We start from the raw sequence: 230686 nt of genomic DNA, 5'->3' as shown, positions 1-230686 counted from the left end.
GATGGCGTGGCTGAGCTGGCCAGCCGGGGGGTAAAAAACCTGGTCATTGACTGGACAGAATTGGTTGATTTCTATGCCAAAATGGGCTTTACCGTGTGGAAAGGCTATGACCTCGCCAAAAAGACATTGAAATAGGGTCTCAGGGTTTTATCCAGAGATTGCATGTATACTTGCATAAGGAAATCTACAGTGTACAATATATGCAGCGACTGGGGAGGAAAAGCCGATGGGAATACTTAAATCCATATGGAGATTTTTTGTACCTAGAGAACGAACGCTCATTTTCACATCTTTCAATTCAGATGAATTTGTAAGAATGAAGAACAAGCTGATTCAAAGCGGGATTCCGCATCGGTCCAAAATCACGAACTGGGCTAATGACCACGGTGGTGGCCTTCAACCCAGGCGTATGCAATATGACATTTACGTAGCCAGTGAAGATGAGAATAACGCAGTCGGCACTGCGGATGCCAAATAACACAAAAAAAGAATCCCTTTAGCGGGATTCTTTTTTTTGTGTCGTGCTGGACTTACTGATCGGTCGTTTTGGCAATCGTCGTAAAAATATCGTATTTGAACTGATCGGGATTTTTACGAGAGTGATGCTCATCCACAAACTGATTAATCCACTCAATGAATTTCTTGGCTTCCTCTTCCGTCAAATAGACCTCGGAGTTTGTCAGGTTGCCGTAAGGCTTATCATTGCTCTGGGCCGTAAGGAATTTCTTTTTGTTATCATCATACAGATCGGAAAGAAGTTTTTGAGTTTCCGAAATGAATATCTTCTTCGCAGCCTCGTCTGCGCCATCATCGCGTTTAATGCGAACTGCGCCCTTGAACGATTCGTAATATTTGGCGTTAATACCATTGATTTCTTTCGTACTGACGATATGGATCAGGCCGATGCTTTCAAGTTTTTTGGCATGGTAGTATACCTTTGCCGGGACCTCACCCATTGCGTCGGCGATTTCTTTGATGGTCGCCGGGTGGTCCATTCGTTGGAAATGGCTTAATATTTTCATCCGGTAAGGATCAGAATATATTCGTATTTCTTCAATCGTACTAAGTTCCTTCGTCTCCAATACAAACGCACCTCGTCATTTCTTGCATTTACGATCACCGGACGTTGCCAATATCAAATCACGGCTTCCATCACTTCCATCAGCAAACAAAGAGAATAGGTTTATGGACCATTCCCGGAAGGCTAAATTTCGATTTGGAAATATCCAGTTAATAAGCCTATTATAAGGCCCGAAGAGATAAAGCACAAAAGAATGTTTCTTGAATTCGCCATTTATAAGCTCATGAAGCTCTTTTGTGTCAGAAGCACAAGCCCCGGGATGATCATGAAAAGTCCAAAGATCAGGAATATGAAATTAGCGCTCATAAAGGTGCCTGCGAAGCCGGCGATAACGCCGCCAAGCGGAACGGTACAGGTACTGAGCATGTTCGACAATGCTCCGATGCGGCCAAGCATCTCGCGTGGCGTTACTTCCATCATGTATGTCGAAATCGGCGTGCTTACGAACGATACGGCGAACCCCATCCCGAAGCAGAATAGCGTTGCCACGTACAGGGGATAAAGAGTGAACAGGGATGGGACATACAACAGGCTATAGGTGACGCCAAGCAGCAGGAATCCGAATACAATCAATGAGCTTTTTTTATAGCGTGCCCCCTTCTGACTGATCCAGATTCCGCTGAGAATCATGCCAATGACGAGACTGATCCCGAGCAGGCTAAGTCCAAAAGGGCCGGAGTGAAGTATTTCTTTTACATAAACGGGCTGCAGAACGTTCCATGGAGCAAGGCACAAGTTGACGAATGCGGCCGCGAACATGGTCAGCAGAATGAGACGTTCTTTTTTGACGAATTGCAGACCGGATAAAAACTCTTTCCAGTAAGAGGTTCTCTTATGGGCTGGAGGCATATCGGTGTGTATAACGGCAGGCTGATCTTCCGGTTTCAAACGAATCCACAGAAACAAAAAAGCAGCGATGAAAAAGGTAGCCGCATCAATAATCATGGAACCGGAAATACCGACCAGCGCGATTATTCCGCCGGCAGCGGCCATTCCGCCAAGCTCTGCGGTCCGGGCGACAGAGGAAGTGATCGAATTTCCTGTCAGAAGCAGTTCTTTGGGGAGGAGGCGAGGCACGAGAGACATTTCGGCAGGCGTTGAGAAGCATTCAAAAGATGAGTTGATAAAAGTGAAAACGAATAAATGCCATGGCTGCAGAGAACCCGTAAAATATAACAGCGCAGTTAGCATGACCATGATGCCGCGGCCGGCATTGGCGAGAATGACGATCTTCTTCTTGGACCAACGATCAACCAAGACGCCAGTGAACAGGCTGAATGCAATTCCGGGAATAAAGTTAAGAGCGAACAATGTGCCCATTAGCACCTCAGAGCCCGTAAGGACATAAACCATCCAGCTGTAGGCAATGGAATCGATGGAATCCCCGAAGCGGGAGATGATCTTAGCGGCCATCATAATCAGATAAGACCTGTGTGCGCTTAATTCACGAATACCTTGCCGTGGCTGGGCTTGAACCAGAACCGTTTCACTCATTCAAGACAACTCCGTTCAATATTTATTAACGTTAAAAATAATTTAACGATAAATTTATTTTATTTATATTTGATTGAATTGCAATAGGTTTTTCGGTAAACGTCAAAATTTTTTTGACGATGAAAACTGTTTTTAATAACTTGGAGAGATTGCGAGCTTTAACGATAGGGCAAATCGAAATTTCTGAAGGAATTTCCATATCCATGGCTTGTTCAGTTAGATGTTGCAAAGCATTACGCATATGTGCTACAATTAACGCTGTTGTGTGGAATACGGTGGTCCGCTGCGGATGATGAAGGAGAACAGAGGGTTTTCCGGAAGAGGCAAGAACACCTGTACGGAAGGAGGGAGTCCTAGATGAATATCCTACAAGCGATCACTCAAGAACAGCTTCGTAAAGATATCCCAAGTTTTCGTCCTGGCGACACTTTAAAAGTGCACGTTAAGGTAATCGAGGGATCTCGCGAACGTATTCAGTTGTTCGAAGGTGTAGTAATTAAACGTCGCGGTGGCGGAATCAGTGAGACTTTTACGGTTCGTAAAATTTCTTACGGTGTTGGTGTGGAAAGAACTTTCCCAATCAACTCGCCAAAAATCGAGAAAATCGAAGTGGCTCGCCGTGGTAAAGTGCGTCGTGCGAAGCTTTATTATCTTCGTGAACTTCGCGGTAAAGCAGCGAGAATTAAAGAAATTCGCCGTTAATAAACGGACAACGTGGGAGGGCTTGATTTCAAGCCCTTTTCGTTTTAGGATAAGAATTGTTATCGGCTCCGTTTAGGAGCTTTTCTTTTCGGCAAAAAATGAAAAAAATACGTGCACACGCAGATGATACGAGGAGAGGGCGGTGAAGTATGCAGCAGGACATTCAGAATGATGGGGTGGAACTTGGGGAGCAGGATCGTAAACCACCCAAAAAAGCAAAAAATGAAGTAGTAGAATGGCTTAAGGCGATTGTGATAGCTCTAATTCTGGTGGCTCTCATTCGCTGGCTTCTCTTTAAACCGTTCATCGTGGACGGGCCGTCGATGCAGCCTAATTTCCATACGGGAGAGCGGCTGATCGTCAATGAAATTTTGTATGATATACGGTCACCGCAACGCGGGGAAGTCATTGTATTCCATGTTCCATCCGAAGGCAAGGACTTCATTAAGCGGGTTATCGCCGTTGCAGGCGATACGGTGAAGGTGGAAGGCGACACGGTAACGGTTAACGGTAAGCCTGTCAACGAAACCTACATACAGGGCGCCATGGATCAGAAACATAAAGAAGGCCAGTTGTATAACGACAAAGATTTCCCTAATAGCGCTTTTCCTGACGGAAAGGTTCCTGAGGGACATGTGTTCGTGATGGGGGATAACCGCTCCGACAGTACGGACAGCCGGATGATTGGATATGTTCCGCTAGGCGACATCGTCGGACGTGCGGATTTGATTTTTTGGCCGGTTAAGGACGTACATTTGATTAAACATTAAACAATCCACCGATGCAGCGGCTGGTTGTAGGCAAAAATGAGGTGATGACGGTGACGATTCAATGGTTTCCTGGTCATATGACCAGAGCGCGCCGCCAAATACAGGAAAAGCTGAAGCTGATAGATGTGGTCATCGAGTTAATCGATGCCCGCCTTCCGCTGTCCAGCCGCAATCCGATGATTGACGAAATATTGCAGGGCAAACCGCGGCTCATCATTATGAATAAGGCGGATCTTGCGGATCCTTCGGTCACAAAAGAGTGGCAGGAGTATTTCAAGGAGCTGGGACAAACGGCTTTCCCGGTAGATGCTTCCACCGGAACCGGCGTAAAGGATATTCCGGGACAGCTTAAGCTGCTCCTAAAAGAGAAGATTGATCGGCAGATTGCAAAGGGCATCAATCCGAGAGCCATCCGCGCGCTGATTGTAGGAATTCCGAATGTCGGCAAATCCACGTTGATTAACCGTTTGGCCGGCAGGAGCATCGCTGCTACAGGCGATCGTCCGGGCGTGACCAAAGGGCAGCAGTGGATTAAGGTGGGCGGCGAGATCGAACTTCTGGATACACCGGGTATTCTGTGGCCCAAGTTCGAAGATCAGAATGTGGGCTACAAGCTGGCTGTGACCGGTGCGATCAAGGAAGAGATACTGAATGCTGAAGATATCGCCTTTTTCGCCGTGAAATATCTGGTGAGCTACTACTGGGATGCCTTCAGGGATCGGTTTGAGCTGGAAGACAGCACTCCGCATAATCCGGACGAAAGCGATGAGATCGTGGCTATTATGGAAGCGGTAGGCCGCAAACGCGGTTGCCTGATCAGCGGAGGAAGGGTAGATCTTGAAAAGGCCTCCCGTACGCTGCTGAGGGAACTGCGCGCCGGAAAAATGGGACGTTTCTCCATGGAGTCCCCATATTAATCGGCATGCAATTAAAAGTTCTATCTAAAGGTTCATCCTATGGAATCGCATAGATGATATGTATAAGAAAGCCGCCGACAGGCGGCTTTTTTGCTATGCCGGGAATATGTTTATTCATGGGAAAGGACAAGATATAGTCAATGTGCATATAGGGTGACCTATCAAAATTGAAAATATTATGGTTGATCATGCTTCTATATATTGGAGCAGGAGGTGAAGGAACATATCAATCCATGACATTGGTAAATAAAAACAAATGGAAGAATGGGGGGGAATCAAGAAGCAGAAATGGCTAATAACGTCGGGGGTTTCAATGAAACAATCCGTCGATCTAGTCCGGCATGCGGCGGTCCATACCTTTAAACGCGGTACCGATGACGTTTGATACAGTTACGAGCCTTTCGATAATTAACTCGTGACCACCGGAAAAAGACAAGTCGCAGATCATGGTTCACTAGCAGAAACTCCTGGAAAAGCCATGCAGCATGTCCCCGGATCAAGTATAATGTTCTGAGCAGTAAGCTGCGCGGACAGGGAATGAAGTCCGGGGAGAGCTAGGAGGAACAACATGACAGACTTGTTAATGCACGAAAAAGAATGCTGGTCACAATCTTATCAATGGATTGCAGGAATAGACGAAGTTGGGCGGGGTTGCTTATTCGGGGATGTGGTCGCTGCCGCCGTTATTCTGCCTGTTGGCTTGGTGCTGGAAGGCGTAGACGATTCCAAAAAGCTGAGCGAAAAGAAACGTGAAGCGCTGTATGAACTGATTACCGAGCAGGCGGTTGCCATCTCCGTCGGTTATGTCGATGCCGAGACGATTGACAGAATTAATATTAAGCAGGCAGCAAGGCTTGCGATGCAAAAAGCGGTTCTAGGACTGCCGGTGGCCGCCGATTATCTTCTCGTCGATGCGGAGAAAGTTGACGTAGAGATTCCGCAGCTGTCCATCATCAAAGGGGACGCCACCAGCCAAAGCATTGCGGCTGCTTCGATAATCGCCAAGGTAACGAGGGACAGGCTTTGTAAGGGGGAATGGGAGGCACGTTATCCCGAATATGGTATTGCGATACATAAAGGTTATGCAACCAAGCTTCATCGGGAGCAGATCCTGGCACTGGGACCCACCCCGATGCACCGCAAAAGCTTCCTGAAGAATCTGGAGGTCGTTCAGGAAACCTTGTTCTAGGGCACTTCTTCACTGCCGTGAGGCAGGTGCCGATATAAAGAAAAAAGGGTTCGCACGAACGAAGGAGGACGAGAGACGTGAATATCGGTTCGTTGATTCGCGGTCTGCTGGGTGAAACCAAAGCGGGTGATGCGAAGCAGCTGGATATGAAGACCGGCCAAGTGGTCAGGGGTGTGGTGCTTAGCGTCTCGGAAGACGGTCAAGAGGCCGTAGTACAGATCCAAGGGGTTAAGGTGAAAGCGGCTCTTGAGACGCCGATGCAGGCCGGTCAAGCGACGCTACTGCAGGTGCAGCCGCCTGCATCGAACGGCATGATGGTGTTGAAGCCGCTGGCGGAGTCACCATACTCTGCGATACCCTCCCAATCGATGGCAGATGTGCTGGGTACATTAGGACTTGCTGACACGGATGAGAACCGTACGATGATCCAAGCCATGCAGTCCAGTGGCGTGCCGCTGAACAAGGAAAATGCGGAGCTGTTCAGCCGGATCATGCAGCAGAAACCGGCGTCTGTTCCGACCGAGCAATGGATCCAGTCCGCTGCGATAGCCTTGCAGCGAGGATTGCCGGTGACCGCGGAGAGTGTCCGCGGACTGCAGCAGGCAGTGTTCGGGCAACCGTTACATGAATTGTTAGCTGTACTTGATGAGCAGCTGGAGGCTGCGCAGACGATGCATGGTCCTGTCAAACCCGCAGCATCTGGAGATGCTGGAGCAGCAAACCGGCTTGGCCAAATCAGTCACAATTCGAGTGTTACGCAGGTTGGTTTAGGCGTGAACCAGCAGGAGAATATAGAAGGGGCATCAGCAAAGGGTCAGGCGGCCCAGACTGGCGGACAAGTGTTGACTGCCAGTGATGGGCACGCAGCACCTGCTGAAGGGCTGCAGCCGCTCTTGGCGAAGCTCCAGCAGGTGCTGCAGCAGCTTCGCACCGCGCCGCTTGCAGGCAGCGCCCTGGCTGCGCAGCAGGGCAATGCCGAGACCGCCGGCCGTGCAGCAGCATTGCCGGCCACCGGAATGGCGCCGCCCACGCAGCAGGCGGCGCTGACAGGCTCTGGCCCCGCCGGAGGGCCAGAGCCGATGCCGCCCCAAGCCCCCGGAGCGGAGCCGTGGGTGGGGCGGCTATTGAAGCTGCTCGGTGCGGAGCACGAGCAGCAGGGCCTGCGCGGGGCCGGGATGCCCGCGCAAGAACCAGGGGCCGCGGCGGGGAACGCGCGGCCTGTCGTGGCTGCACCGGCCGCAGGCCAGGGTGCGGCGCCGCAGGCAACGGGCCAGGCGGAGCCGGGGCCCGTTAACCCGGCCGGCGGCACGGCAAGCGCCGCCGCAGCCGCTGCGCGGCAGCCCGCCCCGGCGACGGCGCCGGGGAGCGGGGCGGTCCCGCAGCAGCCGGCCGGAGAAATCGCGGCCGGGCAAGAGCAGCAGGCCCGCACTTTGCAGGCAGCCGGATTACATACGGCTGCCACATCCATTCCGGCTGGGGAAACAGCCGGAATACGTACAGAGCATGCCTTGCATGGCTCAGGCGCTCAGGACACGCTCAAAGGCATTCTGCTGCAGTTGGTAAACCATGATGAAGTGCCGCCGGCATTGAAGGAAGCAGCTCAGCAGCTGGTATCCCACTTGACGGGCCAGCAGCTGCTGTTGAACACGGACCGGACGGCGCCGTTTGCCCAAGTCACCTTGTTTTTGCCGCTGAACGGACCGGACGGCCAAGAAACAGCCTCGGTTCAGATCCAATCCCGCCGGGGCCCTAAGGGTGAATTGGATGCCTCGAACTGCCGCTTGTGGTTCGATCTGCAAATGAAGCATTTGGGGCAGACACTGGTAGACGTGCAGGTCGTAGACCGGATTGTGAGTCTGAAAGTTCATAACGATGCGGATTGGGCCGGAGAGCTGCTGATTAACCACAAGGATGAAATATCCGCAGCCATGGAGTCCCTTGGCTATCAGCTGCTGACGCTGAGAGCAGAGCCAATGCCCGTGAAAGCGGCGGAATCGACGCAAGGTACGACGACGGCCGCAGCAGTCCATGATTATGTGCCCCAGAGCTACAAAGGGGTGGATTTCCGGGTATGAGCGATAAATCTCAGGAGCATCCAATTTCAATGAAGAAGGCGGTTGCTCTCAAATATGCCCCGGGGGAAGCCGAAGCACCGGTGGTGGCCGCCAAAGGGCGAGGCAGAATTGCCGAGGCCATTCTCGATAAAGCCAAGGAACATGGGGTTCCCGTCCAGGAAGATGCAGCATTGGTTGAGGTATTGTCGAAGCTGGATCTGGATCAGCAGATTCCGCCTGAGCTGTACCAGCTTGTGGCTGAGGTGCTGAGCTTTATATACAGGGCGGACCGGACGGCGCGGGAAAGGGAGAACGAATGGTAGAACGGACGAACAGGCCAAAGGATAACCGCCGTGAGAAAGGTGCTGCAGCAGAACAAGCTGCTTGCAGCTATCTGGCTTCCCGCGGATATGCCATTAAAGACCGCAATTGGCGTTGCAGGAGCGGTGAACTCGATATCGTAGCCGAGATGGGTCAACTGTTAGTTATTGTCGAGGTACGCAGCCGGAGCATTAGTACCCGCTTTGGTACTGCGGCGGAGTCTGTCGATATCCGTAAAATCAAACAGATTCGAAACACGGCCCTCGCTTACCTGCATTATAAACAACAGGTGGAGAGGGAGATTCGTTTCGATGTTGTGGCGATTGAACTGGATAGCGAGCGGCGTGCCGCGTCACTTCAACATATCGAAGGCGCTTTTTAGATAGGGCATTCTGAAAGCAATAGTATCAAGAATAATGTTATATAATGCTAAATATAATGCTAAATATAATGCTACATGAGCGTTAGAGCGATTTAGAGAAGACTTCCGGAGCGATCACAGGAGGTCTTTTATGTTTAATCGTTTTTCTGCATATATTGATCTCTTAAAGTTTGTCCTGCGATCCTTTCCTCTCATATTTTGATATGCGGAATACAGCAGTTCCTTGTTTTACTTTAAATACATAAGTTTTATGTTCGCGCAGAGGGAGCTCTCATTGCAGTCTTCAAGAACCCCGGCAATAGGATGAATAATTGTCCACAAAGGGGGATTAAAATATGTTTCTTAGGAGAAAGACGCCTAAAATAAACGACGGCTTCAGGTCTATAGCATGTCTGGAAAAGCTTTTTATCGGGGGTACGGAGCAGTGGCTCCTGATGAGAGGCAAAAGCGACTTACTGCCTGTTCTCCTGTTCCTTCACGGTGGACCTGGCTCGGCACAAATCGGATTTGCCCCCTATTTCCAGCGTGAGCTCGAGCGGCATTTTGTTGTTGTGAACTGGGACCAGAGAGGAGCGGGGTTGTCCTACCGTAGTGATCTCAATCCAGAAACGATGAACATCGAACAGTTTATTGCTGATGCCTGTGAGGTTACGAACTATCTTCAGAATAGGTTCCGCCAGAACAAGATTTTTATCGTCGGTCACTCGTGGGGCAGTATTATGGGTGTTCTACTGGCAGAACGCTTTCCTGAATACTACCACGCCTATATAGGTATCGGGCAGGTGGTCAACATGGCGAAGGGGGAGCGGCTATCACTTCAATACGTCATGCGAAAATCGCAGGAAGCAGGCCATAAGAAAGCACTGAGAGAACTTGCAGCACTTGAAGAGAATTCGTATTTGGATTATAGGAAGCTGGCAATCCAGCGCAAATGGCTGAGCGCATTTAAGGGAGTCATGTACCGACAGTCGATGATGAACGTGATTGTTCCCAAGATGCTCCGTTCGTCGGAATATCATGTATTGGACATCCTGCGATTCATCAGAGGGGCCCGATTTTCGATCAGGCACATGTGGACCGAGGTATGTGATATCAATTTGGAAGGAATTACTAAACTGCAAATTCCGGTATTTTTATGCATGGGCAAACATGATTACAATACGCCGTTTGAATTGGCGGAATTGTTTTTCAATAAACTGGAGGCCCCTATAAAGACCTGGGAATGGTTCGGAAATTCAGCCCATTGCCCGAATTTTGAGGAGCCGGAGAAGTTTAACAGGCATCTCATTCATTTACTTTATAAGGTAATGGAGCGATTATCGCCTTCATTTACAGAGGAGCAACAATCGAAATCTTAATCTATAAACTTGCGGATGATGGTGGCTTTAAGGAATTTGGAACACAAAATAGTTGCAAAATATGGATACAAAAATAAAACCTTCGCTTATTATATAAGCGTAGGTTTTATTTGCATTCGGCATTTTTCTGAACATTAAGCGAATGTCTCGACCTGTGGCCTGTCCAGATTCCGGTATTGTATCGCCTCGGCGACATGAACGGATTTAATCTCTTCATATCCGTCCAGATCGGCGATGGTGCGAGCGAGTTTTAAAATCCGGTCATACGCACGCATGCTGAGACCCAATGCTTCGATCGTCTGGTGGAGCATGTGGGAGGTGTCGGCATCCAGCTTGGCAAAACGCCGAAGCGCGCTGCCTGACAGCTCGCTGTTCCAGCAAATATGTTGGAGTTGACTATATCGCTTCAACTGTTTTTCATGAGCCTCAAGTACTTGGGAACGCATATCTTCGGACGAAGAGCTGAACTTCTCTCGCGTCCACTCTTTCGGCCGGGGGACATCCACCTGCAGGTCGATCCGGTCGAGCAGCGGGCCGGAAATTTTGGAGCGATATTGCGCGATTCGCGAAGGGCTGCACGTGCATTGATGACCCGGGTGGTCGCTTCCGAGATATCCGCACGGACAAGGATTTAGCGATGCGGCGAGCATGAACCTGGCCGGGAAGGTATGCACGGCTCTCGCCCTGCTAATGGTAACGGCCTTATCCTCAAGCGGCTGCCGGAGCACTTCAAGCACCTGGCGGTTGAACTCGGGCAGTTCATCCAGAAATAGGATTCCCCGGTGAGCCAGGCTGACCTCTCCCGGTTTCGGGATCGTTCCGCCGCCAATCAATCCTCCCGCTGAAATCGTGTGATGGGGTGAACGGAAAGGTCTGGTTCGCAACAGTCCCGCTGCGGGCTCCTTAAGCTTCCCGGCTGCGCTGAAGATTTTGGTTGTTTCCAGTGCTTCTTGCTCCGTCATGGGCGGAAGGATGGTAGGGAGCCGCTTGATCAGCATGGTTTTACCGGTTCCCGGCGGTCCCATGAGCATGATATTATGCATTCCTGCAGCTGCGATCGTAAGAGCGCGTTTCACATGCTGTTGCCCCAGAACATCGGCATAGTCCTCGAGGGGAGCGATATCCTGTATTGTTGGAGATGAAGGAGGCAACTGCAGCCCGGCGAAGGAGGAAATACGTATCGGGCTGTTTTTTTCGTTGGAGGCGAGTCCCGCCTCCTGTTCACCCAGAGCCAACAGCTCGTTCAAATGTCCAATTGCATAAATATTCATGTTTTCTACCAAGACGGCTTCTGGTGCGTTTTCCTTCGGCAGCAGGACCGCGGTGAATCCTTCGCGTTTGGCGCGGTCGACCATCGACAGAACGCCGGTAACCGGTCGCAGACTGCCATCCAGCGCCATTTCTCCGATCAGAAGCAGCTTCTCCTCCTGAGGTAGGATAAGCTGTCCGCTTGTACACAAAATACCAAGGGCGATCGCCAGGTCAAAAGCAGAGCCCTCTTTTCTTAAATCGGCCGGTGCCAAATTAATGGTCGTCCGCTGCAAAGGGAAGGCAAACCCGCAGTTTTTGATTCCCGCCCGGACCCGTTCGACCGCCTCGCGGATCGCCGAATCCGGAAGACCGATGATCGAGGTTAAGGGCAGCCCATTGGATATATCCACCTCAACTTCAATCAGGACACCGTCAATTCCATATAAACACGCACTATACATTTTTCCGTACATACAAAAAAAAGCCCCCTTTTTCACAGGATCGAGCCAGCCGCTGCATCGCTACGGGGCTTGCTGTCCGGTTGAAAAAAAGGTGCTTCCTTATTTTCAAGTATTTTGACCACATTGTAAGATTGGAGAAGTTAAATGTCAAGGCGGGATCTTTGCTCCGATAAATAAAATACGGAATGGACTTTTATTTGTTTGAAAAGGCAAAAAAAGTTGTAAAGTAAAGAAAAGCATACAATTCAATTGCAAACATAAAGTTTGGGTATATTTAATATTTTTCAATCCTTGTGATAATATTAGCAATGAAGGCAGGTGATGGAAGTAACATGGAATCCAAAGGTATTGTTCCCCAACTTCAGTTGGAGAACCAATTATGTTTTGCCGTTTATGCTTGCTCACGCGAAATTACGAAACTGTACCAGCCGTATCTGGAGAAGCTGGGCGTGACGTATTCACAATATCTGGTGTTGATCGTGCTGTGGGAAAAAGAACAATGTACCGTGAAGGAGCTGGGGGAAGCGCTGTTTTTGGACTCGGGCACGCTGACTCCTTTGTTGAAACGACTTCAGGCCGCCGGGCTAATCAACAGGGAGCGTTCTTCCCAAGATGAGCGAAAGGTGATCATTTCGCTTACCGAAGAAGGAATACTGTTGAAAGATAAGGCGGTAGATGTCCCCGGATCCATGCAAAATGAGGTGTGCTTGAACGGGGATGAGTTTAACCGTTTATTGGGGGAATTCAAGGGCCTTCTCGAACGTGTACATCAAATTAATTCGCAACGAGACGGGAAAACAGGGTAGGAAAACGGCGAATAATTACCATAAAATTCCAAGCATTCTCTCAAAGGGATTAAACCGATATCAAAAAGCTGTCGATGGAAGCGCAGTTTAATGAGGTAAGCGTTTTAAAATCATGGTACAATAGCTTGGGTTTATATTATTTTCCAAGAGAAAGACCCGCCTTGTAGCAGTCATGTTGATAGGAGGATTCCGTAGATGAATATCCATGAATATCAAGGAAAACAAGTATTGAAACAGTATGGAGTTGCCGTTCCGAACGGAAAGGTTGCTTATACGGTGGAGGAAGCTGTGGAAGCCGCAAAATCGCTGGGCAGCCAAGTAACGGTTGTTAAAGCGCAAATTCATGCAGGTGGACGCGGTAAAGCAGGCGGCGTTAAGGTTGCCAAAAATCTTGACGAAGTCCGCGCATATGCCGAGGAAATTCTCGGTAAGGTTCTCGTTACGCATCAAACCGGTCCGGAAGGCAAAGAAGTTAAGCGTCTCCTGATCGAAGAAGGCTGCGATATCCGCAAAGAATATTATGTGGGTGTTGTTGTTGACCGCGCTACCGGCCGCGTCGTTATGATGGCTTCGGAAGAAGGCGGCACGGAAATTGAAGAAGTGGCTGCGGCTACTCCTGAGAAAATTTTCAAAGAAATTGTTGATCCGGCTGTAGGATTGCAGGTTTTCCAAGCCCGCAGACTTGCTTATGCCATCAACATTCCTAAAGAACTGGTAAATAAGGCTGGTCAGTTTATGATGGCCCTTTATACAGCTTTTGTGGACAAAGACTGTTCGATCGCTGAAATTAACCCTCTGGTTGTAACGGGTGACGGCAACGTCATGGCGCTGGATGCCAAGCTTAACTTTGACTCCAATGCATTGTTCCGCCATAAGGACATTCAGGAGCTGCGCGATCTGGACGAAGAGGACGAGAAGGAAATCGAAGCATCCAAGTACGACCTGAGCTATGTAGCTCTGGACGGCAACATCGGCTGCATGGTTAACGGCGCAGGCCTTGCGATGGCAACGATGGATATCATCAAACACTATGGCGGCGACCCGGCCAACTTCCTAGATGTAGGGGGCGGTGCGACGACAGAGAAGGTAACCGAAGCGTTCAAAATCATTCTCTCCGACAAGCATGTTAAAGGCATTTTCGTCAATATTTTTGGCGGCATTATGCGTTGCGACGTTATCGCCGAGGGTGTTGTTGAAGCAGCGAAACAGCTTGGCCTTACCCGGCCGCTGGTTGTGCGTCTGGAAGGAACGAACGTGGATCTTGGGAAGAAAATTTTGGCTGAATCCGGCCTGAATATTGTTCCAGCCGATTCCATGGCCGACGGAGCACAAAAAATTGTCTCGCTCGTAAAATAGGTACCTTTAAAATCGAACAGGGGATGTGAACGAATCGTGAGTATTTTGGTTGATAAAAATACAAAAGTGATTACCCAGGGCATCACCGGGAAAACCGCCCTTTTCCATGCAAAAGGCGCCCTTGATTACGGAACGCAAATGGTGGGAGGTACTTCCCCGGGCAAAGGCGGTACAACCGTGGATATTGAGCTTGAAAATGGCAGTTCTGTGAGCTTGCCTGTTTTCAACACCGTGGTAGAAGCCAAAAATGCTACAGGCGCTACGGCGAGCGTTATTTACGTTCCGCCTGCTTTTGCAGCAGACTCGATTCTGGAAGCCGTTGAGGCCGAAATGGAACTTGTCATCTGTATCACTGAAGGCATTCCGGTGCTGGATATGGTCAAAGTAGCCCGTTATATGGAAGGCAAGAAAACCGTTCTGATCGGACCAAACTGTCCAGGTGTCATCACACCGGGCGAATGCAAAATCGGAATTATGCCTGGATATATACATACTCCAGGACATGTTGGCGTTGTATCCCGAAGCGGAACGCTGACTTATGAAGCTGTTCATCAGCTGACTACACGCGGTATTGGACAATCCACTGCGGTAGGTATCGGCGGAGATCCTGTAAAAGGTACGGAATTCATTGATGTTCTGAAACGCTTCAACGAAGATCCTAACACCTATGCAGTGATCATGATCGGTGAAATCGGCGGTACAGCGGAAGAAGAAGCTGCTGAATGGATCCGTGGTAACATGACCAAGCCGGTTGTCGGCTTTATCGGCGGCGTAACTGCACCTCCAGGAAAACGTATGGGCCATGCGGGCGCTATTATCTCCGGCGGCAAAGGTACTGCCAAAGAGAAAATCGCCAAAATGGAAGAATGCGGCATCAAAGTCGCTCCAACGCCTTCCGATATGGGCTCCACGCTGGTCAGCGTTCTTGAAGAACGCGGCATGCTGGACAAATGCTTGACACATTAATCCGTATTAGGGTTATGATAGATTCAAAGGTAAGCAACCTTTTATTTCCTCCTGTAGGGAATAAGGGGTTGTTTTTTTGTGTTTCTCAAAACAGGTTGCAAGAGGTGATAAGATGGATATACGGTGGCTGCTCATTGCATTGCATGAAACCAAAGGCGTCGGCAGAAAAAGCATTTCCCGGATGATATCGGATGGGCTGTTGACGGAGGAGATGATGGAGTGGGGAAATAGGGAGTGGGAAGCACAGGGATTCCAAGTCGAAATATCAAAGCGCCTCGTGCAAAATTTGTCCGAAACGGCTCTTTTAATGAAGCAAAAAGAAAAAGAATGTGATCCAGCTGTTCAAACGTTAACCTTATTAGACCAAGATTATCCTGCAATGCTGAAAGAAAGCCCTGATCCTCCGCATGTCCTGTATGCAAGAGGGAATATCGGATTATTCTCCTCGCCGGCTATAGCAATGGTAGGGACTAGAGTCCCGACGGCATACGGCAAGAAAATGGGCGAAATGCTTGCGCGAGGGTTATGCGAAGAAGGATTAACCGTTATCAGCGGACTGGCCAGAGGGATCGACAGCATTTGCCATGAAGCCGCGTTATTATGCGGAGGAGGGACAATTGCCGTAATGGCTACCGGCATGGATATCGTGTATCCACCCGAGAATAGATCCTTGTTTATCAGGATGGCGAAGGACGGTCTGGTCATAACGGAATATCCGCCGGGAACCAAGCCTCATCCAGGTTTGTTTCCACAGCGGAACCGTATTATTGCGGGCTTGTCGCTCGGTACGTTGGTTGTGGAAGCTGATGAGCGCAGCGGATCATTAATTACTGCGGACGCGGCACTGGATGCAGGAAGGGATGTTTTTGCGGTTCCTGGTCAGGTAACGTCGCCGAAGAGCCGGGGAGCACTTCATTTAATACGTCAGGGTGCCAAGATGGTATGCGAAGCAGCCGACATCCTTGAGGAATATGATTCATGGTTGCCAAAGGGGCTTAAGAATACATACAATAGGGAGCGTCAGGTACAAGAGGCCTCCCCTTGCAAGGAAGGTCATTTGACAACGGATGAGCTGCGACTATACCATATACTGGAGCAGGGACCGTTCACACTGGATGAACTGCTGCAGCACAGCCGGTGGGATTTTGGACATTTGCATTCAGTTCTGTTATCTTTAATCATAAAAAAGCAGATCACCCAATTACCTGGTGCTATATATAAGACTATATAAGTAAAACATGAAGGAAATGAATTTCAAAAATAGCCAAACCGCATTGAGCGGAGAAAGCTCTTGAGATTAAAGAATCGTTCAGCTTCGATGAAAACTGATAGATTTTTTAATCTTAATGAAGCTTTTGATGAATGGAGAGGAGGATATACCGATGGCTGATTCACTGGTGATCGTGGAATCGCCCGCCAAGGCGAAGACGATCGGCAAGTATTTAGGCAGCAAATTTATCGTAAAGGCTTCCATGGGCCATGTTCGCGATTTGCCAAAGAGCCAAATCGGGGTTGAAGTAGAAAATGAATTCAATCCGAAGTATATTACGATTCGCGGAAAAGGTTCCATATTAAAGGAACTTAAAGATGCCAGCAAAAAAGTTAAAAAGGTTTATCTCGCAGCTGACCCCGATCGTGAAGGGGAGGCGATTGCCTGGCATTTGGCGCACGCTCTGGAGCTGGATAATACTGAAAGCTGCAGGGTTGTGTTCAACGAAATTACGAAACAAGCGGTGAAGGATGCATTCAAAACACCGCGCAAAATCAATATGGATCTGGTTAATGCCCAGCAGGCTAGACGGATATTAGACAGACTGGTAGGTTACAAAATCAGTCCTCTATTATGGAAGAAAGTCAAAAAGGGACTATCGGCGGGTCGTGTTCAATCCGTTGCCGTTAAGATTATTCTCGATCGTGAAAATGAAATCGACGCTTTCGTCCCTGAAGAATACTGGTCCATCACAGCCAAGCTTGCCAAGGGCAGTTCCGTGTTTGAGGCGAAGTTCCATCAGCTCGACGGACAAAAGAAAGATCTGTCCAAGGAAGCGGATGTAGATGAAGTTCTAAAAGCCATTAAAGGAGCGACCTTCAAGGTTGCAGAAGTGAAAGAAAAGGAACGCCAGCGGCACCCGTCGCCGCCGTTTACGACCAGTTCCCTGCAGCAGGAAGCTGCGCGCAAGCTGAACTTCCGGGCTGCCAAAACGATGTCCGTTGCACAGCAACTGTATGAAGGCGTTGAACTGGGCAAGGAAGGGACCGTCGGTCTGATCACTTACATGCGTACCGACTCCACGAGAATTGCTGCTTCGGCTCAAGAAGAGGCGAAGGAATACATTGATGGAAAATACGGCAGCACGTTTGTGCCGGAAAGCCCGCGCGAATATTCGAAAAAGGCAGCGAATGCGCAGGATGCGCATGAGGCCATTCGTCCAACGTCAGTGTTGCGTGACCCCGAGTCCGTTAAATCGTTTATGAGTCGTGATCAGTTCAGATTATATAAGCTCGTATGGGAGCGCTTTGTAGCGAGCCAGATGGCTTCCGCTCTTCTCGATACATTATCGGTGGATATCGCGGCAGGAAGTGCGGTATTCCGCGCAACAGGCTCTAAAGTGCGTTTTCCCGGCTTTATGAAGGTTTACGTCGAAGGAAATGATGACGGCACGACAGAGGAAGAGAAGTTTTTGCCTGCCCTGACGCCTGGAGACAAGCTGAAAAAAGAAGAAATTGATCCGAAGCAGCATTTCACTCAACCTCCTCCGCGTTACACCGAAGCACGCCTCGTCCGTACCATGGAGGAACTTGGGATTGGACGGCCAAGTACGTATGCTCCGACACTCGAGACCATCCAAAAACGTGGATATGTAGCGATCGAAGAGAAGAAGTTTATGCCAACAGAGCTGGGTGAGCTTGTGATCGAGCAGATGGAGCAATTCTTCCCTGAAATTCTGGATGCGGAGTTTACCGCACACATGGAGGAAGATCTTGACCATGTAGAGGAAGGTTCTGAGGACTGGGTTAAGGTTCTGAGCGAATTCTATGAATCCTTTGAGAAGCGCCTCGAGGTCGCCGAGGAAGAAATGAAAGAAATTGAAATCGAAGACGAGGTTTCTGATGAAATCTGCGAAAAATGCGGCAAACCGATGGTGTATAAGCTTGGACGTTTTGGCAAATTCCTGGCTTGCTCAGGTTTTCCGGACTGCCGGAATACGAAGCCGATCGTCAAGGATATCGGTGTCACGTGTCCAAAATGCAAAGAGGGTCATGTCGTGGAACGCCGCAGCAAAAAAGGACGAATTTTTTATGGCTGCGACCGGTATCCGGAATGTGATTTTGTTTCTTGGGATCGTCCTTCAAGCAAGCCATGTCCGAAATGCGGCTCGTGGATGATTGAGAAACGGAATAAGCAGGGAGCCAGACTCCAATGCACATCCTGTGACCACGTAGAGGAAATCGAAGAAAACGACGACAATGATGAGATTATATAACAGCATGTTGCGTTAAACGTAGGAGGTAATCAATTTGACTGAAGTAAAACAGGTAACCGTTATCGGCGCCGGTCTGGCGGGCAGCGAAGCTGCCTGGCAGATCGCTAGCCGCGGCGTTCCCGTGAAATTATATGAAATGCGCCCCGTCGTGAAAACACCTGCGCATCACACGGACAAGTTTGCCGAGCTGGTGTGCACGAACTCACTTAGAGCAAATGGTTTAACCAATGCTGTAGGCGTGCTTAAAGAAGAGATGCGCATGCTTGATTCCATTATTTTGGGATCTGCGGATAAAAATGCGGTGCCCGCCGGTGGCGCATTGGCCGTAGACCGCGATGGATTTTCCGGAGACATCACGGATATTCTTCATAACCATCCGCTGATAGAGGTCGTAAATGAGGAACTTCAGCATATACCTGAAGATGGGATTGTTGTCATCGCAACCGGCCCGCTGACTTCGCCTTCGCTCTCCGCGGAGATTAAAGCGCTGATGGGCGAGGAATATTTCTATTTTTATGATGCAGCTGCGCCGATCGTGGAAAAAGATTCGATCGATATGAGTAAGGTTTATCTCGCTTCCCGGTATGACAAAGGCGAGGCGGCTTACCTGAACTGTCCGATGAACGAAGAAGAGTTTAATGCATTTTATGATGCGCTCGTAACAGCTGAAGTCGCTCAGCTGAAGGAATTTGAAAAAGAAGTTTACTTCGAGGGCTGCATGCCGATTGAAGTTATGATGAAACGTGGTAAGCAAACCGCTTTATTCGGCCCGATGAAACCGGTTGGTCTGGTGAATCCGCATACAGGCACACTTCCTTATGCCGTTGTTCAGCTTCGTCAGGACAATGCTGCCGGGACGTTGTATAACCTTGTCGGTTTCCAGACTCATTTGAAATGGGGAGAGCAAAAACGCGTCTTCTCCATGATCCCGGGTCTTGAAAATGCCGAATATGTCCGATATGGCGTCATGCATCGCAATACATTCATTAATTCGCCACGACTGCTGAAACCTACATATCAGCTTAAAACGAATGAGAACCTGTTTTTTGCCGGTCAAATGACCGGGGTGGAAGGTTATGTGGAATCCGCTGCTTCAGGGCTTATAGCCGGAATTAACGCCGCTAGGAAGGCAAAAGGCGAGGAGCTTGTCGTTTTGCCCGAGACCAGTACGATCGGCAGCATGGCACACTATGTTACTCATGCAGATCCTGCACATTTTCAACCAATGAATGCTAACTTCGGTCTGTTGCCTGGACTCGAGAAAAAGATCCGCAACAAAAAAGAGAAAAACGAGGCACTCGCTAACCGAGCATTGGCTAGCGTTGCTGAATTTGTTGAAGCTTATGGCGTATCTACAGCACACGAAGGAAGTCTAGACTAGGAGGCTTGACGGGTATGGAGATGTCATTTCATGCAACAACGATCTGCGCCGTGCGCCACAATGGAAAAGCGGCCATCGCCGGTGATGGCCAAGTGACGTTCGGAGAAAATATGATTATGAAGCAAACGGCTAAAAAGGTGCGCCGGTTATACCGGGGCCAGGTCGTAGCCGGCTTTGCCGGATCTGTAGCGGATGCCATTACATTGTTCGAAAAGTTTGAGGGTAAGCTGGAGGAGCATCATGGCAATCTTCAGCGTGCTGCGGTAGAACTGGCTAAAGACTGGAGATCGGACCGCGTTTTGCGCAAGCTCGAAGCTCTGATGATCGTCATGGACAAGAGCGGTATGCTGCTGATCTCCGGGGGCGGAGAAATTATCGAACCTGATGATGATGTTCTTGCGATTGGTTCAGGAGGCAATTTTGCATTGTCGGCAGGCCGTGCTCTCAAGCGTCATGCCCAGGATCTCGAAGCGAAGGATATTGCGCGGGAGGCCCTGAAAATCGCTTCCGAAATTTGTGTGTACACCAACGGAAATATCATCGTGGAAGAGTTGTAAAAGGTAGGGGGATGCATATGGATAACCAGAACTTGACTCCGAGACAGGTTGTTGCCGAATTGGATAAATATATCGTCGGTCAAAAAGAGGCGAAGAAATCCGTAGCCGTTGCTCTACGCAACCGGTATCGCCGTAATCTGCTTCCAGATGAAGACCGCGATGAAATCGTACCTAAAAACATTCTTATGATTGGGCCAACCGGCGTAGGCAAGACCGAAATTGCCAGACGTTTGGCTAAACTGGTTAATGCGCCTTTTGTCAAAATCGAGGCTACCAAATTCACGGAAGTCGGTTATGTCGGCCGAGACGTCGAATCCATGGTTCGCGATCTGATCGAGACCTCGATTCGCATGGTGAAATCGGAACGCACGGAAAAGGTCAAAGACCGGGCGGAAGAGCTTGCCAATGAGCGCATTGTTCAGATTCTTGTTCCCCAGAGCGGCAAGAACAAAAGTCAGCGCAATCCTTTCGAAATGATCTTCGGAGGCGGCAACAATAACCAGCAGGAACCGGAAGAAGACAAAGAGCAGGACAGCAACGTTGCGGAAAAACGCCGTCAGGTAAAATTCAAGCTGCTTTCCGGCGGCATGGAGGACGATCTGATTGAAATTGACGTAGAAGATACTACGCCGAACATGATGGATATGCTTGCCGGTCAGGGTAATGACCAGATGGGCATGAATATGCAGGAAATGTTCGGGAGTCTGCTTCCGAAACGGACTAAAAAACGTAAGCTGGCCATTAAAGAAGCACGTAAAGTATTAACACAGGAAGAAGCCACCAAGCTGATTGATATGGATGATGTCATTGCCGAGTCCATTCATCGCGCCGAACAGTCCGGAATGATTTTCATTGACGAAATCGACAAGGTTGCCAGCCAAGGCAAGGGATCAGGGCCTGACGTGTCCAGAGAAGGCGTGCAGAGGGATATCCTGCCAATTGTCGAAGGATCGACTGTCATGACCAAATACGGTCCTGTGAAGACGGATTTCATCCTGTTTATTGCGGCTGGAGCTTTTCATATCGCCAAGCCTTCGGATCTCATTCCGGAGCTGCAGGGTCGTTTCCCGATTCGTGTCGAATTAAACAGCCTGTCGCTGGACGACTTTGTGTCGATTTTGACGGAGCCGAAAAATGCGATCACGAAGCAGTACAAGGATCTCTTGAAAACAGAGAACATCGAAATCGACTTTTCGCCGGAAGCAATCAGGGAAATTGCCAAGATTGCCGCATCCGTTAATGACAGTATGGAAAACATCGGAGCCCGCAGACTTCACACTATTCTGGAGAAGCTGCTTGAGGATTTGTCCTTTGAGGCTCCTGAACTGACGCTGGAACAAATGACCATAACACCTGAATATGTGCGCGAGAAGCTTGCTGGCATTGCCCAGGACCGTGATCTCAGCCAATATATCTTATGAAATGTCAATCGCGAAGCCTATTCATAGTTGACTGACCGTCTATATTTGGCAGCAGTATTTATTGAAAGCATCAATAAACCCGACCAGAAGCCTTAATGGCATATATTCTGATCGGGTTTATTTGACTATAAAAGCAGTAAAATGGGATTAAATTATGTACATGGTAATTGTTTCACAAGTTTTGCTTTCGCAAATCGGAAAAACCGGGACTGTTTAGTTTTGGTTTTGGCGAAAAGTGACGATGCGAAAGCGGGATATGAACCTCTAATCCCTTATCCCGAGCAGTTTTAGGAATAACTTAACATAAAATAAGAAAAAAGCCCTCCTTTTGACTAAAAGATAGGGCTTTTTTCTTATTGTAATATAACCCAATCTTTAAGAAACTTAGGATATACGACAAGTTAGTAAATTTTTCTACTTAAGTCCTAGAAATATTGTTTATTTTGATTTCTTTTGTCGAAAAAAACAAGTTTCGGAGCGACGGATATGAAAAAGTATTTATACAAGATATGGAAAAGGGGGACAGCAAAATGGATTTGTTGAACAGCACCAGCTTTCAACGCATGGAGGCTGGCCTGCAAGCGGCAAACATCAGGCAGAACGTCATTTCCAACAACATCGCGAATGAAGAAACACCTTACTTTAAACGGTCGGAAGTGTCATTTGAAAGTCTGCTGCAGCAGGAAATGAATGGAAGCATGCCTCAACTGCGCGGGAAGATCACAGATCCCCGGCACTTTGCCATAGGTCCTACAAGCTCGATACCTGAGCCTGTCGTAACCATGGATCAATCCACTTCAATGAACAACAACCTTAACAACGTCGATGTCGACAGCGAAATGGCCAATCTCGCAGCGAATCAAATTCAGTACAATTCTTACATCCAGCAAATCAATGAACAAATCAAAATGATGCGTGTAGCGGTCGAAGGGAGATAGGAATAAATGAACTTGAACAGCAGCTTTGGCATTAGCGCATCGGGTTTGACGGCGCAACGCCTCAGAATGGATGTCATTTCTTCTAACATCGCGAATGCCGAAACGACAAGAGCTTCAATGGTAAACGGCAAAGCAGTACCGTATCGCCGTAAAATGGTCGTATTTTCGCCGAATGAGTCGAATTTTGCGAACATGCTGCAAGCGCAGATGAATGGAGAGGACAGCACCGCCCGGGGCGTCAAGGTTACTGCGATTCAGGAAGATTCAACTCCCTTTAAGCCAGTGTACAATCCCAATCATCCGGATGCGGATGCGGACGGTTATGTATATATGCCTAATGTAGACCTCACCAAAGAAATGGTAGATATGATCTCTGCCTCACATTCTTACAATGCAAACGTGACAGCCTTAAACGCTTCCAAAGCAATGGTTATGAAAGCACTGGAAATAGGACGTTAGTTCCTTGTATTAAAACCATAAAAATGTAAGGAGGGACATTAATGATTCAAAACACCATGTTTTCCACTCAGGCTTTACAACCGCTGAAACTTCAGGAGAGTCAAAGCGGAGCAACACCGGCTGAATCCCTTAGCAAGTTTGGTTCATACCTGGAAGATGCCATCAGCCAGATTGCTGATCAGGAAAAAGCGGCCGAGGAGATGAGCAATAAATTTATGCTCGGACAGGTGGACGTTGACCAGGTCATGATTTCCTCGCAAAAGGCGCTGCTGAGTCTGCAACTTACGTCTCAGGTTCGAAACAAGGTCATCGAGGCCTATCAAGAAATCATGCGTACGCAAGTATAAACGTAAATTGCTAAGATTCGGGTAGGGTGGGTGACGTTGTGAATGAAAGAATCGCCCAATATAAGGACAAGATCGTCCAATATTGGAATCAGTTCAGCAAAAAACAAAAAACAATATTTATCTCAACACTGGCTCTAATCATCGTCGCTATTGTGGTGCTGACCATGCAGCTTTCCAAAACGGAATATGAAGTCGCCTTCAAGGATTTAAATTCCAGCGACTCTGCAGGCATCATGAATTATCTGGATACCAACAACATTCCGTATAAGCTGGGTTCCGATGGTAAAACGATCTCTGTACCGAGTACGCAAGCCGCCCGCATTAAAGTGGATGTTGGTTCCCAAGGAATCGTTCAGAACGGTTCGATCGGATTCCGCACATTTGACAACTCGTCCTCCATTGGGACAACGGACAGCGAGTTTAATGTCAAATACAATAATGCACTGAATGGTGAAGTCGAACAGCTTCTTACACGGATGAACGGTATTTCGCAAGCGAAGGTTTTGGTAACTTTGCCTAAGGAGAGCGTATTTGCAGGTGCGGATGACCAGGAAAAAGGGAATGCATCCGTCGTGCTGACGTTCAAGCCGGGATATAATCCAAACCAAGAGACCATCGATGGATATTTCAATCTCGTCAAAACGGCAGTACCGAATTTGCCGATCGAGAACATCACGATGATGGAAGGCGAAGGCGGTGCAGAACTGTTGCCGTCCGCACGGGGCGGGCAGGGAACGTTAAGCAGTTCCGTGGAAGAAAACTTCACGCTGCAAAAGAAATTCGAAAATGAAGTTCGTCAAAATGTCAGACAATTCTTAAGCCGATTCATGGGAGCAAACAAAGTTGACGTTCTGGTTGTTTCCAAATTGAATTTCGATAAGGTTCAAAGCAAACAAAACCTGGTAACACCTGTTGATGAAGAGAATATGAAAGGCATCGAAATCAGCGTACAGGAAATATCGAAGAATTATACGGGCAAGGCGAATCCTGACAGCGGCGTGGCAGGCACGGGCCAAACTCAGGTGCCAACCTATCCTAGCGGTTCATCGACCGGTGACGTAACTTCCGAGGATCTGTCGAAGACGATCAATTATGAAGTGAACCGGATTACCAAAGACATTGTGTCCAGCCCTTATTCTGTAAAAGATTTAACCATTAATGTGGCTGTTGAACCACCTACAGGACAAAAAACGGTAGATCAACCGACAAAGGATGCCATTCAGAATATTTTGGTGAATATCGTCAGAGCGTCTCTTTCGGATTCGGGTGCTACATATACAGACGCGGAACTCGCTAAAAAAGTTTCGGTTTACTCGCAACCTTTTGGAGGAGAAGAAACCCAAACGAAAGGTTTACAGCTTTCCAAAGGAGTTCTGTGGGGTATTGGTCTCGCCGCGCTCGCTTTGCTAGCCGGAGGCGGCTTCCTGATTTTCCGCCGACGCAAACAGAGAGAGGAAATGGAAGAAGATTTTCCATTGCCGGCTCCAACGGAATTTCCATCCATTAGTTTGGAAAGTGTGACGAATGAAAGTCAGGTGCGCAAACAGCTCGAAACGCTGGCAAAGAAAAAGCCGGAGGAGTTTGTCAATCTGCTGCGTACATGGCTCGCTGACGAATAGAGGTGAATCCATTGGTAAAACCAAACAGCCAGGGGCTGAGCGGACGGCAAAAAGCGGCGATCCTGCTCATTACCCTGGGCCCGGAAGTTTCGGCTCAAATTTTCAAGCATCTTAGGGATGAAGAAATCGAACAACTTACATTAGAAATTGCCAATGTCCGTAAAGTGGACAGCATGGAAAAAGAAATGATCTTGGCAGAATTTCATCAAATCTGTCTGGCTCAGGAATATATATCGCAAGGCGGCATTAATTACGCGAAGGAAATCTTGGAGAAAGCGCTTGGTTCGCAAAAAGCGATTGAAGTTATTAGCCGCTTGACCGCGACATTGCAGGTTAGACCTTTCGATTTTGCTCGCAAAGCCGATCCGAATCAGATTTTGAACTTTATCCAGAATGAAAATGCCCAGACGATTGCACTCGTACTTTCTTATCTGCAGTTTGAGCAAGCGGCAGCCATTCTGTCATCGTTGCCTCAAGACAAGCAAGCGGATGTAGCAAGAAGAATAGCTGTCATGGACAGCACATCTCCTGAGGTCATTTCCCAGGTGGAGAGAGTTCTGGAACAAAAACTCTCTGCTACGGTAACGCAAGACTACACGAACGCAGGCGGCATCGAATCGATCGTGCAAATTTTGAACGGCGTCGACCGCGGGACGGAAAGAACCATTCTCGATTCTCTGGAAATTCAGGATCCGGAACTGGCCGAAGAAATCAAAAAACGGATGTTCGTTTTCGAAGATATCGTCAATGTGGACAACCGTTCCATTCAACGGATTATCCGCGATGTGGAAAGTGCGGATCTGCAGCTTGCACTCAAAGTCGCAAGCGAGGAAGTGCGGGATGTCATTTTCCGCAATATGTCCAAACGCATGTCCGAAACCTTCAAGGAAGAAATGGAATTCATGGGGCCTGTGCGGCTGCGTGACGTGGAAGAAGCTCAAACCCGCATCGTAGGCACGATCCGCAGACTGGAAGAAGCCGGTGAGATTATTATCGCTCGTGGCGGAGGGGATGACATCATTGTCTAATTTGATTAAATCTTCCCAGTATGTGCCTCTGGAGGCACTCAAAAAGCTGGATTTGGGACACCGCTATGTTTCTTCAGATGAAAATGTGTTTTTTGAAGACCGGACAATGGAAGAGACCAAAGAAATCCAGGCGGACGAGGAATCCAAACGACTGAGCAAAGAAATGCTGGAGGATGCGCGCGAGTTCGCTGAACGCCAGCTTCGCGAGGCTTCCGACGAAGCAGAACGTATACTGGCGGAGGCAAACGAGCAAATTGACGGCTGGTGGCAAGATCGCAGGCTTCAGGATGAACATTTGGTCGAAGCGCTTCAATCGGAAGGGTATGACACGGGATATCGTGAAGGGTCTGAGAAGGCTCTCGCGGATTTGCAGGAGCAAATATCCCGTATGATGGATGAGGCTCAAACGGTATTGAAGCAAGCTTATTTAATGAAAGAACAAATTGTTCAGGAAGCTGAGCCGTTTTTGGTGGATCTGAGTTGCGCCATCGCTGAAAAAGTGATCGATAAGCAATTGACGGTGGAATCCGATTACGTGATTGATCTGATCAAAAGCAACTTATCCCGCAAAAGGGAGCAAGGCGTTATCACGTTATGCGTTGCACCGAAGCATTTCGCTTTCGTACAAGCGGCAAGAGAAGAACTTGGTGCGGCAATAGACTCGCAGGCGGAATTGCAGATATTACCGGATTCGACAGTACATGACCGCGGCTGCGTGATCCGTTCTTCCTTCGGAAGCGTGGATGCGAGAATTGATACTCAGCTGACCGAGATCAAGAAAGAGCTGATCCGGATCGCACTGGATGACGAGGAGCGTAGAGACCAGGATGAAGATGCTTAACAGCGGACGATACATGGAGCATCTGCGGAATTTGGATCCGGTGAGAGTCAACGGTAAAGTAACCCAGGTTATTGGCTTAATGGTGGAATCGGAAGGTCCGGACGCCAGCGTGGGCGATGTTTGCTATATTTATCCGACCAAAAGCGCAAAGCCCCTTCAAGCCGAAGTAGTCGGGTTCCGGGATAATAAAGTGCTGCTGATGCCGCTAGGCGAGCTCCACTCGATTGGTCCGGGCTGTGATGTCGTAGGTACCGGGAAGCCGCTGAGTGTGCAGGTGGGATCAGAACTTTTGGGTAAAGTGCTTGATGGTCTCGGACAACCGCTCGACGGATCTCTTATTCCGACGCGGATGCCATACAGCTCGACATACAATGAACCTTCCAATCCATTGAATCGGCCGAGAGTCAAGGAACCGATCAGCATCGGAGTAAGAGCTATCGACGGTCTCCTTACCATCGGCAAAGGTCAACGGGTTGGTATTTTTGCGGGCTCAGGGGTCGGCAAGAGTACATTAATGGGCATGATTGCCCGCAACACTTCGGCTGATGTCAATGTAATTGCGCTCATCGGAGAACGGGGCCGAGAGGTTCTTGATTTTATTGAAAGAGATTTGGGGCCTGAAGGTCTTCAACGCTCCGTCGTCATCGTTGCTACTTCAGATCAGCCGGCGCTGGTAAGAATCAAAGGGGCCGTGATTGCAACAACCATCGCGGAGTATTTCCGGGATAGAGGCATGAATGTCATGTTGATGATGGATTCCGTGACGCGCTATGCCATGGCTCAGCGTGAAGTAGGTCTGGCTATCGGTGAACCGCCGGCGATGAGAGGGTATACTCCTTCGGTGTTCGCTAGTTTGCCCAAACTGCTGGAGCGAGCAGGAACGGGACCTACGGGCTCGATTACGGCCTTTTATACGGTGCTTGTAGACGGTGATGACATGAATGAACCCATTGCCGATGCCGTTCGCGGGATATTGGATGGACATATCGTTCTTGACCGGAATATCGCCAATAAAGGACATTTCCCGGCCATAGACGTTCTGTCCAGCATCAGTCGGGTGATGAAAGACATCGCTCCGGAAGAGCAGATTGAAGCTGCGGAGAACTTGAAGCGTCTGATGGCGGTTTACAAGGATTCTGAAGACCTGATCAATATCGGTGCCTATCAAAAAGGTTCGAATGAGCAAATTGATGAGTCGATGGATTATATCCAGGACATTTGGGATTTCACGCGTCAGAAGGTGAATGAAAAGGTAACGCTGGACCAGGTACAAGAACGTTTGATTTCCGAATTTTCAAGGAGATGACCTTAAGGGATGAGATTTCAGTATGCGTTCCAGAAAATCGTTGATTTAAAGGGAAACGAGAAAACACAGGCCGAATGGATGCTCTCAAGTGCGATCGGGGAATTGCAGGCGGAAGAAAAGTCCCTGGGCGAGCTGCTTCATAACAGGGAGCGGATGGCAAACGAGCTTCAGGAGGCTGCCGAGCAGAGAGCGCCGGTATCGAAAATTCGGGAATTTCAAATGTATGTCGAGCACCTGGAGCAGTGCATCGTAAGAAAGCATTCCGATGTGCAGCAGGCAAACGTCAATGTCCAAATGAAGAAAAAGCAGTTGTCCCACAAGATGCTGGACGAAAAGGTCTGGCTCAAGGCAAGGGATAAGGCCAAAAGTTCCTTTCAGCAAAGCATGCTCCTGAGGGAACAGAGTGAACTGGATGAAATGGCAACAGTAAGGTTCGCCATGAAGGCGAGATAAATGGAACCTAATCGATACCAAGCTGTTGCCTCGGGGGTGGATGGATTGTGGCAGAGAAAGATTTTGAGGTAGAAAAGGAATCTGCAGGAGGATTTGAGAGGTTTCTGTTTTTTATGATACCTATCATTTTTACGGTTGTCCTGATCGGCGTCCTTCTTACCTTGTTTAATGTAGATATTCGAAACAATATGCTGGAGTTTGCGGACAAAATTCCGATTGTGAGAAACTGGGTCCCCGATCCGGTGAAGGATCCTGAAAAAACCAAGCTTCAGGATGCGAAGGATCAGGTCAAGAGTGCCAATGCCACAATTGATGAGCTGAAGAGCAAACTGGCTTCCAAAGATGCCGACTTGGAGAAATCCAAGGAGGAAAAAGCTCAGCAGGATCAGAAGCTGAAGAGCGTACAGGAACAGCTTGACTCGGCCCAGAAACCCGCGGAAAATGCTTCGGCTGATGGTACTGATCCGAATGCGGATCCTTACGAGAAGCAGATTAAAGATTTGGCCAAAATGTACTCTGACATGAGTCCAAGCAAAGCAGCGCCGATTATGCAGAATATGACCATGGATGAAATGGTTCAACTGCTCAGCGCTATGAAGAATGACAACAGAATGGCGATCCTGGCAAAAATGGATCCCAAAATGGCAGCCGACGTGTCCATGAAGCTCAAGGATGCAGTTTCCTCAAGCGATCTGGCAATAGCAGCCTTGCAATCCCGGATAGATAAGGATACGACAACTCAAAAGTCGGCTTCGACTTCCGGGTTGGATAAATCCCAAATCAGTCAGACTTTTGCAAGTATGCCAGCCAAGAGTGCTGCGGGACTGCTTTTGTCGACTTATAAAATTTCACCGGAGAAAGTATTGACCATTCTGAACTCCGTGGATGATGCAACCCGTTCCGGCATATTGGATGCTATGAGCACTCAGGATGCCAAAACCACGGCCGTCATTTTGAACAAACTGATGAGCAAATAGTATTTATAGCCGATCTTCTATGGAAAGGAGGTGAAAAAATATGAGTCTCGTATTTCAGAATATTGCTAGCGGCAGTACAGGAAGCGGCAAAGCCACAGCTGCAGGAACCAAACCAGCGGCTGGAACGACAGGTACAGCTGGAGTAAGCGCTGCAGGCGGCGCGTTTAACCAGTCACTGGAGCAAATGATGTCCGGGGAAGCAGCACCAAACAGTGCTGGAGCCATGATTGGTGCAGGCACTCTGCTGGAGGGTCTGATGAAACTAGCAGGGCTGAGCTCATCCGGCGATGATGCGGACGGCAATGGTGAGGATCTGATGAAACTCCTGCAAAGTATGCTGGGCGATACGGACAAGCTGGATGAAGCAGTGGCAGCGGATCCGGAGCTGCTCGCAGCGCTCCAAGGTTGGCTTCAGCAAATTCAGAATCTGTTAAGTCAAGCAAATCCGGGCGGGAATGAAACCGTGGAAGAGAATGCAAGTGCTTTGACAGGACCGTTGTCCGAGAACCCTGCGACAATCCGCTTTGTGCTTCAGGACGGTCTGGCCCAGCTGGTTTCCATGCTTCAAAAAACTGAAGGGAACGGAGATGCTCCCCTTCAGGCGATGCAGCTTCTGCAATCCTTTCAGGACATTATGGGCGATGTAGCTATGGTGCAGCCGAAACAAACAGAAAAGTCCAATGTGTTACCGCAGGGGAATCCCTTGAAACCAAGTGCTTCCTTGACTGGAACAGAGGCAAAGCGTTTGAGTACGCTGCTGGATTTCATTCAACAAAGCCAAGATAGCAGCGGATTGAACAACAGTCAGCAGACGGTTTCGCCGATCGCCAAAAACGCATCTTCTGATCACTCGCTGAGCTCTTTGTTCAAGGGCGAACAAGCAGCGGTGAAACAAGCGGCAACGACCGAGAAGCAAGAGCCTGCAAGCGATGTATTCAGCACTCAAAACACGATTACGGCAGGCCAACTGGTGCTTAGACAAGGGATTAACTCTTCGGTCAAGAGTACGGCTCCCGTACCTGTTGAGAAGTTTTCCGAAGAAATGACCGGTTTTGTCGTGAATAAGCTGGACTTTGTCAAGGCACAGGGCATTTCGGAGGCAAGGATCACCTTATACCCGGAACGTCTGGGGCAGGTGGATATCAAATTGACCATGCAAAATGGCCAACTGGTAGCCCAGTTTACGGCCGAGCATGCGGCGACAAAAGATTTGCTGGAACAGCAGATGAGTCAGCTGCGTTCCTCGCTGCAAACGCAAGGCGTGCAGGTTGAAAAGCTTGTCGTCACCCATAATCAGTCGCTTCAATCGCAAATGTATCAGGACGGTCGTCAATCGGGACCGGGACAGCAGCAATCCAATCGCCGTTCCAAGGAAAAAGAAGCACCGACCGATGATGCTCTCAAAATTGCTGAACTCGGCGATGAGCTGAACGAATGGCTGGCGGAACAGGAACAAGCCGATGCCGGAAACACGTTTACGGCTAAGGCATAAAGACGGAGGTGAAAAACGATGGCATCTGAAAACTTTTCCACACCCAATATTTGGCCAAATTATTCGGCATCGAATGTAGCACGGGCCAGTACCAAAACGCAAACGCTGGGTAAAGACCAGTTTCTCAGCATTCTGATTACGCAGCTGCAGAATCAGGATCCAATGCAGCCGATGGAAGACAAGGAATTCATCGCCCAAATGGCACAGTTCTCCTCGGTAGAGCAGCTCATGAACATTTCCAATCAATTGACCGCAATGAACCAGTCTCTCGGGAATGTATCAGGCTTGATAGGCAAAGAAATCACATGGCTGGACTCCGGAAGTTCGGAAAATGGCACCGACGGTGGAACGGGCGAACTGAAGTCCGGCATTGTCGACTCCATATTGGTTAAGGATGGCGTGCAATACGCGGCGGTAGGTTCTTCGGCAATACCACTCACGAAGGTGATTGAGATCAAAGATGCACCAAAAGAAGACACATCAACACCTGTAGATCCAGCGAATCCGGCCGATCCTGCGGATCCTTCAACGGATGGCGAGTCAACACCGACTGACACGAGTACGCCCGGAAGCGGTGAATCCATATGAGCGAACGCTTGACGATCGGGCAGCTATATCCATCCAAGATATATCCTGCAGCACAGAATGCAGCCCAGCGGAGTTCGCAACAGGAAACATCTCAAACCTCGTTTAACCAGATATTCAAGGACGAACTGCTGAAATTCAGCAATCATGCGGCCAAGAGGCTGGAACAAAGAGGCATTGAACTGAAGGGTGAACAATTGGCCCAGATTCAGAGCGCTGTCGATAAAGCGGCTGCCAAAGGAAGTAAAGAATCGCTGATCCTGATGAAGGACATGGCGCTCATTGTAAATGTAGCGAACCGCACCGTTGTGACGGCGATGGACGGAAACTCGATGAAAGACAATGTTTTTACTCAAATTGATAGTGCGGTTGTCATATCTTGACCTGGCTGGCCCGACAGGAGAGCCAGTGGACTGCTGATCGCCAGATGCGGTCCATGACCTATTAGAGGAGGAAATTTTCAATGTTGAGATCTATGTATTCAGGCGTTTCAGGCATGCGCGGTTTTCAAACCAAGCTTGATGTTATCGGGAACAACATCGCAAACGTGAATACGATCGGCTTCAAATCCGGCCGCGTCATGTTCAAAGATGTGATGAGCCAGACGGTTTCGGGGGTCACTGCGCCGAATGATACCGAGCAAGGCGGCGTGAACTCCAAGCAAATCGGCCTCGGGGTTTCGGTAGGCTCCATCGATACCGTTCACTTGGGCGGCAGTGCGATGACGACGAATAATCCTACCGATGTGCGGATTGACGGGGACGGATTTTTCCTGGTCAAACTGAATGGGGATCAAGACGTACCTTTCCTGACGCGTGCCGGCGATTTTCATGTGGATGCGCAAAAGCATCTCGTAACTTCGGACGGTCTTTATGTGTGCGACTCTGAAGGAGAGCCTATTACATTGAATGACGATGCTACAGCGTTCTCCATCTCCCAGGATGGAACCATTGTGCAGAAGCTGGCAGATGGCGAGAACGATACGAATATCAAACTCGGCGTGGCCAAAGTGATTAATCCGGAAGGACTTGAAAAAATCGGCGGCAATCTGTACCGCATGACGATCAATGCCAATCCGGACGGAGAGCTTGAACCGACAACTGCGAACAATGCCGAAGCTGGAACCGGAGCGATCGTAGCCGGACAACTCGAAATGTCGAACGTTGATCTGACGGGTGAATTTACTGAAATGATCGTAGCGCAGCGCGGATTCCAGGCTAACTCGCGTATCATCACGACTTCTGATGAAGTGCTTCAGGAAATCGTAAATCTGAAGCGTTAGTAGATTGAATTAGCGGGAGAGGCTCGCCTCTCCCACATTTCCATAGGAGGCCTGCTATGATTTCTGTTACCCGGTTAAACGGCTCACCATTATGGCTGAACGCTCTGCTTATCGAAACAGTGGAAGAAACGCCAGACACATATATTACATTGGTCACGGGCAAACGCATGATCGTTTTGGAGAAAGCAGCGGAGGTCATTTCCTTGGTGAAACAATACAATCAGGAAATCGGCGTTCATAATGCCACAATAAAAGTGCAACAAATGGAGGAAAACTCATGAAGAAAATGCTGCCTTGGCTGATTACTATACTTCTGGCTATTACACTGATCGTGGTTGCTGTGGTTCTGCTTACGCCCCAGTTGCTCGGAAAAGACAACAACAATTCGAACACTGCGGCCCAGGCGACCGAGGTGAAAAAATTATCAGCGGATGAACTTGTGGAAATGACATCTGAAATTACAGATATCAAGACCAATCTTGCAGATCAGGATTATATCGTATTGATGAATTTTGCGTTCCAATTGAACGATAAGAAATCCAAAGAAGAATTCGACAAGATCAAAGAGTTCAGAATCAAGCCGATTATTATCAAAACTCTTGCCGATACCAAGCCTGATGAGCTGAGAGGCTCGAACGGCAAGGACCAATTAAGCGCAAAATTGATCAATCTGATCAATAAAACCCTGACTGAGGGAAAGCTGACTCAAATCGAAATTACGAATTATATTTTAACTTCGCTCTAGAACCCAAGACAATCCTACAAGGGGGTGAGATGATTGGTTGATGTATTATCGCAGAATGAGATTGATGCCCTGCTGGCCGCGCTTTCGTCCGGTGAGATGGATGCGGAGGAATTGAAAAAAGAGGATACCCAGAAAAAGGTCCGCTCATACGACTTCAAACGGGCGGTTCGTTTTTCCAAGGATCATATTCGCAGCTTGACACGTATCCATGAAAACTTTGCGCGCTACTTGACGACATACTTCTCCGCACAGCTGAGGACTTTTGTCCAAATTAGTGTAGTTCAGGTCGAACAGCTTCCGTATGACGAGTTTATCCGCTCGATTCCCAAAATGACGATTCTGAATATTTTCGAAGCCGAGCCGCTAAAAGGAAGAATGGTGCTTGAAGTTCATCCGAACGTCGCGTATGCCATGCTGGATCGTCTACTGGGTGGAGTTGGTAATGCTCCGACGAAGATTAACACGCTGACAGAAATTGAGACTACGATCATGGAACGGATATTCAGCCGCGCCTTCGATAGTCTGGCAGAGGCATGGAAGACCGTAATGGACATCTCACCTCGGATGGAAGCGATGGAAACGAACCCGCAGTTTATGCAAATTGTATCGCCGAACGAGACGATTGCACTCATATCTCTAAGCACCAAAATAGGGGATACCACAGGGATGATTAATCTGTGCATACCGCATGTCGTGCTTGAACCGATTATGTCTAAGCTGTCGGCGCATCAATGGTTTGTTTCTGAAAAGAAATCCAGTGTACCTGAAGAAGCTGAGTCTTTGAAATACCGGATCAGCCAGGCGAAATTAAATATCATTGCCGAGCTTGGAAATTCCCAAATTTCCATCTCCGAATTTTTGGGTTTAAGCGTAGGAGATGTGATTAGCCTGAACAAAACGGTAGAAACCGGGCTGTCCATCAAAGTGGGAGACCGTCTTAAATTCATTGGAAGTCCAGGAACGCTTAAGGACCGGGTAGCCGTTCAAATCGACGAAATTGTCAGCGAAGGAGTTGAGGAATTTGACGAGTAACGAATATTTGTCACAAGAAGAAATTGACGCTTTGCTCAAGCAATCCGAATCGGATTATTCCGGAAGCGCAGGCGGAAGCACTGTTGATGATTATTTGACTCCTCTGGAGCAGGATGCTCTGGGCGAGATTGGAAATATCACCTTTGGCAGCGCGGCAACGGCACTATCCACCCTGCTCGGCAAAAAGGTGGAGATTACGACACCGAAAGTATCGATCATCACGCGTGAAGAGTTTGAATCTGAATTTCCTAAACCTCATGTAGCCGTTCATGTCACGTATGTAGACGGGTTTGAAGGCATCAATTCGCTCGTGATCAAGACGCGTGATGCTCAGGTTATCGCAGACCTGATGCTTGGCGGAGAAGGCAATCCTGAGGATCAGGAGCTGAATGAAATACATATCAGCGCCGTGCAGGAAGCGATGAATCAAATGATGGGATCATCGGCAACCTCCATGTCCACGATCTTCAACCGGTTCGTGAATATCTCTCCTCCGGGGATCGATATTCTGGATGTGTCAAGCGGAGATGGAGTCAGCAGTCTCCCGGCCGAGCAGACGCTGATTAAAATCTCGTTCCGGTTAACGATCGGGGATCTGATCGATTCAACCATTATGCAGCTCCTTCCGGTCCATTTTTCCAAAGATATGGTCAACATGCTGATCCACGGAACGGAGCCGGCTGAACAGGTGATTCAGGAAACGGCGACAGCGGTTCAGGCTGAAGAGCCTGCAGCGAACGTGCAGTCTGCACAGGTAGTGCAGCAGCCGTCAACGCCCGCGCAGCAGCCTCCTGTACATCAGGAAGGATACGGAGCTTCTGCTCCGGGAATGCCGCCGACAACGCCAGGCTACGGATACGATCCGAACCAGCAGATGCCTCAATACGGAATGCCTCAACACTATGGAACACAGCATAACCGCAACGTGAATGTCCAACCGGTGCAGTTCTCAAACCTACAATCCGGTGCATTCGGGTCAGTCGATCAAAATAATTTAAACTTATTGATGGACATTCCTCTTAAAGTCACCGTAGAATTAGGAAGGACCCAAAAGCAAATTAAGGATATCTTGGAAATGTCTCAAGGATCAATCATCGAACTGGACAAGCTTGCCGGAGAGCCGGTGGATATTCTTGTAAACAACAAGCTGATCGCCAAAGGCGAGGTCGTTGTTATCGATGAGAACTTTGGTGTACGTGTCACAGACATTCTCAGCCAATGGGACCGAATACAAAAATTACAATAAGCAAAATTTAGGGAGGATTTTTAATCAATGGCTAACCGTATTCTTATCGTGGATGATGCTGCATTTATGAGAATGATGATCCGTGATATTTTATCTAAAAATGGTTTTGAAGTAGTAGGAGAGGCTCAGGATGGAGCACAGGCAATCGAGAAATTCAAAGAGCTTCGCCCGGATCTGATTACGATGGATATCACGATGCCTGAAATGGACGGTATTGCCGCTCTGAAAGAAATCAAAAAGCTCGATCCGAGCGCCAAAGTCATCATGTGCTCCGCAATGGGCCAACAGGCAATGGTAATCGACGCAATCCAGGCAGGTGCCAAGGACTTTATCGTGAAGCCGTTCCAGACAGACCGCGTTATCGAAGCCATTAACAAGACGCTCGGCGTTTAGGTTTCCCATGATTAGCGCCGCGGAGGATACGATCCAAAGCCCGGGAAATTATGCCTTATATCTGGTGTATGTCATTGTTGTTCTGGCCGTCATCGTTGCACTGATCATTCTTTTAATCCGTTTTCTGGGCAAGAAGAACAAGACTTGGTTTACCAGTCGTGCAGTTCGGACCTTGAGTGCTGTTGGGCTCGGTCCGAACAAATCCCTTCAGATTATTGAAATCGGCAGCAGTCTGTATCTGGTCGGCGTTGGCGAGGACATCCGTCTTGTGGACAAGATCACGGAACCGGAGGAAGTGAAACTGATCATGGAGGCTTTTGAGCAAGAATCGAGTTCTCAGTCAGGTCCGCTTGCCCCGTTGCTTGAAAAACTGGCTTCCAGATTTCGCAAGCAAGGTCCGGTGTCGGAGGAAATTGAACTGGAGGATACATCATCTTTTCACGAAGTTTTTGACGAGAAGCTGCGTAAAATGTCTACCCGAAAGGAAAAGATGGAGGAGCTTCTTCGCGAAGACAATACTACAGATCGGTTGAGGGATCCATGAAAAAGAAGGTTTTGCTAGCTTGCATCGTTTTATCGGTTATTAGTTTGCTTGCAATAACAGCGGCTTTTGCTGATCCCATTCCCAATATCGATATCAAGGTGGGCGATTCAGGAGGCAAACCGAGCACCAGCTCATTATCCATTTTACTCCTGGTTACTGTCATCAGCATCGCGCCAGCGCTGCTCGTGCTGATGACAAGCTTCACCCGGATTGTGGTCGTACTTGGATTTGTGCGAACATCTCTCGGAACCCAGCAAATGCCACCCAATCAGGTGCTGATAGGCTTAGCCCTGTTTCTGACACTGTTTGTGATGACACCAACGTTTTCATCGATCAATGATGTTGCCCTACAGCCTTATCTGAAAGGTGAAATTACCCAGACGCAAGCTCTGGATAAAGCTGCTGAGCCGATGAAAAAGTTCATGTTCTCGCAAACGAGGGAAAAAGACCTGCTGTTATTTATGAAATACACCAAGACGGAAAAGCCCAAAACCTATAAGGACATTCCCCTTACGGTTATGGTGCCTGCTTTTGCAATCAGTGAACTAAAAACAGCGTTTCAAATGGGCTTTATGATATTCATACCGTTTCTTATTATAGATATTGTCGTCGCCAGTACGCTGATGGCCATGGGGATGATGATGCTTCCTCCGGTCATGATTTCGTTGCCGTTTAAAATTCTGCTGTTTGTGCTTGTCGATGGATGGTATCTGGTCGTCAAGTCACTGCTGATGAGTTTTAATACATGATGCGTGAAAAATGCGAAGGAGGCCGGTTATGAATTCGGATTTTATTATCGGACTCGCAGGACAGGCGGTATATACCGTGCTGAAGGTCAGCGCACCCATGCTGTTGCTAGGTCTGATTGTCGGTCTGATTGTAAGTATTTTTCAGGCCACAACGCAGATTCAGGAGCAGACGCTGGCGTTCATTCCGAAGATCGTGGCCGTTCTGCTGGCGATCCTGCTGTTTGGTCCATGGATTTTGACGACTCTGGTGGATTTCACTTTTAATATTCTTAACAATCTATACAAATATATCGGGTAGGCGGTACGGTCTATGAACATGCTGCTAGAAAGCCTGCCGGTCTTCATGCTTATCTTTTGTCGAATTACCTCTTTTTTTGTTGTAGCTCCCGTGCTTTCTTCCAAGGGAGTACCCAATGTCTTCAAGATCGGTATGTGCTTTTTTCTGTCCGTACTCGTTTTTTTGACTTATGGCGTACATCAGGAGATTCCTGCTGATATGACTTATATATTGCTGATTATCAGAGAAGTCCTGATAGGTCTTTTGTTAGGTTTTGTAGCCTACATGCTCTTTATGGTCATTCAAACGGCAGGTGCGTTTATTGACATCCAGATCGGTTTTGGCATTGCGAATGTCATTGATCCAATGACCGGTCAGTCATCACCCGTACTGGGGAATTTCAAGTATATGTTCGCCGTACTCTTGTTCCTTACGATGAATGGACACCACTTTTTGCTGGACGGTATTATTCGCAGCTATGATTGGGTGCCACTGTCGAATGATTTCTTTCTCAAGCTGTATAACGGAAGTATTTCGGAGTTTTTAGTCAAAACATTCGGCCAATCGTTTGTTCTGGCCTTTCAAATGTCGGCGCCGATTGTCACCGCGTTATTTCTGACCGATTTAGGGCTCGGATTCCTGGCCCGTACGGCTCCGCAGTTTAACGTGTTTGTCATTGGGATGCCGCTTAAAGTGATCGTAGGCTTGGTTGTGCTGGTGCTGCTCGTACCCAGTTTTTCTTACATATTCGGCGATCTGTTCAACATTATGTTCGAATCGATGCAGAAGCTGCTGGGGATCATGGGGCACAGGCCGACATAAGCGGGATGGAGGAGCGACAGGAGTGTCCTACAGGTATCCACTGGATTTGCAGTTGTTCGCCGGTGAGAAAACAGAAAAAGCGACACCCAAGAAGCGGCAGGATACCCGCAAAAAAGGTCAGGTCGCCAAAAGCCAGGAGCTGTCCGGCGCTGTTGTGCTGCTTGCCTCCTTTTTAAGTTTGCTGATGTTCGGCGGATTTATCAAAGAACATATCGTGGAACTGTTTAAGGATGTATTTGTAAATCGTCTGAATGAAGATGTATCCATCGGCAATGTCATGAACATGACGATGCAATATGTCGTTCAGATTTTGATTCTGCTAGCCCCGCTATTCGTGACAACGATCGTTGTCGCATTAGTCGCCAATGTGGCACAGGTGGGATTCATGCTTTCGGGAGAAACTTTGAAGCCTAAATTCAGCAAGCTGAATCCGATTAAAGGCTTTAAAAATATCTTCTCGGTACGATCTTTAGTGGAGTTTTTGAAATCGATCTTCAAAATCACAGTAATCGGGCTGCTAGTCTATCAGACCTTATCAGGCGCTTTGCCGGAAATCGGCAAGCTCTCGGAAATGAACATTGAGAAAACCTTTCATTTCGTGGCCGGCCTGACGATGAATCTGGGACTGAAGATTGGGGCTGCCCTGTTTGCCATGGCTATACTGGATTTTTTATATCAGCGTTATGAATTCGAGAAGAGCATAAGAATGTCCAAGCAGGACATCAAGGATGAGTACAAAAAAATGGAAGGTGATCCGCTGATCAAAGGCAAGATCAGGGAACGCCAGCGCAGAATGGCTATGCAGCGCATGATGCAGGAAGTGCCGAAGGCGGATGTCGTCATTACTAACCCAACTCACTTTGCAGTGGCTTTGAAGTATGACGGTTCGCAAATGGAAGCTCCGCAGATTGTAGCGAAGGGTCAGGATTTTGTAGCTCTGCGCATCAAGGAAATCGCCAAAGAAAACGGCGTCATTACAATGGAAAACAGACCTCTCGCCCGCGCCCTGTACCAAAGAGGGGAGATCGGGGATTCCATTCCCGCCGATTTGTTCCAGGCCGTGGCTGAAGTTTTGGCATATGTATACAAATTAAAAGGCAAGGTTAAATAACCCAGGGATCGGAGGCAGTGAAGCCATTGAAAATGAAAGAGATTACGGTATTACTAGGTGTCATCGGCATCGTTCTCATGATGATTCTTCCGATCCCGACATGGCTTTTGGACATATTGCTTGTCATTAATATCTCACTGGCTCTGCTGATACTGCTAGTGGCCATGAATACGAAGGAAGCATTGCAGTTCTCGATCTTCCCTTCATTACTATTAATTACTACACTGTTTCGACTAGCGCTAAACATCTCCACTACTAAATTGATTTTGTCCGAAGGTTTTGCCGGTACCGTGGTATCCACCTTCGGCAGTTGGATAGCACGAGGCCAGATCGCCGTTGGTTTTATCGTCTTCCTGATTTTGGTGGTCGTGCAGTTTATCGTTATTACCAAAGGTTCTGAACGGGTTGCGGAAGTAGCCGCACGCTTTACCCTCGACGCTATGCCAGGTAAGCAAATGAGCATCGACGCGGATTTGAATGCGGGTTTGATCAATGAGCAGCAGGCTCGTGAGCGCCGTAGAAAAGTGGAGCGCGAAGCAGATTATTATGGAGCCATGGATGGCGCAACCAAATTTGTCAAAGGCGATGCCATTGCCAGCATCATTATCCTGATCATCAACTTAGTTGGCGGTTTTATCATCGGGATGTCGATGCTTGGATTAAGCTTTAGCGATGCATTGTCGACTTATTCGGTTCTGACCATCGGTGACGGGCTGGTGAGCCAAATTCCAGCACTTCTGATCTCGACGGCGTCAGGTTTGATCGTGACGCGTTCTTCATCGGAAGGCAATCTGGCAAGCGACCTTACAGAGCAGCTGATGTCTTATCCGAAGCTGCTGTATATCGTAGGCGGAACCGTTGCCCTGTTAGGTTTCTTTACTCCGATTCATATCATTACGACGTTGCCGCTTGCGTTAATTCTCTTATATGCAGCTTATAACATGCAGAAAAACATGGCACGAAAGCAGATCGAAGTGGAGCAGCAGGAAGAAGAGCAGCAGATCGAAGAAGTTCGGAGTCCGGAAAGTGTCATCAATCTGCTGCAGGTTGATCCGATCGAATTTGAATTTGGTTATGGACTGATTCCGCTGGCTGATGTTCAGCAAGGCGGTGATCTGCTGGACCGGATTATCATGATACGCAGACAATGCGCACTTGAACTAGGTCTTGTCGTGCCAGTTATCCGAATTCGCGACAATATTCAACTAAAACCGAATGAATATGTCATAAAAATTAAAGGGAATAACGTGGGCGGCGGTGAATTATTACTAAATCACTACCTCGCCATGAGTCCCGGGTATGATGACGAAAGCATTTCCGGGATTGAAACACTGGAACCCGCCTTTGGTCTCCCTGCATTGTGGATTGATGAAACGACCAAAGAACGTGCAGAGCTCTCAGGTTATACTGTTGTGGATCCGCCATCTGTTGTGGCTACCCATTTAACCGAACTCATTAAGAAGCATGCGCACGAGTTGATTGGGCGTCAGGAGACCAAAACGCTGGTCGACAATTTGCGAGAAAATTATCCTGTCCTTGTCGACGAGCTGATTCCAAGCGTTCTGGGTATCGGCGATGTGCAGAAGGTGCTTGCCAAACTTCTCCGTGAGAAAATATCGATTCGCGATCTCGTAACGATTTTCGAGTCCTTGGCTGACTACGGTCAATATACGAAGGATCCCGACGTATTGACGGAATACGTGAGACAAGCACTTTCCAGACAGATTACACAACAGTTCTCCCAGGAAGGGGAAACGCTGAAAGTCATTACCGTGGGTCCTACGCTGGAGAAGAAAATCGCCGAAAGCGTTCAGCAATCGGATCAGGGCAGTTATCTGGCCATGGATCCGATGTCCACACAAACGGTTTATCAAAAGCTCAGTGAGCAGGTGAACCGATTGCTTCAATCCGGGCAGCAGCCGATATTGCTGACTTCGCCCACGATCCGCATGTATTTGCGTCAAGTGATCGAGCGGACGATGCAGGATATACCGGTGCTTTCTTACAGTGAACTGGAACCAAATGTTGAAATTCAAAGCGTCGGAGTGGTGAATTTATGAGAGTAAAGCGTTATCTGGTCGATACGATGCCTGAAGCTATGCTCCAGATCCGCAAAGACCTTGGCAGCGATGCCGTCATACTCAGCACGAAGGAGACCAAGATCGGCGGTTTCCTGGGTTTGTTCAGACAAAAGAAAATCGAAGTTGTCGCGGCGGTGGAGAATGAAGAGCAGGTCAAGAACAATAAGCCGCAGCCTGCTGCGGCCCGCAATTCCGTGGCCGTTCCGAAAAAAGCTGTACCGCAGGCGTATAAAAAAACAGCAGAATTGACCTCTTCTGCGCATGCTGCAAGCGCAGCTTCCGAAATGGCTGCAGCTTCTACGACATCGGCTCCCGACCAGAAAGAATATGCGCCGGAAGTCGCTGCTCGTTCAGAGGTCTCCTTTTCCAACAACCTTGAAGATATATTGGCAACGAAAGAATTTGAAGAAGGCCAAGCTGTGAAGCTCAGCGAGCAAATCTTAGTGAAATCCCAGGAATCTTTTCCTCCGAATAAAGACAATGAGAGATTAGAAAATCTTTCGAGATCTACAGCAGAAGACAAACTTTTGGAGGAATTGCGTGAGATGAAGGCCTGGATGGCTAAAATCTCCCGTCAATCCGCGATGCAGCAGACGCTTCCCGAAGTGCTGCAGAAACTACAGGATCAGCTTTTGCAGCAGGATATCGATGCAGACATTATCCAAGAATGGATTGGAGCTGCACATGAGTTCTGGGAACGAAACGGGAAAACATCGGATGAGGCTGAACTCGAAACATTCATGCGCGACCAAATCAAGTCATTTCTCTCTAACCGTTTTGGCGGAGGGATAGCACAGGATACGAAGATCGTCTATGTTGCGGGACCTACCGGGGTCGGGAAGACAACCACGATTGCCAAACTGGCTGCGGAGCAGCTGTTCAAGTATCACAGGAAAGTAGGTTTTATCACTTCTGATACCTACCGGATTTCTGCAGTGGAGCAGCTCAGAACGTATGCCTCCATTTTAAATGTTCCGCTTGAGGTGGTCCAATCTCCAGGTGATATGCAGCGCTCGCTTCAGCGTCTCAACTACTGTGATCTTATACTGATGGATACGGCGGGACGCAACTACCGCAACGAGCTTCTTGTATCCGAGCTCCAGAGTTTATTTTCTCCGGAAGAAAAGAGTGAAACCTATCTGGTTCTCAGTCTTACCTCCAAAACGCGGGATATGATGAAAATTACAGAGCATTTCAGCAAGTACGGTCTGGATAAGGTTATTTTTACGAAACTGGACGAGACCGGCAGTTACGGCTCCATTATTAATCTGATTCATGAGTATCCATTACTCCTCTCATATATGACCAATGGTCAAAATGTTCCTGATGATTTGATTTTACCGGGAGATCAGACCCTTGGCAGCTTACTGCTGGGAGAAGAGAGTACATGACAGATCAGGCACAGACATTAAGAGATTTGGTCATGAAGCGCGAACGCGAACGTTCCAGCGAAACGGCAGGCATCAGCACACAGAAAACCGCCAAACTTATTACGGTGACGAGCGGGAAAGGGGGCGTAGGTAAGTCCAACTTCACGTTGAATTTTGCACTTGCACTGCAATCTTTAGGGAAACGTGTTCTGGTCTTTGATGCTGATATCGGCATGGCTAACATTGACGTTTTGATGGGAGTTTCTGCTAAATACAACCTCTACCATCTATTACGTCGTGAGAAGCGCATCGATGAAATCATCGAACGGGGTCCAGGGTTACTGTCTTTTATCGCAGGCGGATCCGGCATGTCGGATCTGTTTTCCTTGTCGCAAAGTGATTTGGACTATTTCTCCGAGCAAATCGAAGGTATCGCAGAGGAAATGGATTATATTATTTTTGATACTGGAGCAGGGCTGTCGAAGGAGAATTTCAACTTTATTCACTCGGCGGACGAGTGTCTGGTCGTTACAACGCCTGAGCCAACGTCAATCACCGATGCCTATGCTCTGATCAAAGTCGTGAGCGCGAAGGATGAAAAGACTGCATTTAAGCTCATCGTCAACCGCGCAGCGGATGAGAAAGAAGCAATACAGACAGCGGATAAAATAATAATGGCGGCACAGAGATTTTTAAATGTCCAGATCTCTGTGCTTGGATACATTAGCGAAGACCACCATGTTGTACAGGCAGTGAAAAAACAAGTTCCTTTTTCAACGGCTTTTCCGAATTGTGCTGCGGCGCGGGATATACAGCGATTAGCTTATCGTTACATGACTGTACCGGCTTCCCCGGAACCAGGTGCCTTGACAGGAATCAAAGGATTCATGCAAAAGTGGCTTCGTCGAACAAAATGATTCTTCGGTAATAGGGAACAGGGGTGTGAAATGGCATGACGCCTTACAAAGTCGTAGTGGTAGATGACTCGGCATTTATGCGCAAAATATTTTCGGATCTGATTGAGAAGGATCCCGCATTTCAGGTCATAGACACAGCCGTGAATGGTAGGGAAGCCGTTGAGAAAATAACGAGGCTAAAGCCTGATGTCGTTACAATGGATGTAGAAATGCCGGAAATGAACGGGCTGGAGGCTTTGAAGCTGATTATGGCTGAAGATCCGCTTCCGGTGATCATGCTGTCCGGGATTAACGAGGAGGGGATGAAGGAAACCATCATTGCTCTGGAATCCGGGGCTTTTGATTTTATCCGCAAGCCATCCTTAACGTATTCCCAGCATATCGAACAAGTCGGGGACGCGCTGCTTGAACAGTTGAAAGCTGCAATGAATGCACGTGAACGAAGAGCGGCATTCCGTGCGGAGGAAGAGAAGCGGAAGCAGCAAAAGAAAGAATCGGTACAACCTCTGCCAAGTCCTTCTTCCGTCTTGAAAGCCAATGTCTCAAAAGCGGGCAGGACCAAGGCGGAGCCGGCCAAACGCCTAACGCCTCTTCCGAAAAAATCGGAACCGTTAGTGAAAAAGAAGGAGAGCCAACTCCTGGCGAAGCAAGAAAAATCAGCTCTTCACCTGCCCAATCCTAAGCGCGAAGTTGCTGCCGCCGAGGAATTTATTGCACCGGCGGCGCCTGCATCAACGGGGATTCCCGCTGCTGGGATTGAACGGGATGCCTTTCAGCATATCGTGGCGATCGGGTGTTCCACCGGTGGGCCTAGGGCATTGAAGGCTGTTCTCGAAAAGATTCCAGCAGATTTGCCCGCCCCTGTAGTCATCGTGCAGCATATGCCACCAAATTTCACCAAGTCATTAGCCCAACGCCTCAATTCCTTCAGCCCTTTGGAGGTCTTGGAGGCGGAGCATGGAATGGCTCTGAAAGCGGGAGTTGCTTATATTGCTCCCGGGGGTAAGCACATGAGGGTTTCTCAAGGCTCAGGCGGAAGATATTCGCTGATTCTTTCAGACGATGAGCCGTTAAATGGCCATAAGCCATCGGTTGATGTTCTGTTTGAATCGCTGCTGCCGCTGACATCCCTGCGGCGTCATGCCGTATTGATGACTGGAATGGGCAGCGATGGAGCGCGCATGATGAAACGATTGTATGACTCGGGCGTATCCAGCACTTTTGCCGAGAGCGAGGAAACATGTATTGTGTACGGCATGCCCCGTTCGGCGGTTGAGCTGAATTGTGTAAGCCATGTTTTACCTCTTCAAGAAATCGCAGTCGGTGTAACCCGTGCTGTGAAGTAACGGAAAGCGAACTCATAAAGGAGGTGTCTCACAATGGACATGAACCAATACCTATCCATGTTTATTGATGAGTCCAACGATCATCTGCAATCACTAAACGAAAATATGCTCCTGCTTGAAGGTAGTCCCAATGATCTCTCGATTGTACAAGTTATTTTCCGTTCGGCGCATACCTTGAAAGGTATGGCTGCGACGATGGGCTTTGAAGATATGGCTTCTCTTACCCACCAGATGGAAAATGTACTGGACCTGGTCAGAAATGAAAAACTTGCGATGCAGGATTTCATATTCGATACGTTATTTAAAGGTCTGGATGCATTAGAATCCATGGTACAAGATATCACCGAAGGCGGCGAAGGCAAAGCGGATGTTTCCGAGATCGTTGCATCGCTACAAGCGATTGTCAGAGGAGAAGATCCGTCGGGCAAAGGAACTGGCGCCGCGGCTCAAGCTTCTGCATCCGCACCTAAGGTCGGTGCTGCCATTCAATTGGATGAATTCCAGTATTCTGTTTTGAATCAATCCATCGCAGACGGGCACCGCGTCTTGTATCTAGATGTGCATATACGTGAAAACTGTCAGCTCAAGGCTGTACGTGCGTATATGGTGTTTGATTTGCTGGAGAGATCAGGCGAAGTCGTAAAATCCTCTCCGTCCGTCCAGGACATTGAACAGGAAAAGTTTGAACACAGCTTCTCTCTTTATTACATAACACTAAAGGATCCTGCAGAACTGGAAAGCCAAATTTTAAATGTGTCGGAGATCGACAAAGTCACGGTTATGGAGCTTGATCAGGAATCGTTGCAGCAAATGAGCGAGCTTGGTTCGGCATCGCAAGAAGCTGCCGCCGTTGCAGAAGCGCCTGCGAAAGAAGAAGCTGCGAATGCGGTAACCACACAGGCGGAAGCCAAGGAGCAGACAGGACAGAAACAAACTCCGCAAGCTCCTGCAGCTAAAACGCCTTCCAAAACTGGGGGCGCTGCGCCGTCCCGTACCATCCGCGTGGATATTGAACGTCTTGACGTATTAATGAATTTATTCAGCGAATTATTGATTGACCGTGTTCGTCTGGAGCAGCTTGCCAGCGAGGTTCAAAATCATGCACTGACGGAGACGGTTGAGCATATGAGCCGCGTCAGCTCCGATTTGCAGGATATTGTCATGAAACTTCGGATGGTTCCAGTCGATACGGTCTTCAATCGTTTCCCTCGCATGATCCGTGATTTGGCCAAGTCGCTGGATAAAAAAGTGGATTTGATCATTACCGGCGCAGAAACAGAGCTTGACCGGACTGTTATTGATGAAATCGGGGACCCGCTTGTCCATCTTCTGAGAAATGCAGTGGATCATGGCATTGAACCGATTGCGGACCGGATCAGCAGCGGCAAACCGGAAACAGGTACCGTTCATCTTCGCGCTTTTCACAGTGGAAACCATGTCTTCATCGAAATTGAAGAGGACGGACGCGGCATTTACCGTGAGAATATCCTGAAGACAGCCATTAAAAAAGGTGTGGTCACTCAGGAACAGGCATCGGCCATGTCCGATGAGGAAGTGAATCAACTGCTGTTCGCACCGGGTTTTAGTACCGCCGAAAAAATCTCTGACGTTTCGGGACGCGGCGTTGGTCTTGATGTCGTCAATGCAAAAATCACCTCGCTTGGCGGACAAGTCACGATCTATTCTACACCGGGCAAGGGAACGAACTTCTCGGTGCAGCTGCCGCTCACATTGTCGATTATCGCTGCGATGATGGTGAAAATGGGATCCGAAAAATATGCTATTCCGCTCTCGTCGATTGTTGAAACCGGAATTGTACGCAAAGAACAAATACGCACGGTTCACGGCAACAAGATGGTTGAGTTCAGAGGGCAGCATATCCCGCTGATTTCACTCAGCAAAATCTTTAATATTAAGGACTTTAATGAACATGAAGAGGCAGAGACTGAAATCATCGTTATCCATAAAGGTGAACGCCTGGCTGCACTAGCGATTGACGAATTTATCGGACAGAACGAAATCGTTCTGAAGAGCCTTGGCAAATACCTGCCGCAGATCAAAGGCATTTCAGGTGCCACGATTCTTGGAGACGGACAGGTAGCGCTGATTCTCGATCCAAATGTGTTTATAAAATAGACAAGGCATCTAAATATAAAATGTACTGAGTTGTGCTTACCCGAGCCTGTATTCATAAAAGGAGGTTTTTCTCATGGGAGAAGAAATCAAGGTTATCGTATTTAAACTGGGTAGCGAGGAATACGGAATAGAAGTGGATAAGGTTCAGACCATTGAGCGCATGCTTCCGATTACAAGAGTACCCAAGACATACACCTTTGTAAGAGGGGTCATCAATCTGCGCGGTGTGGTCATTCCGGTGATTGATCTGCGCGGACGTTTCGGTCTGCCAGAAGGGGAATACACCGATCAGACCCGAATTATTATCGTTGCCGTGAATGACATGGAAGTCGGATTTATCGTGGATTCCGCCAATGACGTCATCGATCTTCATACTGACCGCATTGAGACTCCTCCAGAAGTGGTTGGGGGCATTAAGGCGAAATATCTGGATGGAGTCGCCAAAATCGGCGATGATCGTTTGCTGATCATGCTGAATCTGTCCGAAGTTCTCAACAAAAATGAAATTATCCAATTGGAAAGCTTAGAGGAGTAGCCCGTGGATGTCTTTAAACATTTTAAAGAATTCAAAATGGATGTTCTGAAGGAAGTCGGAAATATTGGTGCCGGCAATGCTGCGACAGCATTGTCCCGGCTCCTGAACAAACCGGTAGACATGGCCGTACCTAAAGTGCAGCTTCTGCCGTTTGAAGAGATATCTGAAAAGGTAGGAGGCGCCGAGCAGGTCGTGATTGCCATCTTCCTGCGTGTCGAAGGCGATGCGCCGGGCAATCTCTTCTTCATCTTAAGTCCGGAAGCCGCCAAGAGCCTGCTTAAAAGACTTGTAGGCATTCATCCTGAGGCGGACGGCTTATTTAATGAAATGGAACTATCGGCACTGAGTGAAATCGGTAATATTTTGGCAGGATCTTACTTATCATCATTGGCTGACTTTACGAAACTGTCCATGTCCCCTACCGTTCCGGCGCTGGCGATGGACATGGCGGGTGCGATTCTCAGCTATGGACTGCTGCAGTTCGGACAAATGGGAGACGATGCCCTTTTGATCGATACAACGTTCCTTGAGGGCGATCACGAGGTCGAGGGTCAGTTTTTCTTGATTCCGGATCCGGATTCGTTCGCCAAAATCTTTCAATCGCTGGGAGTACCTGTAGATCATGATTGAAGAGCAAAGCATCGTGAAAGTAGGTATGGCCGATCTGAATGTGGTCATGCGTTCCGGAATCATCCGTACGGTCGGCCTGGGCTCCTGCATCGGACTTACGATGTATGATCCTCAGCTTAAAGTGGCCGGTATGGCGCATGTGATGCTTCCTTCCTCGGATATTGCCCGAGAAGGACAGCTAAATATTGCGAAATACGCGGACACGGCCTTGCCTGCTCTTCTCGACAAGCTTGTGGAATTAGGTGCTTCCCCCTCGCGCATCGTCGCCAAAATGGCAGGAGGCTCGCAGATGTTCGCATTTGCCGGCACCGGGGACACCATGAGAATCGGACCGCGGAACGTGGAGTCCTGCAAGCTAAAGCTGGCAGAGCTTCACATTCCGCTCATAGCAGAAGACACTGGCGGAAACTACGGGCGTACAATCGAACTGGATGCAAGTACGGGAATATTGTATATCCGCAGTGTACAAACGGGTGTAAAGGAAATGTAGCCATGAAAGGAAATCTGCGGTTTAATCTGGTATTTGGCGTTATTGGGTTTATATTGACCCTGTTATTTTCTTTGACGAATAATTTATTCATGACAAGTGTTATACGTGGCCTTGTGTCGTTTGTTATATGGTTTGTTCTAGCTTTTCTGCTCCGGTGGGCATGGACTGCGGTCAGTGCCCCTCCGGCAGAAGAAGCGCCGGTGAGCGGAAAAGATGAGGACATGCCTACGGGCAACCAATTAGACTTGACGACTCCCGATGAAAGTGACGAGCTGAACGAACTGTTGAAGCAAAAACCCGACCTTTCCAATGAACGCGGTGCTGGTTTTACACCACTCCAACCGCCGAAACTGGTCTCGACAAAGGATCCTGAAGAATTGGCCAAAGCGGTTCGTCACCTGACAGAAAAATAAGGAGGGTGAGGGTAAGTGAACGAGCGTAAAACAACTTCTCATCTGAATCACGCCGAGCTTTGGGAACAGTGGAAGGAATATGGTAGTCTGGAAGCGAAGAAGAGATTGATCGAGAATTATTTGCATATCGTGGACTATGTATCCAGCCGTCTTGCGATTGGGCTGCCGAAAAATGTCTCCAAGGACGATTTGGCTAGCAATGGGGTCATGGGCTTGATCGATGCGGTAGACAAGTTTGATTACAAACGCGGTCTCCAATTCGAGACCTATGCATCTTTCCGGGTCCGTGGAGCGATACTGGACTCTCTGCGTCAGGGAGACTGGGTTCCTCGTTCCGTCCGCGAAAAGGCTAAAAAAATCGAAGATGCCTACCAGCAGCTGGAACAAAAGCATCTTCGTTCTGTTTCGGATTCCGAAATGAGCGACTATATGAACGTCTCGGAAAAAGAGTTTCACCATATGTTGCAAGAAGTGGCGGTCATGTCGCTTTGCTCACTGGAGGATCCCATCCGGGAGGAAGAATCCGAAACACGCCTTTCCATCATGGTGGATGACAAGGCTAAAAATCCTGATTACAAAGTCAATGAGTTTTATTTGAAGGAATCATTGATCAAAGGGCTGGAGAAGCTCACCGAAAAAGAACGTACCGTTGTATCATTGCTATACTATGAAGATTTATCACTTAGCGAGATTGCCGAAGTTATGTCGCTTTCGCCTTCGAGAATTTCTCAACTGCACTCCAAAGCGATTTTACGACTGCGTGGAACGCTGGAAAAACATCGGGATTTGCTTATGCAAAACGATTAAAATGCTGTAGAAATAGAGGGGAGGAAAAGGATTGACAGCCCAATTAGCGTTGGATACCTTTTTAAGTGTTACGTTTTCTGATGATAAGAGCGTTGCATATATACAATTTTCAAAGCGTGAAGAGGGCTTTAAGTGTACGGAAGACGAATTGATGTTGTTTTTGCGCAGCCACCAGATTCAGTTTGGCATTGAACGCGATATCATTAGCCGGATTGCCAGTCATCCGGAGGAGTATATGTTCAGCCGCACCCCGGTCGCGATGGGGGAACAACCCGTCAGTGGCAAGGATGGATATGTTGAATATGCTTTTAAGCTGCGAGATGAACGGGAACAGAAGCCGTTGGAGACCGCGGACGGCAAGGTCGACTATAAAGAACTGCTGAGTTTGAACAATGTGATTAAGGGACAGCTGATTGCCAAGAAGGTACCTCCCCAGCCGGGGAAGCCGGGTACCTCGGTGACCGGAGATTTGATTCCTTTCAAGCCGGGAAAAGAAGCTTTTTTTAAAGTAGGCAAAAACGTTGTTCTCGATCCTGAACAAGTAGCTATGTATGCCGCCATAGACGGACTCATCGCGACCACTGATAAAGGAAAAGTCAACGTGTTTCCGGTATATGAAGTCAATGGTGACGTTGATTACAGCGTTGGTAATATCGACTTTGTGGGCACTGTCGTTATCCGCGGTAATGTTCTGACTGGATTCCGAGTAAAGGCAGCAGGGGATATCCGCGTTGTCGGCGGTGTAGAAGGTGCAGAACTGGATGCCGAAGGGTCCATTGAGATCACGAGCGGAATTATCGGTTACAACAAGGGATACGTTAAAGCCGGCAGAAACGTCAAAAGCTCGTTTATTCAGGACGGAAATGTCATTGCGGGAGAAGACGTTATCGTATCTCAGAGCATCATGCATTCCAACATACGTGCAGGAAAAAACATAATCTGCAATGGAACCAAAGGCTTGATTGTCGGAGGAAGCATTCAAGCTGGTGAAAGGGTGACAGCCCGTACCGTTGGAAATAGTATGTCGACAATGACCTCCATTGAAGTGGGAGTGCAGCCTGAGCTTCGAAATGAGCTGACCGATCTTCGGGCACGGACCAAACAATTACTGGAAGCGCTTGATAAGACGGATAAAGCTTTGCATCTCCTGAATCAGTTGGCTTCTACAGGCCAGTTGACACCGGATAAGGTAGCCCTCCGTGTTAAACTTAATGCGACCAAAAAGTCGAACCAGCGTGAACAGACAGAAGTTAAGGAACGCATCCTTGAAATTGAGAAGACTCTTGAAGATACGGTCAAGGCCAGAGTAGACATCATCAAAATGATCTACGGAGGTGCGAAGATCGTTATAGGCAGATATACGCGATTCATCAAGGATCCTGCGGAACGCGTTTCTTTGTATTATCATGAGGGCGATATTTCAATGGTACCCTATATTTAAATCGACCAGCACATGCTGGGCTCTTGATGCTCGGCCATCCTTTGCAGGCAGGTGAATCCCGTGAGCATGAAATCGGTAGAAATGCAAATCGCCATTCCCCGTACGACAGAAGCTGGCAAGGTACAGAACGATGTTCACCATAGAACTTCGCAAGAGCAGCAGTTTCTGGCAGGACAGCAGCAGAAGGAAACTCAGGAGCTCCGCATGCGTAGTTCGGGTATCGATGAGACGGCTAATGCGGCCGTAAGGGATGACGGAAAACAACATTCCTCCAAAGACGGGGAAAAACAGTCGCAACATTCCAAACAGGAGCAGGAGGAGCATCATGATGCGGCACATCCTTTTAAGGGCCACCATCTTGATGTTTCGCTGTAGTTGATCAAAATTCACTTCATGTTATTGAAAATAAGCAGTTAAAGGGGAACAAAAGGTTTGGAACCGTGGATGATTGTCGTTATTCTGGGCGCTGCCGCCATTGTATATGCTCTCATGCTGCCTAAACGGCAAGTCGACAAGTCTTCTTCAGACAAAGAAAAGATGGTTCAGGAAGTAGAAGCGACACTTGAGCAGTATATGTATGATATCGAAAGAGAAAACGAAGAACTGGTTGAGCTGATCGGTCAAATGAAGCAGGAAACTGCATCCAGGCAGCTTGCGCAGCAGGAACAGCTCACTGAAATGCGGCAGCGGCTGTTACAACTCGAACAGCAAAATCTTCAATACGAGGGACGCCTATCTTCGGTAGAGCTGGGGAGTCAACAAGCTGCTTCTGTCCTGCTTGCGCAGTTTCAGGAAGGTGCAGCAGCTCAGCAGCCCCGCGTTGAACAGGAAGTTCTGATGCAAGCGGAGGCGGACTCGGTTGCACAGACGCTGGAGCCGTCCATCAGGGAACGTTATCCCGATCTTTTTGAACTGCATGCTCAAGGCAAGTCGGTGGATGGTATCGCCAAACTGATCGGTATGCAGAGAGGCGAGGTACAGCTTATTCTTCAGCTTTCCAAACAGGAGGGATCGCTGTGATCAAAAATCGTTCATTCATGATCGGTCTGGGCAGCGGTTTACTGGTGGGAGTCCTTTTGCTCCAACTGATGAATGCGGGTGCGAATCAAGAGATTCTTTCCCAGACAACGGAAGCGGGCAAGCTGACCAAAGAGCAATTGCAGGAACAGGCGGAAGCTATGGATATGAAAGTGATTGATGCTGAAGATAAGCTTATGACTGAAGAGGAATGGAAGCGGCAAATGATCGATAAGAGCTCGAAGGCTCAGGGGACCGATGCGAAGACTCCGGATGCGGGGAATAAGACGGAAGAGCCGAAGACGCCCGAACAACCGGTTTCTCCGACTTCGAAGATCAACGATCAAGCACCGAAAGCGCAAAAGCCAGTTGTCAGCAAAAATCCTGAAAAACCCGCATCTCCTTCCGTAAACGTGAAAATCGCGAGCGGCAGCAATTTGACTGCGGTTGCCGACAAACTGAAACAGTCGGGTATTATTTCGGATACAGCTTCTTTTATTAAAAAAGGCAGAAGTCAAAAAATGAGTACGAAGATCCAGTCCGGCACATTTGAATTTACTCCGGGAGAGGATTTCAATAGTATTATCGCCAAAATTACGACAAAACCGCCTAGCTGATGGGACATGCAGCCAGACGGTTTTTTTATTCCGTATTCTTGGAGAAAAAAGCCTTGGAATAGGCGTTGCATCAGTCATTCACTTATGGTATATTAAATGACGGTGTTAAAACACACGCTGTCGGATTTCGTAAAGGGTGCTTTCCTGATGGAAAGTCTTGACGGGAAATGAAAGCAGCGGAGGACACAATAAAACCAAATTTAGGAGGTGTGTGAAGATGGCAGTAATCTCCATGAAACAGCTTCTCGAAGCTGGTGTTCACTTCGGTCACCAAACTCGTCGTTGGAATCCGAAAATGGATAAATATATCTTCACTGAAAGAAACGGAATTTACATTATCGACCTGCAAAAAACAGTTAAAAAGGTCGAAGAAGCTTTTAACTTTGTTAAAAGCGTAGCCGAAGAGAATGGAACAATCCTGTTCGTCGGTACGAAAAAACAAGCTCAAGACTCCGTGAAAGAAGAAGCAGAACGTTGCGGAATGTACTACATCAACCAACGTTGGCTCGGCGGAACTTTGACTAACTTCGAAACCATCCAAAAACGTATCAATCGTTTGAAAGAGCTTGAGAAGTGGGAAGAAGACGGCACTTTTGCTGTCCTGCCTAAAAAAGAAGTTATCCTTCTCCGCAAAGAGAAAGATCGTCTTGAAAAATTCTTGGGCGGTATCAAGAACATGAAAGGCCTTCCTAGTGCCCTCTTCATCATTGATCCTCGCAAAGAGCGTATCGCAGTTGCCGAAGCCCGCAAATTGGGTATCCCAATTGTAGGTATCGTTGATACAAACTGTGATCCGGACGAAATCGACTACGTTATTCCTGGTAATGACGATGCGATCCGTGCCGTAAAACTGTTGACTGGCAAGATGGCTGACGCAGTGGTGGAAGCTCACCAAGGCGAAGAAACAACTGCCTAAGTCAAGCAGATAAGCAGTATAGATATGAATTAAATGAAAAGGGTGGTTGGTAGGTGTATAACCTCTCACTGCCCTTTTTTTAAGATGTAAGAAGAACTGCTTCGGTAGACTCAGCTTCTATATATCTAAGAACAAAGCGCCGCTGAACGCGGCCCTGGCAAACTAAAAATTAATGAACAACTTTTTGGAGGGAATATTCCATGGCAGTTAGTGCTAGTGCGGTAAAAGAGCTTCGTGAAAAAACAGGCGCAGGTATGTTGGATTGCAAAAAAGCGCTTGAAGAAGCAAACGGTGACATCACCAAAGCAATTGAAGTTCTTCGTGAAAAAGGTCTTGCTGCAGCAGCAAATAAGGCTGGACGCGTAGCAACTGAAGGCGTTGTTGAATCTTACATTCACGGCGGCGGACGTATCGGCGTTCTGGTTGAGATCAACTGCGAAACCGACTTCGTTGGTAAAACGGATCAGTTCAAGGAATTCGCACGCGACATCGCAATGCATATCGCAGCTTCCAATCCTCGTTACGTAGCACGCGAAGAAGTGCCTGCTGAAGAGATCGAAAAAGAAAAAGAAATCTTGAAGGCTCAAGCTCTGAACGAAGGCAAGCCTGAAAAGATCGTTGAAAAAATGGTTGAAGGCCGTATCGGTAAATACTATGAAGAATTCTGCTTGCTTGAGCAATCCTTCATCAAAGATCCGGACAAAACCATCGCTACATTGCTGAAAGAAAAAATCAGCACCATCGGCGAAAACATCTCGATCCGTCGCTTTGTTCGTTACGAGCTGGGCGAAGGCATGGAGAAAAAAGTGGATAACTTCGTTGAAGAAGTTATGGCTCAAGTTAAGAACTAAGCAAGCAATAAGCGGCAATAACGCTTGAATACACAGTGAACATTAAAGAGCGGAACACGCCAGTGTTCCCTCTTTTTTCAGAGATCAGAACGTATTGCTTTCCGTAAAATACCGCCCTGATCTCGTAAGAAAAACATCCGCTTTCAGGCTATTAACGCCTGCATCGGAAGTTTTTCTTTAGAGTATGAGAATGACATCAGTTCTGGTATGCTCTGCCTGTAGAGCAGGAAGCAAAGACGGTTTCTTAAACTGGCACCAGACAGGTGCTGTCTTAAAGTGGAGGGTAAACATTTTGAAAGAGCCTATATTTAAACGAGTTGTCTTAAAGGTCAGCGGTGAATCTCTCGCAGGCCAAAACGGATACGGCATTGATGCGGTAACCATCGCATCCATTGCTGAACAAGTGAAAGAAGTTGTGGAACTGGGCGTACAAGTCGCTATTGTTTGCGGCGGCGGGAATATCTGGCGTGGTATCGCAGGCAGCTCAAGCGGTATCGATCGCGCAACGGCCGATTACATGGGGATGCTTGCTACGGTCATGAACTCGCTTGCACTTCAGGATGCACTGGAGCAAATTGAAGTTCCGACACGCGTACAGACTTCCATTGCCATGCAACAGATTGCTGAGCCTTATATTCGTCGCAGAGCCATCCGCCATCTGGAAAAGGGCCGTGTCGTCATTTTTGCGGCAGGTACAGGCAACCCGTTCTTCTCGACGGATACAACAGCGGCGCTGCGCGCAGCTGAAATTGAAGCCGAAGTCATTTTAATGGCCAAAAACAAAGTGGATGGCGTATATTCCGCTGATCCTTTCAAAGACAGCACGGCAGAAAAGTATGAGCAGCTGACTTATCTGGACGTACTGAATAAAAACCTGGGTGTGATGGACTCCACAGCATCCTCCTTGTGTATGGATAACAATATTCCGCTTATCGTATTTGCGATTACCGAGCAAGGAAACATTAAACGGGTCGTTCAGGGAGAAAAAATCGGAACGATCGTTAAAGGGAGTGTAGACTAATGCCTCAAACGGTGAAAAAACACGCGGAAGAGCGCATGGATAAAGCAATCTCCGCTTTGAAAAGAGATCTGGCGACATTGCGTGCCGGACGTGCTGCACCTGCACTTTTGGACCGGATACAGGTGGAATACTATGGAGCAATGACTCCGCTGAACCAGTTGGCTAATATCAATACGCCGGATTCGCGTACGCTTATGATCCAACCTTGGGATAAATCTTCGTTGTCGGATATCGAAAGAGCAATCATGAAATCCGATCTCGGATTGACGCCTGCCAATGACGGGAATACGATTCGCCTTGTCATTCCAGCGTTGACTGAAGAACGCCGTACAGAATTGGTTAAACTGACCAAGAAGTTCGGTGAGGAAGCGAAAGTAGCTATTCGTAACATTCGCCGCGATGCCAACGATGACATCAAAAAAATGGAAAAAACCGATATATCTGAAGATGAATCCCGTCGTCACCAGGACGACATCCAAAAAACGACGGATAAATTTATCGCGGAAGTCGACAAAGTGCTCGTAGCTAAAGAAAAAGAGATCATGGAAGTATAAGAGACTTGCGGCCCCTCCTATTATGGTGGGGTTTGTGTCTTTTTTTGCAGAAACCCGCATGGAGGAACTAGAATGATCAAACGAGTTCGATCGTGGTGGACACGGGAAGACAAAATACAACCGCCAGAGCGATCAATGGACAATGTTCCTGAGCATGTCGCCATTATTATGGACGGTAACGGACGCTGGGCGAAAAGCCATGGACTGCCGCGCTTTATCGGGCATCAAAATGGAATGAAGGCTGTAAAACGGACAACGATTGCCGCAGATAAGCTGGGAATCAAATATTTGACACTGTATGCCTTTTCGACGGAAAACTGGAAACGTCCTAAGGACGAGGTCGATTTTCTGATGCGATTGCCGCAGGAATTTTTGGCTATTGAGCTGGATGAATTGATCGAGAAAAATGTTCAGGTCCGAATGATGGGCGACCGAGAAGGTCTTCCTTCCTATACGATTAACGCGATGGAAGAGGCTGTGCGCAAAACGGAAGGCAATGACGGACTGGTGCTCAATTTTGCGCTGAATTATGGCAGTCGGAAGGAAATCACTGACTGCATGCGCGAGTTGGGACGAAAGATCAAAACGGGCGATTTGAACCCGGACGACATTACACCGGAAATGCTGGGTCAACATATGCTCTCCAGCGGAATTCCGGATCCGGACTTGATCATACGTACCAGCGGTGAAATGCGAATCAGCAACTTTATGCTGTGGCAGATGGCATACAGCGAAATGTGGTTTACCGATATATACTGGCCTGATTTCAACGAACAATATTTATATGAAGCGGTCGCTGAATACCAACGCAGGACGCGGAGATACGGCGGCCTGACTTAGCCTGATGGAGGAGAGAATCGTTGAAACAACGACTGATTACCGGAATTATAGCTGGAGTTGTTTTTTTGGGATTTTGCCTGCTTGGAGGTCTTCCGTACCATCTCATCGTCCTGGCGATGGCAGTGATTGGATATTATGAATTCGTGCGGATGACAAAGGTTTCTCCATTTGGCGGTACGGCACTGCTTGGATATCTTGGCATACTGATGTTCATGTTTCCATGGAAGCTGCTAAACGTCGAGTTTCCGCTGTCATGGGATCATGCGATTTGGATTCTTATGTTTCTGTTCATGCTGGTGACGGTCCTGACCAAGAATAAAATCGGAATCCAGCAGTCAGCTATGCTGTTTTTGGGTGCCGTTTATGTCGGAGTCGGCTTTTTCTATATTGCCGACTCCCGAAACGCACCGGATGGTCACGGATTGTTCTGGACCTTCCTGCTGCTCGTATCGATTTGGGCCAGCGACGCAGGAGCTTATTTCGTAGGGAAGTGGATCGGTAAGAACAAGCTTTGGCCTGCGATCAGTCCGAATAAGACCGTCGAAGGCGCGCTTGGCGGTATTGTCATATCCATGATCGCTGCGGTGTTCTTCTCTGTTTTGTCCGGCGGAGTTCTAAGCTTAGGGAGAGCCATTGCGATCGGACTGGCTTGTGCGGTAGCCGGACAGTTGGGTGATTTGATACAGTCAGCATACAAACGCGTATATGGCATCAAAGACTCCGGAACGCTCCTGCCGGGGCATGGAGGGATTCTTGACCGCTGTGATAGCTGGATTATCGTTTTTCCTTTTGTACATATCGTCATGCTGATGCCTTATTAACACGAGAGAAGGTTCGTTATGAAGAAGATTAGCGTGCTCGGCTCCACGGGCTCGATCGGAACGCAGACACTGGACGTAGTGGCGAAGCATTCTGACCATTTTCAAATCGAAGGTCTTGCGGCAGGAACCAACATTTCGTTGCTGTTGGAACAAGTACGCAAGTTCAGACCGCGGAAAATTTCGGTTGCGAATCGAGAGTTGGCCGAACAAGTTAAGACAGAGGTTCCGGCCGATACCGAAGTATACTTCGGGGATCAAGGCTTGATCGAAATTGCAGCGGGTACAGATGCGAATATGGTCGTGACGGCCGTCATGGGCAGCCTGGGGCTGCCATCTACGCTGGCTGCCATCGAAGCCGGGAAAACGATTGGACTTGCCAATAAGGAAACGCTTGTAACGGCTGGACATATTGTCACTGCACTTGCGAAGAAAAAAGGCGTTGACCTGCTGCCGATTGACAGCGAACATTCGGCTATTTTTCAATGTTTGAATGGCGAGAACCGCGGTGATCTGGCAAGTATTACGCTTACCGCTTCCGGCGGCTCTTTCCGTGATCGGACGCGTGAAGAATTAACACGGGTTACGGTCGAGGATGCCCTGAAGCATCCAAACTGGTCCATGGGCGCCAAGATCACGATCGACTCGGCGACCATGGTGAATAAAGGACTGGAAGTCATTGAAGCTCACTGGCTGTTCGATCTACCCTATGAGCAGATTCATGTTCTTCTGCACCCTGAGAGCATCATCCACTCCTTTGTGGAATTCAGAGATACGAGTATCATTGCACAGCTTGGCAATCCGGATATGCGTGTACCTATTCAGTACGCGCTTACGTATCCTGAGCGGTGGGAATCCCCCTCGCAGCGGTTGTCGCTCGCCGAAGTGGGCAAGCTTCATTTCCGCGAAATGGACTTCGAACGGTTCCCTTGTTTAAGACTGGCTTATGAATGTGGTAAAATGGGTGGTACAGCTACAACCGCATTTAACGCTGCGAACGAGGTAGCTGTTGCGCGGTTTTTGCGCAAGGAGATTTCATTTTTGCAAATTGAGGATATTATCGAAAGAGTGCTAGATCAGCATCACAACATTTCAGAACCTGAACTTTCGGAGATCGAGGAGTGCGACAACCGCACTCGGGAAGCCGCGGCTAAGCTGTAAAAAAGGCGCGCGGGGATGGATTAACCGTAAGTGACCCACTCTTCTCCCTTATCTAAAAAATGACTCAAAAGTGATTCTCTTGTGCGGGGCCGGAGAATAATGATAATCTATATAGACTGAATCGAGAGACGAGCCTTACAGCGAAATCGCAGCAGAAGGCGTGAGGGAGTAAACAATCCTTTGCCGGATAATCATTCATTCTATGAGAATCAATCAAAGTGATTGGTTCACGGATTAGGAAGCTTCGGTCTTAGACAATAAAGGGGGATGCGACGATTTGGAAATGGTGCAGGTAGTATTCTTAACGGTGCTCATGTTTTTCGTCATCGTGACCGTGCATGAGTGGGGACATTATTATTTCGCCAAACGTGCCGGTATATTGGTTCGGGAGTTTGCGATCGGTTTCGGTCCGAAACTGTTCTCTTATAAACGCGGGGAAACTCAATTCACTCTTCGCCTGCTTCCTTTCGGCGGTTATGCCCGCATGGCCGGCGAAGATCCCGAACTGGTGGAAATTCACCCGGGTCAGACGGTCGCCATCAGGGTCAAAGATGGTGAAGTGAAAAAGATTTACCTGGATCAGCTGGATAATCGGAAGAATGTGATCCGAGGCGAAGTCGAATTCATCGATCTTACGGAAAGTCTTAAAATTAGATTTGATGTGGATGGTGAGATTCAGCAGTATCCCGTTCATCCGCAGGCCATGCTCGTATCCAAATCCCAGGAAACACAAATTGCTCCGCGGGACCGCCAGTTTGCCAGCAAAACAGTAGGGCAACGGGCTATGTCTATATTTGCAGGCCCGCTGATGAATTTCATCTTGGCGTTTGTTCTGTTCGGCATTCACTTGCAAATGGCGGGAATTCCTTTGGATAATCCGACCTATGTTCAGATCGGTGAAGTTTCAAAAGGAATGCCGGCAGCAGAAGCGAATCTGAAGAAGGGCGACATCGTCGATACCATTGACGGTGTGAAGATCGGGGCCGACTACGAGAAGATGATTGATTTGACTTCGAAATCCAAAGGCAAACCGATGCAGTGGACAATCCGTCGCGGAGAAGAAGTTTTCAACGTGACACTGACACCTCGGACAATGGAAGGTCAAGAAGGCGGCAAGGTCGGGATTACCCCCCAGCTCCCTACTAGAAAAGCCGGATTCGGCGAAACCTTTACCGGAGCGGGAACGGCGATGGTTGATACGACCAAGATCATTTTCCAAGGCTTTGGTCAACTGATCAAGCAATTCAATATGGATGATATAGGCGGACCGGTTCGGACCTTTGAAGTGACGGGGCAAATCGCCAAACAGGGGATTGTCCAGCTGACGTACTGGGCTGCGATCTTGAGCTTATATCTGGGAATATTCAATCTGCTTCCAATTCCGGCAATGGACGGAAGCCGACTGGTTTTCCTGGGAGTAGAGGCTGTTCGCGGGAAACCGATTGATCCAAGCCGGGAAGGCATGGTACACTTTGTGGGCTTCGCGATGCTTTTCCTATTAATGATAGCAGTAACCTACAACGATATATTGCGATTAATCAACGGATAATTGATGATACTTGGGAGGAAATCCATTTTTATGTCAAACGATAAACAATTTGTGACTGAGATTACGCCGCAGGGAGAAGATTTTTCCCGCTGGTATATCGATGTTATTAAAAAAGCAGAACTCATGGATTACTCGCCCGTCCGCGGCTGCATCGTATTCCGTCCGGACGGTTATGAAATTTGGGAACATATCCAACAAGAGATGGACCGTCGCTTCAAAGCAACGGGTCACCGCAATGCCTATTTCCCGCTCTTCATTCCAGAAAGCTTCTTCCAGAAGGAAAAAGAGCATGTTGAGGGCTTTAATCCTGAGCTGCCTTGGGTAACCGAAGCAGGCGGCGATAAGCTGGAAGAGCGTCTGGCGATCCGTCCGACTTCAGAAACGATGTTTGGGCATATGTATTCGAAATGGATCCAGTCTTATCGTGATCTGCCGGTACTGATCAATCAATGGGCTAACGTGGTAAGATGGGAAAAACGTACGCTGCCATTCCTCCGTACGAGCGAGTTCTTGTGGCAAGAGGGCCATACCGCTCACGAGACAGAAGAAGAAGCACGCGAAGAAACGATGAAAATGCTCGAAGTCTATCGCGACTTTGTTGAAGAATATTTGGCCATTCCGGTCATTACAGGTCAGAAGACACCATCCGAGAAATTCGCGGGTGCCGTGGATACCTTCTCCATCGAAGCGATGATGAAGGATGGACGGGCGGTTCAAGCGGGAACCTCTCATTATCTCGGAACCAATTTCGCGGTAGCTTTCGACATTCAATATTTGAGCCGTGAAAATAAACAGGAATATGTGCATACGACGTCCTGGGGTACAAGCACACGTCTGATTGGTTCGATCATTATGGTGCACGGAGATGACCGCGGTCTAGCTCTGCCACCTAAAGTGGCTCCGACTCAAGTCATCATGGTTCCGATCGGACCGCCAAAAACCTGGGAGGCTGTTGTCGGCCGCACGGACGAGTTGTTCGCGGAGTTGAAAAAAGCGGGCGTACGCGTTCGTGTCGATGACCGCAGCGATGTGCGTCCAGGCTGGAAATTTAACGAGTATGAAATGCGCGGCGTTCCGGTTCGTCTGGAAATTGGACCGCGTGACATGGAAAACGGCGTCTGCGTGCTTGTTTCGCGGATTAGCGGCGAGAAAAAAGTGGTGCAGCAGGCGAACCTTGTTGAAGAGGTTAATGCAATGCTGGATCAGGTACAGCGCGAAATGTTCGACCGTGCCAAGCAGTTCATGACAGACAACTTCTATTCGGTAGATACGCTGGAAGAAATGAAGTCAAGCATGGAAGAAAAACGCGGATTCTCTTTGGCCGGCTGGTGCGGTTCTTCTGAGTGCGAAAGCAAAGTTAAGGAAGAAACAGGGGCAACAAGCCGGAACATTCCATTTAGCCCTGCGGAAGAAAAACACACCTGCCTGGTATGCGGTCAGCCTGCCAAGCATACGGTCGTTTTTGCCAGAGCTTATTGATGCATGTTGTATGACTGCTCCCGTTGTAACAGCCGGAAGCGGAAATGAGGAATAAACAATGAAAAGCTTCTGCCAGAAGTAGGCCCGGTGTGTTGTGAACCCGGAAGTTATGACTGGGTTCAGAAGCTTTTCATTTTTAGCTTAACGAGCAAGGGGGAAGAGAACATGGACAAGTCTGATGAGCAGAGAAAACGATTTGAACTTCTGATGAAACAGGGTGAAATCCCCCCCGGACTAATTGATCCTTATTTTTTGGATGGATACATCGAACAGGTTGAAACGAGCCGCAGTAATCAGGAATGGGTGGTTTCCATCATTAAGGAGACGCTGGTACCTGCTGAAGTCTATCGTAATTTCTGCCTGAAGCTCCGTGAAAAAATGCAGCATATTGCCAAGATTTCATTTGTTTTTAAATACATTGCTGCTGTCGATCGCGAAGAAATTATTAATACTTACTGGAACTTGTTCCTTGAATGGATTCACAGAGAGGTTCCCTCGGTCAACGGATGGATGGCCAGAGCGTCTCATGAGCTTGACGGGGACGTGCTTCTCGTTACCATGACAGATAATACCTCGCTGGAGCTCGCACGCAAGAAACAGATTGATCAAGCCATTATCCGTTTTTATCAGCAGTATTTTGATCTCCCGCTACGCGTTAAAGTCCAGGCTGGTGAAGTCAGCAGGGATGCATATGAAGAATTCCAGCAGAAGAAGCTGCAGGAAGAGCGGGAAGTTATCCAGCAAATGATCACCAACATGGAAGCGGAAGCACGCAGCGCAGAAGATGACGGTGAAGAGGTTAGGCTGCAGGTGGGCTATGACATCAAGGAGCAGCCTGTGCCGATTCAAGAGATTCAGGATGAAGAGAAGAAGATTACGATCCAAGGTACCATTTTTGGACTGGATAGTAAGGAACTCCGCAACGGCAGCACCCTGTTTATGTTCAACCTCACTGACTTCAGCGATTCGCTGCAAATGAAAATGTTTGCGAAGACGAAGGAAGATCTGAAGATTATGAGTCTTCTGGCAAACGGCAAATGGGTGAAAGCACGCGGACGCGTTGAATATGACCGGTTTATGCAGATACCTGAACTTGTGATGATTCCGTCGGACTTGGCAGAGGTGCAAGCACCGCCAGCCCGAAAAGACAGCGCACCGGAGAAACGTGTGGAATTTCATTTGCACTCGACCATGAGTACGATGGATGCGGTAACGCCGGTGGACCAATATATCAAAACAGCAGCCAAATGGGGACATAAAGCGATTGCCATTACTGATCATGGAGGCGTTCAGTGTTATCCCGACGCTGCCAAGGCAGCAAAAAAGAACGGCATCAAAATGATCTATGGTGTAGAAGCCAATGTGGTGAATGACTCCGTTCCGGTCGTGATGCAGCCGCAGCCGATTGAGCTAAAATCTGCGACCTATATCGTGTTTGATATCGAGACCACGGGCCTGTCCATTACGAACAGTAAGATTACAGAGCTTGCTGCCGTCAAAATGTATGAGGGTCAAGAGATCGATCGGTATGCCACTTTCGTTAATCCTCATGAAAAGATCCCGTACCATATCCAGCAGCTGACCAATATTACGGATGAAATGGTGAAGGATGCGCCTGATCTGGAACCGGTGCTGCAAGAATTCGTGAAATTTATCGGCGATGGCATCCTGGTGGCACATAATGCAAGGTTTGACGTGGGCTTTATCCAGGCTTCTTTGAAGGAGTACGGTATGCCGACACTGGACAATCCGGCCTTGGATACGCTGGAACTGGCTCGTTTGCTTCATCCAAGCATGAAGAATCATCGGCTGAATACTCTGGCTGATAAATACAAGGTACTTCTGGAAAGCCATCACCGGGCGATTGACGATACGATTGCACTGGCCGGCATTTTGAACGGACTTTTGGCTGATGCCGAGAAAATCAAGGGGCTCACGATGCTCGACCGTCTGAATGATTATGTCGGTAAGGACTTGTCGAACACCCGGCCATTCCACTGCGGAATCTACGCTTTGAACATGACGGGAAAGAAAAACCTGTTTAAGCTGATTTCGATGTCCCATACCGAATATTTCAAACGGGTACCGTGCATACCGAAATCCAAGCTCGAGGCAATGCGGGAAGGGCTTTTGATTATATCCGGCTGTGAAAAAGGCGAGTTTTTTGAAACCGTGCTGAACAAGACCGTGGAGGAAGCCATTGAAGTGGCTCAGTTCTACGATATTCTTGAAATCCAGCCGCTGACCATGTATATGCATTTGGTAGACAAAGGTCTGGTGGGCAGTCCGACAGAGCTGAAGACGGCCATCAAAACGATCTGTGATATCGGCGATAAGCTAAGCAAGCCGGTCATTGCTACCGGCAATGTGCATTACCTTAACCCTGGGGACAAGCTGTTCCGGGATATTACGATTCATGGCATTACCGGGTTCAGCCCGCTCAAGGATATCCGCAAGCCGGATGCGCACCTGCGCACAACGGATGAGATGCTGGAAGAGTTTGAATTTCTGGGCAAGGACAAGGCTATGGAGGTCGTTGTCAAGAATACGAACGATTTGGCTGACCGGTTCGAAGAGCTGGAATTGTTCCCTGACAAGCTCTTTACGCCAATTATTGAAGGTGCGGATGATGAAATCCGGAATACCTGCTATGAAACAGCAAGATCGATTTATGGGGAAGAGCTTCCTGAGGTAGTCATTGCCCGTCTGGAAAAAGAGCTTGAACCGATTATCAAATACGGCTTTTCGGCCAACTATCTGATCTCGGAACGTCTGGTTAAAAAATCGAACCGGGACGGATATTTGGTTGGTTCCCGGGGGTCTGTCGGATCATCCGTCGTCGCAACGTTCCTTGGTATTTCCGAGGTTAATCCGCTGCCGGCGCATTATATATGTCTGAACGAAGAATGCAAATACAGCGAATGGTTCCTTGATGGCAGCGTCCCAAGTGGATTCGACCTGCCGGACAAGACTTGTCCGCATTGTGGGAACAACCTGAAGGGTGAAGGACAGGATATTCCGTTTGAAACCTTCCTTGGATTTAAAGGCGATAAGGTTCCCGATATTGACCTTAACTTCTCCGGGGAATATCAACCGCAAGCTCATAATTACACCAAAGAAATTTTTGGTGAAAAATGCGTTTTCCGGGCCGGTACCATTGGTACGGTAGCGGAAAAAACGGCATTTGGATACACGAAGAAATATGAGGAAGATCATCATCAAAAATGGCGCGGCGCGGAATTAAGCCGTCTTGCGGCAGGCTGCACCGGCGTGAAACGAAGCACCGGCCAGCATCCCGGCGGTATCGTCGTTGTTCCGGATTATATGGAAGTCGAAGATATTACTCCTGTTCAATTCCCGGCAGATGATGTCAACGCGGAATGGAAGACCACACACTTTGATTATCATGCCTTCGATGCGAATCTGTTGAAGCTTGATATTCTGGGTCATGATGATCCGACCATGATGCGGATGCTGCAGGATTTAACGGGTGTAGACCCGACGACCATCCCGATGAACGATCCGAAGGTAATGAGTATGTTCAACTCCACCGAAGCGCTCGGCGTGGAGCCGGGTCAAATTCGGACGCCGGTGGCTACGTACGGCGTGCCGGAGATGGGTACCAAGTTTGTGCGACAGATGCTGATCGAATCAAAGCCATCTTCTTTCGCGGATTTGCTGCAGATCTCGGGTCTGTCACACGGAACGGGCGTATGGCTTGGCAATGCACAGGAATTGATCAAGAACGGCACTTGTAACATCAAGACGGTTATTGGTTGCCGGGATGACATCATGTTATTTCTGATCTATAAGGCGGGCATGGATGCCAGTCTTGCCTTTAAGATTACGGAAAGCGTTCGTAAGGGGAAGGGTCTATCGCAGGAATGGATCGATGAGATGAAGAAATGCAAAGTTCCGCAGTGGTACATCGACTCCTGCTTGAAGATCCAGTATATGTTCCCGAAAGCCCATGCTGCCGCATATGTTATTTCAGCGGTTCGTACAGCATACTTCAAGCTGTACTATCCAATCTATTATTACGCGACATATTTCTCGGTTCGCGCAGAGGACTTTGATATTGAACTCTGCTGTCAGGGCTATGATGCGATCAATCGTCAAATCAACGAGATTGAGCAAAAGGGCTTCCAGGCAACGACCAAAGAGAAAAGCATGCTTTCCGTTCTTGAAATGGCACTCGAAATGACAGCTCGTGGCTTCAGCTTCAAGAGCATTGACCTGTACCGCTCCGAAGCAACTCGCTTTATTGTGGACGAAGATTCGCTGATTCCGCCTTTCTCGGCTATGCAGGGCATTGGAGACAACGCCGCCCGCAATATTGCAGCAGCACGTGAGCATGGAGAGTTTCTCTCCATTGAAGACTTTCAGCAAAAGTCCAAGGCGAGTAAGTCCATTATTGAATTGCTTACGCAATTGGGCTGCTTCCGCGGTCTTCCTGAGAGCAACCAGCTCTCCTTGTTCTAGAAATACAGGAAAAGATAGACGTTTTTCAGAGGGGCTTGACAAGGCAAAAAGGACTCGTATCCCTTGCCGTGTCTGGAAGCAGTCAAGGAGAGATACTTGTCAGTGTTGCCAGACTATGTTATAATTTTTTTGGCAATCATGGAGATAAAACCGTTGTTTAAAGAGTGGGGCGACCCACTCTTTACTCTTTGGTATATAGGATATTGAAAGTCTTGGAGGTAATAATCTTTGAGCACACCGAAGATCAAGGCAATTGTAGAAGAAATGGTCCAGCCATTTATGGATGAGCATAACTTTGAACTTGTTGACGTGGAGTATGTTAAGGAAGGCAGTAATTACTTTCTGCGCGTATACGTTGACAAGGAAGGCGGCATTGACATTGATGACTGCGGCATGGTCAGCGAATACCTGAGCCAGAAGCTGGATGAGAATGATCCTATTCCAACCGCTTATTTTCTGGAGGTATCCTCCCCTGGCGCCGAACGTCCGCTGAAGAAAAGCGAAGACGTGGCCAAAGCTGTAGGCAAAGATGTATTTGTTACAGTGTACGAGGCGGTTGACGGTCTGAAGGAATTCGAAGGCCGGCTTCTTTCGTTTGAGAACGAAGAGCTTGTGATTTCTGCGGGCAAGAAGCAATACACCATTCCGTATGCAAAAGTTGCCAGTGCCAGACTGGCCATTATTTTTTAAATCTAGGAATTAAGACTTTGCACCAATTGCAAATTCCTGGATTTCTGTCGCGAAACGTAAGCTTCACCTGTCAATGACGGCGAAGCCGTTTACGCTTAGGTGCATGGTGATGAAAGGGGGAACTGATTTCCAATGAGTATGGATTTTATTGAGGCAATGAATGAACTTGAAAGAGAAAAGGGAATCAGCAAAGATATTCTGTTTGAGGCCATCGAGGCTGCGTTGATTTCAAGCTACAAACGCAATTTTAACACGGCGCAAAATGTACGTGTCGATATGAACCGCAACACAGGGGTAATTAAAGTGTATGCCCGTAAATTGGTTGTGGAGGAAGTGCTGGATCCGCGCACTGAAATCTCCGTGCCTGCCGCTAGAGAGATCAATCCCCATTTTCAATTGGAGGACATCGCTGAAATCGAAGTGACACCACGTGACTTCGGCCGGATTGCTGCACAAACGGCAAAACAGGTCGTTACTCAGCGCATCCGTGAGGCAGAACGCGGCTTGATCTACAATAAATTCGTGGATAAAGAAGAAGATATCGTAACCGGTACTGTACAGCGTCAGGACCTGCGTAACTTCTATGTCGATCTCGGTAAAGTTGAAGCTGTTCTCCCCCTTGGCGAGCTGATGCCAAATGAGAAATTTAAGCATGGCGACCGGATCAAGGCCTACATCACCAAGGTTGAAAATACCACGAAGGGCCCGCAAATCATGCTGTCCCGCACGCATCCGGGCCTACTGAAACGTCTGTTCGAGCTTGAAGTGCCTGAAATTTTCGACGGCGTTGTTGAGATCCGTTCGGTTGCGCGTGAAGCGGGCTTCCGATCCAAAATTGCGGTGTATTCCCGCAATCCGGAAGTGGATCCAGTAGGTTCCTGCGTTGGACCGAAAGGACTTCGTGTGCAGACCATTGTCAATGAGCTGCGCGGAGAAAAAATCGACATTGTTCGTTTCTCGGAACAGGTGGAGGAATATGTGGCGAATGCCCTGAGCCCATCCAAGGTTCTGGAAGTGATCGTGTTTGAAGAAGAAAAAATGGCACGCGTGATCGTGCCCGACTACCAGCTGTCTCTGGCTATCGGCATCAAGGGCCAAAATGCCCGCCTTGCGGCCAAGCTAACGGGCTGGAAAATCGATATTAAAAGCGAGAGTCAGGCGGAACAGGAATTCGGCAGACCGAAAACTTCCTCGGCTGAAATGCATCAGGATTCCGTCTCCGTCGATTAATATTAAGAGGACGGGGGTTACGCCATGATGAAGCAAAGAAAAGTGCCGCTGCGCAAATGCGTGGCGTGCCAAGAGATGATGCCGAAGAAAGAACTGATCCGCATTGTGAAGACACCGGAAGACGAAGTGCTGATAGACCTGACTGGCAAGAAGTCAGGTCGCGGAGCCTACCTGTGCGGTAAAGTTTCATGCTTTAAGCTGGCACAAAAAAACAAGTCACTGGACCGTGCCCTGAAGCATCACGTGAAACCGGAGATTTATGAACAACTCGCCGAGGATTTTATCTCGGTGGAGGATGAATTCCTGGCGGTCAAGGAAAGCTCAGGCGATGAATAAATTCTTCTCCCGCCTCGGTCTTGCCATGCGTGCGGGAAAGATTCAAACCGGTGACGAAATTGTGCTGAAAGCGATACGGTCCTCTGAAGCAAAGCTAGTTATACTTGCGGGTGACGCCTCAGCAAATACACAGAAAAAGTTCCGTGACAAATGTGGAACATACAACATCCCTCTGGTGATCGGATTTGACCGCGAAAGTCTGGGCACAAGCATCGGTAAACCCGAAAGGGTTGTGCTCGCAATTACGGATCAAGGATTCGCAGAAATGATCTCCAAAAGCTTGGAGATAATGTCGGAGGTGGAGTATATTGAGTAAACAAGACAGTAAAGATAAACTGCGTGTGTACGAATATGCCAAATCACTAAATATGAGCAGCAAAGAAATTATTACCATCTTGAAGAGACTGAATATTCCCGTGAACAATCATATGAGCGTGATGGAGAATGATTCGGTTTCAAAAGTGGAACAATTTTTTCGAGATATCAAATCGAATGCCGCTGCGAAAAGAGAAAGCGGGGAAGTTCAAACGACAGCTAATACATCTTCTATAAAAAATGACAATCGGGCAGATAAGAATCAGGGAAGCAGGCCAGCAGGACAAAGCCAACCCCAAAAACAACAGGAAAAGCAGGTAAGTATGAATAATAAATCTAATCAAACCACACAAAATGGTTCGCAAAGAACCCAGGGCGGGCAGGATTCCCGTAGAAGTCAAGGCGGAGCTCAAGGCGGGCAGTCAAGCAGCAGACCGCAAGGCCAGCATAGTGGAACAGGTAACCGCAGTCAGTCAACAGGTTCAAATACGGGCAACCGCAGCCAGGGATCATCCCAGGGCGGACGTCCGCAAGGTTCCGGCCAAGGCGGTGCCAACCGTGGTCCAAGCGGACAACAATTCGGAGGCCAGCGCCCTAGCAACAATCAGGGACGCCCTCAGCAATCCGGAAATCGTCCTCAACCAACGGGAAGCCGTCCTGAAGGTGGCGCGTCAAGCGATAACCGCGGTGGCAACCGTAATCAGAACTCTAACCAAAACCGCGGCAAAGGCGGGGGCTCCAGACGGTTTGAAGACGGCAACAATAAGTCCGGTTCATTTAACCGTAATAACAATCGCGGCGGCAAGAACAACAGAGGCAGACAGCAAAATCAGCCTCCACGCGAAAAAATCGACAACACGCCGAAGAAGATTATCGTTCGCGGCACGATGACGGTTGGCGAAACTGCCAAACTTCTTCATAAGGATGCTTCCGAGGTTATCAAAAAGCTCATTCTCATGGGCGTTATGGCAACCATTAACCAAGAGCTTGATATTGACACGATCCTGCTTCTCGCCGGGGAATTTGGCGTAGAAGTTGAAGTGAAAATCGTCGTAGAAGATGATCGCTTCGAAACAACGGAAGAGAATGATGAGCCAGAAAATTTGAAAACCCGTCCGCCAGTTGTTACCATTATGGGTCACGTTGACCATGGTAAAACGACGCTGCTGGATGCGATTCGTTCCACAAACGTAACGGGCGGCGAAGCAGGCGGAATCACGCAGCATATCGGTGCTTATCAGGTTGAAATCAACAACAAAAAGATTACCTTCCTCGATACACCGGGTCACGAAGCTTTTACGGCCATGCGTGCTCGTGGTGCTCAGATTACGGATATCACCATTATCGTTGTTGCAGCTGACGACGGTGTCATGCCGCAGACAGTGGAAGCGGTGAACCATGCGAAGGCGGCAGAACTGCCAATTATCGTAGCGGTGAACAAAATCGATAAACCGGATGCGAATCCGGATAAAGTGAAGCAGGAACTGACAGAATACGGATTGGTTCCGGAAGAGTGGGGCGGCGATACCATTTTCGTCAACGTTTCGGCGAAGCAGAAAATGGGACTTGAAGACCTGCTGGAAATGATTTTGCTCGTATCCGAGGTTAACGACTACAAAGCCAACCCGGACAAACGCGCACGTGGTGCGGTTATTGAGGCCGAACTTGATAAAGGCCGCGGTCCTGTAGCCCGGATTCTGGTTCAACATGGTACTCTTAAAGTCGGAGACGCCTTTGTAGCAGGCAACTGTTTCGGACGCGTTCGTGCCATGGTTAATGATAAAGGACGCCGTCTGAAAGAAGCAGGCCCGTCTACGCCTGTGGAAATCACCGGTTTGACAGAGGTTCCTCAAGCGGGCGATCCGTTCATGGTATTTGAAGATGAGCGTAAAGCACGTTCGATCGCCGAGAAGCGTTCCATTACCCAGCGTCAATCCGATCTGGGCAGCAATGTGCGCGTGACGCTGGATGATTTGTTCCAGCATATTAAAGACGGCGAAATCAAAGATCTGAATGTGATTATTAAAGGTGACGTTCAAGGTTCGGTTGAAGCGCTGAAAGGCTCTTTGGCTAAAATCGAAGTGGAAGGCGTGCGCGTCAAGATCATTCACAGTGGTGCCGGTGCCATTACGGAATCCGATATCATCCTGGCGGCTGCATCGAACGCAATCGTAATCGGCTTTAACGTCCGTCCAGATCCTCAAGCAGGCGCTACAGCTGAGCAAGAGAAAGTTGATATTCGTCTGCATCGCGTCATTTACAATGTCATTGAAGAAATCGAGCAAGCGATGAAAGGCATGCTGGATCCTGAATATAAAGAAGTGGTTATCGGCCACGCCGAAGTCCGCAACCTGTTTAAAATCAGCAAAGTGGGCACCATTGCCGGCTGCATGGTCACTCAAGGCAAAATTACGCGTAACGCCGAATTCCGCCTGATTCGCGAAGGCATCGTTGTTCATGAGGGCAAAATTGACACGCTCAAACGCTTCAAGGATGATGCCAAAGAAGTTGCCCAAGGCTATGAATGCGGTATTACCCTTCAGGGATATAATGACCTTAAAGAAGGCGACGTCATCGAGGCATTCATCATGGAGGCCGTTGAGCGCAAGTAGGTAAAGAGGTGAACAGGTATGGCTAAAATACGTGTTGGACGCGTTGGCGAACAGATCAAAAAAGAACTGAGCCAACTCATTCAAAGTGAACTAAAAGATCCACGCATCGGTTTCTTGACCGTAACCGGCGTGGATGTAACAAATGATTTATCCCAGGCCAAGATTTATCTCAGTGTGCTTGGTGATGAAGAACAAAAAACGAACTCGCTGAAAGCTCTGGAGAAAGCGAATGGTTTTCTTCGTTCCGAGCTCGGCAAGCGGGTCCGTCTTCGTCACACGCCGGAGCTGATCTTCAAATTCGATGAATCGATTGCCTATGGCAGTCACATCGAGAAGCTCCTTGGTGAAATTGGCAAGAACGAATCGAATTAATTACGTTTTAAAGGAGAAGGCAATGCAGACCTATGAACAGTCGCTTGAGCAGGCAAAAGAGTTCCTGCTTAAGCATGATGATTATCTAGTAGTGTCGCATATTCAGCCAGATGGAGATGCAGTCAGTTCCACCGTTGCAGTGGGCTGGCTTCTCTCATGTCTGGGCAAGAAATTCACTCTGATCAATGAAGGCCCCATTCCGGAACGGATGCGCTTTTTGCTGATGTCCGATCAGATCGTGAATATGGAGAAACAGCCCCTTGACCGCACCTTTAAACATATCGTATGCGTGGATTGTGCCGATTTTGGGAGAGTGGGACAGACATCACAGTACTTCGAAGAGGATGCTGTTATTCTTAACATCGACCATCACCCAACCAACAACGGGTATGGAAGTGCAACGCTGATCAAGGCGGAAGCTGCTGCGACTGCCGAAATTCTGTATGATTTGATCCAAACCTTCGGATTTAAATGGACGACTGATATTGCATCGGCCATTTATACCGGACTTTTGACAGATACAGGAGGGTTCCGTTACTCTAACACGTCCCCTAAGGTGATGCGGATCGCTTCCGAACTGCTTGGCTATGGGGTGGATGGCCCTGAGCTATCCGAAAATTTGCTCGAAGCGATGACATTTCCGCAAATGAAAGTGCTTGTTAAAGCATTGAATACGATGGAAATGACGCCTGACGGGAAGATCTGCTGGGTTTATGTCACGCCTGAGCATATGGCCGAAACGGGCGCGGCCAATGAAGACTTGGAAGGTATTGTGAATTATCCTCGCAATATTCATGGCGTGGAAGTTGGCATCTTATTTAAAGTCATTCATGAGAACGCAGTGAAGGTAAGCCTTCGTTCGGCGGGGAAGGTCGATGTGGCAGCACTTGCCCAAACCTTTGGCGGTGGCGGACATGTCCGTGCAGCTGGGTGCCGTGTGGAAGGTTCCCTTGAATCCATTATTCAACAGGTCGTAGAGCAGGTGAAAATACAGTTATGAGTCTTGAAGGGATTTTGGCCGTCCATAAACCGGCAGGCATGACTTCTCACGATGTCGTTGCCAGAACACGCCGTATCCTGAAGATGAAACGCATTGGACATACCGGCACATTAGATCCGGAAGTGACAGGCGTTTTGCCGCTTTGTCTTGGAAGAGCGACGAGAGTCGTGGAGTACATGCAGGAGCTTCCTAAGGAGTATGAGGCGACGCTGCGCCTTGGAATGGCAACGGACACGGAGGATTTAACTGGGAATATCATAGAACAGGTTGATCAAGTATCGGTTACGCCTGCAGAGGTCGGGAAGGTGCTGGAGTCATTCTTGGGCACGATTTCGCAGGTTCCTCCGATGTATTCGGCGGTAAAGGTCGATGGAAAGCGTCTTTACGAGCTGGCGCGTGAAGGTAAGACCGTGGAACGCAAGAGCCGTGAAGTGAACATATATGAAATTGAAATGAAGGGCTTTGAATGGAATGGTCCTTATCTGGACGTCTCATTTCGAGCCCTCTGTTCCAAAGGAACATACATCCGGACGCTTTGCGTGGATATCGGACGGGCTTTGGATCTTCCGGCGACGATGGTTAAGTTGACAAGAACCATGTCTGCGGGGATTACGGCTGCGGAATGTCTGACGCTTGAGGAAATAGAGCAGATGATGCAGGCTGGTGAGCTTCAAGAGCATCTGATTAAAGTGGACCACGCTATCAGGCATCTGCCGGCTCATACCGTATCGGATGATAAAACATCTGCAGCATTACAAGGGCAGAGACTTTCAAGCAGAGCGGTGACTCCGGAGGTTGATGTTCCGGGCTGCATACGGCTCTATGACAGTTCAGGACTGTTCCTGGGGATCTTTGAAAAGCAGGAAGAGACAGGCGCCATTGCCCCGGTCAAAGTCTTTTTACCGGAAATGTGATCTGTCTGGCTATCTAAATCGAATTGCAGGTGAGAACGCTGTGAAGACTGTACATTTATCCTATCCTCTGTCCGCCGGCATTATTGAAGAGAATGCGGGGCCGCAAATCGCCGCCCTCGGACAATTCGATGGCGTGCATCAAGGACATGCGAGCGTCATTAGCTCAGCGGTCCGGCTTGCCAAACAAGAGGGCATCCCTTCTGCAGTAATGACCTTCCATCCACATCCGAAGGAAGCGATGAAGAAGGGGAATTATGAAGGGAACCTGACTCCGCTGCCTGAAAAACAGGAGCTGCTGGCGGGAATGGGCGTAGATATCCTTTACGTGGTGGATTTTAGCGATTCCTTCTCGCAGTTAAGCCCGCAAGCTTTCGTGGACGGCATGCTCATGGCTTTGGAGGTTAAGACGGCGATCGTCGGTTTCGATTACCGTTTTGGTCACAAAGGAGCGGGTCATGCAGAAATGCTGCGTGAGCTTGGAAATGGAAGAATGAACGTGGAAATCATTCCGCCGTTCGAACAGGATGGCAAGAAGGTCAGCAGTTCGGCGATTCGCAGCGCGCTCCATAGCGGTGAACTGGAAGAAGCGAACAGGCTGCTCGGGCATCCATACCGACTGCGGGGCGAAGTGATCGATGGAGACAAGCGTGGCAGAACCATTGGCTTTCCAACGGCGAATTTGCGGCTGGATGATCAATATGTGGTTCCTGCGAAAGGCGTCTATGCCGTTCGTTCGCTGGTTCAGGGAGAGTGGCTTCCCGGCGTGATGAATCTCGGTGTTAAGCCGACTTTTCAAGAAGGTGTAACCGCACCAAGCTTTGAGGTTCATCTTCTGGATTTTGACCGGGATATATACGGTGAGCAGTTGACCGTGGATCTGGTGTCCTACATCCGGGCGGAACGGAAATTCCCTTCCATCCAGGAGCTGGTTGCTCAAATTCAAGCGGATGCAGAAACGGCAAGACGTATTTTGGACTTGTCCAAATAATCGCATTTGGCGAACATTTACTTTTTCCGGTGAAGTATGCTATACTGATAAACGTTGCTGGTAAGCAGCGACAATAACCTTAGCTTGGTAACACGATCTCACCGACGGTCACGAGGCTAACGGCGATTATCTATTTTTAAGGAGGTGAATAGGATGGCATTAACTCAAGAACGTAAACAACAACTGATCGAAGAGCACAAAACTCATGAGTCCGATACAGGATCTCCAGAGGTGCAAATTGCTATCCTTACGGAGAACATTGTTAACCTGACTGATCACTTGCGTACGCACAAGAAGGATCATCATTCCCGTCGTGGATTGTTGAAAATGGTTGGTCAACGCCGTAAGCTGTTGGCATACTTGAAAAACAAAGATGTTAGACGTTATAGCGCTCTGATTGAAAAACTCGGATTGCGTCGTTAATATCCGTATGGTCTACTTAAAGCAGCCTGGTTGTTCACCGTTTGTCCTTTTAGGAGTGACAGCGGGGGCAACCGGGTTGCTTTTTATGCAGGCCTTATATGAATTCACCCATAGCTGGGAATAATGTGTAATGAAAAGGAGGGATTTCATGGAAAGTCGTGTAGAAATGCAGTTGGGCGGAAGACCCTTAATCCTTGAAACGGGACGTCTTGCAAAACAGGCCAATGGCGCTGTGATGGTGCGTTACGGGGAAACCGCTGTTCTTTGTACTGTAACTGCTTCCAGTGAACCTAAAGATTTGGATTTCTTCCCATTGACCGTTAACTACGAAGAAAGATTGTATGCGGTAGGGAAAATTCCTGGAGGATTTATTAAGCGTGAAGGACGTCCTAGTGAAAAGGCAATTCTTTCGAGCCGTCTTACGGACCGTCCGATCCGCCCGCTGTTCCCTGAAGGTTTCCGTAATGATGTACAAGTATTGAATCTTGTCATGAGCGTAGACCAGGACTGCTCTCCGGAAATTGCGGCCATGATCGGAACTTCGGCTTCGCTGAGCATTTCCGATGTACCGTTTAACGGGCCGATTGGCGGTGTAGTGGTTGGCCGCATTGACGGACAATTCATCATCAATCCTACGATCGCTCAGCAGGAAATCAGCGACGTATACGTGGTCGTATCCGGTACCAAAGATGCGATTATGATGGTAGAGGCAGAAGCGAACGAAGTGCCTGAAGATATTATGCTGGAAGCTATCATGTTCGGTCATGATGAAATCAAGAAAATCGTTGCAGTCATTGAAGAGCTGGTCGGTAAAGTGGGCAAGCCGAAAATGGAAGTGAAGCTGCATGCGGTTGATTCTGACGTAAACAAGCAGGTTCGTGATTATGCGGAAGCTCGTCTGGTTGAAGCTGTCCGTATAGCCGAGAAGCATGCTCGTCAGGACGCGATTGATGCGATTAACGATGAAACGGTAACTTACTTTGAACAGCAATACATAGAGACGCCTGAGCTCTTGGGTGATGTCAAAGAAGTACTGCATGATATTGTAAAAGAAGAAGTCAGACGTTTAATTACGCATGATAAAGTCCGCCCTGACGGCCGTAAGCTGGATGAAATCCGTCCAATCGATTGTGATACAAGCATTCTGCCGCGGACTCATGGTACAGGCTTGTTCACGCGTGGACAAACGCAGGCGCTTAGCGTATGTACCTTGGGTGCATTGGGTGACGTGCAGATTCTCGATGGAATCGATCTGCAGGAAACCAAACGTTTCATGCACCATTACAATTTCCCACCGTTCAGCGTAGGCGAAGCCCGTCCACTCCGTGCACCAGGACGCCGTGAAATCGGTCATGGCGCACTCGGAGAAAGAGCGTTGTCGAAAGTGATTCCTTCCGAAACGGAATTCCCTTATACCATTCGTCTGGTTTCTGAAGTGCTGGAGTCCAATGGTTCGACTTCCCAGGCAAGTATTTGCGCAAGTACGCTGGCCATGATGGATGCAGGCGTGCCAATCAAAGCACCGGTTGCCGGCGTTGCCATGGGTCTGATCAAGGACGGGGAGCATGTGTCCATTTTGACGGATATTCAAGGTATGGAAGACCATCTCGGCGATATGGACTTTAAAGTAGCGGGCACCGCCGAAGGCGTAACCGCGATTCAAATGGACATCAAAATTGACGGTATCGACCGCCAAATTTTGCAAGACGCGCTGAAACAAGCCAAAGAAGGACGGATGTTCATTCTCGGCAAAATGATGGAAGCCATCCAAAAGCCAAGAGAATCCTTGTCTCCGTATGCGCCTAAGATTGATGTCATGCACATTAATCCGGACAAAATCCGTGATGTTATTGGTGCTGGCGGTAAAATCATCAATAAGATCATTGAAGAAACCGGTGTTAAAATCGATATTGAACAGGATGGCCGTGTATTCATTGCTTCCTCTAATGAAGAAATGAACAAAAAGGCACGTTCCATCATCGAAGGCATCGTCCGCGAAGTTCAGGTTGGCGAGATTTATGTCGGCACGGTTAAACGTGTTGAGAAATTCGGAGCATTCGTGGAAATCTTGCCGAATAAAGAAGGTTTAGTTCATATTTCTCAGTTGTCGACCGACCGCGTGGCGAAGGTTGAGGATGTTGTAGCGATCGGTGATTCGATTACCGTGAAGGTGACCGAAATTGACCAGCAGGGCCGGATTAACCTGTCTCGCAAAGCGGTACTGACTGCAGAAACCAAAGCGTAACGTTCAACACTCAATTTCATGACAGTTGGGCAAGACTGACGGTCTTGCGAAAGAGGCAGAATGTAATCACTTCTGGCTCTTTTTTTTCAAACATTCGGTATTTACGCTATGATTCTTTTCGATCCCCTCCCTATTCATATTCCTGTGGACTTGTTCATATGATGGGACAAAGCGGGTAAGGGAGATGAGCGGAGCTATGAATGGAAGAAAGGGTGCGGTATTGCTGGCCTGTTTTGCAACCGTGGTGGGGATTGGCCAAACCGGTGTAGTCGGCGAATATATTCAGGAGGCCAGACAGCAGCCGGCGGCGGTCAGCGCATGGGGTCCCAAACTGAATGATCTACAGAAGGACCCCCTCTATAAACAGATTCTTGAAAAAAGGGAACAGACCCGGATTCAGCCGGTTGACGCGGTACTAGACCGTGTGTGGAAGGCGATTCCCGGTTATAATGGATTGGAAATCGATGCGGAAGAGACCTACAAACAGGCCAAGGCGGCCGGGAGCTCTACTCCGATTACATATGTGTACCGTCAAATCCCCCCAAAAGTGAATCTTGAAGATCTGGGGGCAGAGCCGATTTACCGGGGGAATCCGAAGAAGCCGATGGTTGCGCTGATGATCAATGTTGCCTGGGGCAATGAGTTTATCGTTCCGATGCTGGATATATTGGATGCGGAGAAGGTAAAGGCTACCTTCTTTTTTGATGGAAGTTGGCTAAAAAAAAATCCGGAGCTGGCGAAGGAAATTCAAAAGCGAGGGCATGAGCTGGAAAACCATGCGTATACCCATCCGAACATGAGTCAGCTTAGCGAGTACCGGGCCTCGATGGAAATCAGCAAAACGCAGAAGCTTCTTAAGGAAAGCCTCGGGGTGGACAATACCTGGTTTGCGCCGCCGTCGGGTGATTTTAATCAGCAAACGGTTCGAATCGCTCATGGTCTCGGCTTGAAGACCGTCCTGTGGACGCTCGACACTGTGGACTGGCGCAATCCTTCACCAGAATCGGTTGTGAATAAAATTTCGAATAAGGTCGAGGCAGGCACCCTTATTTTAATGCATCCGACGGCGTCTTCTTCCAAGGCGCTGCCGGGCATGATCCGGGCCATTAAGAAAAAAGGGCTGATACCGGGAACAGTTGGCCAGACACTTTCCCCTGCGCGTGTCATCCCGCCGAGTGGTTGAGTCGGACCCTGTTTTTTGGTAGCATAGGGAATGCGTTTAAAGCCATTGATTGATATCATTTTAGGAGGGCCTTTCGCGTGAAAAAAATTAAACTTACCAACGGCCTAAGAGTTGTTATGGAAAAAATTCCGACTTGCCGGTCGGTTTCTTTTGGTATTTGGGTAAAAACAGGTTCACGGCACGAAACACATGATAATAACGGGGTCTCGCATTTTATAGAGCACATGCTTTTTAAAGGGACGGAGCGTTTTGACGCCAAAGACATAGCGGAGCAATTCGATGCCATCGGCGGTAATGTAAATGCTTTTACGTCGAAGGAGTATACATGCTATTACGCGAAGGTTCTGGATGAGCATCTGCCAATCGCCGTGGATGTGCTGTCTGATATGTTTTTCCGTTCCACCCTCGATGAAGGAGAGCTTGCCAAAGAGAAAAACGTCATTCTCGAGGAAATCTCCATGTACGAAGATACACCGGATGATCTGGTTCACGATTTGATGGCTAAAGCCGTTTATGGCGATCATCCGCTTGCTTATCCGATTTTGGGAACGAAGCAGCAGCTTGATCTGATGGGTCCGGCGGAGCTAAGAGCATATATGGATGAACATTACACCGTTGAAAATACAGTTATCAGCGTGGCAGGCAATATTGACGATCAAGTCGTTGAACTGCTGGAAAGCCATTTTGGCCAATTTAACAAACATAGTGAACCTAAAAAGGTCGAAACCCCTGGTTTCCACAGCAATCTCTTATATCATAAAAAGAAAACGGAGCAGAATCATATCTGTCTGTCGTTGCCTGGCTGTTCGATTCACGACCCGCTGCAATATGCGATGATCTTGCTCAACAATACCATTGGCGGGGGCATGAGCTCCAGACTGTTCCAGGAAATCCGCGAGAAGAGAGGTTTGGCGTATTCCGTTTATTCCTATCACAGCTCGAATGAAGACAGCGGATTATTCACGGTTTATGCGGGTACGGCACCAAAGCAAACGAAGGACGTCCTTGACCTGACCAAAGAAATTCTGTCTGACATTGCTCAGAACGGTATTACAGAAGATGAGCTTAGAAAAGGCAAGGAACAGCTGAAGGGAAGTCTCATCCTTAGTTTGGAAGGAACCGGAAGCCGAATGAACCGCCTTGGCAAAAACGAGTTGATGCTTGGTAAACACAATTCATTGGATGAAATGATCGAAAAAATAGAAAACGTCAGCATGAAAGATGTCGACGAAGTGCTGGACCGCATTTTCAAGGAACCATTTGCGCTGGCTATGGTAGGAGCATCCGACAAAGCAATTGCTGGACTTAGAAGGGATGATTTTGTTGCATTACGTTCAAATTCATAAACTCCCGGGACATGATGATGTGAACATTCCCGAAAAAATGTCTTCTTCAGCTTCAGGATATGATCTGTATGCGGCCGTGGAGGAAGCAGTCGTGCTCCATCCCGGCGAACGCAAACTTATCCCGACGGGAATTGCTCTTGCGATGCCCGAAGGGCTTGAAGCTCAGATTCGGCCGCGTAGCGGGCTGGCTCTAAAGCACGGCATTACCTGTTTGAACACTCCGGGCACGATTGATGCGGATTACCGCGGTGAAATTAAAGTGCTGCTCATTAATCTCGGCCAGGAGCCTTTTGCCATCGCGCGTAATGAGCGAATCGCACAAATGGTGTTCCAAGAGGTGCCTGCGGTTCAATTCGAACGCGTTGAAGTGCTCTCCGATACCGTCCGCGGTGCGGGAGGATTCGGTCATACCGGAAAATAAAATGGAAAGCCTGCCAGACTCTGCTTATGGAGCCTCCGGCAGGCTTTTTTATTTTGAGACCTTCTGATATTCTGCAGCAGGCTTTTTTCTCACCTCCTTTTATTCAGGCGTTTTCACCGAATGCTAGGCTTCGGCATAAGATGCTCTATAACAGTGCTTTTTGAAAGGAGTGACATCCTTATGCTGACAGGGGTCCAAATTGTATTCCTAGGCGGGGATGCGCGTCAGATCGAGGTGATCCGCAAATGTTCGGAGATGGATGCCACCGTCAGCGTCGTCGGCTTTGACAATTTGAAGCAGAAGCTCCAGGGAGTGACCAGAGAACATTTGACGGCTGAACTGTTGGCTGCTGCGGATGTCCTGGTCCTTCCTGTCGTGGGTTGTGACGACAATGGCGTCATTCATACGCAATTCTCGAATGAGCCGCTCAAGCTCCAGGATGAACACATGGCGTCACTGCGCAAGGGCTGTAAGGTATATACCGGAATGGCAAAGCCTTATCTGCGAAGTCTTTGCGCGCATCATGAAATCAAGCTGGTTGAATTGCTGGACCGGGATGAAGTGGCGATCAGCAATTCCATTCCGACCGCTGAGGGCGCGCTGGTTATGGCTATTCAGAATACGGATTTCACGATACATGGATCGGATTGCATGGTGCTTGGTCTGGGCAGAACCGGTTTTACTATGGCCAAAAGTTTGCAGGGCCTGGGAGCAAAAGTCAAGGTGGGAGTACGTGCTGAAAAGGACATCGCACGGGCGGAGGTCATGGGCTGGGAGCCTTTTCTGACAAGGGATTTGGAGGATCATGTGAGCAATATTGACTTGATTTTTAACACGATTCCGACTATGATAGTCACAGCGCAAATCCTGTCAAAAATGCCCCTAAGTACTGTCATTATTGACCTTGCTTCCGCTCCCGGAGGATGCGATTTCCGGTACGCCGAGAAGCGGGGGATTAAGGCTCTGCTTGCCCCTGGTCTGCCTGGAATCGTAGCACCCAAAACGGCTGGTCTGATCATTGCCGGTTCGCTGGTACAGTTGATTTCGGATGAGTTCAAGACTCGGGGGGATGGAGAATGAATTGGCAGGGTAAGACAGTAGGTTACGCAATTACAGGATCACACTGCACACTTGAAGAAATTATGCCGCAGGTGAAGCGGTTTGTGGATGAAGGCGCCAAGGTGGTGCCCATCGTATCCAATTCGGTACAGGTGACAGATACGCGCTTTGGAAAGGCTCAAAATTGGCTGCAGCAGTTGAAAGATATTACCGGTAGTGATATTATTTCAACCATTGTTGAAGCTGAACCGCTTGGCCCCTCTAAATTGCTGGATGTCCTTGTCATTGCCCCGTGCACCGGAAATACAACTAGCAAGCTAGCAAACGCGATGACCGACAGTCCGGTTCTTATGGCCGCCAAGGCCCAAATGAGAAATCTGCGTCCGCTGGTGCTGGCTATTTCCACAAATGACGGTCTCGGTCTGAATGCAGCCAATATCGCCAAGCTTTTAGTGACGAAAAATATTTATTTTGTTCCTTTCGGCCAGGATAGTCCTCATCAAAAACCGAATTCACTTGTAGCGCATATGGATTTGATTCCTGAGGCCTGCTATGCGGCATTGGAAGGAAGACAGCTTCAACCTATGATTCTTCAACGGATTTTCTCGGCATAAAGGAACTATTATAGAGAATAGTCACATTTACAAGGGGAGATACGGCAATGAACGATCAGAAGTTTAATGTCGCGGTTGTTGGAGCGACGGGAGCAGTCGGAGAACAAATATTAAGTCTCTTGGATAAGCGGGATTTCCCGATTTCGAGGCTCAAGCTGCTATCTTCTGCGCGATCTGCAGGCACGAACATTAACTTTAAAGGCCAAGACATAACAGTGGAAGAAGCAACCCCTGAAAGCTTTGAAGGAATAGATATTGCCCTTTTCAGTGCCGGAGGGGATGTCAGCAAAGAGCTTGCACCCCATGCGGTCCGGCATGGAGCGGTTTGCATAGACAATACCAATGCTTTTCGTATGGATCCGAATGCACCACTGGTTGTGCCGGAGGTAAATGCGGAGCAAATTAATGAACATAACGGCATTATCGCCAATCCCAACTGCTCGACGATCCAAATGGTGACTGCCCTTAAACCTCTACAGGATGTTTACGGGATTTCACGCATTATTGTGTCCACTTATCAAGCCGTTTCCGGCGCAGGTACTCGTGCTATTGACGAATTGCTCCGCCAAAGTAAAGCGGTTCTTGGGGGAACGGAGGTTAATCCTGATATTCTGCCGGTAGCGTCACTGCCGGTCAAACATCAGATTGCTTTTAATGCGATTCCCCAAATTGATAAGTTTCAGGACAATGGATACACGCTTGAAGAAATGAAGATGGTTCGTGAAACCAAAAAAATCATGCAGGATGACACCATTGATGTTACAGCTACCTGTGTCCGCATTCCTGTGGTTTACGGTCACTCTGAATCAGTATATGTCGAACTTAAGAAAGACTATGAACTGGAAGACGTAAGAAAGCTTTTGACGGAAGCGCCTGGGATTACAATCATGGATGATCCTGCTTCCCAAACCTATCCGCTTGCGACCGATGCCGCAGGAAAGCCGGACGTTTTTGTAGGGCGTTTGCGCCGCGACCTTGGTGAGAACAGGGCCCTTAACATGTGGATTGTATCTGATAATCTGATGAAGGGTGCAGCATGGAATGCTGTACAGATCGCCGAGATTATTGCAGCCAAGCGTTCCGCGCGTTCTTAGTCGTATGGAGGAATGGAAATGAGCATTTTAGTTCAAAAATTCGGTGGTACTTCACTTTCAACACCGCAGGCAAGAGAACTTGTCATCAAACATATTAAGCGTGAACTATCCACCGGATATCAGATCGTTGTCGTTGTGTCCGCTATGGGCCGCAAAGGCGAGCCATATGCAACGGATACGCTTCTGGACTGGGCGTCCCAGAACGGCGACGCTCTGCCAGCACGCGAAAGGGATTTACTGCTGTGCTGCGGTGAAATTATTTCTGCGGCGACACTGTGCAGTTTGCTGGAACGTGAAGGCGTAAGATCAACGGTGCTGACGGGTGCTCAAGCGGGCTTCGTCACCGATGATCACTACGGCAACGCCCGCATCAAGGATGTGTGTCCGGAACGTGTCATTACTGAACTGGAAACACATCAAGTTGTGATTGTGACGGGTTTTCAAGGCCAGTCAGAGTCAGGTGATTTCACCACTCTCGGAAGGGGTGGTAGCGATACATCGGCTACGGCACTTGGTGCTGCGCTTCGCGCCGAGATGGTGGATATCTACACCGATGTGAACGGAATCCTGACTGCGGATCCAAGAATCGTGGAGGACGCCAGACCGCTTCCGATTGTCAGCTATGCGGAAATCTGCAATATGGCACAGTACGGTGCAAAGGTGATCCATCCACGAGCGGTTGAGATTGCCATGCAGGCCCAGATTCCGGTTCGGGTGCGTTCCACATTCTCCGAGGATGAAGGGACGCTGGTGACCCAGCCGGAGGGTTTTAAAGACGTTCAACAGGGCATTCTGGACCGTTACGTTACAGGAATCGCCTATGTTAGCAATGTGACTCAGATCACGGTGGATTGCGAAGGCGAAGGACATAATCTTCAACTGCAGGTTTTCAAATCAATGGCTGAGAATTCCATCAGCGTCGATTTTATCAACGTGACCCCATCGGGTGCTGTTTATACGGTATTCGACTTTGATTCAGACCGAGCAGTAACGGTACTCCGCGATTTGGGACTCAGCCCGAGAGCTCTTTCAGGCTGCGCTAAAGTGTCGGTCATCGGAGGAGGCATAAACGGAGTACCCGGTATCATGGCGAAAATTGTAGAATCGCTCAGTGAACAAAATATACAAATCCTGCAATCTGCGGATTCAAATACAACGATCTGGGTGCTTGTCAAGAAAGAAGATATGGTGCAGGCTCTGCGTGCTCTTCATACCAAATTCGAACTTCATCGTTAATTAGTACTAGTGGCTTAATAATGGGCACGTCCTATCGTTTGAGGAGGGAATACAAGTGGATTTCGGAAGATTGATAACTGCCATGATCACGCCTTTTGACGAGCAAGGAAACATTAACTGGTCGGAAGCGGCTAACATCATTAATTACCTGATTGAGGAGCAAAAATCGGATTCTCTCGTCATCTGCGGTACAACGGGTGAATCACCAACTCTTCGTGAGGAAGAGAAGCTTGAGCTGTTTGCGTTTGCCGTCGAGCAGGCGAGGGGACGCTGCAAGATTATCGCGGGAACCGGCAGCAACAGCACCGGGCACTCGATCCATCTAACGCAGGAAGCTGAAAAGCTGGGAGTTGATGGAGCTTTGCTGGTTGTGCCTTATTACAATAAGCCCAGCCAGGAAGGGATGTACCGTCATTTTGAAGCGATTGCCAGCAGCACCAAGTTGCCGATCATGCTCTATAATGTGCCTAGCCGTACGGTAGCGAGCATCAGTGCCGCCACGACGCTTCGGCTTGCGGAAATACCTAACATTGTGGCAACGAAGGAATGTGCTTCGCTTGAACAGGTGACACTGATCGCTGCAGAATCTCCGGAATCCTTCAGGGTTTATTCGGGTGACGATTCTTCAGCTCTGCCGGCTTTAGCTGTTGGTGCTTATGGGATTGTCAGTGTAGCGAGCCATCTGATTGGAGCCTCCATGCAGGAAATGATTCAAGCATATTTGGACGGCGAGGTCGCACAAGCGGCTCGGATGCATCAGAAGCTGTTCCCGGTATTCAAGGGATTATTTGAATGCCCGGCACCGGTGCCTAACCCGTCTGCGCTGAAATACGCGCTTCATTTGCTCGGTCATCCAGTTGGCGGCGTCCGTTTGCCGCTCATTGATCCAAGCGAATCGGAAGCCGCATTTATCCGTGAACTCGTAGCATCTCTTTAATTTACAAAACGCAAAAATTGTTGAACAGCGCCTTTGCGGGCGCTGTTTTTTTCGCAAATAACGCCTACTTTTTTGGGGTACGATAACTCTTACTTGGAGGGTGACTTGTGTTTTGCGTTTTTAATCATGTATAATGAGGTCAAGTGACTGGGTGCGGTATATTTTTGAAATATAAATACTATAAAATGGTACGACGTCCAAAACCATAGGAGGTTTAGATTCATTTGTCTAAAAAAAATAATAGCGATAAATTGACGATATTTGCGTTGGGCGGCGTCGGTGAAATCGGAAAAAATATGTATGTCATTCAATACGCGAATGATATCGTTGTAGTAGATTCCGGCTTGAAATTTCCAGAAGAGGACATGCTTGGTATCGATATTGTCATTCCCGATATCAGCTACTTAACGGAAAACCGTGACAAAGTAAGAGGCATTTTGTTAACACATGGACACGAAGATCATATTGGCGGATTGCCTTACGTTTTGAAACATCTCAATGTTCCCGTATACGGAACAAAGCTTACCCTTGGACTTGTTGAGAACAAGCTGAAGGAAGCCAACCTGCTTGGTGAAACCAAGCGAATTCTGATTAATGAAGACTCTGAAATCGAACTGGGTTCGACCCTGAAGGCTACGTTCTTCAGAACGAATCACAGTATTCCTGATTCCGTGGGTATCTGTATTGCAACACCGGAAGGCAATGTTGTTCATACAGGCGATTTTAAGTTTGATCATACACCGGTAAACGGACAGTACGCGAATTTGCAGCGTATGGCTGCGATCGGTGAAGAAGGCGTTCTCGCTCTCTTGTCGGATAGTACAAACGCCGAGAAGCCTGGATTCACTCCATCGGAGAAAAATGTCGGCGTCGTGCTGGAGGATATTTTCCGTAAAGCATCGCAGCGTGTTGTTATTGCGACATTCGCTTCGAACGTTCATCGGATTCAACAAGTCGTGAATGCTGCGGAATCGACGGGCCGTAAAATTACGGTTATCGGCCGAAGCATGGTAAATGTGGTTTCCATCGCTTCCGAGCTGGGTTACTTGCATGTACCGGACGGCATGTTGATTGAACCTGAAGAAGTTAACAAAATGGCTGCCGACCGTGTCGTCGTTTTATGTACAGGCAGTCAAGGGGAGCCAATGTCAGCCTTGACGCGCATGGCACGCTCCACACACCGCAAAGTTGATATTTTACCGGGTGATACCGTTATCATTGCTGCTACTCCTGTACCTGGCAATGAGAAGTACGTTGGACGTACTATTGACGAATTGTTCCGCTTGGGCGCAGATGTCATTTACAGCGGTTCCAATTCCGGCGTACACGTATCCGGACACGGCAGCCAGGAAGAGCTTAAGTTGATGCTCAACCTGATGAAGCCGAAATTCTTCCTTCCGATCCACGGTGAATACCGTATGCAGCGCAGACACGCGCTATTGGCGGAATCGGTAGGCGTGGATTCGGACAATATCTTCATTACAGATATCGGTGAAGTGGTCGAAATCCAAAACGGTGCAGCACGCAAAGCCGGCAAAGTCACTGCCGGGAACGTACTCATCGACGGTTTGGGCGTAGGCGACGTAGGAAATATTGTTCTTCGCGACCGTAAGCTGCTATCTCAAGATGGTATTCTGGTCGTTGTTGTAACGTTGAGCAAACAAGACGGAACGATTATGTCAGGTCCGGATATTATCTCCAGAGGTTTCGTGTATGTGCGCGAATCCGAGGGATTGCTGGATGAAGCGAACCGTATTGTTTCGAGCACACTGCAAAAGCTGATGAGCGAAAATGTCAACGAGTGGGCTTCCCTGAAGACGGGAGTCAAGGATGCGCTGGGACGTTTCCTTTACGAACAGACCCGCCGCAGACCAATGATTTTACCAATAATTATGGAAGTGTAAATCAATTGAATAATATAAAGGTTTGACGACAAAGCACACAGTCGCCCCCTTCACGCAAGCAATATTGGACGGTTTCTTGCGGAAGGGGGCTTTTATTGTCTTAAAAAGACTGCAGCAGGAATAATACCGCTCTTCTAATCGCCATACTAAACAGAATGAATATATATTGTTTAGTGAAAGGGTGGGTAACCAACATGCCGCAAGAGCAAGGACAGCCCCATATGGAAGAGCCTGTAGTACCAGAGCAGCAGCCGGAGAATCAAACGAAGGCTGCGCTTGATGCGATTCAGCAGTTGGGACAAATGAATGTGCCGGCGACGAATGAATCCAACATTTTCTGCATGACCATCGTTGGACAAATTGAGGGACATATGGTTTTGCCTCCGCAGAACAAAACGACAAAGTATGAGCACATTATCCCTACCTTAGTCGCGACGGAGCAAAATAAGAATATTGACGGAATCCTGATTATTTTGAATACGGTCGGAGGTGATGTCGAGGCAGGGCTTGCCATTGCTGAAATGATTTCTTCGCTCACGAAGCCGACGGTTACCGTGGTTGTGGGTGGAGGTCATAGCATCGGTGTGCCGATCGCGGTCTCATCCACCTATTCCATTATTGCGGAAAGTGCGACGATGACCATACACCCGATTCGTTTGAATGGTTTGGTCATAGGTGTACCGCAAACCTTTGAATACATGGAGAAGATGCAGGAGCGGGTTGTGCGCTTTGTGACATCGCATTCCCGGATTACAGAAGCGCAGTTTAAGGAGCTTATGTTCCGTACAGGTGAATTGAATCGCGATGTGGGGACACCCGTTGGAGGTATTGATGCGGTTAAGTATGGTCTTATGGATGAAGTCGGAGGAATCGGTCAAGCACTGGCCAAACTGAACCGATTGATTGACGACAGGAATAGAACTCAGGATGCGGAGGGAATCAAACAATGACCTTGCATACCATTATGCCTCTTGAAGCCGTTTGGGAAAAACAGCGGGAAGCAGATTCTTCGGCAGAAGTACGCATCCAGGGCGTATTGATGGAAGTTCGGCCGTTGGATTTTCACAGGGTTCAGATTGTGCGTTTGCTGGATGGACCGCTGGATAGTTATCTGAATCCGGCTTATACGCCTGGACAAATTATTCAGTTTGTTCCCCCATCTTAAAAACATCTTGAATTGAAAAAGAGAACATAGGTGCCCACGGTATTATATGGTATAATGATGTTCCGGGGGTGACATTTCTTGGCCAAACGCAAAAAAAGGAAAAAGGCTCTGTTGACCAATGTTCTAAAATACGAAATATACGGTATTATTCTGATCACCCTTTCTGTCATCGCCTTATCCGGTGAAGCGGCGGTAGGGTGGTCTTTATCCAAAATGTTCGGGCTTTTGCTTGGCCGGTTCTATTTTGTGATTCCATTGATAGGTATTTATCTGGGACTCGGCGTCATGATTCAAAGGAAATGGCCCAGTCGCTGGAGTACGCGAAAAAGCGGGATTGTACTGCTAATCCTGGCCTTAACGTTGATGAGCAGCGTTTCATCACTGGAAAAGAAGCTGGCGCATGTACCAGGCTTGAGTGCCGGACAAATTATTTCCCAAGTACATAATGATTTGGAAGGTTCGTTGCTCGCATCTGCAGCTACCAAGGATCATTCCATGTTGAATAAAGATATTAGCGGCGGTTATGCTGGGGCGTTACAGTACGCATTATTATATTGGTTGTTTGGGAACTTGGGTACCAAACTGCTGATGATCGTAATGTTTATAATCAGTTTTATGTTGATTACGAACCTGTCTTACGTTGATTTGATGAGAATTGTTCGTAAGCGCGTGGTGCAAGCGGGAAGCAACGTTCAGAAAAGAATGGTGACCCAAAAGCAGCAGGCTGTGGCATCGGCTCCAAAGGCGGCTTCGCGCAAAAGGCAGCAACTGCAGCTGCCTGATGAGGACGAAGAGGATGAACTGGATGACTTTGTGGCACCCAAATCTAAGCGTTCAACGCCAGTATTTTTCCAATTGTTCGGAAGCAAATTTGCCAAGGAATCGCATGATACGGCTCCTGAGGATGAGAATGAGCTGGACGGCAGCGATATTCTGGAGCCGATAGGCAGACACTCAGGTAAAGCGGGGCCTCATGCTCAGGCATATAAACATGAGGTAGAGGTAGAGCAGGAAGCATCGATTCATCCGGTGAAGCCATGGGACGGCCAGGATGAGACAGACCATTCGCCTGCTCCGATCATTCGCGATTTCTTCGAACAGGTAAAATCGGAAGGGAATGTCGAGGATGAGGATTGGGATGAGAATGAGCCTATAGCGGAGGTGCCATTAGAGGAATCGGGATCAGGATCGGACATGCATGTTGAAACGGGTCCGTCATCCGCTACTGCCGCCATGGATTCCAAACCTTCAGGAGGCACTGCGGAAGGCGAAGAGGCGGTAGAAGACATTGCAATGAATCCGCCCGCTCCACCTCCAAAACCCTATAAGCTACCACCGTTTCGTCTGCTCGCGAAACCGCAAAATGGCGGAAAAGCAGGAGATCAAAACGATTATATGCAAACGGCACGCAAGCTAGAGGCGACATTGGAGAGTTTTGGCGTCCGGGCGAAGGTGTTGGAGGTTGTTCGGGGACCTGCCGTAACAAGGTATGAAATACAGCCGGATATCGGAGTCAAGGTAAGTCGGATCGTCAATTTGACCGATGATATCGCTTTGGCGCTTGCTGCGAAGGATATTCGGATGGAAGCCCCGATTCCGGGCAAGTCCGCGATTGGCATCGAAGTTCCTAATAACGAAGTATCTCTTGTAACCATGCGCGAGGTGATGGAGACCCCTGTTTTTCAGGATGCGCAGTCCAAACTGTCCATTGCTTTTGGCAGAGATATTTCTGGACAAACTATCGTCGGTAATTTGGCGAAAATGCCCCATTTGCTTGTGGCGGGAGCTACGGGGTCAGGGAAGTCTGTGTGTATCAACGGGATTATTACCAGCATCTTATACAAAGCGAAGCCGGATGAAGTCAGGTTCCTGATGGTCGATCCGAAAATGGTAGAGCTTAATGTATATAACGGCATACCGCATCTCATGGCACCGGTGGTCACTGACCCGAAGCGTGCTTCACTGGCACTAAAGAAAATCGTTGTTGAGATGGAGAAAAGATACGAATTGTTCTCCAAATCCGGTACGCGCAACATTGAAGGCTATAACAATTTGATGAAAGACAACCTGCCCGCAGTACTGCCATATATTGTAGTTATCGTGGACGAGCTTGCGGATTTGATGATGGTTGCCGCACATGATGTAGAGGAAGCCATCACACGCCTTGCGCAAATGGCTCGGGCGGCTGGAATCCATTTGATTATTGCTACGCAGCGTCCGTCGGTAGACGTTATCACGGGAGTTATTAAGGCTAATATTCCTTCACGGATCGCCTTTGGCGTTTCATCGCAGGTGGATTCAAGAACCATTTTGGATATGGCGGGTGCGGAAAAACTGCTGGGCCGCGGCGACATGCTCTTTATGCCGATGGGTTCCTCGAAGCCGATCCGCGTGCAGGGAGCATTTATGACCGATCAGGAAGTAGAGACGATCATTCATTACGTTCGCGAGCAGGGTGAGGCGAAATATGATGAGACGCTCGTTCCGGAAGTCGATGAAAGTCAGCCGGGCGGCGACGAAGAGCTCGATGAGCTGTATGATCAAGCCGTGCAGATTGTACTGGAAGCGAAACAGGCATCGGTTTCATTGTTGCAGCGGAGAATGAGGGTCGGATACACGCGCGCAGCGCGCTTGATCGATTCAATGGAAGCCAGAGGCATTATCGGGCCGTATGAGGGCAGCAAGCCTCGCGAAGTACTTGTCACGATCGAGCAGTACCAGCAGCAGAATCGGATTAGCTCGTAAGCCGTAAATCGTAGGAACATTTTTCAACAATAAACAGCTAAACCGAAAACGGGCAACCCAGGATATTATCCTTGGCTGCCCGTTTTTTCGTTCGTTGTGTCACATCCTGATCATTATGCTGCATGGGTTCAATCCATTAAAAATCAAAATTGTCGGGATCCGGACCGACACGCTTGTCTTGGTTCAGGGCATCGATTTGTTCCATCTCCGCATCGGTAAGCGCAAAGTCGAACAGAGAAGCATTTTCGATAATCCGGTGTTCTTTGGTCGATTTTGGAATGGTGACCACACCCTTCTGGAGATCCCAACGCAGGATCACTTGAGCGACCGATTTTCCATGCTTATCCGCGATTCCCTTCAGCACCGGTTGATTCAACAACTCTCCCTGCATCAGTGGGGACCAGGCTTCCATTTGGATGCCGTGCTCTTTGGTAAACGAGAGAAGCTCCTTCTGCGCAAGGTAGGGATGGAATTCGACTTGATCGACCATCGGTTTAATTTTTGCATCCTCAAGTATGTCCTGCAAGTGATGGACATGAAAATTGCTTACGCCGATTGCTTTAACACGTCCCTCTGTATATAGCTTTTCGAGTGCTCTCCAAGTTTTTTTGTACTTACCGGCTACAGGCCAATGGATAAGATACAGATCAAGATAATCCAGACCGAGTTTGGATAAACTGGTTTCAAATGCCGCAAGCGTCTCTTCATAGCCTTGGTCACTGTTCCATACCTTCGACGTTATAAACAGATCTTTTCGGGAGAGATTGTTCTCCGCCACAGCCTCCCGGATTCCCTGTCCAACGCCGCTCTCATTGCCATAAATGGCTGCGGTGTCGATACTGCGGTATCCGTGCTTAATCGCTGACTTCACAGCATCAACAAGTTCAGAGCCCTCTTCTACTTTAAATACGCCCAGGCCCAGCCAAGGCATGTCCACGCCATTGTGAAGCTTTGTAGTGCTTTGAAGATGAATATTCATATTGTTGTCCTCCTTCATTCATTCCACATTATTTTGTACATTCGAGACTGCATCTTTTCTTTGCAAAAATTGGCTCCATCCGGTTAACAGGACAGCGGCTGCTACCATCACGGCTCCCACCCATCCGGTATGAACGATGCCTATAGTGTCGGTTACGATTCCCCCTAAATAAGCGCCAAGGGCTATCCCCGCATTGAATGCAGCGATATTTACGGCCGAGGCTACATCAACCGCTTTTGGAGCATAGCGCTCCGCCAGCATAACGACGTAAGCCTGCAGTCCGGGAACATTCATGAATGCCAGCAGCCCCATTAGGAAGATGGTGATGAGTGCTGCTGTCTTAAACGGTGCCGTAAACGTAAGAACCAGCAGGATGATCGCTTGCAGTAAAAACATCACAAATAGTGCTGATAATGGCTTTCTGTTCGCCGCCTTGCCTCCGATGACGTTGCCGATGGCGATGGCGATACCATAAAGCAAGAGTATAAATGCGACAGTCGATTCTTTGAACCCTGTTATATTGTGCAGCAGAGGGGATAAATAAGTAAAGACGACGAAAGTTCCCCCGTAACCAAGAGCGGTAATCAAAAAAGCAAGCAGCAGGCGACTATTCGTAACCAGCTTGACCTGCTCTCTCACAGGCGTTTTCGCTCCCCTCCGCAGATGGGCGGGAATCAGGATCATATTTGCAATCAGAGCGATAACTCCTATAACGGCAATCGTGAAGAAGGCCGCGCGCCATCCGAGCTGTTGGCCGATAAAAGTACCCAGCGGCACACCCGTGACTGTGGCGATCGTAAGGCCAGAGAATAGGATCGCAATCGCGCTGGCGCGGCGGTTCTCAGATACCATATCCGCAGCAATGGTCGTACCCACGGACATGAATACACCGTGAGCCAGCGCAGATATAATGCGTCCCACCAGCAGCATGGTGATGCCACCGGACAATGCCGCCGTTCCGTTTCCCGCTATAAACACAAGCATAATTCCAATCAACAGCTTCTTGCGGGACATGCCCATGGTTAATGAGGTGAGTACCGGAGCCCCAAAGGTAACCCCCAAAGCATACAAAGTGACTGTCAATCCTGTGAGCGTTACCGATATATTTAAATCCCTCGCAATGAGAGGTAGCAGTCCCACACTGATAAACTCGGTTGTTCCGATTGCATATGCGCTGATGGCTAATGCCAGAAGCGCAAACATGCTTTTTCTGTTGTCTTGAGGCATTCCCTTCACTCCTGTCTAGTCATCCCGGCCGGTGAGTGTTATTATGGGGGCCAAGATACAAAATGAACAGTACGCACTTTAAAGTACCATAGGTACTAAAAAGTTCCTATAGACCGACAGGAGGACCATTGAAATGAAAAAATATAATATTTCCGTAGAAGCAACGCTTGAGGTCATCGGGGGCAAATGGAAGTGTGTCATCCTATGTCATTTAACTTATGGAAAAAAGCGAACCAGCGATTTACGCCGGCTTATGCCTAACATCACCCAAAAGATGCTGACACAGCAGCTTAGAGAACTGGAGGATGACGGGATCGTAACCCGGATCGTGTACAATCAGGTTCCGCCCAAAGTCGAATATGAGCTCAGTGAGTACGGCTGGAGTTTGAAATCGATTTTGGATTCGCTGTGTGCTTGGGGGGAACGGCATATTATCAGGGAGTACGGGGATAAATTCATGGTGCTCGAAGATAACGTCTTGAACAAATCGGACGAACCGGTTACTGAGTCATAGGGAATGTCATGAGCAAATAAGGATTCATCATAGATGTGAAAACGGCCTGTTGTACATGAATGTACATTAGGCCGTTTTTAAATTGAACGTACTGCATACATTGCCGTCTTTCAGCAGGGACCAAGAAATTTCCAACCTTTCTTTTGCAATGTGCATAGTTCATGGTGGCTCTTGTCATAATAACCGTAGCCATCCTAGTCAAACTCACAAGAGAAAGGTAGAGCTGCCATATGAAAAAAGCAAAATTGTGGATCATGTTGGGACTCGTGGTCCTTTTGTCAGCTGCGGCATTTGCAGGTTTTCAGTTTCGAACGGAGGATAAGGCCCTATCCGATAAACATCACCTCCAAGAGGAAGCCGTTCCGACATTCGGGACAACGACCTTGAAGTATGGTTCTTCCGGGCAGGATATCTATGAGCTGCAGGGACGCTTGAAGTTTCTCGGATTCTATAACGGCAAGATCGATGGTCAATACGGCTGGACTACATTAAAGTCGGTCAAATGGTTTCAGTCGGAATTCGGCATGAAGGTGGACGGCACGGTTGGAGCCAAGACGAAATTGAAGCTGTACAACGCAACGAAGAATTGGAAGCCATCCGAGTCCGCCGCAGGTAAAGGTCAAGCCGCTACTAATAATAAAGGTGGGGGCGAAGGAAATAAGAATGAATCGATGGCTTCAGCCAATACGATGGGATTATCAGAAAATGATTTGAAGATCATGGCTAATGCGGTATATGGCGAATCACGCGGCGAGCCTTTCGAGGGTCAAGTAGCCGTAGCTGCCGTCATTCTGAACCGAGTTAAATCACCTAGTTTCCCGAATACGGTTCACGGAGTCATTTTCCAGCCCGGTGCGTTTACGGCGGTAGCGGATGGCCAAATCTGGCTCGATCCGAATGACGTGGCTCGTAAGGCTGTTCAGCAGGCATTAAACGGCTGGGATCCGTCAGGAGGCTGCCTGTATTACTTCAACCCGAAAACAGCTACATCCAAGTGGATTTGGTCCAGACCGCAAGTTAAAACCATCGGACAGCATATCTTTTGCATGTAGGGTTTTTCATTCCCCAAAACAGCAACCGGAGGGTTTGTCTTCGGTTGCTTCTTGACTTTGTAATGGTATAGAATGGAACATATTCACAAGTGAAAGCGACAGACAAATTCACGGCTAAAGGAGTTTTGGACCTTGAATAAAACAGCATTTCAACATGGTAACACGGGGCGCATGAGGATTCACGTTCTGCCTACGAAACGCTTCAAAACGTTTGCCGTTTCGCTTTATACAGGCATTCCTCTCGCAGAGGATACGGTAACGGCAACGGCCCTAACTCCATTTGTATTAAGACGCGGAACCGAATCCTATCCAGAAACGAGACAGTTCCGCGAGCAATTGGAGCAAATGTATGGAGCGGGTTTTGGCTTTGATGTATATAAGCGGGGCAATTATCAGATGGTTCAGTTCCGTATGGATACCATTAATGATTCCTTTGTCAAAAACGAGGGCAGTCTGCTCGAAGATTCCTTTGCGTTTCTAGGCGAGGTGGTTACGCGCCCTGCGCTGGAAAACGGTTACTTCCGCAGCAGCTACGTACAGGCTGAAAAAGAAAATGTGCGAAAAAAGCTGGAAGCCATCGTGAACGATAAAATTAGATACGCTTCGGAACGCTGCATCGAGGAGATGTGCCGCAATGAGCCGTACCGATTGCATCCCCTTGGACAACGCAAGGATCTGGAAGGCATCACGCCCGAAAGCCTATACAAGGCTTACCGGCATTGGCTGGATACGGCGAGCATGGACCTGTATGTAGTCGGCGATACAACGCTTGAAGAAGTGGAGCAGCTCGTGGATAAGTATTTTGCGTTCGGTTCCGATTCTAAGGAATGTGCTTACAAACAGGAAGTATCGACCCGCAAGGCCGATGAGGTACGGACCGTGGTTGAAAAGATGGAAGTCAGCCAGGGCAAGCTGAATCTGGGACTCCGCACTTCCATTACATATGCCGATGAGCAGTATGCCGCCGTGCTTATGTATAACGGAATATTGGGGGGCTATCCGCATTCAAAGCTTTTCATGAATGTGCGTGAAAAAGAAAGCCTGGCATACTACGCCTCTTCCCGCTACGACGGACATAAAGGCATCGGTACGATTCAGTCGGGTATCGAAATTCAAAACTACGAGAAGGCGCTCGAAATTATCAAGAAGCAGCTTGAGGAGATGCGCGCAGGTAACATTACCGACCTCGAAATGTCCCAAACCAAAGCGATGATCCGGAATCTGCTGCTTGAAATCGACGATTCCGCCTTTGAAATGATCGCGTATGATTTCAACCGCCAATTCTCCGGCAAGGACCGCCCGCGCGCAGAGCTGCTGCAACAGGTGGAGGCAATTCAGATTGAGGATGTAAAGGCAGCTGCGGCTACATTTGAGCTGGATACGATCTATTTCCTGAAGGGGCAGAAGGAGGAATAACCGGTGGAAAAACTTCAGTTCGACAACTTGCAGGAAACCCTGTACAAGGAAGTGATGGACAATGGACTTCATGTGTATGTACTTCCTAAACCGGGGTTCCAAAAAATGTATGCAACATTCGCCACGAAATACGGGTCGGTGGATAACCATTTCCGCGTGGAAGGACAGGAAGAGATATCCGTTCCGGACGGAATCGCGCATTTTCTGGAGCATAAGATGTTCGAGGAACCCGAAGGCGATATCTTCGCGACTTTTGCTTCCAACGGGGCGTCAGCCAATGCATTCACAAGCTTTGACCAGACGGTTTACCTGTTTTCGGCCACGGAAAATATCGAGAAAAACCTGGAGACATTGGTCAACTTTGTGCAGCATCCCTATTTTACGGACCAAAATGTCGAAAAAGAAAAAGGGATCATCGGGCAGGAAATCAATATGTATTTGGATAACGCCGACTGGCGGGTTTACTTCGGCCTGATCGAAGCGATGTACAAAATTCATCCGGTCCATATCGATATCGCAGGTACGGTGGAGTCCATCAGCACGATCACCAAAGAAACGCTTTATACTTGCTATAATGCGTTTTACCATCCAAGCAACATGCTGCTCTTTGTTGTGGGTGGCGTGAAACCCGAGGAGATTTTTGAGCTCGTTCGGTCCAATCAGGCCGCGAAGGATTACAAACCGCAAGGCGATATCAAGCGCTTGTTCGATCCGGAAAAGGAGGAAGTGGCCGAGAAACGCCGCATTGCCAAACTGGCTGTATCCATGCCTAAATGCCTTTTCGGTTTCAAGGAAAAGCACGTAGGAGCCACTGGCAAAGAACTCCTCCGCCGCGATCTGACCAGCAAGCTGATGCTCGACCTGCTTTTTGGCTCAAGTACAGAGCTATATCAGAAGCTGTATGACGAAGATCTAATCTCGGACGGATTTTCTCACGAATACAACAGTTCCCCGCAATATGCTTTCTCGGCTGTGGGTGGGGACACTCCGGATCCGGATAAACTGCTCGCCAGAGTGCAGGAGGAAGTCGACAAGATCCTGAAGAACGGATTTAAGGAAGAGGATTTTGAACGGGCACGCAAAAAGAAAATCGGCGGATATTTGCGAATGCTGAACTCGCCGGAGAATATCGCCCATGAGTTTACACGCTATCAGTTCCGCGACAGCGATTTTTTCTCCGTAGTACAGGTTTACGAATCGATTACATTAAAAGAAGTCAATGACCGTTTGCAAGAGCATACGGATTGGAATCAGTTGGCTGTTTCGATCGTGGTGAATCCGTAATGGCCGGCCTGGGAGAGGAAGGCTTAGCGAAAGCTCTAGGAGATACGACGGTGTTGGTTACAGGCGCAAGCAGGGGGATCGGTGCAGCGATTGCTGAACGCTTTGCACAGGTCGGGATGAAAGTGGTCATACATTATGGCTCCTCGCATGAAGCAGCCAATGACGTGGCTCGCCGCTGCATGCAGCATGGAGCGAAAGTTCTGACTGTATCGGCGGATCTGAAAGACAACCAGCAGATTCTGCGCATGCGGGATAAGCTTGAAAGTCACGGGCTTATGCCGGATATTCTGATTAATAACGCCGGCATATCCCATTACGGGATGCTTGCGGATGTAACGGAAGAGCAGTGGGATGAAGTGATGGCGGTCAACTTGAAAGGGCTGTTTATGTGTACACAGGCATTCATGCCCTTCATGATATCCCAGCGCTATGGCCGTATCATCAATATGTCCTCCGTCTGGGGAATCTCCGGCGCTTCCTGTGAAGTGCTGTATTCAACGACGAAAGGCGGCATTAACGCGTTTACCAAGGCATTGGCCAAGGAGCTTGCTCCGTCAGGCGTTACGGTGAATGCTGTCGCTCCTGGTGCCGTGAATACGGAAATGCTTGGACACCTTGATGCGGAGGAGAAGCGGATGCTGGAGGAGGAAATACCTGCGGGAAGACTTGCTACGCCGGATGAGATTTCGTCATTGGTGTACTTCCTGGCACTTCCGGAGTCCGGTTATATCAATGGTCAGGTGATCAGCCCCAACGGGGGCTGGATTACCTGATGTCATTTTATAGAACGGTTGGATGATTCCGCCTTGTATTGTTACAGGCCATTGAGGTTATATTACAATTGTTGATTTTAAATCTCATGCGCCACAGCCCAAGGGAGGACTTATCAATGACCGTACTCAAAAATTTCGATACCTGGAAAAAGTTTCTGGGAGAGCGCGTCGTGCAAGCAGAAAAAATGGGGATGAGCGAAGATACCATCGCCAGCCTTGCTTACGAAATCGGTGACTTTTTGGATGAGAAGGTGGACCCTCAAAACTCCTCCAACCGCGCACTGAAAGAGTTATGGGAAGTCGGCAACAAGGAAGAACGCCATACCATTGCCCGCCTGATGGTCAAGCTGGCAAAGAAAAACATCTGATCGTCTGGTCAGGAACAAAGCTCAAAAAGGTCAATATATTGTGAGAAAAGCCCCCGATCGGGGGCTTTTCTCTAATGGTTACAGTATTGAACTTGTTTTTCGCTAGTATTTTATATATCATTAACGTGACCCAATATTATGGCAGTGAAAGTGAGCCTCTCCCGCAAGGGTTGCAGGTTTATTTTGTCGAAATAAGTGGGAAAAGTTCAGATGAGGTGTCAAGGTGGAATTTAATCAAACGAAGCAAACGAAGCAATGGTACATGGAATACAGGATACATAAGAACCGTCCGGGCCTGCTGGGGGATATTGCATCTCTGCTCGGTATGCTGGAGGTTAATATATTAACGATTAACGGCGTCGAAGGCAAGACGCGGGGAATGCTTCTTGAAACCGATGATGACGAGAAGATCAGCCTGATGGGAGCCATGCTCAAAAAGGTGGATAGCATTACGGTTTGCGCATTGCGTGAACCTAAGCTGGTCGATATTCTTGCTGTTCGTCACGGACGTTATATTGATCGAGATTCGGATGACCGTAAAACTTTTCGGTTTACCCGGGACGAGCTCGGATTACTTGTCGATTTTTTGGGTGAATTATTTAAGAAGAGCGGAAATCAGGTCATCGGCCTTCGCGGAATGCCGCGTGTAGGTAAAACGGAATCCATTATTGCAGGCAGCGTATGCGCAATGAAGCGCTGGACGTTTGTCTCCTCGACATTGCTCCGTCAGACCGTCAGAAGTCAGCTCTCTGAAGATGAGATGAATCCGGGGAACGTATTCATTATCGATGGAATCGTCAGTACGATCCGTTCGAATGAGCGCCATTATAATTTGTTGCAGGATATTATGGAAATGCCTTGTACGAAGGTAATCGAGCATCCGGATGTGTTCGTGCAAGAATCAGAATATACATTCGATGATTTCGATATTATTGTTGAGCTTCGAAACAATCCGAACGAAGAAATCATTTATGATACTTTTACCAGTTCCTACAATGACGACATTTAAATATAACTTGTGATTAGGAGGTGATGGTATGTCCGAATTGGGACAACAGCTAAGAGAAGCCAGGCTGCAAAAAGGCATGAGTCTGGATGATGTTCAAGAAATGACAAAAATCCGCAAAAGATATTTGGAAGCCATCGAAGCAGGGGATTACAAGGTGCTTCCAGGCAGTTTTTACGTGAGGGCCTTTATTAAAACTTACGCTGAAACGGTTGGATTGGATCCCGATCTGCTGCTTGAAGGCCATAAACAGGAGGCGCCTGCGGAGCCGGAGCCAACGATGGAGCCGGTTATACAAAAGCGCAGCAGCAATCGTTCATCGGAACGAAATGTGAAGTGGCTGTCCACGACATTAATGTGGATATTCCCCATTTTGATTATCGTCGTTATTTATTTGTATGCGAACAATGCGACCCACACGAAGTCTGTGAAGGTGGATCAGTCGAAGGTGACGAACAATCAGCAGGACCCGTCCAAAACTCCGGCTGAGACGACGCCTCCGGTGACCTCGGACCCGGGCAAAACGGCCGAAGGTACGGATAATACGACACCGGGCCAGACACCTAACGGCGGCACGGCAGGTGGCGATCAGACGACAACACCGCCTGACAATGGGACAAATACAGACGGAACAAATCCGGATAACGGCACCACCACGCCTCCGGGAGATCAGACCGTTTCCGTAGAACAGGACGGCAAGAAGGGTAAGGACACCATTTTTAAAGTCACGGCTCCTGCAGGCATGTCCGTACCTGTTGAAATCAAAGCTACCGGCAAGAGTTGGGTAGAGGTCTACAAGGGTGAAAATATTCATGGAGAGAAGCTGTCTTTCGGTAATACGAAGGAAGGCGAGACCTTGAGTTTTCAAGTCGACTCCGCCGGCCTGTATATTAAATCCGGTTATTCGCCTGCAACAACGATAACCGTAGGTGGCCAGACGGTGACCGACGGAAAATCAACATCCCGTATACTGCTTAAACTGGCTGATCCGCAAAGCTCCAACACATCCGGAAATCAGTCTGACGGAACAGATCCAAACAGTACGGATAACGCTGGTTCAACAGACAACAATGGCTAAATTGGGCTAATAATGCATAACCGGAGCGAATAAGACCGCACATGCACGGAGACAATAGGACTAGTACCACTTGGTATCCAGTTTTATAATTCTCCAGATGAAATGAGGTGCGTGGATTATGACAGTTAGCTGGATTGTGACCGGTCTTGGTATTATTGTCAGTCTTCTCGGTTATTATCTGACTCCCAATGCATGGGGGTACGGCATATTGGGCTTTGGACTTGCGCATATTGTGCTCGGTATACTGGACATGTTCAGACAACCTGTGCGCGACCGCGACCAAAGCCGCTGATATGAGGCTTATTGCCCATAAAAGGCATTCCTGAAAGGCGGGTACTGGCCCCAGGGAATGTCTTTTTGGTGTGGTGTGCACCGCTTTGAGAAGTTTCGATTAGACTTGTCTGCAACATTTTCATATAATATGACATGATGTTTTAAGAAAGGACGTGTTTACATGAGTTCAGAAAGTTCATTCGATATCGTTTCCAAATTTGATTTGCAGGAAATGAACAATGCCATCAATCAAGCAGAGAGGGAGATTGAGACACGCTTTGATTTTAAAGGCAGCAAAAGCAGCCTGAAGCTGGAAAAGGAAGCTCTGGTCATCGCATCGGACGATGAATACAAGCTGAAATCGGTCATTGATATCCTTCAGACCAAAATGATTAAAAGAGGGCTGTCGCTCAAAAACGTGGATTATAGCAAAATTGAGCCGGCTTCCATGGGAACGGTCCGCCAGCGCATTACGCTCAAGCAGGGAATCGATCAGGAGAATGCCAAAAAGATCAATGTGCTGATCCGCGATTCCAAACTCAAGGTCAAGAGCCAGATTCAAGGAGATCAAATCCGGGTAACAGGCAAGAGCAAGAATGACTTGCAAGCGATTATGCAGCTTTTGCGGAAGGCGGATTTAACCCTTGATCTGCAGTTCACGAACTTTAAATAATCACTTTCCGACGCTCGGAATACAGCAGGGAAACTAACTCCTTAACTGATTCGTTTATGTTTTTGACAGGTGATAAAACGTTATATTATACTTGTGAAGAAAAGTGTAATGAGAGACGTTTTCTACATAGTTTGTTTGTTTCCGGTACTTTGGTACTTGATTTATACTTCGAGTTTGTTTTATCCGGGGAGGGTCTACATTGAATTTACCCAACCGTATTACCATTGCAAGAATATGCCTGATTCCGGTCATGATGGTTTTTCTCCTGGTGGATTTTAGCTTCTACCCTGACCCGCTGATCTGGAATTCTTATGAGCTGCCCTTGAATCAATTGATTGCGGCATTCATTTTTATTGTGGCAGCCAGCACGGACGGTATAGACGGTTATTTGGCACGCAAGAACAACATGGTTACAAATCTAGGCAAGCTGCTGGATCCTTTGGCGGATAAGCTGCTTGTGGCAGCGGTGCTGATATCTCTCGTTGAGATGGGTAAGTGCGATTCCTGGATAGCAGTAGTCATTATCAGCCGCGAATTTGCAGTGACCGGACTCCGGCAGATTGCGCTTTTGGACGGTTCTGTTGTTGCGGCAAGCAAGTGGGGCAAGGCCAAGACGGTGGTTCAAATTATTGCCATTGTATTGATGCTTCTCAACAACTTCCCATTTGAGCTGATTGGAGTTCCGCTGGATGTGATCGCAACGTGGGCGGCTGCTTTGATTACGATTTACTCAGGAATTGATTATTTTGTGAAAAACAAACATTTGCTGCGGCTAACCAACGCATAATTGGCAATAGGGCTTCCCTATTGCTTTTTCTTTCCATGATCGACTGTTTAGTTGTACCCGGCTTGAAATGTGTCAATGATAGGTAGACAACAGAAGCGCATAATGTAGGAGGATGACAGATGAAAGCGGAAATCATTGCAGTGGGAACTGAACTGCTGCTCGGACAAATATTGAATACAAATGCCCAGTATCTGTCTCAGGAGCTTGCGGGAATGGGGATCGACGTTTATTATCAAACCGTTGTCGGCGATAATATGCAGCGTCTGCAGCACGCCATTGAGCATGCCGCCCAGCGGGCGGATATCCTTCTGCTTACCGGCGGCATTGGTCCTACCCAGGATGACCTGACCAAGGATGCATTGGCGGCCGTTCTGGGCCGTTCACTTCATATAGACCGTTTGGCTATGGACCAGGTGGAGAAGTTTTTCGTCAACCGCGGAATCGACATGACCGAGAACAACCGCCGTCAGGCACTTGTCATCCACGGAAGCACGCCGCTTCCCAATGAAACCGGCTTGGCTGTAGGGATTGCGATTGCACAGGATGAGAAGTTCTACATTGTGCTGCCAGGCCCGCCGAAGGAAATGAAGCCGATGTTTGACGGGCAGGCTAAACCATGGCTTTTGCAGCATGCCTTGACCGATGAAATGCCAATATACTCTAAAATGCTGAAGTTCGCCGGAATCGGTGAATCGCTGCTTGAGGATAAGCTTCTCGACTTGATTCAAGCCCAGAGCGATCCTACCATTGCGCCTTATGCCAAAGAAGGGGAAGTTTCCGTCCGTATCTCGACGAAGGCGGAAAGCGAGCTTGAGGCATTGAAGAAGCTCGAAGCAATGGAAGCCCAAATTCAGAAGCGTCTTCCCAAGCATATGTACGCGAGCACGGACGTTCCCATCGAGAAAATGATCGTGGACATCATGGCCGACCGCGGACTTACCCTCAGTGCGGCCGAGAGCTGCACAGGCGGGCTGCTCATGGAAAGCATCACTTCGATTCCCGGAAGCGCAACGATGTTTCAGGGAGGAATCGTGTGCTACTCCAATCAAATGAAGGAGAAGCTTCTTCACGTGCCCCATGCGCTGCTTGAAGGCGAAGACGCCCCTGGAGCGGTCAGCCATGAGGTGGCTGAGGTATTGGCCGAGCATGTCAGAATGATCACTGACAGCGACTTCGGCCTCTCGGTGACGGGGGTTGCGGGACCCGGCTATTCCGAACGCAAACCTGTTGGCCTTGTTTATGTCGCCCTGGCGGAGCGCGGCAAGAAAACGGACGTGTTTGAGCTTCGCTTCAGCGGCAACCGTGAAACCATCCGCATTCGAACGGTCAAGACGCTCCTTCACCATTTATGGCTGAGATTGATCACGCATCAGCCTGAATCCGCTTCGGACGAAGTTGTACAATAACTCGCCTAAGAGGTATAATGATTGTATACGGAAGAACCGTGCAAATTTGAATTTTGCTGCGGTTCTTTTCTGTTCCCGGGTACTGCGGCTAAATGCCGGAAGGAGAATGTGCGGGATAAAAAAACGAATGTATGTTCGAAAAAATGCTTGGCAAACGTTCCAAAACAAGGTATGATATGAGTATAAACGGTGAAGGATGTGAGTTTATTGTCAGATCGTCGTGCTGCGCTGGAAGTCGCGCTTCGTCAGATAGAGAAACAATTCGGTAAAGGTTCAATCATGAAGCTGGGTGAGTCAACTCACATGCAGGTGGAAGTCGTTCCCAGTGGTTCCTTGGCTTTGGATATAGCATTAGGTATTGGTGGTCTTCCAAGAGGCCGCGTAGTTGAAATATATGGACCGGAGTCATCCGGTAAGACAACAGTGGCTCTCCATGCCATTGCAGAAGTTCAGAAGACGGGTGGACAAGCTGCATTTATCGATGCGGAGCATGCGCTCGATCCTCTCTATGCAAGCAAGCTCGGCGTTAACATCGATGAGCTGCTTCTTTCCCAACCGGACACAGGTGAACAAGCGCTGGAAATCGCTGAAGCGCTCGTACGCAGCGGAGCTGTTGATATTATTGTCGTGGACTCGGTAGCGGCTCTCGTACCGAAAGCTGAGATCGAAGGCGAAATGGGGGATTCCCACGTGGGTCTTCAGGCTCGTCTGATGTCCCAAGCCTTGCGTAAGCTATCCGGTGCCATTGCCAAATCGAAGACGATTGCCATCTTCATTAACCAGCTTCGCGAGAAGGTGGGCGTGATGTTCGGTAACCCGGAAACAACGCCTGGCGGCCGCGCCTTGAAATTCTATTCTTCCGTGCGCCTGGATGTGCGCCGTATAGAGAGTATCAAGATGGGCAATGATGTTGTAGGTAACCGTACGCGTATCAAGGTCGTGAAGAACAAGGTAGCACCTCCGTTCAAACAGGCTGAAATTGATATTATGTATGGTGAAGGCATCTCCAAGCAAGGTAGCATTATTGATATTGGTACGGAACTCGACATCGTGAATAAAAGCGGAGCTTGGTATTCCTATGAGGGAGAACGCCTGGGTCAGGGTCGTGAAAATGCCAAGCAGTTTTTGAAAGAGAATACGCAAATTTCCGATGTGATTGAGAATAAAATTCGGGAAGCAAGCAATCTGACCACTACAGTCCCTGCTCCTTCATCCACCGATCTGGAGGCAGAGGAGAAGGAAGAACAGGAATTGCTGGAGCTTGAATAAACGTTAGCCTAAATAGAAGGCGTCCTGGTGAACCTGTCCAGGGCGCCTTTCTCATTTTTATTTGGATATCAGGGGGAGACTATGCAGGAATCAGATTTGAACAAGCAGCAGGAAATGACGGATGTGACGCATTTCCCTGATGACATGGATCTTGAGATTACCGCTGTGGAACGGCAGCCGAAGCAGAAAGGTCGTTATTTAATTTCGTTTGGTGAGTATATACTGTCGATCCATGAAGATGTCATGATTAAATATCGGATGCTAAGAGGCAGTACCTTTACCAAAAGGGAGCTTGAAGAAATCATTCTTGCCGATGAGAAGCAGAGGGCGTATGTACAGGCTCTCAAGTACCTGGAACGAAAGCAGCGTACGCGGAAGGAACTTGCGGACAGGCTCCGTGAGAAAGAAATCACATCTAACGTTATTGAGCATGCCCTTAAGCGGTTAGAGAACGAGGGATTGATTAATGACGAGCTGTATGCGAAGCAATGGGCTGAGCAGCGCGTTTCAAACCAGCGGAAGGGCAAAGCATGGGTCAGGGAAGAACTTCGCCAGAAAGGCGTAGATAAGTCGCTGATCAGCGAGGCGCTCGCAGAAGTGAGTCAGGAGCAAGAGTTTGAAAGCGGTCTGATTGTGGGAAGAAAGAAGTGGAACCAGACGCGCGGAGAGCTATTGGACAAAAAGCGTAAAACGGGTGCTTTTTTAATGAGAAGAGGGTTTTCCGGAGAACTGACCAGAAAGGTTATTAATCAGTTAATCCAGGAAAACGACGAAGCGGAAGAAGATATGGAGCATTTTTCTTTTGATTGAGGCAGAAGTTAACATATTATGAAATGCACTCTCTTGACAATATCTTTTCACAAATACTAAAATGAATATGAATCTTGTACCGAAAAGAAACCCTTTTTCCTTCCAAGAAAGGCTCGTTTCTGTAAGATTCGGTTGCGCCAATTCATATGGATAATGCCCGTATTTTTCACGGGAGATAAGAATCGTTGATTTACGATTTGTGTATGATGATGAACGTGTTGAAATGCAGAACTGTAAAAAATCCCAAGGAATACCTTGGAGGAACCAACGGGGGGGTGAAATTATGCCTACATGGCTATCGATCGTTCTCGTTGTTGCCGGATTGTTCTTGGGGTTCGTGATTGGATATTTTATTCGCAAATCTCTTGCAGAAGCTAAAATTTCTAGTGCTGAACAAGCTGCATTGCATATTGTCGAAAATGCGAAGAAAGAAGCTGAAGCACAGAAAAAGGAAACGGTACTGGAAGCCAAGGATGAAATCCACAAAATCCGTACCGAAGCTGAAAAAGACACTCGTGAGCGTCGGAATGAAATTCAACGGCAGGAAAGACGATTGTTGCAGAAAGAAGAGTCGCTGGATAAAAAGATTGAATCGCTGGAACGCAAAGAAGAACAAGTGGCTAACAAAGAGAAGCGTATTGAAGAGACACAACAGCAGATTGATCTGATTTATAAAAGCCAGGTCACTGAATTGGAACGCATCTCCAATTTGACGATGGAGGATGCAAGAAGCATCATTCTGAGCAATGTGGAACAGGAAGTACGGCATGAAACCGCTCAAATGATCAAGGACATCGAGCAGCAGGCCAAGGAGGAAGCGGACAAGAAGGCACGTGAAATCGTGACCCTTGCCATTCAGCGCTGCGCTGCCGACCATGTGGCTGAGACTACGGTATCTGTAGTGACATTGCCGAATGAGGAAATGAAAGGGCGGATTATCGGTCGTGAAGGCCGTAATATCCGTGCACTGGAGACCCTTACGGGTATTGATCTCATTATTGATGATACTCCTGAAGCAGTTATTCTGTCAGGATTCGATCCGATCCGCCGGGAAATCGCCCGTACCGCTTTGGAAAAACTGGTATCAGATGGCCGAATTCATCCAGCTCGGATTGAAGAAATGGTGGAAAAATCACGCAAAGAGGTCGACGAACGTATTCGCGAATACGGCGAACAGGCGACCTTCGAGGTGGGAGTACACGGATTGCATCCGGATCTCATCAAGATCCTGGGCCGTTTGAAATTCCGTACCAGCTATGGTCAGAACGTTTTGAAGCATTCCATGGAGGTTGCTTATCTCACGGGTCTGATGGCCGGAGAGCTTGGAGAAGACATCGTTCTCGCCAAACGTGCCGGTTTGTTGCATGACATCGGAAAAGCGCTGGATCATGAAGTGGAAGGATCACACGTTGAAATCGGCGTGGAACTAGCGAAGAAATACAAGGAACATCCGGTCGTTATCAACAGTATTGCATCGCACCACGGTGATGTTGAAGCAACTTCAGTTATCGCTATGCTGGTTGGAGCGGCGGATGCACTTTCCGCAGCAAGACCAGGAGCACGTCGTGAAACGCTTGAAACGTATATCAAACGACTGGAAAAGCTGGAAGAAATATCTGAGTCCTTCGAGGGTGTAGAAAAATCGTTCGCGATTCAAGCCGGACGCGAAGTTCGCGTCATGGTGCAGCCTGAAAAGATTGACGATGCGGAAGCCTTCCGCTTGGCAAGGGATATCACGAAAACGATCGAAAATGAACTGGATTATCCGGGGCATATCAAAGTTACTGTTATTCGTGAAACCCGGGCGGTTGAATACGCTAAATAATGCTCTTTGAAAAGTGGCCGCATTAGGGGCCACTTTTCATATTTAGATCGGGTAAACTCATAACTTGGTCTCGTGTGAATATTCGAAATATTATTTTATCTGCATTGGAGGGGAACGTTATTAACGTTTTATTTATTGGAGACATCGTAGGAAGTGTAGGCAGAAAAGCGTTAAAGGATACGCTGCCTTCTCTGAAATCAAAGTATAATCCACATATCATTATCGTAAACGGAGAAAACGCAGCTTCTGGCCGGGGCATCACGCAATCCATCGCCAAGGATTTTTTTGAATGGGGCGTTCATGGTATTACGATGGGCAACCACACATGGGATAACAAAGAAATCTTCGACTTTATCGATGATGAACCTCGAATGATCCGTCCTGCCAATTTTCCTCCGGGAACGCCTGGATTGGGACACACGATCATCAAGGCGAACGGTAAAGAACTGGCCATCGTCAATTTGCAGGGCCGGACGTTTTTGCCAGCCATTGACTGTCCTTTCCGCAAAAGCGATGAAATTGTGGATCAACTGCGCAAAAAGCATAAGCATATCTTAGTAGACTTTCATGCGGAAGCTACATCCGAGAAAATCGCTATGGGCTGGCATATGGACGGACGCGCTTCGATCGTTGTAGGTACACATACTCATGTTCAGAGCAATGACGATACGATTCTGCCAGGCGGAACAGCCTATCTGACGGATGCTGGCATGGTAGGTCCCAAAGAAGGGATTCTGGGCATGGAACGGGAAGCTGTACTCCGGAAATTCAAGACCCAGCTGCCGGTCCGTTTTCAGGTGGACACAGGGAAATGGCAGTTCCACGGGGTATACGTACAGCTGGATGATGCCACCGGTAAAGCGAAAAAAATGGAGAAAATCCGCTTGCTTGAGGACGATTGGATTATGGACTAAGGAACTTTCCGTATAGGGAATGAGATGTGGAAGTCTAAGACTATGGATGTATTTTTCCAGGTAAAATTGACAAAAAGAAGGAATTATTTTGCCACTCCCGAATAACATCTAGTATGTGGAAGCTAACCATCATCATTCCCAGGGGAGGTACTTACCATGGAAGTATTAAAAGTTTCAGCAAAGTCCAATCCAAATTCTGTTGCCGGTGCTCTAGCTGGCGTGCTTCGTGAACGTGGTGCTGCTGAACTGCAGGCAATCGGAGCGGGAGCGCTAAACCAAGCCATTAAAGCGGTTGCCATTGCCCGGGGATTTGTCGCACCAAGCGGAGTCGACCTGATTTGCATTCCAGCGTTTACGGATATTGTGATTGATGGGGAAGACCGTACCGCAATCAAGTTGATTGTGGAACCTAGATGAGTCGTTAGGTGTTGGTCGTTGTTGAAACCTGTTTATTGATATAAGCTGAATCAAGTCGAGCGTTACCGGGGACATACTCCTCTGACTTGCATTCAGTTTATATGGGATAGACAGGTTTTTTTGCATCCATCAGGGGCAAGGTCATAGAATAGCGGAAGGGAGAAATGAACCGTGAGTATCCCCGTCATTGATTTCCACTGCGATGTTCTGAGCAAAATGAGGGAGGACACGAGAATATCCTTCCAAAATGATAAGAAGCTTGATGTAACCTATGAGCGACTGCAGCATGGAGCAGTGTCGCTGCAATGTTTTGCGATATATTTGTCTGAACGTTGGGGGATCCCGCGTTATGAATATATTTTGGATCAGATTGACGTATTCAAATCCAGGGTCATGACAACCGCCGGTGGCGTTCGCTGGATGCGCTGGAAGGAGGAAGCGGCAGAACTGGAGCAAGAAATAGGATCAGTCCATCCGGCGAGTAAAGCCGGGCAAATTCCATGGGGCCTGCTCTCGGTCGAGGGGGCAGACGGCTTTGAAGGCAGTTTGTTCTATGTAAGAATGTGTTATGAGATGGGCGTGCGTTTTCTCGGGATCACCTGGAATTACGCAAACTGGGCGGCAGATGGAGTGCTAGAGAAGCGAGATGGAGGATTCACCGAAAAAGGAAAAAAACTGATTGAGCTTTGCAACGAGATCGGACTTCTTCTGGATGTATCGCATCTGTCCCCGACCGGATTTTGGGAATTGACCGAGCGGACGGAGCGGCCGTTCATCGCTTCTCACTCCAATGCCAAATCGATATGTCCGCATCCGCGAAATCTGACCGATGAGCAGATTCGTGCTATCGTTGCCATGGATGGCCGCATTGGAATGACTTTTGTGCCATGGTTTGTAAGGGAGGGCGGTGAGAAGCCGGTGCGACCGGAGGAGCTGCTCCCTCATATTGAGCATTTCTGTTCACTGGGGGGACAGAACAGCCTGATGATAGGATCGGATTTCGATGGGATTGATGCCTGGATTCAAGGCTTGGAGCATCCGGGACGTTATCCTGAGTTCGCCGAGCTGCTGTGCAAGCATTATTCGGAGGAGCTGGTACGGAAGTGGTTTTCGGGAAATGCATTATCCTATCTAAAACGCCATCTCCCGGAAAGTGAAGGTATGCATGGCAAGCCGGTCAAATGAGTTCCTCTTATGGAAGGCATGATCGAGCATGCCTATCATGCCTTCCATGAAAGGATAGGCTAGCGTGAAAAGCGATGAAAAATGTCACACAAAAAACGCTTGCTATTTGTCCAGGATACTCATAAACTTTTACGTAATTATTAGGAGTGTATTTCGAAGTAGTGCGAGGGACATGAATGACATGGCGCCAGCACTATGAACGGGAAGAAGGAGTGGGCTTTTTGATTAGTCAATTATCATGGAAAATAGGTGGACAGCAAGGGGAAGGCGTGGAGAGCACGGACCGGATCTTTTCGACGGCTCTGAATCGCCTTGGCTATTATCTGTATGGTTATCGACATTTTTCGTCTCGGATAAAAGGTGGTCACACCAATAATAAAATTCGCATCAGTACGCAGCCTATTCGCGCGATTGCGGATGATTTGGATATACTGGTTGCATTTGACCAGGAAAGCATTGATTTGAACGCGCATGAGCTGCGTCCGGGTGGTGTCGTTATTGCAGACGCCAAATTTGGACCAGCGCTGCCTGAGGGAGCGGATGCGCGTCTTTTTCCTGTGCCTATTACTTCGATTGCGGAGGATCTAGGTACCTCTTTGATGAAGAACATGGTTGCATCCGGTGCTTCTTGGGCGCTGCTCGGATTGCCTATGGATGTGTTCAACAAAGCGGTGGAAGAGGAATTTGGCCGCAAGGGAGCCGCAGTTGTTGAGAAAAACATTGAAGCTGTCAAGCGCGGTGCAGATTTTGTGCTCGAATTGGCTGGCGGTCCGCTGGAAGATTTCAGACTTGAGCCAGCCGATGGCAAACAAAAGCTCTTCATGATCGGTAATGATGCGATTGGACTCGGAGCGCTTGCTGCCGGCTGCCGTATCATGAGTGCATATCCGATTACACCAGCTTCCGAAATTATGGAATATCTTATTAAAAAGCTGCCGAAATTCGGCGGAACCGTTGTACAGACGGAGGACGAGATTGCTGCCATCACGATGGCCATCGGTGCGAATTATGCGGGAGTCCGCTCGATGACGGCTTCTGCGGGTCCTGGCTTGTCGCTCATGATGGAAGCTATCGGGCTGTCGGGGATGACCGAGACGCCGGTAGTTATCATCGATACGCAGCGCGGAGGCCCAAGTACAGGGCTGCCGACTAAACAGGAGCAGAGCGATATCAACGCACTCATTCACGGGACGCACGGTGAGATTCCTAAGATCGTGCTGGCACCAAGCTCCATAGAGGAATGCTTCTACGATATGATCGAAGCGTTTAATCTGGCGGACAAGTACCAGCTGCCTGTCATCGTTGTGACGGATCTGCAGTTGTCTCTGGGCAAGCAGTCCTGTGAGCTGCTCGATTATGACCGGATCAGCATCAACCGAGGAAAGCTTGTGCAGGAGGCGCCGGAGCTGGAAGCAGGCGCGTTATTTAAGCGCTACGAGCTGACAGAGGACGGTGTATCTCCGAGGGTGATTCCAGGACAGAAACACGGCATTCATCATGTCACGGGGGTGGAGCATGATGAAAGCGGCAGACCTTCGGAAAGTGCTGTGAATCGTAAGCAAATGATGGATAAACGCCTTGGCAAAATGGACCGGATTGAGGTAGAGCATCCCGTCCATGCAGATGCACCGTATGAGAATCCCGAGCTGTTGATCATCGGTATGGGTTCAACCGGCGGAACGATCAAGCAAGCTAGGGAAATGCTTGAAAATGAAGGGATCACAACGAATCAGATGATGATACGATTGCTTCACCCGTTCCCGGCAGAGGCTGTGAAGCCTTATGTGGAGCAAGCGAAGCAGGTGATCGTTCTTGAACATAACGCAACCGGTCAGTTGGCTGATTTGATCAAGCTGCATGTCGGAAGCAGAGAGAAAATAACAAGCGTATTGAAATACGACGGGAATCCGTTCCTGCCCTCCATTGTGGCTGAGGAATGCAAAAAAGCCTGTCAGGTAAGTAAGGAGCTGGTATAGTCATGGCCACATTCAAAGAGTTTCGCAATAATGTTAAACCCAACTGGTGCCCGGGTTGCGGGGATTTTTCCATTCAAGCCGCCATTCAGCGTGCAGCCGCGAATTCCGGCCTGGAACCTGAGCAGCTGGCCGTCATATCCGGTATCGGCTGTTCCGGGCGGATTTCAGGCTATATCCACGCTTATGGATTTCATGGTATTCATGGTCGTTCACTTCCGATTGCGCAAGGCGTAAAGCTGGCGAATCGCGATCTTACGGTCATCGCATCCGGAGGAGACGGAGATGGCTTCGCCATCGGTATGGCTCATACCATCCATGCGATCCGCAGAAATATCAATATGACCTATATCGTTATGGATAATCAGATATACGGATTGACCAAAGGCCAAACCTCGCCAAGAAGCGCGGAAGGCTTCGTAACCAAAAGTACACCGCAGGGCTCTGTAGAAACCACGCTGTCCCCTTTGGAGCTGGCATTGTCTGCAGGGGCGACATTCGTGGCTCAGTCGTTCTCAAGCGATATCAAGCAGTTGACGGCACTCGTGGAAGAAGCGATCAAACATGAAGGCTTCTCCCTCATCAACGTGTTCAGCCCTTGCGTAACCTTCAATAAGGTCAATACGTACGAATGGTTCAAGGACAACATCGTTTCGCTGGATTCGATTCCGGACTATGATAAGACGAGCCGGATTGCTGCCATGACGACATTGATGGAGACCAACGGCATGGTTACCGGACTGATTTATCAGGATAAGAACAAAAAGAGTTATGAGAATCTGGTATCCGGTTTCAAAGAGGAACCGCTGGCTCATCAGGATTCGCTTATCTCCCGGGAACAATTTGACAATCTTGTAGCGGAATTCAAATAAAATCAGAAAAGGCGCCCGCAAGTGCGGTAGCGCCTTTTTAATTTGGGGTAAAAGGATGTATAATGAGTTGGCGTACAGATCATAGAGAAAAAATAAGGAGTGATCCACGTGAGTAAAACTGTACCTGTTGGAGTATCCGCAAGACATATTCATCTTACCCAAGAACATATCGAGGCTTTGTTTGGAGAAGGCTATCAATTGACTGAGTTTAAACCTCTGTCCCAGCCGGGCCAATTTGCCGCCAATGAAACGGTAGCGGTCATTGGATCTAAGGGTCAATTCGATAAGGTGAGAATTTTGGGCCCAGCCCGCAAAGCAAGCCAAGTGGAGATTTCCCGTACGGATTCCTTCGCGATCGGAGTGAAAGCACCGGTTCGTGAATCCGGCAATATCGAAGGAACTCCTGGCGTAAAGGTAAAGGGTCCGAAGGGTGAAATTGAATTGGAGCAGGGCGTAATCGTTGCAGCGCGTCATATTCACTTTCATACTTCTGATGCCGAGAAATGGGGCATTGCCGATCAACAGATGCTGAAGGTGCGAGTTGGCGGCGATCGCGGCGTCGTTTTCGAAAACGTCATCGCTCGCGTATCGGATTCCTTCGCACTGGACATGCATATCGATACCGATGAAGGAAACGCGGCCGGAGTCAATACCGGAGATAACGCTGAAATTATCGAGTAATTCTTGTTTTTATCTTCTTGTTCAAAATAAGGATGGGTTAAGCAAATGCATTTGCTCTACCCATCCTTTTTCGCGACTTTTTCTTTTTAGTGTTAGACTTGCGGCATCCTTTGCGAAACACAGGGAATTGTCATTTCTTGCTGTTTTTGCCGCGCCGGGAAACTAGATAACACCGGCAGTTCATGTTATAATTCATTGGAATGCCTTTTTATATAAATTGGACTATGGAATAAGAATTCAATTTATCTAGACAGAGTGTTTTGTCCCCAAGGGAATTGAAGGAGTGATCATCAGCATGGCCAAGGAAACAAAGGATTACTCCAAATATTTTGATTTTTCCGATGCCAAGGTCCTGTCAGAGGATGAACACGGCAAGACCATTCGTATCAAAGGCCGGGAGATTCATATTATTTCGGAGCCTAACCATAGACAAAGCAAGAAGCGCCGACGGGAAGACGTACAGGTGCTGTACGATACAGCGATACCTGCTGACCTTCAGGACATTGGTAAAGGAAAGCATTATATCGTATATACATTCGGCTGCCAGATGAATGAACATGATTCAGAGACCATCAAAGGAATATTGGAGCAAATGGGATATACCTCAACGGAGGAGCGAAAGGAAGCGGATATTATTCTGCTGAACACCTGTGCCATCCGTGAGAATGCCGAGGACAAAGTGTTTGGCGAGCTCGGACATCTCATGCACTTGAAGCGTGAAAAACCGGATATGCTGCTTGGTGTATGCGGCTGTATGTCCCAAGAGGAGAATGTGGTTAACCGCATCATGCAAAAGCATGGCTTCGTGGATTTGATCTTCGGTACCCACAATCTGCACCGACTTCCGCATCTCATGAAAGAGGCTCTGCTCAGCAAAGAAATGGTCGTTGAGGTGTGGTCCAAAGAAGGCGACATCATCGAGAACCTGCCGAAGAAACGCGAAGGACTGCGTGCCTGGGTTAATATCATGTACGGCTGCGACAAGTTCTGTACGTATTGCATCGTTCCGATGACTCGCGGTAAGGAACGGAGCCGGCGCCCAGAGGATGTTATTGCCGAAGTGCGCGACCTGGCCCGCCAAGGATTCAAGGAAGTTACGCTGCTTGGCCAAAATGTGAACGCATACGGCAAGGATTTCACCGACATCACCTACAGCTTTGGCGATTTGATGGATGATATCCGGAAAATCGATATACCGCGCATTCGCTTTACCACGTCCCATCCACGGGATTTCGACGACCGTCTGGTCGAAGTTCTCGGCAAAGGCGGTAATCTGGTCGAGCATATTCATCTGCCTGTACAGTCGGGAAGCAGCGAAGTACTTAAGATTATGGGACGGAAATACACACGTGAAATTTACTTGGAACTGGTTGGCAAAATAAAAGCCGCCATTCCGGGTGCGGTTCTGACCACGGATATTATCGTCGGCTTCCCGGGCGAGACGGATGAGCAATTCGAAGACACGCTTTCGCTTGTGCATGAAGTCGGCTTTGACTCAGCGTATACTTTTATTTACTCACCGCGCGAAGGCACGCCGGCCGCCGTGATGGAAGACAATGTGCCGCTGGAGGTCAAGAAGGAACGCCTGCAGCGCCTGAATCGTGCCATCGAGCTGCATAGCCGTAAGAGCCACGAAAACCTTCGTGGAGAGATCGTCGAAGTGCTGGTTGAAGGTGAGAGCAAAAATAACGCTTCCGTGCTGGCAGGACGTACCCGTACGAATAAGCTGGTCCATTTTGAAGGGGATCATGAGCTGATCGGCAGCTTCGTCCACGTCAAAATCACGGATGCAATGACCTGGTATATCAAGGGTGAAATTGTTCCAGAAACAAATGCAGCTCCAGCACTAACACTATAGAGTCAATTAAACGGAATAGGGGTAATGTAAGATGATAGAAAAAGGCCACCTGAACAGTATGGGCATGATGTCTTACGATACAAAGGATTTGATTATCCGCGACGATATTATGGCCAAGGCCAAAGAACTGGCAGGGTTGATCTCAAGCAGCGAAGAGGTTCAGCAGTACCAGAAGGCGGAAGAAAAAATCCGCAATCATGAGCATGTGCAAGGCTTGATCTCAACGCTCAAGAAACGCCAAAAAGAAGTGGTGGCTTTTGAATCTTTTCAAAATCCGCAAATGGTAGCGAAAATCGAGAAAGAAATGGAAACGCTCCAGGATGAAATCGATGGAATACCGGTGGTAGTGGAATTCCAACAGAGCCAAAGCGATATCAATTACCTTCTGCAGTTGGTTATGTCGGTGATTCGAGATACCGTTTCCGAGAAGATCAATGTTGAAGCGGGAACCGATGCACCTCCTTCCAATTGCGGTTAAGAGATAAAGAATTAAGGCTGTGGATCATGTATCCGCGCCTTTTTTTGTGGACGCGGGAAAGGATGGCGAGTTTATGAGCAAGCAAGTGATATTCAGAGTGAAAAGGGTAGAGGAGACTTTGCCCAGGGATTTGCTGATGCTGGCAGATCCGGAATGGCTGCAAGTCGAGAAGTACCTGAATCGGTCGAATTGGATAGTTGCTGAACAGGACGACAAGATCATTGGGGCGATTGGATTTATGCCGCTGGATTCCACGTCCGGAGAAATCATGAATGTCGCGATCGATCCGGCTTTTCAAGGGAAAGGTTATGGTAAAAGGCTGATTCTGCAAGCCCTGGAACACGCACGGAATAATCGTTGCACGAAGGTAATCGTCCGGACGGGAAACTCCAGTCTGAATCAGCTGGCGCTGTATCAAAAATGCGGATTCCGGATGATCCGGATAGAGCGGGACTATTTTGTGAACAACTATCCTGAGCCAATTTATGAAAATGGCATTCCGTGCCGGGATCAGGTCATTCTGGAAATGAACACCCAAGAGAATTAAACAACATAATATTGAGAGACAGCAATGGGGGTAGCAAAATGAAAGCATTGGAAGAAATGATTGCACGTGGGGAAAACACGTTTTGGTCTTATTTGGGTTGCGAGTTCGTATCGGCAGATGAAGAGAAGATCGTCATTGCTTTGGACGCTAAGAAGCATCACACGAATTCGATGGGCATCATTCACGGCGGCGTACTGACGTCATTGATGGACCAGGCCATGGGAATGGCCGCGACGGCAGCCAAGGATCAGGACAGCTGCGTAACAACCAACATTAATGTTCACTTCATGTCTCCGATGACAACCGGCAGACTTACCGTTACTGCGCGAATCATTCATATGGCGGGCCGCTCAATGACAACAGAAGCTCGTATCCACAATAGTGAAGGGACGCTCGGATGTCTTGCAACGGCTACATTCCGGGTTGTTAATCGCAAATAGCTCAAAGATTCGAACCTGCATATGAATAAAAACACTTGACTTTTCCAATCAATAAATCATAATGAAAGTATCAAAAAGAAGTTATGTGGTGATGATATGAACGAACATGGGAAACAAGGTGATTCTTCACCTGAAGCACAAGCTTATTCGGCTAAAAAATACCGTACACCAGATGGTGTACCGGCAGATATCGTTATGTTTACATTGACCAAAAGGGAAAGGAAGACAGTGACCAAAACTCTTCCGATCCGAGAACTCAAGGTCATGCTGATCCGGCGCAAGTCCTGGCCTTTTGCAGGGATGTGGGCGCTGCCTGGCGGCTTCTGCCAAGAAAGTGAATCCATTTACGATGCCGCTACCCGAGAGCTCAAAGAGGAGACGGGAGTCGACGGGGGGCATTTGGAATACCTTGGCGTATATAGTACACCGGGAAGAGACCCGCGCGGCTGGATTATCAGCCATGCTTTTTTTGCTCTCGTCGAGGAATGGATGCTCGAAAGCAGACAGGCGGCAGATGATGCAGGGGAAGTAGGGCTGTTCAGTATCGAAGAGGTTCTGAACGGACTGGAGCTGGCATTTGACCATCGGGAGATTATCCGTGATGCGTATCTTCGCATTCAGCAGCAAATGCTCCATTCTACGATCGCGCGCCAGTTTTTGCCGGAACAATTTACGTTAAGCGAGCTTTACCAGGTCATTCAGACGGTTGTTCCAGAATTCAGTGAACCTAATTTTATACGTAAAATTACATCCACCCGCAGCAGACAAGGGATTTTGGAGGAGGTAAGGGATGAGACAGGCAAGCCGCTCAGCTCTAACCAATATTCCCAGCGTCCTGCCCAATTGTATAGGTTCACAGCTTATGCGCCTCTCTTATCGATCTACACGTAAGAGGCATTATCACTGCATGGAGAGGAATACGTCGTATGGAAGCTTGCTTACCGGCAAGCTTTTGTTCTGAAAGCCATGGCTGAGCATTGCAGCATTTTACAGATATCACTTGGTCACGGGATTAATAGCCTAACACAATGGGTTATCGTTAGTTCAACGAACCAAGGCTGAAGCACAAAGGAGGAAGCCTGCCATGCAGACAGCAGGACTGGCATTACATACCGATAAATATCAAATTAACATGATGTACGCGCACTGGGTAAACCGTTCACATCAGCAAAAGGCCGTTTTTGAAGCCTATTTCCGCAAGCTTCCTTTCGGAAACGGCTATGCGGTTTTTGCCGGATTGGAGCGGATCGTTCATTATATCGCCAACCTGCGGTTTACGGATGAGGATATCAGGTACCTGTCCGAGCAGGAAGAGAATTATGATTCTGCTTTCCTGGAAGAATTGAAACAGTTTCGTTTCTGCGGGAACTTGTATTCGATGAAGGAAGGAGCCCTTGTTTTTCCTAACGAGCCTTTGGTTCGTGTGGAAGGAACCATCATGGAAGCCCAACTGGTGGAAACAGCACTGCTTAACTTCATGAATTTTCAGACGCTGATCGCGACCAAGGCATCGCGTGTGAAGCAGGTGGCCGGAAACGATATTCTGCTGGAGTTCGGTACGCGCCGTGCTCAGGAAGCCGATGCTGCAGTATGGGGGGCACGTGCCGCCTATGTAGCGGGGTTCGACGCGACTTCCAACATGCTGGCAGGCCAGAAGTTCGGAATTCCTACCAAGGGAACGCATGCGCATTCCTGGGTACAAAGCTTTCCATCAGAGCAGGAAGCGTTCGACACCTATGCCAGAGTGATGCCTGACGATGTTACTTTGTTGGTGGATACTTTTGATACGCTGAAAAGCGGGGTTCCGCATGCGATCGAGACCGCTAAGAAACTCGAAGCAGCCGGTAAGAAAATGTCCGCCATCCGTCTGGACAGCGGCGATTTGGCGTATTTGTCCATCAAAGCCCGCAAGATGCTGGATGATGCAGGTTTTCCTTACGTTAAAATTGTAGCTTCCAACGACCTCGACGAGAACACGATCTTTAACCTGAAGGCTCAGGGCGCACGTGTGGATACTTGGGGCGTAGGAACCCAGTTGATCACGGCTGCAGACCAACCTGCGCTTGGAGGCGTATATAAGCTCGTAGAGCGCGAAGTAGAGGGAGAAATGGTGCCGACCATCAAGATCTCGGGAAATCCGGAAAAAGTGTCCACACCGGGTAAAAAGGATGTATACCGTATTGTGGATCGTGTCAGCGGCAAAGCAATAGCGGATTATATTATGTTTCCGGAAGAGGAAAGACCGCATGATGGCATGCGCCTGAAACTCTTTAATCCCCAGCACCCATATTTGCAGAAATTCGTAAAAAATTATGATGCCTTTCCCATGCTGGAACAGGTTTTCAAAAACGGGATGCAGGTATATCCCCTGCCTACGCTGGAGGAAATCCGCCGGTATCATCGGGAACAGATGGATCTCTTTTGGCCGGAATATCTTCGTAAGCTAAACCCGGAAATTTACCGCATCAACATCAGCGAGAATGTCTGGGAAATGAAGCAGAAATTAATGGCCGAGTATATGCAGGTGGAAGACTAAGCAGCAACGAAAGAGGGACGGCAAATGCCGGTTCCTCTTTTTTGTTTATTCAGATGGATGAACTGAAGGAGGGCATGGTATTGCAGGATTATTTCTCGGGAAAGCGCATGATCCGGCAAACGATGCGAAAAAGGATGATTTGTCGACTGAAATCGACATTTGAGGAGGAAGTGAACTGCAGGATATTGGTAATGTATAATAAATGTGAATTCATACCCAGGGAGGGAAACATGTGATGGATACATTTCAAGCGTTTATGATTCGCCAAGAAGGTGAAGAACTGAAGGGCAATGTAGAAAGATTAACGCTGAACGATCTGCCTGAGGGGGACGTTTTGGTTCAGGTCCATTTCTCTGGAGTCAACTATAAGGATGGATTGGCGAGCTTGCCTCAGGGAAAGGTAGTGCCGCAGTATCCCATGATTCCCGGTATCGATCTCTCAGGTGAGGTTGTGCATTCGGAACATCCGGATTTTAAGGTGGGTGACCTTGTCCTGTGCACCGGCTATGGTCTAGGAACTTCACATTTTGGCGGATTTAGCAGATATGCCCGGCTTTCGGGGGATTGGCTTGTCCATCTTCCCGAAGGCTTGACTCTTCGTGAAGCAATGGGAATTGGTACGGCCGGTTTCACGGCGGCAATGTCTGTTGACCGGCTGCTTCATTGCGGCGTTACCCCCGATATGGGGCCGATCCTTGTGACGGGCGCTACGGGCGGCGTCGGCAGCTTTGCCGTGGACATGCTTTCACGGGCCGGATTCCAAGTAACCGCAAGTACAGGCAAAATCGATAAGCAGAAGGCATGGCTGGAGAGTTTAGGTGCCTCTTCGATCATTGGAAGGGAAGAGATTGCAGATACAGCGCCGGGACCCATTTCCAAGCAGCTTTGGGCAGGTGTTATCGATCCGGTCGGAGGACCGCATCTTAATAGCATTTTGAAAAGCATTCGTTACGGCGGGGCCGTGGCGTTGTCAGGACTCACAGGAGGGACTTCCTTCGAAAGTACGGTTCATCCATTTATTCTAAGGGGAGTTCAGCTGCTTGGGATCGATTCGGTGTATTGCCCTAAAGCATGGAGAAATCGGATTTGGAGCAACCTGGGCGGGGATTGGAAGCCGGAACGAGCGCTGGGCGTAGGTATCAAGGAATGTACGCTTCAGGAGCTCCCACAGGTGCTTCAGTCTATTTTGCAGGGTCATGCCGTCGGGAGAACGATTGTTCGTTTGGAATAAAGATGCAGGAGCTAGTGGCACTGTATAAAGCGTTTGAAATGTTGGCATTCTAAGCCCATAACAGGCTGTCTTCCGCCTTGGCGGCAGCAGGGAAATCTGGAAGGGATGAACCGACATGAACAAACCGTTAGCATTGCTGCTGGCCTGTGTGCTGCTAATTGCCGCGGTTGGCTGCGACAAGCATACCGTTATTAAAAAAGAAACCAAACTGTATAATTTCGATTCTTATTCTGAGGGGAATATCAGGGCGCAATCGCAGGGAAAAGGACTTAACGGTCAGCTTCTTAACGAGCTTCAGCTGACTTTCGGTGCAAAGAAGATACCGCTGACGCACGAGATGTATGCCGAAGATGGTCGCGGAAATATCAGTTATATGTTTTACATCCGGGGGAATCCGCAGCAGTACATCAATTTGCATGTGTTCACGGATGAACAGGAGCGAATCAAACGGATTCACAACTGGTACGGAGACCAGAAGCAAGTCGATACACAAAACATGCACACTGTGATCTACAGCCATAACCGAGCCTCTTTGATCTATACGTCATCGGGTAAAGACAAAGGCATATATGACAAGCAGGTTCACGAGGTATTTAATTCTTTGTTGGATCGTATGGATTTTAAGTGACATAACCCAAAAATGCCGGAGCTGAAAATCAGCTTACGGCATTTTTTTGTCCGATACCTATTCTTTTTTATAGATTTCACGCATCACATGACCGAGTTCCGGAACAATAATGCGTTCCATGGCCAATTTAACGGCTCCCTTGGACCCAGGGATGGAAAAGACAGCGGTACTGCCGGAGGTGCCGGCGATCGCCCTGCTCAAAATAGCTGCCGCTCCGATATCTTCGGTGAAGCTGAGATACCTGAATATTTCCCCGAATCCGGGAAGCTGCTTGTCCAGCAACGAGGAGACTGCCTCATAGGTTGTATCGCGCGGGGAAATTCCTGTGCCCCCGGTCAAAATAACGGCTTCCACGTCAGGATTGCTTGACGCCTGGTGGATCAGTTCGCGAATGCCTTCATAATCGTCTTTAACAATTTCATAACCTGCAATCCGGTAACCCGACTCTTCCAAAAGGGATTTAATCAATTGTCCCCCGATATCGGTCTCCGGAGTACGCGTATCGGAAACAGTCACAATCATGCAAGATACGGTATCCGGTGCCTCGCTGCGGTGTTGGTCTGCTGATTTCATCTCTACATTCTCTCCTCTCCCTTTTAGAGTGTCTTTATAGGATAGCCCTTTGGAAAAGAACATGCAAATCAAGGACGGACCTCAAGTTAACGATAATTCCAAGCAGTTGCGATGCGCCCGAGGGTGTAGTACACTTTGCTAAAAAACTGATTTTCGTGCATGGAATGAAGGGGAGAACGATATGCCGACGCAAACAACAACACCCATTTACATATTATCCGGTTTTCTGGGAAGCGGGAAAACAACCTTTCTGCAACAATTCGTTACCCACTGGCAAGCGCAAGGACTGGTTCCTGCCGTCATCATGAATGAGATCGGAGATGTTAATCTCGATGGTCTTCTTGTCCAGAATCAAGTGCCGATGACCGAAATGCTCAGCGGTTGTATCTGCTGCTCGATTCGCGGTGATTTGAGCATGGAGATCGCCGGACTTATTCAGAGGGAAGCACCGGATGTCATCATTATCGAAGCGACGGGGATTGCCAATCCAATGGAAATCCTAGACGGTGTCACCGAAGCTGCTTTATATATCAAAATCGATCTGAAGGGCGTGATCACGGTTGTGGACTCGGCCCATTTACTGGAACTATACAGGGAGCAGAAAGGAAAAACATTCAGGTTGATGCAGGAACAAATCCGCGCAGCTTCTTGTCTGATCCTGAATAAAACAGACCGCATCGGAGATGAGGAGCAGAAAGAGCTCACTGACGTCATCTCGCGCTGGAATGCCTATGCTCCCCTGCTCCCTGCTGTCCGCTGCGAGGTTGAGATTCCGCATATTCTTGAATCGCTGGGGGATAAGAACGGACTTGCTGCTGCTCTGAGGGAAGCATCCCGAGAACGGGAATCTGATGGTCATACAGGGCATCATCATGGACACAATGCATCTGAGCACCATACACATCATGACCACGTCATGGTGTATACCCATTATTTGAAAGGTCCGTTAGACAGCGGAGCCTTTGAGAAATTCATTGCCAATCTGCCACGCGAGGTTTACCGGGCGAAAGGAGTTTTGACCTTCAGCGATACGGCAAGCCGGTTTTTGTTCCAATATGCTTTCCGGGAACCTGATTTTCTGCGAATCAACCCGCAGGGTGAAGTGCCGGATGTAGTCGTTTTTATCGGGGAGCATTTCTCGAAGTCGGCCATTGAACAGGGCATGAGAGCATTGGAAGAGGGCTGATGATCCGGCAGCATACTGTTTTTTCCTGGTTTCTCCTTCAGACATTATGGTTAATAGTGAAACAGAGCCAATAAATAAACTGGAGGGTAAGAAATGATGATGAACCAGGATTTGCAATATAAAGATTGTATCGAAGCGTGTTTGCAATGTATGAATGCTTGTAATGTCTGCTACGTTTCAAGCCTTAAGGAATATGAACTGGCAATGCTGCGTGAATGCATTCGTCTGGACCGGGAATGCGCGGATATTTGCGATTTTGCTGCGCAGTCCATGATCCGTCAGAGTCCGTTTGTCCAAGAAATTTGCGAATTATGCGTAAAGGCTTGCGAAGCCTGTGCCGACGAGTGCGGGAAGCATGAGCATCAGCACTGCAAGGATTGCGCGGAAGCGTGTCGCCGCTGTGCGGATGCCTGCCGTCATATGCTGACAGCGGCTTAAGAATATATCGTACGTACAAAGAAAGTCAGAGCTGCTTGTTTCCAAAGCTGTTCTGGCTTTTTTCATGTTTGGCAGAACTTTCACCCTTCGGTTTGAACTCTTCAGGAATGGGGTACTATATGGTTGTTTACCATGAAGCTTCAGACAGAACGGGAAGGAGAGACATTCGTGAAAGCACAAGAACATAAGGAATCGGAATCATTTGTACCGTACATACCTGCATCAAAATCATTGCCGGAGTTAACGCTGCTGTCCATTATCCTGGGGATCGTGCTCGCGGTCGTGTTCGCTGCGGCCAACGCGTATCTGGGGCTGAAAATCGGGCTTACCGTCAGTGCCTCCATTCCGGCAGCGGTTATTTCGCTAGGCGTACTACGAGGGTTATTCAAACGTAAATCCATATTGGAGAATAATATCGTCCAGACGATGACAACGGCTGGCGAAGCGGTAGCGGCAGGAGCCATTTTCACGATTCCGGCTCTGTACATGTGGAATCAAGTTCCGCATATGAGCACGGTCAGCTTTATTGTCCTTGTCGGCGGCTTCTTGGGTGTCGCCATGATGATTCCGCTTCGGCGGCTGCTGATCGTAAATGAGCACGAAACGCTTCCATATCCGGAAGGAACCGCTTGCGCAGAAGTCCTGATTTCCGGCGAAACCGGAGGCAAGAGCGCCAAGATGGTCGTATACGGCTTCTTGGCTGGCGGCCTGGTTAAGGCACTTGGAGACGGATTTAAGTTTTTCAAAACGGAAATCGAGACGGGAATATATAAATTTAAAAATTCACTGATCGGTATGGACACTTACCCGGCGCTGCTCGGCGTGGGATATATCATTGGACCCCGCATTTCGGGACAAATGCTCGCCGGTGGAATTCTGGCCTGGCTTGTTTTGATCCCGATGATCGGATTTTTCGGGGCAGGGGACGCATCGGTGCTTCCCCCGGGCGACAAGCCTATCCCCGGACTTGATCCGTGGGGCATTTGGGAGGGTTACATACGGTACATTGGGGCAGGCGCTGTTGCAGCCGGAGGGATTATCACGCTGGTCAAGTCGCTTCCAATGCTGTTCAGTTCGCTTGCGGCTACATTAACCGGGCTGAAAAGAAAAGATCATGCGAAGGTTACCCTGGACCGTACACATTTTGATATTCCGGGTTTTTGGGTCACGGTGATGATAGCTCTGCTTGTGATTATCATTGCTTTTGCGCCATTAACGGATGTGGGAATTGTCGGCGCAATCGCGATTGCCATTTTTGGTTTTCTGTTCGTAACCGTGGCTTCGCGAATCGTTGGTCTGGTTGGAAGTTCATCCTCTCCGGTATCCGGTATGACGATTGCAACGCTGCTGATCGTAACCATCATTTTTAAGCTGACGGGTATGACAGGCATGACCGGGATGATCGCTGCATTGACAGTCGGGGCTATCGTGTGCGTGGCTCTGGCCGTAGCGGGAGATATCTCCCAGGATTTGAAAACAGGTTATCTCGTTGGCGGGACGCCATGGAAGCAGCAGGTGGCGATGATGATTGGAGTGCTGGTGAGCGGTCTAGTCATCGGATTCATCTTGTCCGTATTGAATGAAAGTTACGGATTGGGTTCGGAAGACCTGCCGGCTCCCAAAGCTGTGCTAATGCGGCTGATTGTCGAAGGTATCATGTCCGGCAACTTGCCCTGGGATTTGATATTTATAGGCGTTGCTGCCGCCGTTGTATTTGAATTTTTGGGTCTTAATTCGCTGACTGTGGCGGTAGGCATTTACCTGCCGATTCATGTCAGCACGCCGATTATGGTGGGCGGGATCGTCCGCTGGTTTGTGGAATGGCGTTCCCGCAAAAGTGAGGCGTTGCTGAAAAAACGGGTAGAAACAGGAACCTTGCTTGCTTCGGGCTTAATTGCAGGCGAGTCGCTGATCGGCGTCATCATTGCCATTCTTATTTGGCTGAATGTTCCGATACCAGGCCAAGTACTGATTAAAAACAATTGGCTGCCTTTCATTATTTTCATGCTCGTTGTCATCATGCTCACATGGATGTCCCTGGGCCGCAAGACGAAGTCCGTGGTATCCAAGCGGGAGGTGTAATTAGCGAATGATTGGATTCAAATCCAAAAAAAACAAAGTTGCCGCCGAATCTCCGAATCTGCTTGATATGGTCCCGGTGTTGACGAACCGAATTGCGTCCGTACAAACAAACGAAGAGAAAGTGACGCTGCTGCTTCCCCGCAGAAGCTGGCTGGAGCGGCAATCCGTCAAATGGCTTAAACAGCCAAGCACCATTCAGATCCATCTGGATGATCTGGGGAGCGCAGTTGTCATCCGCTGCTGCGGGGAGCAATCCGTAGGTGAAATAGCGGATGGAATCCGTGAACGTTTTGGCGAGAGTGCCGAGCCGTTGCTTCCGCGCTTGTCTAAATTCATGGAGGTTCTGGAGGCGAACGGGCTGCTTACATGGCTTCCGTCAACAGAGAATGAGGAAGGCAGTCCTGCAGCAAAGTGAAGAAATAACCCTTGCTTCCCGTTCACGGGATGTGTATAATATTGAAAATTGAACGTCAGGGATCGGGAGAGTAAGGAAGGTCTGGCATGGACAGCGAACCGGGGAGAGTGAGAGCCGGTACATGTTCCTTCGTGAAGCGCACCCGTGAGATGGCTGATCCAAAGCTTTTCCTCGGGAAAAGCAAGTAGATCCGTCCGGTTAACCCCGTTATAGGTGTTAAGGGAAACGAATATACGGATGATGCCGTGTTCGTTTACTTAGAGTGGTACCGCGGGATATTCAGCTCTCGTCTCTATTATGGAGACGGGGGCTTTTTTGTTCTTAATAATGAAGGAGAGGTTGAGAATGATGTTATACCAATGGGCAGCGGAAGCTATGAAAGCTTATGTGCCGCTGGAAGAAAAACAATTGATGGAGCTGTTGGAGGTTCCTCCGTCATCCAATTTGGGTGACATCGCTTTTCCCTGTTTTATACTGGCCAAGCAATTTAGAAAAGCGCCACAGGCTGCGGCAAAGGATATTGCGGATGCGTTTACCCATCCCTATGTCCACGCAGAGGCTGCCGGGCCGTATGTGAATCTGAGATTCGACAGGGATTATTATGGCCGCTTAATGATGGAGGAGCTGGACCAAGGGAGCATGCCGGATGCCGGAAATGGAATCAAAGTGGTGATCGATATGTCATCTCCCAACATTGCGAAGCCTTTCGGCATCGGCCATTTGCGTTCAACCATGATTGGAGCGGCCTTATACAATATGTATAAATTGGCAGGTTACGATGTGGTCAGTGTGAATCACCTTGGCGATTGGGGCACCCAATTCGGCAAGCAAATTGCCGCTTACAAAAGATGGGGGGATGACACCGCACTTTCGTTAGACCCGATCGGAGAATCACTTCAGCTCTATGTGCGTTTTCATGAAGAGGCGGCAAACGACGATACACTTGAACAGGAGGCTCGGGACTGGTTCCGTAAGCTCGAGGCGGGGGATGAGGAAGCGCGGAAGCTGTGGGCATATTTCGTGGAAGTGAGTATGAAGGAATTCAACCGGATGTATCAGCGGCTGAATGTCTCTTTCGACCATACGCTTGGGGAGAGCTTTTATAATGATAAAATGCAGCCTGTGGTAGAGAGCTTGAAAGAACAGGGTTTGCTTGAAGAAAGTGACGGAGCGCTTGTGGTTCGACTGGACGACGAGGGGATGCCTCCATGCCTGATCATAAAAAAAGACGGAACGACGATCTATCCTACTCGGGATTTGGCAACAGCGATTTACAGACATGATGTCATGAAGGCGGACCGTTTATTGTATGTGGTGGGAAGCGAGCAAAGGCTGCATTTTCAGCAGGTATTCACCGTACTCCGGCGGATGGGGATGGATTGGGCCGACAGCTGCACTCATGTACCGTTTGGCTTAATGAAATTCGAAGGCAAAAAAATGTCCACGCGTCGTGGCAAAATCGTTGTCCTTGAAAAGGTGCTGGATGAGGCGGTCGCTAGAGCCATGGCGATTATAAATGAAAAGAATCCGGATCTCGAAGGCAAGGAAGAGGTGGCAAATGCTGTCGGGATCGGCGCGATTATTTTTGGCGACCTCAAAAACAACCGCGTGAATGAAGTGAATTTCTCATTGGAGGATGCGCTGAACTTTGACGGAGAAACGGGACCCTATGTCCAGTATACCTATGCCAGAACGCAAAGTGTCCTTACAAAGGGAGCTGCTGCGGTTGAGGCGACGCATGAGGTTGCAGCTCCAGATGCAATAGGGGAAATGAATATTCTTGGAGATTCGGGCTGGGAGCTCTTGAAGCTGCTGACGATATTTCCGGAACAACTCCTGCGCGGCATCCGCCATAATGAGCCTTCGGTTCTGGCTCGTTATGCATTGGATGTGGCGCAGTCTTTCAATCAATTTTATAATAAGGAAAGAATTGTAACCGATGAGCAGTCAACACGGAGCGCAAGACTACGTCTGACACATTTGGCCGGCGCGTCCTTATCACGGACGATGAAGCTGCTGGGTGTGCAGACACCTGACCGGATGTAAATAGGGCTTGAAGCTGGAGAGGAGATTTCAGGCTTGGCGATTGCGGGTTTGGAGAAAGGGATTACAGCTGAACTGGTAACTGTGACGGATGCCGTGAAAGTATACGGCAGGCATAAAGTCTTGCAGGATATTTCACTGATAATAAAGCAAGGAGAATGTACGGCCCTGGTAGGCAAGAACGGGTCAGGTAAAAGCACTCTGCTGAGAATGTTGGCAGGCCTGATCCGTCCTACGACGGGTATTCGGCAGGCAAGGGAAGGGAGGCTTGTTACCGGTTATGTTCCGGAACGGTTTCCGCCCTTTACCTTCACTCCATGGGAGTTTTTGCTCAGTGCGGCAGCGATTCGCGGGATGGAAAAAAGGGCTGCGGGACAGGAATTGACAGATTTCATGAACCAACTCGGTATGGAGAATTTTATGCATGTTAAGATGACTCAGTTCTCCAAGGGAATGCTGCAAAAGATTAATTTGATCCAAGCCTTGATGGGCGCCCCTGACTTGCTGCTGTTGGACGAGCCATTGTCTGGACTCGATATCAAAGCGCAGGAAACGCTGCTGCGTTTATTGGCTGCGCTGAAACGAAGTGGAACAGCCGTTGTCATGTCGGTTCACGAATCCACGCTGATTGAGCAGATTGCAGATCGTGTCTTGCTGATGAAAAACGGACGGATCATCAAGGAAACATCTGAGACAGCCCTAGCGGCATCATCCGTAACGAGGATTGTTTTCCGAGGAATTGATCCCGGCACGGCTCAAGGATTATCGAGGCTTTCAGAGGCTACTGATTATGCGGCAGCGGAAGGCATTTATGAGCTTGAAGTATGGTCTGACGCGACCGATATCATGTTACGCCGAATCCTGGACAGCGGGGGTTCGATTGTAATGGTGAATCCGCAAGAGGGAATGGACATTCTCTTGAAAGATGGACTGAATGGTCTCCTGAATGCTGCGAAGGGAGATCGATAGACTTGGTGGCATTAGCCCGTTTTTTATTAAAAAGCTATACTCGCAAGCACGCATACTTTGCACCCCTTGCCGGGACTCTGATCGCGATGTTCCTGCTCTATTCCTACAAACCCAATCCGGTGATGGACAGCTACGCGGTCACATCCGTATTTTTATTTATCGGCGCATCCTGGACGGGCTTAACTTTTCTTAATCACGGCAGCCCGCAGCAAGAGCAGCTGCACATCATACATATCGGCAGTATGAGAAGGTATATGTTCAGTCAACTCTTGGCTATGCTTATTCCTATCGTTCTTTTCGCCATACTATTTATTGTTTATCCGATTTTGACGCATATGTTCGGAGAGCCTGTCCGGCTGCAGCAGCTTTTTCAGGCCACCTGTGGGCATCTTGTGATGGGAATGCTCGGTATCATGTTATCTCTCTTTTTTCAGAGGGCATGGATGCCAAACGGCACTCAAGCTACGGCACTCCTTCTTATTCTGGTCATTGTCTCGATTGGAGCCAAACCCATTATCGCTATACTTCCAATATCGCTTGCCTGGCTTCACTGGCTCTTGCCTCCGGTGTCGCCCATCATGGATGGGCTTCTAAACAGCAGTAAGTCTGCTCCCGGCGAAGTGTGGGGAATGATAGGATGGAGTCTCATTTATATTCTTTTACTTGGTGTGGCATACATGGCTATTTCCATTCGCAGAGATGCAAGAACGTAATCTTTCTGCGTATGAAAATCTAGGTATGAGTGCCTGTTTCACATTACTGGTTGATGATTGGATGGACATCCTTTAACATGGAACTATACGATGTCATCACGGGTTGATGGGTAGGAGGGTATGATGAAACAGACACGGCTCTTGGATAGCGAACATTCCAAGGAATTATTTGCTTATTTCGGACTCGCGGTATACTATTCACAGGCGCTGGAACAGCAGCTTGTCAACTTGTTAATGCTGATGAAGATCTCGCAGGGGAAGGTCCCCACGGAGGAAGATCTTGCCGATCTGTACCACCAAAAGCTCAGCAATTCGCTCGGACAGCTGGTGAATGAAATTCAACACCATTTCCCCTTCTCTGAGGCGGAGACAGAGCAATTGAAGGAAGTTTGGAAGTTGCGCAATTATATCGTTCATGATTATTTTAAGGAGCGTATCCAGGAGACCTTTAGTCCGGCAGGCCGGTCGAGAATGATCCGGGAGCTTACGAGCTTCAAGCAGCAGGCTCAGGATCTGGAACGCAAGCTTCAAAAATATACGAGTGAACTGTACGTAAAGCTCGGTTTGGATCAGGAAGCCGAAAAAGGTGAAACGCCAACGCAAGTATAATGAAAAAACGCGAATGAGATGTCGATGCATTGCCAATAATATGAAACATTTACGAGACCGTCTCCGTCAGAGAGAGTGGAGGTGATCGTTGATGCGAATCAAGAACAAAATAGCCACAGCTCTTCTTGCGGTCTGCTGCCTGGCGACTGCGACCTCGGCATATGCTTTTTCGGATATCCAGGATCCCCGGCAGGAAAACATAGCATCATACCTGCAATCACAAGGCATCATTCATGGTGTGGCACCGGATCGTTTCGCGCCATCGGAAAAATTATCGGCTGCCCAGGGTGTCCAGCTTCTGGTTAATGCGATGAACTTAAAGGCTGCGAACGGAGGAACTGCTTCAGGTTCCAAGGTGAATATACCTGAAAATGCTTGGTATGCGCAGGCTGCTGGCATTGCGGCGGATAACGGGATTCCCATTAGCCAAATCCGTGACTGGAGCTCCAAACTGACCAAAGAACAATTTGCCGGCATGTTGCATAAAGCCGTCACAGCAACGGGGGAGTACCCGATTGTCGAAATGTACCTAGCTGTGGCAGACGATGACGAGATACTTTCCGAGAATAAAGGGGCGGTGCAATTTCTGCTTCTTACGCATATCGCTAAGCTTGATGAACAGCAAAATTTCCATCCCAAGCAGTATATCTCCCGTATGGAGGCGGCAGAAATGATCTACAATGCTCGTCAGTTCATCCAAAGCAAAGGCCCGCAGGATCCGGGGGAATCGGAGAATGATGTTTCCGTTCAAGTAAAAAAGATTAATGATGACGTCAATCAAGTCATTCTTTCGAAATCGGATATGCCAAATCCGGGTTATGGAATCGTAGTGGACCGTATTGAGTTTATTTCCGGACAGAAAGCTGTTGCATATTATCATTTCACAACACCGGAGCCGGGAAAGATATATCCGCAAGTCATCTCGACCGCCAAAGCTTCATTTTATGTGGATAGCAAGTACAAAGTAAGTGTAATACAGAGTCCGGGGCAGGTAGAATTGCCGATATCGGCTCCCGGGATCGACAAAAAATCTCTAAAGTAGTCTTATCGATTAGAGCCTTTTCTCCGCTTCCGGGGAAGGGGCTCTTTCATATTTTCTAATAGCATCTGTTAAAAGTATCAGATTTCGTTGACCAGGCAAATAGTATTCCCCACTTGCAAGCGATTACAATGATAGCTAAGGGGGGAAGCTTATGGCGCAGCTCGCAACTATAACAAAAGTAGAGGACGTAAAGAAAAAGCGGGGAGTCGCTTACCGGATGATCAAACAGTGGGATATCCAGCTGATGGTCATACCGGCGCTGATATTAATTTTTATTTTTTCCTACATACCAATGTACGGTGTACTCATGGCTTTTCAGGATTACAGCATTTTTAACGGTTTTTGGGCAAGTCCTTGGGTGGGATTCAAACATTTCAACATGTTTTTTCATTCGCCTGAATTTTGGCCCATTGTCCGCAACACCATCGTTATCAGCCTGCTGAAGTTTTGCATCGGATTCCCGGCACCGATATTCCTGGCGCTGATGCTGAATGAAGTAAGGCATATGGTATTCAAAAGGGTCATCCAGACCGTAAGCTATTTGCCGCATTTTCTATCCTGGGTTATCGTCGCAGGTTTTGCGATGTCAATCCTGTCCACAGATAACGGAAGCCTGAATATTTTGCTGCAAAAGCTGCATTTGATTCGGGAACCGATCGGATTCTTGGGCAAAGCCGAATACTTCTGGGGCATTCTAGTATCCACGAGCGTGTGGAAAGAAATCGGATTCGGTTCTATCGTCTATCTGGCTGCCATCGCGGGTATTAACCCGAGTCTTTATGAAGCGGCGGCGATGGATGGAGCGGGACGCATCAAACAAATGTTTATGATTACGATTCCTTCCATTATTCCTGTTGTGGCCATCTTCATGATTCTGGCTATCGGCAACCTTCTGAGTGCGGGCTTTGAAGACATTCTCCTGCTGGGTTCCAATCCGGTGTTGAGGGATGTGTCTAACGTAATCGATACCTATGTGTATAGGGTGGGGATTACGAATCAGCGCTTCTCTTATGCTACGGCGGTCGGATTATTCAAGGCCGTGATTAGCGTGGGGCTGTTGACTTTCGCCAACATGTTTGCTCGCAGATCCGGAAACAGTCTATGGTAGAATGCATGATTTGACACGGGAGATGACAGGGAGGCTGCAATCGAATGCATAGTAAAAGCTATGGCGATAGGATATTCAGTTTTTTGGTATACGGATTTCTGACATTATTGGGTTTCAGTACCTTCTACCCATTCTGGAACGGGCTGGTCATTTCGCTTAATGACGGAATGGATACAGCTTTGGGCGGCATCACTTTTTGGCCGCGGCAATGGTCGCTCGAAAATTATTACGTCGTCTTTAGAGACACACGAATATTGAACGCTTTCTCCATCAGTGTGATGAGAACCGTGGTTGGCACAATCCTGTCCGTACTATGTACAGCAATTTTTGCTTACGGTATGACGAAAAAAGAACTGATCGGCCGCAAATATTACATGGTGATGTGTATCGTTACGATGTATTTCGGCGGAGGTTTGATCCCTACGTTCCTGGTAGTACGTGGATTGGGTCTGATGAACTCTTTCTGGGTATTCATCATACCGGGTCTGATCAGCGTGTGGAACATGATCATTTTCCGGACTTTCTTCATGGGACTGCCGGATGGGTTGGAAGAATCGGCCAAGATTGACGGTTGTGGTAACTGGTCTACCTTTTTTCGGATTATCATGCCGCTGTCCGGACCGGTCATTGCTACCCTGGGTCTATTCACAGCTGTGGCGCACTGGAACGAATGGTTCCTTCCAAGTATCTACATCACCAACGAGAAACTGCTGCCGATTCAGTCCATGCTGCAGCAGATCCTCAGCACCAATATTATGACTGAGCAGATGTCCAAGCTGGATTCCGCCGCGCAGAGCCGAATGTCGGCGATGAAGAGTGTTACGACAAAGTCTTTGTCCATGGCGACGATGATGGTTGCGACACTGCCGATTATCGCGGTCTATCCTTTCGTGCAAAGATACTTTGTCAAGGGCGTATTAGTAGGATCGCTCAAAGAGTAGAGTTTAGAGCTTAAATGCTTTAAACATAAATTGAATTTTTGGGGAAAAGGGGTTATTAAATGAAAAGTTGGAGAAGATCGCTGATTGTGTCGCTTGTTTTCTTGTGCACAACAGCCACCGCTCTCTCAGGCTGCGGCGGAAGTGATAACAAGTCAGCCGAGGGAACAAACAATAATGCAGCGAAGGTCGAGGACAAGACGGAAAATAAGGAAGGCGCTGGCTCCGAGAAATTCGAGCTTGGCAGCTCACCGCTCGATTTTACCTTCTACGGACATTATGACTGGTATACGATGCCTTCATGGGGGGCTGACGAAGCAAGTAAATGGATTCAAGACAATAAGAAAGTCAATATCACCGCAATCAACTCGGGGGGCAACGCGGCACAAAAATTAAATACCATGATTGCTTCCAAGGAACTTCCGGATGTGATCTGGACAGACCGCGGTACCGATGTTGAGCGCCTGCGCGCAGCAGGAATGCTGGTTTCGTATGACGAATATCTCGATAAATATCCTAACTTGAAAAAATGGGCAGGGGATTCTACTCTGAACATGCTTCGCTCAAGCGATGGCAAGCTGTATCAGTTCCCGAACTGGTATACTTCGCAGCCAGCGGGTAATGCAGGTTATCTGATGAACAGCAAAATGTACAAAGAACTTGGCTCGCCTAAGCTCGAAACAACGGATGATCTGTACAATTACTTGAAAGCAGTTAAAGCCAAGTATCCGAATGTCGTACCTTTTGAACCGGATCTAGCCAAAGATGGTCAAGGCCTGGATATTCTGTACTCCGCGTTCGGCGAAGATCATTCACCGGTGTATTTGAGAGAAAGAGCAATACCTAATGGCGATCAGTTGACTTCCGTCTTCCAGGATCCGGTATACCGTGAATCCATGCAGTTCGCTTCGAAGTTGTTCCGCGAAAAGCTGATGGCACAGGATGCCTTGACGCAAACGAAAGACCAAGTTCTTGAAAAAGCTTATACAGGGCGCTTTGCCATTGCAGCTGGCGCAAGCCCGACGGAATACGGCAGCAAAGGCGACGTTGAACTCAAGAAGAAGGACCCGACTGCCGGTTATGAAATGATTTGGCCGGTTCACAAGGAAGGTCTCGACAAGAACAAGATCTGGACAGGAAGCTACAACCAGCTTGGATGGAACGTGGCTCTGATCACCAAGTCCGCCAAAGATCCAGAGAAAATCTTTGCATTCCTTGATTGGCTGACTGGCGAAGAAGGAAGCCGTGTAATCATGTGGGGACCTGAAGGCATTCTGTGGCAAGGTACCGATGAAGAAGGTTATCCGAAATTTACCGATGCGTACATTAATGACGTTGAAAGACGCAGTAAAATTATGGACGCTACGGTTAACCTGCAGTGGAACGGCAACACCGTGTATATCGACAAATCCAAAATGAAGTTCGAAGCAACGCTTCCGGCTGAAAAACAGAATTGGGAAAGCCGTTACCAATCAAGCATTACTTGGAAAACGCAGTATAATGCAACGGCATTCGTCAATTTGAACCCAATGCCGGACACTGAAGAAGGTATCGTGCAGCAAAGCGTAGATGAAATTTTCTCTGAATCCAGAGCGAAAGCTTTGTATGCAAAAAGCGATGAAGAAGTTCTGTCCATTTTGGATAAAGCCGAGAAGGATGCCATGGCTGTAGGCTATGATAAACTGCTGGCATTCAAAACTCAAAAATGGCAGGAAAACCTGAAAAAGATCAACGGAAATTAATGATAATAAATTGTACTAAAGGATTAGATAACTCTCTCAGGGATTTGAAAATATGAATCGAGTAGGGTGAAGGAAAACTTTGGTTCATTTTAGCCGAAAAATGGTATAGTTAAAGCAAGCTGAGCGCAAGCCGTCCCTAGGGGCGGCTCATGCGTTTATGAGGCGAAATCCATGTACAGGATTGATAGTAGTTAATTATTCGGTCAGGAGATGGTTTCATGTATAAAACCTTAATTGTAGATGATGAAATCCTCGATTTGGAAGGAATGAGGACCTTCATTCCTTGGACCGATCTGGGCCTGGAAGTCGTGGATGCCGTCAATAATGGTTTTGAGGCCATGAGCGTATTAGAAAAAGAAACGATAGATGTCTTAGTAACGGATGTACATATGCCCAGCATGTCGGGGCTCGAGCTCGTCAAGAAGGCCAAAGAGCTGTACGGCCGGATTAAAGTCATTTTTGTAAGCGGTTATCAGGACTTTAATTACGTGAAACAGGCCATCTCGCTGAATGCATACAGCTATGTATTGAAGCCCATGGATGATCAGGAACTAATCGATGCTTTGAAGAAGATCGTAAAAGAGCTGGATGGTGAAAAACAACGGGAGAAGACCGAACAAGCTTATAGGCAGATTGCTAAAAACGAATACTTGCTCCAGCTTCTGGAAGGAGTTATCAACGCTGAGACTTCTGCGATTCTCCTGGAGCATTATGATTTGAAAAATGTGAGCTGGCCAGCCCGGGCCGCTGCAATGGAAATCGATGATATGAGCTGGAAACTCGATCCGCAACCGGAGTCTTTGAAGCAGGAATGGTTTAATCGGTTTTATGAATCTGCTCTGCCGCTGTTTGAAGCGGAGGGGATTCGTCATATATGCCGCACCTCAAAGCAGCGGATTTTTCTGTTAACCGAATGCGGAGACAAAGAGCCGGATCTCGAGTCCGTGGTTCAGCAGCTTCATGAGCAATATCCCTTTTCTGTCACCATTGGGCTCGGTGGCCGGGCGGAGCATTTGATAGCAATACGTGATTCTTACGGTGAAGCATTGGCTGCACTGGATTATAAGCTGATTTTAGGCAAAGGAAAAGTTATAGATCATGATAAGCTTAAGTTTGAAGAGCCTGAGGAAATGCCCAATACGGATATACCGCTTGAACCGCTCCTGAATGCGGTTCTCCATTATGACTTGGTTAAGATCAGTGACGAGGTCGATCGCTTTTTTACTTTAGCATCAGGGATGCGATCAAGGGTTCAGATTCAATTTTACGTCATGAATATTTGGATGAGGCTGGAAGGCCAACTGAAAACCGTCAGCGAGAATATGTTCCAAGCGCTGCAGCATGATGGACTCAGCAAGCCGGATATTATGCTGAAGTATGAAACCATCGATGATATTCGCTCATGGCTAAGATATCGCCTGTTCAGCTCCGCTGAAATCATTCAGAACAAGAGACAGAAGAAAAGTGCCAAGCTTGTAGAGGAAATGATCCGCTATGTGAAGCAGCAGCTGCACGACAATGTAACACTTAAGGAAGTGGCAGATTACTTATCATTTTCCCCTAATTATCTAGGCTCCTTATTCAAAGAGGTTACAGGGACCAACTTTAGCGAATATGTCATTACCTTGCGGATGGAAAAAGCGGGAGAACTGCTCAAGGACCCGCGTATTAAGATTTATGAGGTTGCAGATCGGGTGGGGTATCGATATATGCCATACTTCAGCCGCCAGTTTAAAGAGGTGTTCGGCATGACTCCGGGTGAATTCAGGAGAAAGATGTAGGCATGGACAAATTGAACCGCATAAACTCCGACAAGCGTTTATTCTTGCCTTTTGGCATGAAGCTGTTTATTTCCTATTTAATTTTGATCATTGTTCCCATATTTATTTTTGGTTATATGGCGAATACGATTCTTGTAGACCTGTATGGCAAGCAGATGAACACGAACTTGACCGGCACACTGGCGCAAATACGCGACAATATCAATTATAAGCTGGAAGATACCCAGCGCCTGTCCGACATCCTATATTTTGATGAGAGCATGCCGCTTGAAATTGTGCGATATGAAGAGGGGTGGGTCAGTTATCAAACGACAACCAAACTGCTAATCCCTAAATTCAGGCAAACGGTGGACTCAACAAACCGGAAAATTTGGATGAGCGTGTATCTGAAGAACGAGACTTTGCCGGAAATCTACAATAGCGATGACCCATTTTCGGATGCCTTGGCAAAGGGGAAACACTGGGGACTCTTTCATTTGAAGCGGATCGAGGACAAGCCGTGGTACAAGGATTTTCCGGAAGAGAACTATGGCAAAACGGTTGTGTGGCAGCAGGTGGAGGACGACAGCAGATTCGGAAGAATCTCGCTTCTTCGCAGGCTGGTGGACACGCGCAATCCAACGAAGCTGGAGACGATCGGCTTTGTGCGAATCAGTGTCTATCTCTCCGAAATTTTTCAGAGTGTTGATATCGATAAGATTGGGGACGGCAGCATGCTGCTGATTCTGGATGATAACAATCGGATTTTGTATGGTTCCGGAGATAATGTGCCTGATCTGCAGGCTGATTACAACCTGATGAATGTATCCCGATTCACTGTGCTTGACGAAGCGCTGCCGAAATTGAACTGGAAGCTTACCGCGTTGATTCCCGACACGGTTATCCAGCATGAAACCCGCAAGGTGAATATTCTTACCCTCGTCATATGTATCGCTAGTTTTTTTGTCATTTTGCTGGTGGCTCTAGGCGTCTCCAGGTTTTTTTCCAAGCGGGTATCCAAGGTAGTCTCTGTGCTGAACTTATTTCAGCAGGGGGATTTTCATAAACGGGTGCATTACAGAGGTAATGATGAATTTACCATGATTGCTGCGTCATTAAACAAGCTTGGCGAGCATACCGAACATCTGATTGAAGAGGTATACATGACTAATCTAAAGAAAAAGGAGGCGGAGCTGGAGACACTCCAGGCACAGATCAATCCGCATTTCCTGTACAATACGCTTTCTTCGATCAGTCGGCTTGCCAAGTTTGGTCAGGTGGACAAGCAGCATCAAATGGTCATGAATCTTGCCAAGTTTTATCGGCTCACACTGAATGAGGGGCAGACGATCATTGCCATTCACAAGGAGATTGAGCAGACACAGGCCTATATCGACATTCAAAAGGTGAAATACGGCGATCGCATGGATGTTGAGTTTAATATTGACCCGGGCATCGTCAATTTTGTCACCGTGAAAGTGATCCTTCAGCCGTTCCTCGAAAATGCGATGCAGCATGCATGGTGCGGGGACCGCATCTATATCCGCATCAGCGGATTTTATGAAGAAGAAACGGATTCGATCCGGTTCGAGATCATGGATGACGGCAACGGAATGAGCAAGGAGATGCTGCAGCAGGTGGACACAGCGTTGAATAACCCGGTGACGACTAAGAGCTCCGGCAGAGGACGAGGTTATGGAATTCGTAACGTGAATGAACGCATCAGGCTCTATTTCGGCAAAGAGTATGGTGTCCAGTTGTACAGCAGGCCCGGCATCGGCACGACCGTATTGATTCGGATACCGCTTCAACGTGCAAAGCACCATGCATCCTCACTTACGAATGAGAAATGGACCGGATAAAAGGAGATACCTCTCTTCAGTTCTAATCACTGGGAGAGGTTTATTTCTATGTATAGCCCTTAATAAGGGGATTTCACTTGGAAAAGTGTTTAGCTTAGAATGAATGTAAAAAGTTTTAGTAGAGGCAGCTTCTATGGTACGATTAATGCTAACGAACGATGGAGAGCAGGTTTGAATGGAATGACAGAACATAGACAACAACGTTTTCGTTTCAGTGAGGCCCCGATTTGGGAACTGCAGCGGAAGTATTTTGAAGAACAGGGACTTCGTGCATGGAACAATGATCAGGTTCCTCAGTATATTACCAGCAATCCGATGATTGCGGAGGCTTATGCCGAAATGATCTTCGGTTTTCTGCAGGACCGCGCAAGGAAGGGGGAATCGGTGGAACCGGTGACGATCCTGGAGCTGGGAGCGGGTGCGGGACGGCTTGCTTTTCACGTGCTGCAAAAGTTATGCGAGCTGCGTGATTTCGCAGGCATTCCGCTGCCTCCTTTCCGGTATGTCATGACCGATTTGCCGATGAAAAACGTGAAAAGCTGGGAACGACATCCCGCTCTTCAGAAATATGTTTCCGAAGGAATTCTCGATTTTGCGAGATTCGATGCCGCTGCGGACCATGAATTGAACCTGACTGTATCCGGAACGACGATCCGGCCGGGGGATCTGGCACAGCCGCTGCTCATTGTCGCCAATTATTTCTTTGACAGCATTCCGCAAGAGCTGATTTATGTGGGGGATGGGCATATTTTCGAATGCGACGTCGTTATCGATTTTCCCGAGAATCCAAAACGTCTTTCGCCGGCTCAGACGCTGGAAAGCATGAATCTAGACTACTCGCATCGGCGAGCCCCTGCCTATGAAGAGGAAAGTTTCGCTTATCACGATGTGATCGCCCTGTACCAACAGGAGCTGGAGGACTCCCATATTTTATTTCCGGCTGTCGGACTCGAATGCCTTGAAAGGCTGAACCGGCTGTCGCGGGCCGGATTTTTGCTTCTCACAGCCGATAAAGGCGACCATCGCCTGGAGAATTGGAAATTCGCAGAACCCCCTGAATTAATCCTGCACGGAAGCTTTTCGTTGACAGCGAATTACCATGCTATTGCGCATGTCATGGAGCAGCGGGGAGCGCATGCTCTTTTCACTTCCCATTATTATAAAAACTTGAACGTGGGCTGCATTCTCATGTTGGAGGAGCCGCTTAGTTATGCAGGCACCCGATTGGCTTACCGACGTTCGATCGAACGCTTCGGACCGGATGAGTTTTTTTCGCTGAAGGAGTGGGTGGATCGTCATCTGGACACGATGGGCCTGCAGCAGCTTTTGGCTTTTTGGCGGCTCGGCGGGTATGACGCGGAATTTTTCATCCAAGGCGCGAAGCGGTTCTCAAGTCTGCTGCCGGAGGCTGGCGACGAGGAAATGGCGGATATACGGCGTGGCATTCACCGCATGTGGTCTTCGTATTATGTGATGGAGCAGCGGTATGATTTGGCGCTAGATGCAGGGCTGCTGCTGTTCGAGATGGAGATGTATGAGGATGCAAACTATTATCTGGAAGCATCCCTGGAGGCGGATGAAGATGAGCCGGTTCCAACGGTGCTGTATTGCCTGGCCATTTGCAGCTATGAACTGGAGATGCTTGATTTGGCACTTGACTACACCCGCAAGGCATTAGTACTAGAACCGGAACATGAGGAAGCACTCGACTTGCTGCATGCCTTGAGCGGTGAAGAGTAGATGGTGGTATGGGTTGGATCGTATAAATAACAGGCTATAATGAAAATAAAAGACCCGTAAGAGGCCGCTTATTACATAAGTGCTTCTCTTGCGGGTCTTATTATTTTGATGAAAAAAATCATAACTCGCGTTAACGCCGTATGTGTTCTGTTTCCCGATTAAGCTAACGAAGGCGCCGAAGTCTGTGCAATTACGTTGTCGGTCGTTGATGAAGTGCCCTGCTGCAGTTGATACATTTGATAGTACCGGCCGCCTTGCTGCATAAGCTGATCATGGGTACCGCGCTCAACGATTTCACCGCGATGCAGAACGAGAATCTGATCGGCGCTGCGAATCGTCGAGAGCCGATGGGCGATAATGAATGTCGTACGGCCTTTTTTCAATACTTCGAGGGCGCTTTGGATCAAGCTTTCCGTTTCGGTATCGATGTTCGCCGTTGCTTCGTCCAGGATCAAGATCGCCGGGTCATAGGCAAGCGCGCGAGCAAAGGAGATCAGCTGACGTTGTCCTGCGGACAAGGTGCTTCCTTTCTCGACTACCGGTTCGTCAAACCCTTTTGGCAAGTGGGCAAGAATCCGTTCAGCACCCACGTCCCGTAGGGCTTTTTCGATTTGGTCGCGCGATATTTTCTCGTCGCCGAGGCTTACGTTCGAAGCGATGGTACCTGTAAATAAGTAGGGGTCCTGCAGCACAATGCCCATGTGATGGCGAATCCATTGCTTCGGCAGTTCCTTGACCTCTTTGCCGTCGATCGTGATGCTTCCCTTTTGCGGATCATAGAACCGGAACAACAGATTGATGATCGAGCTTTTGCCTGATCCCGTATGGCCGACTAGCGCGACGGTCTGTCCCTGCTGAGCTTCAAAATTGATGTTTTTCAGCACGTAATTTTCTTTTTTATAAGCAAACGATACGTTTTTGAACTCGACATTTCCTTTGTAGCGCGGCATCGTGCCATCCGTCACGTCTTCGCCCGGCTCATCCATCAGCGTGAAGACCCGGCCGGCTGACACCATCGAGGAATCGAGCGCCGCCAGTTGATTCACCATCCCGGTGATGGGCTGGAACAAACGGCTGAGAACGTCTACGAATGCGTACAACACGCCGAGAGAAACGGCCGTTCCTCCGGATAGCGAACCGAAGCCGAAATAGGCAAGGATCACTGCGAACGAAAAGCTGCGGAGCACATTGACCAGGTTGTGGGTCGTAAAAGCGTTCAGATTCAGCATTTTATTCTGATGCTTCATATAGTCATCGTTCAAGGCTTCGAATTCTTCCCGGGTCTGCTTCTGGCGGCGGAACACGCGGATGATGGACATACCTTGAATGGACTCGTTGATAATGGCGTTGATTTCGCTAAGGCGTGAGCGGATGATCGTATTGTATTTGGTCGCGAATTTCCGGTAAAGAAAAATCCAGACGATCAGCAGCGGCACGATAAACAGGCAAACCATGCCCAGGCGGACATCCAGCAGGAACAGGGCGATATAGACGCCAGTAATGTAGATGACACCAGAGCTGAAGTTAGCGAGCACGGCCACGAACAGGTCCTTGACCGCTTCCGTGTCATTCGTAATCCGCGAAACGACTTTGCCGGCAGGCAGCGAGTCGAAGAAATACACCGGCAATCGCTGCATATGCGCATAAACGTCGTTTCTAAGCTTTTGAATCACCTTATTCGCGGAAGATTGAAGCCAGTAAGTTTTGCCGAACTCCGTGAAGATACTGATAAGCAGGAAGATGCAGTATAATCCGACCAGCTTCAGAATTCCCGGAACTTCCGGCTTGTAAAAGGAATAAAGTTCGGCGGCGGACAGCTTCTCAGCTGGATATTGCGATACCTTGTCGCCGTATTTGATCGTGATTTGACCATCCGCGTAGGTACGCTCCCCTTGAGGAGCTTCCACAGGCTGGTTGATGAAGTAAAAGCTGCGTCCCGATTGCAGCAGTTGAATCTGGGAGCCTTTGCTCTCGCCTGCATCAAAGCGGTCGCCTCGTTTGTAGTAATGTCCCTGATATTCGGCGGCTTGTTCAGCCGATGTCGTCTCAAAATATGGCCGTTCGATGCCTAGCATGTGATCGTCGATCATGCTTTTGGCGATGAAGGGTCCGGCCAGCTCTGCTCCTACGCCGATGGCGAGGGCGATGAAGGCGGCAATGAATATGCCTTTGGCGGTCAGGGCGTATTGGAATAAACGTTTTCCCGTCCTGGGTTTAGGAGTCATAGGATGATTCCTCCTCGCTGCTCAAATTGTTTTCGACCTGTTGTCGTTCGAATTGTTCCCGGTACCAGCCGCCCCGTTCCAGGAGTTCTGCGTGGGTACCTTCCTCGACGATACTTCCTTCGTCCAGCACCACGATCCAGTCCGCATGTTCGATCGCGGAGAGGCGGTGGGTCGAGATTAGTGTTGTTTTACCGGAACGGTGCTCGCGAATGTTATCGACAATGCGTGCCTCCGTACGGGCATCGACAGCGGACAGGGCGTCATCCAGGATAAGAATCTCCGGATCGGAAATGAATGCCCGTGCAAGCGACACACGCTGTTTTTGACCACCTGAGAGGGATACGCCTTTCTCGCCGACGAGAGTTTCCAGTCCGTCGGAGAGGGTGTGCAAATCCTTGTCGAATGCTGCGGTTGCAATGGCTTGCATAATAATATCGTCATCAGCTTTATGCTTGCCGAACTGGATGTTTTCGCGAACCGACTTGGAGAAGAGAATCTGCTCTTGCGGTACGTATCCGATCCAACCGTGAAGCTGATCCTTCGCGATCAGCTCGATCGGGGTATCCGAAATGAGAATATCGCCGTTACCCGTCGGGTATTCATGCAGAAGCTGCTTGAGCAGCGTGGATTTGCCGCTTCCCGTTCTGCCGACGATGCCGAGCGTTTGCCCGCGGCGGAGGGTCAGGTTCACATGCTTCAGGTTATCTACCGTGGAGGTTGGATAACGGAAGGTGACGTCTTTTAAAGTAATCGTATCCGGTGCATTCACTTGGGTAGGGTGCGGAACATCCTGCACATCCGGTACGACGGATAATGTTTCATCGACGCGGTCGAGGGAAGCACTGCCGCGCTGCATGACGTTGATCAGCTCACCGATGGCAAACATCGGCCAAATCATCATCCCAAGGTACATATTGAAGGATACGAGGTCTCCAAGGGTAATTTGGTTTTTGAACACGAGATAGACGCCAAAGGCAAGACCAATCACGTAGCTGAGTCCCACGCATAAGCGGATCGTCGGCTCGAACAGCGCATCCATTTTGGCAACGCGCATGTTTTTGCGGTATACATCATCGGCGATCTCCTGAAATCTGCGCTCATCGGATCTTTCCTGAACGTAAGCGCGGATGACGCGCACGCCGGCAACGGACTCCAGTACCTGATCATTCATGTCGCCGAATGCATCCTGTGCTTCCGTATAGCGTTCATGAACTTTTTTGCCGTAGATTTTCATCGCCAGAGCAATGAACGGGAGCGGCAGGATGGCTGCAAGCGTCAGTTTCCAGCTGATGAGAAAGCCCATGGCGAACAGGATCACTGTCAGGTAAGCCGTCGAATCGGTCATGACCAGCATACCGAAACCGGCTGTATTGGCAACGGCGCGCAGGTCATTGGTCGCGCGCGCCATGAGATCACCGGTGCGGTTTCGCTCAAAGAACGGCGGAGTCATTCGCAGCAGCTGATTCATATATCGCGAACGCAGGATGCGTTCTACCAGATTCGCACCGCCAAACAGTTTATGCATCCATATGTACGTGAAAATATAAATCAGGATCAGTGTCACGAGAATAAGGACAATGTATTTCGTGAGTGAAGCCCATGAAATAGAACCGCGGACGATTTCGTCAATTGCGTTTCCAAGCAGCCGAGGTGGAAACAGCTCACCAATGCCGCAGATAATCAGCATGAACAGGCCGATTAGATAACGTTTCTTTTCCTGGCGGAAGAACCAACCCAGGTTTTTAAGTACGGAAAACAAAACTTTCACTTCCTCTCTTGTTGGGCCAAAGCCGGTAAATGCCTGGATAAGAACCAAGAAATTAAAAAAGGCATACCGCCCGTATCCGGACGATATGCCTTGCAATCCTAACATATATCATGCGCACGGTTGATGCGAAGGGCAACCGTGACCGAAGGAATGGTTAATGTTCAATGGCTCCTTGAAACCCGTTTCCAGATTTCAAAAGTCAGTTCCACCAGCAGGGTTGCACCCATATTCAATTGTCGTTTGGTTAAAATGATCATGATTGAAATTGAACACGTTGCTCACCCTTTCTTTGGTAATAATTTGAATTCAGACCTCGTATGCTGAGAATTTTATCACCCTCCTCCGGGCTCTGTCAATTTATATTTTTAGGAGTTAGGGCATTAATGTTATGATATATTGTATATAGGCTATTGTATGATCTAGTACAAAATTCATGGAAGGGACTGAAGCCTGATGAAACTTCGGATCAGTAACGACGCGGCAAAATGGTACATCAAGGAACTGGAGCTGCAACAAGGCAATGCGCTGCGCTTCTTTCCCCGGTACAGCTCCGGCGGAGGACTCCATCCCGGATTTTCGCTCGGAATATCCGTTGAAGAACCGGATCGTCCGCTGCTGAAAGAGGAACTGGAGGGCATTATCTTTTTTGTGGAGGAGCAGGACGGCTGGTATTTGAGCGGCTATGACCTGGTTGTTCGTTATCTGGAATCCCAGGACGACATTGAATATATTTATGAAGAGGATCAGAAAAATACGACTTCGAACGCCGGGTAGATATAAAATCAGAGTGATGGAAGGGGGGAGAAGCTTGTCTCATTTGGACCGTGATTTCCGTCAATATATTAAAAAAACATCCAAAATTACCGTACAGGTAGCCATCCTCGTGAAGAATAAGGACGGGGAAGTACTTTTGCAGCAGAGGGCGGGGGCTGAGGAATGGGGGCTTCCCCTCGGTTCGATGACCCCGGGAGAATCGCTGGAAGATGCTGCCCGCAGGGAGTTGTGGGAGGAAACAACCCTTACCGCACAAGACATGACCTTGATCAGCATGTTTTCAGGCCCTGAATTTAAGAAGGTGAGCAAGGGCGGCGATGAAGAATTCTTGGTCATTGCGCTATACGAAGCCAAAGGGCTTCAAAGTGAGCTGGACTTTAAGGCAGAGGTGAACAAAGCACTGCGTTTTTTCGGCGAACCCTGGTCTTCGGTGGATCTGCTATCTATGGCACTCTTGGGGCAGTTTCGCTCACTGAAGGATTAGATTCCAAATCTGTGAAATAACGCAAAAACTCCTTTCCGTAAGGGAAAGGAGTTTTTGACTGCTTATAGGCCCGAAAGGACAGGCTTAAATAGGATGGGTAAAATGGTCACCCTCCACAGCGAACTGAAAGTCGTCAATGTCGAATACCTGTACGGGTACCGAAGCATCGATAATGCGGTGAATCAGCTCAGGCTGATCCGTAAGCAAAGGTGTCTGTTCACGCTGGGAAACGAGGAGCAGCTCGGTTTCGACCGGATCGAAAAATTCGCCGTATGGTGCGGTATCCATTGCATTTACCACCGTAACTCGGGTGGTCTCGCCGATGAGTATGTAAGGACTTTTAGCCCAGGGCATATTCAGCGCTTTCTGGATTTTCTTCTTATTCAGCGGCTCATCGAGATAATCCAAGAGTTCCCTGACCTTTTCTTTGACATGCTTGTCATCTTCATCATTGCTCATCAATGGTTCATCGCTTGAAAGAAATTCATAAAGCTCAAGCAGGCTGGTATACGGTACCATATATTCAACCGGCACGGGTGTCAGCAGCAGTTCTCCGTATATTGCCAGCATGACCGCTTCCGTAACGAATTGTCTTGACATTTAGGGCCTCCTGAGTTCCCTGCTTGGTTGCAGGGTCTTTGGTTACAGTGCTTCTGGTCCCACAGAACGAGTGTGGCAGCTTAGAAATATATAATCACTGTAAGGAGGAAATGTCAACCGGGTGAACCATCCTGTATAGACGGGTAATATAAAAAAAGCCGAAAGATTGCGTTCAATATTGAAAGGGGAGTTGCAAGTCATTGAGTCACTGGAAAGCTTATTTTCAATTTGTTAAACCCTATACGAAATGGATTATTGTGACGCTGCTCATCGGGATCGTGAAATTTGGTATACCGCTGACCTTGCCGATGATTCTGAAATACGTCGTCGATGATCTGCTCATGAATCCCAAAATGACCGTTCAGGAACAAGCGAATCAGCTGTTTCTCATTCTGGGAGGAGCTTTAATTCTATTCGTCATCATTCGTGGCCCGGTCGAATATTTAAGACAGTATTTTGCCCAGCTCATTACAAGCCGCATACTGTTTGATATGCGCAACAAGCTGTATGCTCACCTTCAGCGTCTATCGATGCGTTATTATCAGAATACGAAGGTCGGGGAAGCCATTTCGCGTTTTATCAACGACGTCGAACAGACGAAAAACATCGTGGAAGTCGGCATGATGAATATCTGGCTGGATATGTTTACGCTGCTGATCGTCCTGGGGGTTATGCTCTATCTTAATCCGGTGCTGACACTGGTCTCCATCGCGATTCTCCCTTTTTACGGCATTGCGGTCAACATGCTGTACAAAAGGCTCAAGAAGCTGACCAAGGACCGCTCCCAGGCACTGGCGGGCATTCAAGCTTATCTGCATGAGCGTATACAGGGTATCTCCGTCATTCGGAGCTTTACACTCGAGCGCCATGATCACGAGCAGTTTAAAAATATTAACCAGAACTTTCTGAACAAGGCACTAGCCCAGACCCGATGGAACGCGCTGACGTTCTCGATCATTAATACATTGACCGATATAGCGCCGCTGCTTGTGATCGGTTACGGCGGCTACCGCGTTATTCATCACAGTCTTACATTGGGGACATTTGTTGCCTTCTTCGGCTACTTGGACAGGCTGTACGCTCCGCTCAAGCGGCTGATCAACTCTTCCACTGTGCTTACCCAAGCATCCGCGTCTTTGGAACGGGTAATGGAACTGATGAACGAGCCATACGATATCGTGGATGCGCCGGAAGCCCAAAAGCTGAATGCGCCGGCACGCAATATTACCTTCGATGGGGTATGGTTCAAATATAATGACGAGGCAGACTGGGTTCTCAAAGACGTCAATCTCGAAATCAAACATGGTCAGACAGTGGCTTTCGTGGGGATGAGCGGCGGAGGCAAATCGAGCCTGATCTCGCTCATTCCGCGCTTTTACGATATTCAGCAGGGAAGCGTGCGAATTAACGGCGAGGATGTACGGAAGTTAACGATGGAAAGCGTCCGGGGCTCCATCGGCATGGTTCTGCAGGACAACTTTCTCTTTAGCGGCTCCGTCAAGGATAACATCCTAGTGGGAAATCCGGATGCGGATCCCGCGAAGGTTGAGGCGGCTGCAATGGCGGCCAATGCCCATGAGTTCATCATGAATCTGCCTCAGGGATACGATACGGAAGTCGGGGAGAGAGGCGTGAAACTTTCCGGAGGACAAAAGCAGCGAATTGCGATTGCGCGCGTATTTTTGAAAGACCCGGATATTCTCGTCCTTGATGAAGCGACATCCGCGCTTGACCTGGAATCCGAGCATTTGATCCAACAGGCCCTGCAGTCGCTGTCTGTGAACCGTACGACATTGATCGTTGCCCACCGGCTGTCGACGATTACCCATGCTGATCAGATTGTGGTGATGGAGCATGGCACTATTACGGAGCAGGGAACCCATGCCGAGTTGATGGAGATTGAAGGGAGCTATGCACGATTGTTTAATGTGCAGCATCTTGAAGTATAAGACGGATTATTTTGTCAAAAAAGAGGTTAGCGAAGAGAACGGCGTTTTGTTCTCTGCTAGCCTCTTTTTTTGATGATTTAAAATTAAAAAGGTTAGAAAAAGGAGTTGGCAGCGATGACGAGAAGCAAAATTCCACTAATCAGTGTTCCGAACTGCCCAACCGAAAACGAACCAATTCGAATATGAGCAACCTTGCTCCCAAGCAGGACGCCTAACCATACAGTAATAAAACTAGCGATGGCGGCCGTGATGGCGATGAGGAGGGGAGGTAATCCGAGCAGTCCCGCACCTAATCCGCTGGTCAGAGCATTCGCCGAGAGAGCAATCCCGAGAACGATCGTCTCAGCCCAGCCGATATCACCCGATTGATCCCAATCTACCTTCTCCGGGTTTTTGAGTATTCCGCTTAATCCTTTCGCTGTTTCTCCCTTCTTCTCAGTCGGTGTGACGTTCTTCGGACGCCGAGGCATCGCGAGCAAAATGATGCGGATCCCGATGATGGTTAACAGGAAAGCCCCGACCAATATCGGAAATATCCCCGGCAAAACCTTGGAGACCCATTGTCCGAAATAGATTCCGGCTGCGCTGAATAGAAAACAGATCACGGATATCAGTACGTTGGACAATATACGTATCCGAATCCCCCGAATCCCATAAGTAATTCCCACGCCTAAATTGTCGATGCTGGATGAAATCGCCAAGCCCAGGATCATAAGCCAAACCATGTTCAAAATCCCCTCTCGAGTAGCAAATTCAGTTTACATGACAGTATATAGGGGCGTTGAGAAAAAGTGCTTATCCCAATGACATCTGTTGATAAAAATGCAACATGAACCTAAGCGCCGGCGCTGGGCAGTTGACGCTCTTAACTTCAGGCCAGAAAGGGATGTAATACAGATGGGCGGTTGCATACGGCCACTTTTCATTCAGATATGCTGTTGAGATTTCCTCAACACATTGCCGTGCTCGCATCACCAATTTCAAAATGCCGAATACAGTGTAGGAAAAGCTCATTGTGGGAGGTATGGAAATGAAGAATATAAAAGCTTTTTTAATAGGACTGGGATTTGGGATCATTGCTGTCGGAATGCTTCCGTTTTTATTTGCTGCAAGCTTGAATGAAAGTACCGAGGCGTACCATCAAGCAGAGAATGCGGGGAAAGGGGAAATCATAGCGGCGGAAATAACCCGGACCGGCTATGAGCGTAAAGAACAGTAGCCCGTAAAAAAGGAAGCGGAAACGAAAAAGCTGACGCCGATTGGATCATCGACGCCAGCTTGTTGGTGGATGCAACATATGAATTCGGTTGTTCTTTGAAGCTGATAACCGGGACAAGCTGTTTTTTCAGCTTCTGCCGATGATTAAGGAGAGAAGTCCTGCCGCGATAAGCGGTCCAACCGGTACGCCTTTGAAAAAAGCTACTCCCAAAACAGTTCCGACCAGCAACCCGGCGACAATAGTCGGGTTGGCAGCCATCAGTGAGGCTCCCCGTCCTCCCAGATAAGCAACCAGCATTCCAATGGCGATCGCGAGCAGCGACTTCCAGTTCAAGAACGATTCACCGATGGTCTGAAGGCTCATTTTTCCGCTTGCCACCGGCGTCATCACGCCAATGGTCAAGATGACGATCCCGATTGTTAATCCGTACTTTTCAAGCCATGGAAAGAACTGCTGGAGATGAAGTACCCGCAGTAGAAGCAGCACGATCATGGCAACGGTAATCGGTGCGTTGCTGCTTATAATGCCCAGAGCCGCCAGAAGCAGCAAAATCAGTGACGTCATATCCATTGGTAATCGCCTCCCGCTGAATTGGATCTTGACTGACAATAAATACCCTCTATACAGCAGTATTCTAAAACCAGTAAGAAAATATCCCTAAGCGGAAGGCTGATGCGTCAAGAATCATCTGATGCATGACCAGCTATTGAGACGGTTAGGAATTGGATGCGTTAATATGCTCCGCAATCAGCGTACCGTGATTGCGCCCAGTTTCGATAAATACCTCGTTCGCGTTGCGTCCGGAGGCAATGACGCCGGCAACATATAATCCGGGTACATTGCTTTCCATCGTTTCCGGATTGTATAGCGGTTTCTCCATGTCGCCATCGAGCTCGACACCACAAGAGGAGAGCAGCTTGCGGTCGGGACGGAAGCCGGTCAGAGCCAGAACAAAATCATTTTCAATGCTGCTGATTTCGCCGTCTTTGCTCTCGATTTTCACGGAAGATTCGGTGATTTCTGTTACGTGAGACTGGACATGCACGGTGATTTTCCCCTTCTGTACCATCGCTTCGAAGACGGGACGTACCCATGGTTTGATATTCTCAGACACCGTTTCACCGCGATAGATCATATCGATCCGGGCACCGACGCGGATCAGCTCCATGGCCGCGTCAACGGCCGAATTGCTTCCTCCGATAATGGCAACCTTCATGCCGCTGTAGGGATGAGCTTCACGGAAGTAGTGCGTGACTTTTTCCAGATCCTCCCCGGGAATGCCGATATAGTTCGGATGATCGAAATAACCCGTTGAAATGACAACGTTGCGGGCTTCATATTGATGGCGTGTGCCCGAACGGTCTACGGTTTGGACGAGAAAAGTCTGATCTTCTTTCCGTTCAAGAGTTAGGGCCTCCTCATACTGCGAAATGGCCAATCCGTAATGTTCCGCCACCTTCCGATAGTAGGCCAGAGCCTCATAGCGGAAGGGCTTATCATTGGACGTCGTAAACGGGATATCACCAATTTCCAGCATCTCGGCCGTACTGAAAAATTGCATATGGGTCGGATATAAAAATATGGAATGCACAAGGCAGTGCTTTTCGATAATTCGAGTAGACAAACCTCTGCGCTGGCATTCAATGGCGGCCGATAGTCCGCAAGGGCCTGCTCCGATAATAATGACGTCTTGCATGGTTTCGTTCCTCCTCTGACTATAAACAATTCACTTACCATCGTATCGTAATTTACTGACAAAAACCAGCAGCATACCCGGGATTCGAGGTTGACAAAATTGTGAATTGACATTTTTTGATTTGATAAACATATAATTAGATAAATATAAAATTAGATTATTATCTAAATGAATTACGATGCAATTCTATTCAAGTTTAGAGGGGTGAAGAAATGCAGCTCGAGAAAATCGTGAACTATCACAAAGCACTCGCCGATCCCACCCGGCTTCGCATTCTGCTGTTGCTGTCCGAAGGGGAGATGAATGGCCAGGCATTGGCGGAGAAGCTGAATATATCCCAGCCAACGGTCACCCACCATGCTGCGAAGCTGAGAGAAGCGGCGCTGATTACGGAACGCCGGGAAAAGAACACGGTTTATTTTGCCCAAAACCGCTATTTTATCCAGCAGCATGCACAAGCTTCGCTCCAATTCATTATCAAGGAAGGAGGGAAACAGATGTCTGAACCTGCGAATGAAAATGTCAAAGCTGCGGTGCTCCGCAACTTCTTCGCGAAGGACGGCCGGCTGCGCCAAATTCCTGCCCAATACAAGAAAAAGCTGATTGCGCTTGAGCACATGGTCGAGCAGCTGGAACCGGGACGAAAGTATACGGAAAAAGAAATGAATGAGTTCATCAAGCACTACCATGAAGATTTTGCGACGATACGAAGAGAATTCATTATGCATCAGTTTATGTACAGGGAAGATGGCATTTATGAGCTTAATCCGCGCGAGTTGTGGACCCGTTGGGAGAATGTGAAGTGAAAAAGGGCTTGACATTGATTTGATAAACTGGTTATGATGTCAGCATATGACAGGAAAGGAGACGATAAATCATGAAAAACAAAACATTAATTGGATCTGTTGTTGTTCGTGCTCATGCTCATGATATATCGGTCTCCTTTTATCGGCCTAAGAGGGTTCCCATGTTCTAATCCAACATGATGGATCTCTTGTTTACACGTGCCGCGGAGACTTTGAGTCTCCGTGGCTTTTTTATTGCTGCTTTTTGGGCGCAGTAACCCCGGAGCCTCTTGCTTCGGGGTTATTTTTGTTTTCCTGATCCAGGGATTCTGGTCAATCAGGATATGTTTTTTAGGATGAATACTTCCGCTGCCAAGCGGTCGAACCGATGTGAAAATACGTCGAATGACGTTTTTCTATATAAAAATCAATCAAACACCATTAGGGGGATTTTATTTGAACAAATTGATGCAATACGGCTGGAATAAGAGCTGGGAAAATGAATGGAACCAGGAAGACCGCTCTCATCTCCAACCAGGAAGAATAATCGCTGATTTTGGCCAGATGTACAGAGTTTATACCAGTGAGGGAGAAATATGGGGTGAAATGTCCGGGAAAATGAAGCATGCCCTTCAGACCGGCAGTCCATATCCTGCTGTAGGCGATTGGGTTGAACTGCAGCTGCTTGAGGGAGAGGATCGCGGTATTATTCACGGGATTTTGAACCGTAAAACCAGTATTTCGAGACAAAAAGCAGGAGCGAAGTCAGCACAGGAACAGTTGATTGCGGCCAATGTCGATATTCTTTTCCTGGTGACTTCACTTAATGATGACTATAATCCGAGAAGGATGGAGCGTTATCTCATTATGGCTTGGAACAGCGGCGTCAGTCCGGTCATTTTGCTCAGTAAAGCAGATCTGTGCGAGGATGCGGAGGTCAAGGCGGCGGAAATGGAGTTGATCGCACCGGGTGTTCCCGTGCATGCGGTTAGTGCGCTGGAGGATTTGGGTAAAGAGGCTGTGACCGGCTATTTGAAAGAGGGAGTAACCGTTGCTCTGACAGGCTCTTCCGGCTGCGGCAAATCGACCATTGTGAACTGGCTTGCAGAGGCCGATGAGCAACGGACGCAAGGAATCCGCGAAGACGACAGCAGAGGAAGACATACGACGACCCATCGGGAATTATTCCTGTTGCCTCAAGGCGGACTCATGGTAGATACGCCGGGAATGCGGGAGCTGCAGCTGTACGATGATGAAGGTGGTGGATGGGAGCAGGTATTCGCCGAAATTGAAGCCATCGGAGAAGGCTGCAGGTTCGCAGACTGTCAGCACGAGAATGAGGCAGGCTGCGCGGTACGCGCGGCTGTGGATGCAGGTGAGATCGATGAAAAACGTTTGCTGAATTACCGTAAAACCCAACGTGAGCTTCAGTTCCAATTGAAAAAAGAAGCGCGCAGTCAGCGGAAATTGAACCGGAAGGACCGCTCTTCCAAGGAACCGGTTCGCCGTAAATCTGCGTTTTGGAACAGCCGGATGGATGAGGAGTAGAACATAAGGTGCGGGATGAGACAATCATGATGCATATTGAATGTAAAGGCTTTCTTTTGAAGTAATAATTAGGCTTGCCTCACCAATATATAATTAGGAAGAAAGCTGCGGGAGGTGGAGAGAGTGGGTTTTTTACACTTGTTTTGGGGGTTTCTATTTCTGATTGATATCCGCATTAACGGTTTTGACGTATTGCCGGATGTAATCGGGTATGTCCTCTTCTTTCTCGGTTTCGTGAAACTGGAAAACCGATTCAGATCGCAGCATTTTCACAAGGCCAAGAATATGTCGGTAGGGATGATCGTTTTATCAATGATGTCACTTGTCCTATCGTGGACTTCTCCTCAAGCATGGGCATTTTACTTTTTGTTTATCACCATGCTCACCATCCTGAAGTTGTACATTGTATTTCATCTTTGTTATGGAATCAGCGACCTGGCCGGTCGCAGGGGTCTGCATGAATTCCAGAACAAGGCGATCCAGCGCTGGAGATGGTTTATAGCAGTCGCTGCGGCAGTTTTTATCATGATGCTTATTGCGCCCCTGGCACCGATGCTAGTCATGATAATGAGCATTGTGCTGCTGATCGCTTCTCTTGTGATCTACGTGTTGATGATGCTCTTGACCCGGGAAGCAGAACATGTGCTGCACCGCTAAACGGAATCAATGAAATAAGCAGGGGATTCCCGTCATGAGTATCGCCTGCTTCCGTAGATGAAACGGTTTTCTTCAGTTCGGTCCGATGATTAAAAAATAATCGCGTGGGTAAATATGTAAAACAGGAAAAATGTTCCTGAATGAATCTAAAGGGAGAGGATTAGCATGTCCATTGATCGATTTATTTTGAGAAAACTGGACTCCTGCCCGGAAGAACATACGCGTTCCAGTTTGCTGCAGCTATTCAAGATCCGAATACAAAAAGCGCAAAGGGCGATAAGATGGTAAACGCTCGCATCAGCATACAAGCGATAGCATTTGAAGGGGTCTGTTATACAGACTCCTTTTTGTTGCGATACAAAAAAAGTCCCTCTTAGTAGAGGGACAGTGCCAGCGTGTCATTTTCACTTTTGCTGTGCAGAATGGCTTCAGAGCCTTCGATTTCAATACTGATTAAGGAATCCAAACATTTTTTTAATGCTCTTTTACCATATTGAATCTTATTTTCTAAGGTGCCGCTGAGCAGCTTTAATATTTTTTGGACGGATTGTTTGTTTTCGGTTGTGAAGTAGACTGGGACCAGCTTGTTTTGGAAACTAATTAACATTTTCATAGAAAATCACCTCATTCGTGTTATTCCATATTGGTATTCTAACCCTCGATTATTAAAAAAACCTTAAAGAAAGCTTATAAATACTTAAATTGTGCACAAATTTTCAGAGATTCATATATTTTGTTCACACCTTATATCGTCAAAAATATGTGTTCATTTTACATGAAAAAGGATATTTTATCATAAATATGAATCAAAAACACTTGAAAATGATTCCATAAGCCTATTTTAATTTGGGTTTTAATCATTTAAACTAGTTAATTTGTCACAAATTGACATGTTTATGAACGAGTGATACATTATCATAGAAGTTATTGTAACCAATGAATCATAGATTTACAGAGAATAAGAGGTGTAAAATAGTGATTCTGACCGTAACGATAAGCCGCCGGGAGAGAGAATGGTTCGATATAGACGTACCGGACGACTACCCCGTCATTCAATTAAAGGAAATGCTCGGTATGAGAGTGTACGGCGAATCACCCCGTACCGGTCAGCAATATATATTGGAAGGAAAATTTCCGGACGGGCTCTGGTTTACGATCCGCGATTCGCAGGATATCGCCGAAGCAGGGCTTCGGGAAGGCTCACTGGTAAGGCTTCAACGTGCATTTTCCACGACAGATGAGGAAGCGCCTGTTTTTGGGAAAAGAAGCCTGTTTCAAAATGAGTCGTTTGGGGTAAGTGGGGATTAAGGGAGGAACTTTGAAGAAAAAAACGTGTACAATTACTTATGATGAACTGGAATATAGTTCGATATATACATAGATAAGTATGGGAAACAGAGGAGGAGCTGACGCATCATGAATGTGTTGTATCAACGCTCGCCAAGAATTAAGCCAACGCTTCGGGAAGAGAACGTCGAAATATTGAGGCCTCAGAACGAACCAAGTAAACCTTCTTTCTCTCTCGTATCGATTCTGCTCCCGGCCGTGATGACGATATTCAGTATTGGTTTTTATATATATATGAATTTGTCCGGGAAAATGGGCAACAACTACTATATTATGTTTCAGATGGTTTCTGTCATGATGATGCTGACATCCTATACCATTCCTTTCTTTGTTTATCTCGGCAATAAAAAGAAATATAAGGAACAATTGAAGGAACGTGTCCGTCTCTATCATGCGGAGCTAGGCAAACACAGGGAAGAATTAACCTTAGGGCATAAGGAACAGGTGAACGTGCTTTTTGAAGTTCACGGTGATCCGGATGTCTGTTTTCATGTTGTCAAAAACCGCAGCAGCGTCCTATGGGAACGATCTTTCGAGGATGACGATTTCCTGCATACGCGTATCGGGACCGGAAATCTTCCTTTTTATATGAAAGTGAAAGCGCCGCGGCCAGACGGATATGTCAAAGATCCTCTGATTGAAGCGGCGCAGGAGTTGGCGAAAGAGTTCGAGACCGTCCCGGATGCACCGATCGCGCTTCCACTGTTTCAGGCAAAGGTCATAGGTATCGTCGGCGATCGGGAGTCGGTCATGAATTCGCTCCGCGTCATGATTGCCCAGCTGACGGTTCGGCATTCGCCGGATGAAGTGAAGCTGGCCGCCTTTTACGAAGAAAAGGATGCTGAGGATTGGGACTGGATGCGTTGGTTCCCGCATGTCTGGGACGAGCATCGAAGCCACCGATATCTGTCGGACCGCCGAAGCACGGCCCATCAGCTTGCTGACGAGTTGTTCCAGCGGTTAATGCGCCGCAAAACTTCGCGGCATGAGCAGAAAAAAAAGACGGTAGAACTGCCCGTGCAGGTAGTCCTGTTATCCAGCGGACAGTTGATTGAAGAGGAACCGCTTTTTCCGCTTCTGCTTGAGGATGCAGCGGAGATCGATGCCTGTACCATTATTTTGTCCGACCGTAAGGAAGCCCTTCCGATGCAGTGCCATTTGATCGTGGATGTGAGCCGGGAACAAGGGCATTATTCCTTGAAACGGGAAGACGGTACATTTGAACAAATGAATTTCGTGCCGGACAACCTTGTTCTTGATAGAGCAGAGGCTTTATCGCGTTACATGGCTCCAGTCCGCTTGAAGCGTTCTTTGGCTTCGGACATACCGGAAGTTCTGTCATTATTTGAAATGATGAATATGAAAACCGTATCGGATCTGGACGTGAAACGGCGCTGGAGAAACAACCGTTACCCGGAGAGCCTGCCGGTACCTATCGGGGTTCGTGCAGGCGGCAAAAAAATCAATTTGAACATTCATGATAAAATAGAGAGGCAAGGACATGGCCCGCACGGACTGATTGCCGGGACTACCGGCTCAGGCAAGAGCGAGGTTATCCAGTCGATTGTGGCTTCTCTGTCCGCTGAGTTCCACCCGCATGACCTGTCTTTCATGTTGATCGACTACAAAGGCGGTGGCATGTCTAATACGTTCATAGATTTGCCTCATGTCGTAGGGACCATCACCAATTTGAACAGCAGTTTGATGGAGAGGGCCAAAATATCTTTAAAAGCCGAGCTCGTCAGACGCCAAAAAATACTGAATGATGCCGGAAATCTGCAGCATATTGATGAGTATTACAAGCTGCTGAGACGGGAAGGCGGAGTACCACTCCCTCATCTGGTCATTATCATTGATGAATTCGCCCAGCTCAAAAAGGATCAGCCCGAGTTCATGGATGAGCTGATCAGCATTGCCGCCATAGGACGTACGCTGGGGGTTCATTTGATTCTTGCGACTCAGAAACCTGCAGGCGTTGTTGACGATAAAATATGGAGTAACGCACGTTTTCGTATTTGCCTGCGCGTGCAAGATGAAGGTGACAGCCGCGATATGCTCAAAATTCCGAATGCAGCCTGGATCAATAAACCAGGGCGAGGATTTTTGCAGGTGGGCAGCGATGAGATTTTTGAAGAAATGCAGTTTGCATGGAGCGGGGCTCCTTACGTGGAACAAACGGATTCTCCGGGACGGATCGTTCCGACCGAGATCGCGCTTAACGGGAAAAGGGAAAACCTGCTCTCAACGAGCATGTCCGCCGCCAACCTGCAGATGGAACAGCCTCCCAAGCAGCTGCAAGTCTTTATAGACAAGCTTGCCGCGGAGGCAAGAGAAGCAGGGATAACGAGGCTTCAGGGACCATGGCTGCCGCCGCTTCCGGACAGACTTGAACTGGAGGATCTGCCTGTCTTTAACGAGGTCCGACAGACTGAAGAGATGGAAGGGATTGTCGGGATCATCGATGATCTGCCTAATCAAAGCCAAAGGCCGCTTCATATGTCAATCCAACAAGGGCATTGGGCTGTATATGGAATGCCGGGACTCGGCAAAACGACTTTTGTCCAGACCTTGCTAATGTCCTTGGCCGGCAGTTATTCTCCCCTGGCGTGGCATGGCTATATTGTGGATATGGGGCGCATGATGCGTGATTTCACAGGTCTGCCTCATATCGGGGGCGTGATGATGGCTGAAGAGGATGACCGGATCAAACGATTGTTCCGTTTTTTGGTGAAGACGGTATCCCGGCGAAAGGAAATGTTCGCCGAAGCCGGAGTGAAGACCGCTGCTGCTTATCGCCGTTCCCAAACGTCTCTTCTGCCGCAGGTGATTGTTGTTATCGACGGGTATCTGAATTTTCGGAATTCGTTTCCTGAAGAGAACGATATGTTGGAGTATATTTTGCGAGAAGGAGGTAATCTCGGGATCACGTTTATGATTACCTCGAACCGCATTTCTGATATTTTTGAAAAAGTACGCAGTAATATTGCGAATTCCGCGACATTCGAGTTGGCAGACGCAGCGGATTATTATTATGCGGTTGGCAGACCGGCAAGACCTCCTGGCACCATGCCTCCGGGCAGAGGCCTCGTGAAGGGTCATGTTCCTCCGCTCGAATTCCAGGCTGCGCTGCCATCGACGGGCGATGATGAAGCGGGACGATCCATTGCACTCCGTAACCGGATAGGGACCATCGCGCAGCACTATCCGAACGTGGACGTACCGAAGATTGAAAAACTGCCGGAGCGGATTCAGCTCCAAGAGCTAATGCCGCATTTGGCAAGCTTCAAACCTTCTATGCAAGGGAATACATCATTTAAAGTCCCCATCGGATTGTACACCGATGATTTGGAACCCTTCGAGCTGGATCTGCTGGAAGGACCTCATTTCATTATCGCCAGCCCGATGGAGGGCGGGAAAACTTCATTTATGCTTGCATGGATGCTGTCTTTGGCATATCATTACTCACCGGAACAGCTGCATTTGTATACGGTAGATTCCCGTTATGGAAGCCGCGGCTTGTCTCAGATAAAGAATCTTCCGCATGTGCAGGCGAGCGCCGCACGGGAAGAAGAGTTGTCGCTGTTAATCGGCAATGTGTATGAACAAGTACAACGCCGCGGCAGCGAGGGTAATGAGGCTCCTGCCATTCTGTTGGCGATAGACGATGCGGATATTCTTGCTAAACAGTTGAATGACTTTACTATAAAAGAACAGCTCAGCACGATTGTCAGACTAGGTCGCGACCGCAATGTCCATGTGCTGTTGTCGGGCGTTCCGGCTGATTTTCCAACCTTTGGGGTGGATTGGTTCAATGATGTGAAATCTTGCCAAAGCGGTTTTCTACTCGGGACTTTAGACCCTAACGATTTATCGTTCTTTCGGATTCCTTTTTCGGAGTCCAGCAATGCCCCTGGGAGCTTGAAAATTCTTCCACCAGGACAGGGGTACTACATTAAGCGGAAATTTACCAGAATTAAAGCTGCGATTCCGTTTGATGACCAAAGGGACAACAATCACTGGGTCACAGAAATTCGTGACCGATGGCATGTTGTTGTTTGAGGGGAGGTGGCTCATAATGTTGACGATTCATGCTTCCAAACAGGATACAATTACACTTGATAATAAAGAATTCTTTTTTCTGGCAGGGATAGTGGGTTCTGACCGCCTGCTGGGTGTAGAAGACCCTTTTCAGGGTTATCTTGCAGAGGAAATTGCCGAAGAATGGGATGTCGTCAAAGCGTCTCTCCTGGATAAAGGATACCTTTTAGAGGAAGAAAACGGCGTCGAGCTGGCAATGCCTCCAAAGGTATTCTCAAGAGTGGCAATTGCAGGTTTAGCGGAACGATCCTGCTGGTTAAGGTATAAGCAGAACGATGAAGTATTTGAAGGATATCTGCATGCAACGAATGAACGTGTCATTCAAGTATGCAAATCCGAAAAAGATTTCCAGTACAGGTTAGATGAGCTGGGAACCGTCGAGGAAGCGTGCGAGAGGCTGATAGAGGAAATGAACCTGAAGGATTACTCTACAGCCGAGACGCCTGCCTTGCTGCTGTCGAAAAAGAAATTTGGAGAAATATACAGCCATGCATCCTCGCTCACGTTGGATGATTTATGTGACGAGCTTGCGGATGCTACGAATGACATGGAGGGTTCCATTGCGCTTGCCCGCTGTCTGAAATTCCGGACGGGAGAAGGCGAAATGCATTTATCCACATGGACTGGCAGCAGCTGGGAAACGCAAAATGCTGCATTTGTAGTCAATGATTCAATGAACTGGCTTGTCCGCATGAGCATGAGCGGAGATCAAGACTGGTTAACTGCCAGTCCTGCCAGCAAACAACAATTTCAAGAGATGCTGCTTCTATGGCTGAAGCAGTCCGCAGAATCAGATGGAAGGTGATGATCCGTGCGTATTTCTGTTGAACCGGAAGCACTCCGGGCTTTAAGTCGTCAATTGGAGCAGAGCAGTGAGCAAATCCGCCAAATTACTGCTTCATTAAATCAGGCTTTAGGATCGTTAATATGGGAAACTTCTATCCGGCAATCTCTCTTGAATCAGTGGCAAGCCGCGAATCAGCAGGGAGAACAGCTATATGCTCTGCTGAATGAATTGGGAAGAAATGTGCTCAAAAAGGCAGGGCAGTTCCAGACTGCGGATCAGCAGCATCATTCTATATTGGGCAGTTCGGCATTCTATCATTCTCCAGTTGCCAGTTTCCGGGCTACAAGTATCCAAGGGGAGAATTCTATTCTTCCCGGTTACGGTGGAAGCAATATTCCGATCTCGAATCCGTCTTCTGCCGTTACGGCCGTGCAGGAACAAGGCGAAGGTGAGAATGGGGTAGATGTTGGCTGGGGATATGAGGGTCCTACGACGGCAGGCTGGGCTACTCTTGGCTATGGGGCGCTGATGCTGGGCACGATGGTCAAAAGCGGATTCAATGTCAATATGAGAAACAATGGTTCAGTCGCGACGATCAAGGGAGCACGCTCAGCTTTTGCGTTAAATGAAGGAATCAAGGGGACTCGCTATACGTTAAATAATGCTGCGAAAAATCCGCAGGTCTGGAAATTCGTAGATCCGAAAATTGCTGCGAAAGAGTCGCTTTCCATCAAGGGAATCGGCGGAAAGCTGGGGTATGCGGGTCTGCTGTTCGATACTGGCGTTTCCGGATTTCAGGATTACAAGCGCGGAGGAGCAAGCCGGGCGGCGGCAAGCGTACTGGTGAACGGAAGTTTGGGGCTTGGAACGTTGGCAAGCAGCGCAGCCATCGGCGCCGCGGTCGGCTCAGCCGTTCCCGTAGCCGGAACGGCTGTGGGAGCGGTAGTAGGCTTGGCTTCGGGCGTCGTTATATCGGCTGTTACTGATATTGAAATCAACGGCAAATCGCTGAAGACCTACGCGGTTGATGGCGTGGATGCAGCCATTGACGGAACTGTCGAGGGGGCAAAGGCCGCAGCGGAAGGTGTAAGCCACGCGGCTAAGGAAACCCTTCAAGTGGTTTCGGATTCCGTTAAGGCCGTGTCTCAAGGCGCCAGCGAACTGGCGGAGCAGGTGAAAAATAAAATGGGCAGGATCGGCAGGATATTCGCCTGAAGCAAAGGAGTGAGGACCTGAATGAACAGCGGCATTTCTCAGCAAAAGCAAAGTTCAATAGATGATTTTACCGGGGTGTATCCACTTCGCATCATACGATCCCAAACGGTGAGTCTGCTCTTGCTCCCGAACGTGTTGCTGCTCATTCTGGCTTTTGCAGATCCTTACGAAACATTGTGGGCATGGATGCTGCTGGCACCACTTGCCGTACTGGATATCTTCGGCCTGATTGTATTGATTTCCCCAGGCAGAATGCAAACATTCCATTTGTTTTTTCTTGGTATGCTCGGAATATTGGGTTCGGCAGCTTTCACGGCAGCTGCGAATAAGCTTGCTTACGCCACGCTTGGCATGTCTTCGCCATGGTTTCTAATTGCAACGGGAGCCGGATATTTCCTCGTATTCGGGTTACTGTACCGCATACATATCAAATTATTGTACGGAGGGTATTACTCCCGGGAGGAACATGAGACGTTATCCGGAGAAGGCAAAGGGCTTCGAAAGTCACAAGGGATTATTCTGGCCTGCTCCGGTGGAGGGATTCTGGTAGGAAGCATACTGATCAAGGCACTTGGAGGATATAACATCAAGATCATGCTGATCATGCTGCTTCTGTTGCTGTTTGCATTGGCTTACATGATGTTCGCGAATAATCTTCATAAGTATATCTTATTGAAGAGAGGACACTAGCTTTCCGATTTAGGGATTCAAAAAGACATATACATATTGTCAATAGAGAGGATGGTTGAACAAACGATGGAGGAACGGGATCACACGAAATCATTGCTTCCGCTCGGATCGGTAGTTCTGCTGAAAGGCGCCCAGAAGAAGTTAATGGTTTACGGACGCAAGCAGATCCAAATGGAGAGCAACACCTTGTATGATTATTTGGGTGTTGTCTATCCGGAAGGATACATCGACCCCAACTATACTTTTTTGTTCAATCATGAGGATATCGACAAAATCGAATTTACCGGATTCTCCAATGATGAGGAAGAAAGATTCCATAAGCTACTGGAAGATGTTTCAATAGGATAACAAGCGGGTATAAGGAATCAGGACTAACGACTTTAGATAAAATTGGGAATTTATAGTATAGTCTAGATCGATGTTTGAAGAATTCAATCGAACTTTGAAGGAGGCACATGATGGCAGGACGTATCTTAATTTCCCCTGAGCAGATTGATACGGTGGCGAACCAGTTCAAGCAAAGCGGCGAGCAAAGTCAGCAAATCGTTACTGGCTTGACGCAAGCCATTCACGGCATGGAAGGTCAATGGGAAGGGATGACCAAACAGCGCTTTTTCCAGGAATTCCAGGAAGCGGGCAAGCAAATGCAATCCTACGTACAGATTCTAAATAGCATTAGTCAAGAGTTGACGGCAATTGCCCAGAAATTCCGCACCGTCGACGAATCCCGATAAAATGTATGCTTATAAGTTCAAAGTATATGGGTTGGAACCAATCCTTATATTAGTGCAGAAACCGGGTGTTTGCGAACTCCCGGTTTTCTTGCAGTCTATTTTTGTTATGAATAAAGAGAGGGGATGTCTATGTCTTTTCAGCCTAATCCGGGAGATTTCATCCGCATCAATGGAAAAGCTTATACGGTGGGTCAGCATCCAGCCGCACCCGGTTTGGCCTATGCTCAAGCTGGAAGACAAGGGATCGTCTATCAGTTGATTCCAGTCGAAGGCGGACCGCAAGATGCAAAAGCCCTAAAAGTGTTCTTCCCGAAATTCCGTATCCCCGCCATGGTCTATCAGTCTGAAACGATGGAGATTTACAGTGAAAGCCCGGGCTTGCAGGTCTGCAGTCGAGACGTGCTCACTCCCGAAAGAAACGGAGAAATCATTGCCGAACATCCGGACCTGCTGTATGCCGTATTGATGCCTTGGGTTTACGGATTAACCTGGTTTGACATCATTGCCGACCAGCGGCAGCTGAAACGAATGGAAAGCCTATCGCTTGCAAAAGCACTTTCCGGCATTGGTTCGGGAATGGAGCAGCGTGGCTTGGCCCACTGCGATTTGTCTGCGCCGAATGTGATGCTTCCGTTTTTTTCTGAAGTTGATTTACCGGACAAGAGATCGGCTGTCGAATTGGTTGATGTCGAACAAATGTACAGCCCCAAAATGGATCGTCCCGATGTGTTGCTGACAGGGTCGCCAGGATATGCGGCGCATCGTACGGTGCAAAGTGGACTCTGGAGTGGCTATGCCGACCGGTTTGCCGGCGCAATTATCATTGCCGAAATGCTGGGTTGGTGCGATCCGCTGGTTGTGGATAAGTCATGGGGAGAAAGTTATTTCGACCAGCATGAAATGCAGAATCCATGTGAGCGATACTTCATTCTGAGAAAATCTCTGGAACGCAATTGGGGTACAAAAGTTGCAGAGCTGTTCACTCGGGCGTGGGAGAGTCAGGATGTCAGCAGCTGTCCGACATTCGGTGAATGGTTGGTCATTTTGTCGTCCTTGAACGAAGAGCAGCTTCTTCAGGATGAGATCAATATCGCGGCGGCGGCTGACGAGCGGAAGGAAAGAGAAAGAGTCCAGTTTCAGGATGCCGCTCCTGAAGTCGCAGCTGCATTGCCTGTCGCGGATAGGAAGGAACCGGTCTTGCCGCCAGCAGCGCCAAGCCCTAGCCGAAACGGCCAGGATAACGGCGTGGTTAACCGATTATTCCTTCAGGCGAGGGAAATGGAACAGGCTGGAAATATCAAGGGCGCGCTTGAGGTCTATCGGTCGGCGCATCATTTCGTGCAAGCAGGCTCTCCGATGCAGATCGAGCTGGAAGCTGCTATACAGGGACTTGAGGAGACGTTACATCCGAAGCCGGAGGAAGTAGATGTGAAGAAGCTCCCCTTTTATCGTTCCCGCAAATGGATCGCTATCGCTGTTGCGGCACTGATTCTCATCGGCGGTTCCGGTTTTACCGTGAATCAAATTTTGGCAGACCGGGCAGAAACCCGTCAGAAGGAAGCAGAAGCGACAGAAGCCCTTGCAAAACAGCAGGAAGAAGTCAGGTTGGCAGCGCTTCGGCAGCAGCAGGAAGAACAGCGCCAGAAGGATGCAGAGGAGCAAAATCGCAAGCAAAATGAAGAGAATCAAAAGCTCGCGCAGCAACTCGCGCAGCAAAAGGCTGAAAAACAGAAACTGCAGGAGCAGTATGTTAAACAGTCCCAGTATGAGGCTTATCTTGCCCAGCAAAAGCTTGCTCAAAAGAAAAAGGATGCTCAAAAAAAGAAGCTGCAGGATATGTACGATAAGCAGGCTCAATATGAAGCGTACCAGAAACAACAGAAGATTCAGCAGGCCAAGGAAGAAGCAGCACGCAAGGAGGCTGCGGCAAAAGCGAAGTCGCTTCAGCAAAAACGCTCGAATCAGGTGGTTCAGCTGATTGCTTCCTACAATCAGGCGTACAATGCGCAAAAGGGCGATAATCCGGCGAAGGCAAAGGCATATGCCAAGAGCTTCATCAACCTGTATGAACAGGACGCAGCCTATTTCAGAACGGTAGGGAAAATCAGCACTCGCGCCAATGGAATATATAAATTCCTGGCAAATTCGGGTTATCAGTTACCCAATGTCTAATCTGGACGAATAACACAAAAAGGGGAGTTATATCACAAGATGAATTATACGATTCAGGCTTCCCAGCGAACGCCCGCGCTTATTATTTACTTGATAGATATCAGTGCTTCTATGAACATGCTGATGGATGACAAGCGGCGTATTGACGTCGTCTATGAAGCCTTAGCGCTCGCTATCCGCCAGATGGTGTTCCGCTCAACCAAGGGGAATCGGCTTACCCCCCGGTACCGGATTGCCATTTTAGCATACAGCGACGATGTGTATGATTTGTTGAACGGCATCAAGGGGATCGATGAGGTTGCGGCGGTCGGATCACTTCCGGATTTGACCCCCAAACGATTCTCGGATTCGGCAAAAGCATTTCTCCAAGCTGAACGAATCTTGCAATCCGAGCTTCCCCATATGCAGGATTGTCCCGCACCGCTGGTATGTCATATGACGGATGGCGTAGCTACTGGAGACGATCCGGAACCCATCGCCAAACGTATCATGAGCATGAGCGTACCGGATGGAAATGTACTTGTCGAGAATATATTCATTTCCGATCATATGCTGGATCAACCTATTTTGCAGCCGCGGCGCTGGAAAGGGATACATCCCGAAACCGAGCTGCAGGACGAGCATGCGGCGAAGCTGCGAAATATGTCCTCGCCACTGCCGGAGAGCTACCGGGAAATGCTGGCTGAGGCAGATTATCTACTCGCTCCGGGAGCGTTGATGATGCTTCCGGGAAGCTGCGCAGAGCTCGTGTCCATCGGATTCCAAATGTCGGCGGCAACGCCTGTCAGAGCGTAGGAAGGGGTAATCTATGAAAACCAATACGTCGGCAACTAGCGATAAGTTCACGTTTATCAGTTCGCAGTCCTCCGAGCATCGGCTTTCTACATATCAGGGGCAATTTGCTTGCAGATACGCTTATGGACGCGCGATGGAAAGCTTGATCCAGGGAGAAAAAGGGCAGGATTTTGTTGGCGTTCATATTGATGGAGATACTTGTAATTTTGTTGTTTGCGACGGTGTAGGGCAGAGCTATCAAGGTGATTTTGCGGCCCGGTTTCTTGGCAATACGCTGATGGACTGGCTGGGGAGGACCCGCGAGTGGTCTTCCGCTGCTTTTGCCGGCTTTATGCAGGATATTACCGGAGCAGCCTCGGAACAGCTTAAACATCTGACACCTCCTGGCGAAGTGCCTGCCCTACTGCGAGAAGTGCTGGAAGACAAGCAGAAGCTGGGCAGTCAAACAATGTATATTTGCGGTCGCATTGAGCTCCCTTCGGCGAAAAAACGGCAAGGAAGAATATGGATGGCATGGCAGGGAGACTCGAGATTGCGTTTCTGGAAAAATGACGCGGAAATCAGCGAGCATTTTCACGCTACGATGTTGACGAATGAACGCTGGTCGACGTTAACCGGGCCTGTCGGCGGGTTGCCGCATGTCTACCAGACCAGATTGGAATACGGCCTTCCTATGCGCCTTCAGCTGTATACAGACGGCCTGGATGATCTAGATCCGATACGTCAAGTGTTGCCTGATGAGCAAATTCAGATACTGCTGGATGCTCCGCATACGGGCGGGCTGGAGGATGACGCCGCTTTTTTGGAACTTCGGTGGTAGAAACACATGCATGAAAAATGTTTTTGACGATATGATTAATGAAAGCCTCTTTATGGGTAATCTTGAGACAGATGAATCATAATAGAATCAGGATACCAAAGGAGAGATTCGAATGAGCCAGGGGCAGGTCAATAAACTGCGTTTTACAGGAAAGACGGCGATTGTAACGGGAGCAGGTTCCGGCATTGGAAAAGCGGCGGCCATCAAGATGGCAACGGAAGGAGCCAATGTGGCTTTATTCGATCTTTTGAATGATCGCACGTCACAGACGGAAGCGGAGATCAATGCCATTCGTCCGGGCGCTGCACGCGCGTTTGATGTAGATACGTCAGATGCTGCTCGGGTGGAGAAGGCTGTACTCGAAACGGTAGAGCTGTTCGGCGCGGTCGATGTGGTATTTGCCAATGCGGGAATCAACGGGGTTCTTTCGCCGATTGAGGACATGAAGTTGGAGGATTGGCAGCATACGTTGAGCGTGAACTTGAATGGTACATTCTTAACGGTGAAGTATGCTATTCCGCATCTGAAAAAGCAGGGAGGGAGCGTCATCATTACCTCCTCCATTAACGGGAACCGAACGTTCTCGAACTTTGGGATGTCCGCCTACAGTACGTCGAAGGCTGGACAAGTGGCCTTTGCCAAAATGGCGGCACTGGAGCTTGCGAAGTTCAAAATTCGCGTCAATGTCATCTGCCCGGGCTCCATCTCAACGAACATCGATCAAAGCACGGAGAAGACGGAACAATTGAAGGAAATCGTCATCCCGGTGCAGTTTCCTGAAGGCAGCCAGCCGCTGGCGGATGGTCCCGGGGATCCGGAAAATGTGGCCGACCTCGTGGCGTTCTTGGGCTCAGATGAATCCTGCCATATCACAGGGGCACAGATCATCATTGATGGAGCGGAATCGCTTCTATGTTAGGTAAAGAATCTGGATTACAAGCCGTTTTCGCAGCAGCGGAAGCGGCTTTTCTCTGGTTTGACAACATTGGCTGTTACATGATTACATAGAGTGAAGCAAACCTTTACCATCTATGAAGGAGGCGGACTATTCCATGAGCATCATGTCCTGGCTTGCAGAGCAAAGAATTAATCAAGCGATGGAACGGGGAGAATTCAAGGATCTTGCCGGCAAAGGAAAACCGCTTGAGTTTGAGGATATGTCGCAAATTCCCGTGGATCTTCGGATGTCATATAAAATAATGAAAAATGCGGGATTTATCCCGGAAGAGCTGCAGCTGCAGGGCGAACTGCTGAAGCTGCAGGACTTGATCCATGCATGCGAGAACGCCGGCGAAAAGCAAAAGCTGAAAAAAACGATGACCGAAAAGAAGCTGCGCTTTCAGATGCTGATGGAACAACGAGGCTTAAGCGGCAGTACGGCATTTTTGGAATATGAGCAAAAGATACGGGACAGACTGCAGGATCCCAAAGCTCCTGTGAAGTAAGGCGCATTGAATAGAAAAACCTCTATCTTTACCTTCAGGTTTAAGGCAAAGATAGAGGTTTTTTTGCGGGTTCAGTTTCGGTGGAGATAAGAAAGCTTGTCATCGGTAATGAGGACAGGTTCTGATGAGAGTTTTTCCATGTCAAATAACGGGATGCACTCTTGGGCGGTTAGTGGTTCCGGCGTCTCTGCCAGTCCTGCGATCCACATCAGCCAGCCAATCAACTGCTCAGGGGCCATTCCCATCTCACGAAGGGCGGCCAGGCTGGTTCCACCATGCCGTTTCGCAAGACGCTTGCCGTCCGGACCCATAAACAGCGGAGCATGGGCAAAAGCCGGAGCTTGTAATCCCAATGCCTTGTATAGCTGGAGTTGTCTTGGAACGGAATCCAGAAGATCGGCTCCCCTGAGTACATGCGTAATATGCATCCGGTCATCGTCAACGACGACGGCCAGCTGATAGGAGATCATTCCATCGGCTCTCCTTACGATAAAATCGCCTCCGTTGCCTGCATCGAACTCCTGCTGGCCGGCAATGCCATCTTGAAACGAAATACGTTCTTGGCTAACTCTGAAGCGCAGCGAAGGCTGCTTGAGTACAGATTTACGGGCGGCTTCCTCTGGGGTTAGATAACGGCAGGTTCCCGGATAGGCAGGGCCCTCCGATGACAGGCCGTGCGGAGCGCGGGCAGCCGCCAGAAGATCAGCCCGGCTGCAATAACACGGATACAGGCAGCCCTGATTCTTGAGGAACTTGAGGGCTTCCTCGTAATATTCCGTTCGTTCGCTTTGCGTATAGGGACCATAGGGACCGCCAACATCGGGACCTTCATCCCAATCCAGTCCGAGCCAATACAGATCTCGGAGAATCTGACTTGCCAGATACGTTCTGGAGCGCTGGGTATCGATATCTTCCATCCGGAGCACAAAGGTTCCACGCATGCTGCGGATCTGAAGCCACGAGAGCAGAGCTGCCCAGGCATTGCCGATATGCAGCTCGCCTGAAGGCGTAGGTGCGAATCTCCCTCGCACCGGACGGATGTTATGGCTCATGTGAAATCGCCCTCCTTAGTACAGCTTTGTACATTTTATAGCAAACCGGCGTGGATATCCAGCATGCCAAAGCTCTATAATGGGAGAATGAACAATTACTTGCGGGAAAGACATGGAGAGATGAGAAATGAATGAATTGCCGATACAGCGGGTGCTGCCCGAATTGCTTGAGCGGCTTGACCAGGGTACGTCTGCAGTCCTTATTGCCGAGCCGGGAGCAGGGAAAACGACGCAGGTTCCGCTGGCCTTCATGAAGGAGGCTTGGCTTGTGGGCCGCAAGATCATTATGCTGGAGCCTCGCCGCCTCGCGGCACGCTCCGCTGCTGAATATATGTCCCGGATGTTAGGGGAGCAGGTAGGGGAAACGGTCGGCTACCGCGTAAGAATGGATAGCCGGACTGGCAGGAGTACACGAATTGAAGTGGTAACCGAAGGCATTTTGACCCGGATGATTCAAAGTGACCCGGAGCTCGAAGATGTGGGGATGATCATTTTCGATGAGTTTCATGAACGCAATTTGCAGGGTGACCTCGGACTTGCGCTCGCTTTGGAATCCAGGGCTGTTCTAAGAGAAGATCTTCGAATTTTGATCATGTCGGCAACGCTTGAAGCCGAACCGGCTGCTGCGCTTCTGGGAAAGGCTCCCGTCATTAATTGTCCGGGCAGGCAGTTTCCTGTTGAGACAATATATAAGCCCATGCCAGCCGGACAAAAGCCCGAGCAGCATATGGCAGCGGTCATTCGAGAGGCCCTCGCGGCGAATCCTGGAGATGTGCTTGCTTTTCTGCCCGGAGCAGGAGAGATACGCCGGGTTCAGTCCGAATTGCTGAGAGGTGGACTTTCGGCAGATGTGGTTATTAGGCCACTGTTTGGCCAGCTTACGCAAAAGGAACAGGAAGCAGCGGTTAGGCGAGATCCGGAAAATCGTAGGAAGATTATTTTGTCCACCTCCATTGCGGAGACTAGCTTGACCATTGATGGAGTCCGAATAGTCGTGGACAGCGGACTAGCGCGTACGCAGCTGTTCTCAGCCCGTTCCGGCATGCCTTATTTGGCGACAGGGCAAGTATCGCGTGCTTCAGCCGATCAACGCAGAGGGCGTGCAGGTAGGACGGCTCCGGGGGTGGCGTACAGGCTATGGAGTATGGAAGTCCAGGATCGCTTGACGCAGCGGAACTCACCGGAAATACTGGAGACGGATCTGACGGCGCTGGCGCTAGAACTCGCTGCATGGGGAGTGCTGGAGCCAAACGACATGCTATGGCTCGATTCGCCGCCGGCAGCAGCCTATGAGCGCGGCAAGGTGCTTCTGCACCGACTTGGGGCTGTCAATGAGCGCGGCATGATAACGGATCAAGGAAAACGGATGGCTAAGCTAGGGATGCACCCCCGGCTGTCGGGGATGATGCTGCTGGCTGCCGAAATCGGTCAAGGCCGTCTTGCATCAATTCTTGCCGCTCTACTTCAAGAGAGGGATATATTCCGTGGCAGTTCTATCGATAAAGATGCGGATATCCGCGGCAGACTTGAAGCGGTTATCGCGTGGGAACGCAGCGGTATGGCTTCTCCACACGTCGATGAAACGGCCCTGAAGCGCATCGCCCAGGAGAGCCGGCATGTGCGGAAACAAATCGGCATTCCGGAAAGTGAAGATATGGACACGAGCAAGATCGGAATCCTCTTATCTTTTGCATATCCGGACCGCATAGGCCAAAGCCGCGGGGACGGCAAGTTTCTGCTGGCTTCGGGTAGGGGAGTGGAGCTTACCAGGACTCAACTGCTGAGCCGTTGTGACTACCTTACGGTGGCGGAAGTTGATGATCAGAAAGGGGCGGAGGGAAGGATATTGCTGGCGGCCCCGCTGGAGCTTGAGGAACTGCTCGATTATCATAGAGGGGACATCCGGGAAGAAATGGTCGTGGAATGGGACTCTGCCCTAGGGGGCGTAAAGGCACGAAATCAAGTAAGATTGGGTGCGATGATACTTCGAGAGTCCAACGCTTCGCAGCCCCCGCCGGAGACGGTAGCGAAAGCTCTGATGGAGGGCATTCGTACGGAGGGGCTGAGCTTGTTGCCTTGGAACAAACAGGCCAAACAGCTGCGTCAGCGTCTGCAGCTTATGCATCTGGCTGACCCCGAGTGGCCGGATATGTCCGACGGATCGCTTCTCGAGGGACTGGAAGATTGGCTTTCTCCATATATTTTTGGCATGAAAAGCCGGTCGGATCTGCAAAAGCTTCAGCTCACAGGCATCTTGGAACAAATGCTGGGTTGGGATAAAAAAAGCCGTCTTGATCAGGAGGTCCCGACGCATATAACCGTTCCCAGCGGGTCTAGGATACCCGTGGATTACGGCAATCCGGGACAGCCTTTTTTGGCGGTTAAGCTGCAGGAGATGTTTGGCCTTCGTGAAACTCCAAGAATCGGTCATGGGAAAATACCTCTGACGCTGCATCTATTATCCCCCGCGCAGCGGCCTGTCCAGATTACTTCTGACCTGGAGAGCTTTTGGAATAACGGCTATTTCGAAGTGAAGAAAGATTTGAAAGGCCGTTATCCGAAGCATTATTGGCCGGATGATCCGATGCAAGCCGTTCCGACAAGACGGACACGCCCGCAATAAGGTGCACACCGACTCCTTTTTACGTATTGTTTGTTTTCTGAATGAAGCGGGTAATATGAGAACAAACAATGAAATGGAGGAAAAGGTCATGGATGAGAAGAAGATTGTAGGCGTGTTCGAATCAGAGCAGGAGGCTTCCCGGGCCATTGAAGACTTGCAACGCTATGGCTTTCCTACCAAAGATATTTCAGTGATTACGAAGGATCGCGAGGATCTGGAGTCCATTACGGCAGATACGGGTACCAAAGCGCCAGAAGGCGTCGCGGCAGGCGTCGCCACGGGCGGGATGCTTGGAGGCGTTACAGGCCTCTTGGCAGGCATCGGTGCTCTTGCCATTCCGGGAATCGGACCCATTCTTGCGGCTGGCCCAATCGCGGCGACGCTGGCCGGCATGGCGGTGGGCGCCGGAGCGGGCGGTATGGTGGGAGGTTTGATCGGCCTCGGTATCCCGGAGGATGAAGCCAAGGATTACGAAAGCTACGTGGATAAGGGTAAAATACTGGTTATCGTGGAAGCCAGGGAACGAGAACAAGAAATCATTGATATTTTCAGGGATAACCGTTCTCTGAACGCTGAGCGGTATAATAACGATCTTGGTTTGATTACCGATGATACAACGAAAATTCTGAAGGATGAATAAACCTGATCCTACTCATGGATATACAATCTGAAAAACCGGCAGCTGCCATGTGCAGAGGCCGGTTTTTATGGTTTGTTGAACATGTGCGCAGCTTTGTACGCTTGTTTCATATCCCTGTCGAATTGTGCCGAGGGATCTCCAGTAATCCATTCTTTGGCCAGGCTGAGTTCCAGCAGACGCTGTTCCAGCTCAATCGTTGAACGGATCTGAAGCATGAGATCAACCATGACCTGTTCCTCGGAAGAAGCCTGAAAACAGTCCAGCAGCAGCTTCATGCGAAGCAGGTTGTTGTCCCTTAGATCTTCCGTTATCCATTGATCATTCAGGGCTTTCAAGCCAAGCAAACTCTCCAAGACGGGATTCATGTCTTCACCTCTTACTAGCAGAACGGTTTAAAACTGCCGATGCATCAGTTCTGACACTTCTTTATTCATGGCAATGCTGCGCGCGATCAGATCCGTAAGTTCGGGGCTGGAGACCAGCTGCAGAAGCGTCCCGGACTTTACCAGCTGCAGCGTTTCATGCCTTAGAAGTGCCTGCCATGCCAAAAGATCAGCGCCTTCAGGGGTATGGGCGGTTTTCGGAGGCATTGTATTCATAAATGGACTCCATTCTTTTCGGCATAGTATATACGAAAGCAAAGCTGAGTATCCGTTATTCAAAGAAATTGATAAAAAAGGTTGACTAAATTCTAAATATAATATATCTTTAAATCAAGATAAAAACGAAGCACAGGAGAGGAATAATGATGATCAGATTGTCAAAGGATTAGCTCATTTTTTTTGAATATAAATCTTAAGTTAAAGCTAAAATAAATTAAGAATATAATAAATGGAGGAATATAAAATGGTAGGATTCGGTTTGCTTATTATTCGATTGATTGTTGGATTGACATTTGCGGGACATGGGGCTCAAAAATTGTTTGGCTGGTTTGGAGGTCCCGGTATCAAGGGAACGGCTGGCTGGTTAGGTTCCATGAATGTGAAGCCTGCGCTTCCGGCGGCCATCGTAACCGGCTTGTTCGAACTGCTGGGCGGTCTGCTCTTCGCAGCAGGCGTATGGACTCCCGTGGCTGCCTTAATGATCGCATTGACGATGATTGGGGCGATTGTAACGGTCCATGGCAAAAATGGCTTCTGGGCTACAGCAAACGGCTTTGAATACAACCTGATTCTGATCGCAGTGGTTGTCGGCGTCGCATTCACAGGACCTGGAGCGTATCATTTGTTTTAATGAAATTTAAAGTGACTAATAAGGGGAGTGTTTACGATGAGAATGCGATTGTATACTCCGTCGATGCAGGGTAAGGGCGCTTTCGACGGCGGTAAAATTACCGAACAGAAACCAATCGGTTTCCCTGGAGAGGGAGCAGTGATCAACCGCGTCGGACCCTTGTTCTATTGGGCATGGGCCCATACGCCGCAGGAAGGTTATATTCCGCTTCACCCCCATTACGGTTTTGAGATCATGACATATGTTTTGAAGGGTTCGGCAGAGCATGGGGACTCCCTGGGAACACGCAGCATCGTTGGGGAGGGCGGTGTTCAATTGATCAAAGCAGGCAGCGGTGTAAGCCACGAGGAGCGGTTTCTAGGGCCGGATATGGAGGCTTTCCAAATCTGGTTTGAGCCTGACCTGCAGCAGGAGGCCAAGAAGAACCCAGCCTACGAGCAACATGATCATGCGGAGTTTCCCGTTAAGATTCAGGAAGGGAGCCGCGTGAAGCAGTTACTTGGCGAAGGCTCGCCGATTCAATTGACCGCCGAAGCGCAGATGTGGGACGTCGAACTTCAGCCTCAACACCAATTCCATCATCCGTTGATTAAAGGGAAAACCTTGGCTGTCCTTGCAGTAAGTGGTGAAGGAAGCTGGGAGGATCATGCAGAGCACAAGGAAGGATTCCATGAGCGGGATTTTATGCTACTGAATTCGGATCAGGATGAGACCCTCACGCTGCATGCGGGAGACAAAGCCTTACGGTTATTTCTTATTGAAGTGCCTGAACGTGTAAACTATGGACTAATCCCCAAAAAATATTAAAATGATTTGTCAAAAGAGCGCGCCGGATGATATATTCTGGCTGACGCTCTTTTTTCGTTTAGCTTGAACCTCAGACGGTTTATACTTTATGATGCGACTCTTCAGAACGGAGGCGAGTTATGCCGAAAAAAGCCAGAATACACGAAATCGAACTGCTTCGCGGGCTGGCCTTTCTGGCGGTAGCCCTTCAACATGCCATCGCGCACTATTCCATTGTGGACGGAGTCAAAATGGAAGACAGCGTCATGATGACGCTGCTGTTGACGGCATCCAAGTTTGCCGTTCCGATGTTTATATTTATTACGGGTCTGGTTCTTTTCTACAACTACGACGGTCCGATTCGATACGGCACTTTTATGCGGAAAAGGTTTGTGGATGTACTGCTTCCTTATATATTGTGGTCGGCCTTTTATTTCTACATGAATCCCGCCTGGAGTCTTTCGGATCTTGGGCAATGGGCCATCATGCTAGTGACGGGTAAGAACAGCTATCATTTGTGGTACATCGTCATGATTTTTCAGTTTTACCTGTTGTTTCCGTTATTCAGATATGTCATGCGCATAGGTGCCGCGAAGATTCCATTTCGCTGGCGGGCCTGGGCATTATCCGGAGCGGGTGCGGTATGTTTGCTGCTGCTCTACGAATTGTTCCGGATAGGAGATGGGATGACGACCGCCGATATTCCTTTTCTCACGCCGTTCTTCACGAAGTATGCTGATCGCAATTTTCTGTACTTTCTTGTTTATTTCCTGCTCGGCGCAGCGGCCGGCATGTACCGGGAACGCTGGTATGTCTGGCTGCAAAAAGGAAGAAAGGTTTATTGGACGGTTTTCATCCTGCTGTTCGGTTACTATACGTATTCGACGGTACGAAGCTTCGGGGTTCCGCCCGAATTTCATATCACGTTCAACCAGCTTAATCTTTTGCGGCCGCTGATTACACTGTTTCTTGTCAGCTCCGTTTTCGTATTCTATGCGTGGTCGAAGAAACGAACAGAGGCTTCCGGCCCTGCCGGACTGAAACTGATGAACCTGCTTGGACGTTATTCGTACGGGGCTTATCTTGCTCATGCCTTCATGCTGAAGATGAGCTACAAGGTGGACGCCAGGCTATTCGTTGGCTGGAATATCACGCTGCGAATGCTGATGTCCTTTCTGATCTGCATCGTTTTATCTTACGCCGTGACGATTGCGCTATCTTATTTGCCTTTTGGCAAATGGACGGTTGGCGTTTCCTCGCGCGTTAAGCGTCGTCGCCCTGTAGCTGTACAGGGGAAGACCACCGTACATTCCGTTGACTGAAGTCTGATGATCGTTGATCTTGATGAAAACAAACGAAGGAACCTGTCCTGCATAAAGCCATCCGAAGCTACAAGAAAGATGGCAGCAATGCAGCGGCAGGTTCTTTTTTGGTTGTAATATTATTATTTCATCATATGAAAAATTCATAATAGAAAACAAGCGCTTTTATTCTACTGCATGCAAGGATTTCATGCGTAGTACTTGCATTTTACATCGGTAAAGTTGAAAAAGTGCCCAAAGGCCTATATCAAGCTTTTTCGATGAAGATTTCATGTTATGCAATTTGGAAAATAGTCGTTTATAATGGATTTGAATTGGTTAATGAAGGAAAAGAGGCAAAGGGGGAGACGGTGTGGCTTTTATGATTGCCCAGCGTGCTTTTATTAAAACGTATCTCATTACAATGGTGGAACAGCACCGGGGTTACGGGTATCAAATGCTGGAGGAGATGAGGCAGGAATTCAAAAGCTATGGCTACGCTCCTCCGCAAAGCGAAATTTACCGGGCACTGCATGAGCTTGTTCAGGAGGGCGTATTCTACCGTACCAAGCAGCTCAAAGGGAATGATCCGCGCGTGGATTTCCAGGAGATCGTGCTGTATCACTTTACAGCCGATGGCCCGGAAAAGGCCAAACTGTACAAGAAGCAGGTCAAAACTGATTTAGACCGGTGTCTGGGAATGTTAAATAAGGCGGTCACGGATAACTACTAGCAATATAGAGCAGGCATCTCATAAGACCGAAGGAGGAGAAGGAGTTATGGAAAAGAAGCTTCGCTGGGGAATATTGGGTACAGCCAGCATCGCGCAAACCGCGTTTATACCCGGAGTTCAGAGCTCGCGCCATTGTATTGTACAAGCCATTGCAAGCCGTCAGCCGCATAAAGCAGCAGAAACAGCAGAGAAGTTCGATATTCCGGCCTCCTACGGCAGCTATGAGGAGTTGCTGCGGGATCCTGAAGTCGATGCGGTGTATATTCCGCTGCCGAACCATCTCCACAGGGAATGGACCCTTAAAGCCGCTCAGGCGGGCAAGCATGTGTTATGCGAGAAACCTGCGGCATTAAATGCGGCGGAGGCTGAGGAAATGGTGAAGGCATGCCGCGAGGCAGGCATCATTTTCGCAGAAGCCTTCATGTACCGTCACCATCCTAAACACCGCCGGATCCGTGAGATCGTGGAGAGCGGAGAGATTGGCCTTATTCGGGGAATACATGGATGTTTTACGTATAACGATATCAAGGATACGACGAATGTCAGGTACCAAAAGCATATGGGCGGCGGTTCGATTTATGATGTGGGTTGCTATCCCATTTCAGCGGCACGGATGATTCTTGGCGAAGAACCGGTTGCGGCATCGGTACATGCCTTTTTTTCGCCCGAGCATGAGATTGATCTGATGGCCTCGGGGTTGCTCGAATTTCCCGCTGACGTTGCACTTACGTTCCAATGCGGAATGTCCGCTTCTCCTCACTGCATGCTCGAAGTGCAGGGAAGCGAAGGACGGATCGAATTGCCGCTCGCATTCGGCTGGGAGCACGACGAAGAGCCTCCCCAGCTGATCGTGTATGCAGGGGACACGCGGAGGGAAGAGCGCCTGGGCGTCTTCAATTCTTTCGCGCTTGAGGCGGATGCTTTTGCGGATGCTGTGCTAAGAGACGAAATGATGCCTTTTGGTCCCGAAGATGCGGTTAGCAACATGAAAGCCATAGAAGCCTGCATGCAGGCTGCCAGGGAAAAGATGCGAATTGTTATCGGATCGGCGCAATCTTGAACGATGTGTAAAATCCCCGTCTCTCACGAAGAGAAACGGGGATTTATTGATTCACATGCCATCATCGTAATCTTCGACATCACGTTTGGCTGCCATGGCCGGCGAATTGGAGGTGCCATAATCTTCAACGGCTTCCCAGGCATCCGCGTCGTCAAAACGCCGATCATGCTCCTGCCTGCCTTCACCAGCTCCGGACGGCGGGGGAGTCATTACCTGTTCCTCGACGGGACGGTCATCTCGCAAAGATTGCTCCGGAGAATCATCAACGCAGAAGGCCGTAAACGGGATGGCCTGGAGACGTTCGAAAGGAATGTCCTGTCCGCATACTTCGCAGATACCATAATTACCTTTTTCCATCCGCTTCAAAGCTGCGTTGATCTGATCCAGTTCATCGTTCAGCGTGTTATTCACCGCAAGATCGCGCTCGCGTTCGAATACGTCCGTTCCTTGATCCGCCGGGTGGTTATCTACCGTGGAAAGGTCGCCCGTAGAATCGGTCAAGGATTCGCCATGGCTGGCATCCTCTTCGCCGTTCGTTATAAAATGATGTTCCAGTTCTTTTTTTTCCTCAAGAAGTGTATGTTTGAGCTCCTGAAGCTGAGCGCTGCTTAAATGACTCATGGATAAAACTCCCTTCAGCATTGTTTAGGATAAGTGTCTGTACTGTTTTCTTACCCTAAAGCGGTATGGGGCAATCAGGCTTAGATGGTGGATTCTCCTGCCAAACGGCAAGGGAAAGATCCGTATTCAATTTGCAGCGTGGGGTGTTCGATCCCGAATCGTTCGTGCAGCTCGTGCGTCGCCTGCTGTATGATCCGATCATTGCTTTCCGGTTCCGAAACGACCAGATGCGCAGTCAGTGCGGTTTCCGTGGTGCTCATTCCCCATATATGGAGATCATGCACATCCGTCACGGATGGAATAGATGCCAGATAGGCCCGTATGGCTGCTGCATCGATCTCAGGCGGCACGCTATCAAGAGCCATGTTCAGGGAGTCCTTCAGCAGGTTCCACGTACTGATGAAGATGACGAGAACGATCAGGAGACTGACCACGGGGTCCAGCCACTGCCAGCCGGTAAACATAATCAGGATGCCTGCAATGACCACCCCAAGCGAGACGCCTGCGTCTGCCGCCATATGAAGGAAAGCACCGCGGACGTTGAGGTCGCCTTTTCGGCCGGAAACAAAGAGCAGCGCAGTCGCGGCATTAATGGCGATGCCTATAGCAGCCACCCATATGACCGTCGAACCGGTAACAGGCTCGGGATCAGCGAATCGGCGGATCGCCTCCCAGGCAATGATGAATATGGCAGCCAGCAGGAAAATGGCATTAAATAATGCGGCTAAAATGGACGAACGACGGTAACCATAAGTTCTGCGCTCCGTAGGAACCTTTTTGGAAAGGATGCTGGCTGCCCAGGCCAGAACAAGCGCAAGAACATCACTCAAATTATGACCGGCATCCGCGACCAGAGACAAGGAATGGCTGAGATAACCGTATGCGGCCTCTACAATGACAAAAACCGTATTCAGCACGATGCCAATCAGAAATGCTCCGTTATAGTTGGCAGGACCGTGATGATGACCATGACCTTCGTGTGAATGGTGATGGGAATGTGAAGCTGACATGATATAGACCTCCTGTTTCCTGTGATCAATTGAAAGTATAGTGTAACTTTATAACGTATGAATATGTACTCATATATTGATAATAACACATTGCATTTATAAGTCAATGCATGCAAATCAAGCGACGGAGTGCAATTTCTTTGGAACATCCTCCAAAAAACCGCTGAACCATTTTCATATTATCTCTGGTTGTGATATAAAAAATAAAGGGGAAGTATATTTTAAATGATGACCCGTTTGAGTAGCAACCGATTTGGAGGTATTGGCAATGGATGAACATATGCAGCGCCGACTGGATAAACAGAAAAAGCTGTTTAAGCAGCTGGGTATACAATTGGATGCTCTTTCGATACACGAAAAAGTGTTCAACACCAAGCTTAGGGGGTACGATCCGGAAGAGGTGGATTCCTACCTGGATGAAGTTATTAGCGATTATGAACGATTTTACGCGACCATCTCTGATTTAATGGATAAATGGCAGGAGCAGCAGCTCGCGCTGCGCGACATGAAGTCAACCTCCCGGCCCGAACCTGAGCGTTTCGCGATCGATCCGAAGCAAGTCGAAGAAATCGTACTCAAAATGGAATACAATCTTAGACAGCTGAAAAGCAAGATCCGGCCCGAACCCGATTTTTTCGTTGATTGATCAGCAGCCTACATATGTATCGTGAGAAACTCCCTTGGAAAGCGTAAGCTTCCAGGGGAGTTTTGGGTTAAGGAGAGAAATATCTGGGGGAATGGCACAAAAGGATGGTAAAATAAGGATTACTATGAGGTATGGTTTAGTAAAGGGTTGAAGGCTGAGTTCATCAAGGAATTAAAAAAACATGCGGATTTGATTGTGCGTTTTTCGAAAAGAGGCAGCATCTTGCACTTCTTGAGGGCTTTGAGGCTTCGATAGCACAGCCTTGATACATAAAAGTAGGAGCATGTGATACGATATTCGTAAAACGGTATGGATTGGGAAATTATACGAAATTCGTAAAAGTTGATACAAAAGGAGATTTTGCGACATTCGTAGAATGGGAGTTATATGAAATCGAGCAGATTAAATGGAATTAATACTACCACAAATATAGTCAGTAGTACATTTAATTAATTTCTGATCAAGTTTTGTTTTCTGCTTATCGAAGAGCCTAATTCTTAGATTTTTTTATTGCTTTATTTATGAGAGGTGAAAACGATTGAATTCAACAGTTAGAGCATTAATGCAAAGAGGAATTTCTGATGATTTTGCAAAAAAAATAGTCTCTAATGGGTACTCACTTGAAAAACTAAAACAAATGAAAGTAGAGGAACTATTAGAATTAGGGTTTAGCCAAGAATCTGCTGAAATTATAAATAAGGAGAAAAGACCTCCGATCCCTTCAAAAACATTAAATAAAGTTTTGTATGAATCTAGATACTCATGCTGCATATGCAAAAAAAGTAAAGGTATTATTGTTCATCATATTGAACCATGGGAAGAATCTAAATCACATGATGAAGATAATTTAGTGGTTCTATGTCTTGAACACCATGGGGAAGCTCATACAAGACATGAACTAAGTATAAATTTAACAAAACAAAGAATTATACATGCTAAAAGTCAGTGGAATAATGAAGTCAAACAAATGAATAAGAACGTAGTAATTGATTTGCCTAAACCAATGTTCTCTTTTTTTGATTACTTCAACATAAATAGACTTTTTGAATTATTCGATCAAAAAGATATAAATCTTTGGGAACTTTCGTACTATGATTATTTATTAGATGCTGGATTTATAAACAAAGATGGATCCTTTAAACCTATACTAAAGTGGAATGTTTCTTCAAGTGATATAAAATATTATTGGATTGGATTTTTTGAAGGTGGATATATAAATAGGTTTATTAAAGATGGATTTCAACGTTTATTGCAAACATTAGAGCCGGTGATTCTTAATGATATCTGGAATAAGAGTAAAATTGAGGCGTTAATTACCCCGGGTACTTTTTTCATAATTCAAGGAGCGTTCTATTTTAAAAATGTTTCTGGAAGAGCCGAAGGTATTGGTCAGCAAACTAAAGGGTATAGAAGAGCTAATGGTATAAGAATAGAATTTGAGTTTGATAGTTGGTATTGCAATTCTTCTAGTTCAAAGTCCCATCTTTCTAGTCGAAGTGTTGTTACTGCATATTGTGTTTCTAGATCCATTACAAGATCAAGAAACGAGTTGATAATATATTGTACTGTTCTAGCGATAGGAAATGGGTTTGAAAATATTATAAATGGAAGATCATTTCTATCGAACTATGTTTTTGAGAATGAGGAATTGGAAGAAGATGATTTTGATGATTCTGAACTTGGTTAATGGGTTGTCTCTCAACTATCAGCGTCGCAAATTTAGCTCCCTGAAACTCAATAATCCAATAAATAGATGAAGTAAGACATAAAAAAGAGCAATGATTTAGAATTATATTATTAACCTTTTGATGGCAGCTCAAGAAGACTCGACTACATATAACATAATATTCATGCATCGGGCCATTCGGCCCTCGGTCCGGCAGAAGGTATTCGAGGAGGCAGAGGCACCCGGACACATCCGACTCTGTCGGACGTCGTGAATACAGAAACGTTATCTGAAACCAGCGAAAGGAGAATAAATGAAAACTTATATAAGATATCCTTTAAATATTAGGTTAATTATCGGCATGTCGATACTGACTTTATTATGTATTCTAAATATCATTATAACGAGTGACAGGTCCAATAAATTACTTTATTTAGCTTTTAGTATTATCTATCTATTGATCATTGCTGCAGCTGTTATAAGGAGACTTCTTAAACCCAGGCTACTACTACTCGATAGTAAAGTATTGATTATCAAAAATAATCAATTAGAAGCCAATGATATAAGGCGGATATATATTGAAGGCAATTGCATAATTGGAATTAAACCAAAGAAAAATAGAATTGTCCCAATAGGATTATGCTTTAAATTTAGTAACCTCAATAAAGAAATAAATACCTTAATAGAATGGGCAAAGAATAACAATATTGAGGTGAATCATAAAACATTTTTTAAATGGATCTAAAGAAATTGAAAGTAATTCAATGGTGTCGCTGGCATCAGATAACACCATATTCACGCTTTGGCCATTCGGCCCTCGGTCCGCCCGAGGATATAGCAAAGAAGCGGATTCAGGCGGACAACCCTGCGAACCTAACCGCATCGCGGCCGCCCCGTTGGGGCTTAAGGTTCTCGGGTTCGTGAATACAGACACGTTATACGACAGAACGAATTAAAAGGAGACGTTTGATTATGAGCTATATTAGAATCAAAAGTATTAGCGTCGAGAACTATAGATCATTCGGAAAAAGACAGACAATCATTTTCCCTGATCAAACTCATAAAAAACCTGTGGCTATCGTAGGATACAACAATTCGGGGAAAACAAACTTTCTCAATGCGATTTTATATGGAATTAGAGAGAAGAGTGTTAACAAAGATACATTTAACATTAATGATTTTCATAATCGTGATTACAATAATAAGCCTTCTATTGAAACTGAAATTTCAAGTAGCATAGAAGTTAAAGGAGACGGGCACGAAGCAGAGCTTAAAGGATTTCATTCATTACATATAAGCGTAGTTGACAATGAAATTGAAGATGTCAATATCCGTTCCTTTTGTGATAAGGAGCAACAATCAAAAAACTCATACGCTTCAGGTGCAGCAAAGTATTTTAAGATTTTTTATGTGAATTTTCATGAAGTGAAAAAAGAATTGTCAACAAAAAAGACGAACTGGGGTAACCTTACTTCATTTTTAGCGAAACATATTAAGAAAATAGTTGAAAAAGATAAAAATATGGAAGGGAAAAGAAAAGTTTTCGAAGGAGAAGTTAAGGAATCAACCAATAAGGTGCTTGCAGATTCAAAGTTACATAGTTTTCTTGAGGATATAAGGTCTAATTATTCGAAAAATTTGAGAGACAGCAACTTTTTCATAGACTTTGGGTTGCCTGATTACGAGAATATTTTCTTAGATATGATATTCAAAATTGGTTTGAATGGAGATACTGAAAATCTTATCCCAATAGATCATTTCGGTGATGGATATATTTCTATGTTTGTTATGGCTATCATTCAAGCAATTGCTGAAAGTAACAAGAGCGATCAATGCCTCTTTTTATTTGAAGAACCTGAAAGCTTTTTGCATGAAAATCATCAAGAGTACTTTTATAAAACTGTTCTCTGTAACTTGGCAGAAAAAGGACATCAAGTTATATATAGCACTCATTCTGATAAAATGATAGATGCTTTTGACACAAGAGGGCTTATTCGCTTTGAATATAACGAAGAAGACAGCGAAACAATTTTGAAATACAACAATCCAAATGAAAGTATCGCAGATGATGGCCTAGAAGGCTTCTCATTGCACAAAATAGCTGACTTTAATAATTATATTAAAATGATTGAACCAAATCTGAATAAAATAGTGTTTAGTCAAAAAGTGATCCTAGTAGAAGGTCCAAATGACTTGTTGACCTATAAAGAGATTATAAAGAAATTAGTTTTTTCACTAACAAATGATGCTATGTATTCAGAAACATACCTGAACTTTAAAAATATCTCTATAATTCCTCATCACGGAAAAATTACGGCTAGATTTTTAATTAAGTTATGCAAACATCTTGGAGTAGACTTCTTTTGTATCAATGATTTTGACTTTAGGGAAAATTTCACTTCGGAGCTTTCATTTGATTCCCTTGAAGATTTGTATAAAAGCGAATTATATACCACAAAAATAGCAGAACTCAAAGCGTTTAATTCTAAAGGAGATCCTTTAAGTGAAGCAACAAAGCGAGGAATGATTACTACGAATTGGGGATTAATCAAAGAAGCTTCTCTCGAAAAGATACATTTTAATATTCCTAAATTAGAATCTGTTATTGGTTATGAATCTAATGATAAAAGCAGTTTAGGTATATGGACTAAACTTCAAGAAAAGTCGAATTTCGGAGAAGAGATATTTCCAAGATCTCTAAAAAAATTTATTGGGATCGAAGCATTGGAACGAGTACATGCAAGTAAGAGTTAGATCATTTAGATATTTTGTAGTAAAACCTTAATGAAAAGAGAGCCGTTTGGCTCTCAATTAGAAGTTATATTTAATTCATTATGTAATTGAAGAGCATCTTTAAAACCTTGCAAGTATATTTCACGTTCTAGGATTGTTTGAACTGAGAGGTCTGCATCATCGTAAAGAAACAGAGTTTTATGCATATCCTGAGGTAGAAGTTCATGTAACTGTTTGAAGTAAAGATTTCGATCAGATGAGAATTGATTATAAATGGTGTTGTTCTTGAGAAGATCGCTATATAAGGCTTCAATCCGATTACGTATCAACGAATTAAGTAAGACTTCTAAGGAATTGTACATTAATGATCACCGTCCGCCATGTTTTATTTTGTGAACAAAAGTTTAACTTGTTAAAAATTATTTTATCATAACAAAAAGTATAGTCAATACATATCAAAGATATTTTTGATTAAGAAAATATATTTTCATATAATTAAAGAAAAATTCAAATCCGATACGAAGGAGTACCAAATGATAAGCTATAAACCATTTCAAAAATTATTGATTGACAGGGAGATTAAGAAGCAGAATTTATTGAAAATGACGGGGATTTCTTCGGCAACGATGGCAAAGCTCAATACGAATGAATATGTATCGTTAGAAGTCATTGATAAATTATGTACGGCATTGGGATGCCAGCCTGGAGATCTTTTGGAACATCTAACAGACCAATGAAAGAATAGAATATAAGAGGATGTTGGTTAACTCGAAGACGTGATTCCGTCGTATAACATAATATTCAAGCTGCGGCTCCTTTGGAGCCTTGGTCTGCTGGATGAATTTAGTGGAAGCGTTTCAGCAGACACATCCGACTTCGTTGGACGTCTTGAATACAAGAACGTTATACGACAGAACGAAGTGATTTTTTTTAAGGAGCAGCTCAATGAAGATTAAAGTGCAATTAACCAGTAAAAACGAAGCATATGTAATAAAAAACTTATACCCGCTTTATCTATACGATTTGTCAGAACATTATGTTAGATTTCCGAATATCCATGGTGTTTACGAAGATAGTGATGAATATAAAACTTTGAATGACCAATATGAGGTACAGAACATTTGGTGGGAGAAGCCTGATTGTTTATACCCCTATTTAATTCTAGTAGAAGATAAACCGGCGGGATTTATCCTTATTGCTACACCTCCACATTGTTCAGAGGGGATTGATTATTTTGTTAATGATTTCTTTTTACTCCGCCCTTATAGAGGTCAAGGTATAGCAGAACAGGCAGCTATTAAAGTGTTTGAACAATTTAAAGGGAGATGGGAATTGTTCACCAACTCATCTGAAAGAAACATTACAGGGCAAAGATTTTGGCGGAAGACCGTTTCTAATTATAGTAAAGAGAATTATGCTGAATTGTATGGAGATACTTTTGACGGACATAAACTGATTTTTCGATTTGATAATACAGAAAAGTAAGCTTTTGAGAGTATCTCAAAGTTCCGTCGTATAACAGCGTTTTCCTGCTGCGTCGCGTACGCTCCTTGGTCTGCCCGAGGCATTTCGAGGTAGAGAAGTCAGGCAGACAACCCTGCAAGGCTAAGTGGCAAAGCCACCCAGTCGCATTCGCTCCTTTAAGCCTTTCGGGCTCAGGAACACAAGAACGTTATGTGCAATTCGTCAAACCCAGTATATGAGGGAGACATTCATAGATGGTTAAAGAAATTCAGATAAATGATTGGATCATTGAGCTAGATCTCGATAGGACCCGCGAGTACTACACAATGCATGATCTAAATGGTGATTGTAGTTGTAATATATGCAAGAATTATCGAGTTAACTGTGAGTACATGAGTTCAGAACTTTTTGAGTTTTTTCGTAAGCTCGGAGTTGATCCAAGTAAGGAAGGGGAGTTTATGGAATTTGGATTGAATGAAAAGGGTGAAGTGCATTATATGGGTTTTTATCATCTTGTCGGCAATATCATTGCCGGGCCGACAAAGATCATTGATAAATGGAGTAGTATAAATTTGATAAAGATAGATAATTATGGACTTGGTTTTAGCAGTGAAGATATTGCCTGTGTACCGAATGACTTTCCAAAACCTATTATTCAATTGGAATTCAGTTGTTATATTCCTTGGAGAATTAAAGAAAAGTACGAATAGTGGGAGCAATTTCGAAGAAGCGCCGAACTGCACATAACATTATATTCACGCGGCGTGACGATTGACGTCGTCCCTTGGTCCGCCTGAAGCATTTCGAGATGTGGAATCAGGCGGACACATCCGCACCAACTAACCGCATCGCGGCCGACTCCTGGCGGAGCCTTAAGTCGGTGGGACGTCGTGAATACGAGAACGTTAGGTGAAATTGCCGAGAGCATTGAAACATATAAGTTACAATTTTCGTTTGTATTTTATCAACTTCAAATTAATGCAAAGGTTGGTGAATACCATAAAGAAAGTATTGATTCTACTTATATTGATTTTTGCAATTGGATGTCAATCGAATGCCGAAGATCCAAAACCAGACCAATTAAATCCAATTAGCCTAACTAAAGCTTATCCAGGGAGTATATCTAAAGTAGACAAAGTTGAATTACTGGATGGATCAACAGGAGAGAGAAGAACGATTGTAGATCAGAAAACAATTCAACAATGGCTAAATAAAATCAAAAATATTGAACTAGATCCTGACGATAATCAAGAGGGACGAGTAGGATATATATTTGGGATTACTTTATTTGAGAATGAGAAAAAAACACTGGGATTCATTCCAAATGAAATTAACAACATTTATTACAAAAATAATGAAGAATTTTTAAAACCGATTAGAGCTATATTTAAAGAACAATTTAGACGTGAATTCTAAGAAGCTGCAACATCACCTAACATCATATCCACACTTCGGAACCTGGCGGTTCCTCGGTCCGCCCGAAGAGGAATGGCAAGGCAGCGGGAATCAGGCGGACACATCCGCACCGACTAACCGCATCGCGGCCGCTTCCGTTGGTCGCTTAAGTCGGTGGGACGTCGTGGATACGGGGACGTTAAAAGAAATCCCCGCTAAAGGTACAAGTTCAAGAGAGGTAGGGGCATGATGATTCAATTTCAAATATATGGTGAGAATAATCAGTACTTGATAATACAATTAATGAAGGTTCATGGATTTCCAGAAGATACTTGCCATTGGGGTGGCTATGAAGCAGAAGGTTCAGTAATTATCAAGAGTGGAAGTTACACTGCTTCCGGGAACTTATGGGTCTCTACCGGTGAAATATTTATATTTAAGAATCAACTTAATGAAATTTATGATAACTGCAATGGAGAAGCAAAGCTAGCAAATTACGAAACGAATTTTGAATTAAGTATTAAAATCAATAATAGAGGAAGGGTAGAAGTTGAAGGAAGATATAAAGAATTCTCATCTATTGATAATGTTTTAATGTTCTTTTTTGAAGCAGATCAAAGTTATATTGTAAAAACTCTTGAAGAACTAAACGAAATATCATTGAAATACGGCGGACTAAAAGGGATTAAGTAGTGAAGGTATTTCAGAGATGGCGGGAACGTCTTATAACACCATGTTCATGCGTCGGGGCATGCGCCCCTCGGTCCGAGAGAAGTTAGAAGTCGAATCGGAGAGGCATCTCAGCAACATGGAAGCATATTCATCGGACACATCCGCACCACCTAACCGCATCGCGGCCAGTCGCATACGCTCCTTTAAGGTGGTGGGACGTCATGAACACAAGACCGTTATGTGAAACTGCCGAGAACTTATATTATGGGGGACCGAACACTGATGACATCTATTTTAAAGATTTTAAGTAATTGGGACCCGTTATATTTAATGAGTCATGCTCCTGATGATGAGTATTCTGGAGAAGAACAGTTAATAGAGGACTCTTTATTGCAAGTACATAATGAACGAGAACTTGGACTTAGAATTCAAGAGATTTTTACAAGTCAGTTTGACGATGACTTTAAAAAGTCATTAGAGGAATACTGTGAAATAGCGAAGAGAATATTATCCTTAGAATGGATAATAACTGTAAAACTTAAAGGGGAATGTACATATTTATTGACGGGAAGAAAATATAAATTTACTTTTAAAGATCCAGAAATTTCGTTTAATAATATGGTTTCGGTTGTGGAAGATATATTTTGGTATGACGAAGACAGCAATGAGAAGTTTTTTTATATTTATGTGCTAGAACAAGGAGAAGATTATTTAGTATCTGAAAATGAAATAATAGATATTAAGGACACAGGCAATGTTTGAATGTTTCAATGAAGTAGCAGCATCGGATAACACTATATTCACGCATCGGGCATTCGCCCTCGGTCCGGGAGAAGTTAGATGTGGATTCGAAGTGGTTTTTCAGTAGCAAGGAAGCAGAATCAGCCGGACACACCCGCACCACCTAACCGCATCGCGGCCGCCACTTCGTGGCTTAAGCTGGTGGGGCGTCGTGAATACAAGAACGTTATGCGAAACAGTTGCAATATTATATGCGGTAACTCAAGGAGGCAATTATATGAGTAAGTATGCACAGGCAGCTATAGAAGCGGTTGAATTAGTGTATCAGGGGGTTACTGATTCACCAGTTAAGGCTTGGGACATGGCTACATCAAAACTTTTTGGTAAGGGATCATGGGGACAAAAGAAAGGTTGTCCAAAGAACGCTTTCTTAGGACTATGTGAAGATGGATTTATTGAAGGAATTCCAAAAGGAATATATAACACAAGGGAAAATTCTATCAATAAGAATTATGCAATTAGGGCAATTGAATTAATAACTGAACAACCCAAACTATTAGAAGATATCAAAGAACTATGGAATAGAGCTAGTAATGGAAATGGAATTTCCCATAATCATCAGATGCATATCGTTAAAGCTCTCTATAACAAGAATTACATAAAAGGCTAATTTGTGAGTAAGCACAGGAATTCGGAGAAGCATTTCAGCAGACAACCCCTGTGGGGTTCATGAATACAGGAACGTTAGACGAAATTCTCTGTTAGTGCATCTATAAGTTCTAAAGGCAAAGATATTAAACAGATACTAGTATCTTTGAACTGTGAAATAAAAGGAGGAGGATTTTCATGGGTAATAATCTAAATCAATCGTTTGAAATTACGCGTGTATTCAATGCCCCTCGCGAACTCGTATTTAAAGCATGGACAGAGCTTGAGCATTTCGCGAAATGGTGGGGACCAAAGGGGTCCACCCTCGAAGTCGTTAAAATGGACGCTCAATCAGGTGGTGCATTGTTAGGTTTTCAGACGTCTCCTGACGGAAATCTGGTTATGTGGAGAAAATTTGAGTACCAAGAGGTTGTCGATCCTGAGAAAGTTACTTATATTCAATCCTTTTCCGATGAGCAAGGCAATACGATCCGAGCGCCATTTAGCACGAGCTGGCCTCTTGAAATTTTAAATATCATAACGTTTGAAGATAGCAAAGGTAAAACTGTTTTAAAACTGAAAGGTTACCCTATGAACGCTTCCGCTGAGGAACAAGAATCATACAACGGTATGGCTCCAAAGCTCCAACAAGATCTTGAGGGGACTTTCGATAAACTTGCCGATTATCTTGTCTTCCTGAGTTAGAATATGTAAAATTCTCATACCGTAAAAAATTGATCCAATAGATTAATTCTCAATGACTAAGGTCATTGAGCTAACGAGAAACGATAGAATAAGGATGCCGACTATAGAATGAGGCGACTTCCTATTGATAGTAATCAAGACCCTATTTAATAAAGTATAAACAAAGTAGTCGCGAGTTAGTCGGAGGTATGAACTCACTTCGGAGTCGCGACTTTTTCTTTGCGAATATTTAAAGTGCGGGGACAGATCGCTTTGGATTATAATTCTAATATAAGGAGAGGGAACAAATAAACTTTCTTTGGAAACACTATTATTGTGAGATTAGAAGAATAAAACAAGAATATGACGAGGTTCAAGATCAGAGATTTGGAAGTAGATCAAGGAGAGATAACTTCGTCTAACACATTGTTCAAGCGTCGGTGGACAAGCCCCCTCGATCCGGCATAGGGGTTTCAGGGAAGATTGGCCGGACACATCCGCACCGACTAAGCGCATCGCGCCCGGCACCTTCGCTGCCTTAAGTCGGTGGGACGTCGTGAACACAACAACGTTATAGGAAATCAGCGTAAAGGTGTAAAAACTAAATTCTTTCAAAAGGAAAATTTCCTACATATCATAAAATAAATAATGAAGTAGAAGACGAGGCATTTCAGTAACGAGGAAGCATATTAAGCCGGACACATCCCTCCATCTAACCGCATCGCGGCCGGTCACTTCGTGACCTTAAGGTGGAGGGACGTCGTGAATACAAGAACGTTACGTGAAACCGGTGAAAACCAATGAAAGAGAGGGAATTCAATGAAGAAAACGATTATTTCTCAAATGCTATCTTCTTTGAATATGTTACAAGACGCTATCCATAATTGTCCCAATGAATTATGGGACCATCAAGAGCATGAAAACAAGTACTGGCATATCGTTTATCACGCATTATTTTTTACTCATCTTTATCTAGGTCCTAATGCAAATGAGTTTCCAAAATGGAAAAAAGCAAGAAATGAATATCAGTTTATGGGGCCTGTTCCTTGGCCTCCGCATCATACACCGAAAATTGATGAGAAATATTCAAAAGAAGACCTCAATGAATACCTTGAATTAATAAGACAAGAGGTACCCATTCGAATTAATCAAGATGATTTAGATGCGAATTCCGGTTTTGATTGGTTACCATTCAGCAGAATGGAATTGCATCTACATTCAATAAGACATATCCAGCATCATACAGGACAACTTATAGAAAGACTCAGGAACTTTGGTATCAAGAGGAATAGATGGATAATCAATTGAATGACGCAAGTTAATCAATGAAGCCACCGCATCACATAACACAGTATCTAAGCTGCGGGCTACGCCCTTGGTTCGCAAGATGAGGTAGGCAGGGAAATTGAATCAGCACACAACCCTGCGAAGCTAAATCCGTCGGACCCGGTCGCATTGCTCCCTTAGGCCTCTCGGGTTCGTAGATACAACAACGTTATGCGCCATTATATTTAAGGAGATAATTTATGAAAGGTAAGATTCTCTTATTATTTTTTATTACAATAATGTTTTCATCTTGTCAAAATATTAGTCAATCGACTGCCCTGAACAGCGAAACTAAATCAATAATGAATTCTGAACTGCCTCCTGATGTAGTGAATACAGGTAATGGAACAGAATCCAAAGAAATAACTGAAGGTCGATCAGATCCTTCTAACAATGAAGTGTTATCCATGAGCATTGGGAACTATGATTTGAAAGGAGAATTTTATGATGAAATGCTTCGAAATCCTATAGATCATGATTATGAAGTGGAATTTAATGAATTTCAAAATTCCAAAGAGATTATTACAACATTGGGATGGGGGGCGTTGGAAAGCAAATATACAGAGATTTGGGATAAAGAGTTGAATCAAATATATAAAAAGCTTCTTTCTAAGTTGGATGGAGAACCAAGAGAAGCACTAATTGAATCGCAGAAAGAATGGTTACAGTATCACTTAAGGGAAACAAAATTTGTAGAGAAGACATTTATTAATAATGGTTACCTTGGATCACAAGGATCGGTAAGCCTAGGCACGGTTACACGGGAGAGAATTAGGGAAAGAACAATGCAATTATTTGAATATCGATATTTGCTAGATGGTGAAGTTGAGTTTGTATACCAAAGTAAAAAATAGAGTTGGAATTTTGACCAAAGGTTTTTAGGTGATACTTCGGACAGTAACGGCGCATAACACTGGTATTCACGCTGCGGGGCTTACGCCCCTTGATCGTCCGATGTATAATCATGCAAGATAACACGAACGACACACGAGCCGGCCTAAGATAAGAGCTATCTAAGGCCGGCTCGCGTCGTGAATATACAATGTTATCTGAACGTGCGAAATTCTTCGAAATGAATTTTGTGAAAGAAGGTTCATACATGATCCATAATATTAATCGTACTTCAAATACTTTTAGGGATAGGGGCAATTTTTGGTGGAATAGCATTTATTATCGATCCAAGTGGAGAACTGATGGGGATGTCCCGCTGCCTATTCAGAAAGTGGAAATGGAAAATGGCCGACAGACTTAATATATTTCCGGATAAACATTGGTCATGGACACTTTCATTATATTCTGGATTTGAATTAATCATTTGGATTACAATTCAAATGTATATTCTGAATATGTTTTCAATAATTCATATGATTTAAATAATAATTGGATTGATTATACAAATAATAACTTTATTACCAAGAGTTCAAAAACAGTATTCAATTTAAGACTTGTCGGATAGATGAATGAATTTTGTGGGTAACTCAATGCACCATCACATAACATCGTATTCACGCTGCAGGCCCGATCGGACCAGCCAAGCGTCGCAGAGTGTATCTCGACACTTCCATGATAACAAACTAAGAGAGTGTTTTTTTGAAAAAATGCGCTCTGTCCTTACAGCCGCAGCAAGTTTAAGCTAATTTGTAGCTGCGAAAGCTGAGTTTATAATGTAGGATAAGTTCTAAATCAAGCTGTTGGATTTTTCATAGTATATATTAAATAAGCACTAGAGGTGATATTTATGAAAAGAATGACAAGCGAAGAACTCTATGAGCTTCTACAAAAAATTAAGAATAGACCAGGCATGTATATTGGTACATAGTCGATAATCAACTTAAAAATTTTTTTGGATGGTGTATTGTACGCATCATTGGAGCAGTATAATAAATTTCTTTTCACCAGATGAAGCGGAAGCTTTCGATTTGTTTTATAGACAATTAGATGAATTTTTAAGTTTGGGAAATGAAGCGAGCAATTATAAAAATATACTTGAGAAAAAAGAAAAATGGATGGAATTAAAAACAGAGTATTGGAGCCAATATAATAAAATGAGATTATGAGGTTGTTTAAAATGAAAAGAAGTATTTATCTCGTATTAATGGTTTTCATATTCACTTTTATTTTATGCAAATCTGAATATCCAGTCCATCGTGCAAATAATAATTTTGATTCTTCCGGTACATATCAGAAGTCTGAGAAAATTGACCATTCTATGATTATTGAACCAATAATAGATGTGAATGAAAATTTATCGATAAATCATTTAGATGTTTTTGAATCTAAGGACGGTATGTTAAAAATGGATTCCGGTAAACAACGCGTTGAATTATTGGGTGAATATGTTTCAGGTTCCGATCATAATCATACGCTCTTCACAAATTTAAGAGTAACCAATACCGACACGAATGAAATAATCGTTGATCGAAGAATAGTCGATAATTCTACTGGAATTCCCGAATTATTTCTTGCGGATTTTACTGGAGACAAACTTGATGAAATTATGGTTGTCATTCATAGTGGTGCTATTCACGATTATGAAAAAGAATATCAATTTTACAGTTTAGTCAATCATAATTTAATATCCTTACCCTACGAAGGTTTATTAGACGATGAATCTTTAAGTTTTTCGATAGAAAACGATAAAGGAAAATTCCATTCTAAAAAATTGAATGTTCAATATGAAGTCAATCTTCCGGAAAAGTTATTGGAGTTATATAAGAGTGGGACCGAATTAAATCCTAATAAAAATTATATTTTTGAACCTATGTATATAGAGACTGATGGAGTCTATGGATTGAAAGGAGATTTATACATAGTAGATTCTGGTTCGAAAGAATTTATTGCGCGCTTTGAAATGATATATAAATTTAAAGAAAGTAAATGGGTGCTAGTAAAACTGAAATTACTGAAATCTAATTAATATACGATTGGTGTATAAAATGCTAAATAAGTCTAAAAAAATTCTTGCTGAACGGTGATGTATTTTATATGTAAGGTAGAAGGCAATGTATTAGCAGTAGGAGATGAAACGAAGGACATTAGGTGGGTAACCATGGATGAAGTGTATAGATTAATGATTAAAGATCCTAGGCAATTCTCAGACGTTGATCGAGCTGGAACCAAGTATTATTTGAAGCATAGATTTGAGTTTGAAATTCATTAAGTCTTTTCATAGTAAAGGGGAAAACAATGGATTATATAAAATGAATTAGAAGCAAGGTCGGTAGCGAAATGATAATTCTTAATTTTTCCGGAGCAATTATAACTAATGAAAAAGGACAAATTTTATTGCAACGTAGAAGAGATAAAGATGCATGGGGATTTCCAGGTGGGGCAGAGAGGATTATTCATCAGTTCACAATCCTGTAAGGCTAAGTCCGTCGGACCCGTGTATGGTAAAATGTGGGGTTTATATGGCGATGAAGAAATTTAATAACCAAACGTAAGGAGAAAACACATATGGGTAAGAAGAAAAAAACCTTACCTAAAAATTTTGATGAACTTATTGAGGCAGGCGACATATCTGCATTAAAAGAGGTATTTACCCGTTGCGAATTGGATGCCCGTGGCGGTTACAGTAAATCAACAGCCTTGAGCTTTTACCAGGTGCAGGATGAATTGGTTCGCTGGCTCGTGGAACAGGGTGCGGATATAAATGCTAGAGACAATTACGGAGCAACGCCTTTGCACAAACATGCAATGAGTTGGTGCGGTAATTCTGAATTGCTGCTTGATTTGGGTGCAGATGCAGAAGCTGTTGATGATAAAAACGAGACACCTTTATTTGCCGCCGCAGGTTCATTCAAACCCAAAGCGGTTTACACGTTGGTGTCTAGAGGCGCAAATATCAGCGCAAAAAATGAAATGAGACAGACTCCATTAGAAAAAGCGTTGGCCATGTGCAGAAATGCGGATATTGTCCATATGGCGGAAGTTGCCGATATTTTGCTAAACGCCGGAACAACGGTAACGCCGGAAATGACAGACTCGATTAAGCGAATCGGAAACGACTTTGAATTTCACAGAGAAGGTTTTAATAAAGAATATTTGAAGCAGACCGATGAGGCACTTTTACGTCTATATGAGCTTTTTGATGTTACTCCGGTAGAGAAGCGAAAGACGCACGACGGCGCCTCTTCCATAACCGTATCAACACAGGGATGGCAGGCGCAGCATCATGAACTCTGGAATTTATTAATCCCTTCAAAAGGACATGCGAAAACCGTACAGGGTGAGGTGATCCGGATTACTGGTAAAGTTTCATACGAAATTTTAGATAATGGAGGAATTAACAGGGATCATGAATATCGTAAAATGCTCAAAAGTTTGATACATTATTTTAGCTTAGGTACACCATTACGTCCCGCTTCACTTCAGGAGGCAGTAACATTAGCGAAAGAACTTAACAATGGAAACGGTAGTGAAGAACCTGCGAGACTGTGCGAACTGGCCGTGCATTGGGTGCTCAGCAATCCGAATCCTCTTACTTTAGAACAGCCCGACTATAAGCGATAAAACGAACAACCCTTCGAGCGAAGCCCTTCGGACGAGTGCTCCATTTTACGGAAAACCGAGGTGGATCAAAGAAGCGCCAACTTCTTAGAGGCGCTTTTTTTGTTTTCGTTAAAACTTGGATGGGAACAAAGCCGCATAACGGACTCGTCATCCGGCGCGGCTTGGTGTACAATTCAGGCAGGAATTGAGGAGCTTAAAAGACGATTTCATCACGGCACCGGGATGTTTACGGTTCTAGAGGGGTGAGCAAAACGTTGGTTCATATGGGGAAATGGAATACCCTGCGCAATCAGATCTTATTGGGATTTATGCTGGTCATGTGCATTATATTGGCGCTGGTCGGCATCATCATGTTCGATCGGGTGTCGGTGCTGCTGCGCAACAATGCCGAAAAGCATGTTCAGCAAACGGCGGTTCAAGCTGCGGGACAGCTGGATGCATTGCTGAAGCAGATCGATATGCTGTCGACGCAGGTGGCGACGGATGCCACGATCCAGACACTGCTGGGCAAGGAAGTCCAAGGGGAGCGGGTCAACTTCGGCATGCGCCAGTCGCTGCAGCAGGAAGTCCGCAAGTATGAGGCCTATACGACGGGGATCCGTTCATTGGAGCTTTATATGACGGATGACCGGAGTCTGGTTCCTCTGTCCGATCTGAATTTGACCGACCGGGTGTCCGATACATCGATTCGGAAAGCCGATCAAGCCAAGGGAAAGCTGGTCTGGCTGGGGCTTGATCCACGCGATGCAGACACGGTGACGGCGATCCGGCAGGTACGTCTGATGGATCAATCTTTCGCTCACGGGGGATACGTATTGGTCCGCATCGATAAAAGCTATTTCGCGCTTACGGATAACGACTCGGTTTCCAAAAGCGGGACGCGAGAAAGAATGGGATTGTTTGACGAAGAGGGAAGAAGGATTTTTTCCAATTTTGACAGGTCGATCGATTCAAGGCAGGTGCTTCATCACGATGGGGAGACGATCGAGCTCGGGGACGAAGCCTATATTGCGGTCGAGAGCCGCTCCAAGACGACCGGCTGGGCTTTGGTCATTTTAACGCCCGTGGATTACACGACCGAAGGCATATCGGTGCTGCGTACGGTCATCGTCGTTTCCGGACTTGCCGGGGCGCTCTTGTTTCTTATTTTGAGTTTTGCGTTGTCCACGATGATCACGCGCCCGATCCTCAACTTAATCAAAGCGATGCGCGGTTCGCGGTTCGGCAATCTGAAGCATAATGCCATCAGTTCTACCACGATGGAGCTGCGTGAACTCAACAATACGTACAATCAGATGGTCGATTCGCTGAACGAACTCATCGAGGTGGTATACCAGAAAGAGATTATCCAAAGCAGAACCGAATTGAAAGCGCTTCAGGCTCAGATCAACCCGCATTTTCTGTTCAATACGCTGGAGGCGTTCTATTGGGCGCTGGAGGATAAAGGGGAAGAGGAGCTGGCGCAAATCGTCGTGTCCATGTCGGGTTTATTCCGATATGTCATCAACCGGTCGGAAGAAGATGAATGGGTGACGATCGGGGATGAGCTTGATCACGCGGGACGGTATCTAACGATCATGAAGATGCGCATGCTTGACCGCTTGTCGTGGAGCATTGACACGCAAGATGAACGCCGTGCCGTACCGCTGCCGAAGCTGCTCATTCAGCCGCTCGTGGAAAACGCCATCCTGCATGGCGTCGAGCAGCGCAGCGGAAAAGGAATGGTCATGGTGCAAGCCGAGCCGTCAGAGCGTGTGGGGTATACGCGCATTACGGTGACGGATGACGGACCGGGCATGTCTGCGCAAAAGTTATCTTCCCTTTATGAGGCGATGAAGGAGGGGTACATGAGCTCCTCCAAAGGGAAAGGCGTCGGCATCGCGAATGTGGAGCGGAGGCTGCGATTAACGTATGGGGAAGAAACGGAAGGGCTCGTCATCCGTAGTCGGGAAGGAAAAGGTACCGTCATTTCGTTTGAAATACCTGATAATGGAAAGGGGAAAGCCCAGTGAAACATATTCTTGTCGTAGACGATGAGCCTCGGACGCGCGAAGGCATCCGCAAAACATTGGAGATGTGGTCTTCAGGAGGGTATCGGATTGAAGTGGCTTCAAGCGGGATGGAGGCCCTGGCATGGCTGGATGCTCATGAGGCAAGCCTGATCATAACCGATATCCGTATGCCTGAAATGAGCGGACTTGAGCTGGTCGGGCGGCTGTGCGGCTTGCCTCACCCTCCGGTGGTCATTATCATATCGGGGCATTCCGATTTTGAATATGCGCACAGCGCGCTGAAGTTCGGTGTCATGGATTACTTGCTGAAACCGCTGGACAAGACCAAGCTCGTACAAGCGGTGGAGACCGCATTGGAGCGCGAGGCGTGGAATGACCGGATGGAGAAGATGCAAAAGCTGGTGGATCCCAAGCTGCTGGAAACCGTTCAAGAGGAAAAGGTGTACAGCCCCCAAGTGCAAAAAGCGCTGCAGTACGTGGACGAACATCTGCAGGAATCGGTGTCTTTGCGGGAAACCGCCGAACACTTGCATATGAACGCCAGCTATTTTAGCGTACACTTCAAGGAGCAGACAGGGCTTACGTTCAGCGATTATATTACCCGAAGCCGAATACAGCGGGCGAAACAGCTACTGACAAGCACCCGACTATCCGTTGCGGAGATTGCGCAGCAGGCGGGTTACCAGACCTCAAAATATTTTGTGAAGGTATTCCGCGCCATGGAAAACGTAAGTCCCGGCCAGTACCGGCAGCAGTGGCTGGATGATGAGCAGAAGATCCAATAAAAGTGGTATGAGTCCCAATCCCTCTGACCTTACGGCCCGGACGGTAGACTGCTAAACTTTAAGTAAGCGGTTGCAACCCGTTCAAGATAACGAGATAAAGGGGCTGTGAACAAGATGTTCAGTAAAAAATGGAACGTATTGCTTTTGACGATGTGCTTGGCGCTATTTGCGGCAGGCTGCGGCAAAAGCGACAGCGGCACGGGCGGTTCGGCATCCAAAGAGGGCACGAGTGCAAGCGAGAAGGTAACGATCAAGTTCATGCATTTATGGCCTGAAGGCGTATCCGCCGGACAAAACAAGATCGTCAACCAGATTATCAACGATTACCAGAAAGAACATGAGAATGTCACGATCAAACAGGAAGTGCTGGATAACGAGCAGTATAAAAATAAATTGAAGGTGTTATCCGCATCCAATGAGCTCCCCGACGTCGGCGTAACATGGGCTGCCGGATTCCTGAAGCCTTACGTGGAAGGCAATCTGTTTGCCCCGATTGATGATCTGTTAGGTGGTGAGCTGAAAGATAAATTCGTGGCGGGCACGACGGAAGCTTACGCGGTTGACGACAAAACCTACGCCCTTCCGCTCGAGTTCAACATTGCGCCGATCTATTACAACAAAGCCATTTTCAAAAAATACAATTTGGAGGTTCCGCAAACCTACGAGCAATTCAAGGGGATACTGAAAACGCTTTCCGATAACGGCGTAGCCCCGATCGCGCTCGGCAACAAAGACCGCTGGACCGGATCGCTCTGGTACATGTATTTGGCGGACCGCATTGCGGGTCAAAAAACGTTGGCGGATGCCATCGGCGGTTCGGGTTCCTTTAAAGATGCCGGACTGGTCCAAGCAGCCAAGGAAGTGCAGTCGCTTGTAGACAGCAACGCTTTTGTCAAAGGCTTTAACGGCTTGTCCAATGAAGAAGGCAAAGCCGAATTCCTGAACGAAAAAGCCGCCATGTATTTGATGGGAACATGGGAACTGCCAAACTACACGACCAATGAGGAGATTCCGAAGGAATTCCGCGACAATGTCGGCTTCTTTAAATTTCCTACGGTGGAGGGCGGCAAAGGCGATATCAACAGCTGGGTAGGCGGACCGGGCGTCGGTTTGTTCGTATCCCAAAATTCCGAAGTGAAAGAAGAAGCCAAAGCGTTCGTTCAATATTTTGTGACCAAGTGGGGCGAGCAGTCGGTCACCGGCGCGGGTGTCATACCGGCCACGAAAGTGGATACGTCCGCTCTGGATCTGCCTCCATTATACATCGATCTTTTTAATGAAATGAATAAGGCGAGCAGCATCACCCTGTTTGCAGACGTACAGATGCCGGCCAATGCGGCTGAAACCCATCTGAACATGATTCAAGCGCTGTTTGGCAAAGCCGTCTCCCCTGAAAAATTCTCGGAAGAGCATGATAAGGCCATTGCAAAAGGCAACTAGAGAATAAAAGGAAGGGAAAAACTTATCCGGCTGTCAGGCCGGATAAGTTTTTCCCGCAACCCTTGACGGTAAGAAAGGAGTCGGAGAACATGGACAAAGTCATGTCCAACAAGAAAATCATTGCCCTGTACGTCCTGCCTGCGCTGCTGCTCATTATGGCGATCGTTTATATTCCTATCGTGCTCACCGCTTACTACGGGTTAAACCAGTGGAACGGGATTGGCAGGATGAAATTTATCGGGCTCGATAATTACGCTGCACTGCTGACAGATGGTACCTTTTGGAAGAGCGCGTGGCACTCCCTGCTGCTCGCCGTATTTTCTTGCGCCAGCTTGATCATTTACCTCGCAGTCGCCATGGTGCTGGCGACCCGAATCAAAGGAGCGAACCTGTTCCGAAAAATATATTTGATACCAATGCTGCTCTCCTCCGTTGCGATTGCGCAGCTCTGGCTTCGGATTTACCATCCGACAAACGGTATTGTAAACAGCGTACTTGAGTCGATTGGCGTTGCAAATCCTCCTGCATGGCTCTCCGAGCCGAAGCTTGTTTTATTTGCCCTGTTCATTCCGATATTGTGGCAATATGCAGGTTTCTATATTTTGATTTATTATGCGGCGCTCAAAAACATCCCTGCCTCGCTGGAAGAGGCCGCCAAGATCGACGGGGCGAGTGCCCTGCAGATTGCATGGAAAATCAAACTGCCGCTTGCGATGGAAGTGATCAAGGTAACGGTGGTACTGGCGGTCGTCGGCTCCTTGAAATATTTCGACCTGATCTACGTCATGACCGACGGCGGACCCAACGGTTCGAGCGAAGTGATGGCATCCTACATGTATCACACGGCATTCCGTGCTTATGATTTCGGATACGGCAGCGCGACCGGTTTTTTCCTGCTCGTCATTTGCCTTATTGTAACTTGGGTTATCCGTAAAATAACGGCCGCAAAAGAAACAATCCAATATTCATAAGGAGGAGTGCTTCATGAGGTCCGAAGCTTTGTCGCCGTCTGTATTCAAGTCGAAGGCGGGCCTGAAAATCGGCTATGGCGTGCTTTATGCCGTTCTAACGATTGTTGCCGCCTTGCAATTACTGCCGCTGGTATGGCTGTTCTTGTTCTCGCTCAAAAACAATCAGGAGGTATTCAACCTACCGCCGTTATCGCTCCCTACCCATTTCCGATGGGAGAACTATGAAAAAGTCTGGAGTGCAGGCAATATAAGCGTTTATTTTCTGAACAGCGTGTGGATTACGGTCGCCGCTTCCGCCCTAACGATCATCCTGGGCAGCTTGACAACCTTTGCGATGACACGCATGAAATGGAAAGGGAGCTCGCTCGCGCTCGGATTGTTTATGGTAGCGATGATGATCCCCGTTCACTCTACGCTGATTCCGCTGTTCAGCATCTTTAATAAAGTCGGGCTGACGGATAATCCGTTGTCGTTGATTTTGTCCTATGTTGCGTTTAATATGCCGATCACGATCATGATCATGCTGGGCTTTTATTACGCGCTGCCGCGAGAAGTGGAGGAGGCTGCGGTGATGGACGGCTGTTCCGTCAACCGTCTGTTTTTCCAGATCGTGTTGCCGATGACGAGTTCGGTCATCGCAACGACCGGTATCATTAACATGATTTATAATTGGAATGAATTTATTTTCGTCAATACGTTCATCAGCTCGGACTCGCATAAAACGCTGACGGTCGGCGTTCAGAACTTCATCGGCCAGTACACGACGGACTGGGGTTCGATCGGGGCGACGCTCATGATCAGCATTTTGCCGATTCTGGTCATGTTTCTGTTCTTAAGCAACCGGATTGTGGAAGGAATCGCCGCAGGATCGGTAAAAGGATAACAAGAGGAATAGAAGGGTCTGCTCCGAAAAATCAGTGCATGATTTCGGGCAGGCCCTGTTGCCGTTTCGCAGCACATACGCAAAAATCCCCTCCGATGACAGGAAGGGATTTTCATGTTTTTCGCGTCGATTCAAGCTGGAATACAGGCGAAGTGCTTTAGTTCAATTTATATAGCTGAAATAGTCGAAGTCCGCGTGCAGCCGTTGACCGGATGTATCCTGGCATTGCATGCCGACGAATGCGCCCGTAAAAAATCCGCCGCCTTGGATATAATCGTCAGATAGCTTATAAGCATGGAACGTCACCGGGATCGCGGACCATTCCTCGCCGTTAAACGAATACGAATAATGATATACGTTATAGTCGACATCGACACGCAGGTACACATATTCCGCTGCATCCGGAACCGCGATCTCCCGGCCTGTCAACGGCATCGAGAAAACGAAGTTGTCGCAAACGACAAGCTCCAATATGCGCCCTTTGTCCTCGTTCCATGTGATCTGGCAGGAGGTCCAGTTCTGCGTATTGTAATAGTTGACGAGTCCTGCGGATTGCTGGAACGATACCGGATGGAAGTCCACTTTCGTCTCGGCCGAAAACTTGAAATGCTGCCAGCGTCTGGCGACATGGGCCTGCGTAAATTTCGATGTCAGTGACTCTCTGCCGTACAGACGCAGATGACCGGGGCGGGCGCTGAGCGATAGCGTTTCCGGCCCCAGCGGAATGCGCAGCGTTTGGAAATGCGGATTTAAAGTGAATCCGTCGAAGTCGTCTTTTTCAGGAACATCGGGTCCCCATGGTGCTTCGGCGATCCGGGGCCCTTCGATCTCAAGCGAAGGTTGGTTGCCGCCGACGACATAAGGCCAGCCGTCCCGCCATTCCAAACGCTGGATAGCCGTTTCCCTGCCCAGCGGACAATATCCGCGTGGATCGAGCAGCGGCTCGCCTTCCCTTGGCAGCGGTCTTCCCGTCAGGTGAACCAGAAACCATTCGTCGGTATGGGTTTGTACGATCGAAGCATGTCCGGCTTTTTGCAGCGGGTTCCGCGGCGCAGACCAGGAAGAGATCAGCGGATTGTCCGGATGCACCTCGTAAGGTCCGTGTATGTCTTTCGAGCGGGCGATGGTCGATTGGTGATCGTAACGGGTTCCGCCTTCCGCGGTCAGCAGGTAATACCAGCCATTGATATTGTAGAGATGGGGAGCTTCGGTCAGCTTGATGTCGGTACCCTGGAAGATGACTTCCGCTTTGCCGACCAGCTTCTGCTGATCAGCATCGTATTCTTGAAGCACGATGCCGTAGAAAGGATGATGGCCCACGCGCGGGTCCCACATCATATTGACGAAATATTTCTTCCCGTCTTCATCATGGAACAGGGAAGGATCGAAGCCCGAGCTGTTCATATGGATCGGTTCGGACCATTCGCCGTCGATCGAGTCGCAAGTAACGAGATAGTTATGACAGTCTTTCCATTGGCCTTCCGTCACCTTCACGTCGGTATAGATCAGCCAAAATTGCTCATTCGCATAAGATAATTGAGGTGCCCAAACGCCGCCGGAGTCAGGGTTGCCCATCATATTGAGCTGGCTAAGTCGGTTCAGCGGTCTTGCGGCAAGTCTCCAATGCTTCAAGTCTTTCGAATGGTAGATCCCGACACCGGGGAACCACTCGAAGGTCGATACGGCAATATAATAATCTTCACCAACCCGGCAGATGCAGGGATCAGGGTTAAAGCCCGTCAAAATCGGATTTTGGATCACAGCCATCGTAACACTCCTCAATAAAAAAGTTTACCCATTATTCATAAGCGTTATGGGATATAGGTCCAAGCTATAATAGCTTCATCTTATCAATGATGTGGAGCCGTTCCCATATCCATTGCAGGCTTATATTTACCCATTTCAAGCAAATTGCATATGCCCTTCAAAAAAATAAATCCAAGGAGCTGATCGCCATGGAATTTCCGCCTGATCGCATGCGCAAAGAATATATGCTGCCCGATATCGACTCGACCTTCCGCGTATTTGCAGCCCATTGGCGTACGGTGGCAGGCGATTGGACCTACCCGCTGCATCACCATCCGCTCTTTGAAGTGAATCTCGTATTGTCGGGCGTACAAGAAATGAGCGTCAACGGCCGAAAGTATGTCCAAAAACCGGGTGATCTCATGCTGCTGAATCCAGTCGATCAGCATGAAAGCCGTGTCATAGGCAGGGAGGAGATGACGTATTACTGTCTTCATTTCGACGTCGATGAGCGGTCGTTTCGCGAACTGTTATGCCGCAATCGCATTTGTTTTCATAAAGCGGGCAGTATCCTTGCGGATGCGGTTCGTCCCGCATTGAACAAGCTGCTGGAGCTGACCTCGGACGAAACTGCTTCGCGCGTGGACTCGCGGATGAGAATTCTCTCGGCCTTGTTTGAACTGTTTGCGGGCCTGAGCGGAACGTTATCCGAGCAGGAAAGCCAAATGACCCCTACGAGAAATGCGCAAACGGCTTCGAAAGTGGCGGCACTGCTGGAACGGGAGATCGAGGGGGCTCTGGATGGCAGCGGCGATCGGTTTCATGCCGAGACCATCGCGTCGATTGCAGCCATGGTCGGCTACAGCACGTCGGCGATGAACCGGATTTTTACGGAAGTATACGGCATGTCGCCGCGGCAGTATATGTCGACCTTGATGCTGAAGAAATCGAAGCTGCTGCTGATGGATCCGGAATTGTCGGTTGAGGCGGTATCGATCCGGCTCGGCTATAAAAATATCGCGCATTTCAGCCGGCAGTTCAAGCGCTGGACGGGGGAATCGCCAAGCCGGTTTCGCGACAGATACCATAAGTAATTCAGTTCAGCCGAAGAGGGATTGTTAAATAGTTCGTTGAATTTTAATGAAGCAAAGATGAATCAATGATCGGAGGTGGCATATGGATATCGAAATTCGTGAAATTCAAAAAACTGATTATCCTGACGTAGTATTGTTATGGAATAACGACTTAGGGAGTCCTACTGTCACTGCTGTAAATATTTCCGACGATTTGAAAGACTGAATAAAGATGAGAATTACAGAACATTCGTCGCGTTGTTTGAAAACAAGGTTGTGGGTTGTATTACGATGGTCCAAACCATGGCGAGCATGAACATCGTCTAACATTTATATTCATGCATCTGAACCTAGCGGCTCCTCAGTTTGCGATGTAATTCATGGAGGCATAGATATGATTAAAGATCTATTAAGTAGACTTAACATTACTCTACCAGATGCGGAAACAGAAGTATTGCAATCTCATCATCTGAAACAGAACAATACAACATTCTATCTAAGGTTAATGGATATTGAAGAAATAATGGAAGTAACTGATTTTATGTCTGAGATGGATGTATTTCAAGATATTGTTCCATTATGGGCTGATGATCATTCGAATTATATCGGCATCTATGTCCAGGGCACGTGTAAGAACAAGGTATGTTATTTAAATCATGAGGAAACCGATCTATCGCCTGGATTCAGGAGTATAAGTACATTTGTTTCTGAACTTGAATCACATCCTGATTTAGATTGGCATGAATTAAAAAAAGAATATCCAGCTGATATAGATAGTGATCCTAACTTGTTGGAAGAAGATTTGAATTGTATTTCTGATTTGAATAACTTAATCAACTCTAATAATCAAATTACTGATGAAATGCGTTGTCAATATATTTATTCCATCATGGTCTTAACTCCGAAAACTCAGCTTGATTCCATAGTTAAGTATTTAGATGACGAAGATAAGTATGTACAAGAAAGAGCCTGTGAGATCATTGGATATCACAAGTATGCTCCTGCAAAAGATAAGCTTGTAGAAATTTCAAAATCAGGAATGCACAACGGGAAAATAGCTGCAAAGAAAGCATTGGCAAGAATACGATAATCAGACAATACATATAAGGCAGATTAAAATAACGGAGACACCACTTTGTTTACTATATTGGCAGATAAATAATATTAAAGGAATCGAAAAACATGTGTATTCTTCATCAAAGGCACGGATATCTGATAACACAAGCCATTAACGAAAATTCACAAAAAGAAGAGAACAAAAAATGGTCCGTGAATACGGAATCGTTATCGGAAATGAAATTCTAAAAGCGAGGAGGCAGAACTTGAATGCTTTTTGATTTAAAAGGTGATGCCAATATGTCACCCATTGTGGGCATGTTGTACTCTGCCGTAAAAGAGAATGACCAACGATTACAATTCATAACTGCTGGAATGTCGCAAGCAGAAGTAGATTACAAGGGACCAAATAATAATTTTAATAGTACCGCTCAGTTAATAAAACATCTCATGTATGTTGATTTGAATTGGATTTTTAGAATCAAAGGCGAATCACTTCCTCAGTCGTTCAAGGAACAATATGGTCCCATGATAGATGAAAATAATAGGCTTCCCATGGTTAAAGGAATGTCTTTGAACACACTTATGTCTCAATATGTAAGTATATTAGAAATGTTGAAGGAAGCTTGTACGAACTTAACAGATGCTGATTTAGATAAAGTTGTAACTTTTGGACATGAGAATGAAAAGCAAGCAACTATTCGTTGGGGAATATGGCATATGGCTGACCATAGCCGTTATCATCAAGCTCATATTAATCAACTTAGAAAGTGGTATAGAGAAAATCTCGATTAACCATTGTTTTGATATAAATTTGGCTTGTCTATGTGAGGCAGGCCTTCATACTTAAAAGATTCGACTAGTTTTAGATTCCTTATGAATCAAGATGATTTACTCAAAAAACAAGTGTTTGAAAAGAGTATTTAGCTAATTCATAACTATTACTACATTGATTTCTGATAACAATATATTTACGCATTGGGCATTCGCCCTCGGTCGGTGTGTCGCCGTGAACACGAAAAGTTATCGGAAATCAGCGCAAATAATTAACTGGAAGTGGTGATATTTCAATGATGTATTTTGAATATTTAAATACAAGGAAGAAACAGTTTGTTGAGCAGCTTGAATATTCTTTAAAGAGTTATAAAGTCCAGCCAGTAGGTAACGGATATATTGACTGTATTACAATGAAAGATAATATGAAGTTGTTTATCAATGAAGTCTCTACTATAGGGATTTTAATATCAGTTGTAACTTGGTGGTGTTATGTAGATCCAAGTAACAATCTATCAGGTTGTCCTCATGGCATGGGCGGGCCTATATCGAAATACTATGAAGGTTGGTTTAGTGAACTACAAAACGAAGCTTACGAAGTAGATGAAGAAAGATTATCCTCGATAATACACTTCTATGACAAACAACATATAACTTTATTAAATCAAGATACAATGAACAGGATTGAACAAATACTAAAAGAACCTTTTAGGTATACTCCTTCGGAGTACATTAAAGAGAATAAATGTGTAATACCTGGTTTATGGTTACTTGTACCAGATGATTGGAAGAGTTTGAGTTAAGTATATTCACCGAGGTACTGACTTCCTATAACAATATGTTCACACATCGGTGCCTGACAGAGTCTTAAGTCAGTGGGATGTCGTGAATACAGGAACGTTAGGTGAAATATGATAAGGGAGGTGAAGACATTCGGTTTGATCTAATATCTGATATTCATCTTGATTTTTGGGTAGAAAACTCTAATCAAATAAAAAGAAAGAAACAAAATAATTTTTAGTTCAATTCCCAAGAAAGCCGAAGAGAAACTGGTCTAGAAATTGAGGCAACCCAAAGATTCGATATATCCATGTTTTGTTATCTTGGGGCTTATAAATAGGATGTTAAAGAATGATTCTTAGAATAATGAAATAACGAATATGTGAGAGTATCTCAAGAAGTTGTAATCGTCTTATAAGATCTATTATATGGAGGTCAACCGTATGAAGCTTCAAGAAATAGTTCCTATACTTCGAATTTTTGATGTGAAGAAGGCAATGGAGTTTTATATTGATTACTTAGAATTCAATGTGGATGGGGAACATCGATTTGAAGCCGATTTGCCTTTATATATTCAGATTTCGAAGAATAATGTAAAGATACATTTAAGTGAACATTATGGAGATTGCTGTCCAGGAGCTGCAATAAGAATACAAGTAATCGGAATCAAAGAATTCCAAAAGAATCTAATGGATAAACAAAATAACTATTCACGACCTGGATTAGAGAGTACCCCATGGGGAAGTGAAGAATGTTGTGTAATAGATCCATTTGGAAACCGAATTATATTTTATGAGTAAAGAAACGAGGAACATTAAATTAACAAAAATACTGGAGGGTTATACGATGAAGCGGGATCAGCCAGACAACCACTGCGATCCTAAGTCTGACCCCCTCCCTGTTAGTCACTTACCTGCGAAGAGCATATTAAATCCTTTTAATTCATTGGAGGTTAAGTCCGTGAATCCACCAAAGCATATTGTTTCTGCAGCTGCTATTGTCGTTAACGATAATCAAGAGATATTACTCATTAAGGGGCCACGTAGGGGTTGGGAAATGCCAGGAGGACAAGTTGAACTGGGGGAATCCCTTTCACAGGCAGCAATAAGAGAAACCAAAGAAGAATCGGGGATAGACATAGAAATCATCAAATTTTGCGGGATTTTTCAGAATACTGGAAACTCAATTTGTAATACCTTATTTCTAGCAAAGCCGATTGGTGGAGAACTAATAACAACGGAAGAGAGCTTGGATTCTGGTTTTTTTTCAATAGAAGAAGCCTTGGAAAAAGTTAAATGGAAAAACTTTAGACAAAGAATAGAATACTGTTTAAAAACTGAAACACAACCTTTTTGTATTGAGTTTAACGACGAGATGAATATTTGAGAGTATCTCAAGAAATTAGGAAAGGATAGAAGACGATGAAATTAGACATTCTAACCGTACCCTCGTTTTGGAAAACTGAAATGAACCAAAAATATTATCAACTTCATGAAGAAAACAGCAAGTTGGTTGTTCTGTTTCCCGGAAAAAACTATCCTTGTCATAAGCCAATTCTACACTTTGCGGGAACTTCCGCAATTCAAAGTGGTTTTGACTTAATGGTACTTGAATATGGATATCAAGCTGCGAGAACGGATTTGGATATGAATGACCTGCCGAGAGTAATAGAAGATAGCCATGAAACGGTTCGGCGAATCATTAACAAGTATCATGAAGTCATTTTTATTAGTAAGAGCATAGGGACAATCGTTGCGGGTGAAGTTCATGGAAAACTTGATATGCCCATAAGACATTTATTTTTGACACCCATTAAAGACACAATTCGTTATATCAACAAGTCTAATGGACTCGTGGTTTATGGGACAAAGGATGAGATGTTTAATAATGAACTTGCAAACCAAATTAACATAGATGAAGTAAGAGAGGTCATTGAAATTCCTAATGCAAATCATTCCTTTGAGACCCATAATGTTGAGGAAGATATTGAGATTCTAAGTCAACTTGTAAGGATATATTTGGATTTTCTTAAGTAGATGAGGATTTGAAGAGGCATCGGCTTCTTGCGATAAAATCAGGAAAATAATGGGTTACCCTAACTCAGCATCTTCGTGAAACTGGCCGAGTATGCAAATAATTTCATAGTTGGCAAAGGAACTTACTTGGTTACTTATCATACGAGGGTTATACTAATAGTAACGAAGCCTATTTGCTGCGTTATGCCGAGCATCATCGCTTGGTTTTAACAGGCTGTTTCTGCGAGGAATCTCCTTGTTGGAAAACAGCTTGAATCGAACAAAAAAGTGGTGGTTGAATTGGGGTAACCGTAAAAGATTTACTGCAACTTCCTTCGTTTAGAGGGGCTCAGGTGGTCACTGGAACAAGCAGGCTCCATCAGACCATTTCCTCTTTATCTGTTTTAGAGGTGGCGGATGTCAATTTTTTCTCGCGAATTATTCAAACCGTTCAAGAAGAATGGTATGCCGAAGAGCTGGTCATCAGTTCTTTTTATTCCATTAAGGACAGTGTGGAACAACAGTGCAAAACGGTTCAATATTTGCATGATCTTGGTGAAGTGGGCTTGATTTTGTACTATGTTGGCATTGTGATGCCGGATATAGCCGATGAAGTACTCGAGCTGGCCGAATCTCTGAATTTTATTATCATTTGCATGCCGAGAAACGATTACTCTCTTAGGTACAATGAAGTCATTTATGAAGTCATGGAGATGATCGTAAGCAATCAGAATATGAATGAGCATTTCGTGAATGAAACACTGGAAAAGGTCTCACTATTGCCGGAACATTTGCGGAGCGTGGAAATTACCCTTAAACTGCTGTCGGACCGGATGAAAGCGAACATCATTCTAACAAACAGCAACCTGGATATTATCAATCGTGTCATGTGGCCGCGTAATTCATCGCTCCATGTTGAGGATCTGATCCGGTCCATGGCTCCTTCCATTTTGAACGGTAGAATGGGAGAAGATGAGCTGAATTCGTCCTGCTTTGTTGAATACAAACGTGTTCATCAAAAAAATGGAGAGGCTCTTTACCTGTTCCTCATTAAAGAAAATACGAAGCTGCCGCCGAAAACGGTAGATCAAATCAGCGAAGTGGTACAGGTAGCCATCAATTTGTGGGGAGATAAGCATAACGAGGTCAGCGAATACGCTCTGGTTAAAGCCATCGTGAATGATGAAAGTGAAAAAATGCGCAGGTTGGCCAGTTTGCTGTATATCGACGTTTCCGCCATCCAAATGATGTGGCTCGTTTACATTCAGGATTTGTCGGAGGAAAAAAGGATCAGGGAAGACTTAAAAGCACATCTTTCCCAATATTATAAAACCGCGGTCATTCAAACAATCGATCACTGCATTGTCGTTTTGCTAGGGAATTGCTCCTATAAATACAATGAGTTTGAAATCGCAGCGGAATATATCGAAACCACGAGTCTCATTGCTGAAATATCAAGCATCGTTTATTCTCCGAGGATGCGGGACACACAGGATGTTCGCCGAATGTACCAGCTTGTAAACGGCGTTTCTAAAGAGGTTCGACGCATCTATCATCATCGCAAACTATACACCGCGGCTGAAATCCGTTCCATGAACCGGGCTATAGACCTGAGTAAACAAGGGGAAGAGATTACAGAAGAATGTTTGTCCATCATGGAGCCGTTATTGGACGACCCGGATGCGTTGGAAACGCTGATGACTTTTCTTCTGGATGCGAAGGGGAACATGGATGACTGCAGCAAGCTGTTGTTCGTCCACAAAAATACCGTGAAATATCGTATTAAAAAAATTAGCGAACTCATCGGATATGACGTAACCGTCAATTCGGAGTCGTACGATGTGTATACCGCCTGCATGGTTTACCGTCTCATCCATAACTGAAAAATACCGATGTTTTGTTCAATTGGACAAAAACATCGGGTTTTTTTTTATTTTCAGAAAAAGACGCTGCCCTACTTGATCTTTTACAATAAGAAAAAACATTCGAACGAATAAGGGTGGTGGGGATCATATGAAAGCCGTTAAAGAACATCAATCCTGGTTCAGTCTCGGGATCATCTGGGCTGGGGCGGTCATAAGCATCCCGAGTTTGTTGGTAGGGAATGCGCTTATTACAGGCATGGGATTATCGAAGGCGTTGCTCGTTACGTTGGTCGGTTACTCGATTATTGTATTGATCATGATTTTGCAGGGTATTCAAAGTACGGATTTAGGAAAACCGACGGTTCAGGTTGCAGGTCAGGTCTTTGGCAAAAAAGGATCTCGGACGATCCTTTCGATCATTCTCGCGATTGCGTGCCTCGGATGGTTCGGCATTCAGGCGAATGTGTGCGGTGCAGCCTTGGCCAACTTGCTAGCTGAGACCGGAATTCACATCCCGGTGCCGCTGGCTTCTCTCATCAGCGGTCTCGTGATGGTAGTTTCAGCTATGTATGGTATTAAAGTGCTGCGGGTGATCAGTTATATTGCCGTTCCTTTATTGATCGGAATCAGCGTATACGGTCTTTTCGAAGCTTTGACTGGTGACTCTCTGCAGATCATTCAGAATTATAAGCCAAAGGGAGCGATGAGCTTTACGGACGGACTGGCGGTAACCCTGGGTTCATTTGCCTTAGGTGCGGTTGTCGCGGGGGATTACTCGCAATTTTCGAGAAAAAGGTCCGATGTCCTGAAAGCTGCTCTTTTTGGGATTATTCCGGCAGGCTTGCTGATGATCGGTGCAGGAGCTGTGCTGACGATTGCATACCAAGCCAGTGATATTACAGCAACCTTTTTGAGCATCACGACTCCGTTTATTGGCGGTGTGATTCTGATCCTGGCTACTTGGAAGACGAATCTCGTGAATGCCATTTCAGGCGGTTTTGCCTTAATTAACGTGTTTAACGTATCGAAGGAAAAAGAAAAGTGGGCCGTCGGCATTGCGGGAACCATCGGGACTGTATTGGCTGTCATCGGCATACTTAACTATTTCACACCGATCATGTCCATCTTGTCGGCCATGATTCCACCGGTGGCAGGCGTGATGATCGCTTCGTACTGGGTGCTTGGCAAAGGGAGTAAGAGCCGCTGGCAAGAGGTTGAGGGCGTGAATAAACTTGGCGTCGTTTCCTGGCTTGTAGGCGCGGTTATAGCTTGTACCCCTGTCGTGTTATCCTTCTTCCCAAGCTTGCCGCAGGTACCGAATCAGCCGTTGATCGGAATTGTCATTTCTTTTGTAATGTATTATGCAGGCTATCGTTTATCGGCTCAGAAGACAGTCATATTGGAGGAAACGTAAATGAGATATTTAGATAAAGCAGCTGTTGAAAACATCGCCGTCGGCGCAGCATTTCTGGGCACTGGCGGAGGGGGGGACCCATATGTCGGAAAATTGATGGCCCTCTCGGCCATTGAGAAGTTTGGACCTGTAAAATTACTGTCAGTCGATGAGATTAAGGATGAGGACTTTTTCATTCCGGCCGCGATGATGGGGGCGCCTTCCGTACTCGTGGAGAAATTCCCTAAAGGGGATGAGTTTGTAAAGGTTTTTCAAAAATTAGCGAATTACTTAGGAAGAGAAAAGATCGCCGGCACGTTTCCTATGGAAGCGGGGGGCGTCAACTCCATGATTCCCATCGTCGTTGCGGCGCAGCTGGGATTGCCTCTGATCGACTGCGACGGTATGGGCCGGGCGTTCCCCGAGCTTCAAATGGTGACATTTAACCTGGATGGTATTCCGGCGACACCGATGGCGATTACGGATGAAAAAGGGAACATCGGTATCTTCGAGACGATTGACAATAAATGGACGGAACGGCTCGCCAGAGTGGCTACGGTTGAAATGGGTGCCAGTACTTTGGTAAGCCTGTATCCGGCAACAGGTGCGCAAATGAAGCAAAGCGGAGTTCATCATATTGTGACCCTCTCCCAGCAGATTGGAGAAATCATTACATCGAAGAACCGGGACGCCAAGGATAAACTTCAAGACCTGCTGAAACTTGTGTCGGGCTATGAGCTGTTTCAAGGTAAAATCGTGGATGTCATCCGCGAAACGAAAGGCGGATTTAATCTTGGCCGCATGCATCTCGAAGGAATTGAGACGTTTAAAGGCGGGGAGATGAAGGTTCATTTTCAAAATGAAAACCTGGTTGCCGAAAAGAACGGTCAAGTGGCAGCAATAACCCCGGATTTGATCTGTCTCGTTGATTACGAGACCTTATCGCCTGTGACCACGGAAAGCCTGAAATACGGGAAACGCGTACGGGTGATTGGACTGCCCGCTCATGAAAAGTGGAGAACGGAAAAAGGGATCCAGACTGCTGGACCAAAATACTTCGGATATGATTACGATTATGTTGCTATTGAGGAACTGGTGAAAAAGGCGGTGGCTGAGAATGTATAGAATCGGGATCGATGTAGGCGGCACCAACACAGATGCCATCATATTGGATGAGAATCATCATTTGGTTCATGCGGTAAAATCACCGACAAGCCTGGATATTAAAACGGGGATTGAAACTTCGCTCCGGAATTTGCTGCAGGGTGCGAATATGGATAAAAGCCAAATTACGCATGCCATGTTAGGTACAACACAGTGCACGAATGCCATTGTTGAACGCAAAAAGCTGGCTCAAGTCGGCGTCATTCGTCTGGGTTACCCGGCAACGGCTTCCGTACTTCCGTACACGTCCTGGCCTGAGGATATGGTTCAGAAGCTGTCGGGTAAATATGCTCTCGTTCATGGCGGATATGAATACGACGGCCAAGTGCTTGGAGAAGTCGATGAAGCTGAAATTACAGCTCTTCTGGAGGAATGGCGTGGCAGTATTGAATCCATTGCGGTTATCGGCGTGTTTTCTTCTATTAAAAATGACCAGGAATTCCAAGTTCGCGATCTCATCCATGAAGTGTATGGCGAAGAGTTCCCGGTCTCCTGCTCTTCCTTGATTGGTTCGGTCGGTTTAATTGAACGCGAAAATGCAACCATACTCAATGCAGCATTGTGCAAGGTCATTGAAACGACAACCCAAGGATTCGTACAGGCGTTAGAAGAAGAAGGGATCACTGACGCAGCGGTGTTCTTATGCCAAAATGACGGTACCTTAATGTCGATTGATTACGCTAAACAGTTTCCGATCCTAACCATTGCATGCGGGCCGACGAACAGCATACGCGGTGCCTCTTATTTGGCGAAGATCAAAGATACGATGGTTCTCGACGTGGGCGGGACGACGTCGGACATCGGGGTTTTGCAGGAAGGCTTTCCGAGAGAATCCTCGGTTGCAGTCGAGGTTGGTGATATCCGTACGAATTTCCGCATGCCGGACATTATCTCTGTTGGACTGGGCGGCGGAAGTATCGTGCGCTCGGAGAACGGAAAAATTACGGTTGGCCCTGACAGCGTAGGATACAAGATTGGACAAGAGGCGCTGGTCTTTGGCGGGAATACGCTCACAACAACAGATATTGCCGTTCGGCTGGGCCTCGCGGATGTTGGGGATAAGAGCTTGGTAGCGCATTTGGATGAAGGCTTCGCTAAACAAGTTGAAGCTGAAATTTCATCCATTATTGAGCAGGCTATTGATAAAATGAAGACTTCGTCGGGAGACGTTGAGCTTGTGTTGGTAGGCGGAGGCAGTGTCGTTATTCCGGACACGATTCGCGGGGTATCCCAAATGATTAAGCATGAGAACGGGGGCGTAGCTAACGCCATCGGCGCATGTATTGCTCAAATCAGCGGGCAATATGAACAAATCTACATTTATTCTCAAGAGCCGCGTGAAGATTCGTTAAGAGATGCACAAGAAAAGGCCGTGAAGCAGGCCGTGCTGGCTGGCGCTGATCCGGCTACGGTGGAGCTCGTGGAAGTGGAAGAAACCCCGCTGGCTTATCATCCGGGAAATGCAACGAGACTGAGAGTGAAGGTAGTAGGAAATATGAAATAGAAGAGTGGCTTCACATGAGTTCATCCAACTTATGTGAGGCTCTTTTTACATAAACGTTAAATGATATGACTTTACCGGTAAACTTCTGAGCGGGAAATTTCTCATTCTATATGAACGCTTGTACGTAAATATGATACAAGGTAAAATATAGCTACAATTCATCCAAGCCAATTGTACTGACCAAGTGTTCGCAGCACTTGGTCTTTATTACATATATAACAACAGTGTTTCTGATGGGAAGCAAGATGAAGAGACAAAGTCAATTGCTGAATTCTTTATCATGCGAAAATGGAGGAAGCAAGGAATAGGAAGAGAAGTAGCGACAAGGATTTTTGATAGACATAAGGGAAACTGGGAGGTAAAGCAGGAGAAGGAGAATTATAATGCTCAGAAATTTTGGGAAACAGTAATCAATCAATATTGTAATGGAAGATATACCAAGAAAGAATCACTGCCTAAATGGGATGGGCCAATAATATTTTTTAAGAACTAAGTTGAAAATCAAAACCAATAAAACCTTAACAAAAAGGCGGTAACTGAAAGTGAAGTATCCGGAAGGAGGGATTGGCTTTGAGTAAACCTAATTCACTCAGCTATTCAAGGGAGAGGGAGAGAGCGAAAATGACCCAAAACGCTGATATTGAAATTCGTGAATTTATTCCTTCAGGAGAAGAATATATTCAGCTTGTTGAAAGCACCGGATGGAAAGGAATAGTTGAAAAGGGAAGCAAACAACTCGAAGAAGCACTGGAGAAGAGCTGGTATATTGTTTCAGCACTTCACAATGATAAAGTAATTGGGACTGGCAGAATTATTTCAGATGGAGTATATCAAGGATTTATTTGTGATTTGATTGTCTTGCCCGAATATCAGAATATTGGAGTTGGAACTCACATTCTTAAAAAACTGTTGCTGAAATGCAAGGAAAAGGATGTTTTGATGGTTCACCTTTTTGCTGCCGTAGATAAATGCAACTACTATAAGAAGTTTGGATTTGAAGAGCGTCCACAAGATGCCCCTGGCATGAAATGGGTTAATAGAGATGTGGTCTAACAGTACATCAAGAGACATCAGATAACACCGTATCATTTTAGAGAAAGGAATTGTTCAGATGAGCAACATGGATGTTTTTTCTTGATTTTTTTGATCTGACGTTATCTGAAATAAGCATGATTGAAGGGGGTACTCGTGCACACAACAGTCGATAGGGCGATAAAGGAAACATGGCTATACAATATAAAGTCTGATTATTCATCTAATTTCATCTTACTTGAGGATAGTTTGAAGAACGCATTTTACTTCCATCTAAGAAACAGACTTTCTGATGCTTTTCTGAAAGATCATAACTTAAGAATCTATACTGAATTACATACTGGATATGGTGAACGAATTGATATTGCGGTAGTAGAAATCGAAGATAGGGAAGATGTCCATTTACGAGAAAAAATTAAAGATTATGTGGCAGTAATTGAATTAAAGTATAAGAGCGGACACGTACCTATAGATCCTTTTTTTGGAGACATTCAAAAGATAAAAAGTTATTTGAAGAGAAATGATTATGTTAATTGCCAATATTACTTAGGCTTCATTCATGAGACGGAATACAGATTAGAAGAAACTTCTTGGTTGAACACCCGAGAACAAAAAACATGGGCAAGTGGAAGTCTTACTGAGTTATCTGGGTTTTACAACGAAGATAAAATTATATTTACTAATATTTCATATAACCATCTAAATGCGGATTTAAATAATATAAGGATTTGATCAAAGGTGTTAATGAAAGACGAATAATTCATTTTCGTTGGGTGAGGGAGATGTTATTTTGAATTTTTCTTGGTCACTTGCATTATTTCAAACACTATTTTTATTATTGGTTGTATTGTTTTTTGTTGGATTATATCGATTTGTAAACAAATCAGTTCAACACACAAAAAACACGAAAGAAACGCTGAAAAGACTAGAAGAAAAAATAGATAAGCTAAATGAGAAGCTAAAATAACTATTGGAGTGAATAAAATAGTCGTTCATGATATCAAATGAAATGAATACTCAAAACAAAGACTATGTAAGAAAGAAAATGCTAGAGTTCAACCTTCAGCATTTTCCTGATGATCTGAAAGGACGATACCAGGAGTTGAATTTACATTTAGTAAATGCGGAAGTTCTGGGGGTCGTGAATACAAAGAACGGTATATGCAATCGGGGCAAGCGGATAAAGAAATATTAAGATACAGAAGGTGATGCACCATGAAATTGTTGTTTATCTGCAGTAGAAATAAATGGAGAAGTTTAACAGCTGAGAAGGTGTTTGAACGATACAATGGATACGAAGTTAGATCTGCCGGTACAGAAGCGAATGCGCGAATTAAAGTTACTGAAGGACATATTGGATGGGCAGATACGATATTCGTGATGGAGAAAAAACATGAGAGGAGAATTAAGGAGAAGTTTGGACAAGGGCTGCTTACGGGAAAACAGTTAATAAGATTAGATATACCTGATGACTATGAGTTTATGGATGAAGAACTGATAGAGATATTGATTACAAGAGTGTCAGAATATATTGAAGTACCTGAATCAACATGAAGAGACTATTGCGGGCTTACGCCATAATACAGTTAATAGTAACTAGAGGTGAATAAGTTGATAGAAGAAGAATATTTTAAACAAAGATTTATTGATGTTTATGAGTACTCGCTAATGAATTATAAAAGTGGCACCGGAACATTTCGTATATCGGATAAAGAATTTCAAGTTAAATGGGAGTCTGTAATTCCTATAACTGGTGAATGTATTTTTGTTATATCTAGTGAAGATTCGCTTGGTTCACTCTTACAATCAACTGATATTGGAAACGGGGAGCTTACCGGAATTACAGATGACCGAGAATGGAGTATTAGTACTAAACTCATCATTACGAATATTAATTTCAAAACTAATATACCAAGTATTGTTTTAACTTGTTTAGTTCGTATTTTAAATCTCGTCAAAGTAAGTAATAATGAAATTAATAAAAAATATTTAAGAGGTTATATAACGAATTTCGATTTTCTAGGAATGGAGTTCACTATAAGAGGGGAAAGGCGTGTTAGAGATAAATTTACTGTAAATGTTCATGATAGACAGGTTGTTTTTCAAGAATTAGAGCACAAAAAATTAATATTAGAGCAGATTAATTCGAACCGGATAGACAAAGCTATATTATCCACTATTACTTTCCCTATTCTTGATGGAGAAAATAAGGAGCAAACCAGCCATTACATCGAACTTATTTCTTGGTTTCTAAGTCTTGTGAATGTTAAGGCAACAATGGTCCCGTTGATTGAGTATTACGACAATAACAATGAAATAGCAGAAATTGAATACCACCAATTATTATCGTCTCGCTACCATCCTAATGTCATAATTGATAATCATCTTTGTTTTGGTGGATTGATTCAGTATTTTAATGAATGCTACCAAGTTTTTGTGGAACTAGACAATGATCTTGCATTAAGTTCTTTAGTTACTTCCATACTCGGTATGTATGAGGGGAAATTTCTGGAAAACAAGCTTGCGGGTCTAATCTTATCTTATGAATTACTGCTCACCAAGTACCTAGTCAAATCAGGTAGCGATTTTGAATCTATCAAAGAATTAAGTATTCAGGACAAATTACGTAGGGTAAATACATACTTAAGGTTTATTCCAAGTCATCTGCTCGCAGATACATTAAGAAAAGATGTTAGAAATGCTTTATTTCACACTGGTGAAATTTCGGTTTTGTCTCTTAATGAAAAGATTGAGATTTATAATGAATATTATGATCTATTAATACAAATCACACTTAGAATTCTTAATTATAGAGGGAAATATATTAATCCCAAAGATTATACTGCCATAGATCTTTTATAAAGAGCGATATGGAAGATAACTCAGACAATACACGAGCCAGCCTAAGATAGGGACTAGCTAAGGGTCGGCTCGTGTCGTGAATATGGAAGCATTATTTTCAGAGAGGAGATTTACATGAAGTTTCCAATCATTGTTCTGGATTTGGATGGAACGCTTCTTAATTCAAATAAACAAATCTCAAATCGGAACTGTAAGGCCATTATGGAATGCTCAGCTCTTGGAATGAAATTCATCTTTGCAACTGCACGCCCCCCTAGGGCAGTGAAAACATTTTTGACAGATGAATTACTCAATTTAGGTTCATTTATTTATTACAATGGCGCCTATATCAATTGTAAGCATACTGGGATTGATGATCATGTACCGATTAAATCTGAAGTCACAAGTGAAGTCTTAGATTACTGTCTAAAGGGTAACCCTGATCTCGATTTAAGTTTAGAAGTGAAAGATGAATGGATGAGCTTAAGAGAATATGACTATTCAACCCTCATGAGAGTCAAAGGAAATCCTATGGTAAAGTCATTGGAAGAACTGAAACGTCTTGATGCATCAAAAATTCTTTTTTCAGGAAATATGGATATAATTTCATTTCAGGAGAAATTTAAATCGCAATTGAATATTCTTATTACAGACAATGGAAATCTCGTTCAAGTTTCATCACTTAAGGCTTCTAAGGAAAATGCAGTAGCCGTATTATGTAAGGCGATGAACATACCACTGGAGAACGTCATGGTATTTGGTGATGATTTTAATGATATCGGATTATTCAAAACTTGTGGATGGTCAGTGGCGATGGGGAATGCAATAGGAGAGTTAAAGGAGATATCTAAAGAGATTACAGAAACCAATGATAATGATGGTGTGGCAATAATTTTGGAAAAGCTTTGTGGGTAATTCAAGTTACTTCGCTTAAACAACTTTATTTTTCAATAATTATGAATAGAAGTGCCGGTTATTAATGCAGGAATGCTCAATGGGGTTGGAGGAATAAATCATGGAAACTGTCATCGTTTCAGAATACAATCCGGAATGGACTCAGAATTATGAGCAGGAGAAAATTAAAATATTCGAGGCATTAAATAGTCTAGTTCAAGGCATTGAACATATCGGAAGCACTTCAGTTCCTGGACTGGGTTCAAAACCGATAATTGATATTATGGTTGGTGTTTCTGACTTAAATCAGATCACTGAAAAACAAATAAATGATCTTGGAAGTATTGGCTATACATATGTAGAAAAACCGGACTTTCCAGAAAGGAAGTTCTTCCGCAGAGGAGAATGGAGGGCGGGAACCCATCATTTGCACATATATAAGTATAAGTCTGCCAACTGGGTGAATAACATATTATTTCGAGAATATATGAGAAAGGATTTACATAGTAAAGTACAATATTACAACCTAAAGAAGAAACTGGAAAATGAATTCAAACATGATAGAGCGGCCTACACCAAGGGAAAGTCAGGATTTATTCAAGATATTTTGTCCAAGGCTAGGAATGATCAAGAACTTAGGAATTGTTTCTAAGAGGGCAACGCCTTCTCCTTCTGAATGTATGAAATATCCAAAGTGATTTATTCTAGATGTTGCGGTAGGGGCTTGGGAAGATGATGTGCTAGTTAGTTTCTTCAGACAAATCAGGGAATTTGAGACGAGTCGGGAAAACTGTCTTTTGGGAGGCATGTAGTCTATGAATAAATTAATAGGAGCAGCATCAATCATTCTAGATGATGAGAATAAGATATTACTTGTGAAGCATAGCTATGGAAAATGTAATTGGGAATTGCCAGGAGGTAAATCAGAAGAGAAGGAATCAGCAGAGGAAACTGCAGTGCGAGAAGTCTATGAAGAGATCGGATTGAATGTGGAAATTGGAAGACTTATGGGAATCTATTATGACCCTCATTATGATATGCATCATTTTGTTTTCTTGGCGAAGAATGAAGATACGAATCGTACACCGAGACCAAGTTCCCCTGAAATTCTGGAATGCGGTTTCTTTCCGATAGATGATTTACCAAGACCGATAAGCGACTTTACTTACCAAAGAATTATGAACTCGCTTAATAGTAACGAAACAGTCTTCAAGGTCATAGGACCTAGACAATGGATGGAATAGATTGTTTGAAGTCGAATCAAAGATGGTAAATAAATCTGAATTAATCGAATGGAATTTGAAGAGGTCATTACAGGTGCATTAGGAGTCGGTACATATGAGTGGCCATGGAAATAATCTGGATTCCAAGTTCGAGACAACTTTTTAGGTGGGATACTATTATGAAGATTTATTTAGTAAGGCACGGTATGGATGAAGATGGTTTTCGGGGAGGATGGAGTCAGAGAGGATTAATTGATCGAGGCGTCCTTCAATCGAGGCTACTGGGAGAGTATTTATATAATCATCCTGAGGAGTATGGTATTCATACCATCCTGAGCAGCGATCTTGCACGAGCTGTTGAAACGACAAGGGAACTTGAGCAAATTCTCAAAATAGAGACCGTATACTCAGAAGAATGGAGAGAAATGAATAACGGGATACTAGCGGGCATGGCTAATAAAGAAGCTGAAGAAAAGTATCCTGGGATATACTTTAATACACTGCAGATGGATACTCCTTTTCCGGGGGGTGAAACTCCAAGATATTTTTTCAATAGAATTAAGAATGCCTTTGATAACTTATGTTCTAAGCTTGAAATCCAAGAAATGCAGTCGAATGTATTGTTAGTAACACATGGAGGAGTCATTAACCTTTTGTATTATCTGTTAAACGGTCATGAATGGACCAACCAAAGTCCTTTTTTTCCTATAGATAATACAAGTGTACATACGGTTGAGAGGAAATTAAATAAATGGGTGATTACTGAAAGGAATATAACTGATCATCTATAGGGATTTTTGAGATAAATTCAAGGAGTAGAAATGCGAGGATGAGGGCATTTTCACACAGTAAAGAAAGTGGGGTTAATTATGAACATATCCATTCGACGCATAGCAGATCATGATCCGAAAATGATTTCGGATGCTTTTAAAGAACAGGGTTGGGACAAACCTATTACTCTTTATGAGAGATACATTATAGAGCAGACTAACGGAGACAGAGTCACATTGATTGCCGAGGTAAATGGACAATTTGCCGGATATGTCAATGTAATTTGGAAGTCGCATTATCCTGGTTTTAGAGAGAAAAATATCCCGGAGGTTAGTGACTTTAACGTGTTATTGAAGTATAGGAGAATGGGAATTGGCTCGGCATTGATGGATCGGGCCGAAGAAATCATTAGCGAAAGATCATCCGTTGCCGGAATCGGAGTGGGCGTATTTTCTGATTACGGCAATGCTCAAATTCTATATATCAAACGTGGCTATGTCCCAGATGGTCAAGGTATATATAAGGGAGAGCATTATGTTGAATGCGGAGAAACGGTTGTAATAGATCATGATATGGCATTGTACTTAACGAAAGAATTAGAGAATTAGCCTAAGAGGGACACCCTCTTATTAGAGAAGTACAAAGACGCATTCATATTGAATGCGTCTTGTTGTATAAAGAGATTGCTCTCAATAAACTGCGAGTTCTGCATTTAATCTAGAGTATCTTCGTCAATTTGATATTCTAAAATATCTCCGGGCTGACATTCTAAGGCTTTGCAAATGGCCTCTAACGTAGTCAGCCTAATTGCTTTTGCCTTTCCATTTTTCAAGATAGAAAGGTTAGCCATCGTTATTCCAACCCTCTCCGAAAGTTCGGTTACACTCATTTTTCGTTTAGCCAACATCACGTCAATATTGATGATTATTGCCATTGTTTTTCACCTCAGACCGTTAAGTCATTTTCTGATTTTATTTCTATGGCGTTTTTTAATAGCTTTTGAAGGACAGCAGCAAAGACTGCGATTACAAGTGAAGCCAAAATAATGACCAATCCGAGTACTATGATGCCTGGGGCATCGTCGATCTCTGCCATGAGATATAAAAGAGGCAAGAATGCCACGTAAAAGATGCTGATTGTGATTGCACAGAATTTTATATTCTTTAAAGCTCTTACAGATAATTCTGAAAAAGCCTGGTTCTTGTCAATATAGCTCAAAAGTTTAAATGCCTGATACAATGCTGCGAAATATGCGATCGCTGTTACATACACGGCTATTAATGATGGATATTGCAAATAAGCCAACTTTGGAAAAAGTTCTGCTGCTTCTTTACCTATACTGGGCAGCACAAATATACACAAAGCCAGAATCGGAATACCCATAAGAAAAAGAGCGATTTTTAAAAAGAGTGTTTCACGTTTCATAAAAAGCACCTCACAAATGAATTGTCAATTTTGAATTTATTACATGGTTTATTGATTTACAATAAATAATTACTGTATTTTATCATATTTTTGTTGTTGTTGGAAAATGAATCATTTCTTAGAGAGTTTTGTTGCGGGTTGATTGACTCTGTCTCTGGTCTTATTTAAACCTAGAGCTGTAACACGGTCCTCACTCAAAATTATATTTAAAGCAATAGAATGAGCAGATCAAGATGGCCTATGATTCATGACAAATCAATGACATGTAATGGCTTCCGCTTCTTTGTTGTCAGATGTATAATCGTGGAAGAAGTGTCATCGCGAAATCACGCGGCAGATCTGTCCGTTTTCGCTGACCGTGATCAGATCGGAAGTTGGGCCAGTGAAGCCATTAAAGCCGCAATCGGGGCTAACTTTATGGAAGGCTACGGTAACAAGCTGCGTCCGCAGCAGCCGCTGACTCGCGCCGAAACAGCTGTGCTTATCCACAGAATGCTTATTATAACGGGATTAATTGACGGGGCAATGTGAAATGAAAGACGAGCCGAAGACGATGGCTCGTCTTTTTGCTTTCAATGAGGAGCAATGACGGTTCTTGCCGGATACTGAATTTCACAGCACGGATTCATCCCTAGTAAACCTGATGCTATCTTAGAAGCGAATAGCGAGTTATTTTATAGAATTACATTTTGTGGAATGGACAGAACAAGCTTTATCAAACCAAGAGAATGTTAAAACGTTAGAAGAATCTATACAAGAACTTGGTGGTGTGCATTAAGACTCTCGGCGTTTAGATAAATAGAATCGAGAGATTTATGTATTGTACTTGTCGCAAAATTTTCATATTTTTTCTATTAGTTATTAAATTAATAACAATTGACAGATTTTAACGGTTTGAGGATAATAATTGTAACAATGGTAAAAGGAGGGAAGAGTTAAGCCGTTAGTTCATGGATTTTATACGTAAGGATTTGGTTTTACCCTCATACATTAACCCTTTAAAGGAGTGTAGTTATGTACGAAAAAATCGTAGACATTTTATGTGCGATCAATGAAGATCAACCCGAACTCCGCCAATCCCTGTCCCCCGAAACACATCTGAACAACGATATCGGCCTCGATTCCCTGCAAATGATCCAGTTTATGCTCAAAGTTGAAGAACAATTGAACGTAGTCATTGACTATGACGAATTTGATTATGAGCATCTCCAGTCGATCAACACGTTTATGGATTTTCTGAAAAGCTGCCAGCCGCGGGAGCAGCTGCTATACGAAGATGTCAAGTCATGAAGCCGGAGTAACTCCAAAAATCGTAATGGGCTCCTTCGATCCGGAAACGCGCTGGAGGGATCTTGATCTTGCGCGCCTGCCCGCAATGCCCGATAAGGACCGTGAATCCATTGTCCTATGTATGGACGAGTTGCTATTTCCGTTCTGCGGGCCGGGCGATGTTCTATATACTCGCTGCAGGATGGACCCGGAGATACACGAGTACCTAAACGGGCTAGGCTTCTCTTTTGAGACCCGCTACCACTATGATTTGAACGATGATAATCAGCCTCTGCCCGGACTGGATGAATTCAAGCAGTGCATGTTCAAACTCGCAGCCCAGCAGGCCCGGCTTCAAGTCCCTGTAAAAAATAGTGTCATGCGGGCAGCGGTCTCAGGATATCCTGATGGCCCAGACCTGCGTGAATCCGACTCAGGGGTGAATACTACCGCAGGATCACAACAATCTCAGGATGAATCATCGGTGTTTACCGGCGCGCTATCTCCGTACGCGATTACGGCGGATACGGAAGCTTACTTGCACACGGCAGGACCTTTCAGCCCATTGCCTGAGCTTGAGACGGTTGTACGCGTCAACTCCAAGCTGTATTCCAACCGGCTCCTGGCTCAAATCGGAGAGAGGTGCTACGGCACGGAGGCAAGCAGTGCGGCGGAGGTGGAGGCAGCCGGAAATGTGCTTTTGAAGCGGGGGGCATATTTGCTGAAGGATCCCTTCGGTGTTTCAGGCAAGGGCAATCTGCTTATCGAGACGGAAGGATTGCAGCGAAGAATAGTGGAGCACCTGCATAAGCAGGAGGGCAGCGGACTGCGCTCGCAATTCCTGTTGGAGCCATTGCTGCCGAAAGAGACCGACTTCAGTTCACAATGGTTCATCCGAGAGAACGGCGAGACGGATTTCATTTCCGTACAGCGCATGATTAACCACCAACAAAATTATGGCGGGTCGGTCACGGCGGATGAAGCTTTTATCCAGCAGATCGAGGGTGCCGGCTACTTCAGTGTGATGGATAAAGCGCTCCGGTTACTGGCGGAAGACGGATATCACGGTTTTGTCTGTTTCGACTCCATGATCTTGAAGGATGGGAGCATCGTCCCTATTGTGGAGATTAATGCACGGAAATCCATGGGACTCATTAATGCTTATCTCGATAAAAGCTGGGAAACGTACGGCCTCACAGGTTGGCTGACGTTCTTGTCCCTCGGACTTCCGGAAGGCTTCGCATTCGGGAGGCTGTTGCACGCTCTGCGCGTATCAGGGATTCTGTTGACGGCCCCCGGCGGGTGCGGAATCGTTCCTCTCTCATCTAATACCGTCATGGTAAACGAGATACTGACCCGTCGCCGGATTGCCGCGGGCACACTGAACAAACGGGGCATGCCGAAGGGAAGGCTGTACGTATCGGTAGTCGGCCGTGACGACGGGCATCGCAGTGAACTGGTCGAAAGGCTGCGGCAGGTGCTCGCTGACTTGTCGGTTAAGGTGTACAACTAAATCTGGAACACGGGGGCTGCGCATGCATTCATCTTCGGTTATCTTGCTTGCGTCGGGGAATTCGCTCGGCGCTTACATTCCAGCTATGCATCTGCACACGTACCTGCAAACCAAGGGTATTGAAACGGACGTTCAAGTTCTGGAGAACGTGTATCAGGAAGAAGTGCGCAATAAAATCCGTTCCACTAAAAAAGCATTCCATGCGAATTTTGCTGTAGCCCGTATGGGGCACAAGCTGGCGAAGCCCATAGACGCTGCCCTGGACGAGGAATCGGTACAAAGGCTGCTGGACGCCTGGAAACAAGCCGGTATTTCGCGCTTTGCCGTGTTTACCGGCTTTTGGCTGCCGATCCTTGAGCGCTATAAGGCAGCTGCCGGCAGACTACTGGACATTCGGCTCATCCGGTTGGATGCATGGGATACGCCGTCATTCAAAGTACACAAAGAGCTATACCCCGGCTATAACAATGTCTGGTTCTACGAGCCCTCTCAGCTGTCCCCTGGCAGTTATATCGCTTCGGACGAAGTGGAGCCACTGCCTTACGGGGAGCGAACCGGACGCATTCTGATCCATGGCGGCGGCTGGGGGATCGGTACGTATGCCGCAACCATCTCGGAGCTGCGCCTGCTTGGCCGAGGTCTTGATGTCATCGTATATGATCCCTCCGAGGTAGATGAAGATGACGGAATAACGCGCTACTTCGGAACGCAAATAAGCTGGGATCCGTGGAGCCGCGACGCGCTGGGAAGGCACACGTTCCCGCCGATGATCCGGTATGTCCGTACAGATGGTGTGCTCAGGGAGTATCCGCTCGGGGATTACTCCGCTTACATGTATCTGATGCGAAACTGCGCAGCAATTATCAGCAAGCCGGGAGGAGCGACGTTGAACGACTCGCTGTCATTTGGAATCCCATTTATCATGCTGGAGCCGTTCGGCGATCATGAGTTACATAATTCAAATTATTGGGAAGCTTGCGGTTTCGGGATTCGTTTTACGGAATGGAAAACCGGGAACTATTCGGACGATCTGCTGGAGGAAATGTGCAAGCGTCTGGTGGAGCACCGATCTAAAATCAACCATTTTGGGAGGAAAACTTATGCAGCCGAAAACAGCAGTTACATTTGATCAACTGACATTTAGCAATATGAAAAGAACCTTGGTTCAGCTATCGGAAACGGGGAGAAAGCGCCAAGAAGACCCGACGTACGCAGCCCCGGTACCTTATGAAATCGGGATTAAGCTCAATAACGGCTGCAACTTGCGCTGTACGCACTGTTTCGAATGGAATGCTGACGGATTTCATCATGGTTTTGACAAACAAGAGAAGAAAGACGAAATCGAAATCTCCGTCGTGGAGAAGCTTCTGGCCGAAACGAGAGAACGCAAATCGCGCGTGTTCTTGTGGGGCGGGGAGCCGCTGTTCTACACCAAGTTCGATGAGCTTGCGGAGCTACTGGCCAAAGAAGATCGATATACGACCATTTGTACCAATGCGATTCTGATCGAGCGGAAGCTGGACTCCATCTTGAAGATGTCGGAAAATCTGGTCATGCTGGTCAGTCTGGAAGGTTTCGAGGAGGAGAACGACGCCATTCGGGGCAAAGGTACGTTTAAGAGAGTGGTCCACGCCATTCAACTTCTGCTGGATTTGCAAAAGCAGGGCCTGTATAAAGGCAAGGTGTCCGTGGCCTTGACGGTGAACGACCAAATGGTCGGCAAACTCTATAGTTTTATGGAATTTTTCGAAGAGATGGGCGTCGATTCCGTCTACTTCTGCTTCCCCTGGTATATCCCGAACGATACGGCAGAGAAAATGGATACCTACTTCGATGCTCATTACCCGCACTTGGCCTCCCGCTTTGCGGAAGGTCACAAGAACAGCTGGCATTCCTTCACATTCCACATCTCACCAGATAATTTTGACACATTAATCGAGGAGCTTAAACGCGTCAATTCCCGTGTATGGAATGTACGCATCCGTTATCAGCCTGCACTGGAGCCCGATGAGGTAGAAGATTTTATCCGCGGCAGCGAGAAGCCGGCCATGAAGCGGACGAAGTGCTTTTCGATCTCAAATCGGATGGATGTGATGCCGGACGGCAAAGTGAATCCGTGCAAATTTTTCCCGGAATTCAGCGTCGGTAATTTATACGAAGAAAGCATGGCGGATGTTTTTCACGGCGAAGACCTCCGGAAACAGCGTGAGGTTCTGGCCTGCGGCCTGATGCCGATTTGCTCGAAATGCGTGCTTCTTTACAATAATGGAATTTAAGCGTTTTAACTTTTATGCTTTATGCCGCCCAATCAGGCAAAACATGCAATCGTTCAGGAGGAGCGGGAATGGACTTTATCCGTGTGCGGGAGCTGCACAAATCGTTTGTGTATTACCGGAAAGAAGCGGGTCTGAGGAATTCGCTGAAAAACTTGTTCGCCCGTAAGTCGTTGCTGAGGGAAGCGGTTAAGTCCGTTTCCTTCGACATCGGCCCCGGCGAGTGCGTCGGATTTCTCGGGCCTAACGGGGCAGGGAAGACTACGACGCTCAAAATGCTATCGGGCATTCTGTATCCCACCAGCGGGGAGGCCAATGTGCTTGGGTATGTCCCTTGGGAGAGGAAGAATGAATTCAAGCGACTTTTCTCAATTGTAATGGGTCAGAAAAACCAGCTTTGGTGGGATCTTCC

Annotated in this window: 229 protein-coding genes and 1 other annotated feature (2 of these 230 running past the window's edge); of the genes, 206 read left to right on the top strand and 23 right to left on the bottom strand. The window is 47.1% G+C overall.

Annotated elements, in window-relative coordinates:
* A protein-coding gene (locus GRF59_RS08025; protein WP_160497068.1) for a GNAT family N-acetyltransferase crosses the window boundary here: on the top strand, positions 1 to 135 show its end. Its footprint begins 822 nt before the window's first position; the window shows 135 of its 957 coding nt (coding positions 823–957); its start codon lies beyond the left edge, outside the window; the stop codon is at positions 133 to 135.
* Between the two features lie 91 nt (positions 136 to 226).
* Positions 227 to 478, top strand: coding sequence for a hypothetical protein (locus tag GRF59_RS08020; protein WP_160497067.1), 252 nt, complete (start codon positions 227 to 229; stop codon positions 476 to 478).
* Between the two features lie 52 nt (positions 479 to 530).
* On the opposite strand, the gene GRF59_RS08015 is transcribed toward GRF59_RS08020, so the two are convergent.
* Together GRF59_RS08015 and GRF59_RS08010 are read right to left on the bottom strand one after the other, a co-directional pair.
* Positions 531 to 1082: an ArsR/SmtB family transcription factor gene (locus GRF59_RS08015; RefSeq protein ID WP_160497066.1), complete on the bottom strand. Its 552-nt coding sequence runs from the start codon at positions 1080 to 1082 to the stop codon at positions 531 to 533.
* A 212-nt stretch (positions 1083 to 1294) separates the two neighbouring features.
* Positions 1295 to 2575, bottom strand: a complete 1281-nt coding sequence (locus GRF59_RS08010) for an MFS transporter (RefSeq protein WP_160497065.1) — start codon at positions 2573 to 2575, stop codon at positions 1295 to 1297.
* A gap of 357 nt (positions 2576 to 2932) precedes the next feature.
* Here GRF59_RS08010 and rplS point away from each other — a divergent pair, with 357 nt between their 5' ends.
* From rplS to GRF59_RS07970, 8 genes are all read left to right on the top strand, one after another.
* On the top strand, positions 2933 to 3277 hold the full coding sequence (gene rplS / locus GRF59_RS08005; protein WP_127599436.1) for a 50S ribosomal protein L19: 345 nt from the start codon (positions 2933 to 2935) through the stop codon (positions 3275 to 3277).
* 149 nt (positions 3278 to 3426) lie between these two features.
* The gene (gene lepB, locus GRF59_RS08000; RefSeq protein WP_160497064.1) at positions 3427 to 4047 is read left to right on the top strand and encodes a signal peptidase I; all 621 of its coding nucleotides are present in this window, start codon (positions 3427 to 3429) and stop codon (positions 4045 to 4047) included.
* A gap of 50 nt (positions 4048 to 4097) precedes the next feature.
* A complete protein-coding gene (gene ylqF, locus GRF59_RS07995) occupies positions 4098 to 4964 on the top strand; it encodes a ribosome biogenesis GTPase YlqF (protein WP_160498186.1) in 867 nt (288 codons plus the stop codon).
* Between the two features lie 568 nt (positions 4965 to 5532).
* The gene (locus GRF59_RS07990; protein WP_160497063.1) at positions 5533 to 6153 is read left to right on the top strand and encodes a ribonuclease HII; all 621 of its coding nucleotides are present in this window, start codon (positions 5533 to 5535) and stop codon (positions 6151 to 6153) included.
* A gap of 77 nt (positions 6154 to 6230) precedes the next feature.
* The gene (locus GRF59_RS07985; RefSeq protein ID WP_160497062.1) at positions 6231 to 8228 is read left to right on the top strand and encodes a hypothetical protein; all 1998 of its coding nucleotides are present in this window, start codon (positions 6231 to 6233) and stop codon (positions 8226 to 8228) included.
* Positions 8225 to 8530 (top strand): EscU/YscU/HrcU family type III secretion system export apparatus switch protein, encoded by a 306-nt coding sequence (locus tag GRF59_RS07980; RefSeq protein ID WP_160497061.1) that lies wholly within the window; start codon positions 8225 to 8227, stop codon positions 8528 to 8530. The genes GRF59_RS07985 and GRF59_RS07980 overlap by 4 nt, the downstream gene beginning before the upstream one ends.
* Entirely contained in the window at positions 8524 to 8910 is a 387-nt protein-coding gene (locus tag GRF59_RS07975; RefSeq protein ID WP_160497060.1) for a YraN family protein, read from the top strand. Before GRF59_RS07980 ends, GRF59_RS07975 begins: the two co-directional genes overlap by 7 nt.
* Positions 8911 to 9245: 335 nt before the next feature.
* Complete coding sequence (locus tag GRF59_RS07970) at positions 9246 to 10268, top strand: alpha/beta fold hydrolase (RefSeq protein ID WP_160497059.1); 1023 nt, start codon at positions 9246 to 9248, stop codon at positions 10266 to 10268.
* Between the two features lie 134 nt (positions 10269 to 10402).
* Here the strand turns inward: GRF59_RS07970 and GRF59_RS07965 are convergent, their stop codons facing one another.
* Positions 10403 to 11992, bottom strand: a complete 1590-nt coding sequence (locus GRF59_RS07965; protein ID WP_160497058.1) for a YifB family Mg chelatase-like AAA ATPase — start codon at positions 11990 to 11992, stop codon at positions 10403 to 10405.
* Positions 11993 to 12312: 320 nt separating this feature from the next.
* Between GRF59_RS07965 and GRF59_RS07960 the strand changes: the two genes are divergently transcribed.
* The 78 genes from GRF59_RS07960 to GRF59_RS07575 all read left to right on the top strand — a co-directional run bounded on the left by GRF59_RS07960 (position 12313) and on the right by GRF59_RS07575 (position 92498).
* On the top strand, positions 12313 to 12786 hold the full coding sequence (locus GRF59_RS07960) for a MarR family winged helix-turn-helix transcriptional regulator (protein WP_160497057.1): 474 nt from the start codon (positions 12313 to 12315) through the stop codon (positions 12784 to 12786).
* 195 nt (positions 12787 to 12981) lie between these two features.
* A complete protein-coding gene (gene sucC / locus GRF59_RS07955) occupies positions 12982 to 14142 on the top strand; it encodes an ADP-forming succinate--CoA ligase subunit beta (protein WP_160497056.1) in 1161 nt (386 codons plus the stop codon).
* Between the two features lie 36 nt (positions 14143 to 14178).
* Positions 14179 to 15108 (top strand): succinate--CoA ligase subunit alpha, encoded by a 930-nt coding sequence (gene sucD / locus GRF59_RS07950; protein WP_160497055.1) that lies wholly within the window; start codon positions 14179 to 14181, stop codon positions 15106 to 15108.
* A gap of 112 nt (positions 15109 to 15220) precedes the next feature.
* Positions 15221 to 16339 carry a DNA-processing protein DprA gene (dprA, locus tag GRF59_RS07945; protein ID WP_160497054.1) on the top strand — a complete coding sequence of 373 codons (1119 nt, stop codon included), beginning with the start codon at positions 15221 to 15223 and terminating at the stop codon, positions 16337 to 16339.
* 151 nt (positions 16340 to 16490) lie between these two features.
* Positions 16491 to 18593 carry a type I DNA topoisomerase gene (gene topA / locus GRF59_RS07940; protein WP_160497053.1) on the top strand — a complete coding sequence of 701 codons (2103 nt, stop codon included), beginning with the start codon at positions 16491 to 16493 and terminating at the stop codon, positions 18591 to 18593.
* A 34-nt stretch (positions 18594 to 18627) separates the two neighbouring features.
* Positions 18628 to 19974, top strand: a complete 1347-nt coding sequence (gene trmFO / locus GRF59_RS07935) for an FADH(2)-oxidizing methylenetetrahydrofolate--tRNA-(uracil(54)-C(5))-methyltransferase TrmFO (protein WP_160497052.1) — start codon at positions 18628 to 18630, stop codon at positions 19972 to 19974.
* Between the two features lie 14 nt (positions 19975 to 19988).
* Entirely contained in the window at positions 19989 to 20531 is a 543-nt protein-coding gene (gene hslV / locus GRF59_RS07930) for an ATP-dependent protease subunit HslV (protein ID WP_136604695.1), read from the top strand.
* Positions 20532 to 20548: 17 nt separating this feature from the next.
* Entirely contained in the window at positions 20549 to 21952 is a 1404-nt protein-coding gene (hslU, locus tag GRF59_RS07925) for an ATP-dependent protease ATPase subunit HslU (protein WP_160497051.1), read from the top strand.
* Between the two features lie 530 nt (positions 21953 to 22482).
* Complete coding sequence (gene flgB, locus GRF59_RS07920; protein ID WP_160497050.1) at positions 22483 to 22890, top strand: flagellar basal body rod protein FlgB; 408 nt, start codon at positions 22483 to 22485, stop codon at positions 22888 to 22890.
* A 6-nt stretch (positions 22891 to 22896) separates the two neighbouring features.
* Positions 22897 to 23349 (top strand): flagellar basal body rod protein FlgC, encoded by a 453-nt coding sequence (flgC, locus tag GRF59_RS07915; RefSeq protein WP_160497049.1) that lies wholly within the window; start codon positions 22897 to 22899, stop codon positions 23347 to 23349.
* 41 nt (positions 23350 to 23390) lie between these two features.
* Positions 23391 to 23696, top strand: coding sequence for a flagellar hook-basal body complex protein FliE (gene fliE / locus GRF59_RS07910; RefSeq protein ID WP_160497048.1), 306 nt, complete (start codon positions 23391 to 23393; stop codon positions 23694 to 23696).
* Positions 23697 to 23734: 38 nt separating this feature from the next.
* Complete coding sequence (gene fliF / locus GRF59_RS07905) at positions 23735 to 25315, top strand: flagellar basal-body MS-ring/collar protein FliF (protein WP_160497047.1); 1581 nt, start codon at positions 23735 to 23737, stop codon at positions 25313 to 25315.
* Between the two features lie 11 nt (positions 25316 to 25326).
* Positions 25327 to 26343, top strand: coding sequence for a flagellar motor switch protein FliG (fliG, locus tag GRF59_RS07900; RefSeq protein WP_160497046.1), 1017 nt, complete (start codon positions 25327 to 25329; stop codon positions 26341 to 26343).
* On the top strand, positions 26336 to 27184 hold the full coding sequence (locus tag GRF59_RS07895; RefSeq protein WP_160497045.1) for a FliH/SctL family protein: 849 nt from the start codon (positions 26336 to 26338) through the stop codon (positions 27182 to 27184). The genes fliG and GRF59_RS07895 overlap by 8 nt, the downstream gene beginning before the upstream one ends.
* Positions 27171 to 28490: a flagellar protein export ATPase FliI gene (fliI, locus tag GRF59_RS07890; protein WP_160497044.1), complete on the top strand. Its 1320-nt coding sequence runs from the start codon at positions 27171 to 27173 to the stop codon at positions 28488 to 28490. Before GRF59_RS07895 ends, fliI begins: the two co-directional genes overlap by 14 nt.
* Positions 28491 to 28499: 9 nt before the next feature.
* Positions 28500 to 28943 carry a flagellar export protein FliJ gene (gene fliJ / locus GRF59_RS07885; RefSeq protein WP_160497043.1) on the top strand — a complete coding sequence of 148 codons (444 nt, stop codon included), beginning with the start codon at positions 28500 to 28502 and terminating at the stop codon, positions 28941 to 28943.
* 113 nt (positions 28944 to 29056) lie between these two features.
* Positions 29057 to 29920: a MotE family protein gene (locus GRF59_RS07880; protein WP_160497042.1), complete on the top strand. Its 864-nt coding sequence runs from the start codon at positions 29057 to 29059 to the stop codon at positions 29918 to 29920.
* Between the two features lie 40 nt (positions 29921 to 29960).
* Positions 29961 to 31412, top strand: coding sequence for a flagellar hook-length control protein FliK (locus GRF59_RS07875; RefSeq protein ID WP_160497041.1), 1452 nt, complete (start codon positions 29961 to 29963; stop codon positions 31410 to 31412).
* A gap of 18 nt (positions 31413 to 31430) precedes the next feature.
* Positions 31431 to 32000 carry a flagellar hook capping FlgD N-terminal domain-containing protein gene (locus tag GRF59_RS07870; protein ID WP_160497040.1) on the top strand — a complete coding sequence of 190 codons (570 nt, stop codon included), beginning with the start codon at positions 31431 to 31433 and terminating at the stop codon, positions 31998 to 32000.
* Positions 31997 to 32380, top strand: a complete 384-nt coding sequence (locus GRF59_RS07865) for a TIGR02530 family flagellar biosynthesis protein (RefSeq protein ID WP_160497039.1) — start codon at positions 31997 to 31999, stop codon at positions 32378 to 32380. Before GRF59_RS07870 ends, GRF59_RS07865 begins: the two co-directional genes overlap by 4 nt.
* An 80-nt stretch (positions 32381 to 32460) precedes the next feature.
* Complete coding sequence (gene flgG, locus GRF59_RS07860; RefSeq protein ID WP_160497038.1) at positions 32461 to 33279, top strand: flagellar basal body rod protein FlgG; 819 nt, start codon at positions 32461 to 32463, stop codon at positions 33277 to 33279.
* 56 nt (positions 33280 to 33335) lie between these two features.
* Complete coding sequence (locus tag GRF59_RS07855) at positions 33336 to 33560, top strand: flagellar FlbD family protein (RefSeq protein WP_160497037.1); 225 nt, start codon at positions 33336 to 33338, stop codon at positions 33558 to 33560.
* Entirely contained in the window at positions 33557 to 34024 is a 468-nt protein-coding gene (locus tag GRF59_RS07850) for a flagellar basal body-associated FliL family protein (RefSeq protein ID WP_160497036.1), read from the top strand. Before GRF59_RS07855 ends, GRF59_RS07850 begins: the two co-directional genes overlap by 4 nt.
* A 33-nt stretch (positions 34025 to 34057) precedes the next feature.
* Positions 34058 to 35056, top strand: coding sequence for a flagellar motor switch protein FliM (gene fliM / locus GRF59_RS07845; protein WP_160497035.1), 999 nt, complete (start codon positions 34058 to 34060; stop codon positions 35054 to 35056).
* Positions 35046 to 36302, top strand: a complete 1257-nt coding sequence (gene fliY, locus GRF59_RS07840) for a flagellar motor switch phosphatase FliY (protein ID WP_160497034.1) — start codon at positions 35046 to 35048, stop codon at positions 36300 to 36302. Before fliM ends, fliY begins: the two co-directional genes overlap by 11 nt.
* Positions 36303 to 36329: 27 nt before the next feature.
* The gene (locus GRF59_RS07835; protein ID WP_127607528.1) at positions 36330 to 36695 is read left to right on the top strand and encodes a response regulator; all 366 of its coding nucleotides are present in this window, start codon (positions 36330 to 36332) and stop codon (positions 36693 to 36695) included.
* A gap of 7 nt (positions 36696 to 36702) precedes the next feature.
* Positions 36703 to 37239: a flagellar biosynthetic protein FliO gene (locus GRF59_RS07830; protein ID WP_160497033.1), complete on the top strand. Its 537-nt coding sequence runs from the start codon at positions 36703 to 36705 to the stop codon at positions 37237 to 37239.
* Entirely contained in the window at positions 37236 to 37988 is a 753-nt protein-coding gene (fliP, locus tag GRF59_RS07825; RefSeq protein WP_160497032.1) for a flagellar type III secretion system pore protein FliP, read from the top strand. Before GRF59_RS07830 ends, fliP begins: the two co-directional genes overlap by 4 nt.
* 28 nt (positions 37989 to 38016) lie before the next feature.
* A complete protein-coding gene (gene fliQ / locus GRF59_RS07820) occupies positions 38017 to 38286 on the top strand; it encodes a flagellar biosynthesis protein FliQ (protein ID WP_160497031.1) in 270 nt (89 codons plus the stop codon).
* A 12-nt stretch (positions 38287 to 38298) separates the two neighbouring features.
* On the top strand, positions 38299 to 39087 hold the full coding sequence (fliR, locus tag GRF59_RS07815; protein WP_160497030.1) for a flagellar biosynthetic protein FliR: 789 nt from the start codon (positions 38299 to 38301) through the stop codon (positions 39085 to 39087).
* 22 nt (positions 39088 to 39109) lie between these two features.
* Positions 39110 to 40198 carry a flagellar biosynthesis protein FlhB gene (flhB, locus tag GRF59_RS07810; RefSeq protein WP_160497029.1) on the top strand — a complete coding sequence of 363 codons (1089 nt, stop codon included), beginning with the start codon at positions 39110 to 39112 and terminating at the stop codon, positions 40196 to 40198.
* A 26-nt stretch (positions 40199 to 40224) separates the two neighbouring features.
* Positions 40225 to 42258, top strand: coding sequence for a flagellar biosynthesis protein FlhA (gene flhA / locus GRF59_RS07805; protein ID WP_160498185.1), 2034 nt, complete (start codon positions 40225 to 40227; stop codon positions 42256 to 42258).
* Complete coding sequence (gene flhF / locus GRF59_RS07800) at positions 42255 to 43670, top strand: flagellar biosynthesis GTPase FlhF (protein WP_160497028.1); 1416 nt, start codon at positions 42255 to 42257, stop codon at positions 43668 to 43670. Before flhA ends, flhF begins: the two co-directional genes overlap by 4 nt.
* Positions 43667 to 44566, top strand: a complete 900-nt coding sequence (locus tag GRF59_RS07795) for a MinD/ParA family protein (protein ID WP_160497027.1) — start codon at positions 43667 to 43669, stop codon at positions 44564 to 44566. The genes flhF and GRF59_RS07795 overlap by 4 nt, the downstream gene beginning before the upstream one ends.
* Before the next feature lie 35 nt (positions 44567 to 44601).
* The gene (locus GRF59_RS07790) at positions 44602 to 45912 is read left to right on the top strand and encodes a protein-glutamate methylesterase/protein-glutamine glutaminase (RefSeq protein WP_160497026.1); all 1311 of its coding nucleotides are present in this window, start codon (positions 44602 to 44604) and stop codon (positions 45910 to 45912) included.
* Positions 45913 to 45945: 33 nt separating this feature from the next.
* Positions 45946 to 48048: a chemotaxis protein CheA gene (locus GRF59_RS07785; protein ID WP_160497025.1), complete on the top strand. Its 2103-nt coding sequence runs from the start codon at positions 45946 to 45948 to the stop codon at positions 48046 to 48048.
* Between the two features lie 73 nt (positions 48049 to 48121).
* A complete protein-coding gene (locus tag GRF59_RS07780; protein WP_160497024.1) occupies positions 48122 to 48583 on the top strand; it encodes a chemotaxis protein CheW in 462 nt (153 codons plus the stop codon).
* Between the two features lie 36 nt (positions 48584 to 48619).
* Positions 48620 to 49213 (top strand): chemotaxis protein CheC, encoded by a 594-nt coding sequence (locus GRF59_RS07775; RefSeq protein ID WP_202128617.1) that lies wholly within the window; start codon positions 48620 to 48622, stop codon positions 49211 to 49213.
* Positions 49206 to 49703: a chemotaxis protein CheD gene (locus GRF59_RS07770; protein ID WP_160497022.1), complete on the top strand. Its 498-nt coding sequence runs from the start codon at positions 49206 to 49208 to the stop codon at positions 49701 to 49703. The genes GRF59_RS07775 and GRF59_RS07770 overlap by 8 nt, the downstream gene beginning before the upstream one ends.
* Positions 49704 to 49705: 2 nt before the next feature.
* Positions 49706 to 50116 (top strand): hypothetical protein, encoded by a 411-nt coding sequence (locus GRF59_RS07765; RefSeq protein ID WP_160497021.1) that lies wholly within the window; start codon positions 49706 to 49708, stop codon positions 50114 to 50116.
* Positions 50117 to 50131: 15 nt separating this feature from the next.
* Positions 50132 to 50923, top strand: a complete 792-nt coding sequence (locus tag GRF59_RS07760; protein WP_160497020.1) for a FliA/WhiG family RNA polymerase sigma factor — start codon at positions 50132 to 50134, stop codon at positions 50921 to 50923.
* 31 nt (positions 50924 to 50954) lie between these two features.
* A complete protein-coding gene (locus GRF59_RS07755) occupies positions 50955 to 52364 on the top strand; it encodes a DUF342 domain-containing protein (protein ID WP_160497019.1) in 1410 nt (469 codons plus the stop codon).
* 66 nt (positions 52365 to 52430) lie between these two features.
* Positions 52431 to 52739 carry a hypothetical protein gene (locus GRF59_RS07750; protein ID WP_202128511.1) on the top strand — a complete coding sequence of 103 codons (309 nt, stop codon included), beginning with the start codon at positions 52431 to 52433 and terminating at the stop codon, positions 52737 to 52739.
* A gap of 57 nt (positions 52740 to 52796) precedes the next feature.
* The gene (locus tag GRF59_RS07745) at positions 52797 to 53384 is read left to right on the top strand and encodes a hypothetical protein (protein WP_237391671.1); all 588 of its coding nucleotides are present in this window, start codon (positions 52797 to 52799) and stop codon (positions 53382 to 53384) included.
* Positions 53381 to 53998 carry an endolytic transglycosylase MltG gene (locus tag GRF59_RS07740; protein WP_160497017.1) on the top strand — a complete coding sequence of 206 codons (618 nt, stop codon included), beginning with the start codon at positions 53381 to 53383 and terminating at the stop codon, positions 53996 to 53998. Before GRF59_RS07745 ends, GRF59_RS07740 begins: the two co-directional genes overlap by 4 nt.
* A 217-nt stretch (positions 53999 to 54215) precedes the next feature.
* Positions 54216 to 54914 carry a 30S ribosomal protein S2 gene (gene rpsB, locus GRF59_RS07735; protein WP_160497016.1) on the top strand — a complete coding sequence of 233 codons (699 nt, stop codon included), beginning with the start codon at positions 54216 to 54218 and terminating at the stop codon, positions 54912 to 54914.
* Between the two features lie 200 nt (positions 54915 to 55114).
* Positions 55115 to 55765: a translation elongation factor Ts gene (gene tsf, locus GRF59_RS07730; RefSeq protein WP_160497015.1), complete on the top strand. Its 651-nt coding sequence runs from the start codon at positions 55115 to 55117 to the stop codon at positions 55763 to 55765.
* A 292-nt stretch (positions 55766 to 56057) separates the two neighbouring features.
* On the top strand, positions 56058 to 56786 hold the full coding sequence (gene pyrH / locus GRF59_RS07725; protein ID WP_136604734.1) for a UMP kinase: 729 nt from the start codon (positions 56058 to 56060) through the stop codon (positions 56784 to 56786).
* Complete coding sequence (gene frr, locus GRF59_RS07720) at positions 56786 to 57340, top strand: ribosome recycling factor (protein ID WP_160497014.1); 555 nt, start codon at positions 56786 to 56788, stop codon at positions 57338 to 57340. The genes pyrH and frr overlap by 1 nt, the downstream gene beginning before the upstream one ends.
* Before the next feature lie 72 nt (positions 57341 to 57412).
* Positions 57413 to 58180, top strand: coding sequence for an isoprenyl transferase (locus GRF59_RS07715; RefSeq protein WP_160497013.1), 768 nt, complete (start codon positions 57413 to 57415; stop codon positions 58178 to 58180).
* Positions 58181 to 58200: 20 nt separating this feature from the next.
* Complete coding sequence (locus GRF59_RS07710; protein ID WP_160497012.1) at positions 58201 to 59001, top strand: phosphatidate cytidylyltransferase; 801 nt, start codon at positions 58201 to 58203, stop codon at positions 58999 to 59001.
* Between the two features lie 18 nt (positions 59002 to 59019).
* Positions 59020 to 60159: a 1-deoxy-D-xylulose-5-phosphate reductoisomerase gene (locus tag GRF59_RS07705; protein WP_160497011.1), complete on the top strand. Its 1140-nt coding sequence runs from the start codon at positions 59020 to 59022 to the stop codon at positions 60157 to 60159.
* 277 nt (positions 60160 to 60436) lie between these two features.
* Positions 60437 to 61708 (top strand): RIP metalloprotease RseP, encoded by a 1272-nt coding sequence (gene rseP, locus GRF59_RS07700; RefSeq protein ID WP_160497010.1) that lies wholly within the window; start codon positions 60437 to 60439, stop codon positions 61706 to 61708.
* 30 nt (positions 61709 to 61738) lie between these two features.
* Positions 61739 to 63187: a proline--tRNA ligase gene (gene proS / locus GRF59_RS07695; RefSeq protein ID WP_160497009.1), complete on the top strand. Its 1449-nt coding sequence runs from the start codon at positions 61739 to 61741 to the stop codon at positions 63185 to 63187.
* Between the two features lie 165 nt (positions 63188 to 63352).
* Entirely contained in the window at positions 63353 to 67669 is a 4317-nt protein-coding gene (locus GRF59_RS07690; protein WP_160497008.1) for a PolC-type DNA polymerase III, read from the top strand.
* A 228-nt stretch (positions 67670 to 67897) separates the two neighbouring features.
* Positions 67898 to 68359: a ribosome maturation factor RimP gene (gene rimP, locus GRF59_RS07685; protein ID WP_160497007.1), complete on the top strand. Its 462-nt coding sequence runs from the start codon at positions 67898 to 67900 to the stop codon at positions 68357 to 68359.
* Positions 68360 to 68491: 132 nt separating this feature from the next.
* Complete coding sequence (gene nusA / locus GRF59_RS07680) at positions 68492 to 69589, top strand: transcription termination factor NusA (RefSeq protein ID WP_160497006.1); 1098 nt, start codon at positions 68492 to 68494, stop codon at positions 69587 to 69589.
* A gap of 27 nt (positions 69590 to 69616) precedes the next feature.
* Positions 69617 to 69925 (top strand): RNase P modulator RnpM, encoded by a 309-nt coding sequence (gene rnpM / locus GRF59_RS07675; RefSeq protein WP_160498183.1) that lies wholly within the window; start codon positions 69617 to 69619, stop codon positions 69923 to 69925.
* Positions 69918 to 70241: a YlxQ family RNA-binding protein gene (locus GRF59_RS07670; RefSeq protein ID WP_127607335.1), complete on the top strand. Its 324-nt coding sequence runs from the start codon at positions 69918 to 69920 to the stop codon at positions 70239 to 70241. Before rnpM ends, GRF59_RS07670 begins: the two co-directional genes overlap by 8 nt.
* The gene (gene infB, locus GRF59_RS07665; RefSeq protein WP_160497004.1) at positions 70234 to 72852 is read left to right on the top strand and encodes a translation initiation factor IF-2; all 2619 of its coding nucleotides are present in this window, start codon (positions 70234 to 70236) and stop codon (positions 72850 to 72852) included. The genes GRF59_RS07670 and infB overlap by 8 nt, the downstream gene beginning before the upstream one ends.
* Positions 72853 to 72870: 18 nt before the next feature.
* Positions 72871 to 73224, top strand: coding sequence for a 30S ribosome-binding factor RbfA (rbfA, locus tag GRF59_RS07660; protein WP_160497003.1), 354 nt, complete (start codon positions 72871 to 72873; stop codon positions 73222 to 73224).
* Positions 73225 to 73246: 22 nt separating this feature from the next.
* Complete coding sequence (locus GRF59_RS07655; RefSeq protein ID WP_160497002.1) at positions 73247 to 74224, top strand: DHH family phosphoesterase; 978 nt, start codon at positions 73247 to 73249, stop codon at positions 74222 to 74224.
* On the top strand, positions 74221 to 75138 hold the full coding sequence (truB, locus tag GRF59_RS07650) for a tRNA pseudouridine(55) synthase TruB (RefSeq protein WP_160497001.1): 918 nt from the start codon (positions 74221 to 74223) through the stop codon (positions 75136 to 75138). The genes GRF59_RS07655 and truB overlap by 4 nt, the downstream gene beginning before the upstream one ends.
* A gap of 40 nt (positions 75139 to 75178) precedes the next feature.
* Positions 75179 to 76126 (top strand): bifunctional riboflavin kinase/FAD synthetase, encoded by a 948-nt coding sequence (locus GRF59_RS07645; protein WP_160497000.1) that lies wholly within the window; start codon positions 75179 to 75181, stop codon positions 76124 to 76126.
* Between the two features lie 153 nt (positions 76127 to 76279).
* Positions 76280 to 76549 (top strand): 30S ribosomal protein S15, encoded by a 270-nt coding sequence (gene rpsO, locus GRF59_RS07640; protein WP_044478403.1) that lies wholly within the window; start codon positions 76280 to 76282, stop codon positions 76547 to 76549.
* Positions 76550 to 76697: 148 nt separating this feature from the next.
* Positions 76698 to 78794, top strand: coding sequence for a polyribonucleotide nucleotidyltransferase (pnp, locus tag GRF59_RS07635; RefSeq protein WP_160496999.1), 2097 nt, complete (start codon positions 76698 to 76700; stop codon positions 78792 to 78794).
* A 196-nt stretch (positions 78795 to 78990) separates the two neighbouring features.
* Entirely contained in the window at positions 78991 to 79977 is a 987-nt protein-coding gene (locus GRF59_RS07630; RefSeq protein ID WP_160496998.1) for a polysaccharide deacetylase family protein, read from the top strand.
* A gap of 116 nt (positions 79978 to 80093) precedes the next feature.
* The gene (locus GRF59_RS07625; protein WP_202128615.1) at positions 80094 to 81323 is read left to right on the top strand and encodes a M16 family metallopeptidase; all 1230 of its coding nucleotides are present in this window, start codon (positions 80094 to 80096) and stop codon (positions 81321 to 81323) included.
* Positions 81298 to 81744 (top strand): dUTP diphosphatase, encoded by a 447-nt coding sequence (gene dut, locus GRF59_RS07620; protein WP_202128614.1) that lies wholly within the window; start codon positions 81298 to 81300, stop codon positions 81742 to 81744. The genes GRF59_RS07625 and dut overlap by 26 nt, the downstream gene beginning before the upstream one ends.
* A 180-nt stretch (positions 81745 to 81924) precedes the next feature.
* A complete protein-coding gene (gene dpsA / locus GRF59_RS07615) occupies positions 81925 to 82824 on the top strand; it encodes a dipicolinate synthase subunit DpsA (protein WP_160496996.1) in 900 nt (299 codons plus the stop codon).
* A complete protein-coding gene (locus tag GRF59_RS07610) occupies positions 82821 to 83417 on the top strand; it encodes a dipicolinate synthase subunit B (RefSeq protein WP_160496995.1) in 597 nt (198 codons plus the stop codon). Before dpsA ends, GRF59_RS07610 begins: the two co-directional genes overlap by 4 nt.
* 47 nt (positions 83418 to 83464) lie before the next feature.
* Positions 83465 to 84511: an aspartate-semialdehyde dehydrogenase gene (locus GRF59_RS07605; RefSeq protein ID WP_160496994.1), complete on the top strand. Its 1047-nt coding sequence runs from the start codon at positions 83465 to 83467 to the stop codon at positions 84509 to 84511.
* Positions 84512 to 84529: 18 nt separating this feature from the next.
* Positions 84530 to 85747, top strand: coding sequence for an aspartate kinase (gene dapG, locus GRF59_RS07600; protein ID WP_160496993.1), 1218 nt, complete (start codon positions 84530 to 84532; stop codon positions 85745 to 85747).
* Between the two features lie 55 nt (positions 85748 to 85802).
* A complete protein-coding gene (gene dapA / locus GRF59_RS07595; RefSeq protein ID WP_160496992.1) occupies positions 85803 to 86684 on the top strand; it encodes a 4-hydroxy-tetrahydrodipicolinate synthase in 882 nt (293 codons plus the stop codon).
* A gap of 224 nt (positions 86685 to 86908) precedes the next feature.
* Complete coding sequence (locus GRF59_RS07590; RefSeq protein WP_160496991.1) at positions 86909 to 88588, top strand: ribonuclease J; 1680 nt, start codon at positions 86909 to 86911, stop codon at positions 88586 to 88588.
* Between the two features lie 221 nt (positions 88589 to 88809).
* A complete protein-coding gene (locus GRF59_RS07585; protein ID WP_202128612.1) occupies positions 88810 to 89538 on the top strand; it encodes a ClpP family protease in 729 nt (242 codons plus the stop codon).
* The gene (locus GRF59_RS07580) at positions 89535 to 89753 is read left to right on the top strand and encodes a YlzJ-like family protein (RefSeq protein WP_160496989.1); all 219 of its coding nucleotides are present in this window, start codon (positions 89535 to 89537) and stop codon (positions 89751 to 89753) included. Before GRF59_RS07585 ends, GRF59_RS07580 begins: the two co-directional genes overlap by 4 nt.
* A 78-nt stretch (positions 89754 to 89831) precedes the next feature.
* A complete protein-coding gene (locus GRF59_RS07575; RefSeq protein ID WP_160496988.1) occupies positions 89832 to 92498 on the top strand; it encodes an FtsK/SpoIIIE family DNA translocase in 2667 nt (888 codons plus the stop codon).
* A 136-nt stretch (positions 92499 to 92634) separates the two neighbouring features.
* Here the strand turns inward: GRF59_RS07575 and GRF59_RS07570 are convergent, their stop codons facing one another.
* Both GRF59_RS07570 and GRF59_RS07565 read right to left on the bottom strand, forming a co-directional pair.
* Positions 92635 to 93477 (bottom strand): aldo/keto reductase, encoded by an 843-nt coding sequence (locus GRF59_RS07570; RefSeq protein ID WP_160496987.1) that lies wholly within the window; start codon positions 93475 to 93477, stop codon positions 92635 to 92637.
* A gap of 18 nt (positions 93478 to 93495) precedes the next feature.
* A complete protein-coding gene (locus GRF59_RS07565) occupies positions 93496 to 94704 on the bottom strand; it encodes an MFS transporter (RefSeq protein WP_160496986.1) in 1209 nt (402 codons plus the stop codon).
* 133 nt (positions 94705 to 94837) lie between these two features.
* On the opposite strand from GRF59_RS07565, the gene GRF59_RS07560 reads away from it, so the two are divergent.
* The 29 genes from GRF59_RS07560 (at position 94838) to GRF59_RS07425 (ending at position 122998) form a co-directional block, all read left to right on the top strand.
* Entirely contained in the window at positions 94838 to 95218 is a 381-nt protein-coding gene (locus GRF59_RS07560; RefSeq protein ID WP_160496985.1) for a winged helix-turn-helix transcriptional regulator, read from the top strand.
* Positions 95219 to 95448: 230 nt separating this feature from the next.
* Positions 95449 to 96270 (top strand): spore cortex-lytic enzyme, encoded by an 822-nt coding sequence (gene sleB, locus GRF59_RS07555; RefSeq protein WP_160496984.1) that lies wholly within the window; start codon positions 95449 to 95451, stop codon positions 96268 to 96270.
* A 132-nt stretch (positions 96271 to 96402) separates the two neighbouring features.
* Positions 96403 to 97686 carry an EF-P 5-aminopentanol modification-associated protein YfmF gene (yfmF, locus tag GRF59_RS07550; protein WP_160496983.1) on the top strand — a complete coding sequence of 428 codons (1284 nt, stop codon included), beginning with the start codon at positions 96403 to 96405 and terminating at the stop codon, positions 97684 to 97686.
* A 3-nt stretch (positions 97687 to 97689) separates the two neighbouring features.
* Positions 97690 to 98970 carry an EF-P 5-aminopentanol modification-associated protein YfmH gene (gene yfmH / locus GRF59_RS07545; RefSeq protein WP_160496982.1) on the top strand — a complete coding sequence of 427 codons (1281 nt, stop codon included), beginning with the start codon at positions 97690 to 97692 and terminating at the stop codon, positions 98968 to 98970.
* Positions 98970 to 99743 carry an elongation factor P 5-aminopentanone reductase gene (gene ymfI / locus GRF59_RS07540; protein WP_160496981.1) on the top strand — a complete coding sequence of 258 codons (774 nt, stop codon included), beginning with the start codon at positions 98970 to 98972 and terminating at the stop codon, positions 99741 to 99743. The genes yfmH and ymfI overlap by 1 nt, the downstream gene beginning before the upstream one ends.
* 116 nt (positions 99744 to 99859) lie before the next feature.
* Positions 99860 to 100111 (top strand): DUF3243 domain-containing protein, encoded by a 252-nt coding sequence (locus GRF59_RS07535; protein ID WP_160496980.1) that lies wholly within the window; start codon positions 99860 to 99862, stop codon positions 100109 to 100111.
* A gap of 262 nt (positions 100112 to 100373) precedes the next feature.
* Positions 100374 to 101120, top strand: a complete 747-nt coding sequence (locus GRF59_RS07530) for a DUF3388 domain-containing protein (protein WP_160498181.1) — start codon at positions 100374 to 100376, stop codon at positions 101118 to 101120.
* A gap of 28 nt (positions 101121 to 101148) precedes the next feature.
* Positions 101149 to 102195, top strand: a complete 1047-nt coding sequence (locus tag GRF59_RS07525; RefSeq protein ID WP_160496979.1) for a helix-turn-helix domain-containing protein — start codon at positions 101149 to 101151, stop codon at positions 102193 to 102195.
* Positions 102196 to 102313: 118 nt separating this feature from the next.
* Complete coding sequence (locus GRF59_RS29345; RefSeq protein WP_202128508.1) at positions 102314 to 102487, top strand: hypothetical protein; 174 nt, start codon at positions 102314 to 102316, stop codon at positions 102485 to 102487.
* A 162-nt stretch (positions 102488 to 102649) separates the two neighbouring features.
* A complete protein-coding gene (locus GRF59_RS07520) occupies positions 102650 to 103141 on the top strand; it encodes a YajQ family cyclic di-GMP-binding protein (protein WP_160496978.1) in 492 nt (163 codons plus the stop codon).
* A gap of 199 nt (positions 103142 to 103340) precedes the next feature.
* Positions 103341 to 103928 (top strand): CDP-diacylglycerol--glycerol-3-phosphate 3-phosphatidyltransferase, encoded by a 588-nt coding sequence (gene pgsA / locus GRF59_RS07515; protein WP_160496977.1) that lies wholly within the window; start codon positions 103341 to 103343, stop codon positions 103926 to 103928.
* 119 nt (positions 103929 to 104047) lie between these two features.
* Positions 104048 to 105334: a competence/damage-inducible protein A gene (locus GRF59_RS07510; RefSeq protein ID WP_160496976.1), complete on the top strand. Its 1287-nt coding sequence runs from the start codon at positions 104048 to 104050 to the stop codon at positions 105332 to 105334.
* Positions 105335 to 105541: 207 nt separating this feature from the next.
* Positions 105542 to 106603, top strand: coding sequence for a recombinase RecA (recA, locus tag GRF59_RS07505; RefSeq protein ID WP_160496975.1), 1062 nt, complete (start codon positions 105542 to 105544; stop codon positions 106601 to 106603).
* Between the two features lie 81 nt (positions 106604 to 106684).
* Positions 106685 to 107413 carry a regulatory protein RecX gene (locus GRF59_RS07500; protein WP_160496974.1) on the top strand — a complete coding sequence of 243 codons (729 nt, stop codon included), beginning with the start codon at positions 106685 to 106687 and terminating at the stop codon, positions 107411 to 107413.
* Positions 107414 to 107696: 283 nt separating this feature from the next.
* Positions 107697 to 109238, top strand: coding sequence for a ribonuclease Y (rny, locus tag GRF59_RS07495; protein ID WP_160496973.1), 1542 nt, complete (start codon positions 107697 to 107699; stop codon positions 109236 to 109238).
* 119 nt (positions 109239 to 109357) lie between these two features.
* The gene (locus tag GRF59_RS07490; protein WP_160498180.1) at positions 109358 to 110152 is read left to right on the top strand and encodes a TIGR00282 family metallophosphoesterase; all 795 of its coding nucleotides are present in this window, start codon (positions 109358 to 109360) and stop codon (positions 110150 to 110152) included.
* Between the two features lie 156 nt (positions 110153 to 110308).
* Positions 110309 to 110569 (top strand): stage V sporulation protein S, encoded by a 261-nt coding sequence (locus tag GRF59_RS07485; protein ID WP_006286829.1) that lies wholly within the window; start codon positions 110309 to 110311, stop codon positions 110567 to 110569.
* Positions 110570 to 110746: 177 nt separating this feature from the next.
* The gene (locus tag GRF59_RS07480) at positions 110747 to 111754 is read left to right on the top strand and encodes a dipeptidase (protein WP_341480061.1); all 1008 of its coding nucleotides are present in this window, start codon (positions 110747 to 110749) and stop codon (positions 111752 to 111754) included.
* 221 nt (positions 111755 to 111975) lie between these two features.
* The gene (locus GRF59_RS07475) at positions 111976 to 113730 is read left to right on the top strand and encodes a 2-oxoacid:acceptor oxidoreductase subunit alpha (protein WP_160496972.1); all 1755 of its coding nucleotides are present in this window, start codon (positions 111976 to 111978) and stop codon (positions 113728 to 113730) included.
* 2 nt (positions 113731 to 113732) lie between these two features.
* Positions 113733 to 114599, top strand: coding sequence for a 2-oxoacid:ferredoxin oxidoreductase subunit beta (locus GRF59_RS07470; protein ID WP_160496971.1), 867 nt, complete (start codon positions 113733 to 113735; stop codon positions 114597 to 114599).
* Between the two features lie 108 nt (positions 114600 to 114707).
* A complete protein-coding gene (gene pduL / locus GRF59_RS07465; protein ID WP_160496970.1) occupies positions 114708 to 115280 on the top strand; it encodes a phosphate propanoyltransferase in 573 nt (190 codons plus the stop codon).
* 295 nt (positions 115281 to 115575) lie between these two features.
* Entirely contained in the window at positions 115576 to 117138 is a 1563-nt protein-coding gene (miaB, locus tag GRF59_RS07460; protein ID WP_160496969.1) for a tRNA (N6-isopentenyl adenosine(37)-C2)-methylthiotransferase MiaB, read from the top strand.
* Positions 117139 to 117169: 31 nt separating this feature from the next.
* Entirely contained in the window at positions 117170 to 117616 is a 447-nt protein-coding gene (locus GRF59_RS07455; protein WP_202128507.1) for a YlbF/YmcA family competence regulator, read from the top strand.
* A 73-nt stretch (positions 117617 to 117689) separates the two neighbouring features.
* On the top strand, positions 117690 to 118163 hold the full coding sequence (locus GRF59_RS07450) for a GNAT family N-acetyltransferase (RefSeq protein WP_160496968.1): 474 nt from the start codon (positions 117690 to 117692) through the stop codon (positions 118161 to 118163).
* A 38-nt stretch (positions 118164 to 118201) separates the two neighbouring features.
* Positions 118202 to 118603, top strand: a complete 402-nt coding sequence (locus GRF59_RS07445; RefSeq protein ID WP_160496967.1) for a PaaI family thioesterase — start codon at positions 118202 to 118204, stop codon at positions 118601 to 118603.
* A 96-nt stretch (positions 118604 to 118699) separates the two neighbouring features.
* Positions 118700 to 119494, top strand: a complete 795-nt coding sequence (locus tag GRF59_RS07440) for an NUDIX hydrolase (protein ID WP_160496966.1) — start codon at positions 118700 to 118702, stop codon at positions 119492 to 119494.
* A gap of 193 nt (positions 119495 to 119687) precedes the next feature.
* The gene (locus GRF59_RS07435) at positions 119688 to 121139 is read left to right on the top strand and encodes a nicotinate phosphoribosyltransferase (protein WP_160496965.1); all 1452 of its coding nucleotides are present in this window, start codon (positions 119688 to 119690) and stop codon (positions 121137 to 121139) included.
* 235 nt (positions 121140 to 121374) lie between these two features.
* Positions 121375 to 122370, top strand: coding sequence for an acrylyl-CoA reductase family protein (locus GRF59_RS07430; protein WP_160496964.1), 996 nt, complete (start codon positions 121375 to 121377; stop codon positions 122368 to 122370).
* Positions 122371 to 122485: 115 nt separating this feature from the next.
* Entirely contained in the window at positions 122486 to 122998 is a 513-nt protein-coding gene (locus tag GRF59_RS07425; protein WP_160496963.1) for a hypothetical protein, read from the top strand.
* A gap of 57 nt (positions 122999 to 123055) precedes the next feature.
* Here GRF59_RS07425 and GRF59_RS07420 read toward each other — a convergent pair whose 3' ends face one another.
* On the bottom strand, positions 123056 to 123571 hold the full coding sequence (locus GRF59_RS07420) for a MogA/MoaB family molybdenum cofactor biosynthesis protein (protein WP_160496962.1): 516 nt from the start codon (positions 123569 to 123571) through the stop codon (positions 123056 to 123058).
* 181 nt (positions 123572 to 123752) lie between these two features.
* Here GRF59_RS07420 and GRF59_RS07415 point away from each other — a divergent pair, with 181 nt between their 5' ends.
* The 15 genes from GRF59_RS07415 to GRF59_RS07345 all read left to right on the top strand — a co-directional run bounded on the left by GRF59_RS07415 (position 123753) and on the right by GRF59_RS07345 (position 142218).
* Positions 123753 to 124757, top strand: coding sequence for a CobW family GTP-binding protein (locus tag GRF59_RS07415; RefSeq protein WP_160496961.1), 1005 nt, complete (start codon positions 123753 to 123755; stop codon positions 124755 to 124757).
* A gap of 99 nt (positions 124758 to 124856) precedes the next feature.
* Positions 124857 to 125195, top strand: coding sequence for a four-helix bundle copper-binding protein (locus tag GRF59_RS07410; RefSeq protein ID WP_160498177.1), 339 nt, complete (start codon positions 124857 to 124859; stop codon positions 125193 to 125195).
* Between the two features lie 168 nt (positions 125196 to 125363).
* The gene (locus GRF59_RS07405; protein WP_341480028.1) at positions 125364 to 127277 is read left to right on the top strand and encodes an OPT family oligopeptide transporter; all 1914 of its coding nucleotides are present in this window, start codon (positions 125364 to 125366) and stop codon (positions 127275 to 127277) included.
* A 7-nt stretch (positions 127278 to 127284) separates the two neighbouring features.
* Positions 127285 to 127692: a PqqD family protein gene (locus GRF59_RS07400; protein WP_160496959.1), complete on the top strand. Its 408-nt coding sequence runs from the start codon at positions 127285 to 127287 to the stop codon at positions 127690 to 127692.
* A 49-nt stretch (positions 127693 to 127741) separates the two neighbouring features.
* Positions 127742 to 127989, top strand: a binding site (T-box leader).
* Between the two features lie 51 nt (positions 127990 to 128040).
* Positions 128041 to 129738 carry an arginine--tRNA ligase gene (argS, locus tag GRF59_RS07395; RefSeq protein ID WP_160498176.1) on the top strand — a complete coding sequence of 566 codons (1698 nt, stop codon included), beginning with the start codon at positions 128041 to 128043 and terminating at the stop codon, positions 129736 to 129738.
* A 33-nt stretch (positions 129739 to 129771) separates the two neighbouring features.
* Positions 129772 to 130704, top strand: coding sequence for an ATP-binding cassette domain-containing protein (locus tag GRF59_RS07390; protein WP_160496958.1), 933 nt, complete (start codon positions 129772 to 129774; stop codon positions 130702 to 130704).
* A gap of 2 nt (positions 130705 to 130706) precedes the next feature.
* A complete protein-coding gene (locus GRF59_RS07385; RefSeq protein ID WP_160496957.1) occupies positions 130707 to 131417 on the top strand; it encodes a hypothetical protein in 711 nt (236 codons plus the stop codon).
* A gap of 123 nt (positions 131418 to 131540) precedes the next feature.
* The gene (locus GRF59_RS07380) at positions 131541 to 132026 is read left to right on the top strand and encodes a hypothetical protein (RefSeq protein WP_160496956.1); all 486 of its coding nucleotides are present in this window, start codon (positions 131541 to 131543) and stop codon (positions 132024 to 132026) included.
* A 91-nt stretch (positions 132027 to 132117) separates the two neighbouring features.
* Entirely contained in the window at positions 132118 to 133068 is a 951-nt protein-coding gene (locus tag GRF59_RS07375; protein ID WP_202128506.1) for a protease complex subunit PrcB family protein, read from the top strand.
* A 151-nt stretch (positions 133069 to 133219) separates the two neighbouring features.
* Positions 133220 to 134176, top strand: a complete 957-nt coding sequence (locus tag GRF59_RS07370; RefSeq protein ID WP_160496955.1) for an ABC transporter permease — start codon at positions 133220 to 133222, stop codon at positions 134174 to 134176.
* A gap of 44 nt (positions 134177 to 134220) precedes the next feature.
* Positions 134221 to 135117: a carbohydrate ABC transporter permease gene (locus tag GRF59_RS07365; RefSeq protein ID WP_160496954.1), complete on the top strand. Its 897-nt coding sequence runs from the start codon at positions 134221 to 134223 to the stop codon at positions 135115 to 135117.
* 59 nt (positions 135118 to 135176) lie between these two features.
* On the top strand, positions 135177 to 136856 hold the full coding sequence (locus GRF59_RS07360; protein ID WP_160496953.1) for an extracellular solute-binding protein: 1680 nt from the start codon (positions 135177 to 135179) through the stop codon (positions 136854 to 136856).
* A 218-nt stretch (positions 136857 to 137074) separates the two neighbouring features.
* The gene (locus GRF59_RS07355) at positions 137075 to 138637 is read left to right on the top strand and encodes a response regulator (protein WP_160496952.1); all 1563 of its coding nucleotides are present in this window, start codon (positions 137075 to 137077) and stop codon (positions 138635 to 138637) included.
* Between the two features lie 2 nt (positions 138638 to 138639).
* Positions 138640 to 140478 carry a sensor histidine kinase gene (locus GRF59_RS07350; protein ID WP_160496951.1) on the top strand — a complete coding sequence of 613 codons (1839 nt, stop codon included), beginning with the start codon at positions 138640 to 138642 and terminating at the stop codon, positions 140476 to 140478.
* Positions 140479 to 140658: 180 nt separating this feature from the next.
* Positions 140659 to 142218 carry a tetratricopeptide repeat protein gene (locus GRF59_RS07345; RefSeq protein ID WP_160496950.1) on the top strand — a complete coding sequence of 520 codons (1560 nt, stop codon included), beginning with the start codon at positions 140659 to 140661 and terminating at the stop codon, positions 142216 to 142218.
* A gap of 158 nt (positions 142219 to 142376) precedes the next feature.
* Here GRF59_RS07345 and GRF59_RS07340 read toward each other — a convergent pair whose 3' ends face one another.
* Positions 142377 to 144443 carry an ABC transporter ATP-binding protein gene (locus GRF59_RS07340; protein ID WP_160496949.1) on the bottom strand — a complete coding sequence of 689 codons (2067 nt, stop codon included), beginning with the start codon at positions 144441 to 144443 and terminating at the stop codon, positions 142377 to 142379.
* The gene (locus GRF59_RS07335; protein WP_160496948.1) at positions 144433 to 146202 is read right to left on the bottom strand and encodes an ABC transporter ATP-binding protein; all 1770 of its coding nucleotides are present in this window, start codon (positions 146200 to 146202) and stop codon (positions 144433 to 144435) included. Before GRF59_RS07335 ends, GRF59_RS07340 begins: the two co-directional genes overlap by 11 nt.
* A gap of 462 nt (positions 146203 to 146664) precedes the next feature.
* On the opposite strand from GRF59_RS07335, the gene GRF59_RS07330 reads away from it, so the two are divergent.
* Both GRF59_RS07330 and GRF59_RS07325 read left to right on the top strand, forming a co-directional pair.
* Positions 146665 to 146985 (top strand): HesB/YadR/YfhF family protein, encoded by a 321-nt coding sequence (locus GRF59_RS07330; RefSeq protein ID WP_160496947.1) that lies wholly within the window; start codon positions 146665 to 146667, stop codon positions 146983 to 146985.
* 34 nt (positions 146986 to 147019) lie between these two features.
* Positions 147020 to 147469 (top strand): NUDIX domain-containing protein, encoded by a 450-nt coding sequence (locus GRF59_RS07325; protein ID WP_160496946.1) that lies wholly within the window; start codon positions 147020 to 147022, stop codon positions 147467 to 147469.
* Between the two features lie 84 nt (positions 147470 to 147553).
* On the opposite strand, the gene GRF59_RS07320 is transcribed toward GRF59_RS07325, so the two are convergent.
* Positions 147554 to 148069 carry an ADP-heptose synthase gene (locus tag GRF59_RS07320; RefSeq protein WP_160496945.1) on the bottom strand — a complete coding sequence of 172 codons (516 nt, stop codon included), beginning with the start codon at positions 148067 to 148069 and terminating at the stop codon, positions 147554 to 147556.
* Between the two features lie 200 nt (positions 148070 to 148269).
* Between GRF59_RS07320 and GRF59_RS07315 the strand changes: the two genes are divergently transcribed.
* Positions 148270 to 150018 (top strand): ABC transporter ATP-binding protein, encoded by a 1749-nt coding sequence (locus tag GRF59_RS07315; protein ID WP_160496944.1) that lies wholly within the window; start codon positions 148270 to 148272, stop codon positions 150016 to 150018.
* A 92-nt stretch (positions 150019 to 150110) separates the two neighbouring features.
* Here the strand turns inward: GRF59_RS07315 and ytaF are convergent, their stop codons facing one another.
* Entirely contained in the window at positions 150111 to 150743 is a 633-nt protein-coding gene (gene ytaF / locus GRF59_RS07310) for a sporulation membrane protein YtaF (protein WP_160496943.1), read from the bottom strand.
* 305 nt (positions 150744 to 151048) lie between these two features.
* Here ytaF and GRF59_RS07305 point away from each other — a divergent pair, with 305 nt between their 5' ends.
* Positions 151049 to 151237, top strand: coding sequence for a hypothetical protein (locus GRF59_RS07305; protein WP_160496942.1), 189 nt, complete (start codon positions 151049 to 151051; stop codon positions 151235 to 151237).
* A 126-nt stretch (positions 151238 to 151363) separates the two neighbouring features.
* On the opposite strand, the gene GRF59_RS07300 is transcribed toward GRF59_RS07305, so the two are convergent.
* On the bottom strand, positions 151364 to 151807 hold the full coding sequence (locus GRF59_RS07300; protein WP_160496941.1) for a DUF441 domain-containing protein: 444 nt from the start codon (positions 151805 to 151807) through the stop codon (positions 151364 to 151366).
* 145 nt (positions 151808 to 151952) lie between these two features.
* Positions 151953 to 152933, bottom strand: a complete 981-nt coding sequence (locus tag GRF59_RS07295) for a YpdA family putative bacillithiol disulfide reductase (RefSeq protein WP_160496940.1) — start codon at positions 152931 to 152933, stop codon at positions 151953 to 151955.
* Positions 152934 to 153145: 212 nt separating this feature from the next.
* Between GRF59_RS07295 and GRF59_RS07290 the strand changes: the two genes are divergently transcribed.
* From GRF59_RS07290 to GRF59_RS07280, 3 genes are all read left to right on the top strand, one after another.
* The gene (locus GRF59_RS07290; RefSeq protein WP_160496939.1) at positions 153146 to 153739 is read left to right on the top strand and encodes a DUF2087 domain-containing protein; all 594 of its coding nucleotides are present in this window, start codon (positions 153146 to 153148) and stop codon (positions 153737 to 153739) included.
* A 447-nt stretch (positions 153740 to 154186) separates the two neighbouring features.
* The gene (gene rsgA / locus GRF59_RS07285) at positions 154187 to 155266 is read left to right on the top strand and encodes a ribosome small subunit-dependent GTPase A (protein ID WP_423802951.1); all 1080 of its coding nucleotides are present in this window, start codon (positions 154187 to 154189) and stop codon (positions 155264 to 155266) included.
* A 123-nt stretch (positions 155267 to 155389) separates the two neighbouring features.
* Positions 155390 to 155923: a hypothetical protein gene (locus GRF59_RS07280; RefSeq protein ID WP_160496937.1), complete on the top strand. Its 534-nt coding sequence runs from the start codon at positions 155390 to 155392 to the stop codon at positions 155921 to 155923.
* Positions 155924 to 156296: 373 nt separating this feature from the next.
* Here GRF59_RS07280 and GRF59_RS07275 read toward each other — a convergent pair whose 3' ends face one another.
* Positions 156297 to 156536: a hypothetical protein gene (locus GRF59_RS07275; protein WP_160496936.1), complete on the bottom strand. Its 240-nt coding sequence runs from the start codon at positions 156534 to 156536 to the stop codon at positions 156297 to 156299.
* A 362-nt stretch (positions 156537 to 156898) separates the two neighbouring features.
* Here GRF59_RS07275 and GRF59_RS07270 point away from each other — a divergent pair, with 362 nt between their 5' ends.
* From GRF59_RS07270 to GRF59_RS07215, 12 genes are all read left to right on the top strand, one after another.
* Positions 156899 to 157231 (top strand): hypothetical protein, encoded by a 333-nt coding sequence (locus GRF59_RS07270; protein ID WP_160496935.1) that lies wholly within the window; start codon positions 156899 to 156901, stop codon positions 157229 to 157231.
* Between the two features lie 108 nt (positions 157232 to 157339).
* Positions 157340 to 161329 carry a type VII secretion protein EssC gene (gene essC / locus GRF59_RS07265; protein ID WP_160496934.1) on the top strand — a complete coding sequence of 1330 codons (3990 nt, stop codon included), beginning with the start codon at positions 157340 to 157342 and terminating at the stop codon, positions 161327 to 161329.
* A 16-nt stretch (positions 161330 to 161345) separates the two neighbouring features.
* On the top strand, positions 161346 to 162173 hold the full coding sequence (locus GRF59_RS07260; protein ID WP_160496933.1) for a hypothetical protein: 828 nt from the start codon (positions 161346 to 161348) through the stop codon (positions 162171 to 162173).
* Between the two features lie 6 nt (positions 162174 to 162179).
* Complete coding sequence (locus tag GRF59_RS07255) at positions 162180 to 163370, top strand: type VII secretion target (protein ID WP_160496932.1); 1191 nt, start codon at positions 162180 to 162182, stop codon at positions 163368 to 163370.
* A 21-nt stretch (positions 163371 to 163391) separates the two neighbouring features.
* Positions 163392 to 164060 (top strand): hypothetical protein, encoded by a 669-nt coding sequence (locus GRF59_RS07250; RefSeq protein ID WP_160496931.1) that lies wholly within the window; start codon positions 163392 to 163394, stop codon positions 164058 to 164060.
* 51 nt (positions 164061 to 164111) lie between these two features.
* Positions 164112 to 164408 (top strand): DUF4176 domain-containing protein, encoded by a 297-nt coding sequence (locus GRF59_RS07245; RefSeq protein ID WP_237391669.1) that lies wholly within the window; start codon positions 164112 to 164114, stop codon positions 164406 to 164408.
* Positions 164409 to 164518: 110 nt separating this feature from the next.
* A complete protein-coding gene (locus tag GRF59_RS07240) occupies positions 164519 to 164794 on the top strand; it encodes a WXG100 family type VII secretion target (protein WP_160496930.1) in 276 nt (91 codons plus the stop codon).
* Between the two features lie 129 nt (positions 164795 to 164923).
* On the top strand, positions 164924 to 166966 hold the full coding sequence (locus tag GRF59_RS07235) for a protein kinase family protein (RefSeq protein WP_160496929.1): 2043 nt from the start codon (positions 164924 to 164926) through the stop codon (positions 166964 to 166966).
* Positions 166967 to 167005: 39 nt separating this feature from the next.
* Complete coding sequence (locus GRF59_RS07230; RefSeq protein WP_160496928.1) at positions 167006 to 167761, top strand: vWA domain-containing protein; 756 nt, start codon at positions 167006 to 167008, stop codon at positions 167759 to 167761.
* A 13-nt stretch (positions 167762 to 167774) separates the two neighbouring features.
* The gene (locus tag GRF59_RS07225; protein ID WP_160496927.1) at positions 167775 to 168581 is read left to right on the top strand and encodes a protein phosphatase 2C domain-containing protein; all 807 of its coding nucleotides are present in this window, start codon (positions 167775 to 167777) and stop codon (positions 168579 to 168581) included.
* Between the two features lie 112 nt (positions 168582 to 168693).
* Positions 168694 to 169500 carry an SDR family oxidoreductase gene (locus GRF59_RS07220; protein ID WP_160496926.1) on the top strand — a complete coding sequence of 269 codons (807 nt, stop codon included), beginning with the start codon at positions 168694 to 168696 and terminating at the stop codon, positions 169498 to 169500.
* A 133-nt stretch (positions 169501 to 169633) separates the two neighbouring features.
* Positions 169634 to 170026: a DnaJ family domain-containing protein gene (locus tag GRF59_RS07215; RefSeq protein ID WP_160496925.1), complete on the top strand. Its 393-nt coding sequence runs from the start codon at positions 169634 to 169636 to the stop codon at positions 170024 to 170026.
* A 71-nt stretch (positions 170027 to 170097) separates the two neighbouring features.
* Here GRF59_RS07215 and gluQRS read toward each other — a convergent pair whose 3' ends face one another.
* Positions 170098 to 171078: a tRNA glutamyl-Q(34) synthetase GluQRS gene (gene gluQRS, locus GRF59_RS07210; protein ID WP_160496924.1), complete on the bottom strand. Its 981-nt coding sequence runs from the start codon at positions 171076 to 171078 to the stop codon at positions 170098 to 170100.
* Positions 171079 to 171205: 127 nt separating this feature from the next.
* Here gluQRS and hrpB point away from each other — a divergent pair, with 127 nt between their 5' ends.
* A complete protein-coding gene (gene hrpB, locus GRF59_RS07205; RefSeq protein ID WP_160496923.1) occupies positions 171206 to 173701 on the top strand; it encodes an ATP-dependent helicase HrpB in 2496 nt (831 codons plus the stop codon).
* 88 nt (positions 173702 to 173789) lie between these two features.
* Positions 173790 to 174341, top strand: coding sequence for a YflT domain-containing protein (locus GRF59_RS07200; protein ID WP_160496922.1), 552 nt, complete (start codon positions 173790 to 173792; stop codon positions 174339 to 174341).
* A 65-nt stretch (positions 174342 to 174406) separates the two neighbouring features.
* Here GRF59_RS07200 and GRF59_RS07195 read toward each other — a convergent pair whose 3' ends face one another.
* Positions 174407 to 174706, bottom strand: coding sequence for a hypothetical protein (locus tag GRF59_RS07195; RefSeq protein WP_160496921.1), 300 nt, complete (start codon positions 174704 to 174706; stop codon positions 174407 to 174409).
* A 27-nt stretch (positions 174707 to 174733) separates the two neighbouring features.
* A complete protein-coding gene (locus GRF59_RS07190) occupies positions 174734 to 174940 on the bottom strand; it encodes a hypothetical protein (RefSeq protein ID WP_160496920.1) in 207 nt (68 codons plus the stop codon).
* A 247-nt stretch (positions 174941 to 175187) separates the two neighbouring features.
* On the opposite strand from GRF59_RS07190, the gene GRF59_RS07185 reads away from it, so the two are divergent.
* The 5 genes from GRF59_RS07185 (at position 175188) to GRF59_RS07165 (ending at position 179454) form a co-directional block, all read left to right on the top strand.
* Positions 175188 to 175574 (top strand): DoxX family protein, encoded by a 387-nt coding sequence (locus tag GRF59_RS07185; protein WP_160496919.1) that lies wholly within the window; start codon positions 175188 to 175190, stop codon positions 175572 to 175574.
* Positions 175575 to 175610: 36 nt separating this feature from the next.
* Entirely contained in the window at positions 175611 to 176381 is a 771-nt protein-coding gene (locus GRF59_RS07180; RefSeq protein ID WP_160496918.1) for a pirin family protein, read from the top strand.
* Positions 176382 to 176500: 119 nt separating this feature from the next.
* The gene (locus GRF59_RS07175) at positions 176501 to 177682 is read left to right on the top strand and encodes an acyltransferase (RefSeq protein ID WP_160496917.1); all 1182 of its coding nucleotides are present in this window, start codon (positions 176501 to 176503) and stop codon (positions 177680 to 177682) included.
* A gap of 352 nt (positions 177683 to 178034) precedes the next feature.
* Positions 178035 to 178394 (top strand): helix-turn-helix transcriptional regulator, encoded by a 360-nt coding sequence (locus GRF59_RS07170; protein ID WP_160496916.1) that lies wholly within the window; start codon positions 178035 to 178037, stop codon positions 178392 to 178394.
* A gap of 46 nt (positions 178395 to 178440) precedes the next feature.
* Complete coding sequence (locus GRF59_RS07165) at positions 178441 to 179454, top strand: Gfo/Idh/MocA family protein (protein ID WP_160496915.1); 1014 nt, start codon at positions 178441 to 178443, stop codon at positions 179452 to 179454.
* A 51-nt stretch (positions 179455 to 179505) separates the two neighbouring features.
* On the opposite strand, the gene GRF59_RS07160 is transcribed toward GRF59_RS07165, so the two are convergent.
* Together GRF59_RS07160 and GRF59_RS07155 are read right to left on the bottom strand one after the other, a co-directional pair.
* Positions 179506 to 180075, bottom strand: a complete 570-nt coding sequence (locus GRF59_RS07160) for a TraR/DksA C4-type zinc finger protein (protein WP_160496914.1) — start codon at positions 180073 to 180075, stop codon at positions 179506 to 179508.
* 80 nt (positions 180076 to 180155) lie between these two features.
* Complete coding sequence (locus GRF59_RS07155) at positions 180156 to 181085, bottom strand: cation diffusion facilitator family transporter (protein ID WP_160496913.1); 930 nt, start codon at positions 181083 to 181085, stop codon at positions 180156 to 180158.
* A 268-nt stretch (positions 181086 to 181353) separates the two neighbouring features.
* Between GRF59_RS07155 and GRF59_RS07150 the strand changes: the two genes are divergently transcribed.
* From GRF59_RS07150 to GRF59_RS07140, 3 genes are all read left to right on the top strand, one after another.
* Positions 181354 to 181731 carry a DivIVA domain-containing protein gene (locus tag GRF59_RS07150; protein ID WP_160496912.1) on the top strand — a complete coding sequence of 126 codons (378 nt, stop codon included), beginning with the start codon at positions 181354 to 181356 and terminating at the stop codon, positions 181729 to 181731.
* 538 nt (positions 181732 to 182269) lie between these two features.
* Complete coding sequence (locus GRF59_RS07145) at positions 182270 to 183418, top strand: HNH endonuclease (protein ID WP_160496911.1); 1149 nt, start codon at positions 182270 to 182272, stop codon at positions 183416 to 183418.
* A gap of 951 nt (positions 183419 to 184369) precedes the next feature.
* A complete protein-coding gene (locus GRF59_RS07140; RefSeq protein WP_160496910.1) occupies positions 184370 to 186151 on the top strand; it encodes an ATP-dependent nuclease in 1782 nt (593 codons plus the stop codon).
* Positions 186152 to 186204: 53 nt separating this feature from the next.
* Here the strand turns inward: GRF59_RS07140 and GRF59_RS29680 are convergent, their stop codons facing one another.
* On the bottom strand, positions 186205 to 186492 hold the full coding sequence (locus GRF59_RS29680; RefSeq protein ID WP_237391668.1) for a hypothetical protein: 288 nt from the start codon (positions 186490 to 186492) through the stop codon (positions 186205 to 186207).
* 171 nt (positions 186493 to 186663) lie between these two features.
* Between GRF59_RS29680 and GRF59_RS07135 the strand changes: the two genes are divergently transcribed.
* The 8 genes from GRF59_RS07135 to GRF59_RS07095 all read left to right on the top strand — a co-directional run bounded on the left by GRF59_RS07135 (position 186664) and on the right by GRF59_RS07095 (position 191755).
* Positions 186664 to 186867, top strand: coding sequence for a helix-turn-helix domain-containing protein (locus tag GRF59_RS07135; RefSeq protein ID WP_160496909.1), 204 nt, complete (start codon positions 186664 to 186666; stop codon positions 186865 to 186867).
* Positions 186868 to 187075: 208 nt separating this feature from the next.
* Entirely contained in the window at positions 187076 to 187615 is a 540-nt protein-coding gene (locus tag GRF59_RS07130) for a GNAT family N-acetyltransferase (protein ID WP_160496908.1), read from the top strand.
* A gap of 371 nt (positions 187616 to 187986) precedes the next feature.
* The gene (locus GRF59_RS07125; RefSeq protein WP_237391667.1) at positions 187987 to 188304 is read left to right on the top strand and encodes a hypothetical protein; all 318 of its coding nucleotides are present in this window, start codon (positions 187987 to 187989) and stop codon (positions 188302 to 188304) included.
* Between the two features lie 316 nt (positions 188305 to 188620).
* Complete coding sequence (locus GRF59_RS07120; protein WP_160496906.1) at positions 188621 to 189010, top strand: hypothetical protein; 390 nt, start codon at positions 188621 to 188623, stop codon at positions 189008 to 189010.
* Positions 189011 to 189235: 225 nt separating this feature from the next.
* A complete protein-coding gene (locus tag GRF59_RS07110) occupies positions 189236 to 189682 on the top strand; it encodes a WapI family immunity protein (RefSeq protein WP_160496904.1) in 447 nt (148 codons plus the stop codon).
* 261 nt (positions 189683 to 189943) lie between these two features.
* Complete coding sequence (locus GRF59_RS07105; protein WP_160496903.1) at positions 189944 to 190423, top strand: DUF1871 family protein; 480 nt, start codon at positions 189944 to 189946, stop codon at positions 190421 to 190423.
* Between the two features lie 256 nt (positions 190424 to 190679).
* Entirely contained in the window at positions 190680 to 191072 is a 393-nt protein-coding gene (locus GRF59_RS07100; RefSeq protein WP_160496902.1) for a DUF6979 family protein, read from the top strand.
* Positions 191073 to 191248: 176 nt separating this feature from the next.
* The gene (locus tag GRF59_RS07095) at positions 191249 to 191755 is read left to right on the top strand and encodes an SRPBCC family protein (protein WP_160496901.1); all 507 of its coding nucleotides are present in this window, start codon (positions 191249 to 191251) and stop codon (positions 191753 to 191755) included.
* 321 nt (positions 191756 to 192076) lie between these two features.
* On the opposite strand, the gene GRF59_RS07090 is transcribed toward GRF59_RS07095, so the two are convergent.
* Positions 192077 to 192349 (bottom strand): hypothetical protein, encoded by a 273-nt coding sequence (locus GRF59_RS07090; RefSeq protein ID WP_160496900.1) that lies wholly within the window; start codon positions 192347 to 192349, stop codon positions 192077 to 192079.
* 204 nt (positions 192350 to 192553) lie between these two features.
* Here GRF59_RS07090 and GRF59_RS07085 point away from each other — a divergent pair, with 204 nt between their 5' ends.
* The 9 genes from GRF59_RS07085 (at position 192554) to GRF59_RS07040 (ending at position 203663) form a co-directional block, all read left to right on the top strand.
* Complete coding sequence (locus GRF59_RS07085) at positions 192554 to 193042, top strand: DinB family protein (protein WP_160496899.1); 489 nt, start codon at positions 192554 to 192556, stop codon at positions 193040 to 193042.
* Positions 193043 to 193260: 218 nt separating this feature from the next.
* Entirely contained in the window at positions 193261 to 193914 is a 654-nt protein-coding gene (locus tag GRF59_RS07080) for a lysozyme inhibitor LprI family protein (RefSeq protein WP_160496898.1), read from the top strand.
* A gap of 1214 nt (positions 193915 to 195128) precedes the next feature.
* Complete coding sequence (locus GRF59_RS07075; RefSeq protein WP_160496897.1) at positions 195129 to 195977, top strand: hypothetical protein; 849 nt, start codon at positions 195129 to 195131, stop codon at positions 195975 to 195977.
* A gap of 539 nt (positions 195978 to 196516) precedes the next feature.
* Complete coding sequence (locus tag GRF59_RS07065; protein WP_160496896.1) at positions 196517 to 197572, top strand: ankyrin repeat domain-containing protein; 1056 nt, start codon at positions 196517 to 196519, stop codon at positions 197570 to 197572.
* A gap of 263 nt (positions 197573 to 197835) precedes the next feature.
* Positions 197836 to 199584 (top strand): cache domain-containing sensor histidine kinase, encoded by a 1749-nt coding sequence (locus tag GRF59_RS07060; RefSeq protein WP_202128504.1) that lies wholly within the window; start codon positions 197836 to 197838, stop codon positions 199582 to 199584.
* Entirely contained in the window at positions 199581 to 200369 is a 789-nt protein-coding gene (locus GRF59_RS07055) for a response regulator (RefSeq protein WP_160496895.1), read from the top strand. Before GRF59_RS07060 ends, GRF59_RS07055 begins: the two co-directional genes overlap by 4 nt.
* A gap of 114 nt (positions 200370 to 200483) precedes the next feature.
* The gene (locus tag GRF59_RS07050) at positions 200484 to 201809 is read left to right on the top strand and encodes an extracellular solute-binding protein (protein WP_160496894.1); all 1326 of its coding nucleotides are present in this window, start codon (positions 200484 to 200486) and stop codon (positions 201807 to 201809) included.
* An 89-nt stretch (positions 201810 to 201898) separates the two neighbouring features.
* Positions 201899 to 202780 (top strand): carbohydrate ABC transporter permease, encoded by an 882-nt coding sequence (locus GRF59_RS07045; RefSeq protein WP_160496893.1) that lies wholly within the window; start codon positions 201899 to 201901, stop codon positions 202778 to 202780.
* Between the two features lie 13 nt (positions 202781 to 202793).
* Positions 202794 to 203663: a carbohydrate ABC transporter permease gene (locus GRF59_RS07040; RefSeq protein WP_160496892.1), complete on the top strand. Its 870-nt coding sequence runs from the start codon at positions 202794 to 202796 to the stop codon at positions 203661 to 203663.
* A 162-nt stretch (positions 203664 to 203825) separates the two neighbouring features.
* Here GRF59_RS07040 and GRF59_RS07035 read toward each other — a convergent pair whose 3' ends face one another.
* The gene (locus tag GRF59_RS07035; protein WP_160496891.1) at positions 203826 to 205430 is read right to left on the bottom strand and encodes a glycoside hydrolase family 43 protein; all 1605 of its coding nucleotides are present in this window, start codon (positions 205428 to 205430) and stop codon (positions 203826 to 203828) included.
* Between the two features lie 188 nt (positions 205431 to 205618).
* Here GRF59_RS07035 and GRF59_RS07030 point away from each other — a divergent pair, with 188 nt between their 5' ends.
* The 22 genes from GRF59_RS07030 (at position 205619) to GRF59_RS06930 (ending at position 224402) form a co-directional block, all read left to right on the top strand.
* Positions 205619 to 206503, top strand: a complete 885-nt coding sequence (locus GRF59_RS07030; RefSeq protein WP_160496890.1) for a helix-turn-helix domain-containing protein — start codon at positions 205619 to 205621, stop codon at positions 206501 to 206503.
* Between the two features lie 82 nt (positions 206504 to 206585).
* Positions 206586 to 206708, top strand: a complete 123-nt coding sequence (locus GRF59_RS29945) for a hypothetical protein (protein WP_272914967.1) — start codon at positions 206586 to 206588, stop codon at positions 206706 to 206708.
* Positions 206709 to 206876: 168 nt separating this feature from the next.
* The gene (locus GRF59_RS07025) at positions 206877 to 207572 is read left to right on the top strand and encodes an SMI1/KNR4 family protein (RefSeq protein WP_160496889.1); all 696 of its coding nucleotides are present in this window, start codon (positions 206877 to 206879) and stop codon (positions 207570 to 207572) included.
* A 236-nt stretch (positions 207573 to 207808) separates the two neighbouring features.
* Positions 207809 to 208333 (top strand): DinB family protein, encoded by a 525-nt coding sequence (locus GRF59_RS07020; RefSeq protein WP_160496888.1) that lies wholly within the window; start codon positions 207809 to 207811, stop codon positions 208331 to 208333.
* 275 nt (positions 208334 to 208608) lie between these two features.
* Positions 208609 to 209115, top strand: a complete 507-nt coding sequence (locus tag GRF59_RS07015) for a hypothetical protein (protein WP_160496887.1) — start codon at positions 208609 to 208611, stop codon at positions 209113 to 209115.
* A 420-nt stretch (positions 209116 to 209535) separates the two neighbouring features.
* Entirely contained in the window at positions 209536 to 209892 is a 357-nt protein-coding gene (locus tag GRF59_RS07010) for a glyoxalase superfamily protein (protein WP_160496886.1), read from the top strand.
* A gap of 160 nt (positions 209893 to 210052) precedes the next feature.
* Positions 210053 to 210478 (top strand): NUDIX hydrolase, encoded by a 426-nt coding sequence (locus tag GRF59_RS07005; protein ID WP_341480060.1) that lies wholly within the window; start codon positions 210053 to 210055, stop codon positions 210476 to 210478.
* Between the two features lie 35 nt (positions 210479 to 210513).
* Positions 210514 to 211128, top strand: a complete 615-nt coding sequence (locus GRF59_RS07000; protein WP_160496884.1) for an alpha/beta hydrolase — start codon at positions 210514 to 210516, stop codon at positions 211126 to 211128.
* 332 nt (positions 211129 to 211460) lie between these two features.
* Positions 211461 to 212990 (top strand): PucR family transcriptional regulator, encoded by a 1530-nt coding sequence (locus GRF59_RS06995; protein ID WP_423802934.1) that lies wholly within the window; start codon positions 211461 to 211463, stop codon positions 212988 to 212990.
* Positions 212991 to 213120: 130 nt separating this feature from the next.
* Positions 213121 to 214386, top strand: coding sequence for a cytosine permease (locus tag GRF59_RS06990; RefSeq protein ID WP_160496883.1), 1266 nt, complete (start codon positions 213121 to 213123; stop codon positions 214384 to 214386).
* Positions 214387 to 215490, top strand: coding sequence for a DUF917 domain-containing protein (locus tag GRF59_RS06985; RefSeq protein WP_160496882.1), 1104 nt, complete (start codon positions 214387 to 214389; stop codon positions 215488 to 215490). It begins immediately after the preceding gene.
* On the top strand, positions 215483 to 217033 hold the full coding sequence (locus GRF59_RS06980) for a hydantoinase/oxoprolinase family protein (RefSeq protein WP_160496881.1): 1551 nt from the start codon (positions 215483 to 215485) through the stop codon (positions 217031 to 217033). The genes GRF59_RS06985 and GRF59_RS06980 overlap by 8 nt, the downstream gene beginning before the upstream one ends.
* 184 nt (positions 217034 to 217217) lie before the next feature.
* Entirely contained in the window at positions 217218 to 217526 is a 309-nt protein-coding gene (locus tag GRF59_RS06975; protein ID WP_160496880.1) for a hypothetical protein, read from the top strand.
* A 77-nt stretch (positions 217527 to 217603) separates the two neighbouring features.
* Positions 217604 to 218086 carry a GNAT family N-acetyltransferase gene (locus tag GRF59_RS06970; RefSeq protein WP_160496879.1) on the top strand — a complete coding sequence of 161 codons (483 nt, stop codon included), beginning with the start codon at positions 217604 to 217606 and terminating at the stop codon, positions 218084 to 218086.
* Positions 218087 to 218221: 135 nt separating this feature from the next.
* Positions 218222 to 218797 carry a hypothetical protein gene (locus tag GRF59_RS06965; RefSeq protein WP_160496878.1) on the top strand — a complete coding sequence of 192 codons (576 nt, stop codon included), beginning with the start codon at positions 218222 to 218224 and terminating at the stop codon, positions 218795 to 218797.
* Between the two features lie 483 nt (positions 218798 to 219280).
* Positions 219281 to 219619, top strand: coding sequence for a low molecular weight protein tyrosine phosphatase family protein (locus tag GRF59_RS06960; protein WP_160496877.1), 339 nt, complete (start codon positions 219281 to 219283; stop codon positions 219617 to 219619).
* 57 nt (positions 219620 to 219676) lie between these two features.
* On the top strand, positions 219677 to 220927 hold the full coding sequence (locus tag GRF59_RS06955) for a hypothetical protein (RefSeq protein ID WP_160496876.1): 1251 nt from the start codon (positions 219677 to 219679) through the stop codon (positions 220925 to 220927).
* A gap of 114 nt (positions 220928 to 221041) precedes the next feature.
* On the top strand, positions 221042 to 221821 hold the full coding sequence (locus GRF59_RS06950) for a Cof-type HAD-IIB family hydrolase (RefSeq protein WP_160496875.1): 780 nt from the start codon (positions 221042 to 221044) through the stop codon (positions 221819 to 221821).
* Between the two features lie 100 nt (positions 221822 to 221921).
* A complete protein-coding gene (locus tag GRF59_RS06945; protein WP_160496874.1) occupies positions 221922 to 222452 on the top strand; it encodes a GrpB family protein in 531 nt (176 codons plus the stop codon).
* A 163-nt stretch (positions 222453 to 222615) separates the two neighbouring features.
* Positions 222616 to 223044: an NUDIX domain-containing protein gene (locus GRF59_RS06940; protein ID WP_160496873.1), complete on the top strand. Its 429-nt coding sequence runs from the start codon at positions 222616 to 222618 to the stop codon at positions 223042 to 223044.
* Between the two features lie 158 nt (positions 223045 to 223202).
* Positions 223203 to 223814 (top strand): histidine phosphatase family protein, encoded by a 612-nt coding sequence (locus GRF59_RS06935; protein WP_160496872.1) that lies wholly within the window; start codon positions 223203 to 223205, stop codon positions 223812 to 223814.
* A 66-nt stretch (positions 223815 to 223880) separates the two neighbouring features.
* Positions 223881 to 224402 (top strand): GNAT family N-acetyltransferase, encoded by a 522-nt coding sequence (locus GRF59_RS06930; RefSeq protein ID WP_341480027.1) that lies wholly within the window; start codon positions 223881 to 223883, stop codon positions 224400 to 224402.
* A gap of 104 nt (positions 224403 to 224506) precedes the next feature.
* Here the strand turns inward: GRF59_RS06930 and GRF59_RS06925 are convergent, their stop codons facing one another.
* On the bottom strand, positions 224507 to 224728 hold the full coding sequence (locus GRF59_RS06925; RefSeq protein ID WP_160496870.1) for a helix-turn-helix domain-containing protein: 222 nt from the start codon (positions 224726 to 224728) through the stop codon (positions 224507 to 224509).
* Positions 224729 to 224739: 11 nt separating this feature from the next.
* Positions 224740 to 225219, bottom strand: a complete 480-nt coding sequence (locus GRF59_RS06920; RefSeq protein WP_160496869.1) for a DUF2975 domain-containing protein — start codon at positions 225217 to 225219, stop codon at positions 224740 to 224742.
* A 303-nt stretch (positions 225220 to 225522) separates the two neighbouring features.
* On the opposite strand from GRF59_RS06920, the gene GRF59_RS06915 reads away from it, so the two are divergent.
* The 6 genes from GRF59_RS06915 to GRF59_RS06890 form a co-directional block, all read left to right on the top strand.
* Positions 225523 to 225750 carry an S-layer homology domain-containing protein gene (locus GRF59_RS06915; RefSeq protein WP_160496868.1) on the top strand — a complete coding sequence of 76 codons (228 nt, stop codon included), beginning with the start codon at positions 225523 to 225525 and terminating at the stop codon, positions 225748 to 225750.
* 483 nt (positions 225751 to 226233) lie between these two features.
* Positions 226234 to 226509 carry an acyl carrier protein gene (locus tag GRF59_RS06910; protein WP_160496867.1) on the top strand — a complete coding sequence of 92 codons (276 nt, stop codon included), beginning with the start codon at positions 226234 to 226236 and terminating at the stop codon, positions 226507 to 226509.
* Positions 226496 to 228001 (top strand): hypothetical protein, encoded by a 1506-nt coding sequence (locus GRF59_RS06905; protein WP_160496866.1) that lies wholly within the window; start codon positions 226496 to 226498, stop codon positions 227999 to 228001. The genes GRF59_RS06910 and GRF59_RS06905 overlap by 14 nt, the downstream gene beginning before the upstream one ends.
* A 22-nt stretch (positions 228002 to 228023) precedes the next feature.
* Positions 228024 to 229130: a glycosyltransferase family protein gene (locus GRF59_RS06900; protein ID WP_160496865.1), complete on the top strand. Its 1107-nt coding sequence runs from the start codon at positions 228024 to 228026 to the stop codon at positions 229128 to 229130.
* A complete protein-coding gene (locus GRF59_RS06895) occupies positions 229102 to 230277 on the top strand; it encodes a radical SAM protein (RefSeq protein WP_160496864.1) in 1176 nt (391 codons plus the stop codon). Before GRF59_RS06900 ends, GRF59_RS06895 begins: the two co-directional genes overlap by 29 nt.
* Before the next feature lie 68 nt (positions 230278 to 230345).
* A protein-coding gene (locus GRF59_RS06890; RefSeq protein ID WP_160496863.1) for an ABC transporter ATP-binding protein crosses the window boundary here: on the top strand, positions 230346 to 230686 show its 5' portion. 643 nt of this gene lie beyond the right edge of the window; 341 of the gene's 984 nt are visible here — the first part of the coding sequence; the start codon lies at positions 230346 to 230348; its stop codon lies beyond the right edge, outside the window.

It is taken from the genome of Paenibacillus dendrobii (assembly GCF_009807035.1).
Taxonomy (GTDB): Bacteria; Bacillota; Bacilli; order Paenibacillales; family Paenibacillaceae; genus Paenibacillus_AQ; species Paenibacillus_AQ dendrobii.
Note: the sequence above shows the minus strand (reverse complement) of the source record. Positions and strands in the feature narration are given on the sequence as shown.

Excerpts from the sequence above, each read along its gene's own strand:
- GRF59_RS08020 (WP_160497067.1), top strand. The coding sequence starts at position 227 with ATGGGAATACTTAAATCCATATGGAGATTTTTTGTACCTAGAGAACGA.
- GRF59_RS08010 (WP_160497065.1), bottom strand. The coding sequence starts at position 2,575 with ATGAGTGAAACGGTTCTGGTTCAAGCCCAGCCACGGCAAGGTATTCGT.
- rplS (WP_127599436.1), top strand. The coding sequence starts at position 2,933 with ATGAATATCCTACAAGCGATCACTCAAGAACAGCTTCGTAAAGATATC.
- lepB (WP_160497064.1), top strand. The coding sequence starts at position 3,427 with ATGCAGCAGGACATTCAGAATGATGGGGTGGAACTTGGGGAGCAGGAT.
- GRF59_RS07990 (WP_160497063.1), top strand. The coding sequence starts at position 5,533 with ATGACAGACTTGTTAATGCACGAAAAAGAATGCTGGTCACAATCTTAT.
- GRF59_RS07980 (WP_160497061.1), top strand. The coding sequence starts at position 8,225 with ATGAGCGATAAATCTCAGGAGCATCCAATTTCAATGAAGAAGGCGGTT.
- GRF59_RS07975 (WP_160497060.1), top strand. The coding sequence starts at position 8,524 with ATGGTAGAACGGACGAACAGGCCAAAGGATAACCGCCGTGAGAAAGGT.
- GRF59_RS07970 (WP_160497059.1), top strand. The coding sequence starts at position 9,246 with ATGTTTCTTAGGAGAAAGACGCCTAAAATAAACGACGGCTTCAGGTCT.
- GRF59_RS07965 (WP_160497058.1), bottom strand. The coding sequence starts at position 11,992 with ATGTACGGAAAAATGTATAGTGCGTGTTTATATGGAATTGACGGTGTC.
- GRF59_RS07960 (WP_160497057.1), top strand. The coding sequence starts at position 12,313 with ATGGAATCCAAAGGTATTGTTCCCCAACTTCAGTTGGAGAACCAATTA.
- sucC (WP_160497056.1), top strand. The coding sequence starts at position 12,982 with ATGAATATCCATGAATATCAAGGAAAACAAGTATTGAAACAGTATGGA.
- dprA (WP_160497054.1), top strand. The coding sequence starts at position 15,221 with ATGGATATACGGTGGCTGCTCATTGCATTGCATGAAACCAAAGGCGTC.
- topA (WP_160497053.1), top strand. The coding sequence starts at position 16,491 with ATGGCTGATTCACTGGTGATCGTGGAATCGCCCGCCAAGGCGAAGACG.
- hslV (WP_136604695.1), top strand. The coding sequence starts at position 19,989 with ATGGAGATGTCATTTCATGCAACAACGATCTGCGCCGTGCGCCACAAT.
- hslU (WP_160497051.1), top strand. The coding sequence starts at position 20,549 with ATGGATAACCAGAACTTGACTCCGAGACAGGTTGTTGCCGAATTGGAT.
- flgB (WP_160497050.1), top strand. The coding sequence starts at position 22,483 with ATGGATTTGTTGAACAGCACCAGCTTTCAACGCATGGAGGCTGGCCTG.
- flgC (WP_160497049.1), top strand. The coding sequence starts at position 22,897 with ATGAACTTGAACAGCAGCTTTGGCATTAGCGCATCGGGTTTGACGGCG.
- fliE (WP_160497048.1), top strand. The coding sequence starts at position 23,391 with ATGATTCAAAACACCATGTTTTCCACTCAGGCTTTACAACCGCTGAAA.
- fliI (WP_160497044.1), top strand. The coding sequence starts at position 27,171 with ATGAAGATGCTTAACAGCGGACGATACATGGAGCATCTGCGGAATTTG.
- fliJ (WP_160497043.1), top strand. The coding sequence starts at position 28,500 with ATGAGATTTCAGTATGCGTTCCAGAAAATCGTTGATTTAAAGGGAAAC.
- GRF59_RS07880 (WP_160497042.1), top strand. The coding sequence starts at position 29,057 with ATGATACCTATCATTTTTACGGTTGTCCTGATCGGCGTCCTTCTTACC.
- GRF59_RS07875 (WP_160497041.1), top strand. The coding sequence starts at position 29,961 with ATGAGTCTCGTATTTCAGAATATTGCTAGCGGCAGTACAGGAAGCGGC.
- GRF59_RS07870 (WP_160497040.1), top strand. The coding sequence starts at position 31,431 with ATGGCATCTGAAAACTTTTCCACACCCAATATTTGGCCAAATTATTCG.
- GRF59_RS07865 (WP_160497039.1), top strand. The coding sequence starts at position 31,997 with ATGAGCGAACGCTTGACGATCGGGCAGCTATATCCATCCAAGATATAT.
- flgG (WP_160497038.1), top strand. The coding sequence starts at position 32,461 with ATGTTGAGATCTATGTATTCAGGCGTTTCAGGCATGCGCGGTTTTCAA.
- GRF59_RS07855 (WP_160497037.1), top strand. The coding sequence starts at position 33,336 with ATGATTTCTGTTACCCGGTTAAACGGCTCACCATTATGGCTGAACGCT.
- GRF59_RS07850 (WP_160497036.1), top strand. The coding sequence starts at position 33,557 with ATGAAGAAAATGCTGCCTTGGCTGATTACTATACTTCTGGCTATTACA.
- GRF59_RS07835 (WP_127607528.1), top strand. The coding sequence starts at position 36,330 with ATGGCTAACCGTATTCTTATCGTGGATGATGCTGCATTTATGAGAATG.
- GRF59_RS07830 (WP_160497033.1), top strand. The coding sequence starts at position 36,703 with ATGATTAGCGCCGCGGAGGATACGATCCAAAGCCCGGGAAATTATGCC.
- fliP (WP_160497032.1), top strand. The coding sequence starts at position 37,236 with ATGAAAAAGAAGGTTTTGCTAGCTTGCATCGTTTTATCGGTTATTAGT.
- fliQ (WP_160497031.1), top strand. The coding sequence starts at position 38,017 with ATGAATTCGGATTTTATTATCGGACTCGCAGGACAGGCGGTATATACC.
- fliR (WP_160497030.1), top strand. The coding sequence starts at position 38,299 with ATGAACATGCTGCTAGAAAGCCTGCCGGTCTTCATGCTTATCTTTTGT.
- flhF (WP_160497028.1), top strand. The coding sequence starts at position 42,255 with ATGAGAGTAAAGCGTTATCTGGTCGATACGATGCCTGAAGCTATGCTC.
- GRF59_RS07795 (WP_160497027.1), top strand. The coding sequence starts at position 43,667 with ATGACAGATCAGGCACAGACATTAAGAGATTTGGTCATGAAGCGCGAA.
- GRF59_RS07790 (WP_160497026.1), top strand. The coding sequence starts at position 44,602 with ATGACGCCTTACAAAGTCGTAGTGGTAGATGACTCGGCATTTATGCGC.
- GRF59_RS07785 (WP_160497025.1), top strand. The coding sequence starts at position 45,946 with ATGGACATGAACCAATACCTATCCATGTTTATTGATGAGTCCAACGAT.
- GRF59_RS07780 (WP_160497024.1), top strand. The coding sequence starts at position 48,122 with ATGGGAGAAGAAATCAAGGTTATCGTATTTAAACTGGGTAGCGAGGAA.
- GRF59_RS07775 (WP_202128617.1), top strand. The coding sequence starts at position 48,620 with ATGGATGTTCTGAAGGAAGTCGGAAATATTGGTGCCGGCAATGCTGCG.
- GRF59_RS07770 (WP_160497022.1), top strand. The coding sequence starts at position 49,206 with ATGATTGAAGAGCAAAGCATCGTGAAAGTAGGTATGGCCGATCTGAAT.
- GRF59_RS07765 (WP_160497021.1), top strand. The coding sequence starts at position 49,706 with ATGAAAGGAAATCTGCGGTTTAATCTGGTATTTGGCGTTATTGGGTTT.
- GRF59_RS07750 (WP_202128511.1), top strand. The coding sequence starts at position 52,431 with ATGAAATCGGTAGAAATGCAAATCGCCATTCCCCGTACGACAGAAGCT.
- rpsB (WP_160497016.1), top strand. The coding sequence starts at position 54,216 with ATGGCAGTAATCTCCATGAAACAGCTTCTCGAAGCTGGTGTTCACTTC.
- tsf (WP_160497015.1), top strand. The coding sequence starts at position 55,115 with ATGGCAGTTAGTGCTAGTGCGGTAAAAGAGCTTCGTGAAAAAACAGGC.
- frr (WP_160497014.1), top strand. The coding sequence starts at position 56,786 with ATGCCTCAAACGGTGAAAAAACACGCGGAAGAGCGCATGGATAAAGCA.
- GRF59_RS07715 (WP_160497013.1), top strand. The coding sequence starts at position 57,413 with ATGATCAAACGAGTTCGATCGTGGTGGACACGGGAAGACAAAATACAA.
- GRF59_RS07705 (WP_160497011.1), top strand. The coding sequence starts at position 59,020 with ATGAAGAAGATTAGCGTGCTCGGCTCCACGGGCTCGATCGGAACGCAG.
- proS (WP_160497009.1), top strand. The coding sequence starts at position 61,739 with ATGTCAAACGATAAACAATTTGTGACTGAGATTACGCCGCAGGGAGAA.
- GRF59_RS07690 (WP_160497008.1), top strand. The coding sequence starts at position 63,353 with ATGGACAAGTCTGATGAGCAGAGAAAACGATTTGAACTTCTGATGAAA.
- nusA (WP_160497006.1), top strand. The coding sequence starts at position 68,492 with ATGAGTATGGATTTTATTGAGGCAATGAATGAACTTGAAAGAGAAAAG.
- rnpM (WP_160498183.1), top strand. The coding sequence starts at position 69,617 with ATGAAGCAAAGAAAAGTGCCGCTGCGCAAATGCGTGGCGTGCCAAGAG.
- GRF59_RS07670 (WP_127607335.1), top strand. The coding sequence starts at position 69,918 with ATGAATAAATTCTTCTCCCGCCTCGGTCTTGCCATGCGTGCGGGAAAG.
- rbfA (WP_160497003.1), top strand. The coding sequence starts at position 72,871 with ATGGCTAAAATACGTGTTGGACGCGTTGGCGAACAGATCAAAAAAGAA.
- GRF59_RS07655 (WP_160497002.1), top strand. The coding sequence starts at position 73,247 with ATGCAGACCTATGAACAGTCGCTTGAGCAGGCAAAAGAGTTCCTGCTT.
- truB (WP_160497001.1), top strand. The coding sequence starts at position 74,221 with ATGAGTCTTGAAGGGATTTTGGCCGTCCATAAACCGGCAGGCATGACT.
- rpsO (WP_044478403.1), top strand. The coding sequence starts at position 76,280 with ATGGCATTAACTCAAGAACGTAAACAACAACTGATCGAAGAGCACAAA.
- pnp (WP_160496999.1), top strand. The coding sequence starts at position 76,698 with ATGGAAAGTCGTGTAGAAATGCAGTTGGGCGGAAGACCCTTAATCCTT.
- GRF59_RS07630 (WP_160496998.1), top strand. The coding sequence starts at position 78,991 with ATGAATGGAAGAAAGGGTGCGGTATTGCTGGCCTGTTTTGCAACCGTG.
- GRF59_RS07625 (WP_202128615.1), top strand. The coding sequence starts at position 80,094 with ATGGAAAAAATTCCGACTTGCCGGTCGGTTTCTTTTGGTATTTGGGTA.
- dpsA (WP_160496996.1), top strand. The coding sequence starts at position 81,925 with ATGCTGACAGGGGTCCAAATTGTATTCCTAGGCGGGGATGCGCGTCAG.
- GRF59_RS07610 (WP_160496995.1), top strand. The coding sequence starts at position 82,821 with ATGAATTGGCAGGGTAAGACAGTAGGTTACGCAATTACAGGATCACAC.
- GRF59_RS07605 (WP_160496994.1), top strand. The coding sequence starts at position 83,465 with ATGAACGATCAGAAGTTTAATGTCGCGGTTGTTGGAGCGACGGGAGCA.
- dapG (WP_160496993.1), top strand. The coding sequence starts at position 84,530 with ATGAGCATTTTAGTTCAAAAATTCGGTGGTACTTCACTTTCAACACCG.
- GRF59_RS07585 (WP_202128612.1), top strand. The coding sequence starts at position 88,810 with ATGGAAGAGCCTGTAGTACCAGAGCAGCAGCCGGAGAATCAAACGAAG.
- GRF59_RS07580 (WP_160496989.1), top strand. The coding sequence starts at position 89,535 with ATGACCTTGCATACCATTATGCCTCTTGAAGCCGTTTGGGAAAAACAG.
- GRF59_RS07570 (WP_160496987.1), bottom strand. The coding sequence starts at position 93,477 with ATGAATATTCATCTTCAAAGCACTACAAAGCTTCACAATGGCGTGGAC.
- GRF59_RS07565 (WP_160496986.1), bottom strand. The coding sequence starts at position 94,704 with ATGCCTCAAGACAACAGAAAAAGCATGTTTGCGCTTCTGGCATTAGCC.
- GRF59_RS07560 (WP_160496985.1), top strand. The coding sequence starts at position 94,838 with ATGAAAAAATATAATATTTCCGTAGAAGCAACGCTTGAGGTCATCGGG.
- sleB (WP_160496984.1), top strand. The coding sequence starts at position 95,449 with ATGAAAAAAGCAAAATTGTGGATCATGTTGGGACTCGTGGTCCTTTTG.
- ymfI (WP_160496981.1), top strand. The coding sequence starts at position 98,970 with ATGGCCGGCCTGGGAGAGGAAGGCTTAGCGAAAGCTCTAGGAGATACG.
- GRF59_RS07535 (WP_160496980.1), top strand. The coding sequence starts at position 99,860 with ATGACCGTACTCAAAAATTTCGATACCTGGAAAAAGTTTCTGGGAGAG.
- GRF59_RS07530 (WP_160498181.1), top strand. The coding sequence starts at position 100,374 with ATGGAATACAGGATACATAAGAACCGTCCGGGCCTGCTGGGGGATATT.
- GRF59_RS07525 (WP_160496979.1), top strand. The coding sequence starts at position 101,149 with ATGTCCGAATTGGGACAACAGCTAAGAGAAGCCAGGCTGCAAAAAGGC.
- GRF59_RS29345 (WP_202128508.1), top strand. The coding sequence starts at position 102,314 with ATGACAGTTAGCTGGATTGTGACCGGTCTTGGTATTATTGTCAGTCTT.
- GRF59_RS07520 (WP_160496978.1), top strand. The coding sequence starts at position 102,650 with ATGAGTTCAGAAAGTTCATTCGATATCGTTTCCAAATTTGATTTGCAG.
- GRF59_RS07510 (WP_160496976.1), top strand. The coding sequence starts at position 104,048 with ATGAAAGCGGAAATCATTGCAGTGGGAACTGAACTGCTGCTCGGACAA.
- GRF59_RS07500 (WP_160496974.1), top strand. The coding sequence starts at position 106,685 with ATGCAGGAATCAGATTTGAACAAGCAGCAGGAAATGACGGATGTGACG.
- rny (WP_160496973.1), top strand. The coding sequence starts at position 107,697 with ATGCCTACATGGCTATCGATCGTTCTCGTTGTTGCCGGATTGTTCTTG.
- GRF59_RS07485 (WP_006286829.1), top strand. The coding sequence starts at position 110,309 with ATGGAAGTATTAAAAGTTTCAGCAAAGTCCAATCCAAATTCTGTTGCC.
- GRF59_RS07470 (WP_160496971.1), top strand. The coding sequence starts at position 113,733 with ATGGCCACATTCAAAGAGTTTCGCAATAATGTTAAACCCAACTGGTGC.
- miaB (WP_160496969.1), top strand. The coding sequence starts at position 115,576 with ATGGCCAAGGAAACAAAGGATTACTCCAAATATTTTGATTTTTCCGAT.
- GRF59_RS07455 (WP_202128507.1), top strand. The coding sequence starts at position 117,170 with ATGATAGAAAAAGGCCACCTGAACAGTATGGGCATGATGTCTTACGAT.
- GRF59_RS07450 (WP_160496968.1), top strand. The coding sequence starts at position 117,690 with ATGAGCAAGCAAGTGATATTCAGAGTGAAAAGGGTAGAGGAGACTTTG.
- GRF59_RS07445 (WP_160496967.1), top strand. The coding sequence starts at position 118,202 with ATGAAAGCATTGGAAGAAATGATTGCACGTGGGGAAAACACGTTTTGG.
- GRF59_RS07440 (WP_160496966.1), top strand. The coding sequence starts at position 118,700 with ATGAACGAACATGGGAAACAAGGTGATTCTTCACCTGAAGCACAAGCT.
- GRF59_RS07435 (WP_160496965.1), top strand. The coding sequence starts at position 119,688 with ATGCAGACAGCAGGACTGGCATTACATACCGATAAATATCAAATTAAC.
- GRF59_RS07430 (WP_160496964.1), top strand. The coding sequence starts at position 121,375 with ATGGATACATTTCAAGCGTTTATGATTCGCCAAGAAGGTGAAGAACTG.
- GRF59_RS07425 (WP_160496963.1), top strand. The coding sequence starts at position 122,486 with ATGAACAAACCGTTAGCATTGCTGCTGGCCTGTGTGCTGCTAATTGCC.
- GRF59_RS07420 (WP_160496962.1), bottom strand. The coding sequence starts at position 123,571 with ATGAAATCAGCAGACCAACACCGCAGCGAGGCACCGGATACCGTATCT.
- GRF59_RS07415 (WP_160496961.1), top strand. The coding sequence starts at position 123,753 with ATGCCGACGCAAACAACAACACCCATTTACATATTATCCGGTTTTCTG.
- GRF59_RS07410 (WP_160498177.1), top strand. The coding sequence starts at position 124,857 with ATGAACCAGGATTTGCAATATAAAGATTGTATCGAAGCGTGTTTGCAA.
- GRF59_RS07400 (WP_160496959.1), top strand. The coding sequence starts at position 127,285 with ATGATTGGATTCAAATCCAAAAAAAACAAAGTTGCCGCCGAATCTCCG.
- argS (WP_160498176.1), top strand. The coding sequence starts at position 128,041 with ATGTTATACCAATGGGCAGCGGAAGCTATGAAAGCTTATGTGCCGCTG.
- GRF59_RS07380 (WP_160496956.1), top strand. The coding sequence starts at position 131,541 with ATGAAACAGACACGGCTCTTGGATAGCGAACATTCCAAGGAATTATTT.
- GRF59_RS07375 (WP_202128506.1), top strand. The coding sequence starts at position 132,118 with ATGCGAATCAAGAACAAAATAGCCACAGCTCTTCTTGCGGTCTGCTGC.
- GRF59_RS07370 (WP_160496955.1), top strand. The coding sequence starts at position 133,220 with ATGGCGCAGCTCGCAACTATAACAAAAGTAGAGGACGTAAAGAAAAAG.
- GRF59_RS07365 (WP_160496954.1), top strand. The coding sequence starts at position 134,221 with ATGCATAGTAAAAGCTATGGCGATAGGATATTCAGTTTTTTGGTATAC.
- GRF59_RS07360 (WP_160496953.1), top strand. The coding sequence starts at position 135,177 with ATGAAAAGTTGGAGAAGATCGCTGATTGTGTCGCTTGTTTTCTTGTGC.
- GRF59_RS07355 (WP_160496952.1), top strand. The coding sequence starts at position 137,075 with ATGTATAAAACCTTAATTGTAGATGATGAAATCCTCGATTTGGAAGGA.
- GRF59_RS07350 (WP_160496951.1), top strand. The coding sequence starts at position 138,640 with ATGGACAAATTGAACCGCATAAACTCCGACAAGCGTTTATTCTTGCCT.
- GRF59_RS07345 (WP_160496950.1), top strand. The coding sequence starts at position 140,659 with ATGACAGAACATAGACAACAACGTTTTCGTTTCAGTGAGGCCCCGATT.
- GRF59_RS07340 (WP_160496949.1), bottom strand. The coding sequence starts at position 144,443 with ATGACTCCTAAACCCAGGACGGGAAAACGTTTATTCCAATACGCCCTG.
- GRF59_RS07330 (WP_160496947.1), top strand. The coding sequence starts at position 146,665 with ATGAAACTTCGGATCAGTAACGACGCGGCAAAATGGTACATCAAGGAA.
- GRF59_RS07320 (WP_160496945.1), bottom strand. The coding sequence starts at position 148,069 with ATGTCAAGACAATTCGTTACGGAAGCGGTCATGCTGGCAATATACGGA.
- ytaF (WP_160496943.1), bottom strand. The coding sequence starts at position 150,743 with ATGGTTTGGCTTATGATCCTGGGCTTGGCGATTTCATCCAGCATCGAC.
- GRF59_RS07305 (WP_160496942.1), top strand. The coding sequence starts at position 151,049 with ATGAAGAATATAAAAGCTTTTTTAATAGGACTGGGATTTGGGATCATT.
- GRF59_RS07300 (WP_160496941.1), bottom strand. The coding sequence starts at position 151,807 with ATGGATATGACGTCACTGATTTTGCTGCTTCTGGCGGCTCTGGGCATT.
- GRF59_RS07295 (WP_160496940.1), bottom strand. The coding sequence starts at position 152,933 with ATGCAAGACGTCATTATTATCGGAGCAGGCCCTTGCGGACTATCGGCC.
- GRF59_RS07290 (WP_160496939.1), top strand. The coding sequence starts at position 153,146 with ATGCAGCTCGAGAAAATCGTGAACTATCACAAAGCACTCGCCGATCCC.
- rsgA (WP_423802951.1), top strand. The coding sequence starts at position 154,187 with ATGCAATACGGCTGGAATAAGAGCTGGGAAAATGAATGGAACCAGGAA.
- GRF59_RS07275 (WP_160496936.1), bottom strand. The coding sequence starts at position 156,536 with ATGAAAATGTTAATTAGTTTCCAAAACAAGCTGGTCCCAGTCTACTTC.
- essC (WP_160496934.1), top strand. The coding sequence starts at position 157,340 with ATGAATGTGTTGTATCAACGCTCGCCAAGAATTAAGCCAACGCTTCGG.
- GRF59_RS07260 (WP_160496933.1), top strand. The coding sequence starts at position 161,346 with ATGTTGACGATTCATGCTTCCAAACAGGATACAATTACACTTGATAAT.
- GRF59_RS07250 (WP_160496931.1), top strand. The coding sequence starts at position 163,392 with ATGAACAGCGGCATTTCTCAGCAAAAGCAAAGTTCAATAGATGATTTT.
- GRF59_RS07245 (WP_237391669.1), top strand. The coding sequence starts at position 164,112 with ATGGTTGAACAAACGATGGAGGAACGGGATCACACGAAATCATTGCTT.
- GRF59_RS07240 (WP_160496930.1), top strand. The coding sequence starts at position 164,519 with ATGGCAGGACGTATCTTAATTTCCCCTGAGCAGATTGATACGGTGGCG.
- GRF59_RS07235 (WP_160496929.1), top strand. The coding sequence starts at position 164,924 with ATGTCTTTTCAGCCTAATCCGGGAGATTTCATCCGCATCAATGGAAAA.
- GRF59_RS07230 (WP_160496928.1), top strand. The coding sequence starts at position 167,006 with ATGAATTATACGATTCAGGCTTCCCAGCGAACGCCCGCGCTTATTATT.
- GRF59_RS07225 (WP_160496927.1), top strand. The coding sequence starts at position 167,775 with ATGAAAACCAATACGTCGGCAACTAGCGATAAGTTCACGTTTATCAGT.
- GRF59_RS07220 (WP_160496926.1), top strand. The coding sequence starts at position 168,694 with ATGAGCCAGGGGCAGGTCAATAAACTGCGTTTTACAGGAAAGACGGCG.
- GRF59_RS07215 (WP_160496925.1), top strand. The coding sequence starts at position 169,634 with ATGAGCATCATGTCCTGGCTTGCAGAGCAAAGAATTAATCAAGCGATG.
- gluQRS (WP_160496924.1), bottom strand. The coding sequence starts at position 171,078 with ATGAGCCATAACATCCGTCCGGTGCGAGGGAGATTCGCACCTACGCCT.
- hrpB (WP_160496923.1), top strand. The coding sequence starts at position 171,206 with ATGAATGAATTGCCGATACAGCGGGTGCTGCCCGAATTGCTTGAGCGG.
- GRF59_RS07200 (WP_160496922.1), top strand. The coding sequence starts at position 173,790 with ATGGATGAGAAGAAGATTGTAGGCGTGTTCGAATCAGAGCAGGAGGCT.
- GRF59_RS07195 (WP_160496921.1), bottom strand. The coding sequence starts at position 174,706 with ATGAATCCCGTCTTGGAGAGTTTGCTTGGCTTGAAAGCCCTGAATGAT.
- GRF59_RS07190 (WP_160496920.1), bottom strand. The coding sequence starts at position 174,940 with ATGAATACAATGCCTCCGAAAACCGCCCATACCCCTGAAGGCGCTGAT.
- GRF59_RS07185 (WP_160496919.1), top strand. The coding sequence starts at position 175,188 with ATGGTAGGATTCGGTTTGCTTATTATTCGATTGATTGTTGGATTGACA.
- GRF59_RS07180 (WP_160496918.1), top strand. The coding sequence starts at position 175,611 with ATGAGAATGCGATTGTATACTCCGTCGATGCAGGGTAAGGGCGCTTTC.
- GRF59_RS07175 (WP_160496917.1), top strand. The coding sequence starts at position 176,501 with ATGCCGAAAAAAGCCAGAATACACGAAATCGAACTGCTTCGCGGGCTG.
- GRF59_RS07165 (WP_160496915.1), top strand. The coding sequence starts at position 178,441 with ATGGAAAAGAAGCTTCGCTGGGGAATATTGGGTACAGCCAGCATCGCG.
- GRF59_RS07160 (WP_160496914.1), bottom strand. The coding sequence starts at position 180,075 with ATGAGTCATTTAAGCAGCGCTCAGCTTCAGGAGCTCAAACATACACTT.
- GRF59_RS07155 (WP_160496913.1), bottom strand. The coding sequence starts at position 181,085 with ATGTCAGCTTCACATTCCCATCACCATTCACACGAAGGTCATGGTCAT.
- GRF59_RS07150 (WP_160496912.1), top strand. The coding sequence starts at position 181,354 with ATGGATGAACATATGCAGCGCCGACTGGATAAACAGAAAAAGCTGTTT.
- GRF59_RS07140 (WP_160496910.1), top strand. The coding sequence starts at position 184,370 with ATGAGCTATATTAGAATCAAAAGTATTAGCGTCGAGAACTATAGATCA.
- GRF59_RS29680 (WP_237391668.1), bottom strand. The coding sequence starts at position 186,492 with ATGTACAATTCCTTAGAAGTCTTACTTAATTCGTTGATACGTAATCGG.
- GRF59_RS07135 (WP_160496909.1), top strand. The coding sequence starts at position 186,664 with ATGATAAGCTATAAACCATTTCAAAAATTATTGATTGACAGGGAGATT.
- GRF59_RS07130 (WP_160496908.1), top strand. The coding sequence starts at position 187,076 with ATGAAGATTAAAGTGCAATTAACCAGTAAAAACGAAGCATATGTAATA.
- GRF59_RS07125 (WP_237391667.1), top strand. The coding sequence starts at position 187,987 with ATGAGTTCAGAACTTTTTGAGTTTTTTCGTAAGCTCGGAGTTGATCCA.
- GRF59_RS07110 (WP_160496904.1), top strand. The coding sequence starts at position 189,236 with ATGATGATTCAATTTCAAATATATGGTGAGAATAATCAGTACTTGATA.
- GRF59_RS07105 (WP_160496903.1), top strand. The coding sequence starts at position 189,944 with ATGACATCTATTTTAAAGATTTTAAGTAATTGGGACCCGTTATATTTA.
- GRF59_RS07100 (WP_160496902.1), top strand. The coding sequence starts at position 190,680 with ATGAGTAAGTATGCACAGGCAGCTATAGAAGCGGTTGAATTAGTGTAT.
- GRF59_RS07095 (WP_160496901.1), top strand. The coding sequence starts at position 191,249 with ATGGGTAATAATCTAAATCAATCGTTTGAAATTACGCGTGTATTCAAT.
- GRF59_RS07085 (WP_160496899.1), top strand. The coding sequence starts at position 192,554 with ATGAAGAAAACGATTATTTCTCAAATGCTATCTTCTTTGAATATGTTA.
- GRF59_RS07080 (WP_160496898.1), top strand. The coding sequence starts at position 193,261 with ATGAAAGGTAAGATTCTCTTATTATTTTTTATTACAATAATGTTTTCA.
- GRF59_RS07075 (WP_160496897.1), top strand. The coding sequence starts at position 195,129 with ATGAAAAGAAGTATTTATCTCGTATTAATGGTTTTCATATTCACTTTT.
- GRF59_RS07065 (WP_160496896.1), top strand. The coding sequence starts at position 196,517 with ATGGGTAAGAAGAAAAAAACCTTACCTAAAAATTTTGATGAACTTATT.
- GRF59_RS07060 (WP_202128504.1), top strand. The coding sequence starts at position 197,836 with ATGGGGAAATGGAATACCCTGCGCAATCAGATCTTATTGGGATTTATG.
- GRF59_RS07050 (WP_160496894.1), top strand. The coding sequence starts at position 200,484 with ATGTTCAGTAAAAAATGGAACGTATTGCTTTTGACGATGTGCTTGGCG.
- GRF59_RS07045 (WP_160496893.1), top strand. The coding sequence starts at position 201,899 with ATGGACAAAGTCATGTCCAACAAGAAAATCATTGCCCTGTACGTCCTG.
- GRF59_RS07040 (WP_160496892.1), top strand. The coding sequence starts at position 202,794 with ATGAGGTCCGAAGCTTTGTCGCCGTCTGTATTCAAGTCGAAGGCGGGC.
- GRF59_RS07035 (WP_160496891.1), bottom strand. The coding sequence starts at position 205,430 with ATGGCTGTGATCCAAAATCCGATTTTGACGGGCTTTAACCCTGATCCC.
- GRF59_RS07030 (WP_160496890.1), top strand. The coding sequence starts at position 205,619 with ATGGAATTTCCGCCTGATCGCATGCGCAAAGAATATATGCTGCCCGAT.
- GRF59_RS29945 (WP_272914967.1), top strand. The coding sequence starts at position 206,586 with ATGGATATCGAAATTCGTGAAATTCAAAAAACTGATTATCCTGACGTA.
- GRF59_RS07025 (WP_160496889.1), top strand. The coding sequence starts at position 206,877 with ATGATTAAAGATCTATTAAGTAGACTTAACATTACTCTACCAGATGCG.
- GRF59_RS07020 (WP_160496888.1), top strand. The coding sequence starts at position 207,809 with ATGCTTTTTGATTTAAAAGGTGATGCCAATATGTCACCCATTGTGGGC.
- GRF59_RS07015 (WP_160496887.1), top strand. The coding sequence starts at position 208,609 with ATGATGTATTTTGAATATTTAAATACAAGGAAGAAACAGTTTGTTGAG.
- GRF59_RS07010 (WP_160496886.1), top strand. The coding sequence starts at position 209,536 with ATGAAGCTTCAAGAAATAGTTCCTATACTTCGAATTTTTGATGTGAAG.
- GRF59_RS07000 (WP_160496884.1), top strand. The coding sequence starts at position 210,514 with ATGAAATTAGACATTCTAACCGTACCCTCGTTTTGGAAAACTGAAATG.
- GRF59_RS06990 (WP_160496883.1), top strand. The coding sequence starts at position 213,121 with ATGAAAGCCGTTAAAGAACATCAATCCTGGTTCAGTCTCGGGATCATC.
- GRF59_RS06985 (WP_160496882.1), top strand. The coding sequence starts at position 214,387 with ATGAGATATTTAGATAAAGCAGCTGTTGAAAACATCGCCGTCGGCGCA.
- GRF59_RS06980 (WP_160496881.1), top strand. The coding sequence starts at position 215,483 with ATGTATAGAATCGGGATCGATGTAGGCGGCACCAACACAGATGCCATC.
- GRF59_RS06960 (WP_160496877.1), top strand. The coding sequence starts at position 219,281 with ATGAAATTGTTGTTTATCTGCAGTAGAAATAAATGGAGAAGTTTAACA.
- GRF59_RS06950 (WP_160496875.1), top strand. The coding sequence starts at position 221,042 with ATGAAGTTTCCAATCATTGTTCTGGATTTGGATGGAACGCTTCTTAAT.
- GRF59_RS06945 (WP_160496874.1), top strand. The coding sequence starts at position 221,922 with ATGGAAACTGTCATCGTTTCAGAATACAATCCGGAATGGACTCAGAAT.
- GRF59_RS06940 (WP_160496873.1), top strand. The coding sequence starts at position 222,616 with ATGAATAAATTAATAGGAGCAGCATCAATCATTCTAGATGATGAGAAT.
- GRF59_RS06935 (WP_160496872.1), top strand. The coding sequence starts at position 223,203 with ATGAAGATTTATTTAGTAAGGCACGGTATGGATGAAGATGGTTTTCGG.
- GRF59_RS06925 (WP_160496870.1), bottom strand. The coding sequence starts at position 224,728 with ATGGCAATAATCATCAATATTGACGTGATGTTGGCTAAACGAAAAATG.
- GRF59_RS06920 (WP_160496869.1), bottom strand. The coding sequence starts at position 225,219 with ATGAAACGTGAAACACTCTTTTTAAAAATCGCTCTTTTTCTTATGGGT.
- GRF59_RS06910 (WP_160496867.1), top strand. The coding sequence starts at position 226,234 with ATGTACGAAAAAATCGTAGACATTTTATGTGCGATCAATGAAGATCAA.
- GRF59_RS06905 (WP_160496866.1), top strand. The coding sequence starts at position 226,496 with ATGTCAAGTCATGAAGCCGGAGTAACTCCAAAAATCGTAATGGGCTCC.
- GRF59_RS06900 (WP_160496865.1), top strand. The coding sequence starts at position 228,024 with ATGCATTCATCTTCGGTTATCTTGCTTGCGTCGGGGAATTCGCTCGGC.
- GRF59_RS06895 (WP_160496864.1), top strand. The coding sequence starts at position 229,102 with ATGCAGCCGAAAACAGCAGTTACATTTGATCAACTGACATTTAGCAAT.